At 61.2% G+C, this 228,674-nt stretch carries 218 protein-coding genes, 2 tRNA genes and 1 pseudogene; 89 read left to right on the top strand and 132 right to left on the bottom strand.

All coding sequences use genetic code 11. The features are described from left to right. The coding region (locus BLU76_RS13750) for an OprD family outer membrane porin (RefSeq protein ID WP_139211604.1) at nt 1-536 on the top strand (536 nt) is incomplete at its 5' end. A gap of 204 nt (nt 537-740) precedes the next feature. Here BLU76_RS13750 and pcaC read toward each other — a convergent pair. From pcaC to pcaR, 11 genes are all read right to left on the bottom strand, one after another. Next, nucleotides 741-1,133, bottom strand: a complete 393-nt coding sequence (gene pcaC, locus BLU76_RS13755) for a 4-carboxymuconolactone decarboxylase (RefSeq protein WP_014336968.1) — start codon at nt 1,131-1,133, stop codon at nt 741-743. A gap of 10 nt (nt 1,134-1,143) precedes the next feature. Then, entirely contained in the window at nt 1,144-1,944 is an 801-nt protein-coding gene (pcaD, locus tag BLU76_RS13760) for a 3-oxoadipate enol-lactonase (RefSeq protein ID WP_092144296.1), read from the bottom strand. A 12-nt stretch (nt 1,945-1,956) separates the two neighbouring features. Beyond that, complete coding sequence (locus BLU76_RS13765) at nt 1,957-3,321, bottom strand: 3-carboxy-cis,cis-muconate cycloisomerase (protein WP_092223111.1); 1,365 nt, start codon at nt 3,319-3,321, stop codon at nt 1,957-1,959. Between the two features lie 152 nt (nt 3,322-3,473). Further along, the gene (locus tag BLU76_RS13770) at nt 3,474-4,772 is read right to left on the bottom strand and encodes an MFS family transporter (RefSeq protein ID WP_063322593.1); all 1,299 of its coding nucleotides are present in this window, start codon (nt 4,770-4,772) and stop codon (nt 3,474-3,476) included. A 330-nt stretch (nt 4,773-5,102) separates the two neighbouring features. After that, on the bottom strand, nt 5,103-5,669 hold the full coding sequence (gene pcaG / locus BLU76_RS13775; RefSeq protein WP_092223113.1) for a protocatechuate 3,4-dioxygenase subunit alpha: 567 nt from the start codon (nt 5,667-5,669) through the stop codon (nt 5,103-5,105). Between the two features lies 1 nt (nt 5,670). Then, nucleotides 5,671-6,375 carry a protocatechuate 3,4-dioxygenase subunit beta gene (gene pcaH / locus BLU76_RS13780; protein WP_092223115.1) on the bottom strand — a complete coding sequence of 235 codons (705 nt, stop codon included), beginning with the start codon at nt 6,373-6,375 and terminating at the stop codon, nt 5,671-5,673. Between the two features lie 37 nt (nt 6,376-6,412). Beyond that, a complete protein-coding gene (gene pcaF / locus BLU76_RS13785) occupies nt 6,413-7,618 on the bottom strand; it encodes a 3-oxoadipyl-CoA thiolase (protein ID WP_170867303.1) in 1,206 nt (401 codons plus the stop codon). Next, nucleotides 7,615-8,394: a CoA-transferase subunit beta gene (locus BLU76_RS13790; RefSeq protein WP_092223119.1), complete on the bottom strand. Its 780-nt coding sequence runs from the start codon at nt 8,392-8,394 to the stop codon at nt 7,615-7,617. The genes pcaF and BLU76_RS13790 overlap by 4 nt, the downstream gene beginning before the upstream one ends. Beyond that, on the bottom strand, nt 8,391-9,251 hold the full coding sequence (locus tag BLU76_RS13795) for a CoA transferase subunit A (protein ID WP_003198638.1): 861 nt from the start codon (nt 9,249-9,251) through the stop codon (nt 8,391-8,393). The genes BLU76_RS13790 and BLU76_RS13795 overlap by 4 nt, the downstream gene beginning before the upstream one ends. Nucleotides 9,252-9,558: 307 nt before the next feature. Continuing rightward, complete coding sequence (locus tag BLU76_RS13800) at nt 9,559-10,905, bottom strand: 4-hydroxybenzoate transporter PcaK (protein WP_072342041.1); 1,347 nt, start codon at nt 10,903-10,905, stop codon at nt 9,559-9,561. A gap of 140 nt (nt 10,906-11,045) precedes the next feature. Continuing rightward, nucleotides 11,046-11,888 carry a pca regulon transcriptional regulator PcaR gene (gene pcaR / locus BLU76_RS13805; RefSeq protein WP_014336961.1) on the bottom strand — a complete coding sequence of 281 codons (843 nt, stop codon included), beginning with the start codon at nt 11,886-11,888 and terminating at the stop codon, nt 11,046-11,048. Between the two features lie 577 nt (nt 11,889-12,465). Here pcaR and BLU76_RS13810 point away from each other — a divergent pair. Together BLU76_RS13810 and BLU76_RS13815 are read left to right on the top strand one after the other, a co-directional pair. Beyond that, entirely contained in the window at nt 12,466-12,666 is a 201-nt protein-coding gene (locus BLU76_RS13810; protein ID WP_003198635.1) for a hypothetical protein, read from the top strand. A gap of 365 nt (nt 12,667-13,031) precedes the next feature. Continuing rightward, on the top strand, nt 13,032-14,507 hold the full coding sequence (locus tag BLU76_RS13815; protein ID WP_092223121.1) for an inorganic phosphate transporter: 1,476 nt from the start codon (nt 13,032-13,034) through the stop codon (nt 14,505-14,507). A 246-nt stretch (nt 14,508-14,753) separates the two neighbouring features. On the opposite strand, the gene ccoM is transcribed toward BLU76_RS13815, so the two are convergent. From ccoM to BLU76_RS13825, 3 genes are all read right to left on the bottom strand, one after another. Then, the gene (gene ccoM / locus BLU76_RS32075) at nt 14,754-14,870 is read right to left on the bottom strand and encodes a cytochrome c oxidase subunit CcoM (RefSeq protein WP_025212288.1); all 117 of its coding nucleotides are present in this window, start codon (nt 14,868-14,870) and stop codon (nt 14,754-14,756) included. A 144-nt stretch (nt 14,871-15,014) separates the two neighbouring features. After that, nucleotides 15,015-15,176: a hypothetical protein gene (locus BLU76_RS31510; protein WP_003198631.1), complete on the bottom strand. Its 162-nt coding sequence runs from the start codon at nt 15,174-15,176 to the stop codon at nt 15,015-15,017. Between the two features lie 94 nt (nt 15,177-15,270). Continuing rightward, nucleotides 15,271-15,612, bottom strand: coding sequence for an aspartate-semialdehyde dehydrogenase (locus BLU76_RS13825; RefSeq protein WP_092144282.1), 342 nt, complete (start codon nt 15,610-15,612; stop codon nt 15,271-15,273). Nucleotides 15,613-15,841: 229 nt separating this feature from the next. On the opposite strand from BLU76_RS13825, the gene rapA reads away from it, so the two are divergent. Continuing rightward, nucleotides 15,842-18,688, top strand: coding sequence for an RNA polymerase-associated protein RapA (gene rapA, locus BLU76_RS13830; RefSeq protein WP_072342053.1), 2,847 nt, complete (start codon nt 15,842-15,844; stop codon nt 18,686-18,688). Nucleotides 18,689-18,952: 264 nt separating this feature from the next. Here rapA and BLU76_RS13835 read toward each other — a convergent pair whose 3' ends face one another. From BLU76_RS13835 to BLU76_RS13850, 4 genes are all read right to left on the bottom strand, one after another. After that, nucleotides 18,953-19,795, bottom strand: coding sequence for a cache domain-containing protein (locus BLU76_RS13835; RefSeq protein ID WP_092223123.1), 843 nt, complete (start codon nt 19,793-19,795; stop codon nt 18,953-18,955). Nucleotides 19,796-20,031: 236 nt separating this feature from the next. Next, nucleotides 20,032-20,907 (bottom strand): ATPase, encoded by an 876-nt coding sequence (locus tag BLU76_RS13840; protein WP_072342058.1) that lies wholly within the window; start codon nt 20,905-20,907, stop codon nt 20,032-20,034. Nucleotides 20,908-21,045: 138 nt separating this feature from the next. Then, the gene (locus BLU76_RS13845; protein ID WP_063322604.1) at nt 21,046-22,038 is read right to left on the bottom strand and encodes an NAD-dependent epimerase/dehydratase family protein; all 993 of its coding nucleotides are present in this window, start codon (nt 22,036-22,038) and stop codon (nt 21,046-21,048) included. A gap of 85 nt (nt 22,039-22,123) precedes the next feature. Further along, nucleotides 22,124-23,023 carry a LysR family transcriptional regulator ArgP gene (locus tag BLU76_RS13850; RefSeq protein ID WP_072342064.1) on the bottom strand — a complete coding sequence of 300 codons (900 nt, stop codon included), beginning with the start codon at nt 23,021-23,023 and terminating at the stop codon, nt 22,124-22,126. A 97-nt stretch (nt 23,024-23,120) separates the two neighbouring features. Here BLU76_RS13850 and BLU76_RS13855 point away from each other — a divergent pair, with 97 nt between their 5' ends. The 4 genes from BLU76_RS13855 (at nt 23,121) to BLU76_RS13870 (ending at nt 28,382) form a co-directional block, all read left to right on the top strand. Beyond that, nucleotides 23,121-23,723: a LysE/ArgO family amino acid transporter gene (locus BLU76_RS13855; protein WP_063322606.1), complete on the top strand. Its 603-nt coding sequence runs from the start codon at nt 23,121-23,123 to the stop codon at nt 23,721-23,723. Between the two features lie 175 nt (nt 23,724-23,898). Then, entirely contained in the window at nt 23,899-24,495 is a 597-nt protein-coding gene (locus BLU76_RS13860) for a superoxide dismutase (protein WP_092223125.1), read from the top strand. A gap of 295 nt (nt 24,496-24,790) precedes the next feature. Then, nucleotides 24,791-26,842: a putative bifunctional diguanylate cyclase/phosphodiesterase gene (locus BLU76_RS13865; RefSeq protein WP_092144274.1), complete on the top strand. Its 2,052-nt coding sequence runs from the start codon at nt 24,791-24,793 to the stop codon at nt 26,840-26,842. A gap of 196 nt (nt 26,843-27,038) precedes the next feature. Continuing rightward, nucleotides 27,039-28,382 (top strand): imelysin family protein, encoded by a 1,344-nt coding sequence (locus BLU76_RS13870; RefSeq protein WP_063322609.1) that lies wholly within the window; start codon nt 27,039-27,041, stop codon nt 28,380-28,382. 235 nt (nt 28,383-28,617) lie between these two features. Here the strand turns inward: BLU76_RS13870 and BLU76_RS13875 are convergent, their stop codons facing one another. The 4 genes and pseudogenes from BLU76_RS13875 to BLU76_RS13890 form a co-directional block, all read right to left on the bottom strand. Continuing rightward, nucleotides 28,618-29,853, bottom strand: a complete 1,236-nt coding sequence (locus tag BLU76_RS13875) for an RNA polymerase sigma factor (RefSeq protein ID WP_092223127.1) — start codon at nt 29,851-29,853, stop codon at nt 28,618-28,620. Nucleotides 29,854-29,861: 8 nt separating this feature from the next. Further along, nucleotides 29,862-29,984, bottom strand: a pseudogene (locus BLU76_RS31880) (polyketide cyclase); the annotation flags it as partial. Nucleotides 29,985-30,011: 27 nt separating this feature from the next. Then, nucleotides 30,012-30,356 carry a YciI family protein gene (locus BLU76_RS13885; RefSeq protein ID WP_063322612.1) on the bottom strand — a complete coding sequence of 115 codons (345 nt, stop codon included), beginning with the start codon at nt 30,354-30,356 and terminating at the stop codon, nt 30,012-30,014. Nucleotides 30,357-30,423: 67 nt separating this feature from the next. Beyond that, a complete protein-coding gene (locus BLU76_RS13890) occupies nt 30,424-30,858 on the bottom strand; it encodes a YybH family protein (protein ID WP_072342082.1) in 435 nt (144 codons plus the stop codon). 140 nt (nt 30,859-30,998) lie between these two features. Here BLU76_RS13890 and BLU76_RS13895 point away from each other — a divergent pair, with 140 nt between their 5' ends. Then, complete coding sequence (locus BLU76_RS13895) at nt 30,999-31,484, top strand: GNAT family N-acetyltransferase (protein WP_092223131.1); 486 nt, start codon at nt 30,999-31,001, stop codon at nt 31,482-31,484. A 79-nt stretch (nt 31,485-31,563) separates the two neighbouring features. On the opposite strand, the gene BLU76_RS13900 is transcribed toward BLU76_RS13895, so the two are convergent. Together BLU76_RS13900 and BLU76_RS13905 are read right to left on the bottom strand one after the other, a co-directional pair. Further along, nucleotides 31,564-32,052, bottom strand: coding sequence for a GyrI-like domain-containing protein (locus BLU76_RS13900; protein ID WP_063322615.1), 489 nt, complete (start codon nt 32,050-32,052; stop codon nt 31,564-31,566). Between the two features lie 80 nt (nt 32,053-32,132). Further along, complete coding sequence (locus tag BLU76_RS13905) at nt 32,133-32,795, bottom strand: LysE family translocator (protein WP_092223133.1); 663 nt, start codon at nt 32,793-32,795, stop codon at nt 32,133-32,135. 208 nt (nt 32,796-33,003) lie between these two features. Between BLU76_RS13905 and alaC the strand changes: the two genes are divergently transcribed. Then, nucleotides 33,004-34,221, top strand: coding sequence for an alanine transaminase (gene alaC / locus BLU76_RS13910; protein WP_063322617.1), 1,218 nt, complete (start codon nt 33,004-33,006; stop codon nt 34,219-34,221). 156 nt (nt 34,222-34,377) lie between these two features. Here alaC and BLU76_RS13915 read toward each other — a convergent pair whose 3' ends face one another. Both BLU76_RS13915 and BLU76_RS13920 read right to left on the bottom strand, forming a co-directional pair. After that, entirely contained in the window at nt 34,378-35,730 is a 1,353-nt protein-coding gene (locus BLU76_RS13915; protein ID WP_092144266.1) for a GntP family permease, read from the bottom strand. Nucleotides 35,731-35,822: 92 nt separating this feature from the next. Then, nucleotides 35,823-36,356: a gluconokinase gene (locus BLU76_RS13920; RefSeq protein WP_072342091.1), complete on the bottom strand. Its 534-nt coding sequence runs from the start codon at nt 36,354-36,356 to the stop codon at nt 35,823-35,825. A 216-nt stretch (nt 36,357-36,572) separates the two neighbouring features. Between BLU76_RS13920 and BLU76_RS13925 the strand changes: the two genes are divergently transcribed. From BLU76_RS13925 to BLU76_RS13935, 3 genes are all read left to right on the top strand, one after another. After that, on the top strand, nt 36,573-37,604 hold the full coding sequence (locus tag BLU76_RS13925) for an HTH-type transcriptional regulator GntR (RefSeq protein WP_063322620.1): 1,032 nt from the start codon (nt 36,573-36,575) through the stop codon (nt 37,602-37,604). A gap of 159 nt (nt 37,605-37,763) precedes the next feature. After that, nucleotides 37,764-38,318 (top strand): hypothetical protein, encoded by a 555-nt coding sequence (locus tag BLU76_RS13930; RefSeq protein WP_092144264.1) that lies wholly within the window; start codon nt 37,764-37,766, stop codon nt 38,316-38,318. 291 nt (nt 38,319-38,609) lie between these two features. Next, a complete protein-coding gene (locus tag BLU76_RS13935; RefSeq protein ID WP_092144262.1) occupies nt 38,610-39,032 on the top strand; it encodes a GNAT family N-acetyltransferase in 423 nt (140 codons plus the stop codon). 113 nt (nt 39,033-39,145) lie between these two features. On the opposite strand, the gene def is transcribed toward BLU76_RS13935, so the two are convergent. Together def and BLU76_RS13945 are read right to left on the bottom strand one after the other, a co-directional pair. Next, entirely contained in the window at nt 39,146-39,685 is a 540-nt protein-coding gene (def, locus tag BLU76_RS13940) for a peptide deformylase (RefSeq protein WP_092223135.1), read from the bottom strand. Next, nucleotides 39,682-40,632: a YihY/virulence factor BrkB family protein gene (locus BLU76_RS13945; RefSeq protein ID WP_057448927.1), complete on the bottom strand. Its 951-nt coding sequence runs from the start codon at nt 40,630-40,632 to the stop codon at nt 39,682-39,684. The genes def and BLU76_RS13945 overlap by 4 nt, the downstream gene beginning before the upstream one ends. Before the next feature lie 247 nt (nt 40,633-40,879). Between BLU76_RS13945 and BLU76_RS13950 the strand changes: the two genes are divergently transcribed. Further along, nucleotides 40,880-41,257, top strand: coding sequence for a hypothetical protein (locus tag BLU76_RS13950; RefSeq protein ID WP_030139341.1), 378 nt, complete (start codon nt 40,880-40,882; stop codon nt 41,255-41,257). 206 nt (nt 41,258-41,463) lie between these two features. Here BLU76_RS13950 and fadD1 read toward each other — a convergent pair whose 3' ends face one another. Together fadD1 and fadD2 are read right to left on the bottom strand one after the other, a co-directional pair. After that, nucleotides 41,464-43,155, bottom strand: coding sequence for a long-chain-fatty-acid--CoA ligase FadD1 (gene fadD1, locus BLU76_RS13955; protein ID WP_092223137.1), 1,692 nt, complete (start codon nt 43,153-43,155; stop codon nt 41,464-41,466). 309 nt (nt 43,156-43,464) lie between these two features. Further along, the gene (gene fadD2, locus BLU76_RS13960) at nt 43,465-45,153 is read right to left on the bottom strand and encodes a long-chain-fatty-acid--CoA ligase FadD2 (protein ID WP_063322625.1); all 1,689 of its coding nucleotides are present in this window, start codon (nt 45,151-45,153) and stop codon (nt 43,465-43,467) included. Nucleotides 45,154-45,377: 224 nt separating this feature from the next. On the opposite strand from fadD2, the gene BLU76_RS13965 reads away from it, so the two are divergent. Then, entirely contained in the window at nt 45,378-46,322 is a 945-nt protein-coding gene (locus BLU76_RS13965; RefSeq protein WP_092144256.1) for an alpha/beta hydrolase, read from the top strand. A 44-nt stretch (nt 46,323-46,366) separates the two neighbouring features. Beyond that, nucleotides 46,367-46,837: a MaoC family dehydratase gene (locus BLU76_RS13970; RefSeq protein ID WP_014336929.1), complete on the top strand. Its 471-nt coding sequence runs from the start codon at nt 46,367-46,369 to the stop codon at nt 46,835-46,837. Nucleotides 46,838-46,997: 160 nt separating this feature from the next. Here BLU76_RS13970 and BLU76_RS13975 read toward each other — a convergent pair whose 3' ends face one another. The 4 genes from BLU76_RS13975 to BLU76_RS13990 all read right to left on the bottom strand — a co-directional run bounded on the left by BLU76_RS13975 (nt 46,998) and on the right by BLU76_RS13990 (nt 50,935). After that, entirely contained in the window at nt 46,998-47,861 is an 864-nt protein-coding gene (locus BLU76_RS13975; protein WP_092144254.1) for an efflux RND transporter periplasmic adaptor subunit, read from the bottom strand. Between the two features lie 9 nt (nt 47,862-47,870). Then, nucleotides 47,871-48,077: a DUF1656 domain-containing protein gene (locus BLU76_RS13980; RefSeq protein WP_003198565.1), complete on the bottom strand. Its 207-nt coding sequence runs from the start codon at nt 48,075-48,077 to the stop codon at nt 47,871-47,873. Then, nucleotides 48,064-50,064, bottom strand: coding sequence for an FUSC family protein (locus BLU76_RS13985; RefSeq protein ID WP_092144252.1), 2,001 nt, complete (start codon nt 50,062-50,064; stop codon nt 48,064-48,066). Before BLU76_RS13985 ends, BLU76_RS13980 begins: the two co-directional genes overlap by 14 nt. Before the next feature lie 406 nt (nt 50,065-50,470). Beyond that, nucleotides 50,471-50,935, bottom strand: a complete 465-nt coding sequence (locus BLU76_RS13990) for a PA2169 family four-helix-bundle protein (RefSeq protein ID WP_063322630.1) — start codon at nt 50,933-50,935, stop codon at nt 50,471-50,473. Nucleotides 50,936-51,141: 206 nt separating this feature from the next. On the opposite strand from BLU76_RS13990, the gene BLU76_RS13995 reads away from it, so the two are divergent. Together BLU76_RS13995 and BLU76_RS14000 are read left to right on the top strand one after the other, a co-directional pair. Then, nucleotides 51,142-51,378: a DUF3820 family protein gene (locus tag BLU76_RS13995; RefSeq protein WP_014336924.1), complete on the top strand. Its 237-nt coding sequence runs from the start codon at nt 51,142-51,144 to the stop codon at nt 51,376-51,378. Between the two features lie 18 nt (nt 51,379-51,396). Further along, nucleotides 51,397-52,584 carry an aminotransferase class V-fold PLP-dependent enzyme gene (locus tag BLU76_RS14000; RefSeq protein ID WP_092223139.1) on the top strand — a complete coding sequence of 396 codons (1,188 nt, stop codon included), beginning with the start codon at nt 51,397-51,399 and terminating at the stop codon, nt 52,582-52,584. Between the two features lie 250 nt (nt 52,585-52,834). On the opposite strand, the gene BLU76_RS14005 is transcribed toward BLU76_RS14000, so the two are convergent. From BLU76_RS14005 to zwf, 3 genes are read right to left on the bottom strand one after another with little or no spacing between them, the layout of a single operon-like run. After that, a complete protein-coding gene (locus tag BLU76_RS14005; RefSeq protein WP_013692437.1) occupies nt 52,835-53,500 on the bottom strand; it encodes a bifunctional 4-hydroxy-2-oxoglutarate aldolase/2-dehydro-3-deoxy-phosphogluconate aldolase in 666 nt (221 codons plus the stop codon). 17 nt (nt 53,501-53,517) lie between these two features. Beyond that, nucleotides 53,518-54,231, bottom strand: coding sequence for a 6-phosphogluconolactonase (gene pgl, locus BLU76_RS14010; RefSeq protein ID WP_092223142.1), 714 nt, complete (start codon nt 54,229-54,231; stop codon nt 53,518-53,520). Beyond that, nucleotides 54,218-55,687 (bottom strand): glucose-6-phosphate dehydrogenase, encoded by a 1,470-nt coding sequence (gene zwf / locus BLU76_RS14015; RefSeq protein ID WP_060738865.1) that lies wholly within the window; start codon nt 55,685-55,687, stop codon nt 54,218-54,220. Before zwf ends, pgl begins: the two co-directional genes overlap by 14 nt. Before the next feature lie 196 nt (nt 55,688-55,883). Between zwf and BLU76_RS14020 the strand changes: the two genes are divergently transcribed. Beyond that, entirely contained in the window at nt 55,884-56,744 is an 861-nt protein-coding gene (locus BLU76_RS14020) for a MurR/RpiR family transcriptional regulator (protein ID WP_170842276.1), read from the top strand. A gap of 58 nt (nt 56,745-56,802) precedes the next feature. Here the strand turns inward: BLU76_RS14020 and BLU76_RS14025 are convergent, their stop codons facing one another. From BLU76_RS14025 to edd, 11 genes are all read right to left on the bottom strand, one after another. Then, complete coding sequence (locus tag BLU76_RS14025; protein ID WP_092223144.1) at nt 56,803-57,657, bottom strand: D-hexose-6-phosphate mutarotase; 855 nt, start codon at nt 57,655-57,657, stop codon at nt 56,803-56,805. A gap of 278 nt (nt 57,658-57,935) precedes the next feature. Beyond that, nucleotides 57,936-59,282: a carbohydrate porin gene (locus tag BLU76_RS14030; RefSeq protein WP_092144244.1), complete on the bottom strand. Its 1,347-nt coding sequence runs from the start codon at nt 59,280-59,282 to the stop codon at nt 57,936-57,938. A 130-nt stretch (nt 59,283-59,412) separates the two neighbouring features. Beyond that, the gene (locus BLU76_RS14035; protein ID WP_072348860.1) at nt 59,413-60,573 is read right to left on the bottom strand and encodes an ABC transporter ATP-binding protein; all 1,161 of its coding nucleotides are present in this window, start codon (nt 60,571-60,573) and stop codon (nt 59,413-59,415) included. A gap of 2 nt (nt 60,574-60,575) precedes the next feature. After that, complete coding sequence (locus BLU76_RS14040) at nt 60,576-61,421, bottom strand: carbohydrate ABC transporter permease (protein ID WP_003198539.1); 846 nt, start codon at nt 61,419-61,421, stop codon at nt 60,576-60,578. Beyond that, a complete protein-coding gene (locus tag BLU76_RS14045; RefSeq protein ID WP_003198535.1) occupies nt 61,414-62,322 on the bottom strand; it encodes a carbohydrate ABC transporter permease in 909 nt (302 codons plus the stop codon). Before BLU76_RS14045 ends, BLU76_RS14040 begins: the two co-directional genes overlap by 8 nt. 228 nt (nt 62,323-62,550) lie before the next feature. Further along, a complete protein-coding gene (locus BLU76_RS14050) occupies nt 62,551-63,852 on the bottom strand; it encodes an ABC transporter substrate-binding protein (RefSeq protein ID WP_092223146.1) in 1,302 nt (433 codons plus the stop codon). A 116-nt stretch (nt 63,853-63,968) separates the two neighbouring features. Further along, nucleotides 63,969-65,228: a D-mannose isomerase gene (locus BLU76_RS14055; RefSeq protein WP_092223148.1), complete on the bottom strand. Its 1,260-nt coding sequence runs from the start codon at nt 65,226-65,228 to the stop codon at nt 63,969-63,971. A gap of 210 nt (nt 65,229-65,438) precedes the next feature. Then, nucleotides 65,439-66,908 (bottom strand): ATP-binding protein, encoded by a 1,470-nt coding sequence (locus BLU76_RS14060; RefSeq protein ID WP_092144238.1) that lies wholly within the window; start codon nt 66,906-66,908, stop codon nt 65,439-65,441. Beyond that, nucleotides 66,898-67,629, bottom strand: a complete 732-nt coding sequence (locus tag BLU76_RS14065) for a response regulator (protein ID WP_003184616.1) — start codon at nt 67,627-67,629, stop codon at nt 66,898-66,900. The genes BLU76_RS14060 and BLU76_RS14065 overlap by 11 nt, the downstream gene beginning before the upstream one ends. Before the next feature lie 184 nt (nt 67,630-67,813). After that, nucleotides 67,814-68,773: a glucokinase gene (locus tag BLU76_RS14070; RefSeq protein WP_092223150.1), complete on the bottom strand. Its 960-nt coding sequence runs from the start codon at nt 68,771-68,773 to the stop codon at nt 67,814-67,816. Next, nucleotides 68,770-70,596 carry a phosphogluconate dehydratase gene (edd, locus tag BLU76_RS14075; RefSeq protein ID WP_092223154.1) on the bottom strand — a complete coding sequence of 609 codons (1,827 nt, stop codon included), beginning with the start codon at nt 70,594-70,596 and terminating at the stop codon, nt 68,770-68,772. The genes BLU76_RS14070 and edd overlap by 4 nt, the downstream gene beginning before the upstream one ends. A 218-nt stretch (nt 70,597-70,814) precedes the next feature. Here edd and gap point away from each other — a divergent pair, with 218 nt between their 5' ends. The 7 genes from gap (at nt 70,815) to BLU76_RS14110 (ending at nt 79,029) form a co-directional block, all read left to right on the top strand. Beyond that, nucleotides 70,815-71,816, top strand: coding sequence for a type I glyceraldehyde-3-phosphate dehydrogenase (gene gap / locus BLU76_RS14080; protein WP_003184623.1), 1,002 nt, complete (start codon nt 70,815-70,817; stop codon nt 71,814-71,816). A 246-nt stretch (nt 71,817-72,062) separates the two neighbouring features. Beyond that, nucleotides 72,063-72,584 carry an RNA polymerase sigma factor gene (locus tag BLU76_RS14085; protein WP_092223156.1) on the top strand — a complete coding sequence of 174 codons (522 nt, stop codon included), beginning with the start codon at nt 72,063-72,065 and terminating at the stop codon, nt 72,582-72,584. Between the two features lie 99 nt (nt 72,585-72,683). After that, the gene (locus BLU76_RS14090; protein WP_092223158.1) at nt 72,684-73,646 is read left to right on the top strand and encodes a FecR family protein; all 963 of its coding nucleotides are present in this window, start codon (nt 72,684-72,686) and stop codon (nt 73,644-73,646) included. Nucleotides 73,647-73,765: 119 nt separating this feature from the next. Then, a complete protein-coding gene (locus tag BLU76_RS14095) occupies nt 73,766-76,360 on the top strand; it encodes a TonB-dependent receptor (protein WP_092223160.1) in 2,595 nt (864 codons plus the stop codon). 140 nt (nt 76,361-76,500) lie between these two features. Further along, nucleotides 76,501-77,091 carry a biliverdin-producing heme oxygenase gene (locus tag BLU76_RS14100; protein ID WP_092223162.1) on the top strand — a complete coding sequence of 197 codons (591 nt, stop codon included), beginning with the start codon at nt 76,501-76,503 and terminating at the stop codon, nt 77,089-77,091. Nucleotides 77,092-77,207: 116 nt separating this feature from the next. Beyond that, nucleotides 77,208-77,648: a YbaN family protein gene (locus BLU76_RS14105; protein ID WP_092144225.1), complete on the top strand. Its 441-nt coding sequence runs from the start codon at nt 77,208-77,210 to the stop codon at nt 77,646-77,648. Nucleotides 77,649-77,682: 34 nt separating this feature from the next. Beyond that, nucleotides 77,683-79,029 carry a CoA transferase gene (locus BLU76_RS14110; RefSeq protein WP_092223164.1) on the top strand — a complete coding sequence of 449 codons (1,347 nt, stop codon included), beginning with the start codon at nt 77,683-77,685 and terminating at the stop codon, nt 79,027-79,029. Nucleotides 79,030-79,218: 189 nt separating this feature from the next. Here the strand turns inward: BLU76_RS14110 and arcD (BLU76_RS14115) are convergent, their stop codons facing one another. Continuing rightward, nucleotides 79,219-80,646 carry an arginine-ornithine antiporter gene (arcD, locus tag BLU76_RS14115; RefSeq protein ID WP_092223166.1) on the bottom strand — a complete coding sequence of 476 codons (1,428 nt, stop codon included), beginning with the start codon at nt 80,644-80,646 and terminating at the stop codon, nt 79,219-79,221. Nucleotides 80,647-81,041: 395 nt separating this feature from the next. On the opposite strand from arcD (BLU76_RS14115), the gene arcD (BLU76_RS14120) reads away from it, so the two are divergent. The 6 genes from arcD (BLU76_RS14120) (at nt 81,042) to BLU76_RS31515 (ending at nt 86,805) form a co-directional block, all read left to right on the top strand. Beyond that, entirely contained in the window at nt 81,042-82,469 is a 1,428-nt protein-coding gene (gene arcD / locus BLU76_RS14120) for an arginine-ornithine antiporter (protein ID WP_092144219.1), read from the top strand. A 31-nt stretch (nt 82,470-82,500) separates the two neighbouring features. Then, nucleotides 82,501-83,757: an arginine deiminase gene (arcA, locus tag BLU76_RS14125; protein ID WP_092144217.1), complete on the top strand. Its 1,257-nt coding sequence runs from the start codon at nt 82,501-82,503 to the stop codon at nt 83,755-83,757. Nucleotides 83,758-83,828: 71 nt separating this feature from the next. Further along, nucleotides 83,829-84,839 carry an ornithine carbamoyltransferase gene (locus BLU76_RS14130; protein WP_014336901.1) on the top strand — a complete coding sequence of 337 codons (1,011 nt, stop codon included), beginning with the start codon at nt 83,829-83,831 and terminating at the stop codon, nt 84,837-84,839. 148 nt (nt 84,840-84,987) lie between these two features. Then, nucleotides 84,988-85,917 carry a carbamate kinase gene (gene arcC, locus BLU76_RS14135; RefSeq protein ID WP_063322652.1) on the top strand — a complete coding sequence of 310 codons (930 nt, stop codon included), beginning with the start codon at nt 84,988-84,990 and terminating at the stop codon, nt 85,915-85,917. 65 nt (nt 85,918-85,982) lie between these two features. Next, nucleotides 85,983-86,342, top strand: coding sequence for a DUF5064 family protein (locus tag BLU76_RS14140; protein WP_072349103.1), 360 nt, complete (start codon nt 85,983-85,985; stop codon nt 86,340-86,342). 286 nt (nt 86,343-86,628) lie between these two features. Further along, a complete protein-coding gene (locus tag BLU76_RS31515) occupies nt 86,629-86,805 on the top strand; it encodes a hypothetical protein (RefSeq protein WP_162843733.1) in 177 nt (58 codons plus the stop codon). A 7-nt stretch (nt 86,806-86,812) separates the two neighbouring features. Here the strand turns inward: BLU76_RS31515 and BLU76_RS14145 are convergent, their stop codons facing one another. Beyond that, nucleotides 86,813-87,706, bottom strand: a complete 894-nt coding sequence (locus BLU76_RS14145; protein WP_092223168.1) for a helix-turn-helix domain-containing protein — start codon at nt 87,704-87,706, stop codon at nt 86,813-86,815. A 175-nt stretch (nt 87,707-87,881) separates the two neighbouring features. Between BLU76_RS14145 and pobA the strand changes: the two genes are divergently transcribed. Then, nucleotides 87,882-89,072, top strand: coding sequence for a 4-hydroxybenzoate 3-monooxygenase (gene pobA / locus BLU76_RS14150; RefSeq protein ID WP_092223170.1), 1,191 nt, complete (start codon nt 87,882-87,884; stop codon nt 89,070-89,072). A gap of 51 nt (nt 89,073-89,123) precedes the next feature. Then, a complete protein-coding gene (locus tag BLU76_RS14155; protein ID WP_092223172.1) occupies nt 89,124-90,659 on the top strand; it encodes an MDR family MFS transporter in 1,536 nt (511 codons plus the stop codon). Between the two features lie 200 nt (nt 90,660-90,859). On the opposite strand, the gene BLU76_RS14160 is transcribed toward BLU76_RS14155, so the two are convergent. Continuing rightward, on the bottom strand, nt 90,860-92,209 hold the full coding sequence (locus BLU76_RS14160; RefSeq protein WP_092223175.1) for a spinster family MFS transporter: 1,350 nt from the start codon (nt 92,207-92,209) through the stop codon (nt 90,860-90,862). 352 nt (nt 92,210-92,561) lie between these two features. On the opposite strand from BLU76_RS14160, the gene BLU76_RS14165 reads away from it, so the two are divergent. Further along, a complete protein-coding gene (locus BLU76_RS14165) occupies nt 92,562-94,739 on the top strand; it encodes a hypothetical protein (RefSeq protein ID WP_092144205.1) in 2,178 nt (725 codons plus the stop codon). A 298-nt stretch (nt 94,740-95,037) separates the two neighbouring features. Here the strand turns inward: BLU76_RS14165 and BLU76_RS14170 are convergent, their stop codons facing one another. After that, nucleotides 95,038-95,343, bottom strand: coding sequence for a DUF2288 domain-containing protein (locus tag BLU76_RS14170; RefSeq protein ID WP_092223176.1), 306 nt, complete (start codon nt 95,341-95,343; stop codon nt 95,038-95,040). Next, a complete protein-coding gene (locus BLU76_RS31520) occupies nt 95,340-95,501 on the bottom strand; it encodes a hypothetical protein (RefSeq protein WP_158265818.1) in 162 nt (53 codons plus the stop codon). Before BLU76_RS31520 ends, BLU76_RS14170 begins: the two co-directional genes overlap by 4 nt. Nucleotides 95,502-95,682: 181 nt before the next feature. Between BLU76_RS31520 and BLU76_RS14175 the strand changes: the two genes are divergently transcribed. The 9 genes from BLU76_RS14175 (at nt 95,683) to BLU76_RS14215 (ending at nt 103,393) form a co-directional block, all read left to right on the top strand. After that, nucleotides 95,683-96,810: a branched-chain amino acid ABC transporter substrate-binding protein gene (locus BLU76_RS14175; protein ID WP_092223178.1), complete on the top strand. Its 1,128-nt coding sequence runs from the start codon at nt 95,683-95,685 to the stop codon at nt 96,808-96,810. 229 nt (nt 96,811-97,039) lie between these two features. Further along, a complete protein-coding gene (livH, locus tag BLU76_RS14180) occupies nt 97,040-97,963 on the top strand; it encodes a high-affinity branched-chain amino acid ABC transporter permease LivH (RefSeq protein WP_014336891.1) in 924 nt (307 codons plus the stop codon). Beyond that, nucleotides 97,960-99,216, top strand: a complete 1,257-nt coding sequence (locus BLU76_RS14185; protein ID WP_063322661.1) for a high-affinity branched-chain amino acid ABC transporter permease LivM — start codon at nt 97,960-97,962, stop codon at nt 99,214-99,216. The genes livH and BLU76_RS14185 overlap by 4 nt, the downstream gene beginning before the upstream one ends. Then, on the top strand, nt 99,213-99,980 hold the full coding sequence (gene livG / locus BLU76_RS14190; RefSeq protein ID WP_063322662.1) for a high-affinity branched-chain amino acid ABC transporter ATP-binding protein LivG: 768 nt from the start codon (nt 99,213-99,215) through the stop codon (nt 99,978-99,980). Before BLU76_RS14185 ends, livG begins: the two co-directional genes overlap by 4 nt. Further along, on the top strand, nt 99,981-100,682 hold the full coding sequence (locus BLU76_RS14195; RefSeq protein WP_063322663.1) for an ABC transporter ATP-binding protein: 702 nt from the start codon (nt 99,981-99,983) through the stop codon (nt 100,680-100,682). It abuts the gene before it with no gap. A gap of 277 nt (nt 100,683-100,959) precedes the next feature. Further along, complete coding sequence (locus tag BLU76_RS14200; RefSeq protein ID WP_063322664.1) at nt 100,960-101,265, top strand: BufA1 family periplasmic bufferin-type metallophore; 306 nt, start codon at nt 100,960-100,962, stop codon at nt 101,263-101,265. Nucleotides 101,266-101,292: 27 nt separating this feature from the next. Then, on the top strand, nt 101,293-102,162 hold the full coding sequence (locus BLU76_RS14205) for an MNIO family bufferin maturase (RefSeq protein ID WP_092144203.1): 870 nt from the start codon (nt 101,293-101,295) through the stop codon (nt 102,160-102,162). Next, complete coding sequence (locus BLU76_RS14210) at nt 102,159-102,917, top strand: HvfC/BufC N-terminal domain-containing protein (RefSeq protein ID WP_092223180.1); 759 nt, start codon at nt 102,159-102,161, stop codon at nt 102,915-102,917. The genes BLU76_RS14205 and BLU76_RS14210 overlap by 4 nt, the downstream gene beginning before the upstream one ends. Next, complete coding sequence (locus BLU76_RS14215) at nt 102,914-103,393, top strand: DoxX family protein (RefSeq protein ID WP_092223182.1); 480 nt, start codon at nt 102,914-102,916, stop codon at nt 103,391-103,393. The genes BLU76_RS14210 and BLU76_RS14215 overlap by 4 nt, the downstream gene beginning before the upstream one ends. Nucleotides 103,394-103,477: 84 nt before the next feature. On the opposite strand, the gene BLU76_RS14220 is transcribed toward BLU76_RS14215, so the two are convergent. Then, on the bottom strand, nt 103,478-104,392 hold the full coding sequence (locus BLU76_RS14220; RefSeq protein WP_063322668.1) for a LysR family transcriptional regulator: 915 nt from the start codon (nt 104,390-104,392) through the stop codon (nt 103,478-103,480). A 104-nt stretch (nt 104,393-104,496) separates the two neighbouring features. Between BLU76_RS14220 and BLU76_RS14225 the strand changes: the two genes are divergently transcribed. Beyond that, the gene (locus BLU76_RS14225; protein WP_092223184.1) at nt 104,497-105,096 is read left to right on the top strand and encodes a short chain dehydrogenase; all 600 of its coding nucleotides are present in this window, start codon (nt 104,497-104,499) and stop codon (nt 105,094-105,096) included. Between the two features lie 32 nt (nt 105,097-105,128). On the opposite strand, the gene BLU76_RS14230 is transcribed toward BLU76_RS14225, so the two are convergent. Then, on the bottom strand, nt 105,129-105,497 hold the full coding sequence (locus BLU76_RS14230) for a hypothetical protein (protein ID WP_092144195.1): 369 nt from the start codon (nt 105,495-105,497) through the stop codon (nt 105,129-105,131). 175 nt (nt 105,498-105,672) lie between these two features. On the opposite strand from BLU76_RS14230, the gene BLU76_RS14235 reads away from it, so the two are divergent. Both BLU76_RS14235 and BLU76_RS14240 read left to right on the top strand, forming a co-directional pair. After that, nucleotides 105,673-106,347: a COG3650 family protein gene (locus BLU76_RS14235; RefSeq protein WP_092144308.1), complete on the top strand. Its 675-nt coding sequence runs from the start codon at nt 105,673-105,675 to the stop codon at nt 106,345-106,347. Between the two features lie 244 nt (nt 106,348-106,591). Then, nucleotides 106,592-108,205, top strand: a complete 1,614-nt coding sequence (locus BLU76_RS14240; RefSeq protein ID WP_092223186.1) for an NAD(P)/FAD-dependent oxidoreductase — start codon at nt 106,592-106,594, stop codon at nt 108,203-108,205. A gap of 166 nt (nt 108,206-108,371) precedes the next feature. Here the strand turns inward: BLU76_RS14240 and BLU76_RS14245 are convergent, their stop codons facing one another. Continuing rightward, the gene (locus tag BLU76_RS14245) at nt 108,372-109,466 is read right to left on the bottom strand and encodes a PLP-dependent cysteine synthase family protein (RefSeq protein ID WP_092223188.1); all 1,095 of its coding nucleotides are present in this window, start codon (nt 109,464-109,466) and stop codon (nt 108,372-108,374) included. Between the two features lie 266 nt (nt 109,467-109,732). On the opposite strand from BLU76_RS14245, the gene nhaA reads away from it, so the two are divergent. Then, nucleotides 109,733-110,920, top strand: coding sequence for a Na+/H+ antiporter NhaA (nhaA, locus tag BLU76_RS14250; RefSeq protein WP_092223190.1), 1,188 nt, complete (start codon nt 109,733-109,735; stop codon nt 110,918-110,920). 218 nt (nt 110,921-111,138) lie between these two features. Further along, complete coding sequence (locus tag BLU76_RS31885; protein WP_256571968.1) at nt 111,139-111,264, top strand: hypothetical protein; 126 nt, start codon at nt 111,139-111,141, stop codon at nt 111,262-111,264. Between the two features lie 655 nt (nt 111,265-111,919). On the opposite strand, the gene BLU76_RS14255 is transcribed toward BLU76_RS31885, so the two are convergent. Continuing rightward, nucleotides 111,920-112,384 (bottom strand): outer membrane lipoprotein, encoded by a 465-nt coding sequence (locus tag BLU76_RS14255; RefSeq protein WP_047228399.1) that lies wholly within the window; start codon nt 112,382-112,384, stop codon nt 111,920-111,922. A gap of 170 nt (nt 112,385-112,554) precedes the next feature. Between BLU76_RS14255 and BLU76_RS14260 the strand changes: the two genes are divergently transcribed. Continuing rightward, on the top strand, nt 112,555-112,839 hold the full coding sequence (locus BLU76_RS14260) for a hypothetical protein (RefSeq protein ID WP_092144187.1): 285 nt from the start codon (nt 112,555-112,557) through the stop codon (nt 112,837-112,839). On the opposite strand, the gene pdxH is transcribed toward BLU76_RS14260, so the two are convergent. The 4 genes from pdxH to dinG all read right to left on the bottom strand — a co-directional run bounded on the left by pdxH (nt 112,787) and on the right by dinG (nt 118,249). Next, entirely contained in the window at nt 112,787-113,434 is a 648-nt protein-coding gene (gene pdxH, locus BLU76_RS14265; protein WP_072343206.1) for a pyridoxamine 5'-phosphate oxidase, read from the bottom strand. The genes BLU76_RS14260 and pdxH overlap by 53 nt on opposite strands. A 24-nt stretch (nt 113,435-113,458) precedes the next feature. Continuing rightward, complete coding sequence (locus BLU76_RS14270) at nt 113,459-114,571, bottom strand: OmpA family protein (RefSeq protein WP_092144185.1); 1,113 nt, start codon at nt 114,569-114,571, stop codon at nt 113,459-113,461. Between the two features lie 116 nt (nt 114,572-114,687). Beyond that, a complete protein-coding gene (locus BLU76_RS14275; RefSeq protein WP_072343212.1) occupies nt 114,688-115,833 on the bottom strand; it encodes a serine hydrolase domain-containing protein in 1,146 nt (381 codons plus the stop codon). Between the two features lie 271 nt (nt 115,834-116,104). After that, nucleotides 116,105-118,249 carry an ATP-dependent DNA helicase DinG gene (gene dinG / locus BLU76_RS14280; protein WP_063322679.1) on the bottom strand — a complete coding sequence of 715 codons (2,145 nt, stop codon included), beginning with the start codon at nt 118,247-118,249 and terminating at the stop codon, nt 116,105-116,107. Nucleotides 118,250-118,348: 99 nt separating this feature from the next. Here dinG and BLU76_RS14285 point away from each other — a divergent pair, with 99 nt between their 5' ends. Further along, on the top strand, nt 118,349-118,813 hold the full coding sequence (locus BLU76_RS14285; RefSeq protein ID WP_092223192.1) for a CopD family protein: 465 nt from the start codon (nt 118,349-118,351) through the stop codon (nt 118,811-118,813). 123 nt (nt 118,814-118,936) lie between these two features. Here BLU76_RS14285 and BLU76_RS14290 read toward each other — a convergent pair whose 3' ends face one another. The 4 genes from BLU76_RS14290 to BLU76_RS14305 form a co-directional block, all read right to left on the bottom strand. Then, complete coding sequence (locus BLU76_RS14290) at nt 118,937-119,695, bottom strand: collagen-like triple helix repeat-containing protein (RefSeq protein ID WP_092223194.1); 759 nt, start codon at nt 119,693-119,695, stop codon at nt 118,937-118,939. Next, nucleotides 119,688-119,960, bottom strand: a complete 273-nt coding sequence (locus BLU76_RS14295; RefSeq protein WP_063322681.1) for a DUF1145 domain-containing protein — start codon at nt 119,958-119,960, stop codon at nt 119,688-119,690. The genes BLU76_RS14290 and BLU76_RS14295 overlap by 8 nt, the downstream gene beginning before the upstream one ends. 138 nt (nt 119,961-120,098) lie before the next feature. Then, nucleotides 120,099-120,824, bottom strand: a complete 726-nt coding sequence (locus BLU76_RS14300; protein ID WP_092223196.1) for a PA1041 family peptidoglycan-binding anchor lipoprotein — start codon at nt 120,822-120,824, stop codon at nt 120,099-120,101. Between the two features lie 90 nt (nt 120,825-120,914). Then, nucleotides 120,915-121,610 carry a PA1041 family peptidoglycan-binding anchor lipoprotein gene (locus BLU76_RS14305; RefSeq protein WP_063322683.1) on the bottom strand — a complete coding sequence of 232 codons (696 nt, stop codon included), beginning with the start codon at nt 121,608-121,610 and terminating at the stop codon, nt 120,915-120,917. Between the two features lie 191 nt (nt 121,611-121,801). Between BLU76_RS14305 and BLU76_RS14310 the strand changes: the two genes are divergently transcribed. The 4 genes from BLU76_RS14310 to BLU76_RS14325 all read left to right on the top strand — a co-directional run bounded on the left by BLU76_RS14310 (nt 121,802) and on the right by BLU76_RS14325 (nt 123,555). Further along, nucleotides 121,802-122,299, top strand: coding sequence for a DUF6231 family protein (locus BLU76_RS14310; RefSeq protein WP_063322684.1), 498 nt, complete (start codon nt 121,802-121,804; stop codon nt 122,297-122,299). A 2-nt stretch (nt 122,300-122,301) separates the two neighbouring features. After that, nucleotides 122,302-122,790, top strand: coding sequence for a YchJ family protein (locus BLU76_RS14315; protein WP_092223364.1), 489 nt, complete (start codon nt 122,302-122,304; stop codon nt 122,788-122,790). A gap of 70 nt (nt 122,791-122,860) precedes the next feature. Next, complete coding sequence (locus BLU76_RS14320) at nt 122,861-123,346, top strand: LEA/WHy family protein (protein ID WP_063322685.1); 486 nt, start codon at nt 122,861-122,863, stop codon at nt 123,344-123,346. 5 nt (nt 123,347-123,351) lie between these two features. Continuing rightward, nucleotides 123,352-123,555 carry an SEC-C metal-binding domain-containing protein gene (locus BLU76_RS14325; protein ID WP_003198420.1) on the top strand — a complete coding sequence of 68 codons (204 nt, stop codon included), beginning with the start codon at nt 123,352-123,354 and terminating at the stop codon, nt 123,553-123,555. A gap of 287 nt (nt 123,556-123,842) precedes the next feature. Here the strand turns inward: BLU76_RS14325 and BLU76_RS14330 are convergent, their stop codons facing one another. Next, nucleotides 123,843-124,400 carry a cysteine hydrolase family protein gene (locus BLU76_RS14330; protein WP_063322686.1) on the bottom strand — a complete coding sequence of 186 codons (558 nt, stop codon included), beginning with the start codon at nt 124,398-124,400 and terminating at the stop codon, nt 123,843-123,845. 205 nt (nt 124,401-124,605) lie between these two features. Here BLU76_RS14330 and BLU76_RS14335 point away from each other — a divergent pair, with 205 nt between their 5' ends. From BLU76_RS14335 to pdeM, 10 genes are all read left to right on the top strand, one after another. After that, nucleotides 124,606-127,056, top strand: a complete 2,451-nt coding sequence (locus BLU76_RS14335) for a penicillin acylase family protein (protein WP_092223198.1) — start codon at nt 124,606-124,608, stop codon at nt 127,054-127,056. 239 nt (nt 127,057-127,295) lie between these two features. Continuing rightward, nucleotides 127,296-128,327: a ligase-associated DNA damage response exonuclease gene (locus BLU76_RS14340; protein ID WP_092223200.1), complete on the top strand. Its 1,032-nt coding sequence runs from the start codon at nt 127,296-127,298 to the stop codon at nt 128,325-128,327. Then, nucleotides 128,324-130,012: an ATP-dependent DNA ligase gene (locus BLU76_RS14345; protein ID WP_092144173.1), complete on the top strand. Its 1,689-nt coding sequence runs from the start codon at nt 128,324-128,326 to the stop codon at nt 130,010-130,012. The genes BLU76_RS14340 and BLU76_RS14345 overlap by 4 nt, the downstream gene beginning before the upstream one ends. 360 nt (nt 130,013-130,372) lie before the next feature. Next, nucleotides 130,373-131,155 carry a transporter substrate-binding domain-containing protein gene (locus BLU76_RS14355; RefSeq protein WP_092144170.1) on the top strand — a complete coding sequence of 261 codons (783 nt, stop codon included), beginning with the start codon at nt 130,373-130,375 and terminating at the stop codon, nt 131,153-131,155. 58 nt (nt 131,156-131,213) lie between these two features. Next, a complete protein-coding gene (locus tag BLU76_RS14360; RefSeq protein WP_063322690.1) occupies nt 131,214-131,942 on the top strand; it encodes an ABC transporter permease in 729 nt (242 codons plus the stop codon). Continuing rightward, complete coding sequence (locus BLU76_RS14365) at nt 131,939-132,649, top strand: ABC transporter permease (protein WP_092144168.1); 711 nt, start codon at nt 131,939-131,941, stop codon at nt 132,647-132,649. The genes BLU76_RS14360 and BLU76_RS14365 overlap by 4 nt, the downstream gene beginning before the upstream one ends. A gap of 27 nt (nt 132,650-132,676) precedes the next feature. Further along, complete coding sequence (locus BLU76_RS14370) at nt 132,677-133,795, top strand: succinylglutamate desuccinylase/aspartoacylase family protein (RefSeq protein WP_092223202.1); 1,119 nt, start codon at nt 132,677-132,679, stop codon at nt 133,793-133,795. Nucleotides 133,796-133,808: 13 nt separating this feature from the next. Then, nucleotides 133,809-134,573: an ABC transporter ATP-binding protein gene (locus tag BLU76_RS14375; RefSeq protein WP_053118987.1), complete on the top strand. Its 765-nt coding sequence runs from the start codon at nt 133,809-133,811 to the stop codon at nt 134,571-134,573. A 258-nt stretch (nt 134,574-134,831) separates the two neighbouring features. Further along, a complete protein-coding gene (locus BLU76_RS14380; RefSeq protein ID WP_092223204.1) occupies nt 134,832-137,318 on the top strand; it encodes a ligase-associated DNA damage response DEXH box helicase in 2,487 nt (828 codons plus the stop codon). Continuing rightward, nucleotides 137,318-137,974, top strand: a complete 657-nt coding sequence (gene pdeM, locus BLU76_RS14385; RefSeq protein WP_063322694.1) for a ligase-associated DNA damage response endonuclease PdeM — start codon at nt 137,318-137,320, stop codon at nt 137,972-137,974. The genes BLU76_RS14380 and pdeM overlap by 1 nt, the downstream gene beginning before the upstream one ends. Nucleotides 137,975-138,044: 70 nt before the next feature. On the opposite strand, the gene BLU76_RS14390 is transcribed toward pdeM, so the two are convergent. Beyond that, nucleotides 138,045-138,251 carry a hypothetical protein gene (locus BLU76_RS14390; protein WP_003184748.1) on the bottom strand — a complete coding sequence of 69 codons (207 nt, stop codon included), beginning with the start codon at nt 138,249-138,251 and terminating at the stop codon, nt 138,045-138,047. A 102-nt stretch (nt 138,252-138,353) separates the two neighbouring features. Beyond that, on the bottom strand, nt 138,354-138,920 hold the full coding sequence (gene dcd / locus BLU76_RS14395) for a dCTP deaminase (RefSeq protein ID WP_003184751.1): 567 nt from the start codon (nt 138,918-138,920) through the stop codon (nt 138,354-138,356). A gap of 354 nt (nt 138,921-139,274) precedes the next feature. On the opposite strand from dcd, the gene BLU76_RS14400 reads away from it, so the two are divergent. After that, nucleotides 139,275-139,484, top strand: coding sequence for a cold-shock protein (locus tag BLU76_RS14400; RefSeq protein WP_002554837.1), 210 nt, complete (start codon nt 139,275-139,277; stop codon nt 139,482-139,484). A gap of 130 nt (nt 139,485-139,614) precedes the next feature. Here BLU76_RS14400 and BLU76_RS14405 read toward each other — a convergent pair whose 3' ends face one another. After that, nucleotides 139,615-140,622: a DUF481 domain-containing protein gene (locus tag BLU76_RS14405; protein ID WP_092144162.1), complete on the bottom strand. Its 1,008-nt coding sequence runs from the start codon at nt 140,620-140,622 to the stop codon at nt 139,615-139,617. Nucleotides 140,623-140,779: 157 nt separating this feature from the next. Here BLU76_RS14405 and BLU76_RS14410 point away from each other — a divergent pair, with 157 nt between their 5' ends. The 4 genes from BLU76_RS14410 (at nt 140,780) to BLU76_RS14425 (ending at nt 145,553) form a co-directional block, all read left to right on the top strand. Next, nucleotides 140,780-141,133 (top strand): MGMT family protein, encoded by a 354-nt coding sequence (locus tag BLU76_RS14410; RefSeq protein ID WP_063322696.1) that lies wholly within the window; start codon nt 140,780-140,782, stop codon nt 141,131-141,133. A gap of 44 nt (nt 141,134-141,177) precedes the next feature. Next, on the top strand, nt 141,178-142,737 hold the full coding sequence (locus BLU76_RS14415; RefSeq protein ID WP_092144160.1) for an AmpG family muropeptide MFS transporter: 1,560 nt from the start codon (nt 141,178-141,180) through the stop codon (nt 142,735-142,737). Nucleotides 142,738-142,866: 129 nt separating this feature from the next. Continuing rightward, nucleotides 142,867-144,582, top strand: coding sequence for a proline--tRNA ligase (locus BLU76_RS14420; RefSeq protein ID WP_092223206.1), 1,716 nt, complete (start codon nt 142,867-142,869; stop codon nt 144,580-144,582). Between the two features lie 17 nt (nt 144,583-144,599). Beyond that, the gene (locus BLU76_RS14425; protein ID WP_092144156.1) at nt 144,600-145,553 is read left to right on the top strand and encodes a hypothetical protein; all 954 of its coding nucleotides are present in this window, start codon (nt 144,600-144,602) and stop codon (nt 145,551-145,553) included. 204 nt (nt 145,554-145,757) lie between these two features. Here the strand turns inward: BLU76_RS14425 and dinB are convergent, their stop codons facing one another. Further along, nucleotides 145,758-146,819 carry a DNA polymerase IV gene (dinB, locus tag BLU76_RS14430; RefSeq protein WP_063322700.1) on the bottom strand — a complete coding sequence of 354 codons (1,062 nt, stop codon included), beginning with the start codon at nt 146,817-146,819 and terminating at the stop codon, nt 145,758-145,760. A 285-nt stretch (nt 146,820-147,104) separates the two neighbouring features. On the opposite strand from dinB, the gene BLU76_RS14435 reads away from it, so the two are divergent. From BLU76_RS14435 to BLU76_RS14450, 4 genes are all read left to right on the top strand, one after another. After that, nucleotides 147,105-147,181 (top strand) — tRNA-Met (locus tag BLU76_RS14435). Nucleotides 147,182-147,400: 219 nt separating this feature from the next. Beyond that, a tRNA-Met gene (locus BLU76_RS14440) sits at nt 147,401-147,477 on the top strand. A 153-nt stretch (nt 147,478-147,630) separates the two neighbouring features. Then, on the top strand, nt 147,631-150,273 hold the full coding sequence (gene mprF / locus BLU76_RS14445; RefSeq protein ID WP_092223208.1) for a bifunctional lysylphosphatidylglycerol flippase/synthetase MprF: 2,643 nt from the start codon (nt 147,631-147,633) through the stop codon (nt 150,271-150,273). Beyond that, the gene (locus tag BLU76_RS14450; protein WP_092223210.1) at nt 150,273-151,562 is read left to right on the top strand and encodes a virulence factor family protein; all 1,290 of its coding nucleotides are present in this window, start codon (nt 150,273-150,275) and stop codon (nt 151,560-151,562) included. The genes mprF and BLU76_RS14450 overlap by 1 nt, the downstream gene beginning before the upstream one ends. A 360-nt stretch (nt 151,563-151,922) precedes the next feature. On the opposite strand, the gene BLU76_RS14455 is transcribed toward BLU76_RS14450, so the two are convergent. Continuing rightward, nucleotides 151,923-153,764 (bottom strand): potassium transporter Kup, encoded by a 1,842-nt coding sequence (locus tag BLU76_RS14455; RefSeq protein ID WP_371914901.1) that lies wholly within the window; start codon nt 153,762-153,764, stop codon nt 151,923-151,925. Between the two features lie 333 nt (nt 153,765-154,097). Here BLU76_RS14455 and rimO point away from each other — a divergent pair, with 333 nt between their 5' ends. The 5 genes from rimO (at nt 154,098) to tsaA (ending at nt 158,392) form a co-directional block, all read left to right on the top strand. Further along, complete coding sequence (rimO, locus tag BLU76_RS14460) at nt 154,098-155,438, top strand: 30S ribosomal protein S12 methylthiotransferase RimO (protein WP_003198379.1); 1,341 nt, start codon at nt 154,098-154,100, stop codon at nt 155,436-155,438. 263 nt (nt 155,439-155,701) lie between these two features. Beyond that, on the top strand, nt 155,702-156,175 hold the full coding sequence (locus tag BLU76_RS14470) for a GNAT family N-acetyltransferase (RefSeq protein ID WP_063322705.1): 474 nt from the start codon (nt 155,702-155,704) through the stop codon (nt 156,173-156,175). 83 nt (nt 156,176-156,258) lie between these two features. After that, complete coding sequence (locus BLU76_RS14475) at nt 156,259-156,969, top strand: rRNA pseudouridine synthase (RefSeq protein WP_063322706.1); 711 nt, start codon at nt 156,259-156,261, stop codon at nt 156,967-156,969. A 57-nt stretch (nt 156,970-157,026) separates the two neighbouring features. Next, nucleotides 157,027-157,488, top strand: a complete 462-nt coding sequence (locus tag BLU76_RS14480) for a YehS family protein (protein ID WP_092223214.1) — start codon at nt 157,027-157,029, stop codon at nt 157,486-157,488. 205 nt (nt 157,489-157,693) lie between these two features. Further along, nucleotides 157,694-158,392 (top strand): tRNA (N6-threonylcarbamoyladenosine(37)-N6)-methyltransferase TrmO, encoded by a 699-nt coding sequence (gene tsaA / locus BLU76_RS14485; protein ID WP_092144137.1) that lies wholly within the window; start codon nt 157,694-157,696, stop codon nt 158,390-158,392. A gap of 108 nt (nt 158,393-158,500) precedes the next feature. On the opposite strand, the gene fpr is transcribed toward tsaA, so the two are convergent. Next, nucleotides 158,501-159,280, bottom strand: a complete 780-nt coding sequence (gene fpr / locus BLU76_RS14490; RefSeq protein WP_003198368.1) for a ferredoxin-NADP reductase — start codon at nt 159,278-159,280, stop codon at nt 158,501-158,503. Between the two features lie 121 nt (nt 159,281-159,401). On the opposite strand from fpr, the gene BLU76_RS14495 reads away from it, so the two are divergent. Further along, the gene (locus BLU76_RS14495) at nt 159,402-160,328 is read left to right on the top strand and encodes a LysR family transcriptional regulator (protein WP_063322709.1); all 927 of its coding nucleotides are present in this window, start codon (nt 159,402-159,404) and stop codon (nt 160,326-160,328) included. 4 nt (nt 160,329-160,332) lie between these two features. On the opposite strand, the gene BLU76_RS14500 is transcribed toward BLU76_RS14495, so the two are convergent. The 3 genes from BLU76_RS14500 to BLU76_RS14510 form a co-directional block, all read right to left on the bottom strand. Next, a complete protein-coding gene (locus tag BLU76_RS14500; protein WP_063322710.1) occupies nt 160,333-160,695 on the bottom strand; it encodes a diacylglycerol kinase in 363 nt (120 codons plus the stop codon). A gap of 72 nt (nt 160,696-160,767) precedes the next feature. Continuing rightward, the gene (gene erdR / locus BLU76_RS14505) at nt 160,768-161,421 is read right to left on the bottom strand and encodes a response regulator transcription factor ErdR (protein ID WP_092223216.1); all 654 of its coding nucleotides are present in this window, start codon (nt 161,419-161,421) and stop codon (nt 160,768-160,770) included. Between the two features lie 212 nt (nt 161,422-161,633). After that, nucleotides 161,634-162,380, bottom strand: coding sequence for a tRNA-uridine aminocarboxypropyltransferase (locus tag BLU76_RS14510; protein WP_092144306.1), 747 nt, complete (start codon nt 162,378-162,380; stop codon nt 161,634-161,636). A 184-nt stretch (nt 162,381-162,564) separates the two neighbouring features. Here BLU76_RS14510 and BLU76_RS14515 point away from each other — a divergent pair, with 184 nt between their 5' ends. Further along, nucleotides 162,565-162,987, top strand: coding sequence for a quorum-sensing-regulated virulence factor family protein (locus tag BLU76_RS14515; protein ID WP_003198359.1), 423 nt, complete (start codon nt 162,565-162,567; stop codon nt 162,985-162,987). Here the strand turns inward: BLU76_RS14515 and BLU76_RS14520 are convergent, their stop codons facing one another. Further along, complete coding sequence (locus BLU76_RS14520) at nt 162,988-163,182, bottom strand: hypothetical protein (protein ID WP_063322711.1); 195 nt, start codon at nt 163,180-163,182, stop codon at nt 162,988-162,990. Between the two features lie 466 nt (nt 163,183-163,648). Between BLU76_RS14520 and BLU76_RS14525 the strand changes: the two genes are divergently transcribed. Beyond that, nucleotides 163,649-164,767: an LOG family protein gene (locus tag BLU76_RS14525; RefSeq protein ID WP_063322712.1), complete on the top strand. Its 1,119-nt coding sequence runs from the start codon at nt 163,649-163,651 to the stop codon at nt 164,765-164,767. Nucleotides 164,768-164,813: 46 nt separating this feature from the next. Here the strand turns inward: BLU76_RS14525 and recX are convergent, their stop codons facing one another. The 25 genes from recX to BLU76_RS14650 form a co-directional block, all read right to left on the bottom strand. Further along, nucleotides 164,814-165,281, bottom strand: a complete 468-nt coding sequence (recX, locus tag BLU76_RS14530) for a recombination regulator RecX (RefSeq protein ID WP_003198353.1) — start codon at nt 165,279-165,281, stop codon at nt 164,814-164,816. A gap of 8 nt (nt 165,282-165,289) precedes the next feature. Continuing rightward, nucleotides 165,290-166,342, bottom strand: a complete 1,053-nt coding sequence (gene recA / locus BLU76_RS14535; RefSeq protein WP_003198351.1) for a recombinase RecA — start codon at nt 166,340-166,342, stop codon at nt 165,290-165,292. Nucleotides 166,343-166,425: 83 nt separating this feature from the next. Beyond that, on the bottom strand, nt 166,426-166,926 hold the full coding sequence (locus tag BLU76_RS14540) for a CinA family protein (RefSeq protein WP_092144135.1): 501 nt from the start codon (nt 166,924-166,926) through the stop codon (nt 166,426-166,428). Between the two features lie 71 nt (nt 166,927-166,997). Beyond that, the gene (locus BLU76_RS14545) at nt 166,998-167,534 is read right to left on the bottom strand and encodes a lysis system i-spanin subunit Rz (protein WP_092144133.1); all 537 of its coding nucleotides are present in this window, start codon (nt 167,532-167,534) and stop codon (nt 166,998-167,000) included. After that, nucleotides 167,516-168,079 (bottom strand): glycoside hydrolase family 19 protein, encoded by a 564-nt coding sequence (locus BLU76_RS14550; protein ID WP_092223218.1) that lies wholly within the window; start codon nt 168,077-168,079, stop codon nt 167,516-167,518. The genes BLU76_RS14545 and BLU76_RS14550 overlap by 19 nt, the downstream gene beginning before the upstream one ends. A 149-nt stretch (nt 168,080-168,228) precedes the next feature. Then, nucleotides 168,229-169,245, bottom strand: a complete 1,017-nt coding sequence (locus tag BLU76_RS14555) for a contractile injection system protein, VgrG/Pvc8 family (protein ID WP_092223220.1) — start codon at nt 169,243-169,245, stop codon at nt 168,229-168,231. 9 nt (nt 169,246-169,254) lie between these two features. Beyond that, on the bottom strand, nt 169,255-169,467 hold the full coding sequence (locus BLU76_RS14560; RefSeq protein WP_063322730.1) for a tail protein X: 213 nt from the start codon (nt 169,465-169,467) through the stop codon (nt 169,255-169,257). Then, nucleotides 169,460-169,843 carry a phage tail protein gene (locus BLU76_RS14565; protein WP_038857206.1) on the bottom strand — a complete coding sequence of 128 codons (384 nt, stop codon included), beginning with the start codon at nt 169,841-169,843 and terminating at the stop codon, nt 169,460-169,462. Before BLU76_RS14565 ends, BLU76_RS14560 begins: the two co-directional genes overlap by 8 nt. Next, entirely contained in the window at nt 169,843-172,020 is a 2,178-nt protein-coding gene (locus tag BLU76_RS14570; protein WP_092223222.1) for a phage tail tape measure protein, read from the bottom strand. Before BLU76_RS14570 ends, BLU76_RS14565 begins: the two co-directional genes overlap by 1 nt. Before the next feature lie 128 nt (nt 172,021-172,148). Next, nucleotides 172,149-172,715 carry a phage tail assembly protein gene (locus BLU76_RS14575; protein ID WP_092223224.1) on the bottom strand — a complete coding sequence of 189 codons (567 nt, stop codon included), beginning with the start codon at nt 172,713-172,715 and terminating at the stop codon, nt 172,149-172,151. A gap of 184 nt (nt 172,716-172,899) precedes the next feature. Continuing rightward, entirely contained in the window at nt 172,900-173,406 is a 507-nt protein-coding gene (locus BLU76_RS14580) for a phage major tail tube protein (RefSeq protein WP_092223226.1), read from the bottom strand. After that, on the bottom strand, nt 173,406-174,572 hold the full coding sequence (locus tag BLU76_RS14585; protein WP_092223228.1) for a phage tail sheath protein: 1,167 nt from the start codon (nt 174,570-174,572) through the stop codon (nt 173,406-173,408). The genes BLU76_RS14580 and BLU76_RS14585 overlap by 1 nt, the downstream gene beginning before the upstream one ends. Nucleotides 174,573-174,574: 2 nt before the next feature. After that, nucleotides 174,575-174,784 (bottom strand): hypothetical protein, encoded by a 210-nt coding sequence (locus BLU76_RS14590; protein ID WP_092223230.1) that lies wholly within the window; start codon nt 174,782-174,784, stop codon nt 174,575-174,577. Nucleotides 174,785-174,883: 99 nt separating this feature from the next. Continuing rightward, entirely contained in the window at nt 174,884-175,285 is a 402-nt protein-coding gene (locus BLU76_RS14595; RefSeq protein ID WP_092223232.1) for a phage tail assembly chaperone, read from the bottom strand. Continuing rightward, nucleotides 175,279-177,783, bottom strand: coding sequence for a phage tail protein (locus BLU76_RS32080; protein ID WP_305882119.1), 2,505 nt, complete (start codon nt 177,781-177,783; stop codon nt 175,279-175,281). Before BLU76_RS32080 ends, BLU76_RS14595 begins: the two co-directional genes overlap by 7 nt. Then, the gene (locus BLU76_RS14605) at nt 177,784-178,419 is read right to left on the bottom strand and encodes a phage tail protein I (protein WP_092223234.1); all 636 of its coding nucleotides are present in this window, start codon (nt 178,417-178,419) and stop codon (nt 177,784-177,786) included. Next, nucleotides 178,416-179,411: a baseplate J/gp47 family protein gene (locus BLU76_RS14610; protein WP_092223236.1), complete on the bottom strand. Its 996-nt coding sequence runs from the start codon at nt 179,409-179,411 to the stop codon at nt 178,416-178,418. The genes BLU76_RS14605 and BLU76_RS14610 overlap by 4 nt, the downstream gene beginning before the upstream one ends. Beyond that, nucleotides 179,408-179,740: a hypothetical protein gene (locus BLU76_RS14615; RefSeq protein WP_063322739.1), complete on the bottom strand. Its 333-nt coding sequence runs from the start codon at nt 179,738-179,740 to the stop codon at nt 179,408-179,410. Before BLU76_RS14615 ends, BLU76_RS14610 begins: the two co-directional genes overlap by 4 nt. An 11-nt stretch (nt 179,741-179,751) precedes the next feature. Next, nucleotides 179,752-180,363: a phage baseplate assembly protein V gene (locus BLU76_RS14620; RefSeq protein WP_092144107.1), complete on the bottom strand. Its 612-nt coding sequence runs from the start codon at nt 180,361-180,363 to the stop codon at nt 179,752-179,754. A 3-nt stretch (nt 180,364-180,366) separates the two neighbouring features. Then, on the bottom strand, nt 180,367-180,879 hold the full coding sequence (locus tag BLU76_RS14625) for a hypothetical protein (RefSeq protein ID WP_092144105.1): 513 nt from the start codon (nt 180,877-180,879) through the stop codon (nt 180,367-180,369). Between the two features lie 36 nt (nt 180,880-180,915). Then, nucleotides 180,916-181,266, bottom strand: a complete 351-nt coding sequence (locus BLU76_RS14630) for a phage holin family protein (RefSeq protein WP_092144103.1) — start codon at nt 181,264-181,266, stop codon at nt 180,916-180,918. Nucleotides 181,267-181,397: 131 nt separating this feature from the next. Then, nucleotides 181,398-181,826: a hypothetical protein gene (locus tag BLU76_RS14635; RefSeq protein ID WP_092144101.1), complete on the bottom strand. Its 429-nt coding sequence runs from the start codon at nt 181,824-181,826 to the stop codon at nt 181,398-181,400. Between the two features lie 59 nt (nt 181,827-181,885). Next, nucleotides 181,886-182,467, bottom strand: coding sequence for a DUF642 domain-containing protein (locus BLU76_RS14640; RefSeq protein ID WP_092144098.1), 582 nt, complete (start codon nt 182,465-182,467; stop codon nt 181,886-181,888). Between the two features lie 4 nt (nt 182,468-182,471). Then, entirely contained in the window at nt 182,472-182,660 is a 189-nt protein-coding gene (locus tag BLU76_RS14645; RefSeq protein WP_092144095.1) for a Com family DNA-binding transcriptional regulator, read from the bottom strand. A 466-nt stretch (nt 182,661-183,126) separates the two neighbouring features. Continuing rightward, a complete protein-coding gene (locus BLU76_RS14650) occupies nt 183,127-183,861 on the bottom strand; it encodes a LexA family transcriptional regulator (RefSeq protein WP_092223366.1) in 735 nt (244 codons plus the stop codon). Between the two features lie 635 nt (nt 183,862-184,496). Here BLU76_RS14650 and BLU76_RS31525 point away from each other — a divergent pair. The 3 genes from BLU76_RS31525 (at nt 184,497) to fdxA (ending at nt 188,084) form a co-directional block, all read left to right on the top strand. Continuing rightward, nucleotides 184,497-184,664 carry a hypothetical protein gene (locus tag BLU76_RS31525; protein WP_170862083.1) on the top strand — a complete coding sequence of 56 codons (168 nt, stop codon included), beginning with the start codon at nt 184,497-184,499 and terminating at the stop codon, nt 184,662-184,664. A 386-nt stretch (nt 184,665-185,050) separates the two neighbouring features. Continuing rightward, entirely contained in the window at nt 185,051-187,618 is a 2,568-nt protein-coding gene (mutS, locus tag BLU76_RS14660; RefSeq protein ID WP_167331288.1) for a DNA mismatch repair protein MutS, read from the top strand. Between the two features lie 142 nt (nt 187,619-187,760). Then, nucleotides 187,761-188,084 carry a ferredoxin FdxA gene (gene fdxA, locus BLU76_RS14665; protein ID WP_092223237.1) on the top strand — a complete coding sequence of 108 codons (324 nt, stop codon included), beginning with the start codon at nt 187,761-187,763 and terminating at the stop codon, nt 188,082-188,084. Nucleotides 188,085-188,744: 660 nt separating this feature from the next. Here fdxA and rpoS read toward each other — a convergent pair. From rpoS to BLU76_RS14705, 8 genes are all read right to left on the bottom strand, one after another. Next, nucleotides 188,745-189,752 (bottom strand): RNA polymerase sigma factor RpoS, encoded by a 1,008-nt coding sequence (gene rpoS / locus BLU76_RS14670; protein WP_003198289.1) that lies wholly within the window; start codon nt 189,750-189,752, stop codon nt 188,745-188,747. A 106-nt stretch (nt 189,753-189,858) separates the two neighbouring features. After that, nucleotides 189,859-190,704 (bottom strand): peptidoglycan DD-metalloendopeptidase family protein, encoded by an 846-nt coding sequence (locus tag BLU76_RS14675; protein WP_092223239.1) that lies wholly within the window; start codon nt 190,702-190,704, stop codon nt 189,859-189,861. Between the two features lie 211 nt (nt 190,705-190,915). After that, a complete protein-coding gene (locus tag BLU76_RS14680; RefSeq protein WP_170862085.1) occupies nt 190,916-191,551 on the bottom strand; it encodes a protein-L-isoaspartate(D-aspartate) O-methyltransferase in 636 nt (211 codons plus the stop codon). 41 nt (nt 191,552-191,592) lie between these two features. Beyond that, on the bottom strand, nt 191,593-192,342 hold the full coding sequence (surE, locus tag BLU76_RS14685; protein WP_038856712.1) for a 5'/3'-nucleotidase SurE: 750 nt from the start codon (nt 192,340-192,342) through the stop codon (nt 191,593-191,595). Further along, nucleotides 192,330-193,388 (bottom strand): tRNA pseudouridine(13) synthase TruD, encoded by a 1,059-nt coding sequence (truD, locus tag BLU76_RS14690; RefSeq protein WP_092223241.1) that lies wholly within the window; start codon nt 193,386-193,388, stop codon nt 192,330-192,332. Before truD ends, surE begins: the two co-directional genes overlap by 13 nt. Next, nucleotides 193,385-193,858: a 2-C-methyl-D-erythritol 2,4-cyclodiphosphate synthase gene (ispF, locus tag BLU76_RS14695; protein WP_072343388.1), complete on the bottom strand. Its 474-nt coding sequence runs from the start codon at nt 193,856-193,858 to the stop codon at nt 193,385-193,387. The genes truD and ispF overlap by 4 nt, the downstream gene beginning before the upstream one ends. A 43-nt stretch (nt 193,859-193,901) precedes the next feature. Next, nucleotides 193,902-194,747 carry an S-formylglutathione hydrolase gene (fghA, locus tag BLU76_RS14700; protein ID WP_092144077.1) on the bottom strand — a complete coding sequence of 282 codons (846 nt, stop codon included), beginning with the start codon at nt 194,745-194,747 and terminating at the stop codon, nt 193,902-193,904. Nucleotides 194,748-194,755: 8 nt separating this feature from the next. Then, nucleotides 194,756-195,868 (bottom strand): S-(hydroxymethyl)glutathione dehydrogenase/class III alcohol dehydrogenase, encoded by a 1,113-nt coding sequence (locus BLU76_RS14705; protein ID WP_063322750.1) that lies wholly within the window; start codon nt 195,866-195,868, stop codon nt 194,756-194,758. A gap of 107 nt (nt 195,869-195,975) precedes the next feature. Between BLU76_RS14705 and BLU76_RS14710 the strand changes: the two genes are divergently transcribed. Continuing rightward, complete coding sequence (locus BLU76_RS14710; protein WP_072343395.1) at nt 195,976-196,872, top strand: LysR family transcriptional regulator; 897 nt, start codon at nt 195,976-195,978, stop codon at nt 196,870-196,872. 52 nt (nt 196,873-196,924) lie between these two features. On the opposite strand, the gene ispD is transcribed toward BLU76_RS14710, so the two are convergent. The 23 genes from ispD to rpsB form a co-directional block, all read right to left on the bottom strand. Continuing rightward, on the bottom strand, nt 196,925-197,632 hold the full coding sequence (gene ispD / locus BLU76_RS14715; protein WP_092223243.1) for a 2-C-methyl-D-erythritol 4-phosphate cytidylyltransferase: 708 nt from the start codon (nt 197,630-197,632) through the stop codon (nt 196,925-196,927). Continuing rightward, the gene (ftsB, locus tag BLU76_RS14720; protein ID WP_003184873.1) at nt 197,629-197,907 is read right to left on the bottom strand and encodes a cell division protein FtsB; all 279 of its coding nucleotides are present in this window, start codon (nt 197,905-197,907) and stop codon (nt 197,629-197,631) included. The genes ispD and ftsB overlap by 4 nt, the downstream gene beginning before the upstream one ends. A 171-nt stretch (nt 197,908-198,078) precedes the next feature. Beyond that, entirely contained in the window at nt 198,079-199,368 is a 1,290-nt protein-coding gene (gene eno / locus BLU76_RS14725) for a phosphopyruvate hydratase (protein WP_063322753.1), read from the bottom strand. Nucleotides 199,369-199,572: 204 nt separating this feature from the next. Continuing rightward, nucleotides 199,573-200,418 carry a 3-deoxy-8-phosphooctulonate synthase gene (gene kdsA, locus BLU76_RS14730; protein WP_063322754.1) on the bottom strand — a complete coding sequence of 282 codons (846 nt, stop codon included), beginning with the start codon at nt 200,416-200,418 and terminating at the stop codon, nt 199,573-199,575. Between the two features lie 4 nt (nt 200,419-200,422). After that, the gene (locus BLU76_RS14735; RefSeq protein ID WP_003198266.1) at nt 200,423-202,054 is read right to left on the bottom strand and encodes a CTP synthase; all 1,632 of its coding nucleotides are present in this window, start codon (nt 202,052-202,054) and stop codon (nt 200,423-200,425) included. A 274-nt stretch (nt 202,055-202,328) separates the two neighbouring features. Further along, nucleotides 202,329-203,654, bottom strand: coding sequence for a tRNA lysidine(34) synthetase TilS (gene tilS, locus BLU76_RS14740; protein WP_092223245.1), 1,326 nt, complete (start codon nt 203,652-203,654; stop codon nt 202,329-202,331). Nucleotides 203,655-203,786: 132 nt separating this feature from the next. Further along, the gene (locus BLU76_RS14745) at nt 203,787-204,734 is read right to left on the bottom strand and encodes an acetyl-CoA carboxylase carboxyltransferase subunit alpha (RefSeq protein WP_063322756.1); all 948 of its coding nucleotides are present in this window, start codon (nt 204,732-204,734) and stop codon (nt 203,787-203,789) included. A gap of 149 nt (nt 204,735-204,883) precedes the next feature. Continuing rightward, nucleotides 204,884-208,405: a DNA polymerase III subunit alpha gene (dnaE, locus tag BLU76_RS14750; protein ID WP_063322757.1), complete on the bottom strand. Its 3,522-nt coding sequence runs from the start codon at nt 208,403-208,405 to the stop codon at nt 204,884-204,886. 241 nt (nt 208,406-208,646) lie between these two features. Beyond that, nucleotides 208,647-209,306: a ribonuclease HII gene (rnhB, locus tag BLU76_RS14755; protein ID WP_092223246.1), complete on the bottom strand. Its 660-nt coding sequence runs from the start codon at nt 209,304-209,306 to the stop codon at nt 208,647-208,649. Further along, nucleotides 209,303-210,433: a lipid-A-disaccharide synthase gene (gene lpxB / locus BLU76_RS14760; protein ID WP_092223247.1), complete on the bottom strand. Its 1,131-nt coding sequence runs from the start codon at nt 210,431-210,433 to the stop codon at nt 209,303-209,305. The genes rnhB and lpxB overlap by 4 nt, the downstream gene beginning before the upstream one ends. A 2-nt stretch (nt 210,434-210,435) precedes the next feature. Beyond that, the gene (gene lpxA / locus BLU76_RS14765) at nt 210,436-211,212 is read right to left on the bottom strand and encodes an acyl-ACP--UDP-N-acetylglucosamine O-acyltransferase (protein ID WP_003198252.1); all 777 of its coding nucleotides are present in this window, start codon (nt 211,210-211,212) and stop codon (nt 210,436-210,438) included. Continuing rightward, the gene (gene fabZ, locus BLU76_RS14770) at nt 211,209-211,649 is read right to left on the bottom strand and encodes a 3-hydroxyacyl-ACP dehydratase FabZ (protein ID WP_003184897.1); all 441 of its coding nucleotides are present in this window, start codon (nt 211,647-211,649) and stop codon (nt 211,209-211,211) included. Before fabZ ends, lpxA begins: the two co-directional genes overlap by 4 nt. Before the next feature lie 105 nt (nt 211,650-211,754). Then, nucleotides 211,755-212,810 (bottom strand): UDP-3-O-(3-hydroxymyristoyl)glucosamine N-acyltransferase, encoded by a 1,056-nt coding sequence (lpxD, locus tag BLU76_RS14775; RefSeq protein WP_060738995.1) that lies wholly within the window; start codon nt 212,808-212,810, stop codon nt 211,755-211,757. 3 nt (nt 212,811-212,813) lie between these two features. Further along, a complete protein-coding gene (locus BLU76_RS14780) occupies nt 212,814-213,317 on the bottom strand; it encodes an OmpH/Skp family outer membrane protein (RefSeq protein WP_003184901.1) in 504 nt (167 codons plus the stop codon). Nucleotides 213,318-213,362: 45 nt separating this feature from the next. Next, nucleotides 213,363-215,750 (bottom strand): outer membrane protein assembly factor BamA, encoded by a 2,388-nt coding sequence (gene bamA / locus BLU76_RS14785; RefSeq protein ID WP_063322760.1) that lies wholly within the window; start codon nt 215,748-215,750, stop codon nt 213,363-213,365. 74 nt (nt 215,751-215,824) lie between these two features. Next, nucleotides 215,825-217,177 (bottom strand): RIP metalloprotease RseP, encoded by a 1,353-nt coding sequence (rseP, locus tag BLU76_RS14790; protein ID WP_092223251.1) that lies wholly within the window; start codon nt 217,175-217,177, stop codon nt 215,825-215,827. Between the two features lie 52 nt (nt 217,178-217,229). Beyond that, a complete protein-coding gene (gene ispC, locus BLU76_RS14795) occupies nt 217,230-218,420 on the bottom strand; it encodes a 1-deoxy-D-xylulose-5-phosphate reductoisomerase (protein WP_063322762.1) in 1,191 nt (396 codons plus the stop codon). Then, entirely contained in the window at nt 218,417-219,223 is an 807-nt protein-coding gene (locus tag BLU76_RS14800; RefSeq protein WP_063322763.1) for a phosphatidate cytidylyltransferase, read from the bottom strand. The genes ispC and BLU76_RS14800 overlap by 4 nt, the downstream gene beginning before the upstream one ends. Beyond that, nucleotides 219,223-219,978 carry a polyprenyl diphosphate synthase gene (gene uppS, locus BLU76_RS14805; protein WP_063322764.1) on the bottom strand — a complete coding sequence of 252 codons (756 nt, stop codon included), beginning with the start codon at nt 219,976-219,978 and terminating at the stop codon, nt 219,223-219,225. The genes BLU76_RS14800 and uppS overlap by 1 nt, the downstream gene beginning before the upstream one ends. A gap of 13 nt (nt 219,979-219,991) precedes the next feature. After that, nucleotides 219,992-220,549, bottom strand: coding sequence for a ribosome recycling factor (frr, locus tag BLU76_RS14810; RefSeq protein WP_063322765.1), 558 nt, complete (start codon nt 220,547-220,549; stop codon nt 219,992-219,994). After that, nucleotides 220,546-221,289, bottom strand: coding sequence for a UMP kinase (gene pyrH, locus BLU76_RS14815; protein ID WP_003198235.1), 744 nt, complete (start codon nt 221,287-221,289; stop codon nt 220,546-220,548). The genes frr and pyrH overlap by 4 nt, the downstream gene beginning before the upstream one ends. Nucleotides 221,290-221,502: 213 nt before the next feature. Further along, nucleotides 221,503-222,369: a translation elongation factor Ts gene (gene tsf, locus BLU76_RS14820; protein WP_092144062.1), complete on the bottom strand. Its 867-nt coding sequence runs from the start codon at nt 222,367-222,369 to the stop codon at nt 221,503-221,505. A 194-nt stretch (nt 222,370-222,563) separates the two neighbouring features. Further along, nucleotides 222,564-223,301: a 30S ribosomal protein S2 gene (gene rpsB / locus BLU76_RS14825; protein WP_003198231.1), complete on the bottom strand. Its 738-nt coding sequence runs from the start codon at nt 223,299-223,301 to the stop codon at nt 222,564-222,566. Nucleotides 223,302-223,748: 447 nt separating this feature from the next. On the opposite strand from rpsB, the gene map reads away from it, so the two are divergent. Genes map through dapC form a run of 3 tightly spaced genes read left to right on the top strand, consistent with a single transcriptional unit; the run spans nt 223,749 to nt 228,536 of the window. Next, a complete protein-coding gene (gene map, locus BLU76_RS14830) occupies nt 223,749-224,531 on the top strand; it encodes a type I methionyl aminopeptidase (protein ID WP_057448350.1) in 783 nt (260 codons plus the stop codon). A 42-nt stretch (nt 224,532-224,573) separates the two neighbouring features. Then, nucleotides 224,574-227,276, top strand: coding sequence for a [protein-PII] uridylyltransferase (locus tag BLU76_RS14835; protein ID WP_063322767.1), 2,703 nt, complete (start codon nt 224,574-224,576; stop codon nt 227,274-227,276). A 60-nt stretch (nt 227,277-227,336) separates the two neighbouring features. Beyond that, nucleotides 227,337-228,536: a succinyldiaminopimelate transaminase gene (gene dapC, locus BLU76_RS14840; RefSeq protein WP_063322768.1), complete on the top strand. Its 1,200-nt coding sequence runs from the start codon at nt 227,337-227,339 to the stop codon at nt 228,534-228,536. The last annotated feature ends 138 nt before the right edge of the window (nt 228,537-228,674 follow it).

A 228,674-nucleotide genomic window follows, 5' to 3' on the forward strand; every position in this document is an offset into this window, starting at 1 on the left:
ACAGCCAGCCCATCGGCGACTGGACCCTGGGCGCCAACCTCGGCTACTTCACCGGCAAGGAAAACGGCAGTGCCCTGGCCGGCGACCTGGACAACAAAACCGCGTTCGCCATGCTCTCGGCCAAGTACGGCGGCAACACCTTTTATGTCGGCCTGCAGAAAGTCGGCGGCGATGATGCCTGGATGCGCGTCAACGGCACCAGCGGCGGCACCCTGGCCAACGACAGCTACAACTCCAGCTACGACAACGCCAAGGAAAAATCCTGGCAACTGCGCCACGACTTCAACTTCGCCGCCGTTGGCGTGCCGGGCCTGACGTTGATGAACCGCTACATCAGCGGTGACAACGTGCACACCGCCACCGTTGACGACGGCAAGGAATGGGGTCGGGAAAGTGAGCTGGCCTACACCGTGCAGAGCGGCGCGTTGAAGAGTCTCAACGTGAAGTGGCGTAACTCGACGATACGCCGGGATTACAGTACCAATGAGTTCGATGAGAACCGGTTGATCATCAGTTATCCGCTCAGCCTGCTGTAAAAGCCAAACATGGGTGGAGGCTGTACCACCGTCATCGCGAGCAGGCTAGCTTCCACAGGGAATCGGTGCCGAGCACAAAATCAGCGCTCACTGAAGATCCAGTGTAGGAGCTTGCTCGCGATGGCGTCATCACATTCAACATCCCCCATCAATTGAACCACCGCTATCGCGAGCAAGCTGATCCCACAGGAATGAGGTAACCCCTTAAGCCCGCGATTCGACGCCCAGTTCGTCCCACACCGACTCGGCCAGATGGAACGTGGCGTTGGCCGCCGGGATGCCGCAGTAGATGGCGCTCTGCATGATCACTTCCTTGATCTCGCTGCGGCTCACGCCATTGTTGGCGGCGGCGCGCAGGTGCAGCTTGAGTTCTTCGTTGCGGTTCATACCGATCAGCATGGCGATGGTAATCAGGCTACGGGTATGGCGCGGCAGGCCCGGGCGAGTCCAGATGTCGCCCCAGGCGTGGCGGGTGATCATCTCCTGGAATTCGCTGTTGAACTCGGTCAGGGCATTGAGGCTGCGATCGACGTGGGCATCGCCCAGCACCGCGCGGCGTACTTGCATGCCTTCGTCGTAACGTTGTTTCTCGTCCACAAAAAACTCCTCAGGCACGGCCAGAATCAAGCAGGAAATCCAGCACCCGCGCGCTGAAGGCGGCGCCGGCCTGGACGTTGGACAGGTGCGCGGCGTAGAACTCGGCGTACTCCGCGCCACTGACCCGCTCCTGGATAAAGTGCCCACCCGACGGCGGTGTCACGGCATCTTCGGTGCCGGCGATCACCAGCAGCGGCACGCGAATCGACGACAACTGCTCGCGGAAATCGGCATCACGCACAGCCGCGCAGTTGGCCGCGTAGCCTTGGGGCGATGTGGCAGCGAGCATGTCGGTGATCTTCTTCACCTTCGCAGGATGAGCCTCGGAAAAATCCGCAGTAAACCAGCGGGCGATCGAAGCATCGCGCAACGCCACCATCGCATCCTTGCCGTCGCGCAGCACGGTTTCGATGCGCGGGTTCCACACCGACGGATCGCCGATCTTGGCCGCGGTGTTGCACACCACCAGTTTGTACAGGCGCTCGCCGGCGTTGATGCCCAGCCATTGGCCGATCAACCCGCCCATGGACAAGCCGCAGAAATGCACCTTGTCGAGGTTCAACTGATCAAGCATCGCCAGCACATCGCGACCCAGTTGTTCGATGCTGTACGGCCCTTCGGTGACCAGCGATTGACCATGGCCGCGCGTGTCGAAACGCAGCACGCGAAAGTGTTCGCTGAAGGCCGCGACCTGTTCGTCCCACATGTGCAGATCAGTGCCCAGGGAATTGGAGAGCACCAACACCGGGGCGTCTTGCGGCCCATCAAAACGATAGTTCAGATCGCCCTCGGCGAGTTTGACGAATCCCACAACAATCTCCTTTCAGGCGTTCAAGGCAAGGTGTTCGGCCACGGCCCGGGCGACCCAGGTCTGGGCTTGTCCGAGGTAGTGCGCCGGGTCGAGCAGATGATCAAGCTCGGTCGCGGATAGCTGCGCAGTGACCTGAGGTTCATCCCCCAGCACATCACGCAAATGCCGTTGTTCGGCCACGGCGCGCTTGCAGCATTGCTCCAGCAGATGGTGCGCCGCGTCGCGTCCCACACGCTGGGCCAGGACGATGCTCACCGCTTCGGCCAGCACCAGCCCCTGGGTCAGTTCCAGGTTGCGGGCCATGCGCGCCGCGTCCACTTCCAACCCTTCGGCCAGCAGCCGCGCCTGCTGCAAGGCACCGGACACCAGGCAGCAGATCTCCGGCAGGGTTTCCCATTCAGCGTGCCACAGGCCCAGGCTGCGCTCGTGTTCCTGGGGCATGGCGCTGAACAGCGTCGACAACAAGCCAGGCACTCGCGTCGCCGCGCCGATCAGCACTGCCGCGCCCACCGGGTTGCGCTTGTGCGGCATGGTGGACGAACCACCCTTGCCCGGCGCCGAGGGCTCGAACGCTTCGCCGGCCTCGGTCTGCATCAACAGGCTGATGTCGCGGCCCAGCTTGCCCAGGCTACCGGCGATCAGGCCCAGCACTGAACCGAATTCCACCAGGCGATCGCGCTGGGTGTGCCACGGCTGCTCGGGCAGGTTCAGTTGCAATTCGGCGGCTAAGGCTTCGGCGATGGGCAAAGCGTGTTCACCCAAGGCGGCGAGGGTTCCGGAGGCGCCGCCGAATTGGAGCACCAGCAAGCGCGGCTTGAGTTCTTTCAAACGTTGGCGACTGCGGGTGATCGCTCCCAGCCAACCAGCGATCTTCATGCCCAGGGTCACCGGCGTGGCGTGCTGCAGCCAGGTGCGTCCGGCCAGCGGCGTGGCGGCGTAGTGTTTGGCTTGTCGGGCCAGGGTGGCGGCCAACTGCGCCAGCTCGCCTTCGATCAGCCCCAAGGCCAGGCGCAGTTGCAGCACCAGCCCACTGTCCATCACGTCCTGGCTGGTGGCGCCCAGATGCACGTAGCGCTCGGCTTCGGCATCCTCGGCGGCGATGCGCTTGCCCAACGCCTTGACCAACGGGATTGCCGAATTGCCAGCGCTGGCGATCGCTTCGCTCAGTGCCGAAAAATCGTACAGCTGCGCACGACAAGCCTGCTCGATCGGCGCCACGGCACTTTGCGGAATCACCCCGACCCGCGCCTCGGCCCGGGCCAAGGCGGCTTCGACGTCCAGCATGGCCTGGACCCGACCCGCATCGCAGAACACCTCGCGCATGTCGCGGGCGGTGAAGTAGACATCGAATAGTTGATTGCCCGGTCGTTCGCTCATAAACAGTCCTTGGGAAGGTAGATGTCCCGTGGCGAGGGAGCTTGCTCCCGCTTGAGTGCGAAGCGCTCACAAGAGAGGGCTGCTACGCAGCCCAGCGGGAGCAAGCTCCCTCGCCACAATGACTCAAACAAGCCTCAAATGATCAGGTGGATTCAAAGGTCATGGTGCAAATACGCCGGCTGCTTGGGCAGGCGCAGGCTGAACAGGAACGCCACCACCATCATCACCGTGACATACCAATAAAAAGCGTTTTCCATGCCCTGGGCCTTCAGGCTCAGGGCAACGTACTCAGCCGATCCGCCAAAAATCGCATTGGCCACCGCGTACGCCAACCCTACCCCCAGCGCCCGCACTTCAGGTGGAAACATTTCCGCTTTCACCAGGCCGCTGATGGAGGTGTAGAAGCTGACGATCGCCAGCGCCAACGTGATCAGGACAAACGCCAGGAACGGGCTGCTGATGCTTTTCAGGGTCAGCAGGATCGGCACGGTGCACAACGCCCCCAGGCCACCGAACCAGAGCATGGAGTTACGCCGGCCGATCTTGTCCGCCAGCATGCCGAACAGCGGCTGCATGCACATGTACAGGAACAGCGCGCCGGTCATGATGTAGCTGGCGGTCTTGGCGTGCAGGCCGGCGGTGTTCACCAGGTATTTCTGCATGTAGGTGGTGAAGGTGTAGAAAATCAGCGAGCCGCCGGCGGTGTAGCCCAGCACGGTGATGAACGCGGCCTTGTGGTCGCGAAACAGCGCCATGATGCTGCCAGCGTCCTTGTTCTCGCGCATTTCCTTGCTACTGGTTTCCTTCAGGGAGCGCCGCAGGAACAGGGAAATCAATGCAGCCACGGCCCCCACCACAAATGGAATCCGCCAGCCATAGGCGCGCAGTTCGTCTTCGTTGAGAAACTGCTGCAGGATCACCACCAACGACACCGCCAGCAGTTGCCCGCCGATCAGCGTCACGTATTGGAACGAAGCAAAAAAACCGCGCTGCCCCTTGAGGGCGACTTCGCTCATATAGGTGGCGGTGGTGCCGTATTCGCCGCCCACTGACAGGCCTTGCAACAAGCGCGCGAACAACAGCAGCAGCGGCGCCCAGACGCCGATGTCCTTGTAGGTGGGCAGGCAGGCGATGAGCAATGAGCCGAAGCACATCATCAGCACCGAAATCATCATCGAATTCTTACGTCCGTGACGGTCCGCCACCCGGCCGAAAATCCAGCCGCCGATGGGCCGCATCAGGAACCCGGCGGCGAACACACCGGCCGTGTTGACCAGTTGCACCGTGGGGTTGTCGGACGGGAAGAACGCCGGGGCGAAATAAATTGCGCAGAACGCATAGACATAGAAGTCGAACCATTCGACCAGGTTGCCGGATGAAGCACCGACGATGGCGAAGATGCGCTTGCTGCGTTCTTCGCCGGTGTAGTGGCTGATGATTGGGGTGGCCATGGATTATTCACTCGTTGGGGACTGACGAAGTCTAGACACACTTAGTAACAGTCCCGTTCCACAAACAGACGTTGAAGCGATAGCACCTGTATTGACGCCATCGCGAGCAAGCTCGCCCTCACTGGGTTCATACCATTGCTGTGGCCCTATGGGTTCATACACTTCTGGGCTGGGTTCATATCCCCTGTGGCGAGGGAGCTTGCTCCCGCTGGCTTGCGCAGCAAGCCCAAAGCCGGCGACCCGGTGTATCAGGATGACCTCAGTGCCTGGTTTTGCGACTGCTTCGCAGCCGAGCGGGAGCAAGCTCCCTCGCCACGGGAAAATCATGAATCAGTAATCGAAGAACACCGTCTCGGCATCCGTGCCCTGAAGGATCACGTTCCACTGGTACACGCCCGACGCATCAGGCTTGGCCACGATTGTGCCGCGACGTTCTTCGGGCACGCAGGCCAGCAGCGGGTCGGTTTCGTTGGTCTGTTCGCCGTCGAAATAGATGCGCGTCAGCAAATGCTTGACCAACCCGCGCGCGAACACCAGCACCACCAGGTGCGGGGCCTGGGTCGTGCCACCCAATCCCGGCACAGTGCCCGGCTTGATGGTGGTGAAGCGAAAACGCCCTTCGGCGTCCACCGGCACCCGGCCGAAGCCTTCGAAATTCGGGTCCAGGGGTTTGTCCTGGTCGTCTTCCGGGTGGGCGTATTTGCCGGCGGCGTTGGCCTGCCAGACTTCCAGCATCGCGTCGTTGACGAACTGGCCGTTGCCGTCGACCACCTGCCCGGTGATCGCCACGCGTTGGCCGAGGGTTTCGGCGACGGTCAGGTCTTCGCGATTCAGCCAGGTCAGGCCGATGTGGTAGTACGGGCCAACGGTGTGGGATGTGGTGGCGGTGAGCGTCATCTTATTTCTCCATCGGCGTGGCATCGCGGCCGCGCAAGACGATGTCCCAGCGGTAACCGAGGGCGTAGTGAGGGACAGTTTTTTCCAGGTCGAAACGGGCGATCAGGCGTTCCTTGGCACTCGTGTCCGGCACGCAGTTGTAGATCGGGTCGTATTCCAGCAACGGATCGCCAGGAAAGTACATCTGCGTCACCAGGCGCGTCAGAATGCTCGGCCCGAACAGTGAGAAATGGATATGCGCCGGGCGCCAGGCGTTGTGGTGGTTGCCCCACGGATAGGCGCCGGGCTTGATGGTCTGGAACTGATACCAGCCATCGGCGTCGGTGACGGTGCGACCGGTGCCAGTGAAATTCGGGTCCAGGGGCGCGTCATGGTTGTCACGGTCGTGGTTGTAGCGACCGGCGGCGTTGGCCTGCCAGATCTCCACCAGGATGCCCGGCACCGGCTGGCCGTGCTCATCCAGCACGCGCCCGTGAATGATGATCCGCTCCCCCAGCGGCTCGCCGGAATGCTGGGCGGTCAGGTCGTGGTCCTTCTCTTGCACGCGGTCGGCACCGACAGTCGGGCCAGTAATTTCCGACAGCGAATGCGGCAGGAACACCAACGGCTTGGACGGCGAGCGCAGGTTGGTGGACTGGTACGGCGGGTGCAGATACTCCGGCTGGGTGCCCGCTTGGGGGCGACGATAACCAGGCTTGTCAGTCATGGAGCGTTCCTCGGTTTCTTATTAGTAGAACGACGCGTCAGACGCGTTCGATTGCCAGTGCCAGGCCTTGGCCGACGCCAACGCACATGGTCGCCAGGCCTTTCTTGCCGCCGGTCTTTTCCAGGTGGTGCAACGCCGTCAACACCAGACGCGCCCCGCTCATGCCCAGTGGATGGCCGAGGGCGATGGCACCGCCGTTCGGGTTGACCTGGGGCGCATCGTCCGCCAACCCCAACTCACGCAGCACGGCCAGGCCCTGGCTGGCAAAGGCTTCATTGAGTTCGATCACATCGAAATCGGCGACCGCCAGGCCCAGGCGCTCAGTGAGCTTGCGCACCGCCGGCACCGGACCGATGCCCATCACTCGGGGCGCCACGCCGGCACTGGCCATGCCCAACACTTTGCCGCGCGGCGTCAGGCCATGTTTCTTCACCGCTTCGGCCGACGCCAGGATCAGTGCCGCCGCGCCATCGTTGACACCCGAGGCGTTGCCGGCAGTGACGGTCTTGTCCGGGCCGTTGACCGGCTTGAGTTTGCCCAGGGTTTCCAAGGTGGTGTCGGCGCGAGGATGCTCGTCCTGCTCGACCACGGTTTCACCTTTCTTGTGGGCAATGCGCACCGCCACGATTTCTTCGGCGAAAAAACCTGCCGCCTGGGCCGCTGCCGTGCGCTGTTGGCTGCGCAAGGCGAAAGCGTCCTGGTCGGCGCGGGACACGGCGTAGTCATCAGCCACGTTATCAGCGGTCTGCGGCATCGCATCCACCCCGTACTGGGCCTTCATCAATGGGTTGATGAAACGCCAGCCGATGGTGGTGTCTTCCAGCTTCATGTTGCGGGAAAACGCCGCGTCGGCCTTGCCCATCACGAACGGCGCACGGGACATCGACTCCACCCCACCAGCGATGGCCAGTTCCATCTCACCGCTGGCGATGGCGCGGAACGCCGTGCCGATGGCATCCATGCCCGAGGCGCAAAGACGGTTGAGGGTTACACCGGGAATGCTGTCCGGCAGGCCCGCCAACAGCAGCGCCATGCGCGCCACGTTGCGGTTGTCTTCGCCGGCCTGGTTGGCGCAGCCGAGAAACACTTCGTCCACCGCGCTCCAGTCCACCGATGGGTTGCGCTCCATCAGCGCCTTGATCGGCACCGCCGCCAAGTCATCGGCACGCACGGCGGACAAACCGCCGCCAAACCGACCGATGGGGGTTCGAATCGCATCACAGATATAAACGTCGCGCATCAGGCTTCTCCCGGTGCCTGGCCATGGGCCGCCGCGGTGCGAGCTTCCAGATCGCGCAGTGCGCGCAGCTCTACCTCGGTCGGTTCGGCGGTGGTTTGCACCTGATCGGCGAAACGGATCGCCCATCCGGTGGCGGCAATGACTTGCTCGCGGGTCACGCCGGGGTGCAGCGCGGTGACCACGAACTCATGGGTGCCGGCTTCCGGTTCCATGATGCACAAGTCGGTGATAATCCCCACAGGACCGGCACCCGGCAGGCCCAGGCGCTTGCGCGAATCGCCGCCTTCACCGTGGCCGACCGAAGTGATGAAATCCAGCTTGTCGACAAACGAACGCGCCGACTGCTTGAGGATGATCAACACGCTCTTGGCCGAGCCGGCGATTTCCGGCGCGCCACCAGCACCCGGCAGGCGGACTTTTGGCTGATGGTAATCGCCCACCACCGTAGTGTTGATGTTGCCGAAACGGTCGACCTGGGCCGCCCCCAGGAAACCGACGTCGATACGCCCGCCCTGCAGCCAATAGCGAAAAATCTCACCGGTCGGCACGACGGTATCGGCGGTTTCCGCCAGCTCACCGTCGCCGATGGACAGCGGCAGTACGCTGGGTTTGGCACCGATCGGGCCGGATTCGTAGATCAGCACGACGTCCGGCGATGAGGTCAGCCGTGCCAGGTTGGCCGCTTTCGACGGCAGGCCGATGCCCACGAAGCATACGGCATTGTTCTTCAAGCGACGCGCCGCGGCGACGGTCATCATTTCGTGGGTGGAGTAAGTCATGGTTTCACCTGCGAAGCGGCTGCCAGTCTGGCCTGGAATTCACTGAAGTCTTTAGTGCCATGGATGTATTCGTTGATCCATGCGGTGAAGGTCTCACGGTCCCGGGCGATCGGATCCCACGCCTGGTAGAAACGGTTATCACGCTCGGTATAGCCGTGGGCGTAGGACGGATGAGCGCCACCCGGCACGAGGCACACGGCGCTCAATGCCCAGGTCGGCAGTACGCAAGCGTTCATCGGTGCATTCAGGTCGTCGACGATTTCTTCCACGGTGACGATGCAACGCTTGGCGGCCAAGGCGGCTTCTTTCTGCACACCGAGAATGCCCCACAGCAGCACGTTGCCCTTGCGGTCGGCTTTCTGGGCGTGGATCACCGTGATATCAGGGCGCACCGAAGGCACGGCGGCCAATACTTCACCGGTGAAGGGACAGGTTACGCTCTTGATCAGCGGGTTGACCTTCGGCAGGTCGGAGCCGGCGTAGGCCCGCAACACCGCGAATGGCAGGCCGGAGGCGCCGGCAACGTAGGCGTTGGCCAGGTCGGCGTGGCTGTGTTCCTCGATCTCCAGGGGGTGCGGCCATTGTTTCTCCACGGCATCGCGCAAGCGGTGCAACGACCCCACGCCAGGGTTGCCGCCCCAGGAGAAAATCAACTTGCGAGCACAACCGGCGCCGATCAACTGGTCATAGATCAGGTCAGGTGTCATGCGCACCAAGGTCAGATCTTTCTTTCCCTGACGAATGATTTCATGACCCGCCGCCGTAGGAATCAGGTGAGTGAAGCCTTCGAGCGCGACGGTATCGCCGTCGTTGACGAATTGCTTCACCGCGTCGTGCAGCGAAAGGATTTCAGCCATGGGGCAGGCTCCCGTTTTCCAGTAGACCGACATGAAGGAAAAGGCGCGAGGTTAAGCGCCGAAGTGACTGAAGATTAAGCCTGGGGGAAAAGCCAAACAATCCGATAATCGACTGAGTGTTCGTTTATCGAACGGATTGTTGTTTGGCTATCGATTTATCCACACAGCGAAAACGAGAACCGTGGCGAGGGCGCTTGCTCCCGCTGGGCCGGGCTGGCGCTCCAGTACGAAGCGGCCCTGTTTTTGGGGCTGCTACGCAGCCCAGCGGGAGCAAGCTCCCTCGCCACAGGGGTGTAGGTTCGGGGTTTCAGGTGGCATCCGCATGGCTGACCATGCCTTTGATCACCACCGCCGTGGTCGCCAGGGCCGCCGGGATCACCAGGGCGGTCAGGACCTGTTCGAAGTTCCAGCCCAGGCCCAACAGGGTCGCGCCCATCCAGGCGCCGAGAATCGCGCCGAAACGACCGATGCCCAGCATCCACGAGACACCGGTGGCCCTACCCTGGGTCGGGTAGAAACGCGCCGCCAGCGAAGGCATCGCCGATTGCGCGCCGTTGACACACATGCCCGCCACCAGCACCAGGGTGGCGAGCAAGGTAATGTTGCCCAGGCTCTGCCCTACCGCGTAGGCAAACACCCCCGCCATCAGGTAGAAAAGGCCGATGACCTTGTGCGGATTGAACCGGTCCATCGCCCACCCCACCCCGACAGCGCTCAACACGCCGCCGAATTGGAACAGCGCACCGATAAACGCTGCCTGCTCCATGCTCGCGCCGCTGTCGCGCATCAGGGTCGGCAGCCAACTGGTCAACAGGTAGACGATCACCAGGCCCATGAAATAGGTCAGCCACAGAAGCAAGGTGCCAGCGCTGTAGGTGCCGGAGAAAATCACCGCCAGCACATTGCGGGCTTTCACGGTTTTCTGTTCCGGCACACTGAAGCTCGCCGCTTGGGCCACCGTGTTCGGTTCGATCGGTGCCAGGGTCTTGCGCACCTTGTCGGTGCCGCGATTGCGCACCACCAGGTAACGCGCCGACTCCGGCAGCCAGAACAGCAACACCACTGCCAGGATCAACGGCAGGATCCCACCAATCAGCAGCAGGCTATGCCAACCGAACGCCGGTATCAGCTTGGCGGAGATGAACCCACCGCCGGCCATGCCCAGGTTGAAGCCACAGAACATGCTGGTCACCAACAGGGACTTCTTGCGCTCCGGGGTGTATTCCGACAGCAACGTGGTGGCGTTTGGCATCCCGGCGCCCAGTCCCAGGCCCGTCAGGAAACGCAGCACCAGCAATTGATCGACGTTGGTGCTGTAGGCCGAGGCCAGGCTGAACGCGCCGAACAGCAAAACCGCGCCCACCAGTACGACTTTTCGCCCGAAGCGGTCAGCCAGCGGCCCTGAACCCAGTGCGCCGAACACCATGCCGATCAGCGCGGCGCTCATCACCGGGCCAAGGCTGGCGCGATCGATGCCCCAATCCTGGGACAGTGCCGGGGCGATGAAGCCCATGGCCGCTGTATCAAGGCCGTCGAGGAAAACAATCAGGAAACAGAGAATCACCACCCGCCACTGGTAGCGCGAAATAGGTTGGGCATTGATAAAGGACTGCACATCGAGGCAGTTGCCTACGGAGGTCTGGGGCTGGTTCATTTTATTTTTATTCCACGTGATAAACGCAGGCGAACGATCAGGGACCGGCGAAACACGCCGGATGACGCTGCGCGACATTAATGAGGGCAGGCAAATACCGTCAATTCATCGCCGCCGACTCTGTGCGTTTATCGAACAGCTTAAGTGAACAGCTGCGCGCTCAAGTCGCGGCTGGCCCCCAGCAGGCCTGGCAGGAAGCGCTGTTCCAGCTCATTGCGGCTGACCCGCCCGGCATGGGTGCTGACGTTGAGCGCGGCCACTACTTGACCGGAAGCGTCGTACACCGGCACGGCAATCGAACGCAGGCCCTGTTCCAGCTCCTGGTCGACGATGCACCAGCCTTGCTGCCGCACCTGTTCCAGGCATTCAAGCAATGCCTCGGGGGTGTGCAAGGTGCGGCTGGTCTTGGCTTGCAGGTCGGCATGGTCCAGGTAGTCGCGCAGCGAAGCGTCATCCAGGGCCGCCAGGAGAATCCTGCCCATCGAAGTGCAATAGGCTGGAAGACGCCCGCCGACCGACAGATCGACCGAAATCAGGCGCTGGGTGGTGGCTGACCGGGCGATATAGAGGATATCGTCGCCTTCGAGCGTCGCCATGTTGCAGGCTTCGTGCAATTGCTCGCTCATGCGGTCCAGGTACGGCTGGGCAGAAACGGCCAGCGGCGTCGAGGACAGATAGGCGTGCCCCAGGGTCAGCACTTTGGGCAGCAGCGAATAGGTCCGTCCATCCGTGGTGGCGTAGCCCAGCTTGATCAAGGTATGCAGGCAACGTCTGACGGCGGCGCGAGGGATTTCCGTACGATGGCTGATCTGGGCAATGGTCAGGTGTCGCTTGCGCTCCTGGAAGGCCTGGACCACGGCCAACCCGCGGGCCAGGGACGTCATGAAATCGGGATCGCCGGTCAGGGCCTGGATCCGCTTGGCCGGCGAGGCGACGATCGGTGGCGCGACTGAAGTGAAAGCATTGCGCAATTGGTCGTTCATGTCTGGTCCTTCCCGGGGAATGACGGCTATTACAAGCGGCTGTCTGACGGACAGACAAGGGCCGGACCGCCAACAGTGTTCGATTATCGAACCAGCAACCGATAATCGCAATCCTGCCCGGTATCATGAGTTCGACAGCCGTCGAACGCCCGATAACAAGTTGAGCGAGAGTGACAAGCGATTTGACGTGAAGGCGCGGGCGATATTGAACTTGTCGCCTTGAACGGCATCAGGATATCGGCACTAGCAGACATCTTCTGAAACCTGATTGACACAAGTTTGCACATACAAACATCGATTCACACAACAACAGGCCCCTTTAAATATTTCCCGATAGTGTTATTCAGCTGGACCGCTATAATGCAACTCAGCGACGGTACGGCCAATCGACCGCTCCCGTACGCAGGCACCTTGGTAATACCCTGGCGCCCGAAGCACCTTTAGGTCGCTTCCCCTGTATTGGCAACAACACGAAGCCCTGATGCTACGTCAGCTGTCAGCTCTGGTGCCGTGGCCGTCTGCATGTCTACATGCAGTGCGTATCACCAGATTCAATTTCAATTAATTAGGTACAACTGTGACGAAAGACGAACTGCGCGCGGAACTTGAGCGCCAGGAACAACGTTACAAGGAAGTTTACGGCGGGGAAATCACCACCTACGCCGCACAACCTGAACCGGAACGCAAACCCTGGCGTAAGCGCGCCACCGTTCAGGACCAGGCCTTCACCCAGGAACTCCAGAAAATGGAAAAAGAACTCAAAGCCGAAGAGCAGTGACGCGCTGGGCATGATGTTCTTGTGAAGAGGTCTCCGGCCGCCATCCAGGCCGGAAACCGCAGTGCACGCCCGCCATGAGCGGGCCGCCATCCGCTCCCGCCCGACGGCCGGGAAGGCTCATGGCCGACCTTCTTTTCAGATATTTCATGCAACCGCTCGAAGTGCTCTACACGGGGCGGCGGTCAGGTTCCAGGACGCTTTGCGCCCCTGAATCAAAGGGTTACGCGCCCCACGGAAAACCTCGCGCCAGAGCCATTCCTACAAATTATTTCGTTGAAGAATGTTGCCGATGAGCAGGCAATGCATCGATTGCCATGGTTTTCTGGCATAATCGCGCCCCCTTATGACCGGGTCAGAAAACCTTCATGATCGATTTATTCAGCGGACTGGATGCTTGGGTGCTTGTGAGCCTCTTGCTCGCCCTGGCTTTTGTCCTCGCCTTCGAGTTCATCAACGGCTTTCATGACACCGCTAACGCGGTTGCCACTGTTATCTACACCAAAGCCATGCCGCCTCATCTGGCGGTGTTCTTTTCCGGTGTGTTCAATTTCCTCGGCGTGCTGCTGGGTGGTGTGGGGGTGGCGTACGCCATCGTTCACTTGCTGCCCGTAGAGCTGCTGATCAATGTGAACACCGGACACGGGCTCGCCATGGTGTTTTCGCTGCTCGCAGCGGCCATTACCTGGAACCTGGGCACCTGGTACTTCGGTATCCCGGCGTCCAGCTCCCACACGTTGATCGGCTCGATCCTCGGCGTGGGCCTGGCCAATGCGTTGATCAACGATATCCCGTTGGCCGATGGGGTGAACTGGCAGAAGGCGATCGATATCGGCGCCTCCCTGGTGTTCTCGCCCATGGCCGGCTTCCTGATCGCTGCCCTGGTGCTGATCGGCCTGAAATGGTGGCGTCCGCTGTCGAAGATGCACAAGACACCGGAACAGCGCCGCAAGATCGATGACAAGAAGCACCCGCCGTTCTGGAATCGCCTGGTACTGGTGATCTCGGCCATGGCCGTCAGTTTTGTCCATGGCTCCAACGATGGCCAGAAAGGCATCGGCCTGATCATGCTGGTGCTGATCGGTATCGTGCCTTCGCAGTTCGTGCTCGACCTGAGCAGCACCACGTATCAGATCGAGCGGACCCGCGACGCGACCCTGCACCTGAGCCAGTTCTACCAGCGCAACAGCGAATCCCTGGGTGAATACCTGGCGCTGGGCAAGAGCGTGGAAGGCGATCTGCCGGAAAAATTCCGTTGCAACCCGCAGCAGACCGAACCCACCATCGATGCCCTGCTCAACACCCTCAAGGGCGTGGCTGACTACCATTCGCTGCCGTCGGAAGGCCGTATCGAAGTGCGTCGCTACTTGCTCTGCCTGGACGACACGGCGAAGAAGGTTGGCAAACTGCCAGGCCTGGCAGCCCGTGAGAAAGACGACCTGAACAAACTGCGCAAGGACCTGACCGGCACCACCGAGTACGCCCCATTCTGGGTGATCCTGGCTGTCGCCCTGGCACTGGGCCTGGGCACCATGGTCGGCTGGAAGCGTGTGGTACTGACCATCGGCGAGAAGATCGGCAAGCAAGGCATGACCTATGCCCAGGGCATGTCGGCGCAGATCACCACCGCGTGCATGATCGGCGCGGCGAACATTTTCAGCCTGCCGGTTTCCACCACCCACGTACTGTCTTCGGGCGTGGCCGGTACCATGGTCGCGAACAAGAGCGGCCTGCAAGGTGGCACCGTGCGCAACATCCTGCTGGCCTGGGTGCTGACCCTGCCGGCAACGGTGGCGCTGTCGGCCGGGCTGTTCTGGTTGGCGTCCAAGGCCTTGGGCAGCTGATTCCCGCAGCCACAAAAAAGGTGCGATCCTGACAGGTCGCACCTTTTTTTATACCACCAGAACCATTGTGGGAGCGGGCTTGCTCGCGAAGGCGTCGTGTCAGTTACTCATACATTGACTGACACACCGCCTTCGCGAGCAAGCCCGCTCCCGCATTTTGATTTGTATATACCGGAAAATCGGTAAAAAAAAAGGGCGACCGAAGTCGCCCAAAATGCCTTGCGTGCTCGTTTTAGCCGGAAAGACCTACGGTTTTTTCCGCTTGTGTGCGTCTTTCCAGATGAATAATCCAAAGCCTGCAAAAAATACGAACATGAGGCCGACCGTCAACACACCGGCAAACACCACATTATCGAAAAACATGACTGGCCTCCTGGTCTTGCCCCTGTTGCGATGGGTTCAAGTTAACCAATCAGGCCTGGATGAAAATTGACCGGGGTCAATAACGCCCGCAACGGGGCGAAAAGGTGGGGAAATAACTGATCTGCATCAATGGATCGAGGGGGTTCAGCGCTTTTTCGGTTTGTTTTTCGACTTTTTCTTGGGCTTGCCCAACGGCATGGCCTGCTCGAAAGCCTGGCGGACTTCATTGAGGCGCTTTTCGTTGAGGTCGTGAACGCGCTTGGCGCGCTCGGCACTGAGGTCGATCAGCTTGTCGTCTTGGCTCATGGCGTGTGGGCATCATGCAGTGAATTGCGGATGCGCCCATGATGCGGGGTGTTGACGGCGTTGACCAGCCTGCGTACGTCGGCAAACGCCTGAATCAGATCTGGATATCGACCCACAAGCCCTGGCGCGACTCTTCGTCTATCAGCGGCACCACCGGCACGGTGTTGTCGGCGTTGAGTTCGGTACCCGGTACGGCCAGGTGTTCTTCAGGATCTTCATTGGCCTCGCGGTGGCGCTTGTCGCGCTCCTGCCGGCGACGCTGTTCCTCGCGCAACAGCAGCGCGGCCTCTTCCGGGTCGCGGCTCTGCAGGTCGATGGTGCTTTCGTTGGAGCTTTGCTGCACCGGGACCACGGGCGGTATGTCCGGTCGCTGGCGAACCGGATCCTGTTGAGCGGTGATAGGTACGGCGCTCAAAGGGAGCATGGGTGGCAACATAAAGGTCTCCTGTCTTCAGGTTGTCGGCTGGGAAAGTGGCAGCTTGAACCGCCGGTCTGAAACTTGTGACCCAGTTGGCATTGCAGCGATTCCCAGGGCCGAGCTTGTTTGATCGCTGGGCAAGCGTAAGTTCCGTGCCGTCGCTCACTAATCAACGTACGTAAATCCTTTGGTCTGAGGGATCCTTCCGTTAAGATAACCGGCTTTTTCAAGGCGGGAGTCAGGCAGCATGGCGCAGCAGTATCAACCGGGGCAACGCTGGATCAGTGACAGCGAAGCCGAGCTGGGTTTAGGCACCGTTCTGGCACAGGACGGCCGCTTGTTGACCGTGCTCTATCCGGCCACTGGCGACACTCGCCAGTACGCGCTACGGAACGCGCCGCTCACCCGGGTACGGTTTTCGCCGGGCGATGTGATCACTCACTTCGAAGGCTGGAAAATGACCGTGCGCGAAGTCGATGACATCGACGGGCTGCTGGTCTACCACGGCCTCAACGGACAGAACGAAGTCGTCACCCTGCCGGAAACCCAACTGTCGAACTTTATCCAGTTCCGCCTGGCGAGCGACCGTCTGTTCGCCGGCCAGATCGACCCATTGGCCTGGTTCTCCCTGCGCTACCACACCCTGGAACACACCAGCCGCCAGTTGCAGTCTTCGCTTTGGGGCCTGGGCGGCGTCCGTGCCCAGCCTATCGCCCACCAATTGCACATTGCCCGTGAAGTAGCCGACCGCATTGCGCCGCGGGTGTTGCTGGCGGACGAAGTGGGCCTGGGCAAGACCATCGAGGCCGGCCTGGTCATCCATCGTCAACTGCTGTCCGGCCGCGCCAACCGCGTCCTGATCCTGGTACCGGAAAACCTCCAGCACCAATGGCTGGTGGAAATGCGTCGACGTTTCAACCTGCAAGTCGCGCTGTTCGACGAAGAACGCTTCATCGAAAGCGATGCCAGCAACCCGTTCGAAGACACTCAACTGGCCCTGGTGGCGCTGGAGTGGCTGGTGGACGACGAGAAGGCCCAAGACGCGCTGTTCGCCGCCGGCTGGGACCTGATGGTGGTCGACGAGGCCCATCACCTGGTGTGGCACGAAGATCAGGTCAGCCCGCAGTACGCGCTGGTCGAACAACTCGCCGAGACGATCCCGGGCGTGCTGCTGCTGACCGCGACCCCGGAACAACTGGGCCAGGACAGCCACTTTGCTCGCCTGCGCCTGCTGGACCCGAATCGCTTCCACGACCTCAAGGCGTTCCGTGCCGAGAGCGAAAACTATCGCCCGGTGGCCGAAGCCGTGCAGGAGCTGCTGGACAAAGGCCGCCTCTCGCCCGAAGCCCACAAGACCATCCACGGCTTCCTGGGTAACGAAGGCGAAGCGTTGCTGACCGCCGTCAATGATGGCGATGTCGAAGCCAGTGCCCGCCTGGTGCGTGAACTGCTGGACCGCCACGGCACTGGCCGCGTGCTGTTTCGCAACACCCGCGCCGCCGTGCAGGGTTTCCCGGAGCGCAAGCTGCACGCCTATCCGCTGCCGTGCCCGGCCGAATACCTCGAATTGCCGCTGGGCGATCATCCCGAGCTGTACCCGGAAGTCAGCTTCCAAGCCCAGCCGGACGCCAGCGAAGAAGAACGCTGGTGGCGTTTCGACCCGCGGGTCGAGTGGCTGATCGACACCCTGAAGATGCTCAAGCGCACCAAAGTACTGGTGATCTGTGCCCACGCCGAAACCGCCATGGACCTGGAAGACGCCCTGCGCGTACGTTCCGGCATTCCGGCCACGGTGTTCCATGAAGGCATGAACATCCTGGAGCGCGACCGCGCGGCGGCCTATTTCGCCGACGAAGAGTTTGGTGCCCAGGTGCTGATCTGTTCGGAAATCGGCAGTGAGGGGCGCAACTTCCAGTTCGCCCATCACCTGGTGCTGTTCGATCTGCCAGCGCACCCGGACCTGCTCGAGCAACGTATCGGCCGTCTGGACCGGATCGGCCAGAAGCACACCATCGAGCTGCACGCGCCGTACCTGGAAACCAGCCCACAGGCGCGGCTGTTCCAGTGGTATCACGAAGCCCTGAATGCCTTCCTCAACACTTGCCCGACTGGCAACGCCTTGCAGCATCAGTTCGGCCCGCGCCTGCTGCCATTGCTGGAAGAAGCCGACGATGGCCAGTGGCAAGCACTGATCGACGAAGCCCGCACCGAACGCGAACGCCTGGAGGCCGAGCTGCACACCGGTCGAGACCGTTTGCTGGAGCTCAACTCCGGCGGCGCCGGTGAAGGCGATGCGCTGGTGGAAGCCATTCTCGAGCAGGACGACCAGTTCGCCCTGCCGATCTACATGGAAACCCTGTTCGACGCCTTTGGCATCGACAGTGAGGATCATTCGGAAAACGCGCTGATCCTCAAGCCAAGCGAAAAAATGCTCGACGCCAGCTTCCCGCTCGGCGACGACGAAGGCGTGACCATCACCTACGACCGCAACCAGGCGCTGTCGCGCGAAGACATGCAGTTCATCACCTGGGAGCACCCGATGGTGCAAGGCGGCATGGATCTGGTGCTGTCCGGTTCCATGGGCAACACCGCCGTGGCGCTGATCAAGAACAAGGCCCTCAAGCCCGGCACCGTGTTGCTGGAACTGCTCTACGTCAGTGAAGTAGTGGCCCCGCGTTCGCTGCAACTGGGCCGCTACCTGCCGCCGGCCGCCCTGCGCTGCCTGCTTGACGCCAACGGCAACGACCTGGCCGCCCGGGTTTCGTTCGAAACCTTGAACGACCAGCTCGAAAGCGTGCCACGTGCCAGCGCCAACAAATTCATCCAGGCCCAGCGCGACCAGCTCACGCCTCGGATCAATGCAGGCGAAGAAAAGATCGCCCCGCGTCACGCCGAACGCGTGGCCGAGGCCCAGCGTCGCCTGGCCGCCGATACCGACGAAGAACTGGCGCGCCTGACCGCCCTGCAAGCGGTCAACCCGACCGTGCGCGACAGCGAACTGGTAGCCCTGCGCCAACAGCGCGAGCAAGGGCTGGCGATGCTTGAGAAAGCGGCGTTGCGCCTGGAGGCGATTCGGGTGTTGGTGGCGGGCTGATTGCCACAGTAGTCCGAAAAAAGGCCCGCAGCGATGCGGGCCTTTTTGTGAGCAACCTGCCAAACACAGAAATGCCTGGCCAGGACATGGTCAACTGTGGCGAGGGGATTTATCCCCGCTGGGTTGCGCAGCAGCCCCAGAATCCATCATGCGCCGCGATTGTCAGTTGAAATGCAGAGGGTTGCTGCGCAACCCAACGGGGATAAATCCCCTCGCCACAATGCCCTGTCGGCTTCAGCTCCAGCCTTGGCCTTGGCCTTGGCATCAAGGACTGTAATACCCCACCGCCACCAGAAAATGCCCGACCTTCTTCAGGTACGCGTGCTTGTCCTCGACCTTGCCGGTCACCGGGTTCTTCCACCGATATTCATACTCCCCCACGTCCTGCTTGCCGATCATGGCCAGGATCGGCTCGCCCACCGGTTTGCCATCGGGGTCCTTGACCTTGGCGAAGTCGGTATTGATCAACCGCAGGTTGGTGCCGTGACCGACATAGCGCCGGGTATCGAGGTCGACGACAAAGACGTACAAGTCATCCTGCAGATAACCTCCCTTGAGGGAGTTAACCGCCGTCAGCGTGGCCTTCTCATTTTTCAACAGGTCGCTTGAAGCCTTGTCCAGCAGCGCCTTGGCCTGTTCGGCGGAAGCCCGGGGCAGGTAGTAGCCGACAGCCAGAATCCGTTCGCCGACACGCTGGAAATACACATGCTTGCGCTCGACCTTGCCGTCCGACCAGTTCTGCCAACGGTACTCGGCTTGCTGGATGCCACTGGCCTCGGGAGTCTTCAAGGCGTCCTTGAAGGCTTTGCGCAGGTCCGGGCCCAGCACTTCAGACACATCCCGCCCGATCAGCGCCGAGGAAGGCCCGCCGCTGGCGAGCATCACACCCTGGGTATCCACCACGAATACATAGCGATCCTTGTCGACGAATTCCCCCTGGCGACTGAAGGCGGCAAAGGCTTTGTCGCCGTTGTCGTGGTAGTAAGCCAAGGCCTTTTCCAGCAGCGAACGGGCCGCCTGGCCGTCATCCGGTGTCGCTGCATGAACCGGTGCCAGCCCCAGCACAAGCATTGCACCCAGCCAGGCCATCCTGTGAAAAAAACCCATATGCGCGCCCCTTGTTCTTGTTGGTGTTTCAAGAGCGTAGACGGCGTGGGGTGATGTTGGAGTATTCAGGGAATTGCTGGGGAGCCGGGGGCGTCAGCGGGTATGGTTACTGACAGAGGCGGTGCCATCGCGAGCAAGCTCGCTTGTACGCTGGACAGCGTTTCCTGTGAGAGCGAGCTTGCTCGCGATAGCGGCGGCACATTCACAATCGCTATCGCGAACAAACGCCCACAGGTTTATTGAGCCCCAGCGCGGAGTTGCTGCTGCAAGTTCTGGATCTGCGCTTGCAAGGTGTTGATGTTACGGGTGACCTGGCCACGGAAGGCGTCGAACTCGGCAGTGTTGCCACCCTTGTCCTGCTGGCTCTTGAGCACGATCATGTCCTGCTCCAGGCGATCGATGGCCGAGTTGGAGGTGGCTCTTTTCAGGGCGGTGATGTCGGCTCCGATGCTCTTGAGCTGAGCATCCAGGGCACCACCCTCGCCTTGGCTTTTCAGGGCGTTAACTTCAGCCACCAGCGTCTTGACCTGGGCTTGGAGTTCCTTGTTGGACGCTTGCAACTGGGCGTTGGTGTTCTGCTGTTCAGTGGCCTGGGCAATGAGCTGGGCCAGTTCCTTGTCCAAGTCGGCGGACGGACCGAAGGTAGCTTGCTGTTGCTTATACTGCTCCAACAGTTTGTTGTCGAATTGCTTGCCCTGATCCTGCAGCTTGCTTTCCAACTGCTTGATCTGCAGTTTCAAGGCCTCACTGTCGCTCATCACATTGGACTGGCCGGCGACGACCTTGCCGGAAAACTCCTGCAGTCGCCCCGCAGCATCTTCACTGATCCGCGCGAAGCTCTCCTGGGTGGCCACCAGTTGCTGCTCCATCAGGGAAATCTGCTGGAAGCTCCACCAGGCCAGGAAACCGAACGCACACAGCAGCGCGCCGACCAATGCCCACAGCGGCCCGGTGCTGGGCCCCTTGACCTTGGCCGCAGCAACGGGCGCCGGGCGTGCTTGCACATGAGGCTGGCGGTTGGGCAGGAAATCATCGTCATCGGGAATGTCGGCCCGCATCCGCAGGCTCGGTACATCATCGAAGTCGTCGTTGGCATCGTTACGCATGGGCATGGTTCAACCTTTGGGAAACCGGTGATGGCTTGATGCGGCGAGTATAACCCCCTCGCCCGCCGCACCGATTGACCCCGAACCTGGCAGTCGGTTCATGACGGGCCGATCAGCGGGTACTCGGGTGGGCTGTATGGCTAGTCATACAGGCTGCTGTACCTTCCACCAGGCACAAAACTCATCGAGGGCGGTCCACAGGCTGACCTGCGGATCATAATCGAGATAATGCCGGGCCCGGCTGATGTCCAGGGTGAAATTTTTGTTCATGACCTGCATGCCCAGGCGCGACAGCGTCGGTTCGGGGCGGCCCGGCCACAATTTGCAGAAACCTTCATTCAGGGCCGCGACACTATAAGCCAAGCCGTAGGAACGATAACGCCGGACCTGCGGGACTTCCATCTGGCGCATCACATAATTGACCACATCCCACAGTGGAACCGGTGCCCCATTGCTGATGTTATAGGCCTTGCCCAATGCTGAATCGGTAGCCAGCAGGCTGCTGAGCAGCGCTTCGTTGAGGTTTTGCACGCTGGTGAAATCCACTTTGTTCAGCCCGTTGCCGACAATCGCCAGGCGCCCCTTGCGCTGCATTTTCAACAGCCGCGGAAAAATGCTCATGTCACCGGCACCGGTCACGAAACGCGGGCGCAGGGCCAACACTTCGAGGCCGAACTCCTGGGCGCCGAAGACTTTCTGCTCGGCCAGGTACTTGGTGGCCGCGTAAGGGTGCTTGAAGCGCTTGGGCACCTGTTCTTCGGTCAACCCGAGGTGGTCACGACCGTCGAAGTAGATGGACGGCGAGGACAGATGAACCAGCCGGCGAACCTTTTGCTTGAGGCAGGCCTCGACGACATTTTCCGTGACCTGGACATTGCCCTGGTGGAAATCCTGGTAGCGGCCCCAAAGTCCCACGGAACCGGCGCAATGCACGACGGCTTCGACATCCAGGCACAAATCCCGGGCCAGCAGTGGGTCGCTCAGATCCCCTTGGACAAACTGTGCACCGCGACGCACCAGGTGTTCCACGCTCTCGGCCCGGCGACCATTGACCCGTACATCCAGGCCTTGCTCCAGGGCGAAACGCGCGAAGCGTCCGCCAATGAAGCCGCTCGCGCCGGTGACCAGAATTTTCATGAATGCTCCTAAGAAATGCGGTTACGAGCCTTGCGCTACAACCTGCAAATTTATCTGTGCGCCGCTTTTACCAGCAGCTTGACGTCTACTGCGCCTCCCAAGGCACCAGCCACTGCCGGGAGGAGCGGATCAACTGTTCGGTCAACAAGCCGAGCAACTGCCCGCCATTGCGCCAATGATGCCAGTACAGCGGCACATCGATCGGTTTATCTGCCAGCAATTCCACCAGCACGCCTCGCTCCAGCTGTTCGCGCACTTGCAGCTCCGGCACGAGCCCCCAGCCCAGCCCGACTTCAGCAAGACGGATAAAACCTTCGGACGAGGGGCACAGATGGTGCTCGAAACCGCCCTCCACGCCTACGGACGCGAGGTAGCGGTGCTGCAGGAAATCATCCGGGCCAAACACCAACGCCGGCGTACGGGCCAGTTGATCGGCCCGCACCCCGTCGGGGAAATGCCGGGCGATGAACGCTGGGCTGGCCAGCGCCCGGTAGCGCATCGCCCCCAGCAAAACACTGCGGGCGCCCGCCACCGGGCGTTCGCTGGCGCAGACACACGCCGCCACTTCACCGGCGCGCATGCGCTTGAGACCAACGGTCTGGTCCTCCACCACCAGGTCGAGCAACAGGTGCTGCTCGGCGCAGAAATCGCCCACGGCCGCCGCCCACCAGGTTGCCAGGCTGTCGGCGTTCAAGGCGATGCGCAAACGCTCCGGCAAACCCTCTTCATCCAGGGCCGGCACCAGGCTTTGCAGGTCGCGCTCAAGCAGACGCACCTGTTGCACGTGATTGAGCAGCCGTCGGCCGATCTCCGTGGGCGCTGGCGGCGTGGCACGTACCAACACGGGCTGGCCGACGCGTGCTTCCAACAGTTTGATTCGTTGGGAAATGGCCGATTGCGACAAACCCAACACTTGGGCCGCGCGCTCGAAACCGGCCTGCTCGACCACGGCAGCCAGGGCAGAAAGCAATTTGTAATCGAACATCAGTTTTCCTAATGAGCAATCAGCAGGATTGGTTTTTCTTATACAGCCCTTCCCCGGAGAATGGCCAGCATTGATACACAAACCGGGGATCAAACCTATGTGGCAAAGTTATATGAACGGCCTGCTGGTGGCCTTTGGGCTGATCATGGCCATCGGCGCCCAGAACGCATTTGTGCTGGCCCAGAGCCTGCGCCGCGAACATCATCTGCCCGTGGCGGCGCTGTGCGTCACGTTCGATGCGCTGCTGGTCGCCGCCGGGGTTTTCGGCTTGGCGACCTTGCTGGCCCAGAGTCCGTTGCTGCTGTCGATTGCCCGCTGGGGCGGTGCGGCGTTCCTGCTCTGGTACGCCAGCCTGGCCCTGCGCCGGGCCTGCTCGAAGCAAAGCCTGCGACAGGGGGAAAACCAGGCTGTACGCTCGCTGCGGGCGGTGCTGCTCAGCGCCCTGGCGGTGACGCTGCTCAACCCCCACGTCTACCTCGACACCGTGCTGCTGATCGGCTCCCTTGGTGCCCAGCAGAGCGTGCCTGGCGCCTATGTCGTGGGCGCGGCCAGTGCCTCGCTGCTGTGGTTCTTCACCCTGGCCTTCGGCGCTGCGTGGCTGGCACCCTGGCTGGCCCGTCCAAGCACCTGGCGGATCCTCGACCTGCTCGTGGCGGTGATGATGTTTACCGTGGCGGTGCAATTGATCGTCAACGGCTGATTATTCCAAACCGCTCTGGAACCTCTATTCCACACAGTTGTTGCGTGGTTATGCCGCACCCCCGGTGCTATGATCCGACTCCTGCGCCGCAAAGAGTACAAACTCCCCGGCGCTAGTCTGGCCGCCCGTGATCGGCCTTGCGCTCACCGCAACTGACCTGATTAGGAGAATCACCATGGCTTTCGAATTGCCGCCGCTGCCCTATCCACACGACGCACTGGCGCCACACATTTCCAAGGAAACTCTGGAATACCACCACGACAAGCACCACAACACCTATGTCGTGAACCTGAACAACCTGGTGCCTGGCACCGAGTTCGAAGGCAAGACCCTGGAAGAAATCGTCAAGACTTCCTCGGGCGGTATCTTCAACAACGCCGCTCAGGTCTGGAACCACACCTTCTACTGGAACTGCCTGGCACCGAACGCCGGCGGTCAACCAACCGGCGCGCTGGCTGAAGCCATCAACAAGGCCTTCGGTTCGTTCGACAAGTTCAAGGAAGAGTTCAGCAAAACCTCCATCGGCACCTTCGGTTCCGGCTGGGGCTGGCTGGTGAAAAAGGCCGACGGTACCCTGGCCCTGGCCAGCACCATTGGTGCCGGCAACCCGCTGACCAGCGGTGACACCCCGCTGCTGACCTGCGACGTGTGGGAACACGCTTACTACATCGACTACCGCAACCTTCGCCCGAAATACGTCGAAGCGTTCTGGAACCTGGTCAACTGGAAATTCGTCGCCGAGCAGTTCGAAGGCAAAGCCTTCACCGCCTAAGCGCCAATGCCAGACAAGAAAACCCGGCGTCGTGCCGGGTTTTTTTTGCCGGAAAAAAATGACCGCAGGCAAACTACCTCGCGTCTGGAACCCCAAGAAAAAATCCCTGGAGGCCTCAAGTTGCGGCCCCTTCCAACCGACACAATGGTCGTAGAGCAATCACTCTGGAAAAAACGTACACCGGTAAGGTTTCAAGCGAAAAACCTTGTGTTTGATTGTCCCTTTGACTGACATCACAGGATTGCCAATACTCATGGCAACTTGACGCTACCCGCACGGAACAAGGAACCACTCTTTGAAGCTGGAACTCAAGAACAGCTTGTCTGTGAAGTTGCTCCGGGTCGTGCTCCTCTCGGCATTGATCGTTGGCATGGTCTTGAGCTGCGCCCAGATCGTGTTCGATGCCTACAAAACCAACCAGGCCGTCGCCAGTGACGCCCAACGGATCCTCGACATGTTCCGCGATCCTTCGACCCAGGCCGTCTACAGCCTGGACCGGGAGATGGGCATGCAAGTGATCGAGGGCCTGTTCCAGGACGAAGCCGTACGCATGGCTTCCATCGGCCATCCACGCGAAACCATGCTCGCCGAAAAAACCCGGCCCTTGCAGCGCTCCGAAAGCCGCTGGCTGACCGACCTGATCCTGGGCAAGGAGCGCACCTTCACCACGCAACTGGTGGGACGCGGCCCCTATAGCGAATATTACGGCGACCTGAGCATTACCCTCGACACCGCCACCTACGGCGAGGGTTTCATCGTCAGCTCGGTGATCATCTTCATCTCCGGAATGCTGCGGGCCCTGGCCATGGGCCTGGTGCTGTACCTGGTCTATCACTGGCTGCTGACCAAACCGTTGTCGCGGATCATCGAGCACCTGACCGAGATCAACCCCGATCGCCCCAGCGCCCACAAGATCCCGCAGCTGCGCGGTCACGAGCAAAACGAACTGGGCCTGTGGATCAATACGGCCAACCAACTGCTCGAATCCATCGAGCGCAACACACACCTGCGTCACGAAGCGGAAAACAGCCTGCTGCGCATGGCCCAGTACGACTTTCTCACCGGTCTGCCCAACCGCCAGCAACTTCAACAGCAACTGGACAAGATCCTGGTGGACGCCGGACGCCTGCAACGCCGGGTGGCGGTGTTGTGTGTAGGGCTGGATGATTTCAAGGGCATCAACGAACAGTTCAGCTATCAGACCGGCGACCAGTTGCTGCTGGCCCTGGCCGATCGGCTGCGGGCCCACAGCGGGCGGCTCGGCGCACTGGCGCGGCTGGGGGGCGATCAGTTCGCGCTGGTCCAGGCCGACATCGAACAGCCTTACGAGGCGGCCGAACTGGCTCAAAGCATCCTCGACGACCTGGAAGCGCCGTTCGCCATCGACGATCAACAAATCCGCCTGCGGGCCACCATCGGCATCACCCTCTTCCCCGAAGACGGCGACAGCACCGAGAAACTGTTGCAGAAAGCCGAGCAGACCATGACCCTGGCCAAGAGCCGCTCGCGCAATCGCTACCAGTTCTACATCGCCAGCGTCGACAGCGAGATGCGCCGTCGTCGCGAACTGGAGAAAGACTTGCGCGAGGCCCTGGCCCGCGAGCAGTTCACCCTGGTGTACCAGCCGCAGATCAGTTACCGCGACCTGCGGGTGGTGGGCACCGAAGCCCTGATCCGCTGGCACCATCCCGAGCACGGCCTGGTGCCGCCGGATCTGTTCATTCCCCTGGCCGAGCAGAACGGCACCATTATCGCCATCGGTGAATGGGTGCTGGACCAGGCTTGCAGGCAATTGCGCGACTGGCACGACCAGGGCTTCGTCGACCTGCGCATGGCGGTCAACCTGTCGACGGTGCAACTGCACCACGCCGAACTGCCGCGGGTGGTGAACAATCTCCTGCAAATGTACCGGCTGCCGCCGCGCAGCCTGGAGCTGGAGGTTACCGAGACCGGCCTGATGGAAGACATCACCACCGCTGCCCAGCATTTGCTGAGCCTGCGCCGCTCCGGGGCGCTGATTGCCATCGATGACTTCGGGACCGGCTATTCGTCCCTGAGCTACCTCAAGAGCCTGCCGCTGGACAAGATCAAGATCGACAAGAGCTTCGTCCAGGACCTGCTCGACGACGAGGACGATGCAACCATCGTCCGGGCCATCATCCAGTTGGGCAAGAGCCTGGGGATGCAGGTCATTGCCGAAGGCGTCGAAACAGTCGAGCAGGAAGCCTACATCATCGCCGAGGGTTGCCACGAAGGTCAGGGGTATTACTACAGCAAACCGCTGCCGGCACGGGAATTGGGCCTTTACTTGAAGCAGGCCGAGCGCAGCAAGGCGTCCATCATCTGATTCCTGCCCCTGGGCGCCAAGCCTCGCTTTGCGAGGCAGTTCCTACAGACACTATCGAAGGCGGCAATCTTTCATCATTAAATAAGAAATATTTACACCTGCAACCCTTTACACATAATGCAAATCTTTCGCATTATGTCGCAGTTTTGCGCACCCTCGCGCCTGTCCCATCCATCATCGAAGCAGGATGTTTGCCATGATTCGTATGCCCCTGGCTACCGCCAGTCTGCTGGCTATCGCTATTTCCCTCGCCGGTTGCGGCGAAGGCAAAGACAAGGCCGCCGCCCCGCAAGCGCCAACGCCTGCCGCCAGCACCGCGGCACCGGTCGCCCCTGCTGCCGCCGGCAAAATCGACGAAGCGGCCGCCAAGGCCGTCGTCGCGCACTATGCCGACATCGTCTATGCCGTCTACAGCGATGCCGAATCCACTGCAAAAACCCTGCAAACCGCCGTCGACGCGTTCCTGGCCAAGCCGAACGCCGAGACCCTGAAGGCCGCCAAGGCTGCCTGGGTCGCCGCACGCGTGCCTTACCTGCAAAGTGAAGTGTTCCGCTTCGGCAACACCATCATCGACGACTGGGAAGGCCAAGTGAACGCCTGGCCCCTGGATGAAGGCCTGATCGACTACGTCGACAAATCCTACGAACACGCCTTGGGTAACCCGGGCGCCACCGCCAACATCATCGCCAATACCGAAGTCCAGGTTGGCGAAGACAAGGTCGACGTGAAGGACATCACCCCGGAAAAACTCGCCAGCCTCAACGAGCTGGGCGGTTCCGAGGCCAACGTCGCCACCGGCTACCACGCCATCGAATTCCTGCTGTGGGGCCAGGACCTCAACGGCACCGGCCCTGGTGCGGGCAACCGCCCGGCATCGGACTACCTGCAAGGTACTGGCGCCACCGGTGGTCACAACGACCGTCGTCGTGCCTACCTCAAGTCCGTGACCCAATTGCTGGTCAACGACCTCGAAGAGATGGTCGGCAACTGGAAGCCGAACGTGGCCGACAACTACCGCGCCACCCTGGAAGCCGAACCGGCCGAAAGCGGCCTGCGCAAGATGCTGTTCGGCATGGGCAGCCTGTCCTTGGGTGAACTGGCGGGCGAGCGCATGAAGGTGTCCCTGGAAGCCAACTCGCCAGAAGACGAGCAGGATTGCTTCAGCGACAACACCCACAACTCGCACTTCTACGATGCCAAGGGCGTGCGTAACGTGTACCTGGGCGAATACACCCGCGTCGACGGCACCAAGATGACCGGCGCGAGCCTGTCGTCCCTGGTCGCCAAGGCCGATCCAGCCGCGGATACGGCGCTCAAGGCCGACCTGGCCGACACCGAGGCCAAGATCCAGGTCATGGTCGATCACGCCAACAAGGGTGAGCACTACGACCAACTGATCGCCGCCGGCAACACCGCGGGCAACCAGATCGTGCGCGACGCCATCGCCGCACTGGTCAAGCAGACCGGTTCGATCGAACAGGCCGCGGGCAAACTGGGCATCAGCGACCTGAACCCGGACAACGCTGATCACGAGTTCTGATCAAGGTTGGCTGACAGAAAAAGCGACCTTCGGGTCGCTTTTTTTGTCTGATGCCCGTCACTCAGTAGAAATAAAGCCGAAGCTGTTCTTGTGGCGAGGGGATTTATCCCCGCTCGAGTGCGCAGCGCTCGCCGACAACTGGCAGCGTTGCACAGAGTTCTGGGATTGCTTCGCAATCCAACGGGGATAAATCCCCTCGCCACAGATTCGGTGCTTGCAGGTCCTTGGTGGCTCATCACTGCAACCCCGCAAGCCGCCCCTCGATAAACCGCCGTTCCGGCAATTGCTGCGTCAGTTCGAGCGCTCGGCGGTACGCCGCCCTCGCCTCGTCCAATCGTCCCAGTTGACGACAGAATTCCGCCTGCGCCGAATAGGCCAGGTGATAGTCGAGTAATTCCCCACGCTCCAGGATCGCCTCGACCAGGCGCAAGCCGACTTCCGGTCCGTCGCGCTTGGCCAGGGCAGCGGCGCGGTTGAGTTCGATCACCGGCGACGGCACGGCGCGCAGCAGCTCATCATAAAGCCCGACGATCTGCGGCCAGTCGGTCTGCTCTGCCGTCGGTGCTTCGGCATGCACCGCCGCAATCGCCGCCTGCAGGCAGTACGGCCCGAACCGCCGGGTCTTCAGCGCAGCCTCCACCAATGCACAGCCCTCGGCGATCAGCTCGGCATCCCACAAGGATCGTGCCTGTTCATCCAGCAGGATCAGTTCACCGGTCGATGACGTCCGTGCCGGGCGCCGGGATTCGTGCAGCAGCATCAATGCCAGCAACCCCATGACCTCCGCGTCGGGCAGCAACTCCATCAGCAGGCGCCCGAGGCGGATGGCTTCGCGCGTCAGGTCTTCGCGGGTCAGCTCGGCGCCCATCGAGGCCGAATAACCCTCGTTGAACACCAGGTAGATCACCCGCAGCACGCTGTCCAGCCGTTCCGGCAGTTCCGCGCGGGACGGCACTTGGTAGGGGATCCTGGCATCGCGGATTTTCGCCTTGGCCCGCACGATACGCTGGGCAATGGCCGCCGGGGCGGCGAGGAATGCCCGGGCGATTTGCTCGGTGGTCAGGTCGCAGACTTCCCGCAGCGTCAGGGGCACTTGGGCATCCGCCGCCAGGGCCGGGTGGCAACAGGTAAAAATCAGCCGCAGGCGATCATCTTCCACGTCTTCGTCACTCCACTGGCCCTGCTCCAGCTCTTCGAGCTGGGCGATCAACATCGGCCGGGACGCGGCGAAACGCGCGCGCCGGCGCAAACTGTCGATGGCCTTGAAACGCCCGGCAGACACCAGCCAGGCCCGCGGGTTGTCCGGCACCCCGTCGCGCTGCCAGCGCTCGACCGCAATGAAGAAGGCCTCGTGCAAGGCTTCTTCGGCGAGGTCGAAGTCCCCCAGCAGGCGAATCAACGTCGCCAGGATCCTCCGCGAGTCTTGCCGATAAACCTGCTCGACCCGCGCCTTGACCGCTTCGACCGGCATCAGTCGGGCATGCCTTGGGGGCCCCACCCTTGGATCACCAAGGCTGGCTCGCTCCGGGGACGGAAAATCTTCTGACGCGGGGCGTCGATCGTTCGGCTGATGAACGCGTGGGGGGCAGCTGCAAGGTTCATGAATGAAGTCCTGTTTGTATTTATTGTTCAGGGGTTCAGTTGGCGTACCGGTCGCACTTCGACGCAGCCGACCCGGGCCGCCGGGATATTGCCGGCGACCTGGATGGCTTCGTTGAGGTCCTTGGCATCGATCAGGTAGAAGCCGGCCAGTTGCTCCTTGGTTTCGGCGAACGGGCCGTCGATGATCGACAGCTTGCCGCCGCGCATGCGCACCGTGGTGGCTGTCTGCACCGACTCCAGGGCCTCGGCGGCCAGCATCCGCCCACTGCCCTGGATCGATTCGGCATAGGCCATGCACTCGGCGTCCTCCGGGCTGTCGGGCGAGTTGTGCAGCGTGTGTTCGTTGCTATACACCAGGCATAGGTACTTCATGGAAGGCTCCACGATCGGACTGATCAACTATGGACGGTAGAATGTGGCTCGGCAAAAAAACCGACGATCAGGGTTGTAGGTCGAACAACGTCGTACCGGCCATCGGGTCGAACGGCGCGGACCAATGTTCATGGACGATCCGCCATTGCCCGGCTACACGCCGGTAGCAGGCCGTCACACGCATCCAGCAGGCCTGTTCCTCGCCCTTGTCATTGGTGCCGCCACAATAGGCCAGCCAGTGGGCGAAGGCGATGTTCTCTGCCGGGGTAATCTTGACCTGATGGAAGTCGAACTTGTGCGGGCCGGGGCACATTTCCATGCAGGCTTGCCAATGGGCCCGGTAAGCGGTCTTGCCCTTGAATTGCAAGGCCTGGATGGCATCGAACGAGACGATGTCTTCGTCATAGAGTGCCATGACCTTTTCAACGTCCTTGGCCATGACCGCTTGGCGATAGGTGTCGATCAGGACCTGGATTTCGGTTTCAGTGGCTTGGGTATTCATGGTGATTCTCCGCAGTTTTTTGTTGAAGACACCCTTTGTCGTTTGGAGAAACAGGAAATCGACAACCCAACAAAAATGATTCGAAGAAAAAATTCGCTAGAATCCAGGTTCTATTCTGCAGGCAAACAACGGACGTTCTTGTGACCGCTCAGCTTGTACCCTACGAAGACCTGACCCCGCTGCAACGCGAACAGGTCGGTGCCATCGAAATCCACCCCGAACAGATCAAGTTCGCTGGCGATATCCACGGCGCCCTGCACACGCTGCTGTCCAAGCCAGGCCCCGGGGTCAAAGGGTTTGCGCTATTGGCTGAAGAGGTGCCAGTGGCCTTCCTGCTGCTCAAGCGCCCACCGGTACTGCCCGCCTGGGCCAATGAACACAGCGCCACCCTGCATGCCCTGCAAGTCGATCACCGGGCCCAGGGCAAAGGTTATGGCAAGGCCTGCCTACAGGCGCTACCCGCCGTGGCGCGAGCCGCCTGGCCGGAAATCCGCGGGCTGGAACTGTCGGTTGACGCCGATAACGACTCGGCCATCGGCCTGTATTCCCGGCTGGGCTGGGTCGATAGTGGCGAGGCCTACAAGGGCCGCATCGGTTACGAGCGGCGGATGGGGTTGGCGTTCTGATGGACCTTGCCCCATAGACACTCATGACCGTGAAGCACCTGCGCGGGTGCAGGCCAGCCTGTACTGAAGCTGGCGACGGTCAGCTTGGCTTGAGCGGGATCCAGATCTCCAGGGTGCCTTCGCCGGTCCTGGGGTTGAAATCCTCGCTGTAGCGCTCGAACTCCGGCAGCTCGGCCGCTGTATGACCGGAATGTGGCAGCCACTCGTTCCAGATGTATTGGAACGTGTCCGGTAGTTGTTTCAACGGCCCCTTGTGTTCGAAGACGGCGTAATACCCAGGCTGGATTTCGACCCAGCGGTATTGCTCCGGCAGATCGTCGAGCCGGCTGATTTCCACGCCAGCGATGTATTCGAACCCACCCTTCCCGTCCGGGTTGCAACACACGCCGTAGGTCACTTCATCTTGCTGCCCTGGCACCTTGCCGAGCCAGGGCAGGAACTTTTCCCAGAGCAAAGGGATGTCCTGGGCAGTGTCCTGGGTAAACCGAGCACCAAAGCCGGCGATAAGCTGAAAACGTCCCTGTTCAAAGCGTGGTTGGGCTGTGTAATCGCGTTTGTGCTTTTCCATGCGGCAACACTCCAGCAAAACGTGAAGTCGGGTTTGGCAGTATAGAAGCCAAACCGTGATTGCCAGGGCCGTTTCGCCTGTCAGATTCCAGGCAAGGCGTTGGCGACAGCTTTTCCTACAAACTCGTTGTAACCAGAAACGATCACGTACACCGCGAAATAGCAGAAGATCGCGGCGGATGCCCAATAGGAGTAACGCAGCAGTTTATCCCCCAACAATTTGCCACCCTGGGTTGCCGCCAGGCACAGGGCCGCGCACCACAACAATCCGGCGCAGAGAAAACCACTGAGGAACAGCGCCGAGCTGAACAAGGTGCCACCACCCGAACGCGCGATAAGTGTACCGCCCACCGCAGCGAACCAGAGGATGGCACTGGGCGACGACATGGCCAGGAAAATCCCGCGAAAGAACTCCTGGCGCGAGGAATTGCCCTGCACCTCCCCGGCCTCGGCGAGCACGGCGCTGTGATAGATCGCCGAATGGATCATCTTCGCCGCGAAATACAGCAACAGCACCGAGCCACCGAGCCACAGCACCCAACGCACCGCCTCGTATTGCAGCAACACTGTCATGCCCGCCAAGGCCAGGACGGCGTAGATCAGGTCGCCCACGCAGGTGCCCAGGCCCAAGGCGAAACCCTGGAAGTAACCGCGCTGCATCGCCAGGGTGATCATTGCGATATTGGCCACGCCTATGTCCAGGCACAGGGAGAGACTCAGCAGGAAACCGCTGGAAAATTCCATTATTCATTCCGTTCGATTGGGCTACAGCGAATTCAACAGCCCGCAGCCGGCGTTGATGGCTGCGTGGCAAGGCCGACAGTGTCGTCGAAAATAGTTGCGCGCGGCTACTGGACAATCCGACATCCGCCCGATTATCTTGCGCCGCAGGCCACCGCAGTGGCCAACGTCGCTCGGACGGTTCCGGGCGCTCACGTATCTCGAGGCAACAATGGCCGAACAAGGTTCGCCGCGCCGCTTTGCGCGCATCGATCGACTCCCCCCTTACGTATTCAATATCACTGCCGAGCTGAAGATGGCTGCGCGTCGGCGCGGCGAAGACATCATCGACTTGAGCATGGGTAACCCCGACGGCGCCACACCCCCGCACATCGTGGAAAAACTGGTCACCGTCGCCCAGCGGGAAGACACCCACGGCTATTCCACCTCCAAAGGCATCCCGCGCCTGCGCCGCGCCATTTCGCGCTGGTACAAGGATCGCTACGAGGTGGACATCGACCCGGAAACCGAAGCCATTGTCACCATCGGTTCCAAGGAAGGCCTGGCCCACCTGATGCTGGCCACCCTGGACCAGGGCGACACGGTGCTGGTGCCCAACCCCAGCTATCCGATCCACATCTACGGCGCGGTGATCGCCGGCGCCCAAGTCCGTTCGGTGCCGCTGGTGCCAGGGGTGGATTTCTTCGCTGAACTGGAGCGGGCCATCCGCGGCTCGATTCCCAAGCCGAAGATGATGATCCTCGGCTTCCCCTCCAACCCCACCGCCCAGTGCGTGGAGCTGGATTTCTTCGAACGGGTCATCGCTCTGGCCAAACAGTACGACGTCCTGGTGATCCACGACCTGGCCTACGCCGACATCGTCTACGACGGCTGGAAAGCCCCGTCGATCATGCAGGTGCCCGGCGCGAAAGACATCGCGGTGGAGTTCTTCACGCTGTCCAAGAGCTACAACATGGCTGGCTGGCGCATCGGTTTCATGGTGGGCAACCCGGAACTGGTCAACGCCCTGGCGCGGATCAAGAGCTACCACGACTACGGCACCTTCACGCCGCTGCAAGTGGCCGCCATCGCCGCCCTTGAAGGCGACCAGCAATGCGTGCGCGACATCGCCGAGCAGTACCGCCAGCGCCGCAACGTACTGGTCAAGGGGCTGCATGAGCTGGGCTGGATGGTGGAAAACCCCAAGGCGTCGATGTACGTCTGGGCCAAGATCCCCGAAGCCTATGCCCACCTGGGCTCACTGGAATTTGCCAAGAAGCTGTTGGCCGAAGCCAAGGTCTGCGTCTCGCCGGGGGTGGGGTTCGGGGAATATGGGGATGATCACGTGCGCTTCGCGCTGATCGAAAACCAGGACCGGATTCGCCAGGCGGTACGTGGGATCCGTGGGATGTTCAGGGCCGATGGCTTGGTTCACAAAACCAACGGCTGAGACAAGAACCCATTGTGGCGAGGGAGCTTGCTCCCGCTGGGCCGCGAAGCGGCCCCAATGCGGCGACCGCTGCATTCCAATGAATCGCGGTAGCCGTTGCGACTGCTTCGCAGTCGAGCGGGAGCAAGCTCCCTCGCCACATATGGTGTGTTGCGGTTAGACCACCAGCGACAGCAGCAGGATAAAGATCAATCCCACCACCGACAGGATGGTTTCCATCGCGGTCCAGGTCTTGAAGGTCTCGGCCACGGTCATGTTGAAGTACTGCTTGACCAGCCAGAAGCCCGCGTCGTTGACGTGGGACAGGATCAACGAACCGGCACCGGTCGCCAGCACCAGCAGCTCACGGTTCACACCCGGCATCATCCCCACCACCGGCACCACGATCCCGGCACCGGTAATGGTCGCCACTGTCGCCGAGCCTGTGGCAATGCGGATCACCGCAGCCACCAGCCACGCCAGCAGGATCGGCGAGATCTGCGCACTCACCGCCATGTGGCCGATCACGTCACCCACACCACTGGTCACCAGCATCTGCTTGAAGCCACCGCCCGCACCGATGATCAGGATAATCGCGGCGGTCGGCGCCAGGCTGGCGTCCAGCCATTTGAGCATCTGGCTGGAACCGATGCCCTGCTTGTAGCCGAAGGTGTACAGCGACAGCAGCAACGCCAGCAGCAACGCCGAGATCGGGTGGCCGATCATGTCCATCCAGGCGCGGAAGAGGTTGCCATCGGGCAGCGCCACGTCAGCGAAGGTCTTGAGCAGCATCAGGAATACCGGCGACAGCACGGTGATCAGGGTGATGCTGAAGCTTGGCAGTTCTGTGGAGTCCGTCTCGCGCGCCAGTTGGTCCACCAGTTCCTGATTCGGATGGCCGGGGATGTGCTTGGCAATGAACGTACCGAAAATCGGCCCGGCAATAATGGCCGTCGGCAGCGCTACGATCAGGCCATAGAGAATGGTCTTGCCAATGTCGGCGCCAAACACGCCAATCGCCAGCAGCGGCCCCGGGTGCGGCGGCACCAGGCCGTGGACGGCGGAAAGACCGGCCAGCAACGGGATACCGATCTTGATGATCGACACGCCGGTGCGACGTGCAACGATGAACACCAGCGGGATCAGCAGCACGAAGCCGATTTCGAAGAACAGCGGAATGCCCACCAGGAACGCGGCGAACATCATGGCCCACTGCACCTTGTCCTTGCCGAAGGCGCGGATCAGGGTCTGGGCGATCTGGTCGGCCCCGCCCGACTCGGCCATCATTTTGCCGAGCATCGTGCCCAGCGCCAGGATGATGCCGACAAAGCCCAGTACGCCACCGAAGCCGTCCTGGAACGCCTTGATGATGGTGCCGGTCGGCATGCCCGACGTCAGGCCGAGGAACGCGGCGGCGATGGTCAGTGCGATGAACGGGTGGAATTTGAACTTGGTGATGAGGATGATGAGTCCGATCACCGTGACCACTGCATCGAGCAGCAGGAACGTCTCGTGGGACATGCCAAACATGGGAGGTGTCTCCTGATTTGTTGTTGTTATTGAAGCAGTTATTGGTTAGCCGTCGGGGTAGCGCTATCTTTCTGACGCAAACTTTTTGAAACTCAGCCAGCAAGCTTCAAACCATGGTCCAACCACCAGACGTAAGCCTGATGCGCCAACTCTTCAACGCTGTGGCTGGACGCATCCAGAGCCAGGGTCAGGGGCTCGCCGACAGGGGATTGCAGGGTGGCAAACTGGCTGTCGATCAACGTCGACGGCATGAAATGGCCGGGACGATGGGAAACCCGGTCGGCGGCCACTTCAGGGGTCAATTCAAGGAACACGAAGCCAAGGCCTGGCAAGGCACTGCGCAGACGCTCGCGATAACTGTGCTTGAGGGCCGAGCAGGTCAGCACCGGGCGCTCGCCCTTGGCGTCGACACGGCGCAACTCATCACACAGGCTGTCGAGCCAGCCGGCACGGTCGTCGTCGTTCAAGGGAATACCGGCGCTCATCTTCTGGATGTTGGCCGCAGGATGGAAAGTGTCGCCTTCAATGGCAGTGGCGCCGCTCAACTCGCATAGCGCCTGGCTGACGCAAGTTTTGCCGCAACCGGCAACGCCCATGATGACCAGGGCGGTGATGGGATTATTCATGTAACACCTCAGCGCGCAGACAGCGCTACCTTTGCCAGTTATGACACCGCAGCAAAAGCAGAAGTTGCCGACGCCTTCTTGTCATTTTTGTGGTTGCAGCATGTTCGTTCACGACACCGGCACACGGGGGATCAGGCAAACCCCACTTACGCAATTGCAGCCGCGTCGAGACAGCGCTACCTTAGTGCCTTGATTTTTGTTTGGCAAGCCGCCCTGATGACCGCCCCTAAAAACGATAAGAATACTCGCACCACCGGTCGCCCTACGCTCAACGAAGTCGCACGCCTGGCCGGTGTCAGCCCCATCACCGCCTCCCGTGCCCTTCGCGGCGTCAGCACCGTAGCCGTCGATCTGGTGGAAAAAGTCCGCCAGGCCGCCTCGGAGCTCAACTACGTCGTCAACCCCGCCGCCCGCGCCCTGGCTTCGGCCCAGAGCCATTCGGTGGTGGTGCTGGTGCCGTCGTTGTCCAACCTGTTGTTCATCGACACCCTGGAAGCCATTCATCGGGTGCTGCGCCCCAAGGGTTTCGAAGTGGTGATCGGCAACTATCACTACTCCCGGGACGAAGAAGAAGACCTGCTGCGCAACTACATGGCCTATCAGCCGCGTGGTTTGCTGCTGACCGGTTTCGACCGCACCGAAAGCGCCCGACGCATGATCGAGGCCAGTAACATTCCCTGCGTGTACATGATGGAACTGGACCCCGGCGCGGGGCTCAACTGCGTCGGTTTTTCCCAGCTCAAGGCCGGCGAAACGGCGGCTGAGCACCTGATTTCCAAAGGCCGCAAGCGCCTGGCCTACATCGGCGCGCAACTGGATCAACGCACCCTGCTGCGTGGCGAAGGTTTTCGCCGCGCCCTGCAGAAAGCCGGCCGCTATGACCCGGACCTGGAACTGCTGACCCCGCGTCCGTCATCGGTAGGCCTGGGCGGCGAGCTGTTCCTGCAATTGCTGGCCAGTCATCCGGACGTTGACGCAATCTTCTTCGGCAACGACGACCTGGCCCACGGCGCCCTGCTCGAAGCATTGCGCTGCGGCATCAAGATTCCCGAGCAGGTGTCGATCCTCGGTTTCAACGACCTGCCTGCCTCGGCCCACATGGTGCCGCGCCTGAGCAGCATCAGCACCCCACGGGAAGCCATCGGCCGCCGCGCCGCCGAGCAAATGCTGACGCTGATGGCCGGCAACCGCATCGCGCAGCCGGTGGTGGACCTGGGTTTCGAACTCAAGGTTCGCGAAAGCACCTGAGGCGCCACGTTCAAGCGGTCGATCCATGCCGTCCGACGGCAAGGGTTGGCCGCCCCGCTCGTCGCGCGCTCGTCCACACCCCTTGGAATACGGACCTTGCGAGGGCGGCATGGGAATTGCTCCTGCCCATCGCTCAGCCATTACCCACAGGTGTTCATCATGTTGGTCAGTGCAAAACAGCAAGCGATGGTCTTACCGCTCAAACGCCCGGGCGAAGATCCCACCGCCGAAGCCGCCAGCGGCCTGCAAAGTGCCGCGTTGCAGGCCTTGCGCGATAACGTCCAGGTCCAGGCCAGCCAGGGCGCTGCCCAAGTCCAGGACTCCTTCACCAAACGAGCCACGCAACAGGTCAATGCGAGCACCGCCATCAGCGACAACGTCGACGAGGCATTCGCCAAGACCCGCGTGCAATTGCAGACTGTTGCTTCACCCGCATCCGAAGAAACCACGACGCTTGGAGGTTCTGCGACAGCAGAATTCAAGGACTACATGAGCAAGACGCCCGAAGAGCGCCTGCGCGACAGCATTCTCGAAGAGATGGGCATTACTGAGGAAGAGTTCGAGGCGATGCCGCCCGAGAAGCAGATGGCGGTCAGCCAGGAGATTGCCCAGCGCATGCAGGACAAGTCGGCGATGGCACAAGTGGAAAAGGCCCAGCAGAGCCGCACCGACGACAAAGCCTCGGCCACTGACATGTTTCTCGCCTCGCTTTGAGCCTCGGCACATGGCGGAGCGTTTGAGCTGGGGTTAGCGCCCCAGCTCAAACCTGAGGCCAACCGAGGCAGTGTCGGCTCAATGACCGAACAGGTTCACCTTCTTGGTTTTTTTGTCGGCGCGCTTTTCATCGGCAGTCTTCGCCGGTTTTTTCTTTGCCGCTTTTTTTGAATCCATGCCTTTGGCCATGATACGTACTCCACTCATACGGGATGTGAAGTCAGGTATACACCTATCGCCGCCCCTGCGTTCTTTTATAATCGCCCTCCCCTTATCGCCCACGACCCTGTCATGTCCGAAATCCATTACGCAGCGCTCGAAGAATCGCTTTGGCCGCTGATGAATAAGTTTTATCGCGCCCACCAATCCTCGATGAAAGCGGTGCGTGACGCGCAGCTTTGGGTGGCGCGGCGGGATGAGATCGTCGCCGCCCTGTGCCTGCGACCGGTGTCGGGCGGGCATTGGTTGACGGGGTTGTTCGTCGACCCGGCGTACCGCGTACAAGGGATCGCGGCACGGTTGATCGCTGAAGCGGTGAAAGACGTTGAAGGGCCGGTGTGGCTGTTCTGCCACCCGGATTTGCGCGGCTTTTATGAGCGGCGCGGGTTCAGCTTCGACCCTGAACTGCCCTATGCGATGGCTGAGCGCCTGAGCCGATATGCGCGTAGCAAGCCGATGATTGCGATGGGGTGGGAGCCTTCGCGCCCTTCCTGACATAGATCCAATGTGGGAGCGAGCTTGCTCGCGATAGCGTCAGGTCTGTTGCATCACAATGCCCACTGACACACTGCAATCGCGAGCAAGCTCCCACAGGGTTCGGTGGGGTATCAATCGTCGGCCGCGGGGTCCAGGTCCGGGAACATCACCTCGGTAAACCCGAACTTGCTGAAATCACTGATACGCGAGGGGTACAAGCGCCCGATCAGGTGATCGCATTCATGCTGCACCACCCGCGCATGAAAGCCCGACGCGTAACGCACGATCGGCTCGCCCTTGGGATCGAAGCCTTCGTAGCGGATGTCCCGGTAGCGCTCGACCGCCCCGCGCAGGCCCGGCACTGACAGGCAACCTTCGAACCCCTCTTCCATCTGCGGGCCCAGTGGGGTGATCAGCGGGTTGATCAGGATGGTCTGGGGCACCGCCTCGGCGTCGGGGTAACGCTCGCTGTGCTCGAAGCCGAAGATCACCAGTTGCAAGTCCACGCCGATCTGTGGCGCCGCCAGGCCGACGCCGCCGACGCTTTCCATGGTCTGGAACATGTCGTCGATCAGTTGCCACAATTCTGGGCTGTCGAACATTTCGGTGGGCACCGGCGGGGCGATGCGCAGCAGGCGTTCGTCGCCCATTTTCAGGATGTCACGGATCATGGTCGGGCTTCGTCAGGGTGGGGATGAGGGATGGAATGGTCGCGGCCCAGGCCCGACACATGCTGTTTTTCGTGCTCGCCGGCGCTCTTTTCCCCCGGGTTCTTGCCCTCGGTGGACATGTGCTCGATCACCGCATTCATCTCCGCACCGAGCAGCAGCACTGCCGAAGAAATATAGAAATACAGCAACAACACGATGATCGCACCGATGCTGCCATACATGGCGTTGTAGTTGGCAAAGGTCTTGACGTAAAACGCAAAGCCCAGGGAGGCAATGATCCATACCACCACTGCCAGCACCGACCCCGGCGTGATGAAGCGAAACTCCTGCTTGACGTCGGGCATCACGTAATAGATCAGCGCCACGGCCACCATCAGCAAGATCACGATCACCGGCCAGCGCACGATCGTCCAGAGCGTGACGATGAACTCCTCCAAGCCGACCTGGGCCGCAATCCAGCCCATTACCTGTGGCCCGAGCACCATCAACGCCGCAGCGGCCAGCAGCATGCCGGCGATACCGACGGTGTAGAAGATCGACAGCGGAAAACGCTTCCAGGCCGGGCGGCCCTCCACCACATCGTAGGCGGCGTTCATCGCGCTCATCATCAGTCGCACGCCTGCCGAGGCGGTCCACAACGCAATGACGATACCCACCGACAACAATCCACCCTTGGATTGCTGGAGCTGGTCGATCACCGGGTTGACCTGCTCCAGGGCCTGGGGTGGCAGCACCAGTTCCGATTGCAGGCGCAGCCAGGAGAAGAAGTCCGGCAGGTGCAGGAAGCCGATCAACGCGATCAAAAAGAGAATGAAAGGAAACAGCGAAAACAGCATCTGGTAGGCCAATGCCGAGGCGTAGGTCGACATCTCGTCGTCGAGAAACTCGGTCACGGTGCGCATCATCACACGATGCAAGGGTAAGCCTTTCAAGGCCGGGAACATCATGTGCGTCTCCTTTCGCCGCAAAAAAAGGGGGTCGCTTGGCGACTCAGGGGGCCGTTATCACAACAAAGTAGCCTGTTTGGCGACGTTGGATCAATTTCGTCTTTCATGCCCGACGCTGAATTGACCGGCGATTGCCAAGCCAAGTTTCATTGTTCCTACAGGCGGGGCTTTATGTTTGCCCGGCAACCACCGAGAATGCCCCACGTATTCAGGCTGCGGCCTGAAGCTCCAACCCCGTAGGAACGTTATGAAACTCGATAAAAAGCAGGCCATCGCCCGCAGAAACCAGGAACTGGGCGGCGCCGTACTGGGCGTCAACAACTGCCACTTCAGCGAATTGAACCGCAACCGCAACATCTTCTGGTTCGATATCCCGGTGGCGCGCCTGGCCATCGGTCAATACGAATGGATTCACCTGCTGCTGCACACGCCGGCCACCGATGAGCTGCTGCACCTGAAGGTGCCGACCGTGTTCCTGCGCGAGAAAATGGAAGGCTTGGAAGTGCGCAACCAGGGCAAGCGCAAGGCGGCCCTGAGCCTGGAGCTGAGCGCCGACAAGGATTCCTACCTGCAGGACATGCGGCCAGGTGGTACTAACCTGGATTTTGCGCAGTTCCGGTTGTAACCGGACCCGAGAAGCACCAGATCACCTGTGGCGAGGGAGCTTGCTCCCGCTGGGCTGCGCAGCGGCCCCCTTCGATCCAACTGACACTCCACAAGGGGCCGCTGCGCGTCCAGCGGGAGCAAGCTCCCTCGCCACAAAGGCGGTATCGCTTCAGGTCATCGCCCAACAAAAAGCCCCGCTTCTGCGGGGCTTTCGTCTACAAGCTTTTACTTTTTCAGCCCCAGTTTCCTGAGCTCTTCATCCCGCAACTCGCGCCGCAGGATCTTGCCCACGTTGGTGGTCGGCAAGGCATCACGGAACTCCACGGCCTTGGGCACCTTGTAGCCGGTGACGTTGGCACGCATGTGTTCCATCACCTGCTCCTTGGTCAACGTGACACCCGGTCGTGCGACGATGAAGATCTTGATCGCCTCGCCGGACTTCTCGTCCGGTATGCCGATGGCCGCGCACTGCAGCACGCCCGGCAGGGTTGCCAGCACGTCTTCCAGTTCGTTGGGGTACACGTTGAAACCGGAGATCAGGATCATGTCTTTCTTGCGATCGACGATACGCATGTAGCCGTCCGGCTGGATCACCGCGATGTCGCCGGTCTTGAGCCAGCCTTCGCTGTCGAGGATCTCGTCGGTGGCGTCCTGGCGCTGCCAGTAGCCCTTCATGACCTGCGGCCCTTTCACACACAGCTCACCGATTTCGCCCAACGGCTGTTCGACGCCCGCGTCATTGATCACCTTGCACAGCGTCGACGGCACCGGGATGCCGATGGTACCGATCTGGATGTTCTGGATCGGGTTGACGGTGGCCACCGGGCTGGTTTCGGTCATGCCATAACCTTCGCAGATCGGGCAGCCGGTCACCGCTTTCCAGCGCTCGGCAGCTGCCAGTTGCAGGGCCATGCCGCCAGACAGGGTGACTTTCAGGGCCGAGAAATCCAGCTTGCGAAAGGCTTCGTTGTTGCACAGGGCCACGAACAGCGTATTGAGGCCGACGAAACCGCTGAACTTCCACTTCGACAGCTCCTTGACCATCGCCGGCAGGTCACGCGGGTTGCTGATCAGGATGTTGTGATTGCCGATCAGCATCATCGCCATGCAATGAAAGGTGAAGGCATAGATGTGGTACAGCGGCAGCGGCGTGATCAGGATCTCGCAACCTTCATTGAGGTTGGAGCCCATCAGCGCCTTGCACTGCAACATGTTCGCCACCAGGTTGCGGTGGGTGAGCATCGCGCCCTTGGCCACGCCGGTGGTGCCACCGGTGTATTGCAGCACTGCTACATCGTCGCTGGTGGGGTTGGCTTCGCTCACGGGTTGGCCGTGGCCTTTGCTCAGCACGTCGTTGAACTTGACGGCCTTGGGTAAGTGATAGGCCGGGACCATCTTCTTGACGTACTTGATCACGCTGTTGATCAACAGGCGCTTGAGCGGCGGCAGCAGGTCGGCGACTTCGGTGACGATGACGTGCTTGACGCTCGTCTTGGGTACCACGGCCTCGGCCAGGTGCGCCATGTTCGCCAGGCACACCAGCGCCTTGGCCCCGGAGTCATTGAACTGGTGTTCCATTTCCCGCGCGGTGTACAGCGGGTTGGTGTTGACCACGATCAGCCCGGCGCGGATCGCACCAAACACGGCCACCGGGTACTGGAGAACGTTGGGCAACTGCACGGCGATTCGATCGCCGGGCTGTAAATCGGTATGCTGTTGCAGGTACGCGGCAAAGGCACCGGACAACTCGTAGAGTTCACCGTAGGTGATTGTCTTGCCGAGGTTGCTGAATGCCGGCTTGTTGGCAAAGCGTTGGCAGGACTGCTTCAACACCGCCTGAATATTCGGATACTCGTCTGGATTGATGTCGGCAGCAATCCCAGCTGGGTACTTATCCTTCCAAAAGTCTTCAATCATGGAAGCCCACTCCTCAGCAACGCGAATTCTCACCGCATTTGATGCGATTATTATTGGTGTGTGTTTATTGGTGAATCTGGCTTGAATCAAGGCCGAGAAGTCACAAAAGCGCGCCGAGAGTAGCAGCTTTGCCGGGGGCCGACTAGAGCCAAAAGCAGCCCCCACAGTCACAAACATGACTCATGAATTATTCATAGTCATTTTTAGAGTAAAAATTCCAAACACCATCTGAATCGCCCTGGATACCCAAAAAACTGTGGGAGCGAGCAAGCTCGCTCCCACAGGGGGTTCTACTGGACCTCTCTGGCCTCAGGCGATATCCCGCAGCTCCCGCCGCAGGATCTTGCCCACCGGGGTCATCGGCAATGAGTCCCGCAACACGATGTGCTTGGGTATCTTGTAGCCGGTGAAGTTCTCCTTGCAGTAGGCCTTGAGTTCTTCAAGGCTGACGCCGGTTTCGCGCGCCACCACGAACAGCTTCACCGCCTCCCCCGAGCGTTCGTCCGGCACGCCGATCACCGCACAGTTGGCCACCTTGGGATGGGCCATCACCACATCTTCGATCTCGTTGGGGTACACATTGAAGCCCGAGACAATGATCATGTCCTTCTTGCGGTCGACGATGCGCACGAAACCGTCCGGGTCGATCACCGCAATATCGCCGGACCTGAACCAGCCCTCGTGGTCCAGCACTTCGGCCGTGGCCTCAGGCTTGTTCCAGTAGCCTTTCATGATCTGCGGGCCCTTGATGCACAGCTCGCCGCGCTCGCCCAGGGGCTGCTCGACGCCATCGTCGTTGATCACTTTCATCAGCGTGCCCGGCACCGGCATCCCCACCGTGCCCAGCCGGGACTTGCCGCCGTAAGGATTGGCACTGGCCACCGGTGAGGTTTCGGTCAGGCCATAACCTTCGGTGATACCGCACCCGGTGATCTGCTCCCAACGCTCGGCGGTGGCCTTGATCAGCGCCGTGCCACCTGAGTTGGTGACCTTGAGGTTGGAAAAATCCAGGGTCTTGAAATCCGGATGGTCCATCAAGGCCACGAACAACGTGTTGAGCCCCAGCAGCAGCGAGAAACGCCAGTTCTTCAGTTCCTTGATGAAACCACCGATGTCCCGCGGATTGGTGATCAGCACGTTGTGGTTGCCGGTCACCATCATGCACATGCAGTTCGCCGTGAACGCATAGATATGGTAAAGCGGCAGCGGTGCGATCATGACCTCCTGGCCCTCGCGCAACAGCGGATGGCCGTCATCGCCGAGCTGCCCCAGGCAGGCCCGGGCCTGTTGCATGTTGGCCACCAGGTTGCCGTGGGTCAGCATCGCGCCCTTCGCCAACCCGGTGGTGCCGCCGGTGTATTGCAACACCGCAATATCGTCGAGGCTGACTTTCAGCGGCTTGATGCCCTGGCCGCGTCCCAGGCGCAAGGCGCTCTTGAAGGAAATGGCCTGGGGCAGCGAATAGGCCGGGACCATTTTCTTGACCTTGCTCACCATCGTGTTGACCAGCCAGCCCTTGGCGGTGGGCATCAGGTCGCCCATCTTCGCTTCGATCAGGTACTGCAGGTCCGTATCGGGCAACACCTCCTGGACTTTCTGCCCGAACATGTTCAGGTACACCAGCGCCCGGGCACCGGAGTCCTTGAACTGATGACGCATTTCCCGCGCGGTGTACAAAGGGTTGGTGTTGACCACGATCAGCCCGGCGCGCAAGGCACCGAACACGGCGATCGGGTATTGCAGGATGTTGGGCATCTGCACCGCGATTCGATCACCTGGCGCCAGGTCGGTATGGGCTTGCAGGTAGCCGGCGAAAGCCGCGCTGTAGCGCTCCAGCTCGGCATAGGTGAGGGTCACCCCCATGTTGCTGAACGCCGGACGGTCGGCAAATTTCTTGCAGGAACGTTCGAACACCTCGATCACCGACTTGTAGGCCCCAAGGTCAACATCCAGGGGCACCCCGGCCGGGCGTTTGTCATTCCAGAAATCAGGCTGCATTGTTTTTGTCCTCTTTACCTGAGCATGTCCGGGCCGCCTCTGTATCGCTTGCAGAGGCGGAGCTCCTGGGACACTAGCAGCTATGGCCAATCAGGCAAATATGGCAACCTGCGTCATAGATTGTGTGAATCTTCTTGCCATGGCATAGCCTGATCAGGCGAGACGCAGCGGATGCGCTATACAATGCAGCGACGCTGCGTCTGACTTTGTGCAAAGGAATCGCCATGATCCACCAAACGTTCTGGCTGACCGCGACCGACCACAGCCGCCTGTTCGTCAACCAGTGGCTGCCCGAAACCGCCCCTTTGGCGGTGATCATGCTGGCTCACGGCATGGCCGAACACAGCGGCCGCTACGCCCGCCTGGCCCAGGCACTGTGCGACGAAGGCTATGGTGTCTGCGCTGTGGACCTGCGCGGCCATGGCAAGAGCGGCGAGGAAGCGATTCTCGGCCATTTTGCCGACGAGGACGGCTGGACCAAGGTCGTGGGCGACCTGGCCAGCCTCAACCACCATATCGTCCAGCAATATCCCGATACCCCCATCCTGCTGCTGGGTCACAGCATGGGCAGCTACATCGCCCAGGGTTACCTATTGCATCACAGCGCCAGCCTGCACGGGGCGATTCTCAGCGGCTCGAACTTTCAGCCGGTGACGCTCTACCGCAGCGCTCGCCTGATCGCCCGCTTCGAACGCTGGCGCCAGGGTGCCACGGGGCGCAGCGCGTTGATCGAGTGGCTGTCGTTCGGCAGCTTCAACAAGAAATTCAAACCCACGCGCACCCCCTTCGACTGGCTCAGCCGCGACCCGGTCGAAGTCGACAAGTACGTCCACGACCCGCTGTGTGGCTTTCGCTGCACCAATCAACTGTGGGTCGACCTGCTCGGCGGGTTGCAGCAAATCAGCAAAGCGTCCAATCTCGCCCAGATCGATCCGGGCCTGCCCCTGCTGGTGATCGGTGGCGAATGTGATCCGGTGAGCGAAGGCAAGCGTCTGAAGGATCTGGCCGACGCCTTGCGTGACGCCGGCATCCGGCACCTGCAATTGACGATTTATCCGCAGGCCCGACACGAACTGTTCAATGAAACCAACCGCGATGAAGTGACCGCCGACGTGCTGGCCTGGATTGCCCAGGCCCTGAGCCACAAGCGGCCGCCACGCAGCGAGTAGGCTTGCAGCATTTATCCTTTACTCCTTCACAGGATTTGAAACAAATGACCCAGGTTACCAACACCCCTTACGAAGCCCTCGAAATCGGCCAGACCGCCAGCTACAGCAAGACTGTCGAAGAGCGTGACATCCAGCTGTTCGCCGCGATGTCGGGCGATCACAACCCGGTGCACCTGGACGCCGAGTTCGCCGCCGCGAGCATGTTCAAGGAGCGCATCGCCCATGGCATGTTCAGCGGTGCGCTGATCAGCGCGGCGGTAGCCTGCGAGTTGCCTGGGCCGGGCACGATCTATATCGGCCAGCAGATGAGCTTCCAGAAACCGGTGAAAATCGGCGACACCCTGACCGTGCGCCTGGAGATCCTGGAAAAACTGCCGAAATTCCGTGTGCGCATCGCCACACGTGTGTTCAACCAGCGCGACGAGCTGGTGGTGGACGGCGAGGCCGAAATCCTCGCACCGCGCAAGCAGCAGACCGTGACCTTGCCGACGTTGCCGGCGATCACCGTCGGTTGATTCAAACTCACTTGTGGCGAGGGAGCTTGCTCCCGCTCGGCGGCGAAGCCGTCGTAAAAAAAGCGACCGCGTTTGAGCAGTTCAAATGCGGTGGCTTTTTTGGGGGGCTTCGCCCCCAGCGGGAGCAAGCTCCCTCGCCACAGGGAACGCGGCGCGGCAATTACTGATGGTCTTCACGCACCTGCACGCTCGCCGTCATCCCGGCGCTCAGGTTCACACCCTCCGGCACCTTGTCCAACTTGATCCGCACCGGTATCCGCTGGGCCAGGCGCACCCAGTTGAAGGTCGGCTCAACCTCCGCCAGCAACTGCGCATCGGGATTGGTGTTGCGGTCGGTAATGCCACGGCTGATGCTTTCGACATGGCCCTCCAGCGCATGGCCGGCGCTCATCAGCCAGATCTTGACCGGATCGCCTACGCGGATCCTCGGCAGCTTGGTTTCTTCGAAATAGGCCTGCACATAGAACGTCGAGTCGTCGATCAGCGCCATCACCGGCTGCCCGGCATTCACGTAGTTGCCTTCGGCCAGGCGCAGGTTGGTGATGTGGCCGTTGCGTGGGGCCAGGACCTGGCTGCGCGCCAGGTTCAGTTCGGCGACCTTGGCCTCGGCCTGGGCTTCGCGCAGTTCGCCTCGGGCGATGCCGGCGTTGATCTGGGCGTTTTCCCGCAGCTCGGCGCTGATGGCCTGAGGCCCAAGGGCGGCGCGGCGGCTGGCTTCGTGCTCGCGCAAGCTCAGTTGCTGCTGACGCGTCTGCACCACCGCCCGAGCCTTCTCCAGGGCCGCCTCGAAACGCTCACGGTCGATATTCAGCAACACATCGCCGGCCTTGACCTGCTGGTTATCCACCGCCTTGAGCTCGCGCACCCAACCCGACACGTCGGGTGCAATCACCACTACGTCGGCGCGGATCCGCGCATCGCGGGTCCAGGGTGTGAGCATGTAGTACTGCCACAAGTGAAACCCGGCGAAGATCGCCACGGCCACCATGCACAGCGTGACGGCGACACGTACGGATGTACGCATGTTCAACTCCTATAGCGGCCCGAGGACCACGGTAATAACGGTCAGGACACAGACATACAGGGCGCAGTCGAACAAGGCTTCATGCCAGATCCAGCGCCCGGCCGGCACCAGGCTGAGCAACAGGCGCAACGCACCGGTCACCAGCAACGCCAGCACCACATAAATCAGGAACGGGCTAAGCAACACCCCGCCAATCGACCACTCACGCAAGCCCATGGCTGTGCTCCCGTCGTTCAGGTTCGTGCTGGTGGCACCAGGCGCGCCAGCTGTTTTGCAATTGCACCACCGCGCCCTGGGCCAGCTTCAATGCATCACCGGGCGGCTGGGTCGACAAGACTTTCAGGAACTCGGCGCTCGCTGGGGCCAGCGCATCGGCCTGGTCACCGGTCGGGCCGTGTTCGAGCACCTGTTCCAGCGCTTCGAAATAACGACGCTGAGCCCGGGTATCAGGCACTTGGGCGACGGCCAGGCTCAGGCGCAAATGCAACAGTTCATCGCCAATGTCCAGGCCAAGCAAACCATCATCCCAGCGGCTGCGCGCCTGCACCGGCAATTCAGGGTAATGCCGCGCCAGTTGCAGCAGCCGGTCGGCCATGCGCCCGCCGAACCAGCTCTCGGCGCCACGCAGGCTGCGATGGGTCAGGCGCACCAGATCGTGGAGGGTCGCGGCCAGCAGGCGGCGGCTGTGCCAGGCCGGGTTGCGCAAAATCAGCAGATTGAAGGCCAGTACCGCAGCGCCCACGCCAATCATCATGGCCTGGGCGTTGTTGAAGAACGCCGCGACGTCGTACTTCATGGCATTGAGCGGTGAGATCAACACCACGAAATGCAGGCAGAACGACGTCGCCGTGGCGAATATCTGCGGCTTGGCCATACCCAGCGCGCCGAAAAACAACGGCACGCCCATGGCCATGCAGAGCATCGCGAAACTGCTCCATTGCGGGAGCAGGAGCTCACCGATCACGAACGCCGTCGGCACGGCCAACAGAATGCCCCGTAGAAAACTCATGCCGATCTGCGCGCCGTTTTCGCGACTGGCAAACAGGCTGCACACCACGCACGTCAGCACCAACGCGCCCGAAGCGGCGGGCCAGGCTGTCGCCAGCCAGAAACAGGCCACCGCCAGGAACGCCAGCGCGCTGCGAGCACCAAAGACCATGGCCAGGGACAGATCACGATGAGGCGCCAGGGTTCGCGGTGGATCCGCCGCCTCCCGGCCCTCCTGCACCGCCGTCAGGGCTGCGCAGGCGGCCAGGGCGGTATCGAGCAACAAGGCGAACCGCGCCAGGCAGTAGCTTTGCGCCGAGCTGATCTGCGAATCGTGAGACGCATTCCATACCCGGGGGCGCAAGGCTTGCAGGGTCGCACTGTCGGCGTCGAGGGCCTGCTGTACCTCGTTCATCCATGGCTGGAGAGCCTCGGCCTCCTCGGGATCGAGCTGTTTCCACTGCCGCCGCACCGAGCGCGAAAGGCGCAGCAGCATCAGCAATTTCTGGCTCAAGCCGCTGATGGCCCGGGCTCGCTGTCGGCCACGGCTGCCTTCGAACCAGGCATGTTCGCGCTGGGCATCCACCGCGACGATCCTGCCCAGAATTTCCAGCAACCCTTTTCGCGCCTGGACATCACCAGCCAGGGTCGCACGGGCGGCCTGCATGCCGCTCTGCCAGGCAGCAAGGGCCTGACCGGCCAGTTGCCGCTCGACCCGCAACGGCCAGAGCAAGGCACTGGCCGCCGTGGCGCAGACAATGCCCAGGCTGATCTCGGTGCAACGCGCCACCGCCTGGTCGAACACACCCAGCGGATGGGAAATGGCCGGCAAGGCAATGATCGCCACCGTGTAACCGGCCAGCACGAACGAATACGACCAGGCGCTGCGCAGCAACGTCGAACAGGCTGTGCACAACCCCAGCCAGAGCGCCAAGGCCAGCAGGAACAACCAGGGCGCCTGGGCAAACAGGCCCATGAACACCACCGACATGACGGTGCCTACCAGCGTGCCGACCAATCGTGCCAACCCCTTCTGCACCACCATCCCGGACAGTGGCTGGGCGACGATGATCGCGGTCATCAGCGCCCATGACGGCTGCTCCAGCCCCCAGCGCAGCGCCAGCCACAACGCCAGCCCAGCGCCAAGCACCGTCTTGATAGCGAACTGCAAAGCGAGACGGTCGGGGGCAAACAAGGCCTGGAAGGTAATGGGCACGTAAGAGGCTCTTCTGGGGGACGCAATAACGATAGATGCAATATGGGGTGGTTGGCAGGCGCCAATTATTAGCTAGCTAACTATGCGAGTCCAGAGGTGATTTCTGGCGAATTCAACAACACACTCTTTCAGGCCAGATACTCAGTTGAAGGGAATCATTGCAGCATCGACAGGGCTGAAGAGAACGCTTTTGTGGCGAGGGGATTTATCCCCGCTGGGCTGCGCAGCAGCCCCTAAAACCGACACCTCGGTATATCAGGTGTATTGAGTGGGGCTGGTTTGGGGCTGCTTCGCAGCCCCAACGGGGATAAATCCCCTCGCCACAACGGTGTTCACTTTCGATCTGAATAGCCTCCCATGAAAAAACGCCAGGCAAGCTGGCGTTTTTTCAGGTCAGGACCCGTGTTTAGCTGGCGCGCGCCTGGTTACGCAGGGCCTTGACCTGATCATGGTTGCGTTGAACGCCATGGTACTGACGCTCGACCAGGTCACGAATACCGACCAGGTTGTGCTTGGTGATTTTTTCCAGCGCCTCTTTGTAAGCCTTGAGCGCATGGTCTTCGCCACGCTCGGCTTCGTTGAGCACGGCTTCTTCATCCTTGCCGGTGAACATGGATTTCACGTCGACCCAACGACGGTGCAGGTCACCGGCAACGCTGGTGGAGGTTTCCGGATCGCCGCCCAAGGAACGTACGGCCGCTTGCAGCTCGGCTGCCGCAGTCGCGCAATCGGCGGCACGCTTGACGAACAGATCCTTGAGTTCTGGATGCTTGATGTCTTCAGCGCAGGTCTTGAAGCCTTCCTGGCCATCTTTGCTGGTCTCGATCAGGTCGTTCAAGACGGAGATGGATTCTTTGTTGATGTCAGTCATTTTTCAGTTCCTTTGCTTGGTGAATAAAAAACCTGCAAGGGATGTTGCATCGGCCATGCCAGTCAAAGAATCTCGTTAATTTCCTTTAAAATCAGTCAGTTAACAAAAAACAAGAAAACTCTATCCGCGTTATTTGCATGATCTGTCATTTGGCCTGCATGCAGAATGCCTGTATTTTCGAGGCAGATTTGAATCAGACGATTGCCATGAACCCGGAAAAGCTCGAATTGCTCATCACGCGTCAAATGCCGTTCGGCAAATACAAGGGTCGAATCCTGGCTGACCTGCCCGGTCAATACCTGAACTGGTTCGCCCGCGAGGGTTTTCCTCACGGTGAACTGGGGGGTTTGCTGGCACTGATGCAGGAAATCGATCACAACGGGCTGTCGGACCTGCTCGATCCCTTGCGTGCCAAACACGGCAAACCCAAGCCTCGCCCCTGACCAGTTGAGCCCCCTGTCATGCCCGAAAACACACTACGCGCCCATGATGAAGCTTTCTGGCAGACGTTTGTCGGCCGCTACGACGTCGATCCCGCCGGGCCGCTCAACCTGGAAAACGGTTACTTCGGGCGTATGTCCCGCACCGTGGTGGAGGAGTACCAGCGCAACATCGAGTTCATCAACCGGGGCAACTCGGTGTACGTGCGCCAGCATTTCGACCGTGAACACGGCGAAGCCATTCGTCGACAGGTGGCCCGGCTGATCCACGCATCCCCCCAGAGCGTGGCATTGGCCGGTAGCGCGGTGGATGCCTTGCAGACGCTGATTCGCAACTACAACGGCCTCAAGCCAGGCGATCAAGTGCTGATCTGTGACCTGGAATATGCCTCGGTCAAGAGCGCAGTGCGCTGGCTGGCCCGCCAGCGTGGCGTGGAGGTAATCGAGATCGTCCACCAGCACCCTGCCAGTTTCGAAAGCCTGGTGGGCACTTATCGCGAAGCGTTCATTCGCTACCCTCGCATCAAGTTGATGGCGCTGACTTACGTCAACCATCTCACCGGACTGGTGATGCCGGTCCAGGCCATTGCCGAGAGTGCCCGCGAGTTCGCCGTCGATATCATCCTCGACGGTGCCCATGCCCTGGGCCAGATCGATTTCGACCTGAAGAAGCTCGGGATCGAATTCGCCGGTTTCAACCTGCAGAAGTGGATCGGCGGGCCCCTCTCCCAGGGGTTTCTGTACATCGCCCCGCAGCGCTTGGCCGACATCGACCCGGACATGGACGAAGGCAGCTACCCCGCCACCGACGTCCGCTCGCGCACGCCCCACAGCACACCCAACATCCCTGCCTTGCTCACCCTGCCGCTGGTCTTCGAAGAACACCAGGCCCTGGGTGGCGCTTCGGCCAAAGGCGCGCGCCTCTGTTATCTGCGTGACCTGTGGGTGAGCGCCGTGCGCGATGTGCCGGGCATCGAAGTCATGACTCCGGATGACCGGCGTCTCTATTGCGGGATCACCGCGATGCGCTTCACCGCCCAGGCCGATCAACGGGCGATGGCCGATCGATTGCTCAACGACCATGGGATCTTCACCGTGGTACGCAATACCAGCGTCGGACCGTGCATCCGCATTACCCCAGGATTGATGACCTTGGCGAGTGATATCGAGCGGTTGACCCAGGCACTGATCCATCTGAGCCGAACATAGTTGAGCTTTTGAGCTTTTGTGGCGAGGGAGCTTGCTCCCGCTGGGCTGCGCAGCAGCCCCCTCTCAAGCTCACTCAATCAACCTGATCCACTGCGTCGCCGGACTCCAGGGCCGCTGCGCACCCCAGCGGGAGCAAGCTCCCTCGCCACCGGAATTTTGTGCTGCCATAAAAACCCGGGCAAAAAAAAACGGCGCGCCGACCAAGCGCACCGTAAAACCGTAGAACACCCAACGAGGTTCGGTAAAACAATCAGTCCAGCAGTGCCAAGGCCTCGGCGGTGCATTCCTGAATGCGGGCCCAGTCGCCGTTCTTGATCCATTCAGGATCAAGCATCCAGCTTCCGCCCACGCACATCACGTTTTTCAACGCCATGTAGCTCTTGATGTTGGCCGGGCTCACGCCGCCGGTCGGGCAGAATTTCACTTCGCCAAACGGGCCACCCAAGGCCTTGATGGCCGCGACGCCGCCGCTGACTTCGGCCGGGAACAGTTTGAAGCGACGATAGCCCAGGCTGTAGCCTTCCATGATGCCCGAGGCGTTGCTGATGCCGGGCAGCAGCGGGATAGGGCTGTAGACGCTGGCCTCGAGCAGATCACGGGTGATGCCCGGAGTGACGATGAACTGCGAACCGGCGGCCTCGGCGGCGTCCAGCATGTGACGGTCAAGCACCGTGCCGGCACCGGTCACCAGTTCCGGACGCTGCTCACGCAGCACCTGGATGGCCTTGAGGCCGTATTGGGAACGCAGTGTCACTTCCAGCGCCGTCAGGCCACCGGCAGCCAGGGCATCGGCCAGTGGCAGGATGTCCTGTTCACGGGCGATGGTGATCACCGGCAGGATCCGCGCCTTGGCGCAGAGGCTGTCGATCAGGGCAACTTTGTCCGCCATGGAAACGGTCGGGGATGGGTTTGTCATAGCGGCTGATCCTTGGTTCATGGGCACCAGTAAATCTCTAACGTAGGTTGCAAGAACGCGCGGATCGGCATTTTGGCGACATCGTCACCTGCCACCGCAGCGTTCAAGGTGGTCAATTTCGACTGACCGGAAATCGACAACACTTTGTGTTGCGCCGAAGCCAGCAAGGCGCGGCTCATGGTCAAGCGCTGGTGCGGCACGGTCGGCGCCAGCATCGGCCAGCAGCGACGTGTGCCATTGGCATCCAGTGCCTGGGCCAGGTTCGGGCTGCCAGGGAACAGCGAGGCGGTGTGTCCGTCATCGCCCATGCCCAAGACCAGCACGTCGATGGGCGGCAGCTCGGCCAGCAAGCGATCCGCCTGTTCGGCAGCCGCTTCCAGGTTGCTGCTGGCGCTGTAGAGGCTCAGGAACTGGGCCTTGGCCGCCGCGCCTTGCAGCAGGTAACGCTTGAGCAGGCCGGCGTTGCTGTCGACGTGTTCAACCGGAACCCAGCGCTCATCGGCCAGGCTGACCACCACTTTGGACCAGTCCAGCGCCTGCTTGGCCAGGTGCTGGAAAAACGCCACCGGGCTGCGGCCACCGGAGACCACCAGGGTCGCCGCACCGCGTGCGTCGATTGCATTGCGCAATTGCTCGGCCACGTTCAGCGCCAGCCCTTCGGCCAGCACCACCGGGTTCTTGAACTCATGGGCGCTAACGCCCTGCGGCAGTTTCACTTCAGATATCGCCATACCATGACCTCCCATCCCGCGTGATCAGTGCAATGGAGCTCATCGGCCCCCAGGACCCAGCCGCATACGGCTTGGGCGCATCGCCGGATTTCTTCCATCCGGCGATCAACTGGTCACACCACGTCCACGCGGCTTCAATTTCATCTTTACGGACAAACAGGTTCTGATTGCCGTTCATGACTTCCAGCAACAACCGCTCGTAGGCATCGGGTATCCGCGCGCTGCGATAGGTATCGGAGAAGTTGAGTTGCAGCGGACCGCTGCGCAATTGCATGCCCTTGTCCAGGCCTTGCTCCTTGGTCATCACGCGCAAGGAAATCCCTTCGTCCGGTTGCAGGCGGATGATCAGCTTGTTGCTGATCTGCAAGCGCTGCTCGGGCGCGAAGATGTAGTGGGACGGTTCCTTGAAGTGAATGACGATCTGCGACAGCTTTTGCGGCATGCGCTTGCCGGTACGCAGGTAAAATGGCACCCCGGCCCAGCGCCAGTTGCGGATGTCGGCGCGCAGGGCGACGAACGTCTCGGTGTCGCTCTGGGTGTTGGAGTTGGGTTCTTCGAGGTAGCCAGGCACCGACTTGCCCTCGCTGTGGCCGGCGATGTACTGGCCGCGCACCACCTGGGTGGTCAGGCCTTCCGGGCTGATCGGCGCCAGTGCCTTGAGCACCTTGACCTTCTCGTCACGGATGCTGTCGGCAGACAAGTCGGCCGGTGGGTCCATGGCGATCAGGCACAGCAACTGCAACAGGTGGTTCTGGATCATGTCCCGCAGTTGGCCAGCCTTGTCGAAATAGCCCCAGCGGCCTTCGATACCGACCTTCTCGGCCACGGTGATTTCCACGTGGGAAATGTAATTCTGGTTCCACTGGGTTTCGAACAGGCTGTTGGCAAACCGCAGCGCGATCAGGTTCTGGACCGTCTCTTTGCCCAGGTAATGGTCGATGCGATAGGTACGGTTTTCCGGGAAGAACTGCGCCACGGCGTCGTTGACCTTGCGCGAAGACTCCAGGTCCGAGCCGATGGGCTTCTCCAGCACGACACGGGTGTTTTCGCTCAAGCCAACCTTCGCCAGGTTCTCGCAGATCGCCCCATACACCGCCGCTGGGGTGGCGAAATAGGCAATGACCTGTTGGGTCGAACCGGCTGCTTCGGCCAAGGCGACGTAATCGTCGGCCTTGAGGAAATCCACGTGCAGGTAGGTCAATCGTGCCAGGAAGCGCTCGAGTACGGCTTCGTCCAGGTCTTTTTCACCGACGTAGCGACGCAGTTCGGCGGCGATGAACGCCAGGTGCTGCTGCTCGCCGCCGGGTTCACGGGCCAGCGCAATGATTCGCGTGTCCTCGTGCAACAATTGGGCGCCATCGAGCTGATACAGGGCAGGAAAGAGCTTGCGCAAGGCCAGATCGCCCAACGCGCCGAACAAGGCAAAGGTGCACGGTTCAACCGTAATCGAAGGCATGATGTTTGTTCTTTTATCAAGTTAAACTACAAATACCTTTTTTCAAGGTATCACTCAAGGAAAAATGTAGTAATAACCACAACATTTTTCGAAAACACCGATTCCGAGTGGTGGTCCGTCGGAGCCATCAGTAGGATAGGCCACCGCAAAGGGTCGTATCAAAGACCCGTCTTCCTAGGAATCTTGTATGGACCGCGTGCGAAATTTACTGGAACAGATCCAGAGTCGCCTTGAAGACCTGAACAAGGCCGAACGCAAGGTGGCCGAGATCATCCTGCTCAACCCGCAGCAGGCGACCCGCTTCAGCATCGCCGCCCTCGCCCAGGCGGCCTCGGTCAGTGAACCGACCGTCAACCGTTTCTGCCGCTCGTTCGGCGTCAGCGGTTACCCGGAACTCAAGCTGCAACTGGCCCAAAGCCTGGCCAGTGGCGCTGCTTATGTGAGCCGTGCGGTGGAAGCCGACGACAACCCGGAAGCCTATACCCGGAAAATCTTTGGCAGTGCCATTGCCTCATTGGACAGCGCCTGCCAGGCCCTTGATCCCAATTTGATCAGTCGCGCCGTGGACCTGCTGATCCAGGCCCGGCAGATCCACTTCTTCGGTCTCGGCGCCTCCGCCCCGGTAGCGTTGGATGCCCAGCACAAGTTTTTCCGCTTCAACCTGGCAGTGACCGCGCACGCCGACGTACTGATGCAGCGCATGATCGCGTCCGTGGCCCATACAGGTGAACTGTTCGTGATCATTTCCTACACCGGTCGTACCCGTGAGCTGGTGGAAGTGGCGCGCATCGCCCGGGAAAACGGCGCGTCGGTGCTGGGCCTGACCGCCGAAGGCTCGCCACTGGCCAAGGCCAGCACCTTGAGCCTGAACATCCCCCTGCCCGAAGACACTGATATCTATATGCCGATGACCTCACGGATCATCCAGCTCACCGTACTGGACGTGCTCGCCACCGGCATGACCCTGCGTCGGGGCGTGGACTTCCAGCCGCATCTGCGCAAGATCAAGGAAAGTCTGAATGCCAGCCGGTATCCGGTGGGGGATGAGTTCAACTGAACCGATCCAGAAGCCTCGCTGCCTGATCGTTCCCACTCCGCGTGGGAACGATCCAGAGTTAAGCCCCCATCCGTGCCTGCAAACTCAGGTGCGCCCGCTCCCCCGGCGCCAGGCACAGGCTGTCGGTGCCGCCACTGGCCGCTTCGACGCAGACGAATTCACTGACCTCATCCCAACTCACCCCCAGCAACGGTCGCGCGCCGGGATGCCAGACCACGGTGTCGGCGCTGTCGCCGGTGTCGATGCGCAGTTCGCGCTGCCAGGCGTGGTCCTTGAGCTGCAATTCCCCCTCATGCTGGAACACCCGCTGGCAACCGCCCTCGACCCGCAACTCGCCTTCCTGCTGGCAAACCGCACGGTTCAACTGGTCGTAGCCCTGTGCGCCCTCCAGGCCAGACAGCGCTACCTCACCGACATCACCAATACGCCAATAGGCGTGCAAGGCCTGGCTCAACTGGCATGGCAGGCTGTCCTGGTGCTCGGTGCTCAAGCGCAGTTCCATCCTTTCACCCAGATCGGCATGCAGGTCCACCTGCCAGTCGCACAGTTGCAACTGCCAATGCAGGTGTACGCCCTCGTCATCACTGCGGCTGTCGAGCAGTTTCCAATCGATCAGCCGCGCCCAACCATGGGACGGCCAGGCATTTTCGCTGGGATGCCGACCATACCAAGGCCAGCACACCGGTACCCCGCCGCGTATCGCACCGACTTGCGGCCACTTGGCCGCGCACCACAACCAGGGCTTCTGGCCTTTGGGCTGAAAATGCAGCAACTGTGCGCCCTGGCGACTGAACACCGCCTGGCACAACGGGTGATCGATCACCAACACATCGCGCTGCCGATAGCGCTCCCACGCGAACACCGGGCGTTCGCGCAAGGATCTGAAAAAGCGTTGTAGCGGATGCTCATGCATGGGCCGCGGTCCTGGAGATCATTGAATACTCAACTATGTACGACACTATTTTGTGGCGAGGGAGCTTGCTCCCGCTCGACTGCGAAGCAGTCGTAAACGAGGCAAATGCGGTCTGGCTGACGCACCGCAGTGAATGGTTTTGGGGTCGCTTCGCAACCCAGCGGGAGCAAGCTCCCTCGCCACAGGCTTCGCACTGACCCTATGCTCCCCAAAAAAAAGCGGACAGCCATGGCCGTCCGCAAATATGCGCACATAGAGAGGAGCTTATCGCAACAGCGTTAGAACACCGACTGAATTTTCAGGCCGGCCACCAGCGCGTTGTCGACTTCATCCACACCGCCCGGGTGAGTGATGTATTGCAGGTTAGGACGCACAGTCAGCCAGTTGGTAACGTGGACACCGTAGTTGAGTTCGTAGTTGTACTCAGTGCTACGCAACGGTGCGAACAGCGGATCGTTGTAATCGGTGACACCATTGGCCGCGTTGGTCAGCTCGGCGTTTTTCTTCACGTCTTCGTTGACATGGATGCGGGAAAAACCGATGCCGATGTCATCTTTTGGACGCGCATCGAAGGGCCCCTTGTACACGAACATCAGCGACTGGTAGTTGTCGACGATGTTGGTGTCCTTATCGTGGAAGGTCGCGTTGGCGGCGATGTTCAGGCCGCGGGACGCGTCACCGTTGTGCGTGGTCAGTTGTTGCTGTGCCACGAACCAGTAGCCGTGCTTGCTATCGTGGCTGCGATAGGCGTTAAGGGTGGTCGCGGCATCGTCACCGTTGTCGTCTTCACGGACGTCATTGGCATCGGCCGTGCTCTTGTAGTAACCCACACGGTACTCACCCGGCAGGTTGTTGACCTTCGGCGACCAGACCAATTCGACCGGAATCACGGTGCCCTTGGTACCACTGCCGCTGAGTTTGAAGCCGTTGCCGTGTTCCAGTTGCGAGGGGTTCTGGTTGTATGCGCCGATCTGCGCATAGAACTCAGGCGTGAGGTTGTACTTCACGCGGATCGCGGCCTGGCTGACGGGCCAGTTGTACCAGATGCCGGTCGCCCAGTTACCCACTTGGGAACCGCAGAAGGCCAGGTTCTGGAATTCACAAGGGAAGGTGTTGAAGTCTTCGCCTTCGCCGAAGTAACCGGCCTTGACGTCCAGCTTGCCGTCGAGGAACTGGTGCTTGATCCACAACTGGGTCAGACGGACCATGTGGCCACGGCCGTAGACTTCCTGGGAAGAACTCAAGGTGCCGGCACGCGGGTCGCCGACACGGTCGTTGGAAATGTTTTCACCGTTACGGTTGGTGAGCTGGATCTTGGCCTGGGTGTTATCCCAACCCCACAGCTTTTCCAGGTCCAGCGCCACGCCCAGGCCAAACTGGTCGGAATAACGCGCGGTCTTGTCGTTGTTGTAGCCGCCATGCAGGTTGCCACCGACTTCACCGACGTAGTCGGCCTTGATGTCGATACCCTGCTCGATCAGCTCGGTACGCTTACCACCCCAGTCACCCGTCATCCACGGCGAATCGGCGCTGAAGGCGTCGGCAGCCTGTGCGCTACCGGCCAGCATCATCGCCGCAACGGCTGACAACTGGCAGATAAGCTGGGCGTTATTTTTCTTCTTCATCCCTACATCCTCGTCTTTATTGTTATTAACTGTTTTTATCTAACGCGGTTTACAACGATTGCGGCGGGTGGTCCCCCACTCACCGCATACTCCTTCTTTGTGGGAGCACGTTGACTCCCTCATTTGTTCTTCATCGGCCTTTGAACTGCGCCACGTTCGCCGACCGAGCATCGGCTTGCGGCTGGCCAGCCACGCCCAGGCGTTCACCGGACTGCGCGTCGAACAGCAGCACCTTCGACGGATCGAATTGCAGCGTCAGGGTTTCCCCCGGCTGCGGTGCCACGTCCGGCGCCAGGCGGCAGCAGACCTTGGTGTCGTTGAGATTGACGAACACCAGGGTGTCCGGCCCGGTGGGCTCGGTGACCTGGACTTCGGCGCGAATGGTCGGCAAACCGTTGGGCTCGCTGCCTGCCAGCATGATCTGCTCCGGACGCATGCCCAGGATCACTTCGCGGTCTTCCAGGCCGGCGTCCTGCATACCCATTGGCAACTCGCAACGGGCCTGGCCGCTGTCGAGCAGCGCCAGCAGGCGACCGTCCTTGCGTTGCAGGCGCAGCGGGATGAAGTTCATCGGTGGCGAACCGATGAAGCTCGCCACGAACAGGTTGGCCGGGTTGGTGTAGATGTCTTTCGGCGTACCGAACTGCTGGATGATCCCGTCCTTCATCACCGCCACTTTGTCGCCCAGGGTCATGGCTTCGATCTGGTCGTGGGTCACGTAGACCGTGGTGGTCTTCAGGCGCTGGTGCATCAGTTTCATTTCGGTGCGCATCTCGACCCGCAGCTTGGCGTCGAGGTTGGACAGTGGTTCGTCGAACAGGTAGATCTTCGGCCGCCGCGCCAGCGCCCGGCCCATGGCCACGCGCTGTTGCTGGCCGCCGGAAAGCTGGCCGGGCTTGCGATTGAGCAGGTGTTCGATCTGCAGCAGCTTGGCCACGCGGGTGACTTCTTCGTCGATGGCGGCCTGGTTCATCTTGCGGATTTTCAGGCCGAACTCGATGTTCTCGCGCACGCTCATGGTCGGGTACAGCGCGTAGGACTGGAACACCATGGCGATGTCGCGATCTTTCGGGCTCATGCCGCTGACATCCTGGTCGCCGATCATGATCGCGCCGCCAGTGATGGTCTCGAGGCCGGCGATGCAGTTCATCAGCGTCGACTTGCCACAGCCCGAAGGTCCGACCAGGATCAGGAACTCACCGTCCTTGATCGACAACTCGATGTTCTTCAGGGTGTCCGGCAGGCCGGCGCCATAAGTCTTGTTTACGTTGCGAAGTTCAAGCGTTGCCATGATTACCCCTTGACTGCGCCGGCCGTCAGGCCGCGCACGAAATACTTGCCTGCGACCACATAGACCAGCAGGGTCGGCAGCCCGGCGATCATCGCCGCCGCCATGTCCACGTTGTATTCCTTGGCCCCGGTACTGGTGTTGACCAAGTTGTTCAGCGCTACCGTGATGGGTTGCGAATCACCGCTGGAGAACACCACGCCGAACAGGAAGTCGTTCCAGATCTGCGTGAACTGCCAGATCAGGCAGACCATGATGATCGGGGTGGACATTGGCAGGATGATCCGCCGGAAAATGGTGAAGAACCCCGCACCGTCCAACCGCGCAGCCTTGACCAGCGCGTCGGGAATGCTGACGTAGTAGTTGCGGAAGAACAGCGTGGTGAATGCCAGGCCGTAGACCACGTGCACGAACACCAGGCCCGTGGTGGTGCTGGCCAGGCCCATCTTGCCGAGGGTGAACGAGGCCGGCAGCAGGACGGTCTGGAACGGCAGGAAGCACCCGAACAGCAACAGACCGAAGAACAACTGCGAACCGCGAAAACGCCACATCGACAACACGTAGCCGTTCAAGGCACCGATGGCGGTGGAGATCAGCACCGCCGGGACGGTGATCTTGATCGAGTTCCAGAAGTAGCCGTCCACCGTGGCCCAGGCCTTGACCCAGCCGATGCCGCTGACCACGGTCGGCCAGCTCAGCAGGTTGCCGGTGCTGATGTCTTCCGGCGTCTTGAAGCTGGTCAACAGCATGACCACCAACGGCACCAGGTAAAGCAATACGGCGAGGATCAGCACCGCGTAGATGGCGATGCGACTCAGGCTGATGGAAGGTTTGGCAGCGAGACTAGTCATGACGCTTGGTCCTCAGCTCGGAGTACAGGTAAGGCACGATGATTGCGAGGATCGCACCAAGCATCAGGATTGCACTGGCCGAGCCCATGCCCATCTGGCCGCGACTGAAGGTGAAGGAGTACATGAACATCGCTGGCAGGTCGGAGGAATAACCCGGGCCACCGGCCGTCATCGCGGCCACCAGGTCGAAGCTCTTGATCGCGATATGCGCCAGGATCATCACGGCACTGAAGAACACCGGGCGCAGGCTCGGTAGCACCACTTTCCAGTAGATGCGCGGCATGCTCGCGCCATCGATCTGCGCGGCACGGATGATCGATTGATCGACACCCCGCAGGCCGGCCAGGAACATCGCCATGATGAAGCCCGAGGCCTGCCACACCGCAGCGATCACCAGGCAGTACACCACGCGATCCGGGTCGATCAGCCAATCCAGGCGGAAGCCTTCCCAACCCCAGTCACGCAACAATTTGTCCAGGCCCATGCCCGGGTTGAGCAGCCATTTCCAGGCTGTACCGGTGACGATCATCGAGAGCGCCATCGGGTAAAGGTAAATCGTGCGGATAAAACCTTCGCGGCGAATGCGCTGGTCAAGGAACACCGCCAGCAACACGCCGATCACCAGGGTGATACCGATGAACAGGCCGCCGAACAATGCCAGGTTCTTGCTCGCCACCCACCAGCGATCGTTGTCCATCAGCCGGGCATATTGCGCCAGGCCTGCCCACTTGTAGTTCGGCAGGAACGTCGAAGTGGTGAACGACAGGACGAACGTCCACAAGATATAGCCATAGAAGCCCACCAGGACGATGAACATGCTCGGCGCCAGCACCAGTTTTGGTAGCCAGCGCTGCAATGCATCGAACGGCGAGGCCTTGCTGAACACAGCAACAGAACTCATGGGAAGATCCAAAACAAGGTTACAAGGGCATCCCTTTGTGGGAGCGAGCTCTGTGGCGAGGGGATTTATCCCCGATCGGCTGCGAAGCAGCCGCAAAGCCATTGCATGCGGTGTTTCTGACACTCCGCCATTGCGACTTTTCGGGGCCGCTGCGCGACCCATCGGGGCGGTGCGACGTTTCGCTAAATCCCCTCACCACAAAAGCTCCCACAAGGGAAGCGGCGCTAATTACTTCGCAGACTGAACCGCAGCGCCGAGTTTCTTGGCGGCATCGGCCGGGTCGGCTTTCGGGTCGTTGATGTAGTTGGTCACCACGTCAAAGAACGCACCCTGTACCGCCAACGTGGTCGCCATGTTGTGCGCCATGCTCGGTTGCAGGCCGCCAGACTTGGCGTCCGTCAGGAAGTCCTTGGCAGCGGTCTGGGCGCAGGAATCGAAACCGTACTTGGCCATGTCGGCCAGCATGTCGTTACGAACCGGGATCGAGCCTTTGTTGATGCTGAAGACTTTCTGGAAGTTCTCGCCCAATACGACCTTGGCGATATCCTGCTGACCGGCCGCAGTGCCTTTGTCTTTCTGCTTGAACACCGCCAGGGAGTCGATGTTGTAGGTGAAGGCCTTGTCGGTGCCCGGGAAGGCCACGCACTCGTAGTCCTTGCCGGCGACTTTCTTCGCCGCGGTCCACTCGCTCTTGGCCCAGTCACCCATGATCTGCATGCCGGCCTTGCCATTGATGACCTTGGCCGCTTCCAGGTTCCAGTCCTGGCCCTTGCCGTCGGCGTCCATGTAGGTCGCGACTTTCTTCAGCTCGGTCAGTGCCTTGATCATCTCCGGACCGGTCAGGGCCTTGTTGTCCAGGTCGACCAGGGCTTTCTTGTAGCCATCAGCGCCCATGACCGAGAGCACCACGGCTTCGAACACGGTGCTGTCCTGCCAAGGCTGGCCACCGTGGGCGAGCGGAATGAAGCCCGCGGCCTTGAGCTTGTCGCCGGCTGCATAGAATTCTTCGAGGGTGGTCGGGTTCTTGGTGATGCCGGCTTTCTTGAAGACCTCCGGGTTGATCCACAGCCAGTTGACGCGGTGGATGTTCACCGGCACGGCGACGTAGTCACCGTCGTACTTCACGGTATCGGAGACTTTCTTGTCGAGCAGGCTGTCCCACTTCTCGGCCTTGGCAACATCTTTCAGGATGTCGGTGTCGAGCAGCCCGGTGGACGCCCATTCCTGGATGTCCGGGCCCTTGATCTGGGCGACGCCAGGCGGGTTACCAGCCACGGCACGGCTCTTGAGCACGGTCATGGCAGTGGAACCGCCACCACCGGCGACAGCGCCGTCCTTCCAGGTAAAGCCGTCTTTTTCTACCTGGGCCTTGAGCACATCGACCGCGGCTTTTTCACCACCCGACGTCCACCAGTGGACGACTTCCACGGAACCTTTGGATTCGGCGGCAAGGGTGCTGACAGGGAATGCTGCGACGGGAAGCAGGGAAGCAAGAGAAATGACAGTAGCGAGGCGAGAAATCGCATTCATCTAGAATTACCTTTCTTGTTGTTATGCATGCAAGTCTGGTGCTTGCGCTGCATGGATTCTAATCAGAGGGAATCCCTTCGCAGGTAACGAAGGGACGTGCAAATGTCACGACATGGTTACACAGGCGAAGGACTGGATAACCGCGCCAGGGCTGACGCCATGCTCGGTGCCAAGGGCAGGCGCGGAATCAACACCGCCTGCCAGGCGTGATACAGGTCCGGCTTGCCTGGCCAGATGTCGGCGCTGGGGCGGTTTTGCGGATCGAGTTCGTGATGCCAGCTGCCGTTGCAGCGATCGATGAAATGTTTGTCACAGAACTCCCAGAAGCGCCGATACCAGGCTTCGTACTTCGCCTCGTCGGTGCGCTTGAGCAAGGCGCTGGCAGCGGCCGCCGCTTCGGCGTGGACCCAATGCAGTCGATGGCGAACCACCGCGCGGTTGTCCCAATCCAGGGTGTAGACAATGCCCGGCGCACCGTCGACGCCCCAACCGTGGCGGCAGTTCTGATCGAAGAGTTTTTGTGCGTCCTGGGCCAGCCAACCCGGGGTCAGCATGCCGATCTGGACGCGCGCCGCCTCAAGGTGCAGCAGCAGTCGCGCCCATTCGAAACCGTGGCCAGGGGTGGTGCCGTAGGGACGGAAACCATCGGCAGGATTGTCCTGGTTATATTCGCGCAGCGGCTGCCAGTGGCGATCGAAATGCTCCACCACCAGGTAGTCGTTGGCGGCGGCATGGCCGTGGATCACCCGTTCGACGATGTGCAGGGCGCGAGCCAGCCAGCGCGGGTCGTCGGTGGCATCGGCCAGGGCCAGGAACGCTTCGGTGGCGTGCATGTTGCTGTTGGCGCCGCGATAGGCCTCTTCCTCAGTCCAGTCGCGGTTGAAGGATTCGCGCAGTGCCCCCTCTTCTTCGCTCCAGAAATGCTCATCGATGATTCGCACCGCTTCGTCCAGCAACGCCGCAGCGCCGGGCCGCTGGGCCACCACCGCGGAACTGGCCGCCAGGGCAACGAATGCATGCAAGTAGGCCGCCTTGCCCGCGCCATCTTCATCAGGCCGTGTCGTGGCAAACCAGCCACCGTGCTCGGCGTCGCGCAAGGGGCCGCTCAACGCCTGGACACCGTGATCCACCAGCTCGGCAAACCCCGGCAGCCCCTGGATGTGGGCCATGGCAAAGCTGTGGGTCATGCGCGCGGTGTTCATGGTTTCGGCCCGTGCATTGGCCGGCAGGCGCCCCAGCTCGTCCAGGTTGCCAAAGCCGTCCGCCAGCTTCGATGCCTTGGCGAACGCCAGCAGCCGCAAGCCTTCGTCGGCAAGCCATTGCTGGTGGGCAGGGGCGTTCAGCCAACTGCTGAAGGCCGGTTGGAAGGTGTCCATTGGGTGGTACCTTTTTTGTTGTTTTGACGCAGGGAGTCTAAACAAGGGATGAGGAGTGGCAGGTAACGAAAGGCGCGAGTTATGTCACCGACTTGTGACATTGATGATCGTTCCCCCCGCGTGGGAATGCCGCCCGGGACGCTCTGCATCCCCTTTAAAGCCGAACGCAGAGCGTCCGTTGAGGCATCCCCACGCAGAGCGTGGGAACGATCAGTCAGTTGAACGAGGCAATTGCAGGGTCACCCGCAACCCCCCTTCACGCAGGTTCTGCAGGCTCACTTCGCCGCCATGGCTGTGGGCGATATTGCGGGCGATGCCCAGGCCCAGGCCATAGCCCTGCTGTTGCCCGGCCAGGCGAAAGTGCGGTTCGAAGACTTGCTCCAGGCGCTGTTCCGGCACGCCGGGGCCTTCATCGTCGACGTGCAGGATGAAGGCGGTTTCATCGTCATCGATGTGCAGGTGGGCGTTCTGTCCGTATTTCAAGGCATTGTCGATCAGGTTGCCGATGCAGCGCTTGAGCGCCAGTGGCTTGCCCGGATACGGCGCCAGGGCCCGGCCATCCTGGGTCACCCGACCGTTGCCGTTGGGCGCCAGGTAAGGTTCGACCAGGCAATCGAGCACATGATTGAGGTCCACCGGTTCGATGTTTTCGTGGATGTCGGTGTCCTTGACGCATTGCAGCGCGCCTTTGACCAACAACTCCAACTCATCCAGGTCACGACCAAACTTGGCCTGCAGGTTTTCGTCTTCCAGCAGCTCGACTCGCAAGCGCAAGCGGGTGATGGGCGTGCGCAAGTCATGGGAAATCGCGCTGAACAACTGGCTACGTTCGGTCAGGTAGCGGCTGATGCGTTCGCGCATGGCATTGAACGCCCGCCCCACTTCCACCACTTCGCTGCCGCCGCCCTCGGCCACCGGCTCCACTTCGGCACCCAGGGACATGTCCCGCGCGGCCCGGGCCAAACGCTTGAGCGGTCGGCTCTGCCAGTGCACCAGCAAGCCGATGAACAGCAATAACAAGCTGCTGGTAAGCACGATGAAACCCACCTGTTGCGTAGGCAGGTCCTGCTCTTCGAGGCTGGTGTAAGGTTCGGGCAGCAGCGAGGCGATGTACAACCACTCCCCCGGCGCCATCTGGATCTGCGTGACCAGCACCGGCGGGTTCACCGGTTCCAGGGTCAAGGCGTAGTGAGCCCACGAACGGGGCAGTTCATCGAGTTTGAGCCCAGCGTTGAAAATTCGCAGGTCGTCGGGGCTGACAAAATTCACCGATATGTCGGCGTTACTGCCCAACGACCGGCGCAACACATCGTCCACCGCCTTGAGCACCGCCAGTTTGCGCGGCGTGATCGGCAGCACGTCCATGCCCAGGGGCTTGTCGTTGAGCGTGACGACAAATCGCGTACCGCCCATGCTGCGCAACTGGTCCAGCACCAATGGCCGGTACGCCACCGGCAGCGAACGCAAATAACTGACGCTGGCGGTCATCGAATGGGCCAGGCTGCGGGCACTGGTGACCAGGCCTTCGAGCTGGGTGGCGCGCAACTGCGAGACCCAGATCAGGCTGGACAAGGTCTGGGCGAACAGCACCACCAGCAAGGTCAGCAGCAGCATCCGTCCCAGCAGCGAGCGCGGTACCGGCACCCGTCGGGCGACTTTTTTGATCCAGTCAATGACCATTGCTGGCAACCACACTGGCCGCCAGCTGATAACCGCTGCCACGCACCGTGCGAATCAGCCGCGGCGGCTTATCGGTGTCACGCAAGCGCTGACGCAGACGACTGACCGCCATGTCGACGATCCGGTCCAGGGGCATCAGCTCACGGCCACGGGTCGCATTGCCGATGGTGTCGCGGTCGAGGATTTCCTGGGGATGATCGAGAAACAGCTTGAGCAGGGCGAAGTCGGCGCCGGAGAGAATCACTTCTTCACCGTCGGTGTGGAACAGCCGATGGCTGACCATGTCCAGCCGCCATTCATCGAAGGCCAGCACTTCACCGCCGGAGCGTTCCTGGCCGAATTGCGCCCGGCGCAGCAGTGCCTTGATGCGCGCCTGCAATTCACGCGGGCTGAAAGGCTTGCCCAGGTAATCATCGGCGCCCAGCTCAAGGCCGATGACCCGGTCGGCTTCGTCGGAACTGGCGGTGAGCATGATGATGGGCACATGAGCCTGGCGTGGGTGTTGGCGAACCCAGCGGCATAGGCTGAAGCCGTCTTCATCGGGCAGCATCACATCAAGGATCACCAGGTCGCTCGGCGCATCGTTCAGCGCCTGGCGAAACCCGGCGCCGTCGGGCGTGGTCCGCACCTGGAACCCCGCACGGCTGAGGTAGGTGTCCAGCAGTTCGCGAATCTCCTGGTCGTCGTCGACCAACAAAATCGATTTGTTTACTGAACTCACGGGCCTCGTCCTTGTTGTTTGGATTGGGGCGATTATGCCTGATGGACAAGGCCTACAAATACACTGCAAAAACTCTGTGGGAGCGGGCTTGCTCGCGATAGCGGTGCAACAGCCAACCTCAATGGCGACTGACACTCCGTCATCGCGAGCAAGCTAGCTCCCACAGTACAGTACCTACCGAACCTTAAGCGGCGGCGGATTGCTCCAACGCCACACCCGCACCCATCAGGCCGGGGTACGGCGCGGTCACCAGCCAGACCGGAATGCCCTTGAAGTAATCGCTCATGCAGCCCTTGTCGGCGAAGCAACGGGCGAAACCGCTTTCGAGGAAGAAATCGGCAAACCGCGGGACCACGCCACCGACGATGTAGACACCGCCGCGCCCGCCCAACGTCAACACATTGTTGCCGGCCACGCGCCCCAGCCAGCGGCAGAACTGCTCGAGCACTTCCAGGGCAATGGGGTCGCCAGCCAGGCCGGCGGCGGTGATGGATTCGGGGGTGTCGAGCACCGGCACATGGCCGTCCACCGCGCAAATGGCCCGGTACACCCGAGGCAAACCGCTGCCGCTCAGGGCGGTTTCGGCGCTGACGTGGCCGATCTCGTTGTAGATGTGCTGCCACAGTTGGGTTTCCCGCGGGCTGCTCAGGGGCAGGTCGACATGGCCGCCCTCCCCCGGCAACGCGGCGAAACGGCCTTCGCCCAAGTCCAGCAACGTACCAACGCCCAGCCCGGTACCCGGGCCGATCACCACTGCCGGGCGCAACGGCTCCGGAGTGCCTTCGCATACGACCCGGTACTCATCGAGACGCAAGCAAGTCATGCCCAGGGCCATGGCCGAGAAATCGTTGACCAGCAACAGCTTCTCCACCTGCAAGGTCTGGCAGAACGCCAGGTTGCTCAGGCGCCAGTGATTGTTGGTAAAGCGAAACTCATCGCCGCTCACGGGACCGGCCACCGACAGGCACACCGAACCGATGGCGCCCGGTTTCAGGCCCAGGCCACTCAGGTACACCTGGATGGCATCTTCCGGGCAGGCATAATCCGCTGTTGCCAGCACCTGGATGTTTTCCAGGGCGTGGTTTTTCCACAGCGCAAAGCGTGCGTTGGTCCCACCGATGTCACCGACCAAAGCCAGTTTCAATTAAGCGTCTCCAGGGCAGAAGTGAAGGCGCTGGCGCCCTGCTCCGCCGAGCTGAAGGCCATGCGCATGAAACCGAACAGCTCGCGGCCGGTGCCGATGTTGTTGCCCAACAGGCCCTTGGCCGGCGTGCGCGCGGCGAATTCCTCGGCGTCCACCTTCAATTCCAAGGTGCCTTTGACGCCATCGACGCGGATGATATCGCCCTCCTGCACCCGGGCCAACGCACCACCGACATAAGCTTCGGGGCTGACATGAATGGCCGCCGGGATTTTCCCCGACGCACCGGACATGCGCCCGTCGGTCACCAGCGCCACTTTGAAGCCACGGTCCTGCAATACGCCGAGGAACGGCGTCATCTTGTGCAGCTCGGGCATGCCGTTGGAGCGCGGGCCCTGGAAGCGCATCACCGCGACGAAGTCTTTCTCCAGCAGGCCGGCCTTGAATGCATCAGCCAGGTCCTGCTGATCCTGGAAGACCATGGCCGGGGCTTCGACGACCTGGTTTTCCAGGGCCACAGCCGAGACCTTCATCACGCCACGGCCCAGGTTGCCTTCCATCACCCGCAGGCCGCCTTCAGACGAGAACGCGCGGGCCACCGGGCGCAGGATGTTTTCGTCGAGGCTTTCGATCGGGCCGTCGCGCCACACCAGCTCGCCGTCCTCGAGGAACGGCTCCTGGGTGTAACGGCTCAGGCCGTGACCGAGCACGGTGTTGACGTTTTCGTGGAGCAAACCGGCTTCCAGCAATTCACGGATCAGGAACGACATGCCGCCCGCCGCCTGGAAGTGGTTGATGTCGGCCTTGCCGTTCGGGTAGACATGACTCAGGGTCGGCACCACCTCGGAGAGGTCGGCCATGTCCTGCCAGGTCAGCTGGATACCCGCCGCCATGGCGATGGCCGGCATGTGCAGGGTGTGGTTGGTGGAGCCGCCGGTGGCGTGCAGCGCAACGATGGAGTTGACCAGCGAGCGTTCGTCGACGATCTCGCCGATGGGCATGAAGTTGCCGCTCTGCTTGGTCATGCGCGTGACCTGGAACGCCGCTTCACGGGTCAGGGCATCGCGCAGTGGAGTGTTCGGGTTGACGAACGAGGCGCCCGGCAAATGCAGGCCCATCACTTCCATCAGCAACTGGTTGGTATTGGCCGTGCCGTAGAAGGTGCAGGTGCCCGGGCTGTGGTAGGACTTCATCTCCGATTCCAGCAGCTCTTCGCGGGTGGCCTTGCCTTCGGCGTAGCGCTGGCGAACGTCGGCTTTTTCCTTGTTGGAGATGCCGGACACCATCGGTCCGCCGGGTACAAAGATCGTCGGCAAGTGACCGAAGCGCAGCGCGCCCATCATCAGGCCCGGGACGATCTTGTCGCAGATACCGAGCATCAGCGCGCCATCGAACATGTTGTGGGACAACGCCACCGCCGTGGACAGCGCGATCACTTCGCGACTCGGCAGGCTCAGTTCCATCCCCGCCTCGCCCTGGGTCACGCCGTCGCACATCGCTGGCGTGCCACCGGCGAACTGGCCGACCGAGCCGATCTCGCGCAGGGCTTTCTTGATCTGTTCCGGGAAGGTTTCGTAAGGCTGGTGGGCCGAGAGCATGTCGTTATAGGAAGACACGATGGCGATGTTGGCGGCGTTCATCATCCGCAGGTGATGTTTGTCTTCGGTGCCGCAACCGGCCACGCCGTGGGCGAAGTTGGCGCATTGCAGCTTGCCGCGCGTCGGCCCGTCGCTGGCTGCACCACGGATCAATGCAAGGTAAGCCTGACGCGTGGCGCGGCTGCGGGCGATAAGCCGTTCGGTGACCTCAAGGACGCGGGGATGCATGTGTAGAACTCCAGGCTAACGGGTGTGGCGACCTGATTGTCTATGCTGGTCAAAAGCCCCCTGGCGTTGGGCGACAGGCGGTTTATTGACCATTCGGACCAGTTGATTCAGGTCACTCGTTGTAGATAAAACAAAATATTGCCACTAAAAAGGCTTGTTTTCTATTTTTATGCGAATAATCTTGTAATTCCAACAACAAATCGATGGCGGCGCCGTTAATGACTCTTCGAATCGCAATCAATGGTTTTGGCCGCATCGGCCGCAACGTTCTTCGTGCACTGTATACCCAAGGCTATCGTCGCGACCTGCAGATCGTCGCCATCAATGACCTGGGCGACAGTGCGATCAACGCTCATCTGCTCAAGTTCGACACGGTCCACGGCACGTTCGATGCCGACGTGCAGCACGATCACGAAAGCCTGACGGTCAATGGCGACCGCATCTCGGTCAGCGCCATCCGCAACCCGGCCGAACTGCCTTGGGCCGCTGAAAAAATCGACGTCGTGTTCGAATGCACCGGCCTGTTCACCGACCGTGCCAAGGCAGCCGCGCATATCAGCGCCGGCGCCCGCAAGGTGATCATCTCGGCCCCGGCCAAGGGCGCCGACGCCACCGTGGTGTATGGCGTGAACCACGACATCCTGCGCCAGTCCCACCAGATCATCTCCAACGCTTCGTGCACCACCAACTGCCTGGCCCCGGTGGCCCAGGTGCTGCACCGCGAGCTGGGCATCGAAAGCGGCCTGATGACCACCATCCATGCCTACACCAACGACCAGAACCTGACCGACGTCTACCACAGCGATCCGTACCGCGCCCGCTCGGCCACCCAGAACATGATCCCGAGCAAGACCGGCGCCGCCGAAGCGGTGGGCCTGGTGCTGCCGGAACTGGCAGGCAAGCTGACCGGCATGGCGGTGCGCGTACCGGTGATCAACGTGTCCCTGGTGGACCTGACCGTGCAACTCAAGCGCGAAGCGTCGGCCGAAGAAGTCAACGAACTGCTGCGCCACGCCAGCCAGCATTCGAAGATCCTCGGCTACAACACCCTGCCGCTGGTCTCCAGCGATTTCAACCACAACCCGCTGTCGTCGATCTTCGACGCCAACCACACCAAGGCCAGCGGCAAGCTGCTCAAGGTGCTGGCCTGGTATGACAACGAATGGGGCTTCTCCAACCGTATGCTGGATAACTGCCTGGCGTTGTGTAACGCCGAGTAACTCATTGCTGGCCAATGTGGAGCGGGCCTGTAAGAGCAAACCTTGGGAGCAGGCCTGTGGGAGCAAAGCCTGCTCGCGATGACACCGTCGCATGCAGCACCTGTGCAGGCTTGAGAACGCTATCGCGAGCAAGCTTTGCTCCCACAGGTTGCGCTCCCCGCATGGCTTGGCGTGATGAAATGAAGGCTTGACCCGCAACGTAGATGATAAGCATTATCATCAACTCGAACCGGATCGGGCCCTACCGTGAGTCAATCGCGCTTTCATCACGTTTTCCTCGCCCAACGCACACCGCTGCTGCGCACTCTCGAGCGCATGGTCAGCAACCCCAGTACCGCCGAAGACCTGCTCCAGGAAACCTACCTGCGTGTCACCCGTGCATTGGCCGAACGCACGGTCGAGCACCTCGAACCCTTTGTTTTCCAGACCGCCCGCAACCTGGCGCTGGACCATCTGCGTGCCCGGCGCATCCAGTCGCGGACCTTGCTGGATGACGTACCGCCGGAAGTCGTCCACAACGTCGTCGCCCCCCAGAGCAGTGCCGAGGACGCCGCCCATGCCCAGCAACTGCTCGAGCGCCTGAACGTCAGCCTCCAGGCCCTGACTTCGCGACAACAGCAGATCTTCATTCTCAGCCGCCTGCATGGCCACAGTTACCAGCAGATCGCCGAACGCCTGGGCGTCTCCCTGAGCACCGTGCAAAAGGAACTGAAACTGATCATGGCGATCTGTGTGGGTGTGGCTGAACGTAGCCACGGCGAGCAGTGACCCGCCCCCACGCGTCAGGCCATAAGCTGCGTACACGCTTGCCACTTGCTGCGTACAGCTTGTAGCTTGAGCCCATGCCGCTAATACCGAGACCCCACTGTGACGGACAATCTCCGCTCTGCCGAGCCCACTGCGACGCCGGAAACCGCCCATGCCATGGAGCAGGCGCTGGACTGGCTGATCCTGCTGGACACCCCCAGCGAGGAACAGACGCGGCAGTTCCACGCCTGGCTGGCGGCCGATTCGCGCCACGGCGAGGCGTTCGCCCGAGCCCAGGCGATCTGGAACGGCCCGCAGGTGATGGAAAGTGCCCGCCAGCTTGAAGCCGCGCCCAAGGTTACCGCGCTGTCGCGCCTGCGCGCCCACTGGAAACCCCTGGCCACTGCCGCCGTGCTGTTTCTCGGTCTGTTCAACTTCAGCGACCTGCCCCTGCGCCTGCAGGCCGACCACCTGACCGTGGTCGGTGAGCGCCAGCGCCTGCAGTTGGAGGACGGCTCCAAGGTCTTGCTCAACACCGATTCGGCCTTCTCCAGCACGTTCAACGAGCAGCGACATGTGGCGCGCCTGTACAAGGGCGAGGCGTTTTTCGAAGTCCCGGGCAACCGTAACCTGCCGCTGGAAATCGATGCCGGCCCGGTCATGGCCAGCGTCAGCGACACCGCGTTCGCCGTGCGCTACCTCGACGGCGTGGCCCAGGTCCAGGTGCAGCGTGGCGACGTGGACCTGCGGGCCACCCGCAACGACACCCATGTGCGGCTGTCGGCTGGCGAAAGCATCCGCATCGGCCCCAACGGCTTCGACCGCCCGGCCCGGCTCGATGCCAACACCGACCTGGCCTGGGTCCAGGGTCGGCTGGTGTTCGAAAACCGGCCCCTGAGCCAGGTACTGGCCGAGCTGCGACGCTATTACCCCGGCTGGATCATCAACAGTAACGAACAATTGGCCAACGTGGCTGTGACCGGCAACTACCGCCTAGACCAGCCGCTGGACGTGGTCCGTTCGCTGGCCCATATCACCTCGGCGCGGCTTCAGGAGTTCCCGGCGCTGGTGATCCTGAACTAAATGAGAATTATTTTTACTCGATAGGCTCCGCTGATTCGTCTCGTTATAGCCAATGCAATTGATTCGCATCCAACGATGTGGATCTGCACCTATAACAGATGCGACACGGAGCGCTATCGATGTCCTCTCGCCTTACTTGCCGGTTTCTTGCCCCCTCTTGCACGCTGTCACTGCTCACCGCCGCCCTCCTGATGGCCGGCACAGCGCCGCTCGCCCTGGCCGCCACCGCCGTGCAACCCGCTGCACGCAACATGGGCGACTACACCTTTGCCATCGCCCGGCAGCCCCTGGTTTCGGCCCTGAATGCATTCACTGCGGTCACCGGCTGGCAAATCGGGATGCCCGCGGAACTGGCCGCAGGCGTCGCCTCGCCAGGGGTGAACGGCTCGCTGTCACCTGAAAAAGCCCTGGAGCGCCTGTTGGTGGGGACCCACCTGAGCTACCGCAAGCTGGGCGACAACAGCATCGTCCTGGAAAAAAGCAGTGCCGGCGGCGCGCTGGAGTTGCAACAAGTAACCATCAGCGCCACCCGCCAGGAACAGGACATCACCAGCGTACCGAGCACGGTCACGGTCCACGACCGCCAGGAACTGGATCGCAACAACGTCAATACCCTCAAGGATCTGGTGCGCTATGAACCAGGCGTATCGGTGGGCGGCGCGGGCCAGCGCGGCGATATCAGCGGCTACAACATCCGCGGCATCGACGGCAACCGGATCCTGACCCAGGTCGACGGCGTGGAAATTCCCGGCGGCTTCTTCAATGGCCCCTACGCCAAGACCCAGCGCAACTACGTCGACCCGGAAATCATCAAGCGCGCGGAAATCCTGCGCGGTCCGGCCTCGGTGTTGTACGGCAGCAATGCCATCGGCGGTGCCGTCAGCTACTTCACCCTGGATCCGGACGACATCATCAAGCCAGGCGAGGATGTTGGCGCCCGCCTGAAGACCGGCTACAGCTCCGCCGACGAGAGCTGGCTCAAGTCCGCCACCGTCGCTGGCCGTAGCGGGCAGTTCGACGGCCTGTTGCACTACAGCCAGCGCGACGGTCATGAAACCGAATCCTACGGCAACCACAACGGCACCGGCCTGGACCGCACCGCGGCCAACCCCCAAGACGTGCGCGCCAACAACGTGCTGGCCAAGCTCGGCTGGAACTACAGCGATGACGCACGCCTTGGCCTGGTCTACGAGAAGTACAAGGACGACCGCGACAGCGACCTGAAAAGCGCCTACGGCGGCCCCTACGCCAACGGCCAGCCGGCGATCCCCGACTTTGTACTGCCCGGCGGCATGTACCAGTGGCGCACCGGCAACGACACCATCAGCCGCGAGCGTTTCGGCCTGGAACACAGCTTCGCCCTCGACAGCCTGCTGGCCGATCACATGAAGTGGAGCCTGAATCACCAGGTCGCCAAGACCGACCAGAGCACCGCCGAATTCTACTTCCCCATCACCCGCCAGGTCCTGCGCACCCGGGAGACCCTCTATGAAGAGAAACAGTGGGTCTTCGACGCGCAACTGGAAAAGGCCTTCAGCGTCGCCGACACCGATCACGCGCTGACTTACGGCACCACCCTCAAGCAACAGAAAGTCACCGGCTCGCGCAGCGGCAATGGTGTGTGCCTGGCGGTTGGCGTCGGTTGCTCCGCGGTAGGCGCCATCAGCACCCGGGACGTGTTGGCAAAAGCCAGCGACTTCCCGGACCCGACCATCAACACCTACAGCCTGTTCGCCCAGGACCAGATCAGTTGGGACCGCTGGACCTTCATGCCAGGCCTGCGCTACGACTACACCCGGCTCAAGCCGCACCTGACCGAGGAATTCCTCAACACCGTGGACCCTACCGGCGGCGGTACAGTCAGCGGCAAGAACAAGACCTGGCATCGCGTCTCACCGAAGTTCGGCCTGACCTACGCCCTGAGCGATGAGTACACCTGGTACGGCCAGTACGCCGAAGGTTTCCGCACCCCGACCGCCAAGGCCCTGTACGGTCGTTTCGAGAACACCGACGCCGGCTATAGCGTAGAACCCAACCCCGATCTGGAACCGGAAAAAAGCAAGAGCTACGAGACCGGCCTGCGCGGCCGTTTCGATTCCGGCTCGTTCGACGTGGCGGTGTTCTACAACAAGTACCGCGACTTCATCAACGAAGACGCCATCACCCCTGGCGCCGATCAGTTGACCTTCCGGAGCAACAACATCAAGCACGCCACCATCAAGGGTGCCGAGGCCAGGGGACGCTTGGAGCTGGAGGTGTTTGGCGCACCGAAGGGCTTGTACACCCAAGGCTCGGTGGCCTACGCGTACGGTCGCAACAACGACACGGGCGAGCCGCTCAACAGCATCAACCCGCTGACCGGAGTGTTCGGCCTGGGCTACGACCAAGACCGCTACGGCACTTTGCTCAGTTGGACCTTGGTCAAGAAAAAGGACCGGGTCGACGACAGCAACTTCAACTCGCCTGATGGCGTGAGCAGCCAGTTCAAGACACCAGGCTTCGGCATCCTCGACCTGAGCGGTTTCTACAAGGTGACCGACGACGTCACCGTCAGTGGCGGCCTCTACAACCTCACCGACAAGAAGTACTGGCTGTGGGACGACGTGCGCGGCTACGACAGCGTCGGCGAAGCGGCGGTATTGAGCCCCGCCAACCTCGATCGTCTGACGGCGCCGGGGCGTAACTTCGCGGTGAACCTGATCTGGGATATCTGACCCAGGCCCAAGGATTTCCCCTGTGGCGAGGGAGCTTGCTCCCGCTGGGCTGCGCAGCAGGCCCATTTTTGTGAGTGCTTCGCACTCAAGCGGGAGCAAGCTCCCTCGCCACACAATGTGCTCACTCAAAGGACTTTTTCATGAATACCCTGCGCCCCACTTCACGCTCCCAACGCCTGAACCAGATCACCCACGAGCCTCACAGCAAGCTCGACGCCCTGGTCAAGGCCCACGCCCCGTTCGAAACCCCGGCCAGCTTCGCCCGTTTCGTCGTTGCCCAGTACCTGTTCCAGTCGGAACTGGTGGCGCTGTACAACGACGCCGAACTGTCCGCCCTGATTCCCGACCTCCCGGCCCGATGCAGGGCGGAAGCGGCCAAGGCGGATCTGGCAGACCTGGACACCGAAATCCCTGCGCCAGTGGCCGGTGCGGTGAAAAACCCGACCCGGGCCGAAGCCCTGGGCTGGCTGTTCGTCTCCGAAGGCTCCAAGCTCGGCGCCGCGTTCTTGATCAAGCGTGCCGTGGGCCTGGGGTTGAGCGAGACCTTCGGCGCCCGGCACCTGGCAGAACCTGCCGGTGGGCGCGCCGAAGGCTGGAAAACCTTCACCCGCACCCTCGACAGCCTGGCCTTTACCGAACAGCAGGAAGCCGAGGCGGACAAAGGTGCGCTGGATGCGTTCAACCGGTTTACGGTGTTGCTGGAACAAGCTTATGCAGCCGACCTGGCCTGACTCAAACCGCTCCCGCAGGAGATTTAGGGTGGATGCCTATCTTCAGTCCCCCAGAAACCAGTGTGGGAGCGAGCTTGCTCGCTCCCACAGAGATTGTGCATGACTGAAAAACGCTGATGAACCGCCCCTCGAAACTCACCCAACTGCTCTTCGCCCTGCTCGCCTACGCTAGCCTGGGCATTGGCCTGGTCGCCATCGTCGTGCCTGGCTTGCCGACGACCGAGTTCATCCTGCTGGCCGCCTGGGCCGCGACCCGCAGTTCGCCGCGCCTGAGCGCCTGGCTGGAGAACCATCGTCTGTTCGGGCCGATTCTGCACAACTGGCGCAACGGCAAGGTTATCCCGCGCCGGGCCAAGGTCGGTGCCACTACCAGCATGCTGCTCTGCGCAGGCTTGATGCTGGTGCTGCTCGACCACGCCTGGCCGCTTTACCTCGCGCTCGCCGGCATGGGCCTGGGCAATCTGTGGATCTGGTCGCGCCCGGAACAGGCACGGGGCTCTTGTGGCGAGGGAGCTTGCTCCCGCTGGGCCGCAAAGCGGCCCCCAACGGATTTTTGATCTATGATCGCCCTCTCGTACTGGAGGGCTTTCGATGTCAGATCTGCTCACGTCCATGCAAACCGCACTCGGCTTGCCCACGACCCCGATCACCTTCGCTGGCGATGGCGCGCTGCCCTCGGCCTTCGCCGCCACGGAGCTGGCCAGCGCCAGCATCGCCGTGGCCGGCCAGGCGACCGCCGAACTCATCCAGCAACAAACCACTCGCCTGCCACCTGTCGAGGTCGACCGACGCCTGGCGTCGTTCTGGTTCTCCACCTCCCTGCGCCCCATCGGCTGGAGCGTGCCGCCGATGTGGGACCCGGTGGCCGGCGACTACGCCAGCGCCGACGGCTGGATTCGCCTGCACACCAACGCACCGCATCATCGCCTTGCGGCGGAAAAAGTCCTCGGCACCTGCACCGACCGCGCCGACATGGCGGCCAGGGTGGCCCGATGGAACAAGGCCGAGCTGGAACAGGCCGTGGTCGACGCAGGCGGTTGTGCCGCCGAGATGCGTTCATGGCAAGCGTGGCAGGCCCATCCCCAAGGGCTGGCGGTGAACGCCGAGCCGCTGGTGCACCTGAGTGAAACGACTGGAGAGCGGCGCAAACCCTGGCTCGGCTCCGTGACCCAGCCACTGGCGGGCCTCAAGGTGCTGGATTTGACCCGCGTGCTGGCCGGCCCCGTCGCCAGCCGCTTCCTCGCCGGCCTGGGGGCCGACGTGCTGCGCATCGACCCGCCGACCTGGAACGAACCCGGCGTGGTGCCGGAAGTCACCCTGGGCAAACGCTGCGCCCGCCTCGACCTGCATCGGGCCGATGATCGCGCGGCATTCGAGGCACTGCTCAAGGACACCGACATCCTTTTGCACGGCTACCGTGCCGACGCCCTGGAACGCCTGGGCTACGGTGCCGAGCAGCGCCGGCAGATGGCCCCGGGCCTGATCGACGTCAGCCTCAATGCCTACGGCTGGAGCGGCCCGTGGCAGAACCGGCGCGGCTTCGACAGCCTGGTGCAAATGAGCAGCGGCATTGCCGAAGCCGGCATGGGCTGGAAACACACCGACAAACCGACACCGCTGCCGGTGCAGGCGCTGGATCATGGCACCGGCTATCTGCTGGCGGCCAGCGCCCTGGTGCTGTTGTCCCGGCGCCTGGCAAGCGGTCAGGGCGGCTCGGCACGCCTGTCACTGGCACGCACGGCGAAGCTGTTGATCGAACGTGGCGCAGGGGATTCGACCCTATTGCGAGCCGAGGCTGAGGATGATCAGGGCCTGGTGGTCGAACAGACGCCATGGGGACCGGCCCATCGCTTGCACGTGCCCTTGAAAATCACTGGGACGCCGCTGCAATGGACCTTGCCAGCGGCGGAACTGGGCGCGCATCGGGCACGGTGGTGACGCTCACTACCGGTTAAAAAATGCCCTTTGTGGCGAGGGAGCTTGCTCCCGCTGGGCTGCGCAGCAGCCCCCTCCAAAAGCCACTACAATCAGCTTGAAACACCGCGTCGTCGGGCCTCGGGGCCGCTGCGCGCCCCAGCGGGAGCAAGCTCCCTCGCCACAAGAGTCCGCCTCGACAACGTGGTAGCCTCACAACTCCAAAAACCCACTGTACAACCCATAAGCCGCGATGCCCGCCCCTGACATCACGCAAGCAAATATTCCCTTTTCCACATGGGTGAACAAGGGCTGCCCCTGCTCGCGCTTGGCCTGGGCAAACAGGATCACCCCGGGCGCATACAACAGCGCCGACAGCAGCAGGTATTTCACGCCTCCGGCATACAGCAGCCACACCGCGTAGCACAGCGCGACGCTACCGATGCACAGGTCTTTCATGCGCCGTGCCGAGCCCTGTTCGTAGGTTTCCCCCCGGGCGCAAAGCAGCACCGCATAAGCCGCCGACCACAGGTACGGCACCAGGATCATCGACGAGGCGAGGTAGATCAGGCTGGTGTAGGTGCCTGCGGAAAACAGAGTGATCAGCAAAAACAGCTGGATCATGCCATTGGTCAGCCACAGCGCGTTGACCGGCGCACGGTTGGCATTCTCCTTGGTCAGGAACGCCGGCATGGTCTTGTCCCGGGCGGTGGCGTAGAGGATTTCAGCGCACAACAGCGCCCAGGACAGCAGGGCTCCCAGCAGTGAAACCGCCAGCCCCAGGCTGATCAGCAACGCGCCCCAGGGCCCGACAATGTGCTCCAGCACACCGGCCAAGGATGGGTTCTGCAACTGTGCCAGTTCCCGCTGGCTCATGACCCCCAGGGACAACACATTCACCAGCACCAGCAGCGCCAATACCCCGAGAAACCCGATCACCGTCGCACGCCCTACGTCCGCACGTCTTTCTGCCCGTGCCGAATAGACGCTGGCGCCTTCGATGCCGATAAACACGAACACCGTCACCAGCATCATGTTGCGCACCTGGTCCATCACACTGCCCAGGTCCGGATTCATCGCGCCCCAGATATCGCGGGTGAAAACCTCGGCCTTGAAGGCCACGGCGGCCATGACGACGAACATCAACAGCGGCACGACCTTGGCCACGGTGGTCACTAGATTGATGAAGGCCGCCTCCTGGATCCCGCGCAGCACCAGGAAATGCACCGCCCACAGCAACAACGACGCACAGCCGATGGCCACCGGCGTATTGCCTTGGCCGAACACCGGGAAGAAGTAGCCCAAGGTACTGAACAGCAGCACGAAGTAACCGACATTGCCCAGCCAGGCACTGATCCAGTAGCCCCAGGCAGACGAGAAGCCCATATAGTCACCGAAGCCGGCCTTGGCATAGGCGTACACGCCCGAATTCAATTCCGGCTTGCGATTGGCCAGGGTCTGGAACACGAAGGCCAGGGTCAGCATGCCGATGGCGGTGATGGCCCAGCCGATCAGCACCGCTCCGACATCGGCCCGGGCCGCCATGTTTTGCGGCAGGGAAAAAATCCCGCCGCCGATCATTGACCCCACCACCAGTGCGATCAGTGCACCCAGTGGCAACTTTTCAATCGGCTGCGGCATCTTCTCTCACTATTAAATTAAGTAAATAAAGCGACATAACGTTTTTGAATAACGTCATCCACACAAAGTCCAAAGACTTATGACCCGGCCATTCTCCAAGCCCCTAATTAAAAAGACCATGACACCCCATCATTATTGTCACGAACGCAGCCTACAAAATAGTTGCGACTCAGTGGAAATCAACTAGCGTGAATAATCCTGCGGCAAGAAAACCTTCACAAAGCCTTTGCCAAAGGCCCTGAAACGGGCCTTTCGAGTAACTTCAAGACGCCAACGGACGGTGTTAACTCCTTCATTAACAATGGAATGTTGCCATGCACTGATCCAGATCAGCTATTCAACTTTCAAATCGACTTAGTCTGTTGGCTCTCTTCTCCTGCACTGGAGTCTCGCAAATGTCTGATACGCCCGGAAAACTTCGATTAGGTGCGTTGGTTGCACTGGTTGTCGGCTCCATGATCGGCGGCGGGATCTTTTCCCTGCCACAAAACATGGCCGCCAGCGCCGACGTCGGTGCGGTGCTGATCGGCTGGGCCATCACCGCCGTCGGCATGCTGACCCTGGCCTTCGTGTTCCAGACCCTGGCCAACCGCAAACCCGATCTGGACGGCGGGGTGTATGCCTACGCCAAGGCCGGCTTCGGCGACTACATGGGTTTCTCCTCTGCCTGGGGTTACTGGATCAGCGCCTGGCTGGGCAACGTCGGCTACTTCGTGCTGCTGTTCAGCACCCTGGGTTACTTCTTCCCAATCTTTGGTGAAGGCAACACCGTTGCGGCGGTAATCGGCGCCTCGGTGTTGTTGTGGGCAGTGCACTGGCTGGTGCTGCGCGGCATCAAGGAAGCCGCGTTCATCAACCTCGTCACCACCGTGGCCAAGGTCGTGCCGCTGGTGTTGTTCGTGCTGATCGCGGTGTTCGCCTTCAAGCTCGATATCTTCACCGCCGACATCTGGGGCTTGAAGAATCCGGACCTGGGCAGCGTGATGAACCAGGTGCGGCACATGATGCTGGTCACCGTGTGGGTGTTCATCGGCATCGAGGGCGCGAGTATTTTTTCCGCCCGCGCAGAGAAACGTACCGACGTGGGCAAGGCCACCGTCATCGGCTTCATCACCGTACTGCTGTTCCTGGTACTGGTGAACGTGCTGTCCCTGGGCATCATGACCCAGCCTGAACTGGCGAAGTTGCAGAACCCGTCCATGGCCGCCGTGCTGGAGCATGTCGTGGGGCACTGGGGCGCGGTGCTGATCAGCGTCGGCCTGATCATCTCGCTGCTCGGCGCCCTGCTGTCCTGGGTATTGCTGTGCGCCGAGATCATGTTCGCCGCTGCCAAAGATCACACCATGCCCGAGTTCCTGCGCCGGGAAAACGCCAACCACGTACCGGCCAACGCCCTGTGGCTGACCAACGCAATGGTCCAGCTGTTTTTGGTCATCACCCTGTTCTCGGCCAGCACCTACCTGTCACTGATCTACCTCGCCACTTCGATGATCCTGGTGCCGTACCTGTGGTCGGCGGCCTACGCCGTGCTGCTGGCGGTGCGCGGCGAGACCTACGAAGGCTTCGCGGCCGAGCGGCGCAAGGACCTGATCATCGGCGCTGTCGCCCTGATCTACGCCGTATGGCTGCTGTACGCCGGCGGGATCAAGTACCTGCTGCTCTCTGCCCTGCTCTATGCCCCCGGCGCGATCCTGTTCGCCAAGGCCAAGCGCGAGTTGGGCAAACCGATTTTCACCTCTGTCGAGAAGCTGATTTTCGCCGCAGTGATCGCAGGCGCCCTGGTGGCGGCCTACGGGCTCTACGACGGCTTCCTGACCTTGTAGTTGGCTGATTGTTCTAACTGGAGGATTTGTAATGACCACGGAAAAAGTGAAATACGGCGTGCATTCCGAAGCCGGCAAATTACGTAAAGTCATGGTGTGTTCCCCAGGCCTGGCCCACCAGCGGCTGACCCCGAACAACTGCGACGAGCTGCTGTTCGACGATGTGATCTGGGTCAACCAGGCCAAGCGCGATCATTTCGATTTCGTCACCAAGATGCGCGAGCGCGACATCGACGTGCTGGAAATGCACAACCTGCTGACCGACATCGTCGCCATCCCCGAAGCCCTGGACTGGATCCTGCAGCGCAAGATCACCGCCAACTCGGTGGGCCTGGGCCTGGTGAATGAAGTCGGTTCGTGGCTGCGCAGCCTGGAGCCACGCCATATCGCCGAATTCCTGATTGGCGGCGTCTCGGCCGATGACCTGCCGGACAGCTTCGGTGGCAAGACCATTCAGATGTTCCGCGACTTCCTCGGGCACTCCAGCTTCATCCTGCCGCCGTTGCCCAACACCCAGTTCACCCGCGACACCACCTGCTGGATCTACGGCGGCGTGACCCTGAACCCGATGTATTGGCCGGCGCGGCGCCAGGAAACCCTGCTGGCCAGCGCCATCTACAAATTCCATCCCGAGTTCACGAACGCCGACTTCCAGGTCTGGTACGGCGACCCGGACCAGGAGCACGGCAACGCCACCCTTGAAGGCGGCGACGTGATGCCCATCGGCAACGGCGTGGTGCTGATCGGCATGGGCGAACGTTCGTCCCGCCAGGCCATCGGCCAACTGGCGCTGAACCTGTTCAAGCACAAGGCCGTGGAACGGGTGATCGTCGCCGGCTTGCCGAAATCCCGCGCGGCCATGCACCTGGACACCGTGTTCAGCTTCTGCGACCGCGACCTGGTCACGATTTTCCCCGAAGTGGTGAGCCAGATCGTCGCCTTCTCCCTGCGCCCTGACGAGAGCAAGCCCGGCGGCATCGATGTGCGTCGCGAGGACGGCAGCTTCCTCGATACCGTGGCCGCGGCCCTCAAGCTGCCGGCGCTGCGGGTGGTGGAAACCGGCGGCAACAGCTTCGCCGCCGAACGCGAACAATGGGACGACGGTAACAACGTAGTGGCCGTGGAGCCGGGCGTAGTGATCGGCTACGACCGAAACACCTACACCAACACCCTGCTGCGCAAGGCCGGTGTGGAAGTCATCACCATCAGCGCCAGCGAACTGGGCCGGGGCCGTGGCGGTGGTCACTGCATGACCTGCCCGATCATCCGCGACCCGATCGATTACTGACCTTTGAGCCTGGGCCGGTATCGATCCGATACCCGCCCAGGGGATAACCTACACCTGAGGAGATCCACATCATGGCGTTCAACATGCGCAACCGCAGCCTGCTGAGCTTGATGCACCACACCAACCGCGAGCTGCACTTTCTGCTGGACCTGTCCCGCGACCTCAAGCGTGCCAAGTACACCGGCACCGAACAACCGCACCTCAAGGGCAAGAACATCGCGCTGATCTTCGAAAAGACCTCGACCCGCACCCGCTGCGCCTTTGAAGTGGCAGCCCATGACCAGGGCGCCCACGTCACCTACATCGACCCGGTGTCATCGCAGATCGGTCACAAGGAAAGCATGAAAGACACCGCCCGGGTCCTGGGGCGGATGTTCGACGCCATCGAGTACCGGGGCTTCGAACAGGAGATCGTCGAGGAACTGGCCAAGTTCGCCGGCGTGCCGGTGTTCAACGGCCTGACCGCCGAATTCCACCCCACCCAGATGATCGCCGACACCCTGACCATGCGCGAACACAGTGACAAGCCGCTGCATGACATCAGCTATGCCTACCTGGGCGATGCCCGTTACAACATGGGCAATTCGCTGCTGATGATCGGCGCCAAGCTGGGCATGGACGTGCGCATCGGCGCGCCGAAAGCCTTGTGGCCGCATCAGGACTTCATCGACCAGTGCCAGGCCTTTGCCGCCGAAAGTGGCGCGCGCCTCACCATCACCGAAGACCCGAAGGAAGCCGTCAAGGGCGTGGACTTCATCCACACCGACATCTGGGTGTCCATGGGCGAGCCGGTGGAAGCCTGGGATGAGCGCATCGAGCAATTGCTGCCCTACCAGGTCAATGCGCAAATGATGAAAGCCTCGGGCAACCCGCGGGTGAAATTCATGCACTGCCTGCCAGCGTTCCATAACAGCGAAACCAAGGTCGGCAAGGACATCGCCGCCCGTTACCCGAACCTGGCCAATGGCGTGGAAGTGACCGAGGAGGTCTTCGAATCGCCGGCCAACATCGCCTTCGAGCAAGCGGAAAACCGCATGCACACCATCAAGGCGATCCTGGTCTCGGCGTTGGCGGATATCTGAAACCAACGCAGTTCCCTTGTGGGAGCGAGCTTGCTCGCGATGGCGCAGGAACAGGCAACATTGATGTCGACTGACACACCGCTATCGCGAGCAAGCTCGCTCCCACAAGGGACCGCGTTGTTCGTCCATTTCTTAGAAGGACAACACCATGCGTATCGTCGTTGCCCTGGGCGGTAACGCCCTCCTGCGTCGGGGTGAACCCATGACCGCAGACAATCAACGCATCAACATCCGCACCGCGACCGAACAGATCGCGAAAATCCACCCCGGCAACCAACTGGTCATCGCCCACGGCAACGGCCCGCAGGTCGGCCTGCTGTCGTTGCAGGCAGCGGCCTACACCTCGGTGACGCCGTATCCGCTGGACGTGCTCGGCGCCGAAACCGAAGGCATGATCGGCTACATCATTGAACAGGAACTGGGCAATCTGCTGGACTTCGAAGTCCCCTTCGCCACGCTCCTGACCCAGGTTGAAGTGGACGGCAACGACCCGGCCTTCCAAAAACCCACCAAACCCATCGGCCCGGTCTACAGCCAGGAAGAGGCGCAGAAACTGGCCGCCGAAAAAGGCTGGGCCATCGCCCCGGACGGCGACAAGTTCCGTCGCGTGGTCGCAAGCCCCAGGCCCAAGCGCATCTTTGAAATCCGCCCGATCAAATGGCTGCTGGAAAAGGGCAGTATCGTGATCTGTGCCGGCGGTGGCGGCATCCCGACGATGTACGACGCCGACGGCAAGCTGCAAGGCGTGGAAGCGGTCATCGACAAGGACCTGTGCTCGGCGCTGCTGGCCGAACAGCTGGAAAGCGATCTGCTGGTGATCGCCACCGACGTCAACGCCGCGTTCATCGACTTCGGCAAGCCGACCCAGAAAGCCATCGCCCAGGCCCACCCCGACGAAATGGAAAAGCTCGGCTTCGCCGCCGGCTCCATGGGGCCGAAGGTGCAGGCCGCCTGCGAATTCGCGCGCAACACTGGCAAGGTCGCTGTGATCGGTTCACTCTCGGACATCGACGCGATCGTCCTGGGCAAGGCCGGCACCCGTATCAGCACGGCGACACCTGGCATCGCTTATCGATAACAGGAAACTTGCGGGGCGGATCCAGGGTCTGCCCTACTCCCCATGCCTTCAAAGGAGAGTTGCTTATGGCCATGTTCGAACCCGGACACCTGCACATGGAGCGCCATGCGCTGAACAAGGATGATTTCAGCTACAACCTGTGCATCGACTACAAGGTCGACCAGGACGGCAAGGAAGGCACGGGCATGTCGTTCCGGGTGCATGGCACCGTCGAAGACAAGTCACTGGACGAGACATTCTTCCTGGCCAAGGACCAGGCCTTCGACTTCGCCCGCCACGCCACGCGCATCGCCCAGAAGTATGGCTTGCCCAAGACCGCGAGCATCGGCTCGATGCACAAGTACTACGACGAAATGTTCGAAGACGTGCGCAAGCAACTGGACGTCAAGCCGGGCGACCCGATGAAGCCAGAGCACCTGGAATAACAGGCTCAGAACACTTCCATTGCTGAAGTGGACCTGTGGCGAGGGAGCTTGCTCCCGCTGGGCCCGCGCAGCGGCCCCAAAATATTGCGGTCGCTGCGCAACCGAGCGGGAGCAAGCTCCCTAGCCACAAAAAAGCACTGCATTGATCCCCAAGGAACTGGGTTCCCACCGGGTTATCAGTGCTCTGAATATCGGGTTAAACATACTCGCTGCCTGACTGGCAACTCGCCACAGCTGACCTATTCTGAAAGTAGTACCCCCGGGTATTCGTTCAGAGGTCACCGCCATGAACATTAAAACAAGAAGACGCCTCGCCATTTTTGTCACCTGCGCCGCCACGCTCGCGCTGTACGGCACTGCGGCCTATCGGGTCGAGCAGGCCAGGCAGCTGCCCCGTGAATACGCCAGTTGCAACTTCGAACGGTGCATCCCCCACAGCGCAACCCTGAACGCCCTGCGCTGAGGCGTGCTCAGTCGTCCTGTTGATCGGTCTTGAGCCGGTCCCGGAACGTCTTGGGCGAGATGCCGACGCGTCGGCGAAACAGCCGGGTGAAGTTGGTCGGATCGGAAAACCCGAGCATTTCGGAAATCTCGTAGATGGTCATGCCGGTGTAGGTCAGCAGGCGCTTGGCTTCCAGCAACTGGCGCTCATGCATGATCTGCAGCGCCGGTTGCCCCGCCAGTTCCCGGCAGGTGCCGTTGAGGTGCGACACGGAAATGCCCAAGCGGTGGGCCAGGTCTTCGACCTTGACGTGCTCGCGATAGGTTTCTTCCACCAACTGGATGAAGCCATTGAGGTATTCCCGGGCCCGTTGCGGGCGCTGGGCCTGGGTGTGTCGCTGCATCACCTGGCGGCTGACCCAGACCATGATCACGCTGACCAGCGCATGCATCAGCATTTCCCGCGCCGGTTGATGCCCCACGTACTCATTCTGCAAGGCGCTGAACAGGCTGTTGAGGTACTCGGCATTCTCGAAGGCGGGGTAGCTTTCGGCCTGGGCCAGGACGTTGACCGAATGCCCCAGTTGCGCTTGCAGGTGCGTGACCAGCGGCGCTGCCAGGGTCACCACGTAACCTTCCACATCCTCGGAAAAACGAAAGCCATGGACCGACAGCGGCGGCAGGATCTGCACGGCCGGCTCGGTGAGCAGCGTGCGCCGGCCCTCGATTTCCAGTTCCGCCTGGCCCTTGAAGACAAACAACAACTGGCACAGATCGGCATGGCGATGGGGCTTGATTTCCCATTGATGCTCGCGGCTGCGCTTGGAGATGGTCTCGCAGTGCAACAAGTCCGGCGTCGGCCATTCCTGGCTCTCGCCATAGAGCTTGAACACCGGGATCGAAGGCAGGTCAGGTTTTTTCATAACGTGGATCCGGGCCTGGGGTTGCGGGCGATAATCGCACCAATTGGCAAAAAGAACAGGTATCGGCTCAGTTTTCCCCTTCAACTGACAGGTCCGCAAGCGAAAAATGTAGGCACTCGATTTCTAATAATCAACACCGACCCTGGTCGCGTGCTTCGTGCGAGTCATAACAACAATGAAAACCCTCAAGACCCAAGTCGCTATTATCGGTGCCGGCCCCTCTGGCCTGCTACTCGGCCAGTTGCTGCACAACGCCGGGATCGACACTGTCATCCTCGAACGCCAGACCCCGGAATACGTACTGAGCCGCATCCGCGCCGGCGTGCTGGAGCAAGGCATGGTCGAACTGCTGCGCCAGGCCGGCGTTGGCCAGCGCATGGACGCCGAAGGCCTGCCCCATGATGGTTTTGAACTGGTGCTCAACGATCGACGGGTGCACATCGATCTCAAGGGCCTGACCGGTGGTAAAAACGTCATGGTCTACGGTCAGACCGAAGTGACCCGTGACTTGATGGCCGCCCGCGAAGCCGCCGGCGCCCGGACCCTGTACCTGGCCAGCAACGTCCAACCCCACGACATGCAAACCCAAACCCCTTTCGTGACCTTCGAGCATGAAGGAGAAACCTGGCGCCTGGACTGCGATTACATTGCCGGTTGCGACGGTTTCCACGGTGTAGCGCGACAGTCCATTCCTGCGGAAAAACTCAAGGTCTTCGAACGCGTCTACCCGTTTGGCTGGCTCGGCGTGCTGGCCGATACCCCGCCGGTCCACGAAGAACTGGTCTACGCTCGCCACGCGCGCGGTTTTGCCTTGTGCAGCATGCGCTCCAAGACCCGCACCCGTTATTACCTGCAAGTGCCGGCCGAGGAACAAGTGACCGACTGGCCGGACGAGCGTTTCTGGGGCGAACTGAAAAACCGCCTGCCCGCAGACCTGGCCGCAGCCCTGGTGACCGGCCCGTCCATCGAGAAAAGCATCGCCCCGCTGCGCAGCTTCGTGGTCGAGCCGATGCAGTATGGGCGGATGTTCCTGGTGGGCGATGCGGCCCACATCGTCCCGCCCACTGGCGCCAAAGGGCTGAACCTGGCGGCCAGCGATGTCAGCACGCTGTTCAACATCCTGCTCAAGGTCTATCGCGACGGCCGTGTGGATCTGCTGCAGAAGTATTCGGCCATCTGCCTGCGGCGCGTCTGGAAAGCCGAACGGTTCTCCTGGTGGATGACCTCGATGCTGCACCGCTTCGACGAGGATGCCTTCAACCAGCGTATCAGCGAAGCCGAGCTGGAATATTTCGTCGACTCCGAGGCCGGTCGCAAGACCATCGCGGAAAATTACGTCGGACTTCCTTACGAGGCTATCGAATAGTCGCCTATCGACTTAAACTGCGGGTTTCGTCCATTTTGCCTCTCCGGCGCGATGCCCGCAGGTTCTGCCTTGACTCGGTTCAATACGCTCCAAGCCCCAAAACCGGCCATCCGCAGCGTGCTGGTAGCCCTGATGCTGGCGATTTTCCTGGGGGCGCTGGACCAGACCATCGTCGCCGTCTCGATGCCGGCCATCTCCGCACAGTTTGCCGACGTCAGCCTGCTGGCCTGGGTGATTTCCGGCTACATGGTCGCCATGACCGTGGCGGTGCCGATCTACGGCAAGCTCGGTGACCTCTACGGTCGCCGGCCGCTGATGCTGTTCGGCATGGGCTTGTTCACCCTGGCCTCGCTGTTCTGCGGCCTGGCACAAGACATGGAGCAATTGGTGCTGGCGCGGATTTTCCAGGGCATCGGCGCCGGCGGGATGATTTCGGTGAGCCAGGCGATCATCGGCGACATCATCCCGCCCCGCGAACGCGGTCGCTACCAGGGTTATTTCAGCAGCATGTACGCGGTGGCCAGCGTGGCCGGGCCGGTGCTCGGCGGCTACATGACCGAGTACCTGTCGTGGCGCTGGGTGTTCTGGATCAACCTGCCGCTGGGCCTGGTGGCCTGGTGGGTCGCCCGACGCAGCCTGGTCGGGCTGCCAGCGCCGCAACGCACGCCGATCATTGATTACCTGGGCACCGTGTTGCTGATCATCGGCCTGACGGCGCTGCTGCTGGGGATTACCCAGGTCGGCCAGGGTCATGCCTGGCACAGCCGTGAAGTGTTGGGGTTGCTGGGTTGCGCAGGCGCAGCGCTGGGGGTGTTCGCCTGGCACGAGCGCCGGGCGCGGGAGCCGTTGTTGCCGATGCACCTGTTCGCCAACCGCGATGCGGTGCTGTGTTGGTGCACGGTGTTCTTCACCAGCTTCCAGGCGATTTCCCTGACGGTGCTGGTGCCGTTGCGCTTCCAGAGCGTGACCGGCGCCGGTGCCGACAGTGCGGCGTTGCACTTGTTGCCGCTGGCGATAGGGCTGCCGGTCGGCGCGTATTTCGCCGGACGCCGGACCTCGGTCACGGGGCGCTACAAGCCGATGATCCTGGGCGGCGCCCTGCTCTTCCCGTTCGCTATCCTCGGCATGGCCTTCACCCCGCCCGCCGCGCTCTGGCTGAGCAGCCTGTTCATGCTGCTCAGCGGCATCGCCTCCGGCATGCAGTTTCCCACGTCACTGGTGGGTGCGCAGAACGCCGTACACCAACAGGACATCGGCGTCGCCACCAGCACCACCAACCTGTTCCGCGCCCTTGGCGGCGCGGTGGGCGTGGCACTGATGTCAGCGTTGCTGCTGGCCTTGCTGCATAATTCCAGCTTCGCCCAGCTCGCCAGCTCGTCGTTGATCGGTGAAGGGCATTCCGGCAGCGTCTTGCTGGACGGCCTGAACGCCGCCCCGGGCGAGGCGCAGAACGCCTTGCGCCAGGAATTGCAGGCGACGTTCCGCCATTTGCTGGTGATCAGCGCGGCGGTGTCGTTGCTGGGGCTGGCGGCGGCGGTGGTGATGCCCAATCAACTGCTGCGTGGGCGAGAGGATAAGGTTCACTAGGCAGATAGAGCCGCAGCCCCACAGGCCTGTGATCGAACCAGCCCCGTGGTTCAACACAGAACCCTGTGGCGAGGGAGCTTGCTCCCGCTGGGCTGCGCAGCAGACCCAAAAATTCAGTGTCCGCCGGTACAGTAGAGGGCCGCTTCGCGCCCCAGCGGGAGCAAGCTCCCTCGCCACAGGGGAACGGTGTATGGCTTTAGTCAAACCGTCGCCGCCACACTTCCCGGCACCACCACCACACTCATCCCCTCCTTCATCCGCTTGGCATCGCGCACAAAACAACGTGACGCCAGGAACAGGAACACCATGGTCAGGAACAGCGCCACCGGGATCAGGTACATCGCGTCATGCAGGCCGATGGCCTTGAACGCTTCTGTCATCTGCTCGACTCCGGCTGCGGCCATGGCCGTGCGGGCGAAGTAGTCGGACAAGCCGCCCACCACCACCGGCCCCAGGCCGCCGCCAAGCAAATACAGCCCCGCAAAGTACAACGCCATCGCCGTGGCGCGCAGGCGCGGCTCCACCACGTCCTGGATCGCGGTGTAGACGCAGGTGTAGAAGTTATAGGCAAACAGCCAACCCACGCTGAACACCGCCACGAACACGCCGATTTCAATGCGCCCGGCATGCAGGGCCCATGCTGTGGTGACCGTCGAAATCGCCAGGCTGAACGCTGCAAACAGCAGGCGGCCGTTGGGCACGCGCTGGTGGATCTTGTCCGCGACCCAGCCGCCCAGGGTGAGCCCGAACAACCCCGTCACGCCCACCATGATCCCGGTGGCCACCGCCGCCTCGTGCAACGGCATCAGGAAATAGCGTTGCAGCATCGGCACCAGGAAGGAGTTGCAGGCATAGGTGGCGAAGTTGAAGCACAACCCAGCCAACACCAACCACAGGAACGTGGGAATCGCCAGCACCCGACGGATCGGCCGGTCGATCTTTTCCTGGGACACCTGCACGGTTTCCGCCGCGCCGCGCTTGGGTTCCTTGATGAAGAACATGAATAGCGCCAGCACCAAGCCTGGCACAGCCGCGATAAAGAACGGCGCGCGCCAACTGTCGAACGCCTTGACCATCGCCCCGATGGTGAAGAACGCCAGCAGCAAGCCAATCGGCAGGCCCAGCATGAAGATGCCCATGGCCCGCGCCCGGCGATGGGCCGGGAACAGATCGCCAATCAGTGAGTTGGCCGCTGGGGCATAACTCGCCTCGCCGATCCCGACGCCCATGCGCACCACCAGGAACGCCCAGAAACTGCCCACCAGGCCGTTGACCGCCGTCAGCGCGCTCCAGGTCGCCAGGCCCCAGCCCATCAACTTGCTGCGCGAACCGGTATCGGCCAAGCGTCCCAATGGCAACCCGGCAATGGCGTAGACGATGGTGAAAGCGGTGCCGATGATGCCGATCTGGAAGTCGCTGAGACTCCACTCCATGCGGATCGGCTCGATGATGATCGCCGGGATGGTGCGGTCGAAGAAGTTGAACAGGTTGGCCAAAAACAACAGGAACAGAATGCGCCAGGCATTCGCCGCTTGGGTCGAGTTCTGCATGGGTCCGTCTCTTTTATTGTTATGGAGCATTAGCGGAATCTGCAATCTAGACAGCGGCGCGCGGGCTGTCTCCAATCATTCGCAAGGCTGATACCCACCCATGGCAAGCGGCGCGTTTCTTGATAACGGTCAATTTCCTGTAACAATTGCCATCATTTCGCCCATTCTTGATTAAAGATCGTCTGCCGGTGGCCGATTCAACCTATCAGGAAAGAATCTCTCGAGCTGCCCCCCAGGCTATAGCCCTGGACGCTCGGGGCCGACCTTCGCGCCATCCAGGACGCGAGCTCCCATCCGCGATGGTTCGATGACAGCGCTCGTCGAGCCAACCAGTTCAGGCAAATGGCGCACAATGACTTCCAAAAAAACAGCCACTGCGGTATCCGATCTGACCCTGAGCCCAGCCGCCAATGGCCCTGAAGCCTCGAAACCATCGAGCAGCTCGCGTCCCCTGTCGACTCAGCAGTATCTGTATTTCACCGAAACCAACACCGACCGCATCCTCGACAACCTCGACGGCCTGCGCGACGCGGTGTTCCCACGACCGCCCCATCTGGTAGAGGACGAGAGCGACCGCACTCAGCAGGAGTTCCCCTCGGTCTGCCTGATCGGCCTGGGCCGCTGCGGCTCCAACATCGCCCTCGACGTGGCGGAGCTGGTGTACAACGCCCGCAAGTTCTACCTCAACGAATTCAATGCTGAAGACAAGGCCTACAGCGACAAGGGCTACAGCCCCGCGCAGTGGATCCGCAACAATCTGCGCCTGGGCACCAGCAAGGCCAGCAAACCGGTGTTCCTGGTGGAACCGCTGGTGATGCTCGGCGACCTGGACAAGGACATCGCCGGGCGCATCCGTTTCTCGCGCAAGGGTGAGAAAAGCGGCTTTTTGCGCGACTACAGCAAGATGAAAATCATGGACCTCTCGGAAGTCCACGCCGGTGGCGCCGGTAACGCGCCGATCCTGGGCCAATACCTGGCCAAGATCATCCTGAACAAGGACACCCAGCGCTTCTCCAGCCCCGACTGGAAAATGATCCACTCGTACCTGATCGACAGCTGCGGCATCAAGGCCAACCAGTCGCGCCTGTACTTCTCGATCTTCAGTGCCGGCGGCGGTACCGGCTCGGGCATGGCCTCGGAATTCGGCCTGGCCCAGCAGTACTCGTACATGAACAAGACGTTCGACACCAAGCCGATGGACGAACACGACAGCAAGAGCGGTCATTCCTTCGTCTTCGAGCCGATCTTCACCAGCGGCATCTGCGTGCTGCCGAACATCTCCGATCACCGTAGCGAAATGTCCGAGGCTTTGCACATCAACGCCGGGCGCCTGCTGTGCAAGTACCTGTCGGAAGAATGGGATTTCTCGTACAACTTCGCCAATGAAGACAGCAGCGAAGCCAGCGTGATGGGGCGTATCCGCCCCTGGAACGCGATGATGCTGATCTCCAACGACATCATGCGCTACGCCGAAGAAAGCGATGACGGCAACATCCAGAACATTGACGTCAATGCCATGGAGAAGCACGCCAACCAGTACATCTCCCAGCAGATCTTCAACATCCTGACGGCCCAGGCCGTGACCACCGACTACGACCAGAACTATTTCCGTCGTGCCGGCATCGACATCGGCGAAACCATTCGCCTGGACGCCAACGACCTGTTCATGAGCCTGGCCGGCCCGGTGGCGATTGCCTACGCCGAATCCGTCGTCCCGGAAACCCCGGCGCCCAGCGGCGACAAGTTCAAGGTGTTCGAGAAAGAACCGCCGCGCCTGAACATCGACGACCTGTTCTTCCGCTCCATCGACCTGCCGCACTTCAACAAAGTCACCCAGGCCATCGAAGGCATCAGCCTGCTGCCGATCGAATCCAAGCGCTACCGCGCCTCGCTGGAGCAGTACAAGAATTCCGGCTACGACGCCGCGGCCCTGCATGACCTGCACTTCTTCAAGAATTGCTCGTCGGTGGTGTCCATCGTCTCCCTGCCCAAGGACTACAAGCTGTCCTACATGGACCTGAACCGGCTCAAGACCCACCTCAACAGCCTGTTCCCCAACACCACCCTCAAGCGTTACGCGTTGGTGATCGGCGCGTCGGCCAACCTGTCGTTGACCACCCTGATCGCCAAGAGCCCGTGCCTGTCGGATGATTTCCTGACCCTGATCGTGGCCTTCATCAAACGTTGCTTCGCCCGCACGCCATACCGCTTCGACGACACCCTGGACAACTCGATCCTGGACTTCATCATCAATGAAGATTTCGACGAAGAACGGATCGACGACCTGCTCAACGAATTCGAAAACCCGGCGAAGATCCTCGACACCAACTGGTACGCGATCAAGCCGATGTACGAGAAGAAGTACCGCGAGCTGATCAGTGACAAGGACAAGTTCGTCTCGATCAACGATATCCGCCTGTCCCGCGACTGCGTGAAAAAGGCCATCAAGTACCTGCGCGAGATCTACCGTCACCGCATTGGCAAGACCAAGGTCATTTCCTTGAATAACCATACTGGCAGGACTTACTGAGGCCAGGCGCAGCACTGCGTCGCGCCTTTCGCGAGCAGGCTCGTTCCCACATGGAACCGCGTTTTTTCAGAAGGAATGCGGCCCACTGTGGGGGCGAGCCTGCTCGCGAAGGCGGCCTTGAACACACACTGGGACAACATCCAGAAACAATTGAGCAGCCCAAAGGCTGCTCTATGAACTGTTCCCGTTACGTATACGTCACCCTGCCATGTGGCGTTTCGCCACGGCAGGAAGCCATCACGCTACTCACCTACACACTTTATTGCTTACCCGAACACGAACCAACCTGGTGCATTGATCAGTTCGATGCCCTTTCCTGGATCATAATCCAGGGCGAAACCACCACCGCCCAAAGCTGCGGATCGCGTTCCAGAAAATCCAGCGCCCGCGTTTCAGACAGCTTGGCGAGCTGGTCGGCGGCCAGCCAGGCGGCGACTTTAGTACCTTCGTCCCGGGCGACGGCCTCGGCGGCGGCGATCAAATCCAGTGCCGGATCGACCCACAATAGGGCACCCTTGGCAAAGAACGGCTCCAGCTCTTTCCAGGTGATGGATGCGGTTTCACCAAGCAGCTTGGCATAGAGGGTGCTAGGTTCTTGATTCATGGGACCTGTCCGGAAAAGAAATCGGCGCGAATGATAACGTCGGTGGTCTGGCAGAAAAACCCGGTAGCAATTGCAGTACCGATTGAAAAGCGCAGGAAAGCCAAGGATTGCCGATATGACCGGACAAACCCCGCCGCCATTCTGTCTTTTTCTTTCAATTAAGCGACACCCTCAGGTTTTGCCCCCAAGCGCCAGCTTCCCTTGCCAACAATCGGCGCTCTACACTGTACCGGTACAGTTGCCGGGGGCATTTTCCGCGAGGGTATCCAAGATATCTGACCCGGTTCTGCTGCTACGGCGCCAGGACTATAAAAACTACAACAGCATGAGTGGAGCACTATGACTAAGGCTACTAAGCAGATTTCCAAACTGTTTGCCGCTATGGTTCTGGCCGGGGTTGCCAGCCATTCGTTCGCCGCCGACACCATCAAGATCGGCATCGCCGGCCCAAAAACCGGCCCTGTAGCCCAATACGGCGACATGCAATTCAGTGGCTCCAAAATGGCCATCGAGCAGATCAACGCCAAGGGTGGCGTCAACGGCAAGCAACTCGTCGCCGTTGAGTACGATGACGCCTGCGATCCAAAACAAGCGGTCGCGGTCGCGAACAAAGTCGTCAACGACGGCATCAAGTTCGTGGTCGGCCACCTGTGCTCCAGCTCCACCCAGCCGGCTTCGGACATCTATGAAGACGAAGGCGTGGTCATGATCACCCCGGCCGCTACCAGCCCGGACATCACCGCTCGCGGCTACAAGATGATCTTCCGCACCATCGGCCTGGACAGCGCCCAAGGCCCTGCGGCCGGCAACTACATCGCCGACCACGTCAAGCCGAAGATCGTTGCGGTCCTGCACGACAAGCAGCAGTACGGTGAAGGCATCGCCAGCGCCGTGAAGAAAACCCTCGAAGACAAAGGCGTGAAAGTGGCCGTCTTCGAAGGCGTGAACGCCGGCGACAAAGACTTCTCCTCGATGATCGCCAAGCTCAAGCAAGCCAACGTCGACTTCGTCTACTACGGCGGCTACCACCCGGAACTGGGCCTGATCCTGCGTCAATCCCAGGAAAAAGGCCTGAAAGCCAAGTTCATGGGTCCGGAAGGCGTGGGTAACGACTCCATCTCGCAGATCGCCAAGGAATCTTCCGAAGGCTTGCTGGTAACCCTGCCGAAATCTTTCGACCAGGACCCTGCCAACGTCGCCCTGGCTGACGCGTTCAAGGCCAAGAAAGAAGACCCAAGCGGTCCGTTCGTGTTCCCGTCCTACTCTGCAGTGACCGTGATCGCCGACGCCATCAAGGCCGCCAAGAGTGAAGACGCGGCCAAAGTGGCTGAAGCCATCCATGCCGGCACCTTCAAGACCCCAACCGGTGACCTGAGCTTCGACGCGAAGGGCGACCTGAAGGACTTCAAGTTCGTGGTCTACGAGTGGCATTTCGGCAAACCTAAAACCGAAGCTTCGCCTCAGTAAGGCCTGGCCTGACTGACTGCCAATAAAGCCCACGGCGTGCCGTGGGCTTTGTTTTAAATGTATTGGGCCGCGCTGGCGTGATCCGCCAGTCTCCCCACCTGAAAATCTCAAAACCGTCATCAGCGGTTCGCTGGCAAACCTCGTGCTCGAAGTGGATGCAGATCCACGGGGCCGGGCGGGAAAATGACTCCACCAGTGAAATGCGTATCAGGTTTTTAGGAGCGCTGTAATGCCTGACATCTATCACTTCTTCCAGCAGCTGGTTAACGGCCTGACCGTTGGCAGCACGTATGCCCTGATCGCCATCGGCTATACGATGGTCTACGGCATCATTGGAATGATCAACTTCGCCCACGGCGAGGTGTACATGATCGGCTCCTACGTGGCGTTCATCGCCATCGCCGGGCTGGCCATGATGGGACTCGACAGTGTCCCGCTGTTGATGACCGCGGCTTTCATCGCGAGCATCGTCGTCACCAGCTCCTATGGCTACAGCATCGAACGGATCGCCTACCGCCCCCTGCGCGGCAGCAACCGTCTGATCCCGTTGATTTCCGCCATCGGCATGTCGATCTTCCTGCAGAACACGGTACTGCTTTCGCAAGACTCCAAGGACAAATCCATACCCAACCTGATTCCCGGCAACTTTGCCATCGGGCCAGGTGGGGCACATGAAGTGCTGATTTCCTACATGCAAATCGTGGTGTTCGTGGTGACCCTGGTCGCCATGCTCGGCCTGACGCTGTTCATCTCCCGTTCCCGCCTGGGCCGCGCCTGTCGCGCCTGTGCCGAGGACATCAAGATGGCCAACCTGCTGGGCATCAACACCAACAACATCATCGCCCTGACCTTCGTCATCGGTGCGGCCCTGGCGGCCATCGCCGCGGTGCTGTTGAGCATGCAATACGGCGTGATCAACCCCAACGCCGGCTTCCTCGTCGGCCTGAAAGCCTTCACCGCCGCGGTACTGGGCGGCATCGGCAGCATTCCCGGCGCGATGCTCGGCGGGCTGGTACTGGGCGTGGCGGAAGCCTTTGGCGCCGACATCTTCGGCGACCAGTACAAGGACGTCGTGGCATTCGGCTTGTTGGTTCTGGTTCTGTTATTCCGGCCGACCGGCATCCTGGGCCGTCCGGAGGTTGAGAAAGTATGACTAGGCATCTCAAATCGGCGCTCTTCAGCGCCCTGCTGGTCTGGGCCGTGGCCTACCCGGTACTGGGTCTTAAACTGACCATCGTCGGTATCAACCTGGAAGTGCACGGCACCAGCCCGGCCATCCTGGCGACCATCGCCGTGTGTTCGCTGCTGATGTTCCTGCGGGTGCTGTTCAGCACACAGATCAGCGCCATGTGGAAGTCGTCGCCCGGCCTGCCGGTGATCCCGGCCAAGGCCAGCAACTTCCTGACCCTGCCGACCACCCAGCGCTGGATCGTCCTGGCCCTGATCGTTGGCGCACTGGTGTGGCCGTTCTTCGGCTCCCGTGGCGCGGTGGACATCGCCACGCTGATCCTGATCTACGTGATGCTCGGCCTTGGCCTGAACATCGTGGTAGGCCTGGCCGGCCTGCTGGACCTGGGTTATGTCGGCTTCTACGCCGTCGGTGCCTACAGCTATGCGCTGCTGTCCCACTACTTCGGCCTGAGCTTCTGGATCTGCCTGCCGATCGCCGGGATGATGGCCGCCACCTTCGGTTTCCTGCTGGGGTTCCCGGTCCTGCGCTTGCGCGGTGACTACCTGGCCATCGTGACCCTGGGTTTTGGCGAGATCATCCGTCTGTTCCTGCGCAACCTGACCGACATCACCGGTGGCCCGAACGGCATCAGCAACATCGAGAAACCGACGTTCTTCGGCCTGACCTTCGAACGTAAAGCCGCCGAAGGCCTGCAAACCTTCCACGAGTACTTCGGCCTGGAATACAACTCGATCAACAAGGTGATTTTCCTCTACCTGGTTGCCCTGTTGCTGGCCCTGGCCGCGCTGTTCGTCATCAACCGGCTGCTGCGCATGCCGATCGGTCGCGCCTGGGAGGCACTGCGTGAAGACGAAATCGCTTGCCGCGCCCTGGGTCTCAACCCAACCGTGATCAAACTGTCGGCGTTTACCCTCGGCGCTGCGTTCGCCGGTTTTGCCGGCAGTTTCTTCGCCGCCCGCCAGGGCCTGGTGACGCCGGAATCCTTCACCTTCATCGAGTCGGCGATCATCCTCGCCATCGTGGTGCTGGGTGGGATGGGCTCGCAGTTGGGCGTGATCCTGGCGGCCATCGTGATGATCCTGCTGCCTGAAATGATGCGTGAATTCAGCGAATACCGCATGTTGATGTTCGGTGCCCTGATGGTGCTGATGATGATCTGGCGTCCTCAAGGTCTGCTGCCTATGCAACGCCCCCACATGGAGCTGCGCAAATGAGCCGCGAGATCCTGAAAGTCGAAAACTTGAGCATGCGCTTCGGCGGTTTGCTGGCGGTCAACGGCGTGGCCCTGACCGTGAAAGAGAAGCAAGTGGTTGCCCTGATCGGGCCGAACGGCGCGGGCAAGACCACCGTGTTCAACTGCCTGACCGGCTTCTACCAGCCCACCGGCGGCACCATCCTGCTGGACGGCGAGCCGATCCAGGGCCTGCCCGGCCACCACATCGCCCGCAAGGGTGTGGTACGCACCTTCCAGAACGTGCGGCTGTTCAAGGACATGACGGCGGTCGAGAACCTGCTGATCGCCCAACATCGTCATTTGAACACCAACTTCTTTGCCGGCCTGTTCAAGACCCCGGCGTTCCGCAAAAGCGAACGCGAGGCCATGGAGTACGCCGAGTACTGGCTGGACAAGGTCAACCTCACCGAGTTTGCCAACCGTCCCGCCGGCACCCTGGCCTACGGTCAGCAACGGCGCCTGGAAATCGCCCGCTGCATGATGACCCGTCCGCGGATCCTCATGCTCGACGAGCCGGCCGCCGGCCTGAACCCCAAGGAAACCGAAGACCTGAAAGCCCTGATCGGCGTGCTGCGTGAAGAGCACAACGTCACCGTGCTGCTGATCGAGCACGACATGAAGCTGGTCATGAGCATTTCCGACCACATCGTCGTGATCAACCAGGGCACGCCCCTGGCCGACGGTACGCCGGAACAGATCCGCGACAATCCTGAAGTGATCAAAGCCTACCTGGGGGAAGCGTAAATGCTGCAATTCGAAAACGTTTCCACCTTCTACGGCAAGATCCAGGCCTTGCACAGCGTCAACGTCGAAGTCCGCCAGGGCGAAATCGTCACGCTGATCGGTGCCAACGGTGCCGGCAAATCCACCCTGCTGATGACGCTCTGCGGTTCGCCCCAGGCCCACAGCGGCAGCATCCGCTACATGGGTGAGGAACTGGTGGGCCAGGACTCGTCGCACATCATGCGCAAGAGCATCGCGGTGGTGCCGGAAGGTCGTCGGGTATTTGCCCGGCTGACGGTGGAAGAAAACCTCGCCATGGGCGGATTCTTCACCGACAAGGGCGACTATCAGGAACAGATGGACAAGGTCCTGCACCTTTTCCCACGCCTGAAAGAACGCTTCACCCAGCGCGGCGGCACCATGTCCGGCGGTGAACAGCAAATGCTCGCCATCGGTCGTGCGCTGATGAGCAAACCCAAGCTGCTGCTGCTCGACGAACCGTCCCTGGGTCTGGCACCGATCATCATCCAGCAGATCTTCGACATCATCGAACAACTGCGCAAGGACGGCGTAACGGTGTTCCTGGTGGAGCAGAACGCCAACCAGGCGCTGAAAATCGCCGACCGGGCGTACGTGCTGGAAAACGGTCGCGTGGTGATGCAAGGCACCGGTGAGGCCCTGCTGACCGACCCGAAAGTGCGTGAGGCGTACCTGGGCGGTTGAGTCTGTCGCAGTAAAAAAACGGCCTTCGGGCCGTTTTTTTTCGCCCGGGCCAGCCGCAATCCCCTGTGGCGAGGGAGCTTGCTCCCGCTGGGTCGCGCAGCGGCCCCAAGATTTTACGGTCGCTGCGCAACCGAGCGGGAGCAAGCTCCCTCGCCACAGTTTTGGGGACAACCGAAAAAAATTCTACAGCCGCTGTAACACTCCCCCACCTCCCTTCTCTAGTACAGCAGACCGGCGCTGACGCCGGTTCATTTCCCTGAATGACTGGAGAATCATCATGACTGCTTCGACCCGCACCCTGTCCGCCACCGCCCTGATCCTGGCCCTGGGTTCTGCCCTGAGCATGACAGCCGTCTCGACCGTCCACGCAGCCGACGACACCATGGAAAAATGCTTCGGCGTTGCCCTCAAAGGCAAGAACGACTGCGCCGCCGGCGCCGGCACCACCTGCGCCGGTACGGCAAAAATGGACTATCAGGGCAACGCCTGGAAATCGGTCCCCAAAGGCACTTGCACCACCACCAAAAGCGAAACCTCCCCGACTGGTTTCGGCCAGCTTGAAGCGTTCAAAGCCAAGTCCTGATCGCATCTGCCTGAGGCCTCTGCCACCATGTTGAATACCCCATCCCTCGCCACTGATAACCGGCTGCCGCCAAGGGCAGGGCTGGGGCTCAAGAGCGAGCATTTTCGCGAGATACTCCAGGCCCGACCGGACCTGGGCTTTTTCGAAGTGCACGCGGAAAACTACATGGTGGCCGGCGGGCCGCTTCATCACTTCCTGGGGCGGATACGCGAACAGTACCCGCTGTCGCTGCACGGTGTCGGCCTGTCGATCGGTGGGGAGGGGCCGCTGGATATCGCGCATTTGCAGCGCCTGGCTGCATTGATCGACCGCTATCAGCCCCAATCCTTTTCCGAACACCTGGCCTGGTCCAGCCACGGCCCGGTGTTCCTCAATGACCTGCTCCCCCTGGCCTACGACGAAGCGACCCTCGACCGCGTCTGCGAACACGTCGACCAGGTGCAATCCAGCCTCAAACGTACGCTGCTGCTGGAGAATCCGGCGACCTATCTGGCATTCGAAGCCTCGACACTCGACGAGCCGCACTTCATGAGCGAAGTCATTCGTCGCACCGGCTGCGGCCTGCTGCTGGATGTGAACAACGTCTACGTTTCGTGCGTCAACCACTGCCGCGATCCACTGGCCTACCTCGACGCCCTGCCCCTGCAAGCGACCGGCGAAATCCACCTGGCCGGTTTTGCCGAAGACACCGACAGCCTTGGCGAGCGCCTGTTGATAGACGACCACGGCGCGCCAATCGATAACGCAGTCTGGCAACTGTACCTCAAGGTTCTGGCGCAGACCGGGCCGGTAGCCACCTTGATCGAGCGCGACAACCACATCCCCCCATGGGAAGTGCTGCTGGCCGAAGCGCGCCAGGCCGATCAGCTTTTAAATGCCGTTGGAGCCCGATCATGAGCGACCAGTGCACATTCGCCGCCGCCCTGCTCGACCCGCGCAAGGCTTGCCCCTCCGGCCTGCTCAGCGCCAATGGCGCCGACCCGCAGAGTCGCTTCGCGGTGTACCGCAACAACGTGCTCAGCTCATTGATCAACGCCCTGGCCGACAATTACCCGGTGGTGGCGCAACTGGTGGGCGAGGAATTTTTCCGAGGCATGGCTGGGGTCTACGTCCAGTCGGCGCCACCGCGAAGCCCGGTGATGAACGACTACGGGGATGATTTCGCCGGCTTCATCGAACGCTTCGAACCCGCCGCCTGCGTACCGTACCTGGCGGATGTCGCCCGACTGGAGCGACTGCACGTGCAGGCCTGGCATGCCGCCGACGCCGAGCCCATGGCCGCAGAACGGATCGTCGAGGTGCTGTCATCCGCCACACAGACAAAGCACCTGAAGATCGGTCTGCACCCGTCACTGCGGCTGCTGCACTCGCCCTTCGCCGTGGTGACGATCTGGGCCGCCCATCAGCACGAGACACCCGTGCCGTTCGAGGCGTTTTCTGCGCAAAACGCCTTGGTGCTGCGCAACGGCCTCGAGGTGCAAGTGTTCGCGATCAATCACGCGGCCCACGGGTTCATCACCGCCCTGCAACAGGGGCTGTCCCTGGCCGCTGCCATTGAAGCCTCAATCGACCTCGACCTGGAACCGACCCTGGCGGGGCTCATTCGTCACAGCGCTATCACTCACCTCCTAGCTGAACAGGTATCCCCATGAACGCCCTGATTGCCGGTTTCATTCAATGGCTGGAGAAAATCCCCCACAGCCTGATCGCCTTCATCGCGCGATTCTCGATTGCCGCGGTGTTCTGGAAATCTGGCCAGACCAAAATCGAAGGATTGGCCATCGACCTGGTCGACGGCACCTTCCAGGTCGGTCTGCCGCGGCTGGCGGACTCGACCATTCCCCTGTTCAAAAGCGAATACGCCCTGCCGCTGCTGTCGCCGGAACTGGCTGCGCACTTGGCGGCCTCTGCCGAGCATGTATTTCCGGTGCTGATCCTGCTTGGCCTGGCGACGCGCTTTTCAGCGCTGGCCTTGCTGGGCATGACCTTGACCATCCAACTGTTCGTCTACCCGGACGCCTACCCGACCCATGGTACCTGGGCGGCGGTATTGCTCTACCTGATGGCCCGTGGGCCTGGGGTGTTGTCGATCGATCACTTGATAGCCAAGCGTTACACCCACGGCTGAACACAGATCCTCTTACAGATCCCACAGGGGATCTGGACAGGTCGAAACATCCAAGCCACCCACAGGGGTTGTCCAACGGATGGACTATCGCTGCAGCCGATCCAACGCCTCGCCACTGCGCTTGAACCAGTCGATCAAATAGTCGGCCAGCACCTGGGTGCGCTTGGGCAGGCCGCCCTGGTAGGGATGCACCAGGTACATTGGCATGCGCCGGGTCTGGTAATCGCGCAGCAGCCAATGCAGGCGTCCGTCAGCCAACTCTTCATGCAGCAGATACGACGGCAGACGGGCGATTCCGGCACCGGCCAGGGCGGCTTTTTTCAGCAGGCTGTAGTGATTACTGGCGAACGGCCCCGACACTCGGACCCGCAGCAGTTCGTGTTGCTGGTGATACAGCCATTCTTCCCGCCCGCTGTAATGGCTATTGAGCAGGCAACGGTGTTCGGCCAGGGCCTGGGGCGTCTCGGGTTCGCCATAGTGTTCGAGGTAGGCCGGGCTGGCGCAGGTCATTTCGTGCCACGCCAGCAGTGGCCGGGCCACCAATCGCTCATCGATGGCGGCGTCGGAACGGATCGCCAGGTCGAAGCCATCGCGGCTCAGGTCACGGTAACCGTTGTTGAGCTCCAGCTCGATCTGCACGTTGGGATACGTACGAGCGAACTCCATCAGCAAGCCTTCGAAGAACGTTTCGCCCAACGAAACCGGCACCGTCATACGCACCGGCCCGGAAATATCGTCCTTCAACCGAGCCAATGCCTGACGGGCCCTTTCCACCTGCACCAGCAACGCCTGAGCCTGGGGCAGCAACGCCGCCCCTGCCGCCGTCAGGCTCAAGCGCCGCGTGGTGCGTTGCAGCAACACCACCGAAAACCGCTTCTCCAGCAGGCTGATGCGCTTGGACAACTGGCCCTTGCTGCACCCCAACTGCTGGGCCGCCAGGGTGAAACTGCCGGCCTCCATCAATACGGCAAACGCCGCCAGGTCATCCATTTCGCTCATTGGATTGTTTCCAATTGAAAACCAAAGGTTGCCTATTAGCATGATTATCCATGGAAAGAACCCCTCTAGACTGAAAACTCATTCAACCCATTGAGGAACAGCTCATGAAAATCCTGTTGATCGGCGCCAACGGCACCATCGGCTCGGCCATCGATAACGAACTGTCGCCGCGCCACGAAATCATTCGGATCGGCCGCCACAGCGGTGAACTGCAGGTCGATATCAGCGACAGCACCTCGATTCGCGCCCTGTTCGAGAAGACTGGCCGTTTTGATGCCCTGGTCTGCGCCGCTGGCAACGTCACCTTTGCGCCCCTGGCTGACATGACCGAAGACAGTTTTGCCCTGGGCTTGAAAGACAAGCTGATGGGCCAGGTCAACCTGCTGCTGATCGGTCGTGAATTCGCCAACGACGGTGCCTCCTTCACTTTCACCACCGGCGTACTCAGCCACGACCCGATCAAGAGCGGTGCTTCGGCGGCCCTGGTCAACGGCGCCCTGGACAGTTTCGTGCGCGCCGCGGCCATCGAGTTGCCCCGGGGGCTGCGGGTCAATTCGGTCAGCCCGAACGTGCTGGTGGAGGCCATGGACAAGTACGCACCTTACTTCCGGGGCTACAAGCCGGTGCCGGCCGTCGATGTTGCATTGGCCTACGCCAAGAGCGTCGAAGGCCTGCAGACCGGCCAGACCTATCACGTGGGTTGAGAAACGGACGCCCGCAGGCGCGCCTGATTTCATCAGGGCGCCGACGGCTCGAGCAATGTGGGTATCAATGAAGAGGCGACCTCACGCGGCACGCCTATCACGACCTCGGGACTTTCAATCACCCCTTTGATTGTCGCGGTACTGACCAACACACCATTGATGTACAAGCGCAGGGGCTTGTTCATTTCCTCTCGAGTAACCCTTGCCATGCGGCGCTGGGCGTCGGGGGCAAGCGCCACCTTCAACGTCACGTTTCTCAGGTCGATGCCATCCGCACGCTTGAGATTCAAATCGATTTCCGTGAAATCCGAAGCGGACGAAAAATGGATATCAGCCGCCATGCATTGCAACGCCGCGGTCATCCCCAAGGTTATGAACATGAATCGCTGTGTCTTTTTCATATGCCACCCCTAGGCCAGGAACCCGCGAAGCCTACTGCATCCGCCCCCTGCCCAGGCCATCGGTATGATTCGCAATGTAACCGCGAAGACCTTGCTGGCCCGCCAGGTTTGCCTGATGGCTTGTGCTGTAGAATCAGTCTGAGTAACGTGGCGGCACTTGTCTGGAGACCCAATGATGCGTGCCGCCCGTTCCCTGTTGCTTGTCGCCCTCCTCTCCATCTTCACCGGCTGCCAATTGCTCGAAGCCCCACGGCAGAGCGCGTCCCATGCGGGCCAGACTCGCATGCAGGGTGAGCTCACCGCAGCTGATGGCAAACTGGTGTTCCAGCCATGCCAGGAACAGCGCCGCTACATCGTCAACGACAGCGGCGGCACCAGCGTGCTGCAGCAGGCCGCCAGCCTGGCCGATGACCAGGGCAAACTGTTTGCCGATGTGCGCGGTCGCATCGTCTCCAGCGCAGCGGCCGGCACCGACAGTCAGTTGGACGTTGAACAGCTGTATCGCCTGGAACGCTCGGGAACGGCTTGCGAAGACATTGACTTCAAACGAGTGATCCTGCGCGCCGCAGGACACAGCCCGGAATGGACCCTCAAGGCCAGTGGCAAGGGCCTGGTGCTGGACCGCGAAGGCCAGCCGCCGCTGGCGGTGCCTTACGTCGAGGAGCAATTGGGCGATGGCCGCTTCAACCTGGGCACCGAGGCCAACGGCCAGAAAGTCGAACTCTGGGTCACACCTGCGCGTTGTGTCGACAGTGTCAGCAACAGCGTGCAACACATGAGCGCCGAGTTGCGGGTCAACGGCCAGGTCCAACGCGGCTGCGCCTACTTCGGCGGCGCGCGCGACGACTGACTGCGTGGCGTCACCGCAGCTTCACGTCGTCCAGAAGCGGAACGCGGAGCGTCCCTGGCGACATTCCCATGCGGAGCGTGGGAATGATCGATCCGCGGCAGCATACCGTCCCCGCTCCCTCGCCACGAAAGCGTCACAGCCGCTTTAAGTGAACAGCGTTATAGGGGAACCGGCGATTGCGGCTTATAATCGCCCGCTTCAAACGCCTTGGCGCAGTTGTGCGCCCCGCGAACCGGACCCCGCCATGTTACGAATCACCGAACTCAAGCTGCCGATCGACCACCCCGAAGAAGACCTGCGTCCTGCCATCGTGCAGCGCCTGGGCATCGCCAGCGATGACCTGCTCGACTTCACCCTGTTCAAGCGCAGCTACGACGCACGTAAGAAATCTTCCGAACTGTGCTTCATCTACACCATCGACCTGACGGTGCGCGATGAAGCCAGCCTGCTGCGCAAGTTCGCCGATGACCGTAACGTCAACGAAGCGCCGGATATCAGTTACAAAGTGGTAGGCCAGGCACCGGCCGACCTGAGCGAGCGACCGATCGTGGTCGGCTTCGGCCCGTGCGGGATCTTCGCCGCCCTGTTGCTGGCGCAGATGGGCTTCAAACCGATCATCCTCGAACGCGGCCCGGAAGTGCGCCAGCGCACCAAGGACACCTGGGGCCTGTGGCGCAAAAGCGTGCTCAACCCCGAATCCAACGTGCAGTTCGGTGAAGGCGGCGCCGGGACGTTTTCCGACGGCAAGCTCTACAGTCAGATCAAGGACCCGAAATTCCTTGGCCGCAAGGTCCTGCACGAATTCGTCAAGGCCGGGGCTCCGGAAGAAATCCTCTATGTCAGCAAGCCGCACATCGGCACGTTCCGCCTGACAGGCGTGGTGGAAACCATGCGCGAGCAGATTCGTGCCCTGGGCGGCGAAGTACGTTTCCAGCAGCGGGTCACGGATGTGCTGATCGAGGACGGCCAACTGGTCGGCGTCGAACTGGCCAGCGGCGAACAGATTCATTCCAAACATGTGATCCTTGCCCTGGGCCACAGCGCCCGGGACACCTTCCGCATGCTCCACAGCCGCGGCGTGTACATGGAAGCCAAGCCGTTCTCGGTGGGTTTCCGTATCGAACACCCGCAGTCGCTGATCGACAGCGCGCGCCTGGGCAAGTACGCCGGTCACCCGAAACTTGGCGCCGCCGACTACAAACTTGTGCACCACGCCAAGAATGGTCGTTCGGTGTACAGTTTCTGCATGTGCCCGGGCGGCACCGTGGTAGCCGCGACGTCCGAGCCGAACCGCGTCGTGACCAACGGCATGAGCCAGTATTCGCGCAACGAGCGCAACGCCAACTCCGGTATCGTCGTCGGCATCACGCCGGAAGTCGATTATCCCGGTGGCCCGCTGGCCGGCATCGAGTTGCAGGAACGCCTGGAATCTCACGCCTTCGTCCTCGGCGGCAGTAACTATGAAGCCCCGGCGCAGTTGGTGGGCGACTTCATTGCCGGCAAACCGTCTACGGCACTGGGCAGCGTCGAACCTTCCTACAAACCAGGGGTATCCCTGGGCGACTTGGCCCTGGCCCTGCCGGACTTTGCCATCGAAGCCATCCGCGAGGCCCTGCCAGCGTTCGAGAAACAGATTCGCGGTTACTCGCTGCACGACGCCGTGCTGACCGGCATCGAAACCCGCACCTCGTCGCCACTGCGCATTACCCGCAACGAATCGCTGCAGAGCCTGAACGTCAAGGGCCTGTTCCCGGCCGGTGAAGGCGCCGGTTATGCCGGGGGGATCCTGTCGGCGGGGGTGGACGGGATCCGGATTGCCGAGGCCGTAGCGCGGGATATCCTCGGTCTCGAGGCCTGAGGGGACAATGCTGTTCACTCAAGAGCCACAGGCCCAAGTAAACAGCATTACCCGGTGGGAGCGAGCTTGCTCGCGATGGCGGACTGGCATTCAACACAGATGTTGACTGATCCACCGTTATCGCGAGCAAGCTCGCTCCCACAAGGGGTCTCAGGTTTTTCACGTTTCAGATATTCGCTCGCAACACGCTCTCCGGCAGCGCCACCCCTCGCTCCACACTCGCCGCCACGGCGTCTATCAGCCCACTCAACTCATAGCCTTGGGCCTTGAGCCACGCCGGATCGTAATAGGTCGTGGCATAGCGTTCGCCGCCGTCACACAGAATCGCCACGATCGACCCTGACTCCCCCGCCTCAACCATCTGCCTCGCGGCGATCAGCGCGCCGATCAGGTTGGTACCGCTGGATCCGCCGACCCGTCGCCCCAAGCGCTGGGCCAGGTAGTGCATGGCCGCCAGTGACAAGGCGTCCGGGACCTTGACCATTGCATCGATGACTTTGGGCAAAAACGACGCCTCGACCCGTGGCCGGCCAATGCCCTCGATGCGTGAGCCGCAATCCAGACGCAGGCTGGCATCGCCGCTGCAGTAATAATCGAAGAACACCGAACGCTCGGCGTCGGCACACAGCACGCGAGTGCCGTGCTGGCGATAACGGACGTAGCGCCCCAGGGTGGCGGTGGTGCCCCCGGTGCCGGGGCTTGAAATCAACCAGCTCGGCTCCGGGTGCCGCTCAAAGCGCATCTGCTGGAAGATCGACTCGGCAATGTTGTTATTGGCCCGCCAGTCCGTGGCGCGCTCGGCGTAGGTGAACTGGTCGATGAAGTGCCCATCATGCTCACGGGCCAGGCGCTCGGATTCGGCGTAGATCTGCGTAGGGTCGTCCACCAGATGGCTCTGGCCACCGTAGAAAGCGATCTGTGCGATTTTTTCCCGGGAAGTGGTCGCCGGCATCACCGCGATAAAGGGCAGGCCGAGCAGCCTTGCAAAGTACGCTTCCGAAATGGCTGTCGAGCCGCTGGAAGCCTCTATCACCGGCGCACCGGGCTTGAGCCAGCCGTTACACAACGCGTAAAGAAACAGCGAACGAGCCAGCCGATGCTTGAGACTGCCGGTGGGATGACTGGACTCATCCTTGAAATACAGCTCGATTCCCGGCAGGCCTGGCAGCGGCAGGGGAATCAGATGTGTATCGGCACTGCGCTGGAAGTCAGCCTCAATGATGCGAATCGCTTCGCGCGCCCACTGGCGGTGGTCGTTCATGGTGTCCTCTCACTGGCTCGGTTCGACGCGGGGAAACCTGGCGGTCATGCAGGCGCGACGTGGTCTCGGAAAAACCAGGCGCAAGCTTAGGAAAAAACCGACATCACGCACAGGTACAGCTAAGGTCCAATATGCGCCGCAACTGCCCGACTGTGCGGCGCACGCGTCGTAACGACATATAACAAAAAAGAATATAACTTTTGTTTTAACAACTAACAGTACGGGTTAGGGTGTGCCATCTTTTTGATTCGATAGGGAGAGCGATCATGCCTCTACGTAATTCCTTGACGCGTTTCTTCCAACTGGAAGCGGCCAGCGGCCTGCTGTTGATCGCCGCCGCCGTGTTGGCCCTGGCCATCAATAATTCGCCGCTCTCCTGGTTGTACAACGGCTTGCTGGACACGCCGGTAGTGGCCCAGGTCGGGGCGCTAAAGATCGCCAAACCGCTGTTGTTGTGGATCAACGACGGCCTGATGGCGATGTTCTTTCTGCTCATCGGCCTCGAAGTCAAACGTGAGGTACTCGATGGGCAACTGTCCAAACCCTCGCAAATCGTCCTGCCGGGTGCGGCGGCGATTGGCGGCATGGTCGTGCCGGCGCTGATCTACTGGTTCCTCAACCGCGACAACCCGGCCGCCCTCGCCGGCTGGGCGATTCCGACGGCCACCGACATCGCGTTCGCCCTCGGCGTGCTGGCCTTGCTGGGCAAGCGGGTGCCGGTGTCGCTCAAGCTGTTCCTGATGACCCTGGCGATCATCGACGACCTGGGCGCCATTATCATCATCGCGATCTTTTACTCCGGCGCCCTGTCCAGCCTGTCGCTCATACTGGCGGCAACCTGCATCGCCGCCCTGGTGGCGATGAACCGGATGGGCGTGGTCAAGCTCGGACCCTACATGGTTGTCGGCCTGATTCTGTGGGTCTGCGTGCTCAAGAGCGGTGTCCATGCCACCCTGGCCGGGGTGACCCTGGCGTTCTGCATCCCGCTGCGCACGAAAAACGCCGAGACTTCGCCGCTGCTAACCCTGGAACATGCCCTGCATCCCTGGGTGGCCTATGGCATCCTGCCGCTGTTCGCCTTCGCCAACGCCGGCTTGTCCCTGAGCGGCGTCACCGTCGAAAGCTTCACCCATCATGTGCCAATGGGTATCGCCATTGGCCTGTTGCTGGGCAAGACCGTCGGCGTCTTCGGCCTGACCTGGCTGGCGGTGAAAATCGGCATCGCCAGCCTGCCCCTTGGCGCTAACTGGGGCCAGGTATTGGGGGTGGCGATCCTGTGCGGTATCGGGTTCACCATGAGCCTGTTCGTTGGCTCCCTCGCGTTTGAGCCGGGTGTCAGCGACTATGCGGGCATGGACCGGATGGGGATTCTCACTGGTTCGATACTGGCGGCGTTGTTGGGTTATGCGGTGACGGCGGCGGCCAGTCGTAAGCGCGCTGCGTTGTCTTCCTGAAACGTTCCAACACGTCTTCAAGTCGTTTCGGGTCCTCAATATCCGGCCCTAACAGTAACAATTGATGGACAAGTAGAAGTATGGTTGGTGTGAATATCCGTTTCTGCGGTAACGGCTACTTAGGGTTCCGCCCTTACGGCGGGTCACTTTTGGAAGAGAGCGCCAAAAGTAACCAAAAACGCTTTGCCCCACCACTCGGTGCCTCGCCTAGGCTCGGCATGCCCGAACGCAGGCATTGCTCCGTGGGCCGCCGCGAAGGGCCATCCATGGCCCAGCGCGGCTACCTCGGCATCCATGCCGAGGTGCCCACTGCGCAATACCTGCGTTCGGCCAGCGTGGTTTAACGGGGCGCCCCAGATCAAAAGCCGAAGCGAGGCGGCCTTATAGCCGGCCTGGTTCTTGGTGGGACCGCGTTTCTTCTGTGGGAGCGGGCTTGCTCGCGAAGGCGGCATCACAGTCGATGATGATGTGGATGTACCGGCCTCTTTGCGACCAAGCTCGCCCCCACAGGAGGTCTGTGTTGAATATGAATTTTGTGTCCGCTGAAGATTGAATGTGGGAGCGAGCCTGCTCGCGATGGCGGTGGTTTAGTCACATGGATGCTGGCCTTGCTGGCCTCATCGCGAGCAAGCTCGCTCCCACAGGAGAAACACGTTCACCCAAAACCAGGTCGGCTACTAGGCCGCCTCGCGGTGGACGTTGATCTCAGCGCCCCATTAACCACGCTGGCCGAACGCAGGTATTGCGCAGTGGGCATCCCGGCATGGATGCCGGGATAGCCGCGCTGGGCCATGGATGGCCCTTCGCGGCGGCCCACGGAGCAATGCCGGAGAGAGGGCATGCCGAGCCTAGGCGAGGCACCGAGTGGTGGGGCAAGAGCGTTTTGGTTACTTTTGCGCTTTTCAAAAGTGACCCGCTGTAAGAGCGGAACCCTAAGTAGCCGTTACCCCAACAACGGATATACACACAACTCTGGAATCCCGCCCGTAAACCCGTAAATTAGTGCGATACGCGACTCGTACCATCCACAGTAGAAATACGAACCCGCTCACCCACACGGAACACCTCATTCTCCTGAACCTGCTGCACATAGGCACGCATGCTGCCATCGTCCTCACGAACAGTGATTTCCACGCCTTGGGTACGAGTCAGGCCTTCTTCAGTAGCGGAGCCAATCAGGCCACCGGCCACCGCGCCGATCACAGCGGCGACAATGCTGCCACGGCCACCACCGATGGCACTGCCGCCTACACCACCGACCACAGCACCGGCCGCACCGCCGATCGGGGTCTTGGTGCCTTCGATCTTGACCGGACGCAAGGCTTCGATCGTACCCATGCGAATCGTCTGCACGCGACGCGCTTCGTCACGGGAATAGGAGTCACCGGTCAGGCTCGACTGACAGCCAGTGAGCAACATCGCCATCGTGGAAAAGGAAGCAACCAGCAAAACAGACTTACGCATAGCATCAAACTCCAAAAGACAGGGATTCATTAAACTCCGCAGCTTGACGCCTGTCACGGCCTCGCCGGGATAAAATTGTTTTCATTCAGGTGGGATACAGGCGCACCCGAAAAATTCACCAAACAGTAGCGCCAATTTCCGAAACCTGCGTCATCAACCCGGGGATTTTCATGGATTATTTCATCATCGTCGCGGTCACCGTGGCCGGTTTGTACTTCCACTGGTGGCTGTACGTACGAATCAAACGCTGGATGGACCGCGACTTGGCGCTGTCCCTGGCGGGGCAGGATGAGCAGAAAAAGACCTACATGCTGCAACAATTGGCCCGCGCCCGGGAGCAAGGGGTCAAACGCCGGGACTTGCCGCAATGGCTTGAAACCGCTGCGGCATATTACCCCGACGCTAAGGCGCCAGACGCTCGCGCGTCCAGTTCGCCCCTTGCAGGCGATAGTTGAGGCGATCGTGCAGGCGGCTCGGACGCCCCTGCCAGAACTCGATGCGCTCGGGCAGCAAACGATAACCGCCCCAATGCTCCGGGCAATGCGGTTGGCTGTCGCTGAAACGTTGTTCGGTGGCCTTGAGCAGGTCGTCCAGCTCACCACGCCCTGCAATTACCCGGCTCTGGGGTGAAGCCCAGGCGCCGAGACGGCTGCCCAGCGGGCGAACCTGGTAATAGGCGTCCGACTCCTGCGCGGTGACCTTTACCACTTTGCCCTCGATGCGCACCTGGCGCTCCAGGGCCGGCCAGAAAAACGTCATGGCCGCAAATGGATTCGCGGCCAGTTGCTGCCCCTTGGCGCTGTCGTAGTTGGTGAAGAACGTGAACCCCAGGGCATCCAGGCCCTTGAGCAGCAGGATCCGGCAGTGCGGGCGCCCTTCTGCATCCACCGTCGCCAGGGTCATGGCGTTGGCCTCCACCGGCGCCTGCTCGGTTTTCACCGCGTCGGCGAACCATTGGTGGAACAGTGCAAACGGCTCGGCCGGGGCTTGTGCCTCGGTCAAGCCATCGCGGGTGTAGTCGCGGCGCATATCAGCCAGCGGTTGGGTCATGGCGCGTTCCTTGTGGTTAGCCCATCACTGCTTGGGGGTATCGGCAGCCGCGACTTTCTTGGTATCGGTGGCGGCTTTGGCCGGTTGGGTTTTCTTCGCCGGGGTAGTGGCCTTGGCAGGGGCTTTCTTCGCAGGCGCCTTGGCCACGGCTTTTTTGGCCGGTGCTTTTTTGCTGGTCGGGGTCACGGCTTTTTTCGCCGCAGGCGCTGGGGCCGGGGCCACGGGCTTCACGTCCTGGGCCGCCACCAGCGTCACGGGTGCGGGAGCCGGCATGTTGTATTTGCTCAGCAGCGCAACCATGGTGTTGGCCGGCGTGACCAGCAGTTCCACGCGACGGTTCAAGGCACGCCCTTCCACACTGTCGTTGGCCGCACGTGGCGCCACTGCGCCCATGCCGCGCAGCATCAGGCGATCACGTTGCAGGCCGCTGAGACGGAAAATCGCCGCAACGGACTGGGCACGCTCCTGGCTGAGCTTCAGGTTCGCAGGTGCGGCGCCCGAGGTATCGGCGTGGCCGAGGATCAGCACGGCGGTCTTGGGGTCGGCTTCAAGGATCTTCGCCACGCGGGTGAACGGCCCGAGGGTCACGGGCAGCAGCATGGCCGGACGGTCCGGGTTGAAGGAGCCGTCCACCGGCGCGGTGACCACCAGCACGTTGTCGCGGCGCTCGAGTTGGAGCTTGCTGTCCTGGATGGCTGTGCGCAGCTTCGGCTCGTAGTCGTCGAGCCAGGCCTGGGTGACTTTAGGATCGGGCATCGGCACCGCCTTGGCGGTCTCCTGATCCTTGCCGCCAAACGGCCACCACCACTTGCCGTTGCTTTCGGCTTCGGCCTTGGCAAGGGCCGGTGCCTTGGCTTCAGGTTTGTCCTGGGGTTTGACGTCATCTTTCTTCGCAACGTCGGCAGCATCATCGGAAGCGAACGGCCACCACCAGTGGGTGGCGCTCTCGGCCTTGGCTTGCGGTGCGACGGCAGCCGGTTTCAGAGGCGCCGCTGGCGCCGTGTCCTTGGCCGCCACCTTGTCGGAAGAGCCGAACGGCCACCAGCCGCTGCTGCCCTCGGCATCATTTTGTGGGGTTTGTGCGCAACCAGTGATAGCGAAGCACAGCGCCAGAGCGAGGGTTTTATTCGATGACATTGGATATCCACAAAATGATGTAAATGGAAAATAAAGGCCATGTTTTGGCCGCATAAACAGTCGCTTGGAATCTGAAAAGGCCACGAGGTTCCGGTGCCCGCCGCCTTCAATGGCGTTTATAGACAAGTGGCAAGGACCCTCGCAAGGTTCTGCGCGCGCGGGTCCATCAATACGTAAGGCCCGAGCGTGTTGGTCACGAAGCCAAAAGCCACATCATGCTCCGGGTCGGCGAACCCCATGGAGCCACCGGCCCCCGGATGACCGAACGCCCGTGGGCCAAGGCCATAGGTCGCATTCGGTACATCCGGCTGGTCGAGCATGCAACCCAGGCCGAAACGGGTCTGGGTCAACAAAGTCTTGTCCTCGCCGAAGCTGTGCTGGCGAGTCAGTTCGTCGAGCATTTCACCTTCCAGCAGGCTGCCATCCAGCAGCCCCCCATAGAACCCGGCCAGGCTGCGGGCGTTACCGTGGCCGTTGGCCGCCGGTTGCTGCATGCGCCGCCACTCCGGTTTGTTGGTACTGGTCATGATCGACGGCGGATTGGTGAAGGCCCGGGTGGTCATGGCCGTGGGCTCGCGCATCGTCACCTGCAGCAGGCGTTGGGCCGCGGCATCGCCGACGTTGCCTTTGCCACGGGCGATGTGGGCCACGCGATGAAACTCCTCGTCGGCCAGGCCAACGTGAAAATCCAGGCCCAACGGCTTGGCCACACGGGCCACGATGGACTCCCCCGGGCCACGCCCATCGGCCCTGCGCAACAGCTCGCCAACCAGCCAGCCGTAGGTGATCGCGGCATAACCATGACCCTCGCCCGGCGTCCACCAAGGTGTTTCGGCGGCCAGGGCATCGATCATGGCTTGCCAGTCATAAAGCGCTTCGGGCGGCAGCAATTCACGTAGCGCCGGCAACCCGGCCTGATGGCAGAGCAACTGGCGCAGGGTAATGGATTGCTTGCCGGCGGCGGCAAACTCGGGCCAATAGCGGGCGACCGGGGCATCCAGCTGCAACTTGCCTTCGGCCACCAGTTGCAGGGCGGTGACGGCGGTGAACGTTTTGGTGCAGGAAAACAGGTTGGCGATGGTGTCGCTGTGCCAGGTCTCATGGCCATCCTTGTCGGCGGTACCGGCCCACAGATCGATCACCGTGCGACCACCCACCTGAATGCACAACGCCGCGCCGCGCTCCTGGGGATTATCGAACAACGCCGCGAACGCTTCACGCACCGCCTCGAACTGAAGTTCATAATGGCCTTGAATCTGCACCCGCAACTCCTTTGAAACAAAGACTTTTTAGAGTGGCTGGTATTGTTTCAGCCATTGGGGGTTTTGGGAACCGCCATGGGACGGCTGGTTAACCTGAAACCGGCCCCTGTGGCGAGGGAGCTTGCTCCCGCTGGGTTGCGCAGCAACCCCAAAACCCGCCGTTGCGGTGTGCCAGATTGATCGCGACCAGCCTTCTTGGGGCTGCTACGCAGCCCAGCGGGAGCAAGCTCCCTCGCCACAACAGCGTCCATCACCAGAAGAACCCGCTTTGTCAGGAAATCTCCCGCCGAAACGGCGGCAGCGCGTTGAGGATCGCCTTGCCATAGCGCTGGGTGACCAGCCTGCGGTCGAGCAAGGTGATGGTGCCGCGGTCTTCTTCGGTGCGCAGCAACCGACCACACGCCTGGACCAGCTTCAGCGAAGCGTCCGGCACGGAGATTTCCATGAACGGGTTGCCGCCACGGGCTTCGATCCACTCGGCCAGTGCGGCTTCCACCGGGTCGTCGGGAACCGAGAACGGGATCTTGGCGATCACCACGTGCTCGCAATAGGCACCCGGCAAGTCCACGCCTTCGGCAAAACTCGCCAGGCCGAACAGCACGCTGGAATCCCCGCCATCGACCCGGGCCTTGTGCTTGTTCAGGGTTTCCTGCTTCGACAGGTTGCCCTGGATGAACACCTGTTTGCGCCAGTCACGGTCAAGGCCGTCGAACACGTCCTGCATCTGTTTGCGCGAGGAAAACAGCACCAGGGTGCCCCGTGAGCCTTCCACCAGTTCCGGCAGGTCGCGGATGATCGCCGCGGTGTGGGCGGCGGCATCCCGTGGGTCGGCCTTGAGGTCCGGCACCCGCAGCACGCCGGCATCGGCGTGGTGGAAGGGGCTCGGGACCACGGCGGTCACGGCTTTCTTCGGCAGGCCGGCGCGCATGCGGAAGCGGTCGAACGTGCCCAGGGCGGTCAGCGTGGCGGACGTCACCAGCGCGCCATAGGCCACGTTCCACAAGTTGCGCCGCAGCATTTCCGCCGCCAGGATCGGGCTGGCATTGACCTCGATGTCGAACAGCGAACCGCTTTCGGCCAGGGTCAGCCAGCGCGCCATTGGCGGGTTGTCTTCCGGGTCTTCAGCGGTGAAGGCCGTCCACAGTTCCCAGTTGCCTTGTGAGCGGGACAACAGGCTGCCAAACAGCGGGTACCACTCCTCGGCCTGGTTGCTGGCGATTCCGATGTTGACCTCGCCGTCCATGCCTTCCTTGAGCAGGTCGGTCAGGCGCGTGAACAGGTCGGTCAGGCGTGCGAAACCTTTCTTGAGCTCGATGCCCATTTCGCGCATGTGTTCAGGAATCACTCCGCCGACGAAGCGATGGCGTGGCCGCTCCCGGCCCTCGACGTCTTCGCCTGGCTTGAAATCGGCCACTTGCTCGCACGCGGTGAACATGAACTGCTGGTTCGTCTTGATTTCCCGCGCCAACTCCGGCACTTGCTCGATGAACTTGCCCAGGTCACCCGGCAACGGGTGCTGGGCCAGCAGCTTGGTGAGGTTCTTGGCGGTGGTTTCCAGCCAGTCGGCGGTGGAACGCAGCCGGGTGTAATGGGCGAAATGACCGATGGCCTTGTCCGGCAGGTGATGGCCTTCGTCGAACACGTAGATCGTGTCGCGCGGGTCCGGCAGCACCGCACCACCGCCCAGGGCCAGGTCGGCCAGCACCATGTCGTGGTTGGTGACGATGACATCGACCTTGCCCATACCTTCGCGGGCCTTGTAGAAAGCGCACTGGCCGAAGTTCGGGCAATGGCGGTTGGTGCACTGGCTATGGTCGGTCGTCAGGCGGGACCAGTCGGCGTCTTCCAGGGCGGTGGACCAACTGTCGCGGTCGCCGTCCCATTTATTGCCGGCCAGCTTCTCGATCATGCTGGTGAACAGCTTCTGGCTGGCCTCATCGACTTCGATCTTGAAGCCTTCTTCTTCGAACAACTGGGCCGTGGCGGTCTGCGCGTGGCCTTCCTGGAGCAACATGTCGAGCTTGGACAGGCACATGTAGCGCCCACGGCCCTTGGCCAGCGCGAACGTGAAGTTCAGCCCGCTGTTGCGCATCAGGTCGGGCAGGTCCTTGTAGACGATCTGCTCCTGCAGGGCGACGGTGGCCGTGGCGATCACCAGGCGTTTGCCGGCGGCCTTGGCAGTGGGAATCGCCGCTAGGCTGTAGGCCACGGTCTTGCCGGTACCGGTGCCGGCCTCCACCGCCACGACGGCGGGCTCGCCACTGCGCCGGCCTTCGTCGTCGGTGTCGATGTCACCCAGGACTTTTGCCACTTCGGCAATCATCAGGCGCTGGCCATATCGCGGCTTGAGGCTCTTGGCTTCGAGAAAACGCGAATAGGCGCCCTGGATCGTGGTTTTGAGTTCGGTGCTGATCATGAATGGTCGGGCGCAAAAAACGCTGGATAAATTTTCAGTGGTTCGGATCGGCGGCTATCATACCCCGCGAATGAATCCTGCGCAGAACGGAGTAACCCAATGACATCCTTTGCCCTCGTCTACACCCTGCATTTACTGGCGGCCCTGGTCTGGGTCGGCGGCATGTTTTTCGCCTGGATGATCCTGCGCCCGGCCGCAATGACGGCGCTTGAGGGCCCTGCCCGGCTCAAGTTGTGGGTAGAAGTGTTTCAGCGTTTTTTTGTCTGGGTCTGGGTGGCGGTGGTGCTTTTACCGATCAGCGGTGTAGGCCTGATCCATGTGCGCTTCGCCGGTTTCGAAACCGCGCCTCGGTATGTGCAGGTGATGATGGGATTGTATGTGGTGATGGCTGCGCTGTTCATCCGCATCCAGGGCCTGCAACTGCCGGCATTGCGTAGCGCCGTGACGGCGCAGGACTGGCCGGCCGGTGCGGCGGTGCTGGGGAAGATCCGGCGGTTGGTGGGGATCAATTTGTTGATCGGGTTGCTGGTGGTGGCGATTGGCGCGGCGCGGCCAATGTTCTGAACATCACATAAAACCCTGTGGGAGCGACCTTGCTCGCGATGACGGTGTATCAGCACTACTTCATCGACTGACACAACGCCATCGCGAGCAAGCTCGCTCCCACAGGTTCAGATCAGATTTTCTTCAGAACCGCTGCACCGTCACCGTCCCCGCCGCTCCGGCAGGCCCTGGCTGGCCATCGGCGCCAGGACGACCGCTTTTGCCGCCATCGGCGGTATAGACCAAGCACCCCTTGGCCTTGCCTCCCGCCCCGGGTTTGCCGCCGTGTCCCGCCGCGCCACCGGCCCCGCCGTCCACCGTCACCTTGATCTGCTCGGCAGGGTAGGCCAGGGGCAGCTCGAGGCGTACCTGCGCGCCAGCGGCTCCCGGCTGGCCATCGCTGCCATTGCTGCCGTCGGCCCCGCGACCGGCCGAACCCCAGGTGCAACCCGGCGCCTGGCCATTGGCACCGTCAAGACCGACGAAACCCGGCGCACCGGTTCCACCGCGGGCATCCACCGACAACAGCGGCGCATTCAAGGCATTGAAACGCAGGTTGAGATCGCGCCCCGACCGCGCGGCCTTGGTGTAGGTACCCGGTGCGCCGCGTGAAGTGATCTGGCTGCCCTCGGCCAGCTCAGCCCGGGCCACTTTCATTTCCAATGCCTGCTGCGCCGGCACGATGGCGATCCGTGCTTCACGCCCCAGGTGCAATTGGTCGATAGTCAGTTCAGTGACATTGGAAGGCACCAGCAGCGTGCCGTAGTCGGCCACGTCCAGTCGCTCGAGGACCAGAGTGCTGGTGGTGTTTGGCAGGCGCATCAACGAATGGCTTTCTACCTGGACCACCTGGGCCGAAGCCCACGGGCATACGAGTGCGGCGAGCAGACACAATTTACGCATGGGAAGCCTCTGGCGCGGTCGGGAGGGTTTGCAAATGGAAGATACCGAACAACAGCACTCTGAGGCGATCACGACCAGGCGCGGGGCGGCCACGGAAACTGGCCCGGAACAACAGCAGTTCCAGCAAATGGAGCACCAGTAAAAACGCGCCGGCGACATTGACCAGCAGATGCAGCGGATGGACGAACGGCACGACCAGATTGACCAGCACCACCAGCCAGAACAGCAGGGTCAGCAAGCGCCCCAGCCCCCAAAACACCTTCATACGCCCCCCTGATCGGGAATTATTCTTTGCGCGCACAGTAACGGCTTGCGCGCAGGATAAGCCAGAGGGCCAGGCAAATTTAATCTGACCCGAGCCCCGGATCGCCTTCCCGACGACCCGGCAGCCCTGGTCCGAGCTTCAACGCTGGATATGCAGCTCAACCCGACGGTTCTGTGCCCGCCCTTCGTCAGTCTCATTGTCAGCCACCGGCTCGCTTTCGCCCTTGCCTTCGCTGGTGAGTTTGTCGGGGGCCAGCCCCTGGGTCAGCAAATACTCCACGACGCTGCTGGCCCGACGTTCGGACAGCCCTTGGTTATAGGCATCAGTGCCGACACTGTCGGTGTGACCCACCACCCGGATGCTGGCGACATTGGCATGGCTGAGTTTGCCCATCAGCCCATCGAGTTGGTTTCGAGCGTCTGCCGTGAGGTCGGATTTGTCGAAATCGAACAGTACCTTGCCGGCGTCGTTGAGGGTGATGACCTCGCTCGCCGGCGCTTGCGGTTCGACCGGCGGGGCGCTGGCCGGGTATTGCGGCAGCGGGCAACCGTGATGCTCGACGGGGGTATTGGCCGGCGTATCGGGACAACGGTCGCGGCGGTCGAACACCCCGTCGTCGTCTTCATCGCCATCCTGGGCGTAGCAGATCAGACCACCGCCCAGCAATCCCAGTGCGGCGCCACCGGCGGCCCAGCCACTGCTTTCAATGGCCCCCAACCCGCCGCCAACCAAGCCGCCGATCAGGCTACAGATTGGCCAGGTGCGTTGATTGAGAGGTGCGCTGCCATCGCTGTGAGTGGCGCAACCGGACAACAGACTGCTCGCCAGCAGTACCGGTAAGGCGGCCCTGATTAGAACGTTCATGGTGAAGGCTCCTGTGTCACCGGCCCATACCGGTCACACAGGAGTAAAGACCCGCATCCGCAACTCTACAAGCCGCGATTCGCAAGGGTTTCAGCGGCTTATCTTGATTTCCGTGCGACGGTTCATCGCGCGGCCGTCGGCGGTCTTGTTATCGGCCACCGGCTGACTCTCACCGGCGCCGGACACCGAGACGAAACTGGCACGCGGTACGCCGTTTTCGACCAGGTATTGCACCACCGAGTTGGCCCGTTTCTCCGACAACCGTTGGTTATAGGCATCGCTGCCGACACTGTCCGTATGGCCGGTGACCCGCAGTTGCGCGGTGGACGTTTCCTGTTTCAGTCGGGTGGCGACCGTGCTCAGCACATCCTTGTCGGCTGGGGTCAGCGTGGCTTTGTTGAACTCAAAGTGCACGTCGCGGATCACGATGGTTTCTTCCTTGACCACTGGAGGCTCTTCAGCCATTGGCGGTGGTGCAGGTGGTGGGCAACCGTCGGCATCGACCTGCACACCCTTCGGTGTGCCCGGGCACTTGTCGCGGCTGTCCGGCACGCCATCGCCATCTTCGTCGCCGTCGCCGTGCACCCAGCAATAAGCTGCCGCCATGCCGCCAACGTACAGCGCGCCGCCGCCAGCCCAGGAAGTGCTTTCTATGGCGCCTAATCCCGCACCGATCGCACCGCCGACGGCCGCACAGGTCGGCCAGTCGGTTTTCTGCAAACCTGCGCAACCAGTCAACACACTGGTTAGCAGAACCAGGGGTAACGCTGTCCGAACTATGCTCATCGGGTTTCTCCTTGAGGGATCGGCTTGTCGCCGATTCAGGGGAGTAAAGACCCGTCTTCGAATCTGCGCCAGCCTGAGCAATCGCGGGTTTTCGCCCCGTGTTTACGAAGATTCCGCACGTTCAGGGACAAACCGCTCTAGGCCACGATGTCCGGGCAGGCTATCGTGATGGTTCTGACTGAGGAGCTTCGATGACTGTTGCCATTTCTGCGCGTACGCCCCAGCAAGCCCTGGCGGCCGTGCTTGACCGTTATGCCCCGCAAAAACTGCTGCTGATCGGTGCCAGCGGCTTTCCAGCGCTTGAAGCATTCCAGCAGGCCCATCCCGGCACCGAAGTGGTCCACGCCGGCCCCGGCGCGCTGCCGGCGGACGTGGCGGCGCGGCGTTTTGACCTGGCCCTGGCGCTCGATTGCCTGGAGCATTTGCCCAAGCGCGAAGGTCTGAACCTGTTGGGTGGCATCCGCAATCTCAATGCCAGTCGCATTGCCGTGCTGGCAGATCTCAACGCCTGCGGCTGGCAAGAGACGGACTTTTTTTCACTGGCCCTGCAAGCCAGCGAGCGATTCCAGCGCGAAGATCAGGTGCTGACCCTGTTTACCTACGATCTGCTTGAATACAAACAAGTCCCCGACTGGCTCAACTCGCGCTTTTGGGCCAACCCGGAAAATTTTGGAAAATATTGGTGGTAACCGTGAACACAAGCCCACACACGCCCATCTGCCCCTGCGGCAGTGGCAATCCACTGGACGCCTGCTGCGGCCATTACCACGACGGTCACCCGGCGCCCTGCGCCGAAGCCTTGATGCGCTCGCGCTATAGCGCCTATGTATTGGGCCTGGTGGATTATCTGGTCGCCACCACCCTGCCCGCCCAGCAGCCAGGCCTCGATCGCCAGTCGATCAGCGAGTGGAGCGCCAACAGCACCTGGTTGGGGCTGGAGGTGGAAAGCAGCGAAGTGCTAGGTGGTCAACCGGAACATGCCTTTGTCACGTTCACGACACGCTGGCACGACGGCCAGGGCGAGCATAGCCACCGTGAGCAATCCTCGTTCGTGCAGAACGACGGGCGCTGGTATTTCATCGATCCGACCGTGCCGGTCAAGACAGGACGCAACGACAGCTGTCCGTGTGGCAGCGGGCACAAATTCAAGAAGTGCTGCGCCGGCTACTTCAATCGCTGAATTTAGGAAACGTCCGACGCTCGTCCATCGGCCCATAGGGCTAGACTGGGGATAAACCAGAGGCACGGACATGACCCCTCCATCATTCTTGCTGCGCATCACCTGCCTGCTGCTGTTCGTTGGATTCGGCGGCTGTGCATCCTGGCGAGGTGAAGAAGCTCCGGAACCACAGGTACATCTGGTCAAAGTCGAGGTGGTGCGGGCCCGGCTGGTGGAACAGAGGTTCACGCTGCACTTTCGCGTCGACAACCCCGGCGACAGCGACCTCACCGTTCGCGGCCTGACCTACCGCATCCACCTGGGCGACCTGTTGCTGACCGAAGGCGAGCATGAGCACTGGTTCACCGTGCGTCCCAAGCACAGCGCCTACTTCAAGGTGCCGGTGCGCACCAACCTGTGGCCACAGGTGCGGGAAGTGGTGAAGCTGCTGGAGAAACCCCGGGAACAGATCCCCTATCGTCTGGAAGGTGAGCTGGAAACCGGATTATTCATCGCTCACTACGTGCACCTGGAACGTAATGGCGTGATAATCGCCGCCGATTTTATTGCGGAGTAACCCCGATGACCCAACAACCCCACGTCCATGGCCCTGATTGCAACCACGATCACGACCATCATCACGATCATGACCACGGCCATGTCCACGGTCCGAACTGCGGCCACGCCCACCAGGAACCGGTGCGCAACGCCCTGAAGGATGTCGGCCGCAACGACCCTTGCCCGTGCGGTAATGGCAAGAAATTCAAGAAGTGCCACGGGGCTTGAGGGTCCGGGCGAAAAGCTTTTTCGCCTGTTAGAGCGTCATCGCGAGCAAGCTCGCTCCCACAGAGTTTGCCATTAACCAATCCAGGGTGTGATGGCTTGGAAGCTTTTTGTGGCGAGGGAGCTTGCTCCCGCTTGAGTGCGAAGCGCTCATCGCTTTTTTGGGGCCGCTGCGCGCCCCAGCGGGAGCAAGCTCCCTCGCCACGGGACCGTGCCGCTTTCAACACCCTGTGGGAGCTTGCTCCGGGCGGCGATCCAACAATGAGGCCGGCACTGTCAACACCGATCTATCAGCCCGCCTGCAGAATCCGCTTCACACCGACCACCGTCGCATACTCACCATGCAAATTGCCCAAGGACATGGCATGCACCTCGGCAGCCGTACGGGCGTTGCCGAAGTAATCGCTCTTGTCGAAGGTAAAGCAGGCATCTTCGACCACCCACGTGTCGAATCCCAGGTTGCCGGCCGTACGCGCCGTGGACTCCACCGAGTTGTGCGTTGCCACCCCGACGATCACCAATTGCCTGATTCCGGCGTTGCGCAGGTCTTGTTCCAGGTGGGTGCCACTGAACGCATCCGGCACCTGCTTTTGCACCAACCGTTCCCCTGCCTGCGGCTCGAACCGTGGCTGGACTTCCACCCCCGACTGCCCCGGCCAGAACACCGAGTCCGGCGAGCGGGAGAGGTGGTGGACGTGAATCACCGGACGCGCCGTCCGTCGCCATAAAGCCAGTAGCTCCAGCATGCGCAGCTCTGCCTCGGGGTTGTTGCGAGGGCCGAGCCTGGGGTGAAGGATGCCTTTTTGTTGATCGATGAGAATCAGCGCCGCGTCGTTCTGTAGCTCCATGCCAGTTTCTCTTGCTTGGTCTTTGAATGTTCCACACTTGATCATCACCTTTTCCTATAGGCAAGCCTTCGAGCAAAGCGATGACCCGGCCCCGGAGTTTTATCGCCAAACCAACAAATAACCCTCGCCCCCGCTTGCGCGGCCCCCTCCTGCTCACTAACGTAGCGCCTTTATTGGTGCCACCCCCTCCCGCAGGAGCTTTGCCATGGCCTCGCCAGCCTCTATTTCCCTTATCCCCCGGCTCGGCGTTGCCGCCGCAATGGCCAGTGTGCTCGGTTTGAGCGGATGCCAGACCTGGAACGCCCAGGACACTGTCCCGCCGACTTCCGGTGTGCAACCGCTCAAGGGGCTGGCGCAGAACGTCTCGGTCCGGCGCAATGCCACCGGCATGCCGCTGATCGAAAGCAACAGCTTCCATGACGCCCTGTTCACCCTCGGCTACGTCCACGCCAGCGATCGCATCACCCAAATGGTCACCCTGCGCCTGCTGGCCCAAGGACGATTGGCAGAAATGTCCGGCGCCGAACGGCTGGACGTCGACCGCTACATGCGCGCCGTCAACCTGAAGAAAAACGCCGACGAGCTGTACAAGGCGTCTTCGCCAAGGCTCAAGCGTTTCTTCGAAGTCTATGCCCGCGGCGTCAACGCCTACCTGTTCCGCTACCGCGACAAGTTGCCGTCGGACCTGGCCGCCACTGGCTACAAACCCGAGTACTGGAAACCGGAAGACTCGGCGCTGATGTTCTGCCTGCTGAATTTCAGCCAGTCAGCCAACCTCCCGGAAGAAATCGCCAGCCTGGTGCTGGCCCAGACCGTCACCAACGACAAGCTCGCCTGGCTGAGCCCGTCCTATCCGGACGAGCAACTGCCCGTGGCCGAGGCCGACAAGCTCCAGGGCTTGCGACTCAATGGCCAGATCCCGGGCCTGAGCGAAATCAGCAAGGCCACCCAGCAATTGGCCGGGTTGAACCTGTTGGGTGCTGCGTCTTCAAGCAACTGGGCCATCGCGCCACAACGCAGCCGCAGCGGCAAGAGTCTGCTGGCCAGCGACAGCCACGGGCCGCTGGGCATGCCGGGGCTGTGGAGCCCGGTACAGATCCGTGCGCCCAAGTACCAGGCGGCCGGGGTTTCCGTGGCGGGCATCCCGATGATCCTGGCCGGGTTCAACGGCAAAGTGGCCTGGAGCATGACCAGCGTGCTGGGGGACAACCAGGACCTGTTCCTGGAAAAAATCCGCCGTCAGGGCAATGGCCTGTCCTACGAGGTCAACGGCAAATGGCAACCGGCGATCGTGCGCAACGAAACCTACTTCATCAAAGGCCAGCGGCCGATTCGTGAAGCGGTGTTCGAAACCCGCCACGGCCCGTTGCTCAACAGCGCCCAGGGCCCGGCCATGGCCAACGGCTTTGGCCTGGCCTTGCAGACGCCGAGCTTCAGCGACGACAAGACCCTGGATGCCTTCTTCGACCTGTCCCGGGCGCAGAACGTCGAGAAAGCCTCCGACGCCAGCCGGGAAATCCGCGCCATGGCGGTGAACCTGGTCTTTGCCGACGCCAGCCATGTCGGCTGGCAAGTCACCGGTCGCTACCCGAACCGCCGTGAAGGCGAGGGTCTGTTGCCGTCGCCGGGCTGGGACGGTCGCTACGATTGGGACGGTTACGCCGACCCGATGCTGCACCCCTACGATCAGGACCCGCCCCAGGGCTGGCTTGGCACGGCCAACCAACGGGTCATCCCCCATGGCTACGGCATGCAACTGTCCAACTCGTGGGCCGCACCGGAGCGTGGCGAACGCATGGCCGAACTGGCCGGCGCGGGCAAGCACGACACCCGCAGCCTGACCGCCATGCAATACGACCAGGGCACAACGTTCGCCGCCAAGCTCAAGCAAGTCTTCGAAGCACCGGGCATGACCCAGCCGCTCAAACAGGCGATCGAAGCCCTGCCGGTGGCTGACCGGGCCAAGGCCCGCGAGGCCTACACTCGCTTGATGGCATTCGATGGCCGGCTCAACCCGACCTCCGCCGACGCGGCGATCTATGAGCTGTTCCTGCAGGAAAGCATGAAGCAGATTTTCCTCGACGAACTGGGCCCGGACAGCAGCCCGGCGTGGAAGGCGCTGGTCGCCAACGGCCAATTGTCCTACTCGGCCCAGGCCGATCATCTGCTGGGACGTGAAGACAGCCCGTTCTGGGACGATGTACGCACCCCTCAGAAAGAAGACAAGGCCGTCATCCTCGCCCGCAGCCTGGTCGCCACCATCAACGCCGGTGACAGCCAGTTGGGCGGTGACCACAAGGCTTGGCAGTGGGGCCAGTTGCATCGCTACGCGTGGAAGAACAGCAACGGCCAGATCGTACGCGGCCCGCTACCGGCTGGTGGCGACGCCAGCACGCTCAACTCGGCGGCGTTCGCCTGGGGCCAGGATTTCACCACCACCCTGGCGCCGGCCATGCGCTTTATCGTTGACTTCGGCCAGCCTGAACCGTTGATGATCCAGGACGGCGCCGGCCAGTCTGGCAACCCGGTCAGCCCGAACTATGCCAATGGCATCGATCCGTGGATCAAGGGGCAGTACCAGAGCCTGCCGCTGCAGTCACAGAACTTCGATCGGGCGTATGGCAAGACGCGGTTGACCCTGGTGCCTGGCAAATAGACTGCCCTGTGGCGAGGGGATTTATCCCCGTTGGGCTGCGAAGCAGCCCTGAAACCAGGCAACTAGGTGTGTCAGGCAAATCGAGTTGGCTGCTTTGGGGCTGCTTCGCAGCCCAACGGGGATAAATCCCCTCGCCACATTTGTCCATTCAGCCACCTGATCCTGCGCCATCAAAACCCGATAGAACTTCCCCCCTCGCCTGCGCCTCTACCTGACAAGCCCATCGCTCCGGTGACCGCATGGATCTTGTCATTGCCCGCCCCGAAGGCTTGTACTGCCCGCCCGGGGATTTCTACATCGACCCGTGGCGGGCGGTGGAACGCTCGGTCATCACCCACGCCCACGGCGACCATGCCCGCAGTGGCAACCAACACTACCTGGCAGCGGCACCCGGCGAAGGCATCCTGCGATCACGCCTGGGCCAGGACATCAACCTGCAAACGCTGCCTTACGGCGAACGCCTGTCGCACCATGGCGTGACCTTGAGCTTTCACCCCGCCGGCCATGTGCTGGGCTCGGCCCAGGTGCGGCTGGAATATCAAGGCGAGGTCTGGGTGGCGTCGGGGGATTACAAAGTCGATCCTGACGGCACCTGCACCCCATTCGAGCCGGTGAAATGCCATACCTTCATCACGGAATCCACCTTCGGCCTGCCGATCTACCGCTGGCAGCCCCAGGCGCAGATTTTCGACGAGATCAACCAGTGGTGGCACGGGAACATCGCCGCCGGCCGGGCCAGCGTGTTGTTCTGCTATTCCTTCGGCAAGGCTCAGCGAATTCTCCACGGCATCGACGAAAGCCTCGGCCCGATCCTGGCCCATGGCGCGGTGGAACCGCTGAATCGGGTCTACCGCGAGGCCGGGGTCCATCTCCCGCCAACGATCTACGCCGGCGATGTCAAGAAGAACGACCCGATCATGGGCCAGGCGCTGGTCATCGCCCCGCCCTCTGCCGGAGGCAGCAGCTGGATGCGCCGCTTTGGCGACTACAGCGACGCCTTCGCCAGCGGCTGGATGCGCCTGCGCGGTACGCGTCGGCGGCGTGGCGTGGACCGGGGTTTTGTGCTGTCCGACCACGCCGACTGGCCCGGCCTGCTCTGGGCCATCGAACAGACCGGCGCCGAACGGGTGATGGTCACGCACGGTTCGGTAAGCGTGCTGGTGCGCCATCTCTGCGAGCAAGGCCTCGACGCCCAAGCGTTCAGCACCGAATACGGTGACGATGAAGAAGACCTCGCCATGGCCACCAACAGCGGGGAGGAGGCGCCATGAAAGCCTTCGCCGAGTTGTACGCCGAACTGGACGCCACCACCTCCAGCAATGCCAAGCTCGCCGCCATGCAGGACTATTTCAGCAAAGCCCCACCCCAGGACGCGGCGTGGGCCGTGTATTTCCTTTCCGGCGGGCGCCCACGGCAACTGGTGCCGGTAAAAATCCTGCGGGAGTTGGCGGTCCAGATATCCGGGTTGTCGCTCTGGCTGTTCGAAGAAAGTTATCAGGCCGTGGGCGACCTGGCCGAAACCATTTCGCTGGTATTACCCGAATCGCCCCACAGCTCCGACGAAGGCCTGGCGCTGTGGATCGAGGAGAAACTGCTGCCCTTGCGCGGTGAGTCGCCCGAGGTATTGGCGCAACGCTTACCGGCGTTGTGGGCGCAACTCGACCGGCCCAGCCTGATGCTCTGCATCAAGCTCATCACCGGCAGTTTCCGCGTCGGCGTATCCAAACTGCTGGTGACCCGGGCCCTGGCGGGCATGGCCGGGCTGGACAGCAAACGGGTGGCCCAGCGCCTGGTGGGCTACACCGACCTGTCCCATCGGCCGACGGCGGCCAGTTACCTCAAGCTGATCGCGGCCGAATCCGACGATGAACATGCCCAGCGCGGCGGCCAGCCTTATCCGTTTTTCCTGGCCCATGCGCTGTCTGCACCCGTGGAGCAATTCGACACGCTGCTGGGGCCCGCCAGCGACTGGCAGGTGGAATGGAAATGGGATGGGATCCGCGCCCAGGTGATCAAGCGCGACGGCCATTTGTGGGTCTGGTCGCGAGGCGAGGACTTGGTCACTGAGCGATTTCCGGAACTGCATTCACTGGCCCAGGCGCTGCCCGACGGCACGGTGATCGACGGTGAAATTGTGGTCTGGAAAGCCCCCCAGTCGGTTACCGAAGACGCCTTCGACCCGGACGCACCGTTGCAGCCTGCGGTGCAACCCTTCGCTCTGCTGCAACAGCGCATCGGTCGCAAGACCCTTGGCAAGAAAATCCTCGACGATGCCCCGGTGGTGGTGATGGCCTACGACCTGCTGGAATGGCAAGGCGAGGACTGGCGCAGCCGTCCCCAGGCCGAGCGCCGCGAACAGCTGGAGGCGCTGATCGCCCGTGTTCGCAGTCCGGTATTGTTGCCGTCGCCAACGGTCACCGGCCAAGACTGGTTCGACCTCGCCCGGCAACGCGAAGGCTCTCGCCGCCTCGGTGTCGAAGGCATGATGCTCAAGGCCCGCAACGCGCTGTACGGCGTCGGCCGTACCAAGGACATGGGCGTGTGGTGGAAATGGAAGATCGACCCTTTCAGCGTCGACGCGGTGCTGATCTATGCCCAGCGCGGCCATGGCCGGCGCGCCAGCCTGTACAGCGACTACACCTTCGCCGTATGGGATAACCCGCCGGACAGTCGCGAGCGCACACTGGTGCCATTTGCCAAGGCTTATTCAGGGCTGACCGATGCAGAAATGCGCCAGGTCGACAACATCGTGCGCAAGACCACCGTGGAAAAGTTCGGCCCGGTGAGCAGCGTCACGCCCACCCTGGTGTTCGAACTGGGTTTCGAAGGCATCGCCCTGTCCAATCGCCACAAGAGTGGGATCGCGGTGCGCTTTCCACGGATGTTGCGTTGGCGCCAGGACAAAACCGTCGAAGAGGCAGATACCTTGGCAACGCTTCAGGACCTGCTGAAATAGCCCCCTCTGCATGTCCGGGGTCGTCAAGTTTGCACAAACACATGTGGCGAGGGAGCTTGCTCCCGCTGGGCTGCGAAGCGGCCCCCTGGTTCTGACTGACACACCGCAGGGGGCCGCTTCGCGCCCCAGCGGGAGCAAGCTCCCTCGCCACCGAAGAGCGCTCCATCCCGGTGCACTTTTTGATGTACGCTCATCCCCGCGCACCATCGCATTCCGTCACCCGTCGCCGAAGCTTTTAAAACACTTGTTCGGCACTCTGGTTCGGAAATTGCTACCTTTATGCCGTCATACCGTTCTCGCCTTCACCGGTAACAATACTTACGCGCCACAAGCGCTCATATTGGTTTTAGGGATTGAATAATGAAAAAAGCACTGCTGACCCTTTCTGCACTGGCGTTGTGCATGGCTGCTGGCGTCGCCACGGCCAAGGAATACAAGGAACTGCGTTTTGGTGTCGACCCTTCCTACGCCCCGTTTGAGTCCAAAGCCGCCGACGGCAGCCTGGTCGGTTTCGACATCGATCTGGGCAACGCGATCTGCGCAGAGCTGAAGGTCAAATGCAAATGGGTCGAAAGTGATTTCGACGGCATGATCCCGGGCCTCAAGGCTAATAAATTCGACGGCGTGATCTCCTCCATGACCGTTACCCCGGCCCGCGAAAAAGCCATCGACTTTTCCAGCGAGCTGTTCTCCGGCCCAACGGCCTATGTCTTCAAGAAAGGCTCGGGCCTGAGCGAAGACGTTGCCTCGCTCAAAGGCAAGACCGTCGGCTACGAGCAAGGCACCATCCAGGAAGCCTACGCCAAGGCCGTGCTGGACAAGGCCGGCGTCAAGACCCAGGCCTACCAGAACCAGGACCAGGTCTACGCCGACCTGACCTCGGGTCGCCTCGACGCGGCGATCCAGGACATGCTCCAGGCCGAGCTGGGCTTCCTGAAGTCGCCAAAAGGCGAAGGTTATGAAGTCAGCAAGCCAGTGGACAGCGAATTGCTGCCCTCCAAGACCGCGATTGGTATCAAGAAAGGTAACAGTGAGCTGAAGGCACTTTTGGATAAAGGTATCAAAGCGTTACACGACGACGGCAAATACGCCGAGATCCAGAAAAAACACTTTGGCGATCTGAATCTGTACAGCGGCAAATAATGCGCTGCGCCCATCCGGTCTCGGATGGGCGCTTTTCTCCTGCCAAAGGCTTTCTTCCATGTTCGAACAACTCCTACAAAATCTGGGGCTCTCCGCCTTCAGCCTGCAGGGCTTTGGCCCGCTGCTGATGCAAGGCACCTGGATGACCATCAAGCTATCGGCCCTGTCTTTGTTGTTGAGCGTCTTGCTCGGCCTGCTGGGCGCCAGTGCCAAGCTGTCCAGCGTCAAACTGCTGCGAATCCCTGCCCAGCTCTACACCACGCTGATCCGCGGCGTGCCGGACCTGGTGCTGATGCTGCTGATCTTCTACAGCCTGCAAACCTGGCTGACCTCGCTTACCGACTTCATGGAATGGGAATACATCGAGATCGACCCATTCGGCGCCGGGGTGATCACCCTGGGCTTCATCTATGGCGCGTACTTCACCGAAACCTTTCGCGGTGCGATCCTCTCGGTCCCCCGAGGCCAGGTCGAAGCCGCCACTGCGTATGGCCTCAAGCGTGGCCAGCGCTTTCGCTTCGTGGTGTTTCCGCAAATGATGCGCTTTGCCCTGCCGGGTATCGGCAACAACTGGATGGTGATGCTCAAGGCTACCGCGCTGGTGTCGATCATCGGCCTGGCCGACCTGGTCAAGGCGGCCCAGGATGCGGGCAAGAGCACCTACCAGTTGTTCTACTTCCTGGTGCTGGCGGCGCTGATTTATCTGCTGATCACCAGCGCGTCCAATTTCATCCTGCGCTGGCTTGAACGCCGCTACGCCGCTGGAGCCCGGGAGGCGGTGCGATGATCGAACTTCTGCAAGAGTACTGGCGGCCATTCCTTTACAGCGATGGTGTCAACGTCACGGGCCTGGCCATGACCCTGTGGCTGCTCAGCGCCTCGCTGCTGATCGGTTTCCTGGTATCGATCCCGCTGTCCATCGCCCGGGTTTCACCCAAGTTCTACGTCCGCTGGCCGGTGCAGTTCTACACCTACCTGTTCCGTGGCACACCGCTCTATATCCAACTGCTGATCTGCTATACCGGCATCTACAGCATCGCGGCGGTGCGCGCCCAGCCGCTGCTCGACAGTTTCTTTCGCGATGCGATGAACTGCACGATCCTGGCCTTCGCCTTGAACACCTGCGCCTACACCACGGAAATTTTCGCCGGGGCGATTCGCAGCATGAACCATGGCGAAGTCGAGGCGGCCAAGGCCTACGGCCTGACCGGTTGGAAGCTGTACACCTACGTGATCATGCCGTCGGCGCTGCGGCGCTCGCTGCCGTATTACAGCAACGAAGTCATCTTGATGCTGCACTCGACGACCGTGGCGTTCACCGCTACCGTTCCAGACGTGCTGAAAGTGGCCCGGGACGCCAACTCGGCGACGTTCCTGACGTTCCAGTCGTTCGGGATCGCCGCGTTGATCTACCTGACCGTCACCTTTGCACTGGTGGGCCTCTTCCGCCTCGCCGAACGCCGCTGGTTGGCCTTTCTCGGGCCGACTCACTAGGGCTTCCGTTCCAGGACACACACGCAAATGCGCCACCAGATCCATGACCTGCTGGCCCCGGTACCGGGGACCGCACGCAAGATCCACAGCTTCCACTTCGGCCCGGAAAAAGCCGTCGGCAAAATCTATATCCAGTCGTCCCTGCACGCCGATGAACTGCCGGGCATGCTGGTCGCCTGGCACCTCAAGCAGCGCCTGGCCGAACTCGAAGCGTCGGGCCACCTGCGCCACGAGATCGTGCTGGTGCCCGTCGCCAACCCCATCGGCCTCGAACAAGTGCTGATGGACGTGCCCCTGGGCCGCTACGAAACCGAGAGCGGGCAGAACTTCAACCGCCGCTTCGTCGACCTGAGCGAAGAGATCGGCAACGAAATCCAGGACCTGCTCACCGACGATCCGCAGCACAACCTGATGCTGATCCGCACCCGCCTGCGCGACGCCCTCGCCCGGCAGTCCCCAGGCACGCAATTGCAATCCCTGCGCCTGACCCTGCAACGGCTGGCCTGCGACGCCGACATGGTGCTGGACCTGCATTGCGACTTCGAAGCCGTGGCCCACCTCTACACCACACCCGAAGCCTGGCCACAAGTCGAACCGCTGGCCCGCTACATCGGCGCCGAAGCCTGCCTGCTGGCGACCGATTCGGGCGGCCAGTCGTTCGATGAATGCTTCACCCTGCTCTGGTGGCAACTCAAGGAACGCTTCGGCGAACGCTTCGAGATTCCCCTGGGCAGTTTTTCGGTCACCGTGGAGTTGCGTGGCCAGGGTGACGTCAACCACGGGCTGGCGAGCCTGGACTGCCAGGCCTTGATCGAATACCTGATCCGTTTCGGCGCCATCGACGGCGAACCGATGCCCATGCCCGAGCTGCCCTACCCGGCCACGCCGCTGGCCGCTGTCGAGCCGGTGGCGACGCCCGTGGGTGGGTTGCTGGTCTACAGCGCCCTGCCCGGCGAATACCTGGAGGCGGGGCAGTTGATCGCGGAAGTCATCGATCCGGTCAACGACACCGTCACCCCCGTTCATTGCCGTAACGCCGGGCTGCTGTACGCCCGTTCGCTGCGCCGCATGGCCACGGCCGGCATGGTGATCGCCCATGTCGCCGGCACCGAAGCCTATCGCAGCGGCTACCTACTTTCGCCTTGAGGATGCATGCTCCATGTACAAACTGACCATCGAAGGCCTGCATAAAAGCTATGGCGAACATGAAGTGCTCAAGGGCGTTTCGCTCAAGGCCAAGACCGGCGACGTCATCAGCCTCATTGGCGCCAGCGGCTCAGGCAAAAGTACCTTTTTGCGCTGCATCAACTTCCTGGAACAACCCAACGACGGCGCCATGAGCCTGGACGGCCAGCCGATCCAGATGATCAAGGACCGCCACGGCATGCACGTGGCCGACGCCGACGAACTGCAACGTATCCGCACGCGCCTGGCCATGGTGTTCCAACACTTCAACCTGTGGAGCCACATGACCGTGCTGGAAAACATCACCATGGCGCCGCGCCGGGTGTTGGGCGTGAGCAAGCAGGAAGCCGACGACCGTGCGCGTCGTTATCTCGACAAGGTCGGCCTGCCGGCGCGGGTTGCCGAGCAGTACCCGGCTTTCCTCTCCGGCGGCCAGCAACAGCGCGTGGCCATTGCCCGTGCCCTGGCGATGGAACCGGAGGTGATGCTGTTCGACGAACCCACTTCGGCCTTGGACCCGGAGCTGGTGGGCGAAGTGCTGAAGGTGATCCAGGGCCTGGCCGAAGAGGGCCGGACCATGATCATGGTGACCCACGAAATGAGCTTCGCCCGCAAGGTCTCGAACCAGGTGCTGTTCCTGCACCAGGGCCTGGTGGAAGAAGAAGGCGCACCGGAAGACGTGCTGGGCAATCCCACCAGTGAACGGCTCAAGCAGTTCCTCAGTGGCAACCTGAAATAAAGCTCGGCACACCTGAATTGAGGGGCCAGGTACTGCTCTTGTGGCGAGGGGATTTATCTGTGGCGAGGGGATTTATCCCCGTTGGGCTGAAGCAGCCCCTCAGTTGATCGCCTCGGTGCGTCTGGCAAATTATTCTTGAGCTTTTTGGGGCTGCTTCGCAGCCCAGCGGGGATAAATCCCCTCGCCACAGGTTTTTTAAAACCTTTCACCTCCCACCGTGGTCACTGAAGAAGGACTTTCAGGGCGCACGCGGCAGGCATGGCGACATCCAATAATTTCGCGAAACAGTGGTTCGATGCCCGCGGCTGGAAGCCGTTCGTCTTTCAGAAGCAGGTCTGGGCCGCGGTCAAGCGGGGGGAGTCCGGGCTGCTGCATGCCAGTACCGGTGCCGGCAAAACCTATGCCGTGTGGTTAGCCGCCCTCAACCGTTTCGCTCGACCGGCACCGCCGCTGGATAAACCGCGCAAACGCAAACCGCCGGCCGAACCGCTGACCGTCCTGTGGATCACGCCGATGCGCGCATTGGCGGCCGACACCGGCAAAGCCCTCGAAGCGCCCCTGGCAGACCTGCAAGTGCCCTGGAGTGTCGGCCTGCGCACCGGCGATACCAGCGCCAACGAACGCGCCCGCCAGGGCCGGCGCCTGCCCACCGCGCTGATCACCACCCCCGAAAGCCTGACCCTGATCCTCGCCCGGGCCGATGCGCATACCGCCGTCTCGACCCTGCGCATGGTCGTGGTGGATGAATGGCACGAGTTGCTCGGCAACAAACGTGGCGTGCAATTGCAACTGGCCCTGGCGCGCTTGCGGCACTGGCATCCCGAACTCATCGTCTGGGGCGTGTCCGCGACCCTGGGCAACCAGGCCCACGCCGGACAGGTATTGATCCCGCAAGGCAACGGAATCAGCGTGCAGGGAGTCGATGGCAAGGCGCTGCGGGTCGACACACTGTTACCCCCGACCCTCGAACGTTTCCCCTGGGCCGGGCACATCGGCCTGAAAATGCTGCCCCGGGTCGTGGCCGAAATCGACGCCAGCAGCAGCTGCCTGGTCTTCACCAACACCCGGGCACAGTCGGAAATCTGGTATCAGGCGCTGCTTGAGACGCGGCCCGATTGGGCCGGGTTGATCGCCCTGCACCATAGCTCGCTGTCGCGTGACACCCGGGATTGGGTGGAACAGGCATTGAAGAACGGCCAGCTCAAAGCGGTGGTCTGCACGTCCAGCCTGGACCTGGGGGTGGACTTCCTGCCAGTGGAACGGGTGCTGCAGATTGGCTCGGCCAAGGGCGTAGCCCGGCTGATGCAACGGGCCGGGCGCTCCGGCCACGCACCGGGCCGGACCTCGCGGGTGACGCTGGTGCCGACCCACAGCCTGGAATTGATCGAGGCCGCCGCCGCGCAGGACGCCGTGGCCCAACGGCGCATCGAACCGCGCGAATCGCCCCGCAAGCCGCTGGATGTGCTGGTGCAGCACTTGGTGAGCATGGCCCTGGGTGGTGGCTTCGTTCCCGCCGAATTGTTCGAGGAAGTGCGAGGTGCCTGGGCCTACCGCGACCTCAACCCGGCCGAATGGGCCTGGGCCCTGGCGTTTGTGCGCCATGGCGGCCTGTCATTGACCGCCTACCCCGATTATCGACGCGTCGAACCGGACGAACACGGGATCTGGCGAGTGCCTGACGCACGCCTGGCCCGGCGTCACCGCATGAGCATCGGCACCATCGTCAGCGATGCCAGCCTGCAATTGAAGTTCTGGAGCAAAGGCGGGGGCGGCAAGACCCTGGGCAGCGTAGAGGAAGGCTTCATCGCCCGCCTGCGCCCCGGTGACGGTTTCCTGTTCGCCGGGCGTTTGCTGGAATTGGTCCGGGTCGAGGACATGACCGCCTACGTGCGACGCAGCCAGGCCAAGAAGGCCGCTGTGCCGCGCTGGAACGGCGGGCGCATGCCGCTCTCCAGCGAATTGGCCGCCGCCGTCGTGGCCCGTTTGAGCGAAGCCGCCTCGGGCCGCTTCGAGGGCCCAGAGATGCACGCCGTGCAGCCCCTGCTCTTGACTCAACAACGCTGGTCCGGTTTGCCCACGCAGAGCACATTGCTGGCCGAAGCTCTCAAGTCCCGGGAGGGCTGGCACCTGTTCCTCTACCCGTTTGCCGGTCGCCAGGTTCATCTGGGCCTGGCCAGCCTGCTGGCCTGGCGTGTCAGCCAGCAACAGCCACTGACGTTTTCCATTGCGGTCAACGATTACGGCCTGGAACTGCTCAGCGCCACGGCAGTGGATTGGTCGCAATACCTGACCCCCGGCCTGCTGAGCGTCGATCACCTGCTGACCGACGTACTTGCGAGCCTGAACGCCGGGGAATTGGCCCTGAGGCGTTTTCGCGAAATCGCCCGGATCGCCGGACTGGTCTTTGCCGGCTATCCCGGCGCACCGAAAAGCACCCGGCAAGTCCAGGCGTCCAGCGGATTGTTCTTCCAGGTGTTCAAGCAATACGACGCCGACAATCTCTTGCTGGCCCAGGCCGGGGAGGAAGTCTTGCGCGAAGAATTGGATATCCGTCGACTGGAGCAGACCTTGCAACGCCTCAATACCTTGAAGCTGGACCTGCACGTGATCAAGCGCCCCACCCCGCTCGGGTTTCCGCTGCTGGTGGAGCGATTCCGGGAAAGCATGAGTTCGGAAAAGCTCGCCGACCGCATCCGGCGGATGGTCAGCGAACTGGAAAAGACTGCCGATCGCGGTGACACCTGATGCCAGCGCCTTACCCCGTCAGCCTGGCCGGCGAAGAACTCTGGTTGCTCCCGGAAAAAGCCGTGTACTGGCCCGCCCAGGAAACCCTGATGGTGGCCGATGTTCATTTCGGCAAGGCCGCCGCCTATCGCAGCCTCGGGCAACCGGTGCCCCACGGCACCACCGCCAGCAACATCGCCGTGCTGGATGCGTTGCTGGCCAGCCTGCCATGCCGACAGTTGATTTTTCTCGGGGATTTTCTCCACGGTCCCGGCTCTCATGCGCCCGGCACCTTGAAGGCACTTTCCGATTGGCGTGTGCGACATCCGCACCTGGCCATGACGCTGATTCGTGGCAACCACGACAAACGCGCCGGTGACCCACCGCCAGCGCTGAACATTCGCGTCGTACCGGAGCCGTTGCTTCTGGGCCCTTTCGCCGTGCAACACGAGCCTGCCCCACATCCCAGCCGCCATGTGCTGGCCGGTCACGTGCACCCGGTCTACCACCTGAGCGGCAAGGGCCGGCAACGCCTTCGCCTGGCCTGCTTTCGGCTGGGCAGCGAGATCAGCCTGCTGCCGGCCTTCGGTGCGTTCACGGGCGGTTACCGGGTCGAGCAGGGCAGCGATTGCAGGATTTTTGTCATCGGCGATAACGAAATATGGCCTGTCAGTTGAAAGCTTCAAGCTTCAAGCCAAGGCTAGGTGTCTCAACTTGCAGCTTGCAGCTCGCAACTTGCAGCTGATGTCATGCCACAGGCGCAGGAGGCGGCTCATCCGGCAGCGTAGGCTCGCCGGGTTCGGTAGGTTGTTCGTTGGGGGTGTCGGGATCAGGCTGGCCAGGGATGCCGCCCGCCGCTTCGACAGGATGGGCCAGCAATGACCAGGCCATGACGCCGATCTGATTGGGCTCAAGCCTTGCCAGTTCGGCACTGATTCGCGGATCGATCTTCATAGAGCAACTCCTGAGCGAAGGCCCGCTGCGCTGACACACAAAAACGGGCAGTACACGCAATAGAGTGTCTGCCCGCCCAGGAATTCCAACAGCTCGTCAGATTCAGGTACGCGGCAGGGTCACACCGCGCTGGCCCTGGTATTTGCCGCCACGATCCTTGTAGGACACTTCGCACTCTTCATCGGATTCCAGGAACAGCATCTGCGCCACACCTTCGTTGGCGTAGATTTTCGCCGGCAAGGTCGTGGTGTTGGAGAACTCCAGGGTCACGTGACCTTCCCACTCGGGTTCCAGCGGCGTGACGTTGACGATGATGCCGCAACGGGCGTAGGTGCTCTTGCCCAGGCAGATGGTCAGCACGTTGCGCGGGATGCGGAAGTACTCGACGGTACGGGCCAGGGCGAAGGAGTTCGGCGGGATGATGCAAACGTCGCTTTTAACGTCGACGAAGCTCTTTTCGTCGAAGTTCTTCGGGTCGACGGTGGCCGAGTTGATATTGGTGAACACCTTGAATTCGTCGGCGCAGCGCACGTCGTAGCCGTAGCTGGAGACACCGAAGGAGATCAGCCGGTCGGCGCCTTCGCCACGCATCTGGCGTTCGACGAAGGGCTCGATCATGCCGTGCTCTTGCGCCATGCGGCGAATCCACTTGTCCGATTTGATGCTCATGGCGGTTTCCTGAAATAGCGAGGTGGAAAAAATACGTCCGGCATCTTACTGGGGCACGGGTCCGAGTTCAAAGCGCGGCACGCAAATCTCGCCGATCCGCCTTGATTTCCGGGTCCTGCCGGCCATCGCCCGCGCCGTCAGTCACCAAATAAGAGAAACCTTCGCAAAGACCATTGGCACATTCTGGAAAAAGGGTTAAGGTGGCGCCACTGTGCTGCTTGTGTCACTGAGAATCTCTACACGATATGTTGAATTTCGATCCAACCATCTACAAGAATTTTTCCTGCTCTTTGCACTCAGTCTCGGCCAGGGTTCTTCCTGAGTCGCAGTTATCTTTGTTCAAGGAGTTACACCATGTCTAATCGCCAAACCGGTACCGTTAAGTGGTTCAACGATGAAAAAGGCTTCGGCTTCATCACCCCACAATCCGGTGACGATCTGTTCGTTCACTTCAAAGCTATCCAATCCGACGGCTTCAAAAGCCTGAAAGAAGGCCAACAGGTTTCTTTCATCGCTACCCGCGGTCAGAAAGGCATGCAAGCTGAAGAAGTTCAAGTTATCTAACTTGTCCTTGCTTTAGTAAAAGGCCCCGCCCTCAAAAGCGGGGCTTTTTTGTGCCTGGGTGTTTTTCCCAGGGCACAAAAAAACTGTGGGAGCAAGCTCGCTCCCACAGGTGTGTGTGGGTGAGCCCGAATTACCAGGTCACGCCAAACCCTGCCGTGTACCGCGTCTTGCTCAAGTCACTGTCTTCAGTGCCCTCGATGACATCCTTCTCAGCCTTGAGGTTGAGCGACGCCCAATCGGTGACCTTGTAGCGCAGCCCCACCTCGGCGTCGTAGGCATAATCCGCCACGTCGGACAGCGGCTTGCCCACTTCGCCATTGGTGAAGAACTCGACGCGCTTGCCAATCAGGTAGCGGTTGTAGTCCCATTTCATGGCGACGGAATAGAAGTTGTCCTTACCGCCGTCGCGGTATTCATAGTCGGTGCGGTTCAACAGCGAACCCAGCGAGAACGCGCCCAGCTCGTCATCCCAGAACTGATAACCCGGACCGGTACCCACCACGCGCTGGCGCGCCAGGTCTTCGACTTTGTCACGCTTGTAGTTCAGGCGGCCTTGCCAGAACCATTTGTCCGTCAGGAACCGGTCGAGGGAATATTCCAGGCGCCAGTTATCGGCGGAAACCACATCGTCCTGGAACTCACGGTTGTATTCACCCTCGGCGGTGTGCCGCCATCTGCCGTGGCGAGCCGAGGTCTTGAAGTCGATGTCGTAATCGTCGGTATCGTTTTCCGCACGCTGGTAATCCAGCGCGGCATCGATGTTGCCTTTCCACACCAGGTCCTCGACCACCGGCTTGGGCTTGAGGATCTGCTGGATGCTGGCCAGATCAACGGTCTTGGGCGCATCACCGTTGGCCAAGGTGACCTTGCCATCCTCGGCGGCCTGCAGCGCCTTGGCTTTCTCGCCAGTGTAGGCATCCTGCTTGACCAGCAATTGCTGGTCGCTTTCGAGGGTTTTGACCTGTTTCCAGTCGATGGGAATCGCGCCAGCGTAATCAGTCTGGATCAGCAACTTGCCGCCATCGAAAACGGTGATTTTACCGGTCAGCTTGTCACCGTTCTTCAACCAGACGGTATCGGCAAGCAAGGGCATGGAGGCGCTGGTAACAGCTAGGCACAACAGGGTTCTAGACAACATAAGCGATAATGGGCTCAAGTTTTCAGTGAAAAGGCGGCATTATCCCCCAGGATGACACCTCAGCAAGGACTGACCCATGTAGGGCGGATGAGTTCATTTCTCAACCCGCCTCGTAGGAATTAATCTACAGACGGACACCTCATTCAGGAACCTTTACGTGACTGACACCCCAACGGACACCGAGAACGCCGCCCAGATCCGCCGCACGACCCTTTACCTGACCCTGGCACAAGTGCCGGCGGGCAAGGTCGTCACCTATGGCCAACTGGCTGAAATGGCCGGCCTGGGCCGCGCGGCGCGCTGGGTCGGGCGGACTCTCAGCCAGTTGCCGAACGACACGAAGCTGCCCTGGCATCGGGTATTGGGTGCCGGCGGTCGGATCAGCCTACCGGCGGGCAGCGCCTCAGGGGATGAACAGCGCGCACGCCTGCGCATGGAAGGCATCAGTGTCCTGAACAATCGTGTTGATATTCAGCGCCATGGCTGGCGCCCGGTAGAGCACAGCGGTTAGAGTGCGCGCTTTGTTTTCGCAATTTTTGAGGCAGACTCCAGCCCATGCCCCGTAAAACCTGGCGCGCCGCCCTCGCCGCCTATGCCAGTCCCTCGACGCTCGTGCTGTTGCTGCTTGGCTTCGCCGCCGGCTTGCCGTACATGCTAGTGTTTTCCACACTTTCGGTCTGGTTGCGCGAAGCCGGTGTGGCCCGCGAAACCATCGGCTACGCGAGCCTGATCGGCCTGGCGTATGCCTTTAAATGGGTCTGGTCGCCGCTGCTCGACCAATGGCGCCTGCCGTTGCTGGGTAAACTCGGGCGTCGGCGTTCATGGCTGGTGCTCTCCCAAGGCCTGGTAATCCTCGGCCTGATCGGCATGGGGTTCTGCGACCCACAGAAACACCTGTCATGGTTGATCGCCATCGCCGTCATCGTGGCCTTCGCCTCTGCAACGCAGGACATCGCCGTCGACGCCTATCGCCTGGAGATCGCCGACGACACCCGCCAGGCCGCCCTCGCCGCCAGCTACATGTCCGGCTACCGCATCGCGGCACTGCTGGCCACTGCTGGCGCGCTGTTTTTCGCCGAAGGGTTTGGCTCCACTGGCTTCAGCTACAAACACTCGGCCTGGGCCGGCACTTACCTGCTGTTCGGCGTATTGATGGTCCCGGCGTTGCTTACCTCGCTGTTCATGCGCGAACCGCCGGTGCCTCTGCGCACCCAACTGCAGGCCGGACGCTACTCGTTCGCCCATCAACTGGCGTCGGTGTTCGTACTGATCGTGCTGCTGGTGTCTGTCCCGGCGATGTTCACCCAGCTCTACAACACCGACTTCGCCAGCGTGCTGTTCGAGGGCGTCAGCCTGCTTGACCTGCTGCTCGAAGACCGCGCGTTCCTGCGGGCCATCCTCTATATCATCCTGACCGCCCTGTGCCTGTCGGCCGTGGGCCGCCGCGGATTAGCGCCGGTGCTGACGCCGGTAAACGATTTCATCCTGCGTTACCGCTGGCAGGCGCTGCTGCTGCTCGGACTGATCGCAACCTATCGCATGTCTGACACCGTCATGGGTGTCATGGCCAACGTGTTCTACATCGACCAAGGGTTCACCAAGGACCAGATCGCCAGCGTCAGCAAGATTTTCGGGCTGATCATGACCCTCGTCGGCGCCGGCATGGGCGGCCTGCTGATCGTACGTTTCGGCATCCTGCCCATCCTGTTCATCGGCGGTGTCGCCTCGGCGGGCACCAACATCCTCTTCCTGATGCTCACCGACATGGGCGCCAACCTGAAGATGCTGATTGTCACTATCTCCCTGGACAACTTCAGCTCCGGCCTGGCCACTTCGGCGTTCGTCGCCTACCTGTCGAGCCTGACCAACCTGAAATTCTCCGCCACCCAATACGCCCTGCTCAGCTCGATCATGCTGTTGCTGCCGCGCCTGATCGGTGGTTATTCAGGGGTGATGGTGGAGAAGTTCGGCTATCACAATTTCTTCCTGATCACCGCGTTGCTGGGCGTTCCGACCCTGCTGCTGATCGCCTTGCACTGGTTCCAGGAGAACCGTCGCCAGGGCTCGACGCCCACCGCCGAACCGACGCCCACCCGACCTGCGGAAGAGTCGTAGGAAACGTCAGAAAACGCCGGGGAAACCGGCGTTCGCATCGGGCGACCGGCCACGCGCCTGTACGCCAGGGCATCTCGCCCGTACAATGCCCCGTCACTTCTCGTCATCAGCAACCGACAACGGCCAACCATGCGCACCAGTCAATATTTGCTCGCCACACAGAAAGAAACGCCTTCCGACGCCGTCGTGATCAGCCATCAGTTGATGCTGCGTGCCGGCATGATCCGCAAACTCGCCTCGGGCCTGTACACCTGGCTGCCAATGGGCCTGCGGGTCATGCGCAAGGTTGAAGCCATCGTTCGCGAAGAGATGGACGCTGCCGGCTCCCTGGAAGTGTTGATGCCGGGCACCCAACCGGCCGAGCTGTGGCAGGAATCGGGGCGCTGGGAAGAATACGGCCCTGAGCTGCTGCGCATCAAAGACCGTCACGGTCGCGACTTCTGTGCAGGCCCGACTCACGAAGAAGTGATCACCGACCTGATGCGCAACGAGTTGAGCAGCTACAAGCAGCTGCCGATCAACCTGTATCAGATCCAGACCAAATTCCGTGACGAAATCCGTCCACGCTTCGGCCTGATGCGCGGTCGCGAATTCATCATGAAGGACGCCTACTCGTTCCACACCGACCTGGCCTCGCTGCAAGTCACCTACGACCGCATGCACCAGGCATATTGCAACGTATTCACCCGTCTGGGCCTGAAATTCCGTCCGGTTGAAGCCGACAACGGCTCCATCGGCGGTGCCGGCTCCCACGAGTTCCACGTACTGGCCGAGTCCGGCGAAGACGACATCGTCTTCAGCAATGGCTCCGACTACGCCGCCAACATCGAGAAAGCCGAAGCCGTGCCACGGGAAACCTCCCGCGCCGCGCCGACCGAAGAGCTGCGCCTGGTGGACACGCCGAACGCCAAGACCATTGCCCAACTGGTGGAAGGCTACGACCTGCCAATTGAACGCACCATCAAGACCCTGATCGTGCGGGCCGAAGAGGAAGGCAAGCTGATTGCCCTGATCGTCCGTGGCGACCACGAGCTGAACGAAATCAAGGCCGCCAACCAGCCAGGCGTCGCCAGCCCGCTGGTCATGGCTACCGAAGCCGAACTGCGCGACGCCATCGGCGCCGGTGCCGGTTCCCTCGGCCCGCTGAACCTGCCGCTGCCGATCATCATCGACCGTTCGGTGGCATTGATGAGCGACTTCGCCATCGGCGCCAACATCGACGACAAACACTACTTCGGCGTGAACTGGGAACGCGACCTGCCGGTTCCTACCATCGCGGACCTGCGCAACGTCGTGGCCGGCGACCCGAGCCCGGACGGCAAGGGCACCCTGGAAATCAAGCGCGGTATCGAAGTCGGGCACATCTTCCAGCTGGGCAACAAGTACAGCAAGGCGATGAAGTGCGAAGTACTGGGCGAGAACGGCAAGCCGGTCACCCTGGAAATGGGCTGCTACGGCATCGGTGTTTCTCGCGTGGTAGCTGCCGCCATCGAGCAGAACAACGACGAGAAAGGCATCATCTGGAGCGACACGCTGGCGCCTTTCCAGATTGCCCTGGTTCCGCTGCGCTATGAAACCGACCTGGTGCGCGAAGCCACCGACAAGCTCTACGCCGAACTGACGGCCGCCGGCTTCGAAGTGCTGCTGGACGACCGCGACAAGAAAACCAGCCCCGGCATCAAGTTCGCGGACATGGAACTGATCGGCATCCCGCATCGGATCGTCGTCAGTGACCGTGGCCTGGCCGAAGGCAACCTGGAATACAAGAGCCGCACCGAAGCCGAGCCGCAAGCGCTGCCGGTCGCCGACGTGCTGTCGTTCCTCCAGGCCCGTATCCGCCGCTGACACCAGATAGAGACGTCATGTTCAAGCGAAACACCTTAGGCCTCGGTGGCGCCGCCCTGTGCGGCGCCCTGCTGGTCAGCGGCTGTGCCAACCAAATGTCGCAACGCAGCGAGCACGAAGAGCGGATCGAGCGCAAATTGCTCGACCACAGCCTGCTAATCGACGTGGGCGAACCCAAGGTGCTCGACCTGCCGCAGCGTCGGGTGCGCATCAATGAGCAGAAGACCTTCGAAGTCACCGAGTTCGAGGTCACTCGTCATTACGATCGCTACACGCCGTACCAACCCTGGCGGGAGATCTACGAGATTCCCCTGGGCGCGGTGGCCGTGGTGGCCGGCGTCGGTGCGAACGTGGTCAATGTGTTCGCCCTTGGCAACCTGCCGGACTCGGCGACCCGTGACTGGATCAGCTATGGCTTCGCCGGGCTCAACCCGTTCATGAACGTCCCCTCCCATGGCCGCGCCCAGCAGAACCTGGCGGGCATCGACGAAGTCCAGCGCGACAAGCGTACGGAACACTCGAGCCTGCCTTGGAGCGAACGCCCGGTGGAGGTCAAGGCCGCCCGGCAAACCTTCGAGCTGAGCACCGACCGTAACGGCGTGCTGCGCCTGAACCTGCTGGAAAGCCCGTTCGCCGAGCAGGACCTGAGCCAATTCGGCAAATTGCAGATCAGCGTGACGGATGCCCAGGACGAAGTGCACACCGATTCATCCCTGAGCATCAGCAGCACCCTGCGCAGCAAGCTGCTGGAAGCCCACGCGTTGATCTACGACGACCTGGAAGATGACGAGGTGAGCCAATGGGTGCATCGAGTCAAGCGCCTGTCGGAGCTGGGGCTTGAAGAAGAGGCCAGCGAACTGGAACAGAGCCTGATCGAACTGACCCGCAATGATCCGGAGTTGCAGACCGAGTTTTTGAAAGCACTGACCAAGGATGGTGGACGGTTGGTGGCGGATCCTGGCGCCAACTGAGTCCAGCTTGGATTGGTCAACCTCTCTTGTGGCGAGGGAGCTTGCTCCCGCTGGGCTGCGCAGCAGACCCAATAGCGGTTGACTCAATGAACCTGACACACCGAGGCGGCAGATTCAAGGGCCGCTTCGCAGCCCAGCGGGAGCAAGCTCCCTCGCCACAAGAGCAAGGCAAGGCAAGGCAAGGAATTCAGCCAACCGACAGCCTCACCGCTCAAACAACTCCAACTGCTCAAACCCACCGCGCAAATCCTCCAGCCGCACCCCGATCCCCAATAACCGCACCGGCTTGCCGCCCCGGTTGAACGCCTGGGTCAACAGCAACTGGTAGCTGCCCAGGTCCCGCCCTGCCCCGGCCTGTTCCAGTGTGGTCTGGGTGAAGTCGTGGAATTTCACTTTGACGAACGGCTTGCCCGGTCGATAACTGCTGTCGATCCGCGCCATGCGTCCGCTGAGGGTTTCCATCAGTTCCGGCAGCTTGTCGAGGCAACTCACCAGGTCAGGCAGGTCGACATCGTAAGTGTTTTCCACACTGATGGACTGCCGTCGGCTGTCGTTGTGCACCAGCCGCTCATCGATCCCACGAGCCAGGCTCCAGAGCCGCTCACCGAAACTGCCGAATTCGCGCACCAGCGCCAACTTGTCCCATTGGCGCAACTGCAGGCAATCGACGATGCCAAGCCGGTTCAGCTTATCGGCGGTGACCTTTCCAACACCGTGAAGCTTGCTGACCGGCAGGGCCGAGACAAAATCCTCGACTTGGTCGGGGGTGATGACGAACAACCCGTTGGGCTTCTTCCAGTCGCTGGCGATCTTGGCCAGGAACTTGTTCGGCGCGACGCCTGCCGACACCGTGATGTGCAACTGGTTGGAAACCCGCCGGCGAATGTCCTGGGCGATGCGCGTGGCGCTGCCACCGAAATGGGCGCTGGCGGAGACGTCCAGGTAGGCCTCGTCCAGCGACAGCGGCTCGATCAGGTCAGTGTAATCGCTGAAAATCGTATGAATTTCCTTCGACGCTTCCCGATAGGCATCCATTCGTGGCTTGACGATGGTGAGGTCCGGGCAAAGCTTCAAGGCGTGGCCGGAGGACATGGCCGAGCGCACCCCATAGGCCCGCGCTTCGTAGTTACAGGTGGCAATCACGCCCCGCCGATCCGCCGAGCCTCCCACCGCCAAGGGCTTGCCGGCCAGCCGCGGGTCATCGCGCATTTCGATAGCGGCATAGAAACAGTCACAGTCGACATGAATGATCTTACGTTGCGTCATAAATAAAGAAGCAGAGTATGCGACGAATCGGGCCACCAGTATCGCACCGACACCTGTATATAGCACCAGTAGTTTGAAAGATCCTTCGTTGGGAGCCGAAAGTGCCTACACAAATTTACTTCTTCAATCGCAACGAAGCCGCCAATAGAGCTCAGGCCTTGCCGGGCCTGCGTCACAGCGCTGTCACAATGCCTTTCTCCAAGGCTAACCGCTTGAAGCGGAACAGTTTTTTGTGAGGCCAGGGTTGACAGCAGCGCGATCCTCTGTAGAATGCCGCCACACAGACGCGGGATGGAGCAGTCTGGTAGCTCGTCGGGCTCATAACCCGAAGGTCGTCGGTTCAAATCCGGCTCCCGCAACCAAACATCAAGAAAGGCTACTCGAAAGAGTGGCCTTTTTTGTGCGTGTCCATTTTTGACTGCCTGATCAGAGAGTCGCCGCCTGCATGCAACAGTTGTAGGACAATTTCCTTTAAATTCCGAGTATTTAGGAAGACAAGGGCGGATCGAGCGTTTATTTGAGCCCATTACCTTTTAACGGTTGACACTCGGGCGTTCGCCTGTAGAATGCCGCCACACAGACGCGGGATGGAGCAGTCTGGTAGCTCGTCGGGCTCATAACCCGAAGGTCGTCGGTTCAAATCCGGCTCCCGCAACCAAACATCAAGAAAGGCTGCTCGAAAGAGTGGCCTTTTTTGTGCCTGGCAGAAAAAGCTCTACATTACAAATATTTTGTAATTATTTTCCTTCGCGGGGATTGGTAACTTGGCTGGATACCCCCATCCTGTCGCGCATAGCTCAAGAGGTGATTGATGCGCGCCCACTCGTCTGACCCGCAAGACCCTGTTACTGCAACACAACCGATCAAAGCCGAACGATTGCGCTGGCTGGATCGGATCAGTCAATACCGTCAGCCTATTGGTCTCGCGGTCACGTTGCTACTGTTTGCGATTGCCTTGATTGCCTGTCGCCACTTGCTGAGCGAGCTCGATCTTTACGCCCTGCACGATTCAATTCTGGAAGTGCCACGACCGGCCCTGCTGGGCGCGATCGCCGCCACGGTAGCCGGCTTCATCATTCTTTTGGGCTACGAATGGTCCGCCAGCCGTTATGCCGGGGTGACACTGCCGCCACAAACCATGGTCCTGGGTGGGTTCACCGCGTTCGCCATCGGCAATGCCATTGGCCTGTCACTGCTGTCGGGCGGCTCTGTTCGCTACCGTCTGTACGCGCGTCATGGCCTGGGGGCCTCGGATGTCGCCCACATGACGCTGTTCGCCAGCCTGTCCCTGGGCTGCGCGTTGCCGCCGTTGGCGGCCCTGGCGACGCTCAGCAACCTGCCCGCCGCGTCCGCCGCGCTGCACCTGCCTGCGACTTTGCTGGGGGCCATTTCCGTGGCGGTGCTGCTGCTCACCAGCGTGTTGGCCATCGGCATTTACCGCAGACGCCTGCCGGAACAGCCTCATCGTGACAGCCTGCTGGTAAAAGCCGGGCGCCGCACACTGCGCCTGCCGGGCCGACGCCTGACCTTCCTGCAACTGGTGATCACCGCGCTGGATGTCGCCGCCGCCGCCACCGTGTTGTATCTGTTGCTGCCCGAAGCGCCGCCGTTTGGCGCCTTCCTGCTGGTGTACCTGCTGGCGTTGGCTGCCGGGGTGCTCAGCCATGTACCGGGCGGTGTCGGCGTGTTCGAAGCGATCCTGCTGGCCGCGTTCGCCGACAAACTCGGGGCCGCGCCACTGGCCGCCGCGCTGTTGCTGTATCGCTTGATCTATGTGCTGTTGCCGATGCTGGTGGCCTGCGTACTGTTGCTGATCAACGAAGCGCAACGGCTGTTCCAGACGCGCCAGAGCCTGCGGGCGGCATCGGGTTTCGCTGCGCCGATCCTGGCGGTGCTGGTGTTTCTTTCGGGCGTGGTGCTGCTGTTTTCCGGGGTGACACCGGAAATCGACACCCGCCTGGAGCACATCGGCTTCCTGATCCCTCATCGACTGGTCGACGCTTCGCACTTCGGCGCCAGCCTGGTGGGCGTGTTGTGCCTGTTGCTCGCCCAAGGCTTGCGCCGTCGCCTGTCAGCCGCCTGGATGCTGACCACGGTCTTGCTCCTGGTGGGCGCCCTGCTCTCGCTGCTCAAGGGCTTCGACTGGGAAGAAGCCACGTTACTGACCCTGACGGCCGCCCTGCTGGCGGTGTTCCGGCGTTCCTTTTATCGTCCCAGCCGCCTGACTGAACTGCCCTTTTCCCCACTGTTCCTGATCGCCAGTATCTGCGTGCTGGGCGCGTCGATCTGGCTGCTGCTGTTTGCTTACCAGGATGTGCCCTACAGCCATCAACTCTGGTGGCAGTTCACGCTTGATGCCGACGCCCCTCGCGGCCTGCGCTCCCTGCTGGGGGCCGCGGTGTTGCTGGTGGTGGTGTCCCTGACCTGGTTGCTGCGCACCGCACGACCGGTGATCCATTTGCCGACGACAGAAGAACTGGAGCGGGCCAAGACGATTCTCATGACGTCTTCGCAACCCGACGGTGGACTGGCCCTGACCGGCGACAAGGCGTTGCTGTTTCACCCCAACGACGAAGCGTTCCTGATGTATGCCCGCCGTGGTCGCAGCCTGGTGGCGTTGTACGATCCGATCGGTCCTACCCAGCAACGGGCTGAAATGATCTGGCAGTTCCGCGACCTGTGTGACATCCACCACGCCCGCCCCGTGTTCTATCAGGTACGTGCCGAGAACCTGCCGTACTACATGGACATCGGCCTGACAGCCATCAAGCTGGGCGAGGAAGCACGGGTCGACCTCAAGCGTTTCGATCTCGAAGCCAAGGGCAAAGAGATGAAGGATTTGCGCTACACCTGGAACCGCGGCACCCGTGACGGCCTGTCGCTGGAGATCCACGAACCGGGCCTGGCGCCGATGGATGAGCTCAAGGTCATTTCCGATGCCTGGCTGACCGGCAAGAACGTGCGTGAGAAAGGTTTCTCCCTGGGCCGTTTCAGTGATGACTACCTCAAGCATTTCCGCATCGCCGTGATTCGTTTCGAGGGCCGGCCGGTGGCGTTCGCCAACCTGCTGGAAACCCACAGCCACGAACTGGCCAGCCTCGACCTGATGCGCGCCCACCCCGAGGCCCCGAAACTGACCATGGAGTTCATGATGGTCGGTCTCATCCAGCATTATAAAAATCATGACTACGCCCGCTTCAGCCTCGGCATGGTCCCGCTGTCAGGCCTGCAACCGCGTCGCGGCGCACCATTGACCCAACGCCTGGGTTCGATGGTGTTCCGCCGTGGCGAGCAGCTCTATAACTTCCAGGGGCTGCGCCGCTTCAAAGACAAATTCCAGCCTGACTGGGAACCTCGCTACATGGCCGTGCCCGCCGGACTCGATCCGCTGGTGGCGCTGGCTGATACCGCCGCCCTGATTGCAGGCGGCCTGACTGGATTGGTGAAACGCTGATGATGCAACGCTCCTGGCGATACGTAGTGGCCGCCCTGCTGGTGCTGGCGGTGATTCTCGGTGGTGGTTACTGGTACTGGAACCGCCCGGCCCCGCAACCGACCCTGGAACAACTGGCGCCCACCGATGGCGTCGCGATGACTCGGGTCATCCCCGGCACCAAGCCGCGCGCCCAGGTGCTGGTGGCGGTCAATGAAGACCAGAAGCTCAGCGACACGCAGTTGACGACCCTCAGCCGCAGCGGCTCGGCGCAGATCGTTCAGGTGATCCTGCCCAAGGACTGCATGTTGCAAGGTCGCGCCCTGCAGACGGGTCTGCGGCAGCTCCAAGGGCCAGCCACGCTGGTCAGCGGCATCGGCCCTGGCGCTGTGCTGGCCTGGCGCTGGCTGGCCGAGCAGAAGGATGACAAGGCCAAGGCCGTGTCGGTGGACCTGGCCCTGGAAAAACCCGGCTGCACACACTTGCTGCCCAAAAGCGCAGCCCACGGCCACTGGCTGGTGGCCTGGAACGATAACCCCGACGACACCAGCGCCGGCTTCGTACGCGATCAGTCGAATGCCGAGACCAGCATCAGCGACTACGACATCAATCTGCCACAAGTCCTGAACAACGAGCTGCGCAAGATCCTGGTCGGCACTGACAAGGCCAAGGGCGGCCTGAGCATCCCGGTGGTGGAAGTCCCTGCCAGCCAGACGCGGGATACCGTGACCCTGTTTCTCTCCGGAGACGGCGGCTGGCGTGACCTGGACCGCGACGTGGCCGATGAAATGGCCAAGATTGGCTACCCAGTGGTCGGCATCGACACCCTGCGCTACTACTGGCAGCACAAGAGCCCGGAACAAAGCGCGGCGGATCTGACCGAACTGATGCAGCACTACCGTCAGGTCTGGGGTACCAAGCGCTTCATCCTGACCGGCTACTCCTTCGGTGCCGACGTGTTGCCAGCCATCTACAATCGCCTGCCAGCCACCGAACAACAGCGGGTCGATGCGATCATCCTGCTGGCTTTCGCCCGCACCGGCAGCTTCGAGATCGAAGTCGAAGGCTGGCTCGGCAACGCCGGCACCGAAGCCGCCACCGGCCCGGAAATGGCCAAGCTGCCAGCCGAGAAAGTGGTGTGCATCTACGGCGGTGAAGAAGCCGACGAAAGCGGCTGCACCGACAAGACTGCCGTGGGTGAAGCCATCAAGCTGCCCGGCGGCCATCACTTCGACGAAAACTACCCGGCCCTGGCCAAGCGCTTGATCGATGAGATCAACGAGCGGCAGAACAAGGTCGCCGAACAGTAAGTCGACACACGCCTGACAAAAAGCCCCGGCAGCCTCAAGGTTGCCGGGGCTTTTTTGTGCTCGACTGCCCCATCTCTATGGGAGCTATTACCGTTCATTCAAGAAAAATGATGGACCCGTGGCGAGGGAGCTTGCTCCCGCTCGACTGCGAAGCAGTCGCAAACCGGCGGGTGCGGTGTGCCTGACTCCCCGCATTTGGCAGGTTTTGGCGCCGCTTCGCGGCCCAGCGGGAGCAAGCTTCCTCGCCACGGGCTTGTCGATTGCCTTAAGTGGACAGCATTACCTTGGCATCAGCTTTTGTGTCGCCTACAAAAAAGCCCCCGCCGCCGCAAGGCAACGAGGGCTTTTGTTTTCCTGATGCTACATCTCCACCTGCGTCCCCAGTTCAATCACCCGGTTCAACGGCAGATTGAAGAAGCGCAGATTGCCGTTGGCGTTCTTCAACATGAAGGCGAACAACGCCTCGCGCCAGCGGGCCATGCCTTCGAGTTTCGACGCGATGACCGTTTCGCGGCTGAGGAAGTAAGTGGTACGCATCGGGCTGAAGTCCAGGTCATCCAGATGGCAGAGCTTGAGCGCCAGCGGGACGTCCGGCTCGTCGGTAAAACCAAAGTGCAGGATCACCCGGAAGAACCCTTCGCCATAGGCATCGACCTCGAAACGCCGCTGCGGCGGCACCCGGGGAATGTCTTCGTACACCACTGTCAGCAGCACCACCTGCTCATGCAGCACCTGGTTGTGCAATAGATTGTGCAATAGGGCGTGAGGCACAGCGTCCGAACGCGCGGTCAGGAATACCGCGGTGCCCTGGACGCGATGAGGGGGTTGTACGCGGATGCTGCTGATGAAGATCGGCAGAGGCAGCGCCCCTTCATCCAGGCGCTCCACCAGCAATTGTTTGCCGCGCTTCCACGTGGTCATCAGCACGAACAAGGCAATACCGGCGATGACCGGGAACGCACCGCCCTGGATGATTTTCGGCACGTTGGCGGCGAAGTACAGGCCGTCCACCAAAAGGAAACCGAGGAGCAACGGAACAGCCAGCAGCGGCGGCCACTTCCACAACAGCAGTATCACGGCGGACACCAGGATCGTGGTCATCAGCATGGTACCGGTCACCGCCACGCCATAGGCCGAAGCCAACGCGCCGGAAGATTCGAACCCCAGCACCAGCAGTACCACGCCGACCATCAGCGACCAGTTCACCGCACCGATATAGATCTGGCCCTGCTCGGCGCTGGAGGTGTGCTGGATGTACATGCGCGGGATGTAACCGAGCTGGATCGCCTGGCGCGTCAGGGAGAACGCCCCGGAAATCACCGCTTGCGAAGCGATCACCGTGGCCAGGGTCGACAGGCCCACCAGCGGGATCAGCGCCCAGCTCGGTGCCAGCAGATAGAACGGGTTGCGCGCCGCCTCCGGGTCGCCCAGCAACAACGCACCCTGACCGAAATAGTTGAGCACCAGCGCCGGCAACACCAGGATGAACCAGGCGCGAGCGATCGGCTTGCGGCCAAAGTGGCCCATGTCGGCGTACAACGCTTCGGCACCGGTCAGCGCCAGCACCACGGCGCCGAGGATCGCCACGCCCATGCCCGAATGGACGACGAAGAAACGCACGGCCCAGACAGGGTTCAACGCCTGCAACACTTCCGGGTGTTGGCTGATGCCGTAGACACCGAGGGCGCCGAGCACCAGGAACCAGGTGACCATGATCGGGCCGAACAGGATGCCGATCCGTGCAGTACCGTGGCGCTGGATGATAAAGAGCCCTACCAGCACGACCAAGGACAGTGGCACGACCCAATGATCGATGCCCTCGAACGCCAGGCCAACACCTTCGATCGCCGAAAGCACGGAAATCGCTGGCGTGATCATGCTGTCGCCGTAGAACAACGCCGCCCCGATCAAGCCGCAGACCACCAGCAATTTGCGCAACCTCGCCCGTCCCGCCGCTGCCCGCCGCGCCAGGGCGGTAAGCGCCATGATCCCGCCCTCGCCCTGGTTGTCGGCGCGCAGCACGAACATCATGTACTTGATCGACACGACCCAGATCAGCGACCAGAAAATCAGCGAGAGAATCCCCAGTACACCATCATGATTGACAGGTACGCCGTAGGCACCGGAAAACACTTCCTTGAGGGTGTACAACGGGCTCGTGCCGATGTCGCCATAAACCACTCCGACCGCCGCGACCAGCATGCTCAGCGGTTTCGCTGCCGAATGCTCGGCACTTGCCGCCTGACTACTTGCATGACCCATCCAACACTCCTGATTCCAGACCTGGCTTCTTGAACGAAGCACTATGCTTTGTTGAGGCAGCATGCGTTGTTTTACGTATTGTTACAGACGTTTTGTTGACTGTAGCAATCGTCAGAACGCAAAGGCGCGAAGCATAGCGCAGCACTCGTCGCATTTCCCGGTATAAAGCTGGTCAAGCAGCCCGGCCACAGATAGAATTGCGCACTTTTTGATCAGAGGCGCGCCAGGCGCCCTGTCTCGGCAAGAGACGATCCCCCTACACCGAGGTTAGACATGTCCACCACTACCGCGCCTGCCAATCCGAAGGTTGGCTTCGTATCCCTGGGTTGCCCTAAGGCTCTGGTCGACTCCGAGCGCATCCTGACCCAGTTGCGCATGGAAGGCTATGACGTTGTGTCCACCTATCAGGACGCCGACGTGGTGGTGGTCAACACCTGCGGCTTCATCGACTCGGCCAAGGCCGAGTCCCTGGAAGTGATCGGCGAAGCCATCAAGGAAAACGGCAAGGTTATCGTCACCGGCTGCATGGGCGTGGAAGAAGGCAACATCCGCAACGTGCACCCGAGCGTGTTGTCCGTGACCGGTCCGCAGCAGTACGAGCAGGTGGTCAACGCCGTGCACGACGTCGTGCCGCCACGCCAGGACCATAACCCGCTGATCGACCTGGTGCCGCCGCAAGGCATCAAGCTGACCCCGCGCCACTACGCCTACCTGAAGATTTCCGAAGGCTGCAACCACAGCTGCAGCTTCTGCATCATCCCGTCGATGCGCGGCAAGCTGGTGAGCCGCCCGGTGGGCGATGTGCTTGACGAGGCCCAGCGCCTGGTCAAGGCCGGCGTCAAGGAACTGCTGGTGATCTCCCAGGACACCAGTGCCTACGGCGTCGACGTGAAATACCGCACCGGCTTCTGGAACGGCGCGCCGGTAAAAACCCGCATGACCGAACTGTGCGAAGCCCTCAGCACCCTCGGCGTCTGGGTTCGCCTGCATTACGTCTATCCATACCCGCACGTCGACGAACTGATCCCGCTGATGGCCGCCGGCAAGATCCTGCCGTACCTGGACATCCCGTTCCAGCACGCCAGCCCGAAAGTCCTCAAGGCCATGAAGCGCCCGGCGTTCGAAGACAAGACCCTGGCCCGCATCAAGAACTGGCGCGAAATCTGCCCGGACCTGATCATCCGCTCGACCTTCATCGTCGGCTTCCCCGGTGAAACCGAAGAAGACTTCCAGTACCTGCTGGATTGGCTGACCGAAGCCCAGCTCGACCGCGTCGGCTGCTTCCAGTATTCCCCTGTCGAAGGCGCACCGGCCAACGACCTGGACCTGGACGTGGTGCCGGACGACGTCAAGCAGGACCGTTGGGAACGCTTCATGGCGCACCAACAGGCCATCAGCTCGGCGCGCCTGCAAATGCGCATCGGCCGTGAAATCGAAGTGCTGGTAGATGAAGTGGACGAACAAGGCGCCGTGGGCCGCTGCTTCTTCGACGCCCCGGAAATCGACGGCAACGTCTTCATCGACAATGGCAGCAACCTCAAGCCGGGCGACAAAGTCTGGTGCAAGGTGACTGATGCCGACGAGTACGATTTGTGGGCTGAGCAGATCGGTTGATCCAGGCTTCTTGGGCTCAAGCCGAGCCGGCTTTTGTGGCGAGGGAGCTTGCTCCCGCTCGATTGCGCAGCAATCGCAAAAAACCGGGGGCCGCTGCGCTGCCCAGCGGGAGCAAGCTCCCTCGCCACAGGTTCTGTGCCTCCAGCCATTGCTCGGCCACCTCGAAAAAACTGAAAAGCCCTGCCCTTGCGACAAGATGCGGGGCTTTTTTACGGCTATCGTATGGAGAAACACCGAACATCCAGCACAAGGAACAGGCGGGCATGCGTCAGCATTCGGTCATCCACACACCGAAACCGAGCGACTACCAGGAACTGACCCAGGTGTGGGAGGCATCGGTACGAGCCACCCACGACTTCCTGCCGGACAGCTACATCGAGCTGCTGAAAAACCTGGTGCTCACCCGTTACCTGGATGCGGTGATGCTCATTTGCACCCGGGACTCGCGCCAGCGGATCACCGGTTTCGCCGGCGTCGCGGCCGGCAAGATCGAGATGCTCTTCATCGACCCGCAACACCGTGGCCAGGGCCTGGGCAAGCAACTGCTGCACTACGCCATGGAACAGCTGAACGCCGATCAACTGGACGTCAACGAGCAGAACCCGCAAGCCCTGGGCTTTTACCTCAAGCAAGGCTTCGAAGTGGTCGGGCGCTCGGCGAAAGATGGCATGAACCAACCCTACCCGCTGTTGCACATGCGCTACAAGCAGCCCGACCTGAAGGCTGGACGCGGCTAAAAACGGCATGAGGCAAATGGACCCGCGATTAACCGGCGCCAGGCAGGTACAATGCCCCCCCTCTTTTTGTTACGGCCCCCGTCATGACTGACCCGATTCGTCTCTCCAAACGCCTCATCGAACTCGTCGGCTGTTCCCGTCGGGAGGCTGAGTTGTTCATCGAGGGCGGCTGGGTCACCGTGGATGGCGAAGTGATCGATGAACCGCAGTTCAAGGTCACCACCCAGAAGGTCGAACTCGACCCCGAGGCCAAGGCCACCGCGCCGGAGCCGGTGACGCTCCTGCTGAACGTCCCGGCGGGCATGGATGTAGACACCGCGATGGCCTCCCTTGGACCGCAGACCCTGAGCGAAGAACATCGCTTCGGCAAACGCCCACTCAAGGGCCATTTCCTGCGCCTGAGCGCCAGCGCCGACCTGCAAGCCAACGCCAGCGGGCTGCTGGTGTTCACCCAGGATTGGAAGATCTTGCGCAAGCTCACCGCCGACGCCGCCAAGATCGAGCAGGAATACGTGGTGGAAGTCGAAGGCGAGATGGTCGCCCATGGCCTCAATCGCCTGAACCATGGCTTGACCTACAAGGGCAAGGAGCTGCCGGCGGTCAAGGCCAGTTGGCAGAACGAGAACCGCCTGCGCTTTGCCATGAAAAACCCGCAGCCCGGCGTGATCGCCCTGTTTTGCCAGGCGGTCGGGCTCAAGGTCGTCGCCATTCGCCGCATTCGCATCGGCGGCGTGTCCATCGGCAAGGTGCCGCTGGGCCAGTGGCGCTACCTGTCTGCCAAAGAGAAATTCTAATTTTCCGGCGCCGCACCGAACCGGGGCGCCCACTGCCGATCGATCAGGACTGCACACATGATTCACAACGACGTACTGCGCAGCGTGCGCTACATGCTCGACATCAGCGACAAGAAAGTCATCGAGATCATCAAGCTGGGCGGCCTGGAAGTCTCCCTGGCCGACCTGGCGGGCTACCTCAAGAAAGACGAGGAAGAAGGCTTCGTGTTCTGCCCTGACGAGGTCATGGCGCATTTTCTCGATGGCCTGGTGATCTTCAAGCGTGGCAAGGACGATAGCCGCCCGCCGCAGCCGATCGAAGTGCCGGTGACCAACAACATCATTCTCAAGAAACTGCGAGTGGCGTTCGAGCTGAAGGAGGACGACATGCACGCCATCCTCAAGGCCGCCGAGTTCCCGGTGTCCAAGCCGGAACTGAGCGCGCTGTTCCGCAAGTTCGGCCACACCAACTATCGCCCGTGTGGCGACCAGTTGCTGCGCAATTTCCTCAAGGGCCTGACGCTGCGCGTGCGCGGCTGACGTTGAAGGACAGCTGAATCCTGGGGGCTTTTGTGGCGAGGGAGCTTGCTCCCGCTGGACGCGCAGCGGCCCCTCGCGGTGCGTCAGACAGCACCAGGGGGCCGCTTCGCAGCCCAGCGGGAGCAAGCTCCCTCGCCACAGAGGACCGTGTCGATTTCAGCTCTCGCGTTATCATGCCCTCTCCATCTCGCCTCGATTTCAACCCATGACCTACAGCGTCTCCCCCATCGGCTTCGTCCGCTCCTGTTTCAAGGAGAAGTTCGCCATTCCCCGCCAACCGCAACTGGCCCCCGCCGCGCGCGGAGTGCTGGAGCTGGTGGCGCCGTTCGATCAGGGCGAGGCGGTGCAGGGGTTGGAGCAGGTCAGCCATGTCTGGCTGTTGTTCCTGTTCCACCAGGCCCTGGAAGACAAGCCGCGGTTGAAAGTAAGGCCGCCGCGCCTGGGTGGTAACAAGTCCATGGGCGTGTTCGCCACCCGCGCCACCCACCGTCCCAATGGCATCGGCCAATCGGTGGTGAAGCTGGAGCGGGTCGAAGCCGGGCGCCTGTGGATCTCGGGCATCGACTTGCTGGACGGCACGCCGGTGCTGGACATCAAGCCCTACGTGCCTTACGCCGATATCATAGGCGCGGCGTCCAACAACATCGCCAGTGCAGCACCTGAGCTCATCCCCGTGCAATGGGCGGACACAGCCCTGCTACAAGCCCAGGATCACGCCACGCGCCTGGCAGAGCCCTTGGTGGCGCTGATCGAACAATGTCTGGCCCAAGACCCACGCCCGGCATACCAGGTTCCTACAGCGGAACGGGAATATGGTGCGCAGTTCTGGGATGTGGACGTTCGCTGGCATTACCCGCAGCCAGGGTTGATCCGGGTGTTGGAAGTGATTCCAGCTAAGCAGTGATCGCCAGGAACGAAAAAGCCCGCGCGGCCTTATTCAGGCGGCGCGGGCTTTTTTTGTGGACAACTGTTGGACCGGGTCGCGGTCATCAGCCACTCCACAGACTGCAGCTTACTTCTCTACAAACGCCCGCTCGATCAGGTAATCACCCGGCTCGCGCATACGCGGCGAAACGGTCAGGCCGAAGCTGTTGAGCACTTCGCTGGTCTCGTCGAGCATGCTCGGGCTGCCGCACAACATGGCGCGGTCGTCCTGCGGGTTGATCGGTGGCAGGCCGATGTCGCGGAACAGCTTGCCGCTGCGCATCAGGTCGGTCAGGCGGCCTTCGTTCTCGAACGGCTCGCGCGTCACGGTCGGGTAGTAGATCAGCTTTTCACGCAGCGCTTCGCCGAAGAACTCGTTCTGCGGCAAGTGTTCGGTGATGAACTCGCGGTAAGCGACTTCATTGACGTAACGCACGCCGTGGCACAGGATCACTTTTTCGAAACGCTCATAGGTTTCCGGATCCTGGATGACGCTCATGAACGGCGCCAGCCCAGTACCGGTGCTGAGCAGGTACAAATGCTTGCCAGGCTTGAGATCGTCCAGCACGAGGGTGCCGGTGGGTTTCTTGCTGATGATGATCTCGTCGCCTTCCTTCAGGTGCTGCAACTGGGAGGTCAGCGGACCATCAGGCACCTTGATGCTGAAGAATTCGAGATGCTCTTCCCAGTTCGGGCTGGCAATCGAGTAAGCGCGCATAAGCGGGCGGCCATTGGGCTGTTGCAGGCCGATCATCACGAACTGACCGTTCTCGAAGCGCAGGCCCGGATCGCGGGTGCACTTGAAGCTGAACAGAGTGTCGTTCCAGTGATGAACACTGAGGACACGCTCGTGGTTCATGTTGCTCATGTACGGGGACTCCTGGGAATAATGCCTGCGCCGATAATCTGCGCAATTGCATCGCATTCTAATGGCGGCGACAATATCTGTTAAATGGATTATTAAGATAAGGGTTATCGGTTATATCGATATGCGATTTACTCTCCGTCAACTTCAAGTCTTCGTCGCCGTGGCCCAGCAGGAAAGCGTGTCTCGCGCTGCGGGCCAACTCAATCTGTCGCAGTCGGCGGCCAGCACCTCCATCACCGAACTGGAGCGGCAATCGAGCTGCCAATTGTTCGACCGTGCCGGCAAGCGCCTGAGCCTCAATGCCCTGGGCAAACAACTGCTGCCCCAGGCAGTGGCGCTGCTGGACCAGGCCAAGGAAATCGAAGACCTGCTCAACGGCAAGTCCGGTTTCGGCTCACTGGCGGTCGGCGCAACGCTGACCATCGGCAATTACCTGGCGACCTTGTTGATCGGCGGTTTCATGCAGCGCCATCCAGAAAGCCAGGTGAAGCTGCACGTGCAGAACACTGCCAATATCGTGCACCAGGTTGCTCACTATGAAATTGATCTGGGTCTAATCGAAGGTGACTGCAGCCATCCGGACATTGAGGTGCAGAGCTGGGTCGAGGACGAACTGGTGGTGTTCTGCGCCCCTCAACACCCGCTGGCCAAGCGCGGCCAGGCGACGATGGAGGAACTGACCCATGAGGCGTGGATTCTACGGGAACAGGGTTCCGGCACACGCCTGACCTTCGACCAGGCCATGCGTCATCACCGTAGCGCGCTGAATATCCGCCTGGAGCTGGAACACACCGAAGCCATCAAGCGCGCCGTGGAATCCGGCCTGGGCATTGGCTGCATCTCACGCCTGGCCCTGCGCGACGCCTTCCGCCGGGGCAGCCTTGTCGCAGTGGAAACCCCGGACATGGACCTGGCGCGGCAGTTTTATTTCATCTGGCATAAACAGAAGTACCAGACCTCGGCCATGCGCGAATTCCTCGAGCTGTGCCGGGCCTTCACCGCCGGGGCCCAGCGCAGCGACGAAATCGTGCTGCCGACCATTGCCTGAACCGTTACAACAGCACCACGCCCCACACCAACGCGATCATCGTCAGGGCGACTAACTGGGCCGCGCTGCCCATGTCCTTGGCATTTTTTGACAATGGGTGCAGTTCCAGGGAGATGCGGTCGATGGCCGCCTCCACCGCCGAGTTGAGCAATTCCACGATCAATGCCAACAGGCACACGGCAATCAGCAGCGCCTGCTCGACACGACTGACGTTCAGGAAGAATGACAACGGAATCAACACGACATTGAGCAACACCAACTGGCGGAAAGCCGCTTCGCCGACAAAAGCTGCACGCAGCCCGTCCAAGGAATAGCCGGAGGCGTTGAGGATGCGTTTCAGGCCGGTCTGGCCTTTAAAAGGTGACATAGAGTGGGCAACTGATCGAAAAGGAGTGGAGAAGCTAATTCAAACCCGGTCAAAAAAGCGTGAACCGGAACACTAGGCCGGCGGTGAAATTGACTCAAGTTGTTGCAGCAGCAAGGCCGCCTGGGTCCGGGTGCGCACGTTCAGTTTACGAAAGATCGCCGTGACGTGAGCCTTGATGGTGGCCTCCGAAACGTTCAGTTCGTAGGCAATCTGTTTGTTCAGTAAGCCTTCGCAGACCATGGTCAACACCCGGAACTGCTGCGGCGTGAGACTGGCCAGCCCCTCGCTGGCGGCCTTGGCTTCCTCGGACACGCTCACCGCCTCGAACGCCTGGGGCGGCCAACAGACATCGCCGTCCAGGACCGCCTTCACGGCCTTCTGAATCATCTCAAGGGAACTGGACTTGGGTATGAATCCGCTGGCGCCGAACTCCCGGGCCTTGACCATCACCGAGGCTTCTTCCTGGGCCGAGACCATGACCACGGGGATCTGCGGGTATTGGCCCCGCAACAGCACCAGCCCTGAAAAACCATAGGCACCGGGCATGTTCAGGTCTAGCAGCACCAGGTCCCAATCGGCCTTCGCCGTCAACTGGACCTCCAGTTCCGCGATACTGGCCACCTCCGTCAACCGGACAGCCGGGCCGAGGCCCAGGGTCACAGCCTGATGCAACGCGCTGCGAAAGAGCGGATGGTCATCGGCAATCAGGATTTCGTATGTGGCCATTTTTCAAATGATCCTGTTTTAATGGCAGGCCCGATGCATTCGCGCCTCGCCAAGACAACTCAAGACACCGCCATGCAGCGGCATCCACAGGGGCACATTCAACGCCAAACACGGCGTTTCAAACATTGGCGGCGCCCCGGTCGGCGCCAAGCATGCCCAGCGAAGCCGGGGTGGTCAAGCAGCACAGCCATCACAGTGTCGAGTATGCGCCACTATTGGTCCAATACTGCTTGCGGCGTACGGATAAAGGGTTGCAACTCGGCGTGGGCCGGGGTCGAGACGTTCACCTCCTGCTGGCCCTTGGCGCCCAGGTAATGCTGGCTGAACACATCGAAATAGGCGTCCAGGGCCGAAGCAGCATCGCTGTCCCCCGCCAGTTCCAGACACAATGCCGCCACTTCGGCGGTGCACAGGTGCTCGCTGCGGGTCGAACGGCGCAGGCGGTAACGCGACAGTCTGTCAGGCAGCAGGCTCAGGATCGGCAGTCGGTCGAAATACGGGCTTTTACGAAAAATCTTCCGCGCCTCGGTCCAGGTCGCATCCAGCAGAATGAACAGCGGGCGCTTGGAATGATCAAGATCAACCGCATGGGTCACCCGTGATGGCTCGACGTATTCGCCCGGAAACACCAGGTACGGTTGCCATTGCGGATCGTTCAGCAGCGCCAGCAGTTGCTCGTCGACGTCGGTGCGCGACCAGATGAACGCGTGATTGTCGCGCACGACGTCGGCAATCAGCCAACCAGTGTTGCTCGGTTTGAACACTTCCTTGTTGGTCATGATCAGGCAGACCCCGGAGCGGGTCTCGACACTCGGACGCCAAGCGCACAGGCAATGGCTCTCGATCACTCGGCAGGCGCTGCAACGGGGCGCGCGCCAGCCACGGGCCTGGATCGGCCTGATCCCTTCATCGATGCGTTGGTCGCGCAGGCGGGCTACGGCGTTAGGGGCGTGATTCATCATGGGCAACGCCGGCAGAAAGGAGAACTCGACACGAACAACACTCGGCAGGGCAATAAAGGCCGGCAGTCTACCAGAGCGCACGAGCCTGTACCGTCCACCCTGGCTCCCCTATAATTCCCGGCCACTGAACGCACAGTCATGTGATCGGTCGAACCACCAGTCACTGAACCAGGAGAGTTTCATGCTGCGCCTTATCGTCCCTACCGTTGCCGTTCTGCTGGCGACGTCCTTCAGCGCTCAGGCTGCTTCGCTGAAAGAACTCGAACTGAACAAGATGCTGCAGAACGTCGCCAAGGAAAGTAGCGTCGGTACGCCGCGGGCGATCAACGAAGACATTCTCGACCAGGGTTATACCGTCGAAGGCACCGAGCTGATCAACCATCTCAGTGTGCAAAGCAGCCACGCCCAGAAAATGCGCGCAGACCCCAAGGCTGTGTATTTCCAGTTGGGCTCTACGGTGTGCACCAATCCAGGTTTCCGCAAGTTGATGGCCAAGGGCGCAACCATGCGCTACGAGTTCACCGAGGTTAAGACCAACCGCCCGGTCGCGACCGAGCGCTTCCAGGAATCGGATTGCCCGAAACCGGCCAAGACGAAGAAGTAGTCAACCTGAACTTGCGCGCCGCTGCTCATCGTCGGCGCGCAACTCCGCCACCAGCGCCTGCAAGTAACGCGAGCGCCATGCTCGCCCTCCCAGCCGACGACAGCATTCGTCCTCAAGACTCACCCGATTGGCCTGTGCCGACTCCAACAACATCAAGTACAACTGCCTGTCGAGCTCCAGAGTGACCCTGGTCATTTCTCCCGCCTCCCTGCCCCGATTCGCTTCAATCCATCACGTGGCACCCAACCCTGGGCGTCAAATTGCATTGGCACGCTTGTTATCAGTAAATCAGAGCGACACGCACCCGGCCGGCGATCTGACGAGCGGTGCAATCGTTCACGGCATGTATCAGCGGTTGCCAACGGTCACTTTTGCGCGCCATGATCAGGGCAGCAAAGATCGGCATGACGGTCTAGATTCAAAGTATCCATAGTATTTTCATCGGGCAGAAAGAGGCTGCCTGGCCAACACCTTGGTGTGTGATTGTTTTTTATCAAAGGGAAAAGCAGAACCCGCTGGATGGCTTGGTCGCCTTGCTGCAGACCGCGTCAAGCCAGGTCACCCTCCAGGCCGATGCTTGGGCTGACAACGACACATGGAGTGTCGTGGCCTCGATGAATCTCTCGTCCGGGCCGGGGTCCTGTTAAGAAGGAGAAGCTGAATGCCTTACAAACCGAATGACCTGCTCAGTCGTCATTTTGAGAACCATGGCCACGACCTCACCCGCAAGGTCGAAGAGCAACTCAACCTGGTCTCCCCCAACAGCCCCAACCTCCCCATTTACCGAGACATGATCCTGACCGTGCTGCGCATGGCCCAGGAAGATCACAACCGCTGGAATGCCAAGATCACACTACAAGCCCTGAGGGAACTGGAACACGCCTTCCGTACCCTCGAGCAGTTCAAGGGCCGACGCAAGGTCACGGTCTTCGGCTCGGCCCGAACACCCATCGAACATCCGCTGTATGGCCTGGCCCGAGAGCTGGGGGCGGCGCTGGCCCGCTCGGACATGATGGTCATCACCGGCGCCGGCGGTGGCATCATGGCCGCCGCCCATGAAGGCGCAGGGCGCGACCACAGCCTGGGATTCAACATCACCCTGCCTTTCGAGCAACACGCAAACCCGACCGTCGAGGGCACGCCGAACCTGCTGCCGTTCCACTTCTTCTTCACCCGTAAACTGTTTTTCGTCAAAGAGGCCGACGCACTGGTGCTCTGCCCCGGCGGTTTCGGCACGCTTGATGAAGCGCTGGAAGTCCTGACGCTGGTACAGACAGGCAAGAGCCCTTTGGTACCGGTGGTCCTGCTGGATGTGCCAGGGGGCAAGTTCTGGCAAGGAGCCCTGAACTTTATCCGCGAGCAATTGGAGGAAAACCGCTACATCCTGCCCACCGACATGAAGCTGATGCGCCTGGTGTACAACGCCGAAGAGGCCGTGGAAGAAATCAACCAGTTCTACCGCAACTTTCACTCCAGTCGCTGGCTCAAGCATCAGTTCGTGATCCGCATGAATCACAAGCTAAACGAACAGGCGTTGCAGCAGATGCAGGGAGAATTCGCCGATTTGTGCCTAAACGACTGTTTTCATCAACATGACTACAGCGGTGAAGAGCACGACGAAGCCCAGTTCAGTCATCTGACCCGACTGGCGTTTGCCTTCAACGCCCGGGATCACGGTCGCTTGAGGGAACTGGTGGATTACATCAACCTGCCGCAAAACTGGGCCCAGCCCGCCTCAAAACCCCACCCCCTCACATGGGAGCCGATCAAGGTAACCTGAGCCCATAAAAAAACGGCCTGCTATCGAAATAGCAGGCCGTTTTTGTTTAGTCATCCATACCGCGACCGCTGAACAAGCGGTTGATCATTTCCATGGAGTAACCTCGATACGCCAGGAAACGCCCTTGTTTGGCTCGTTCCCGCGCATCGATGGGTAAATGTCCTGAGAACTTGCGGCGCCAGGTGTCCGTCAGTTGCTCCTGCCAATCGATACCGCTTTCGCGCAAGGCAAGTTCGATATCCGGGCGTTGCAAACCACGCTGGCCCAGTTCCTCACGAATTCGCAAAGGACCATAACCGGAGCGAGCGCGATAAGAGACAAAGCTTTCCAGGTAACGGGACTCCGACAGCAAGCCCTCTTCGGTCAAACGGTCGAGGGCTGTGTCGATCAACTCATCGGGAGCGCCGCGCTGACGCAGCTTACGCGTCAGCTCGACTCGACCATGCTCGCGCCTGGCGAGCAGGTCCATCGCGGTTCGTCGCACCGCGACGAGGGTATCGAGGACGACGGTCATCGATTCGATCAGATGTCAGCGTCAGCCAGGTCGTCAGCGGTCTCGCGATTAGCCACGGACTTGACGTCTGCCACCGGGCTCAACAGCTTGTCACGCAATTGCTTCTCGAGAGCAGCGGCGACTTCCGGGTTATCCGCCAGGAACTTGGCCGAGTTGGCCTTGCCCTGACCGATCTTGGTGCCGTTGTAGGCATACCAGGCGCCCGACTTCTCGACGAAACCGTGCAGCACACCCAGGTCGATCATCTCGCCATTGAGGTAGATGCCCTTGCCGTAAAGAATCTGGAACTCGGCCTGACGGAACGGCGAAGCCACCTTGTTCTTCACGACCTTGACGCGGGTTTCGCTGCCGACCACCTCGTCACCTTCCTTCACCGCGCCAGTACGGCGGATATCGAGGCGAACCGAGGCGTAGAACTTCAGCGCGTTACCACCGGTGGTGGTTTCCGGACTGCCGAACATCACGCCGATCTTCATACGGATCTGGTTGATGAAGATCACCAGGCAGTTGGCGTTCTTGATGTTACCGGTGATCTTGCGCAGGGCCTGGGACATCAGGCGAGCCTGGAGGCCCACGTGCATGTCGCCCATTTCACCTTCGATTTCAGCTTTGGGTACCAGTGCCGCCACGGAGTCGACGATGATCACGTCAACCGCGTTGGAACGTACCAGCATGTCGGTGATTTCCAGGGCCTGTTCGCCGGTATCCGGCTGGGAAACCAGCAGGTCGTCGACGTTGACACCCAGTTTGCCGGCGTATTCCGGGTCCAGGGCGTGTTCGGCGTCGACGAAGGCGCAGGTTGCACCGGCTTTTTGGGCCTGGGCGATCACCGACAGCGTCAGGGTGGTTTTACCGGACGACTCAGGACCGTAGATTTCAACGATTCGGCCTTTTGGCAGGCCGCCGATGCCAAGCGCGATGTCCAGGCCCAGGGAGCCGGTGGAGATGGAAGGAATAGCCTGACGGTCCTGATCGCCCATACGCATTACGGCACCCTTGCCGAATTGACGTTCGATCTGACCCAAGGCCGCAGCCAAGGCTTTCTTCTTGTTGTCGTCCATTAAAGTCCTCACGTAATCAATAAGGCCTGACGGCCAACACCTGTATAAGTAGCCAGTATTATTCCACAGCGATTGAGGATCGCCTACCCCTGATTTGAGATTTCTACAGCGGCATGTTGCAGCAGCCCCTCTAGCGCGGCCTTCACCGTTTGTCGGCGGACCTCGTCGCGGTTGCCCGGAAAGAATCGCTGCTCGCTGATCACCGCTTCGCCAACGCCCCAGGCCAGCCACACCGTGCCCACCGGCTTGTTCGGCGAACCACCATCCGGCCCTGCTACACCGCTGACCGCCACGGCAAAACGCGCCAGGCTTTTATGCTGGGCGCCTCGCACCATGGCCTCGACCACCTCGCGGCTGACCGCCCCTACCGTGCCGAACAACTCGGCCGGTACGTCCAACTGCTGGGTCTTCTGGCGATTGGAATAGGTGACGTAACCCGCCTCGAACCAGGCCGAACTCCCGGGAATCCGGGTAATCGCCTCGGCAATCCCGCCGCCCGTGCAGGACTCAGCCGTGGTGACGTGGGCATTGAGCAACTGCAGGCGCCTGCCCAGCTCAGCGGCCAGTTCGGTGATGTCGTCCATGGTGCTCTCCTGATTCCACACAATTGAGGCCTACCGTACACGAGCAATGGAAGCTTGCAAGGCTTGGCGGATTACCGATCCAGCGCTCTGATATAGGCCTGACAGGCCTGCAAGGCAATCAATCCGCGATCACCGGCGTCGGTGATGGCGATAATTCGTTGAGCATGCGCCGGGTCAAGTCGGGCGCGTGGGGCGCCATGATCCAGGCCGCCGGCGCCGGTGGCGGCAGGCACTGCACAACCGGCGGCAACATCGTTGGCGTCGAGGAGGACTGACAGCCGGACATCGGCAGTAGCAAGGCGATCGCGCAGGCGATCCTGGTCACGTTGGGCATCGCTCAAGGCTCGGTAATGGGTTTGTTCGCTGGCGGACAGCTGCTGCTCAAGGGCCAGACGTTTGTCTTGCTCGGTCTTTTGCTGCGTCGCGGCCGCTTGGGTTATCTGATTCAACGTCTCGCTCTGGGCTTGGGCCAACTGCGCCAACTGCTGGCCATAACGCCAATCCTGGATTCGCCACGCCAGCATCGCCGGGCCACCCGCCAACAATGCCAGTAAAACGATGATACCCAGGGTACGAGTAGAGAAAGGCATCAGGCCAAAGGCTGGCATAACACCGCCCTCGCCCGCGCCCAGAGTTGCAGGCGATCCTCCAAGCCGTTCAAACCGCCATTGATGCGTCGGGTGATGCTGTTGAACTGATCACGATCGGCCAGCTCGTTCAAGCCGCTCTGCTCCCAGAACCAAGCGGAGGATTCGGATGCCCATTGCGGCTGCTCAAGAAGCTCAGGCAGCGCCAGCAGCCGTTCATCACCGAACAAGCCAAGACTACAGCGACGATAATTGTCATGGCCGGTAATCTGGATCAGTCCTCGGCCGCGATACTTCTGGCCGTCGCCGTCAGCCTGGGGCGAGTTGCCCAGGCGAACGGCCAACGCGCCGGTGTCGTATTTGCTTAGATAGGCTTCGCTGCCCAGCTCGCGCACATACCGTAGCTGCCCCGACTCGTGGCCGATTTGCGCCAGGAACGCAGCGATGCGTTTAGGCGTGACGATACGGTGGCGGGACATGGCGATGTTAAGGGCTGAAACAAAAACGCCCGCTTGGGAGCGGGCGTTGGGCATGATGCTGATAAGTTGTGCTTGGGTGACGTCCATAGACCGTCCCTCGAAAAAACATTACTGAAGTTGCGTTGCCAGCCAGGGCGGCGCGACGATGCCCGGCCGCGGGGAACCACTCATCCTACGGCCACGCTCCCAGGGCTTGTCGAGAGAAAAGTGCAGTCACCAGCCCCACAGGAATGGCGTCAGGCCTTGGCATCCAGGCAAGTCGCATTGATCAAGCAGCGATAGCTTTTTTCCCGGTCGCCACTGGCGGTGACCTTGTCGATCGACCAGCGACCGCGCATGAAATCCGGCCAGGTGGCGTCCAGCAGTACGATGCCCTCGGCGGACAGCCCCGGGTTGCCAGGGCACTCGATCGCCACCTTGAGGGCTTCGCGCATCATCCTGCGCACCTCGCCTTCACCGGCAGCGCGGGCGTCATCTGCGCTCTGGAAGCGCTGGCGCAGGGTCTTGAACGGCGCGAGGCCGCTCTCCTCGACCTGCAACTTGCCGGCCGTCGCGTCCCACCAACGGGTCTTGCAGCCTTGGTATTTCGCCCGGGCGGTTTCATCCAGCTTGGCGGAAATAAAAGCCTGGTCGCCAGGACGATTGTTGGTCGTCACCGACAGTATTATCTCGGGCAGGACCTTGCCCGACAGCGACTTCGCCTGGCCGCGCCGAGCCAGCACATACAGCTCGTTGATCGGCTTGGCGACGGCGTCATAACGATGGGCCAGGCGCGTCAGGAACCCCATGTCGGTTTCGTTGGACTGGTCGATGTGCTCGATCTTGATCAGCGCCAGGTCTGGCGCCACCCGGGGAGAAAAACCGTGCCTGGACGTCAGTTGACGAAACAGCGCCCCCAGGGTCGTCGGTCCATGGCTGACGGATCGGCGCTGCTTGAACCCGGTCTGGTCCGCCGCACTGAACGGCGCGGCCATGGCCACCAAGGTCAGGCGCAACGGGAACAGCGTCGGCGTGCGCCGGGTAATGACGAACTCGCCCTTGTCCACCAGCCCCGACTCCAGGTAGCCGACCCGCAAACCGATTTTCCCGCCCAGGCTGGGCAACCCTTCCAGCCCGTCCAGGCTGATGGTGAGGGTCAATTGATCCGACTCGATTCCTGCCGCGTCGACGTGTGTCCAACTGAGCAATCGTGCGTTGAGCAGCGCGGCGTTCGCGCCGTACACTTCCACCGCAGGCGTGAAACCCAATGACATGTAGCCTCCTTAATCCCAGGCCGAAACCGGTGGGGTTGCCACGGGCTTGAGGTCCACTTCCGGCAAGACCACCCATACGCCCGCCGGCAATACAGGCCCCCATTCAGCCAACCCCGGATTGAGCCGCCAGAGCGCCTCTTCGACGATGTCGTCACAGCGCTCCAGCTCGCGGTACAACAACAGATTCACCGAATCACCGGCGATACTTCGAACCCTACGCATTGGCGAACTCCGTCAATTCAACCACCCAGCCGACCACCATCGCCGTGCCGTCATCAATGATCTCGGTCTGGGTTTCCGTCACCTTGTTGATCTGCCACAGGCCCCAATTGCGACCGATGCCATCGACCAACGGCACGGGGACTCGCTGCGCCTGCAAGGCGCGCAACTCATCGAGGCGATCCATGGCGGTGGCGTACATCGACTTGCCGGTGATCGTCAGCCCTTGCAGGCCTTGGCCGACCTGGCTGGACTTGGGTTTGCTGGTGAGGATGTCGATGCTCTTCCAGCCACCGTCCGAGGTGCGTACCAGGCTGTGGTACGCAAAGTTTCTCGACAAACCGAAAATGAAACTGCCGAGTGCCATTTGCTGACGCATCACGTACCTCCGTCGGTCAGGGCCGCGTCACTGCGCATGGCGAGTGAGTTGGGCATGGTCGTCAAGCCGAATTGGCCCGAGAGCTGCTGCACGACCAGGTTGGCCAACTGACTCGCGCTGGCCTGGTCCTGGCCGTTGATGTAGATGTTTGCGGTCATGGTGTTTTGTTGCGTGGTTGTCTGGGTGCTAGCCAGGTCTTTGCTGACCTGGTCTGGAGCGGCGAGTCTGTCGGCGGGGGCGACGAGCTTCTCCCCCAAGGACGCGCCCGCATCGCTCCCCAACCAACCGCCCAGCAGTCCGCCAACCAGACCACCAATGGCAGTGCCAATCACCGGAACGACGCTCCCCAAAGCGGCACCGACCGCAGACCCCGCAGCAGCGCCTGCCCAGCCGCCACCTGCAGCTCCCAGGCCTGCACTCATCATTCGTTTGTCGCCGGTCAGTACACCCTCGGCCACATCAGCGACGGCACCGACTACTTTTAATGGGCCGGGCGCCCTGCGGGTCATCGAGCGTAATGAGGCCGTTGGCCCGGGTGAAAAACGCCCTGCGCCTCCCAGTGAGCCTCGTGTACTGACGCGTATTTTCGTCCTGCTCGTGGATTCGGGACGCTGGTTGGCATTGCGTGTATCCAGCTTGTCCCCACGAGGATTTCTGAAATCTTCAGAGATCACTTCCCCCAATCGGCCGGGAAGGTGCGGAGCGACCTTGCCCAACACCCGCTTGGCCACCTGATTGGACATCTCATCCCCTACAGCCTTGAGCAGCGCGCCCACCAGCGGTTTGATCGCCGCGCCAATCAACACAATGGCCGCAGCGGCTTTAGGTGAGGACTCCGCCAACTCACTCATGCCATCGGCCAGCGACCCCAACCACTGGAACGAGGTATCCGCCGAGGGCATCAGGGCATTGCCCGTGGCCAGCGACAAACGCTCGCTGCGGGCGTTGAGGACGTTCAGTTGGCCCTGCCGGGTGTTCGACAGCGCCAACGCGTCCTGCCGCACCGAACCGTTGTTGTCCAATTGTGAAGTGGCATATTGGCCTGGGTCTTTGACCTGCCAGAACGCGGCGTTCACATCGTCGAGTTTCTGCGACATGCGCAACACCGCGGCATCCCCAGAGCCTAACAACGAAGAGGCCAGGGACGAGCGTTTTTCGGTCGGCTGCGCGTTCAAGGCCGCCAGCACCGACATCACTGTCCCCGGCGCGGCGTCCTTGTCACGCAAGCCGCTCGCCACCTCTTTGGGATCAAGCCCCAGTTGCTTCCAAGCCGCTTGCTCGGTCGCGGAGGCCTGATCGCCCTTGCCTAGAGCAGTCGTGAAGTGATCGAGCGCCACACCCGCTTCAGCTTGTTGCGCGCCGGTATTGAGAAGTGCCGCCGTCAGCGCCGCAGCTTGGGCAGGCTGCAGGCCCGCCGAGGTCGCGGCCGCACCGTCACGCTGCAACACTGTGCCGATCTCACTCGCTTTCGCACCACCGGGAATCTTGCTCAGGTGGTTGGTTGCATCCGCCAGATCAAACGCTTTCTCTGCGCTGAGCGTCATGGAAGTGCGCCAGCCGAGCAGCATCTCGGCGGCTTCCATGGCTGGCATTTTGAACGTCGATGCTGTGACACCCGCATCACTGGCGAAACGCAACAGCGCCAATTGCCGGTCCGAGGCATTGGGCAGATCGCTGCCGACTCCTGCCCTGGCCGCCAGGCTTTGCATCCTCACCACCTCAACCGCCGTGGTCCCGCCGGCCGCCACCAACGGCGCACTGGCGATACGCTGGGTTGGCTCCGCCATTTCTGCAATCTGGCGAGGCGTGAAGTGGCCGGCCTGCTTCAGATCGGCCATGGCCGAATCCATCGCTATCGCCGGTTTGAGCAGCGCCGGTGGTTCGATACCGCCACCCGACTTACCCTTTGGCTCATTGGCCGACTCACCCTTGGCGCCAGCGCCCATCGTTTGGGAAAACAATCGTTGCGCCGATAGCTTCACGGTCAGCGACTCGATCGCCGTGGTCAGCAACCCGAGCTTGAGCCCGAGTGTTTCCAGCGCCAGGTCGAGGCCCGACAGCTGATCCCTGGCGAACGTGCCTTGTGCTGACACACCGTTCGTAGGGCTGGTATTACCGAACGCCAACCCACTCTCATTGAAGGCTGCGTATTTGAGCGAATATCTATCGTCCGCCATCCCGCTCTACTCCTGTTTCACGCCAAGGCGAGTGATCGCAATGTCGTAGCGGCGCAAGGCCTTGCCGGCGTCCCACTCCAGGATTTCCGCCTCACTTACCGAGTAAATGAGCGGCACCACATCGAGGATCACTTCGATGTCGCGCTCCGAAAGAAGTCCGCCGGTTTGTTTAAAAAATCGTCGATGCGCACCTGCAGTTGCGTCCAGTCGGGCACGGTCAGCCGGTCCAGGTCGGGAATCATCAGGCCGGTGCAGTGGGCGGTGATGAACTCGGCGCGCTCCTTGGCCGTCTTCAGTTTTTTCATCGCCTTGGTCGCACGCAGCACCGGCATTTCCAGGGTCAGCGACGTCAGGCTGCGACCCGCGACGTCGAGCGGTTGCAGCAGTTGCACCTGGTCGGGATCGCCCTGTGGCTCATCCAGAAAGTGCGACGCCGGGCGCGTCGACATGTCGTGCACGTACTGGGCAATGCTCACGTAGTCCGGGCGCTTGAGCTGGTCGAGTTCCTTGACCGACAGCCCGGTGGCCAGTTTGGCCAGTTCGAAGAACTGATCGTCTTCATCATCGCCGGCGCGGGCCAGGGCGTCTTTTTGCGCGGCGTAGTACAGCGGTTTGAGGGGGAGCTGCTCGATCTGCGCATCGTCGTCACCGATGATCGGCGACAGCAAGACGTGAACGGGAGGTGTCCAGGGCATGAAGTGAATTCCTTGGTGGATACTGGAAAGTGCTGCGCTTTGCCGGTCAATCACGATGTGCCCCCTGTGGGAGCGAGCTTGCTCGCGATGGCGTCGGATCAGTCAGCATCGATGTTGGCTGACACACCGCTATCGCGAGCAAGCACGCTCCCACAGGGGCTGCATCTAGCCGACTGGCAAAGGTTTAAGGCAACAACACCGCACGGCGAGCATCGCCGAGGATGTCGACGCCGTTGAGCACGAACTTCTGGGTGCGCACGTCAATGTCGATCACCGGGACGCCGTTTTCCAGGCGGTTGTAGGTGCGGCAGGACAGCTCCAGGTTGGTCTTGGGTTTCTCGCCCATTTTCAGCAGGGTTTCCTCGAGGGACTTCAACTTGCCACCCACCGTGTGGTAGGTAAACCAGGTGTTGCCGTCCTGATCCTGGCCGGCTTCACGCACGTTCAGCAGAATGTCGTCGCCCACGCTCACGCCCAGCGCCAGCATGACTTCCGGACCAAGGCCTTGCAGCGTCAGCTTGGCTGTCAGCACTTTGCCGCTCTTGGCCATTTCCTCGCCAATGAAACGGCCGCCACGCATCTCTTCCATATCGAATTCGATCTTCGGCGGGGTGAACTCTTCCACGGTCGCCGACAACGGCAAGCCTTGCAGGGTGGCCGCGATGGCCTGTCTTACGCGGTTGGTAAACATTAGAGAACGTCCTCCAGGAACTGCTCGATGATTTCATCGCGGGCATTGAGTTGATAAATCATGTGTTCGTTCGGCGCGTAGCGGCCGTAGTCGATGACCACGTACCAAGTGCCGTTCTTGTACTTCTCGACGCTGTTCAATTCAGGGTGCAGGTACACGCTGCCGCCGGGAATGGTTTCGTCGGCAACCAGGGTTTGCAGCCAGTCGTTGATGCGCTTCACTTCCTGGTCCATGAACGACTTGGTCAGATTCTTCGCCATGGCCTTCTGCCCGGCCTTGACCAGCTTGCGGCTGATGGCGTCTTCCAGGCCGACGTAGCTGATGAACTTGCCGGTGATGGAGCGGTTGCCCAGCAAGGAGAAGCCGCCAAGGATGGTCCGGGCGTAGTAACTGACGCCGTAGCGGTTGAGCAGATCGCCTTCGGTGGAGGTGTCGAGGATGTTGTATTCCACGGTGCGGGAAACGTCTTCGGCGTAGGTGACCTGGTTGCCCGGGCTCTCCCATTGCTTGACCTTGGCGAGGGCGGCGATGGCCAGGCTCGACGGGGCGAGGAAGACGTTTTTCTTCGCGGCCTTGGAGTACACCGCCGGCATGTTGTGCACCACCAGGCAACGGTCGAAACCGAGGTCCGCGCCGCCCAACTCCTGACTGTAAGTCACCTGGTCGGCGACCGAGGCATCCTTGCCATCGAGCACCACACGGGCCTTGATACGCTTGCCGAACGAGGCGAACTCACTGGCGACGGCCTTGGTGCCGGTAAAGCCTGGCGCGCCGATGATGGTCAGGTCTTCAGCGACCCCACTCAACGCGGTCAAGCCCAACTTGCGTCCGGTCTGCACTTCGATGCCGCCGATCACATTGTTCTGCGTGTCGGCCAGCGTGGCGCCCTCTTCGACGATCACCACGTACACCGGCACCTTGACCACCTTGAGGATCTGGTAGACGGCGTGGAACAACGTCCCCGCTTCGGCACCGGTCGGGTCCAGCTGGGCCTGGGTGGTGAAGCTGTTGATGCGGAACGGGGTGTTTTTCGGAATCAGCGGGTTGGCATTCGGCGCGGTGCCGACCAGCCCGATGACGTTGTCACCCAGGCCACCCATGGCCTCGGGAGATTCAGTGGCATTGACGGTAATGCCGTTGTGCTCGAAGTTCAAAACCTCAGCCATGGTTATTCAGCCTTTTTGGTGGCGGCCTTTTTGGCCGGGGTGGATACAGAGGCCGATTCGCCGGCCTCGGTTTTTTTCAGCTCCAGGCGACCGGCGCTGCGCAAGGCATTGGCCTCGACGTCGAGCAGGTCGAGTTCCTGGCCGATGGTCGACCAGTGACCACCGCCGGTGGGGAATGGGAGGAGCACGGTGTAGGTTTGGCGTGGTGCCATTTTTGGTTCTCCAGATACGGAAAAGCCCCTTGGGAAGGGGGTGTTGTTGAATTTTGACGGTCAAAAAAATGCCCCGTGGTGCGGGGCGTTTTACTGGGTTTAGCTGGCGAACCAGGGCAGTACGACGGGGCGGTATTGGCTGTCGGGGAAACTTGATGACTGCGGCCAATCCCGGAGGGCCTGCCGGTAGATAAGCAATTCGGAAAACTGAGCGTCCGTCAGGGTAGTCTCCTGTTTCAAGTCCTGTTCATCTCGATGACGTGTCACGAGCCACTCGCTGGCGTGCATCTCCGCGTCGCGCCAGGCTCGCTCGCTGGCGGCTAGAGAATCGCCCTCCCTCACCGGCACGACAAATGCCTCCCCGTCGTACCGCCATCCGTGTCTGACTTCTTCTCCGCATGGTTTCCACATCAAATCCGGGTGGAAACGTCCTGTGGGATCGACCTCCGTCACCTCATGCACAACGCTGTCTTGTATCAATGCCCACATGTTGATCACCATCTGATAACTACTTGGCCAGGCGACCCATTGCCGCCGTTGCCGTTTTCATTGCCGCCGCCCCCGCCACCGCCGACAAGCGTACTGGACGTACCGGCCTGGCCAATCGAACCCGCCCCAGCGCCGTAACCCCGGCCGCCGGCGCCATGCCCGCCGCCGTATATGGAAGTCGAAGGAGCCACACCATTATCGTGGCGAGTGGCGTGTCCACCCGAACCCAGGGTGGTATTGATATCTCCACCTGATCCAATGCCTGCTAGGCCGCCATACCACTTCGACGCACCGGCGCCGCCCGTGGCGCTCATAAAACTGCCGAAAGACGATGCACTGCCAGGCGCTCCGTCGCCATCACTTCCAGCCCAGCCAGCCCCACCAGCGCCGACAGTAACCGTGACAGAGGAAACGCCGGTCAGGTCTACCAATCCTTCAGCAATCCCGCCGCCGCCTCCACCGCCGCCTCCATGGGAGAAGCGTCCGCCACCGCCACCGCCGCCAAATACGGTGACCCAGACCTTCTTGACGCCAGCTGGCACCGCCCAGGTAAACACCCCGGCGGCCTTGTAAGTCTGAGTCGCCTTGAATGGGCCGTGTCGACTGGTTGTGACTTCTTCCCAATCGGTCCAGGCTCCATTCTCTTGGCAGACGCGGATCGCCATTCCCACCGCATCGCCCGACATCCCTGAAATCAAGGTTTGGGTCAACCGACTGCCCACACCGGCAAGCCCCACCGTCAAGTTGTACCTGCGAGTAGTGGACCAACCGGATGGGATGTTGACCAAGCCAGACTCAGGGACCAAATAAATACCCGATACGGTGTAGTTATTCAGATTGGTTTCGGTGCTAACAACAGCCTTACCAATACCGAATGAGCCGGGGACGAGCATTGCGCCTGCAGTCAGATCGAGCGGATTAGCCTGTTTTGGCGTGTTGTTGCTACTCCATATCTGCGCCCAAGGAGTCCAGACTCCATTAGCAGTGCGCGTACGTATGCAGGTGATCGGCAGAATGGAATTCACCAAAGAATCCCAAACTTGCGTAGCCATATTGCTACTGCCCCGCTCCATGTGAAACACGGTGCCCTGCGGAATCTGCCCCGTACCTTGCTGTGGAGGATATTCCGGCTTCGTTCCTGTGGTCGAAGCGCTAACCAGAAATACGCCATTTTCTACGAGGCTATCGATATTTCCGGTGTAGTTGTAGGCAGCAGCCCCCAGACCATAACGAGCCATGATGGCTCGAACCCCTCCATTGAATGCAGTAGACAGCGCATCCGAGACCGATCCGTTCTCCGCATACCAAGTGATGCCCGCGCCAGTGGACAACGTGATGCTGTCCATTGTCTTGAGCACCAACTGATTAGCAGCAATACCCGCCACATAATCCGTACCTTGCAGGATGACGGTTACAGTACCGGTCGACACGTTCAACAGATTGATAGTGCCGCCATTGAACCCCGTGCTTGCCTTCGGCAACGTGATATTCACTGGGTTGGCCGAGTTGATGATGAACGACCTACCGAACGCATCCGCAGTCAGAACGGTACTTGCGTCCAGCCCACCAACGCTTGAATGGTTACCGAGTGCGCGTTGCACAAACGCAGTCGTCGCGAGTTGCTGATTGTTGGTGCTGACCGGTGCAGTCGGAGCCGTCGGGACGCCCAGCAACGCGGGCGAATTGAGCGGCGCAAACCCTTGAGTGATGTTCTGAAACACCAACCCTGTAGTGCCCAACACAATCGCCCCATCGGTAACCAACTGCCAGATCGTGTTGGCAAGCGTCGCGCCCTCCTCCACCGAGACAATCAACCCCGAAGTCACTTCGGCGCTCGCATCGGCATCCTTTGCCCGAATCCAAGCGCCGTTCGCAACCACGTAGATACCGTTGTCTTTTGCCAAGGTCTGGGACTTGACCAGGACCCGATTCCCGGCGACCACCGCAACACCATCGATCGCCTGCGCGCCACTCAAGACAATATTGGCCGTCGTCGCTACCCGCACCGACTGTTTCCGGTCGAGCTTGGCAAGTTCATCAGCGACATAACTCGCCACCCAAGCCCGCGTCGCCTTGACCACCGTATCGTCGATCAGCAACGTCACCAACTCAGCATTGCTGGTCTCGAAAATCGACCGAATGTAGAACTCTTTGCCCGAGCCGGACGTCGCCAACACCGGTTTAAACGACTCCGGATATTTGACAATCGCATACAGGATCCCGGTATCGGTCCAGATCCCGGCCTCTCGCACATACCAGCCGCCCACTTCCGGCGGGATGGTCACTTCGGCCAGCAACCAACTCGGGTTTTTCTCATCCTGGAACAGCGCATTGAGCGGCCCGCGCCACACTTCGCGTTTGAGCGCCGTGGCGGTGGCGGCCGGGTTGTAAACCTCGCCGCCGCCATCACCGACGGAAATCTGCGACAGCTTGATGGGTGTGCCCGCCGCCTTGCAGGCGGTTTCGTAGGCGATCCCCGCATCGGTGAGCAGGGTGTAGTAGTCGGCCATTTAGGACCCCTGTGGATAAATAGTGGAGGTTTCGACGGTGTAGAGTCCGGCGGCCATGAAGGCCTGGCCCGAGGCTTCCAGTCCTTCGATGACGATCGGATAAACCGTGGTCAGTTCGCCGCACAGCGTGGCGGCGCCGATGACGTGACGACCGAATGCACTCAAGCCGACAGACACCTTCAAGGTGTCGCGTTCGCTTTTGGCATCCGCCAGGCGACGGTCGAGACGGGCGTCGATTTCTTCGCTGTAGGGCTGCTCGGTAAATGCCCTGACGGAAAAACTGTAGGGCGGGCCAGGGGGTGTTTGCTCATACCAGGCGCGCACTTCAGGCATCAGTTGCAAACCCTTGGCAGCATTTTCCAGCGCCTTTCGCGTCCCGGCCTGCCGGGCGGTTGGCCAGGCGAGTTCAACGGTCAGGCGCTTTTCAGCTTCGGGCGCCGTGGAGCTCCACTCGTTGACCCCGCGATCCGCCGCGAGATACGGCAGGAACGCCAAGGGCGTGGTGGCCGGGTTCATCAACTCGGGAAACGGCGGATCGATGCGTTCAAGCAAGCGGGCGAAACCGAGGTCAAGGGCCCTTTCCAGTGGCGAACTGTTGGCCGGCAGCAGACTCGGGCGAGGTGTGTCGTCACTCATAACGTGTCCACCTCAACCTCGACGCCCGTGCAGTACGGGGCTTGGAAAGCCGTGGTCACAATCGGCGCCAGCGGTTCGAGAATCTGCAACTGAACCGCGCCAGCGCTGTGCAGCGTGTAGTCGATCCAGCTCGGGTCCACCCGCCCTTCCAAGCGATGACAGGCCTGGGCATACGCCTGCAACTGCTGCTCGGCGGCAACCTGGGTCAAGCCTGAATCCGGGCCGGCATTGATCCTCGCCACGACACGGATTTTGTAGGGTTTGACTTGTGCGGCCTGCACGATGACCAGGTCGGTTTCCGGTCGCACATCAGGCCGGGCGAAGTGCTGGCGAACACCGTTGAGCAGCGCTTCGGACGGTGTGCCGTCGCCCTCGCGGGAAAGCACCGTGACCGTGACCTCCCCCGGCGCCGTCCGGCGTCCGTTGCCGTCCTTGACCTGCGCGGCGAGACCGTCCGGATCGAATGTGTAGGTCACGTTCACGACACCGCCAGCGGCACTGTCCACCTTCACCACAGGCCTTTCGCCCAAGGTGAAGATCTCTCGCCGGTACTGCATGCGCGAGCCCGCCGCCGGAGCATGGGGCGCCAGGTAGTAGCGCAAGCGGGCATCATCGTCACTCTCGTAGACCGGAGCGATGGGCGGGAAAGCCGCCGGGTCGCCCGGGTCGAGCAACTGACGCTCAAGGCCCATGTCCGCGAGACGAGCGTCGAGGTTGGTGCCCGTGGCCCACCACGCCAACATCTGCTTGATGCGGGCGTTGTATTTGCGTTCGTGGGTTTGCAGCCGCACGCAGAAGGCTTCAAGCGCCAGGGTCAGCAGTTCACTTTCGTTTTCAAGACTGTCCACCAGCTTCGCCGCACTTGCTGGCGAGCGCGCGCCGACGTACTCGACCACGAAGGTCTTGAACTCTGCGAGCAAGTCCTCGAACGCTTCGACAGTGACGATGGCCGGTTCGGCCAGTTGGTTCTGGCCGGGTATCAGCATGCTCATGTCACCACCTCGAACGTCTGTTTGCGGTTTTTCCAGGTGCCGGCGAAACGCAACAGCAAGCCGGCGCCGTGTCGACTGGCGACAATGACCTGCGGCTCGAAATCACCGATGCCGTTTTGTGGGTTGTAGAACGCTTGGGCCGCGTGGCTCTGGGCGAGGATCAGCAAGTCGTCACCAAGGTTCTGCCCCAGCAACTGCGTGAGTGCGCAGCCATACAACGGGCGCTTCTGGCGAGTGCCCAACGGCGTCGTCAACGCCCGGGTGGCGCGCTGTACGAACTGCAGCCAGTCGTCGACCGTGGCGCCGGTATTTCGATCGATTCCAATCATGAGGAAATCTCTTATGCGGTACTGATGACGCGTCCCTGGTGATCCACCACCGGGCCGCTCAGGTGCACGCCGGAGGCGTCGAGCCGAATGCCGACGGCGCCCAGCTGCCATTCGATGGCGTCGGCGGTCATCGCCAACCGCGACGGGCCGATGCTCAGTTGGAGCGCTTCACGGGAACCGCTGAACGTCGCCGGGCCGTTCTGCCAGTGCAGGACATGGCTGGCATGGTCGTAGCCGTTTTCCGTACCGTCCTGATAGAGGCGCCGCGTCAGCGAGGCCCGGGTCGAGACGGGCGGAAACTGACCGCCGTTGAGGCCGAACAACGCCACTGCCTGCCCGCCGCTCTCGCCGCCGCCATGGTTGAGCAACAGGCACTGCTCGCCCACGGACGGAATCCGCGACTCGCTCTGGGCGCCGGCGCTCGGGTTGAAAAAGCGGATCGCCGGGGTCAGCAGGCCACCATGGCTGACCTTGCAGGTGTTGCTGGCCGCATCGACTTCCTGGCAAACGCCAATGCGGCAGAAACTCTCCGCACGCCGATGCAAATCTTCCAGCTCGGTTTCCATCTGAGCCAGACGCTCGACGATCGGCCCCAGGTGCATCCGTAACAGCCCATCGAACATGGCTCAGCCCTCGAGTGCGGTGTATTGATCCGGGTCGTCGATGTTCGACACTTCCCAGGTACGGGCAAATTTCGGGATGCCCAACGGGTCCTCCAGCAGCGTCGGGCCGAGGTACAGGGTTTGGTTGAAGGAAAGAGTCCAGGCGCTGTACGCCCGTGCTTCGTGGATGAACGTGGATGCGATGCCATCGATTTCCGTGGGCAGGTCGCATTGATCACCCGACAGGCCCCAGCGGTTATCCATGACCAGGTGTTTCAATTCACCGGCCAGATCACAGGCCTCCCATCCTGGAACGGCCATGACCACTTGCAAGGACACCGTCAGGACATGGGCGATACGCCCGTCATTGGCGCGGTTACCGGGCGCATCGCGCTCAAGCGCAATCAGCACCCAGGGTTGGTCGTCGGCGCCATCGAACGCCTGGGGGCTGCCGACTTTCAAGGCGGGATAAATGGCGCGCAGCGTCTGGGCAATGGCCGAGAACAACTGCGACGGTTTTTCGATAAGGGCAGGCATTGATCGCCTCCTTGTGTATGGATCAGCGCTGTCGATTCACTGCTGGTCGGGCGGTAGGTCCCGCGGAGGGACTTCGCAAACGCCGAGCCGCTTGGCGACCCAGCGCTCGTAAAGACCGATCGCCACATCGGCACCGGCCATGGCGGTCAGGCAACCCAGTGCGCAAGCACTCCAGATCGACATGCCCAGGGCATACAACAGCATGGTTGCCGACACGCCGCAGACCACGCAGGCACCGGAGCGCAGCACCACGCGGCGCAGCAACGGCCAACCACGGGCGCCCTCCTTGTCAGCGCGCCACATCTCGCCGGACACCCCGCCCACCAGGGCGAGCACGATGACCAGCCAGATCGGCATGTCCAGCAACGCTTGTTGCTCGTTTGTCATGTCTCGTTTCCTGGGGGTGATTAAGATTGGGCGGGGAAGTTGTTTGAAGTTGAAAGAGATGTGGGTCGATGAAACCCATTAAGTCGCTAGAAACGGCGTTCAAACGTTTGTCAGGCAATTGGGGGCTGACATCACTTTGGCGCAGCGCAGGTCGCGCCTTTGTAAGTCATGGTGTAGGTGTAGTGCCTGTCCCAAGACAGCGGTAGCGCACTGGGTGCGGCCCATTCCGCGTAGTTACCCGACATCGAACCAGCGACAGCTAACTTACCCATGGCAATGGTCGCGAGATTGTTGGCACTCCCTGCACCCGGCATGGGCACACTCCCGTTCCATTGGAGATCGTCCCCGTTCTGGAACCATGCGCCCTTCCAGCCGGCCTGGGAACTCGAGTACCAGGTGTTGTCTTCTTTGAAACAGATAGTTTGGTTGGCATAAAAACCGCCGCCCGGAACGTGGTAATAAGCGAATTGCCAGGAACCGACAGGTGAGGTTTCGGCAAACGCGTGGAGGGCCTGGGTCGCCAGGACGGCTGCGATCAATACGCTGAGCAATTTTTTCATTAATTGATTTCCTTTGGATAAATTAAGCTTGACGGGATCGTGCGTAAGGCCGGCGACGTTTACAGTCGCTCGACAATGACGTTGTCAATAAAGGCGAAGTGAGCATTCGGATCCTGCTCATTCCAGAAGCTCAACGTAGTTTGATCGCTCACGGCGGTGAAATCGTAGGTTCTGGTTTCCCATACGGTCGCATCACTAGTGGCGACAGGGGTGTCGAAACGGGTGGTCTGGCCTGCCACCTTGACGTTGATGATGCCGGTCCCCGTGCGGTTCACGTACCTGGAACTGCCGGCACTGAACGTCAGGCGATAACGTGCGCCTACTACCGTGTTGATGTTCTGCTGGATGCCACCACCGTTTTGATAGGTGTAGTTGGCGAGGTCGACGCTCATTACACCTTCGGCGGCGACCGAACTGCCAATGGCAGCTCTGACATTGATGTACTCCACGCCTGACAGAAACGTGGTCCAACCGGTCACGAAGTCGGCTTGGGCCGGGGTATTCAGTACGCAGTCATTGCCACAACCGGGGGTTTCAAAGCTGCCGTTCACAACCAGGTTGGCTGCGAAGGCAGCACCGCTGGCCGCCAACAGCGCCATGGACAGAACGAACGAGCCGATAAGACGTTTGATTTTTTTCATGCGTTCACCTTAAGAGTCGATGTTTTTGCGCGGAGCATTCCGCATCCATGTCGCTCAAAGGCGATAACTCGAGGCTCAGGGCCTTCACATGATTCAACGCCCCACACCGGGAACATTTGATCTGGAGTTCGATGTTCTCGCCCACGCGGGCCAGAAGTCGTTTGCAGTGACCGCATCTGAAATCCTTCAGCATCGGAAGCCCTCCATTGGCGGCGGTGATGTGGTTGAACGCACCTCACGGTGCAGGCATTCCAAAAAGCCCGGTTGCCCAGGCTTTTCAGTAATGCGCTTGATCTTTCGGCGCGACTGGCGCGGTACGGATCCATTCAAATTGTTCCTCCGGCCGCGGTCCCTGCCCGCCGGATAACTGCTTCTGGTGCTTTACGCTGCACACCCGGGTCAGTTGCCAACCCTCTGAACCGTTAAGGCCGGTTCATCGCTGCCTGTTGGTGGAACTAAAGAGCTTTGTTGCCAGCCGCTTTGTCGAGCGGCTTGGACACAGAATATGCATGGATGCATATACAGTCAATGCGTAAATGCATTTATTTATGCAGATCGAATGCGCAAATGCATGGAGCCCTTGCAAATACGGGGTTGCGGGTTTTCGAGAGGCGAAAAAAAACCCGCACGGCGGCGGGTTTTATCTGACAGCGGAGGGGTTAACGGGCGTACATGCCCCACCAGAAGACGTGACCGAGGATGACGATTTGCTCGTCCTGCATTTCCTGGAAGGTGTAGTCCTCGTCCGGATGCTCATCGCGGTTGAAGCTGCGCAGGCGGATGCCGGTGGGCAGGCGATAAAGCTGCTTCACCCGCAGTTGGCCGTTGTGATTGATGGCGTAGAGGTCACCGTCGACGATGTCGCCAATCCCGCATTTGCCTGCGTTCACCCCGACCGTGGCACCGTCGCGCAGCACCGGCAACATACTATTGCCGCGCACCGTCACGCACTTGGCCTGGTCGAACTGCACGCCGTTATGGCGCAGGCTGCGCTTGCCAAAGCGCAGGCTGGAGCGCTCGCTTTCCTCGATGACGAATCTTCCTGATCCAGCAGCCAATTCAACCTCGCGCAGAAAAGGGACCGACACTTCGTCTTCTTCGACGGGTGTTTCGTCGTCCCACAGGCTTATGTCCTTGAGTTCGGAATGCGGCTCATCGCGGCGGCTATTGCCAGCGGGCGCAACATCCGCGCGCCCGCGCAACTGGTCGGTGCTCACGGCGAAGTACTCGGCGATCTTCGAGATGTGTTTATCCGAAGGATCGACAATCTTGCCGCTGAGGATCCGCGAGAGGGTGGACTGAGGCACGCCGGTACGCCGGTGAAGCTCCGTGGGGGAGATCCCGTGCTGATCAAGCAATGCTCTTAATACGGTAGAAACGTTGCGTTTTTGCATAACGCGCATAGTGCTTGTTCTTTTCGCAGAAGACAAATGCTGTTTTGCATAAACATGCATATCGATGAAGAAACCATTCACGGCCCGATCCACCGTGGCGAGGGAGCTTGCTCCCGCTGGGCTGCGCAGCAGCCCCAAAAAACCTCCAATCACTGAGCATTCGGCGAATTGAGCTCAGTCCTTTTGGGCGCGCTACGCACGCCAGCGGGAGCAAGCTCCCTCGCCACGGGTTCAGTCCAATCCTTATATTGGGGAATTTCCCCTACAACTTCTTGGGAAATCCCTCAATCCGCGTCCTTCAAATATGCGACACCAGGCTACATCGCCTTGCGCCTCTGCCTACCACTGCGCCAGAATCCGCCGGCTTGTCCACCTTGGATCCCATCGGTACTTTGGTTCTCGTCACTGCCCATCAGTGATCGGGTTTAGTCGCTCGGTATTCCAAGGTGTTCATTGCTCCATTCAGTCAGGTATTCCTTATTCCTGCACTTGATGGTAGCTGTGCGCAGGCGCCCTCGGGCGCGCCGGTTCCTTGGATCCCCGGTCGACTAACCTGCGTACAGCCGCCGCCCTCGTTTAGTCGCGAGTGAGCGCTTCGCGCTGGAGCGCCAATGAACCGCCATCGGGAGCGCACTATGATTTCGATCAAGCAAGGCTTGTCCAAAGGAGCCAAACGCCCCTTTGCTGATTTCATTCGTAACGCAAAATCGAAGGAAAAGAAGCGTGTTTACCGCAAGGTATTGGCCGAGGCTACCAAGCAGCAGAATCTGGTGATGATGCAAGCCGAGGTAAAACGAGCCTGATCTCCAGATTCAAGAGAGCTCGATCAAGTGTCGTAATGCCGTCCAACATTTTCATCGACTGTGGTGCCGCCTTCACGAGTTCAAGCCCGCTCCCACAGGGGGAAACGCGGTCCCGCCAAGAATCAGGTCGGCTAACAGGCCGCCTCGCGGTGGACGTTGATCTCCGCGCCCCATTAACCACGCTGGATTTTCGAAAGTGAGCCCGCCGTCGGGGCGGAACCCTAAGCAGCCGTTACCGCAGCAACGGATATGCACACAATCCCAAACGCTGGGTAGCACCAGACCGCCCATGTTAACCTTGCGCCCATCGCGGAAAAGCCGGGCCAATGCCCCTCCTTTTGCCCCACACCTTTCAACGAGCTTGCCTGACACCCATGAATACCGCCGTGAACGACCTCTCCAGCCACACGCCGATGATGCAACAATACTGGCGCCTGAAGAACCAGCACCCCGATCAGCTGATGTTCTACCGCATGGGCGACTTCTACGAGATCTTCTACGAGGATGCGAAGAAAGCCGCCAAGTTGCTAGACATCACCCTGACGGCACGTGGGCAATCGGCAGGCATGGCGATTCCGATGTGTGGGATTCCTTACCACGCGGCGGAAGGTTACCTGGCGAAGCTGGTCAAGCTCGGCGAATCCGTGGTGATTTGCGAGCAAGTCGGCGACCCGGCCACCAGCAAGGGCCCCGTGGAACGCCAAGTCGTGCGGATCATCACCCCGGGTACAGTCAGTGACGAGGCCTTGCTGGACGAACGCCGGGACAACCTGATCGCCGCAGTGCTTGGGGATGAACGCCTGTTCGGCCTGGCGGTGCTGGACATCACCAGTGGCAATTTCTCGGTACTGGAAATCAAGGGCTGGGAAAACCTGCTGGCCGAACTGGAGCGGGTCAACCCGGTGGAACTGCTGATCCCGGACGACTGGCCCAAAGATCTGCCGGCGGAAAAACGCCGTGGCGTACGGCGTCGGGCGCCGTGGGATTTCGAGCGTGATTCGGCGCTGAAAAGTCTCTGCCAGCAATTCTCCACCCAGGACCTCAAGGGCTTCGGCTGTGAAAACCTGACCCTGGCCATCGGCGCCGCCGGTTGCCTGCTGGCCTACGCCAAGGAAACCCAGCGCACCGCCCTGCCCCATTTGCGCAGCCTGCGTCATGAGCGCCTGGATGACACGGTGGTGCTGGACGGTGCGAGCCGGCGCAACCTGGAACTGGACACCAACCTGGCCGGCGGGCGCGACAACACCCTGCAATCGGTGGTCGACCGCTGCCAGACCGCCATGGGCAGCCGCCTGCTCACCCGCTGGCTGAATCGTCCGCTACGGGACCTGACCGTGCTGCTGGCGCGCCAGTCCTCCATTACCTGCCTGCTGGATCGCTATCGCTTCGAGCAGTTGCAACCGCAACTCAAGGAAATCGGTGACATCGAGCGAATCCTCGCCCGAATCGGCCTGCGCAACGCCCGTCCCCGTGACCTGGCGCGCTTGCGCGATGCCCTCGGTGCGTTGCCTGAACTACAGGTGGCGATGACCGACCTCGAAGCGCCGCACCTGCAACAACTGGCACGCACCACCAGCACCTACCCGGAACTGGCCGCGCTGCTGGAAAAAGCCATCATCGATAACCCACCGGCGGTGATCCGTGACGGTGGTGTGTTGAAAACCGGCTACGACGCCGAACTCGACGAGCTGCAAGCGCTGAGCGAGAACGCCGGCCAGTTCCTGATCGACCTCGAGGCCCGGGAAAAAGCCCGCACCGGCCTGGCCAACCTCAAGGTCGGCTACAACCGCATCCACGGTTATTTCATCGAGTTGCCGAGCAAGCAGGCCGAACAGGCCCCGGCCGATTATGTTCGCCGCCAGACCCTCAAGGGCGCCGAGCGGTTCATTACCCCGGAACTCAAGGCGTTCGAAGACAAGGCGCTGTCCGCCAAGAGCCGCGCCCTGGCCCGGGAAAAGATGCTCTATGAAGCATTGCTCGAGGACCTGATCAGCCAACTGCCGCCGTTGCAGGACACCGCCGGCGCCTTGGCGGAACTGGACGTGCTGAGCAACCTGGCCGAGCGCGCGCTGAACCTGGACCTCAACTGCCCACGCTTCGTCAGCGAGCCGTGCATGCGCATCAGCCAAGGTCGCCACCCAGTGGTCGAGCAAGTACTGACCACGCCGTTCGTGGCCAACGACCTGAGCCTGGACGACAACACCCGCATGCTGGTGATCACCGGTCCGAACATGGGTGGTAAATCCACCTACATGCGCCAAACCGCGTTGATCGTGCTGCTGGCCCACATCGGCAGTTTCGTCCCGGCGGCCAGTTGCGAATTATCCCTGGTGGACCGGATCTTCACCCGGATCGGTTCCAGTGACGATCTGGCCGGTGGACGCTCGACGTTCATGGTGGAAATGAGCGAAACCGCAAACATCCTGCACAACGCCACCGAACGCAGCCTGGTGCTGATGGACGAAGTCGGACGCGGCACCAGCACCTTCGACGGCTTGTCCCTGGCCTGGGCCGCGGCCGAGCGCCTCGCGCACCTGCGGGCCTACACGCTGTTCGCCACCCATTACTTCGAACTCACCGTGTTGCCGGAAAGCCAGCCGCTGGTGGCCAACGTTCACCTCAATGCCACCGAGCACAACGAGCGTATCGTCTTCCTGCACCACGTGCTGCCCGGCCCGGCCAGCCAGAGCTACGGCTTGGCGGTGGCGCAACTGGCCGGCGTGCCAAGTGAAGTCATTACCCGTGCCCGCGAGCATCTGAGCCGCCTGGAAACCACCAGCCTGCCCCACGAAGCGCCGCGCCCGACCAAAGGCAAACCGGCCGCACCGCAGCAAAGCGACCTGTTCGCCAGCCTGCCGCATCCGGTACTCGATGAACTGGCCAAGCTCGACCTGGACGACCTGACACCTCGTCGGGCACTGGATTTACTCTATACATTGAAGACACGGATCTAACATACAGGCTTTCAAGCTGTTAGAATCGCGCGCGGTTTGGGATGCTGCGGGCTATTAGCCTGGTTCGCAGACTATCGCTCCCAAACCTGGCGACCCTACCGTGAAGGGGCTTCGCTGCCGCCGCCTGAGGAGAGAATTAGAAATGACCTTCGTCGTCACCGACAACTGCATCAAGTGCAAGTACACCGATTGTGTAGAAGTCTGTCCGGTGGACTGCTTCTACGAAGGCCCGAACTTCCTGGTCATTCACCCGGATGAGTGCATCGACTGCGCCCTGTGTGAGCCGGAATGCCCTGCCGTGGCCATCTTCTCCGAAGATGAAGTGCCCGCTGGCATGGAGAATTTCATCGAGCTGAACGCCGAACTGGCGGAAATCTGGCCGAACATCACCGAGAAGAAAGATCCTCTGCCGGACGCCGCTGAGTGGGATGGCAAGGACGATAAGCTCAAGGAGCTCGAACGCTGATCATCCCTGCGTTCGTCGAAAAGGCCCCTTGCGGGCCTTTTTGCTTTTCCGGATTCAAGAAATCGCAGGCAAAAAAAGGGGCGGTTTGACCCGCCCACATTTTTTCCCTAATCCCTTTAATCCTTTTCATCATCCTGATGAATCGCGTCCTGCGATGTCCTTCCTTCCCATCATCCTTGACGGGTGTGTCTGTCCGTCGACACAGGACTGATATTAGTATTTTCCCAGGCGAGTGCAACGCGGCTGATACAGGTGGCTTGCTTTGTAACGTTTCGTTCACCAACAACTTTTCCTTATAAATCATATAAATAAGAAAATATCACGGCGTTTATAGCGGTCTGTCCCGCCAATGAGAAACCGATCACTTACGCAACACTAGGCAAAGGCTTACACGCTGAATCTATAAATAGAGAAGGCGTAGAAACGCACTCTGGTGGCGAGGGGATTTAGCGAAACGTCGCACCGCCCCGTGGGACTGCGTAGAGTCTCAAATTATTGAATTGAACGCCGCGGTTTCTGTTTCAGGGCCGCTTCGCGCCCCAACGGGGATAAATCCCCTCGCCACAAGAGTGCATCGCATAGCGTAGTGCTCAATACATCTGCCCAAACACGGAAAAGCCCCGAACCAGTCGGGGCTTTTCTTGCTGCGCTGCACTCGGGTTATTGGAACAGCGACTCACTCGACAGGCCATTCTTCTCCAGGATCTCCCGGAGGCGCTTGAGGCCCTCCACCTGGATCTGCCTGACCCGCTCACGGGTCAAACCAATCTCCAGGCCTACATCTTCAAGCGTGCTGCTTTCGTGACCGCGCAAGCCGAAGCGGCGAATCACCACTTCCCGTTGCTTGTCCGTAAGTTCCGAAAGCCACTGGTCAATGCTCTGGGACAAGTCATCGTCCTGGAGCAACTCGCACGGATCGGTCGGACGATCGTCGGTCAGGGTATCCAGCAGGGTCTTATCCGAGTCCGGCCCCAGCGAGACATCTACCGAAGAGACACGCTCGTTGAGCCCAAGCATGCGCTTGACCTCACCTACCGGTTTTTCCAGCAGGTTGGCGATTTCTTCGGGTGAAGGCTCATGGTCGAGTTTCTGGGTCAACTCGCGGGCGGCCCGCAGATAGACGTTCAGTTCCTTGACCACATGAATCGGCAACCGGATCGTCCGGGTCTGGTTCATGATCGCCCGTTCGATGGTCTGGCGGATCCACCAGGTGGCGTAGGTCGAGAAGCGGAAGCCGCGCTCGGGGTCGAATTTCTCGACGGCGCGAATCAGGCCCAGGTTGCCCTCTTCGATCAGGTCCAGCAGCGAAAGCCCACGATTGACGTAGCGTCGGGCGATTTTCACCACCAGGCGCAGGTTGCTTTCAATCATGCGTTTTCGACCGGCCGGGTCGCCACTTTGCGACAGCCGCGCAAAATGAACTTCTTCCTCGGGGGAGAGCAGTGGCGAAAAACCGATTTCGTTGAGGTACAGCTGAGTGGCGTCCAGCGCCCGGGTGTAATCGATGTACTTATGTTGTTTAAGCGAAGCGGAGTGTTTGGATTTGGCACGAACGGAAGGTGGAGTCGCCCCTTCATCATTCGACATCGAATCCATAGCGATGCCGGTCTCCATAAGGAGAACCTCATCGTCGATGTCAAACTCCGGCACTTCTTTACTGAGAGCCATTGTTATAGTCCTTTGGTGAGTTCGACCTCAAGCCCAAGCGACGCCTTTATCCTTGGCAACGCTGGAGCCTGTTCCCTCTACGTGACGGAACAGGCTGACAATCAAATCAACGCCGAGGCAGGAATTGCAGCGGATCGACTGGTTTACCTTGCCGGCGAATCTCAAAATGCAGTTTCACCCGGTCTGTTCCCGTTGATCCCATTTCGGCAATTGTCTGTCCGACTTTGACCTGCTGCCCCTCCCGAACCAACAGCCTGCGGTTGTGACCGTAGGCACTGACGTAGGTATCGCTGTGTTTGATGATCACGAGTTCGCCGTAGCCCCTTAAACCACTCCCGGCGTACACAACCGTGCCATCAGACGCGGCTAAAACAGGCTGTCCCAAATCCCCGGCGATATCAATTCCTTTATTCAAACTACCGTTTGAAGAGAATTTTCCAATGAGAACGCCATTAGAAGGCCATCCCCAGCCGGTCGGGGCGGGGCCTGCGGGAGGCATCGGAGCAGGGGCTGGTTTGCTCGCGACGGACGGTACTGCCGGCGTCCCAGCCCCCGTCGGCCGGCGAATGACCGTGGTCTTACTCGACGAAGAAGGCGTCGAACCCGACTGCGTAACCACCGCGGTAGGCGTTGAACCGCTACGGCCATCGAAGCGAATCGTCTGACCGGGGTGAATCGTATAAGGCGCAGGAATGTTGTTGCGCGCCGCGAGGGCTTTGTAGTCCCAGCCGTAGCGGAAAGCGATGGAAAACAGCGTATCGCCGCGACGGACTACATACTGACCGGTCGTTACTGTAGGACGTTGCGGTGTTGCACTGTTGCGATCGACAACCCGGACATTGCTCGACGGCGTACTGGAACATCCGACCAGCAAAGTGCTCAAGACGAGGCCAGTCACCAGGCGCTGAAAGCTCGTGATACCCATACGCTGCGCAATGACTGTGAGACTCACCCGCCGCTCCCTTTGTGGTGGCAGAAAAATTGGAAACTGCCTGTCCAGGCAGAACTCATACAAATATAGCTGGCAACGACTACGCCTCTATTAATGAAGCGCAACGTGTGGCCGCACACGTTTGCTCGACGCCGTTGGACTCTGTTCAGCAAATCGGTGCCGCTGTAAGACACAGGCCAGGCCACGGAATTCAGCGTGTGTTTATAAATGCTCAGGCCAACGGCCCATTGAGTAACGGCACGAACCGCACCGCCCCCAGGACGTGCCGTGAAAAACCATGTTCTTCACGCACGATCAGCATCAGTTGCTGGACTTCACCGGCGCCCACCGGAATGACCAGTCGCCCGCCGGGAGCAAGCTGATCCAGCAGGGCCTGGGGTACATCGGTGGCCACCGCGGTCACGATGATGCCGTTGTACGGCGCCAGGGCCGGCCACCCCTCCCAGCCATCTCCCCAGCGAAACACCACGTTGCGCAGGTTCAACTCCACCAGGCGTTCCTTGGCGCGATCCTGCAGTACCTTGATCCGCTCTACGGAAAACACCCGCTCGACCAGTTGCGACAACACCGCCGTCTGGTAACCCGAGCCGGTACCGATCTCCATCACCTTGTCCAGCGGCCCGGCCTCGAGCAGCAACTCGCTCATGCGGGCCACCATGTATGGCTGGGAAATGGTCTGGTTATGGCCGATCGGCAACGCCGTGTCTTCATAGGCGCGATGGGCCAGGGCTTCATCGACGAATAGATGGCGCGGCGTACGGCGAATCACCTCCAACACCTGGGCGTTGGAGAGACCTTCTTCGTAGAGACGCTGGATCAGTCGTTCACGGGTGCGCTGGGAGGTCATGCCGATTCCGCGGCGCAGCATATCGTCTTGCTCACGAGCCATCAGCGCAGCCCCTCCAGCCAGCCGTCGAGATTTCGAAAGGCGTCGTTGAAGGTACGGTCCAACTGCAACGGCGTGATCGAGACATAACCTTGCATCACCGCATGGAAATCAGTGCCCGGCCCGCCGTCTTCGGCATCACCGGCGGCGGCGATCCAGTAACCGGCCTTGCCGCGCGGGTCGACGACATGCATAGGTTTGGCGGCCCGGGCACGGTGGCCCAGGCGAGTGAGCTGGATGCCACGGATATGATCGAGCGGCAGGTTGGGGATATTCACGTTCAGCACCGTGCGTGGCGGCAGCTCCAACTCGCCGTGGGCTTCGACCAGTTTACGAGCGAAATAGGCAGCGGTCGGCAAGTTATCGACCTGCCGCGAAACAAACGAAAAGGCAAACGATGGCTTGTCCAGGAAACGACCTTCCAGGGCGGCGGCAACCGTGCCGGAATAAAGCACGTCGTCCCCCAGGTTGGCGCCCAGGTTGATACCTGACACCACCATGTCCGGCTCACGCTCCAGCAAGCCGTTGAGGCCCAGGTGCACGCAATCGGTCGGAGTACCGTTGAGGCTGATGAAACCGTTATCCAGATAGCAGGGGTGCAACGGACGGTCGAGCGTCAGCGAGCTGCTGGCGCCGCTTTTGTCCTGGTCCGGGGCGATGACCACGCACTCGGCAAAATCCGCCAGCGCAGCATAAAGCGCGGCAAGACCGGGTGCTGTCACCCCGTCGTCGTTAGAAATCAGAATACGCATGGGCTGTCCGTCTGCCCCACCGGCACCAAATCGACGAGTTCGCGCACCAAGACAGTGGCGAAACATCCGGCCGGCAGGACGAATTCCAGTTGCAGAATGTCAGGCTGGGGATAATGCCACGACAGGCCGCCAATGGGCAGTCGCAGGATGCGACGTTCGTGACTCATTCCCGCGTTTATCAACCAGTCCCGCAGGTCGGCTTCGCCCGCGGCGATGGCTTGTTCCAACTCGAACGTCGCGCCAGCGGCAGGCGAAGGTCCCTCGCCCCACTGCGGCCCGGTCGGGTGCAAGTCGAGAATGGCCAGGCGCGGGTCGCTGCACTCAGCCTCGCCGGCGGGGAAAAAACTGCGGCTGTCGGTGAAGGCGAGCAAATCGCCCACCTGCGCTTGCTGCCAGGTACCGTCGGCGACCCGCGCCGCCAACACCCGGTTGAACAGAAAGCTGCGGGCGGTGGACAACAACCGCGAGCGTACATTGCGCTGTTCCGGCAACGCCTTGCGCGCCGCCCAGGCCCGGGCATCGACGACATTGCCGCCGTCATGGCCGAAGCGCTGGGCGCCAAAATAGTTGGGGATGCCCTGGCGGACGATCTGTTGCAGCCGCGTATCGATCGCCGTCGTGTCGCCGTTGAATTGAGTCAGCCGCAAGGTAAAGCCATTGGCCGAGTGCGCGCCGCGTTGCAGCTTGCGCCTGTGGCGTGCGGTCTTGAGGATTTTCAGCGTGTCGTTCTCTGCCGCCGACAGGTCCGGATCGGCCTTGCCCGGCAATTGGATGCTGAACCACTGGCGGGTCAGGGCCTGGCGGTCCTTGAGCCCGGCGTAGCTGACAGTGCGCAACGGCACGCCGGCAGCCTTGGCGATTCGCCGGGCGGCTTCTTCGGTGTTCAAACCACGTTTTTCAACCCAGATCCACAAGTGCTCGCCATCACCGGTCAACGGGATGTCGAGCACTTCATCGACCTGGAAATCTTCAGCGGTGGCCTTGAGTACCGCACTGCCCAGCGGTTCGCCGTAGGCACGCGGGCCCAACAGTTCCAGTTCAGTCATGGGCGCAGCAACAAGGCGACGGAGTGGACGGCAATGCCTTCTTCGCGACCGACGAAACCAAGCTTCTCGGTGGTGGTGGCTTTCACGTTCACTTGGTCCAACTCAACTTGAAGATCCTCGGCAATCAGCTGGCGCATCGCTTCGATGTGCGGCGCCATCTTGGGGGCCTGGGCAACGATGGTGTTATCGACATTGCCGACTTTCCAGCCCTTGGCGTGGATCAGCGAAACCACATGACGCAGCAGCACGCGGCTGTCGGCGCCCTTGAATTGCGGGTCGGTGTCGGGGAAGTGCTGGCCGATGTCACCCAGGGCCGCGGCGCCGAGCAGTGCATCGCTCAAGGCATGCAGCAGGACATCACCGTCAGAATGCGCGAGCAGCCCGAAGCCGTGTGCGATCCGCACGCCGCCCAGAGTAATGAAGTCGCCTTCAGCGAAACGGTGAACATCGTAGCCGTGGCCAATACGCATAAAAAAACGCCCCGATTTTTGTCAGGGCGTGATTCTACCTGCATTAGAGGTTTAGAGCGCGCGCATGATGCTGCAAGTGGTCGTCGATGAAGCTGGCGATGAAGAAGTAGCTGTGGTCGTAGCCCGGTTGCAGGCGCAATTCCAACGGATGATCGGCCGCCTTGGCCGCCTGTTGCAGGGCTTCGGGCTTGAGCTGGTTGGCCAGGAAATCATCACGATCACCCTGGTCCACCAGCAATGGCAGCTTCTCCTGCGCCTCGGCAATCAACGCACAGGCATCCCATTCACGCCATTTCGAGCGGTCTTCCCCCAGGTAACGAGAGAAAGCCTTCTGGCCCCATGGACAATCCATCGGATTGTTGATCGGCGAAAAGGCCGACACCGAACGGTAACGCCCCGGGTTGCGCAAGGCGCAGACCAGCGCACCGTGGCCGCCCATGGAGTGGCCACTGATGCCACGTTTGTCAGAAGCCGGGAAATGCGCTTCGACCAGCGCCGGCAATTCCTGCACCACGTAGTCATGCATCCGATAGTGCCGCGCCCACGGATCCTGCGTGGCGTTCAGATAAAAACCCGCCCCCAGGCCGAAGTCCCAGGCGCCGTCCGGATCGCCCGGCACGTCGGCGCCACGGGGACTGGTGTCCGGCGCAACGATGATCAGGCCCAACTCGGCGGCCATGCGCTGGGCACCGGCCTTTTGCATGAAGTTCTCGTCGGTGCAGGTCAACCCGGACAACCAGTACAGAACAGGCAACTTGCCGCCCTGCTCCGCTTGCGGCGGCAGGTACACGGCAAACACCATGTCACAACCGAGCACGTCGGAACGGTGCCGGTAACGTTTGTGCCAGCCGCCGAAGCTTTTCTGGCAAGAAATGTTTTCCAGGCTCATGACCGACCTCAGAAATGAATAACGGTGCGGATGCTCTTGCCTTCATGCATCAGGTCGAATGCCTTGTTGATATCTTCCAGGCCCATGGTGTGGGTAATGAAAGTATCCAGCGGGATTTCGCCCTTCTCGGCCATGTCCACGTAGCTTGGCAATTCGCTGCGACCGCGCACGCCACCAAAGGCCGAACCGCGCCAGACGCGCCCGGTCACCAACTGGAAGGGACGGGTGGCGATTTCCTGGCCGGCGCCGGCCACGCCGATGATCACCGACTCGCCCCACCCTTTGTGGCAGCACTCCAGCGCGGCACGCATCAACTGGACATTGCCGATGCACTCGAAGGAAAAGTCCACGCCGCCGTCGGTCATATCCACGATGACCTCCTGGATCGGACGATCGAAGTCTTTCGGGTTGACGCAATCGGTAGCGCCCAGTTGCTTGGCGATTTCGAACTTGGCCGGGTTGATGTCAATGGCAATGATGCGCGAGGCCTTGGCCTTCACGGCACCAATCACGGCCGAAAGGCCGATGCCGCCCAGGCCGAAGATCGCCACGGTATCACCTGGCTTGACCTTGGCAGTGTTGAGGACCGCGCCGATGCCAGTGGTGACACCACAACCCAGCAGGCAGACTTTTTCCAGCGGCGCTTCTTTTGGAATCTTCGCGACGGAGATTTCCGGCAGCACGGTGTACTCGGAGAACGTCGAGGTGCCCATGTAGTGGAAAATCGTCTCGCCCTTGTAGGAAAAGCGCGAAGTGCCGTCCGGCATCAGGCCTTTGCCCTGGGTGGCGCGAATCGCTTGGCAGAGGTTGGTCTTGCCCGACTTACAGAATTTGCACTGGCCGCACTCCGGGGTGTACAGCGGGATCACATGGTCCCCCACCGCGACCGAGGTCACGCCTTCGCCGACGGCTTCGACAATAGCGCCGCCTTCGTGGCCGAGGATCGACGGGAAGATCCCTTCCGGGTCGGCGCCCGACAAGGTATAGGCGTCGGTGTGGCAAACACCGGAAGCCACCACGCGCAACAGCACTTCGCCCGCCTTGGGCATGGCGACGTCGACTTCAACGATTTCCAGGGGTTTCTTGGCCTCGAAGGCAACGGCAGCGCGCGACTTGATCATCCGGTCTCTCCAGCAAATAAAAACAAGACCGGGAGTGTAATCCTCCGCCGGACGATGAATAATCCAACCAAAAGCAAAACATTATTGCCGTACAGGGATAATCCTTCATGTCCGAAAACCGCTGGGAGGGGATCGACGAGTTCGTCGCCGTGGCCGAATGCAGTCAATTCACCGCCGCCGCCGAACGCCTCGGGGTGTCGTCTTCCCATATCAGTCGACAAATCGTACGGCTCGAAGAACGTCTACAAACACGTTTGCTGTACCGCAGTACCCGCCGGGTGACACTGACCGAAGCCGGGCAAACCTTTTTGCAGCATTGCCAGCGCCTGCAGGACGGACGCGAAGAAGCACTGCGGGCCGTCGGCGACCTGGCCAGCGAACCCAAGGGCATGCTGCGCATGACCTGCGCCGTGGCCTACGGCGAGCGATTTATCGTGCCGCTGGTGACGCGCTTCATGGGGCTCTACCCGCAGTTGCGGGTCGACATCGAGCTGAGCAATCGCCCATTGGACCTGGTACATGAGAGCCTGGACCTGGCGATTCGCCTGGGTCGCTTGCAGGACTCCCGCCTGGTCGCTACGCGCCTGGCACCGCGACGCATGTACCTGTGCGCTTCCCCCTCATACCTGGAACGCTACGGGCGACCCCACAGTCTGTCGGAACTGAGCCGCCACAACTGCCTGATCGGCAGCTCCGACATCTGGCAGTTGGAGCAGAATGGGCGGGAATTTTCCCAGCGGGTACAGGGAAACTGGCGCTGCAACAGCGGGCAAGCGGTGCTCGATGCGGCGTTGCAAGGTGTGGGGTTGTGCCAACTGCCGGATTATTACGTGCTGGAGCATTTGCACAGCGGTGCATTGATCTCGCTGTTGGAAGCCCATCAGCCGCCGAATACGGCAGTGTGGGCGTTGTATCCACAGCAGCGGCATCTGTCGCCGAAGGTGCGCAAGTTGGTGGAATATTTGAAGGAAGGGTTGGCTGGGCGGCCGGAGTATCGGGGGTGACCGGGGGTCTTTGTTGCCTGGGCTGACGATCTAACGAGGGAACAGATCCCGTTTAATGCCGATTCGCCCAGCGCTGGCGCAACCACTCCAAATCTTCCGGCCGGGTGACCTTGATATTATCGGCCCGCCCTTCGATCAGCCGTGGCGCCTGCCCCGCCCACTCCATGGCGGACGCTTCATCGGTAATCACCGCATCCGCCACCAGGCTGTCAGCCAGGGCCCGATGCAAGGCGCCGAGGCGGAACATCTGTGGCGTGTAGGCTTGCCAGATCACGCTGCGATCAACGGTCTCCAGCACGCGGCCGTGTTTGTCGACGCGCTTGAGGGTGTCGCGCGCCGGAACGGCCAGCAGGCCGCCGACCAGGTCGTTCGCCAACTCGCTGAGCAGTGTGTCCAGGTCGGCCCGGGCCAGGTTGGGCCGGGCAGCGTCGTGCACCAGCACCCAGTCGTGATCGTCGGCGCCCTGCTCGTGCAGGTGCAGCAAGGCATTGAGCACTGAATCCGAACGTTGCTCGCCACCGTCGACACGCTGGATGCGTGTGTCGTTGGCACAGGCCAGGGTCGGCCAGTAGGGATCATCGTGTGCAAGGCTGACCACCACGCCCTTGACGGTGGGATGGTCGAGGAAACAGCCGAGGCTGTGTTCAAGAATTGTGCGTCCGCCCAATTGCAGGTATTGCTTGGGACGGTCCGCAGCCATACGAGCGCCAACGCCCGCGGCAGGAATTACGGCCCAGAAGGCCGGCAAACGAATACTCATTGGGCCAACTGGTAGAGGGTTTCGCCCTCCTTGACCATGCCCAGTTCATGTCGAGCCCGCTCTTCAACGGTCTCCATGCCTTTTTTCAGCTCTGTCACTTCGGCGTCCATCACCCGATTACGCTCCAGCAGCGCCTCGTTTTCGGCGTGTTGGTCGGCAATTTGCTGAGTCAGGTCGGCCACTTGCGCCAAGCTGCCATTGCCCACCCACAGGCGGTACTGCAGGCCGGCCAGCAACAGGAGCAAGACAAGAAACAACCAATTGGGACTGCGCATCGAATATCAGGTATCCAGTGAAAAAAGACCGCCATGCCAAACTTTGAAGCGTCTGATAGCACGAAGCCTGGAAGAACCAGGCTTGTGCTTGATAAGGCATCAGATTAGAGACAAAACCGCCGCCATGGCGACTTTTGCGACCTAAACCGCTGTCTTTTTACCATTTACCGCTTAACCGCGAAACTCGGCGCGACCGTTGTACTTGGCCTTGCCATTCAATTGCTCTTCGATACGCAGCAGTTGGTTGTACTTGGAAACGCGGTCGGAACGGCACAGCGAACCGGTCTTGATCTGGCCTGCCGCAGTGCCCACGGCCAGGTCGGCAATGGTCGAGTCTTCGGTTTCACCGGAACGGTGGGAGATCACGGCGGTGTAGCCGGCAGCCTTGGCCATCTGGATGGCTTCCAGGGTTTCGGTCAGGGTGCCGATCTGGTTGAACTTGATCAGGATCGAGTTGGCGATCTTCTTGTCGATGCCTTCTTTCAGGATCTTGGTGTTGGTCACGAACAGGTCGTCACCCACCAGCTGGGTTTTCTCGCCGATCTTGTCGGTGAGGATTTTCCAGCCAGCCCAGTCGGACTCGTCCAGGCCGTCCTCGATGGAGATGATCGGATAACGTTCGGTCAGGCCCTTGAGGTAGTCGGCGAAACCTTCGGCAGTGAACACCTGGCCTTCGCCGGACAGGTTGTACTTGCCGTCTTCGAAGAACTCGCTGGCGGCGCAGTCCAGGGCCAGGGTCACGTCGGTGCCCAGCTTGTAGCCAGCGTTGGCCACGGCTTCGGAGATCACTTTCAGCGCGTCTTCGTTGGACGCCAGGTTCGGTGCGAAACCGCCTTCGTCGCCAACCGCGGTGCTCAGGCCACGGGCTTTGAGCACAGCCTTGAGGTGATGGAAAATCTCGGTGCCCATGCGCAGGCCTTCGGAGAAGGTCTTGGCGCCAACCGGCTGCACCATGAATTCCTGGATGTCGACGTTGTTATCGGCGTGCTCGCCGCCGTTGATGATGTTCATCATCGGCACCGGCATCGAGTAGACACCCGGGGTACCGTTGAGATTGGCGATGTGTGCGTACAGCGGCAGGTCCTGGTCCTGGGCAGCGGCCTTGGCGGCGGCCAGGGACACGGCAAGGATCGCGTTGGCGCCCAGGGAGGCTTTGTTCTCGGTACCGTCGAGCTTGATCATCGCGTGATCGAGGGCTTTCTGGTCGGCAGGGTCCTTGCCCAGCAACAGGTCGCGGATCGGACCGTTGATGTTGGCGACGGCTTTGAGCACGCCCTTGCCCAGGTAACGGCTCTTGTCGCCATCACGCAGCTCCAGCGCTTCGCGCGAGCCAGTGGAAGCACCGGACGGCGCGCAGGCGCTGCCGATGATACCGTTGTCGAGAAGCACGTCCGCTTCAACAGTGGGGTTGCCACGGGAGTCGAGAACTTCACGACCTTTGATGTCGACGATTTTTGCCATTGTTGTAAACACTCCAAAGTTGACTAGAACGTTGCAGGAAGCTTGCTCCCACTCGGCTGCGACACGACTTGAACTCAACGGGAGCGCTTCGCACTCCAGCGGGAGCAAGCTCCCTCGCCACAGGGTACAAGGCGTGCCCTCAAGAACGGTGCGGCCCGCAGGCCAGAGCGATTATCGGGCGGTACTTTACCGGAGAAAACCGCGTTACGCGGTTTCTATCGTCGGAAAACTCTTGACCAGCTCGTCCAACGCCTTGAGCTGAGACAGGAAGGGTTCCAGCTTGTTCAAACGCAAGGCACAAGGACCATCGCACTTGGCGTTGTCTGGATCGGGGTGGGCTTCGAGGAACAGACCGGCCAGGGACTGGCTCATGCCCGCCTTGGCCAGATCAGTGACCTGGGCGCGCCGACCGCCAGCGGAGTCGGAACGACCGCCAGGCATCTGCAAGGCATGCGTCACGTCGAAGAGCACCGGGTACTCAAACTGCTTCATGATGCCGAAGCCGAGCATGTCCACCACCAGGTTGTTGTAGCCGAAGCTCGAACCACGCTCGCAGAGGATCAACTGGTCATTGCCGGCCTCTTCGCACTTGCTCAGGATGTGTTTCATTTCCTGGGGCGCGAGGAACTGGGCTTTCTTGATATTGATCACCGCGCCGGTCTTGGCCATCGCGACCACCAGGTCGGTCTGGCGCGACAGGAAGGCCGGCAACTGGATGACGTCGCAGACCTCGGCGGCGACGGCGGCCTGGACCGGCTCGTGGACGTCGGTGATGATCGGCACGCCAAAGGCTTGCTTGATGTCCTGGAAGATCCGCATGCCTTCTTCCAGGCCTGGGCCACGGTATGACGTCACGGACGAACGGTTGGCCTTGTCGAAACTGGCCTTGAAGACATAAGGAATCCCCAGTTTCTGGGTGACCTTCACGTACTCTTCGCAGACCTGCATCGCCATGTCGCGGCTTTCCAGCACGTTCATGCCGCCAAACAGCACCATGGGCTTGTCGTTGGCAACCTCAATGTCGCCGACGCGGATTATCTTCTGAGCCATCGTCTTATGCCTTTTTCTGGTGTTGAGCCAAAGCGGCTTTCACGAAACCGCTGAACAACGGATGACCGTCCCGTGGTGTCGAGGTGAACTCGGGGTGGAACTGGCAGGCGACGAACCATGGGTGATCCGGAGCCTCGACCACTTCGACCAGCGCGCCGTCACCGGAACGACCGGAGATCTTCAGGCCGGCTTCGATCAACTGTGGCAACAGGTTGTTGTTCACTTCGTAGCGATGACGGTGACGCTCGACGATCACATCCTTGGCGTAGCAATCGTGCACCTTGGAGCCGGCTTCCAGCAGGCATTCCTGGGCACCGAGACGCATGGTGCCGCCCAGGTCCGAACTTTCGGTACGCACTTCCACGGCACCGGTAGCATCTTCCCACTCGGTGATCAGGCCCACGACCGGATGGCCGCTGGCACGATCGAACTCGGTGGAGTTGGCATCTTTCCAGCCCAACACGTTACGGGCGAACTCGATGACCGCCACTTGCATGCCCAGGCAGATACCCAGGTAGGGCACCTTGTTTTCGCGAGCGTATTGCACGGCAGTGATCTTGCCTTCCACGCCCCGCAGGCCGAAGCCGCCCGGCACGAGGATCGCATCGGCGCCTTCGAGCAGGCCGGTGCCCTGGTTCTCGATGTCTTCGGAATCGATGTAGCGCAGGTTGACCTTGGTACGGTTGCTGATGCCGGCGTGACTCATCGCCTCGATCAGCGACTTGTAGGCGTCCAGCAGTTCCATGTACTTGCCGACCATGGCGATGGTGACTTCGTGCTCCGGGTTGAGCTTGGCATCGACCACGGCTTCCCACTCGGACAGATCGGCACTGGCGCATTGCAGGCCGAAGCGCTCGACGACGAAGTCGTCCAGGCCCTGGGAGTGCAGGATGCCCGGAATCTTGTAGATGGTGTCGGCGTCTTCCAGACCGATGACCGCACGCTCTTCAACGTTGGTGAACTGGGCGATCTTGCGACGCGAAGAGATGTCGATCGGGTGATCGGAGCGGCAGATCAGCACGTCCGGCTGCAGGCCGATGGAACGCAGTTCCTTGACCGAGTGCTGGGTCGGCTTGGTCTTGGTTTCGCCAGCGGTGGCGATGTACGGGACCAGGGTCAGGTGCATCAGCATCGCGCGCTTGGCGCCGATTTCAAAACGCAACTGGCGGATGGCTTCGAGGAACGGCTGGGACTCGATGTCGCCCACGGTACCACCGATCTCGACCATCGCCACGTCGGCATCGCCGGCACCCTTGATGATGCGGCGCTTGATTTCGTCGGTGATGTGCGGGATGACCTGGATGGTCGCGCCCAGGTAGTCACCACGACGCTCCTTGCGCAGCACGTGCTCGTAGACACGGCCGGTGGTGAAGTTGTTGTTCTGGGTCATGGTGGTGCGGATGAACCGCTCGTAGTGGCCCAGGTCCAGGTCGGTCTCGGCGCCGTCGTGGGTGACGAACACTTCACCGTGCTGGAACGGGCTCATGGTGCCCGGGTCGACGTTGATGTACGGGTCCAGCTTGAGCATGGTGACCTTAAGTCCCCGCGCCTCCAGGATGGCCGCCAATGAAGCCGAGGCAATGCCTTTCCCCAATGAAGAAACAACACCGCCCGTGACGAATATGTAGCGCGTCATGAAAAACCCTAGAAGTCTGCGTTAAAGCGGTCCGAGCCGCCGGGGAAAGCGAAGGAAGGCCGAAGCCCCCGATCACCTGCATTAATCACAGTGCACCTTTCAAAAAAACCGCCGCGTTGGGACAGACCGGAAGTGAAATCACCGGTACGTTGCTCGCTACACATTTTTTGGAATCGCCCAGCAAAGACTGCTTGGTAATCGGCAACTCCTGCAATTCAGGCGAATCCACAGAAGTTGTATCAAGAAGGGAGCGTAGTCTACCGGAAAGCCCCTTTCAGCTCAAACCCAGATCTTGGCTTCCTGGCGTCCAGATCAATTGCCAACTGCCATCAGCCTGTGCATCGAGCCCGGTCAGGTTGGCCACCGCCAGCAATTGCTCGCCCTGATAGAGCAGCGGCAATCGGCCGCGAACGAACACCGGCACGGCCTTTTCATTGAGCAAACGCTTGAGGTCACGATGACCACGACCCGCTAACACCATCACCTCGCCGCCTTGACGATAGCGCACGCTAAGCGGTCCCGCAGGCGGCGTGCCGTCGAGCACTACCCGACCATTGCCCGGCAAGCGCAGCGCAACCGCCGGATCGGCCCAGTCGACGGTGCCTGGCAGCGAACATAGCCAGTGGTCGGATAACCACCAGACCCGCCCGGCGGCGCGATGCAGCTCGCCACCGGCCAGGCGCCAGATCGGCCGGGCATCGTCGGCAGCATCGCGCAACGAGTCCCAGCCCGACCAGTGATCGGTGTCGGGCAGCAGGGTCATCGGTGCCAGCCAGTGGCTCAAGGCGTTGCGCTGACGGGCCGGCGACAACGCCCGCAAAGGCGCCAGCGCCAGGGATTGCAGCCCGAGCCAGTCGAACGCGCCCGGGGTCGCGGCCTGGGCCAGGTCGATTTGCGCCAGATCGTCCAGCAACCCCTGGGCTTCGCCCATGTGCGCAGCGCTACGAGCCAGGGTCGTCGAAGCTTGGGGCCATTGCTTGGCCAACACTGGAAAAACTCGCTGGCGCAGGTAATTGCGCGCGTACCGATGGTCGTCGTTGGATGGGTCTTCGATCCAGCTCAAGCCACGCTGCCTCGCATAGGCTTCCAGCTCCACCCGGGGCACATCGAGCAAGGGCCGCAGCAAATGCCCTTGACCCAAAGGACGCTGCGCCGGCATCGCCGCCAGGCCCTTCACCCCCGCTCCCCTTAGCAGGCGAAACAGCAGGGTTTCGGCCTGGTCATCGCGATGCTGGGCGGTAAGCAGCACTTCATTGCTGTGGATCGCCGCGACAAAGGCCGCGTAACGCGCTTCCCGCGCGGCGCGCTCGACACTGGGGCCTGGACGCACTTGCACAGCCACCACGTCCAGCGGCACGCCCAGGGCCGCACAGACCGAACGGCAATGGTCCGGCCACGCCTCGGCCACCGCCTGGAGGCCGTGATGCACATGGATAGCGCTCAGCGGGGGCAAGGGTTGGCGTTGAGAAAGGGTTACGAGCAGGTGCAGCAGGACGGTGGAGTCGAGGCCGCCGGAGAAGGCGATGCGCCAGGTGGCGGCGTTGCGCCAGGAGGATAGCTGTGTGAGGAGCCGGGTTGGCAGGTCCGTGCTGTGGTTCATAAGGGTTTGCCTTGGCACAAACAAATGTGGGAGCGGGCTTGCTCGCGAAAGCGGTGTACCAGTCAACGCATCTGTTGAATGTTAAACCGCTTTCGCGAGCAAGCCCGCTCCCACATGGGTGTTGCAGTCAGATCAGAGGCCGTAGCTCATCAACCGCTCGTAGCGACGAGCCAGCAGCGCTTCGTTGTCGAACTTCTTGAGCATCGACAGTTGCGAGCTCAGCTCGGCGCGGATCAGTGCCGCCGCTGCAGCCGGATCGCGGTGAGCGCCGCCGACTGGCTCGCTGATCACTTTATCGACGATACCCAGGCCTTTGAGACGCTCGGCGGTAATGCCCATGGCCTCGGCGGCATCCGGCGCCTTCTCGGCGGTTTTCCACAGGATCGAGGCGCAACCTTCCGGCGAGATCACCGCATAAGTGGAATATTGCAGCATGTTCAACTGGTCGCAGACGCCGATGGCCAACGCACCGCCGGAACCGCCTTCGCCAATCACAGTGGCGATGATCGGGGTTTTCAGGCGCGCCATGACGCGCAGGTTCCAGGCAATTGCTTCGCTCTGGTTGCGCTCTTCGGCGTCGATGCCCGGGTAGGCACCCGGCGTGTCGATGAAGGTCAGGATCGGCATCTTGAAGCGCTCGGCCATTTCCATCAGGCGGCAAGCCTTGCGGTAGCCTTCCGGACGCGGCATGCCGAAGTTGCGACGTACTTTCTCGCGCACTTCGCGGCCTTTCTGATGGCCGATCACCATCACTGGCTGGTCTTCCAGACGGGCGACACCGCCGACGATCGCGGCGTCGTCGGAGAAGTGACGGTCGCCATGCAGCTCATCGAACTCGGTGAAGATATGCTCGATGTAGTCCAGGGTATAGGGACGACGCGGGTGACGCGCCAGGCGGGCGATCTGCCAGCTGGTCAGCTTGCCGAAGATGTCTTCGGTCAGCGTGCGGCTTTTGTCCTGCAGACGAGAGATTTCATCGCCGATATTCAGCGAATTGTCATTACCGACCAAGCGCAACTCTTCGATCTTGGCTTGCAGGTCGGCGATCGGCTGTTCGAAATCTAGAAAATTCGGGTTCATAGGCGTCCGTCTTGGGTCGACGTCCAAGAGAGCTTGGGCCGGCCGGTTGTCTATTCGCGCCTACCTTAAGGGAGAGGCGCGTTCAGGTCGAGATTAAAAATTCGGGTCGAGATCAGGGGTATTCCGGTTTCAAGAATGGCCCCTGGCCGTCAACGGTATTGGAGGAAGACGTTGTCTTTGCCGAACTGGTCACGCAAGGCTTGAATCAACGCATCCGCCGGATCGATCCGCCAGCCTTCGCCGAACTGCAACACAGCCTTGGCATCGGGGCGTACGTACTCCATGGTGATCGGACAAGCACCGCGATGGCGCTTGAACAATTCGCCCAACCAGCGTAGCTGATCGCCCTTGAGATCCTGGGTCTGCAACTTCAGGCGCAGGCTTTCAGCCAGGTTGGTACGGGCATCTTCCATGCTCATCACCCGCTTGACCCGCAGCCGCAGGCCACCGGAAAAGTCATCGTTGCTGACCTCGCCTTCCACCACCACCATCGCGTCGGTCTGCAACAGCGACTGCGCCGAATGGAACGCATCGGCGAAAAGTGACGCCTCGATGCGCCCGGAGCGGTCGTCGAGGGTGATGAAACCCATCTTGTCGCCCTTTTTGTTCTTCATCACCCGCAGGGCGATGATCATGCCGGCGACGGTTTGCGTATCGCGCGCCGGCTTGAGGTCGATGATGCGCTGACGGGCGAAGCGGCGGATCTCGCCTTCGTATTCGTCGATCGGGTGCCCGGTGAGGTACAGGCCCAGGGTGTCTTTCTCACCCTTGAGGCGTTCCTTGAGGGTCAGCTCCTTGGCCTTGCGATGATTGCCGTAGACATCGGCGTCTTCTTCGACGAACAGCCCGCCAAACAGGTCGGCATGGCCGCTGTCATGGGTGCGGGCAGTCTGTTCGGCGGCCTTGATCGCCTCCTCCATTGCCGCCAGCAACACCGCGCGGTTGCGGTCGATGTTGGCCTGGTAGGCCTTGGGCTCATCCTGGAAATAAGGCCCCAGGCGGTCCAGGGCGCCACTGCGGATCAAGCCGTCGAGGGTGCGCTTGTTGATGCGCTTGAGGTCAACCCGGGCGCAGAAATCGAACAGATCCTTGAACGGCCCGTCCTGGCGCGCTTCGGTGATGGCTTCCACCGGCCCCTCGCCCACGCCCTTGATCGCGCCCAGGCCGTAAATGATGCGGCCTTCGTCGTTCACCGTGAACTTGAACTCCGAAGCGTTCACGTCCGGTGCGTCGAGGCGCAGTTTCATGGTCCGCACTTCTTCGATCAAGGTCACGACCTTGTCGGTGTTGTGCATATCCGCCGACAGCACCGCGGCCATGAATGGCGCCGGGTAGTGCGCCTTCAGCCACGCGGTCTGGTACGACACCAGGCCATAGGCGGCGGAGTGGGATTTGTTGAAGCCGTAGCCGGCGAACTTTTCCACCAGGTCGAAAATGTTACCGGCCAGGTCAGGGTCGATGCCGTTGGTGGCGCACCCCTCAATGAAACCGCCGCGTTGCTTGGCCATTTCCTCGGGCTTTTTCTTACCCATCGCCCGACGCAGCATGTCCGCGCCGCCAAGGGTATAACCGGCCATGACCTGGGCAATCTGCATCACCTGTTCCTGGTACAGGATGATGCCGTAGGTCGGTGCCAGCACCGGTTTCAAGCCTTCGTACTGATAGTCCGAGTGTGGGTACGCCAGCTCGGCGCGACCGTGCTTACGGTTGATGAAGTCATCCACCATGCCCGATTGCAGCGGGCCCGGACGGAACAGGGCCACCAGTGCGATCAGGTCTTCCAGGCAGTCGGGCTTGAGCTTTTTGATCAGCTCTTTCATGCCCCGGGATTCAAGCTGGAACACCGCTGTGGTTTCGGCTTTTTGCAGCAGGTTGTAGGTCGGCTTGTCATCGAGCGGGATGAAGGCAATGTCCAGCGGTTCTTCGCCGACCTTGGCCCGGTCACGGTTGATGGTTTTCAGCGCCCAGTCGATGATGGTCAGGGTGCGCAGGCCGAGGAAGTCGAACTTCACCAGGCCAGCCGCCTCGACGTCGTCCTTGTCGAACTGGGTCACCAGGCCGTCGCCTTCTTCATCGCAATAGATCGGCGAGAAGTCGGTCAGTTTGGTCGGCGCGATGACCACGCCACCGGCGTGCTTGCCAACGTTACGCACCACGCCTTCGAGCTTGCGGGCCATCTCCCAGATTTCCGCGGCTTCTTCATCGACCTTGATGAAGTCCCGCAGGATTTCTTCCTGCTCGTAGGCTTTTTCCAGCGTCATGCCGACTTCGAACGGAATCATCTTCGACAGACGATCCGCCAGGCCGTAGGACTTGCCCTGTACCCGCGCCACATCGCGCACCACGGCCTTGGCGGCCATGGAACCGAAGGTGATGATCTGGCTCACGGCGTTGCGACCGTACTTCTCGGCCACGTAGTCGATCACCCGGTCACGACCGTCCATGCAGAAGTCGACGTCGAAGTCGGGCATGGAGACCCGTTCCGGGTTGAGGAAACGTTCGAACAGCAGGTCATATTCCAGCGGATCGAGGTCGGTGATCTTCTGCACATAGGCCACCAGCGACCCGGCACCCGATCCACGGCCAGGACCCACCGGCACGCCGTTGTTCTTGGCCCACTGGATAAAGTCCATCACGATCAGGAAGTAACCGGGAAAGCCCATCTGGATGATGATATCCAGCTCGAAATTCAACCGATCGACATAGACCTGGCGCTTGGCTTCGTAATCTTCGGTGGTGTCCTTGGGCAGCAGGACGCTGAGGCGCTCCTCAAGACCATCGAAGGACACCTTGCGGAAATACTCGTCGATGGTCATGCCATCGGGGATCGGGAAGTTGGGCAGGAAGTGCTTGCCCAGCTTCACTTCGATGTTGCAGCGCTTGGCGATCTCGACGGTGTTTTCCAGCGCCTCCGGCAGATCGCTGAACAACTCGGCCATTTCCTCGGCGCTTTTGAGGTATTGCTGGTCGCTGTAGTTCTTTGGACGGCGCGGATCATCAAGGGCGCGGCCCTCACCGATGCAGACACGGGTTTCGTGGGCCTCGAAATCCTCCTGCTTGATGAAGCGCACGTCGTTGGTCGCCACCAGTGGCGCGCCTATCTTGTCGGCCAGGGCCACGGCGGCGTGCAGGTGTTCTTCGTCGTTGGGGCGATTGGTGCGCTGCACTTCGATGTAGAAGCGATCGGGAAACACCGCCATCCAGTCGCGCGCCAGGACTTCAGCCTCTTCGGCGTTGCCACTGAGCAGGGCCAGGCCGATTTCACCCTCCTTGGCCGCCGACAGCATGATCAGCCCTTCGCTGGCTTCAGCCACCCACTCGCGCTCGATGATGATCGAGCCATTGCGCTGGCCGTCGATAAAGCCGCGAGAAATCAGTTCGGTCAGGTTGCGGTAACCCACGGCATTCATCACCAGCAGGCTGATGCGACTCAACGGCGCGTCCGGGTCCTTGTTCGACAGCCACAGGTCGGCACCGCAGATCGGCTTGATCCCAGCGCCCATGGCGGCCTTGTAGAACTTGACCAGCGAACACATGTTGTTCTGGTCGGTGACCGCTACGGCAGGCATGTTCATGCCCACCAGGGTCTTGACCAATGGCTTGATCCGCACCAGGCCGTCGACCAGGGAGTATTCAGTGTGCAGGCGTAGATGAACGAATGAAGCCGGCATAGTGATCCTGCGTTAAGTCATGAAAACAACAAGGCCTGGATTGTACCGGGCCTTGGGTAAAACATCAGCCATGAGTGTCCGGTCTTGAAAATGCGAACACGGCTTTTGTGGCGAGGGGATTTATCCCCGCTGGGGCGCGAAGCGGCCCTTAAACCTGACAACCCGGTCCATCTGATGGACTTTGGGACTGCTTCGCAGTCCAGCGGGGATAAATCCCCTCGCCACAAAAGCAGCGTTCGCCTTAAGAAACAGGGCACTGACTGTTTATGATCAACCCTTCACGAGCCTCATAGGCCAACCGCACCGGAGCGAACGAACGCCGATGAATGGGCGTTGGCCCAAGGCGCGCCAGGGCTTCGAGATGCACGGGGGTCGGGTAGCCCTTGTGTCCACCGATGCCATAGCCCGGGTAGATCAATTCGAAAGCAGCCATTTCCCGGTCACGGCTGACCTTGGCCAGGATCGAGGCCGCCGCGATGGCGGGCACCTTGCCGTCGCCCTGGATGACCGCTTCGGCGCGCATCGGCAGTTTCGGGCAACGATTGCCGTCGATCATCGCCAGCTTCGGCGTGATGTGCAGGCCTTCCACGGCACGCTGCATGGCGAGCATGGTCGCGTGCAGGATATTCAGTTCGTCGATTTCTTCGACTTCGGCCCGGGCAATGCACCAGCTCAGGGCTTTCTCGCAGATTTCGTCGTAGAGTTTTTCGCGACGGGCCTCGGTGAGCTTCTTGGAGTCGTTGAGCCCCAGGATCGGCCGGTTCGGATCAAGAATCACCGCCGCTGTCACCACCGCGCCGCACAACGGGCCGCGCCCCACCTCATCGACACCGGCCACCAGTTCTTCCACTTCGGCGACCAGGTTGAAGTCCAGGCCCATCTGTAGCTTTACATTACTCATTGTTTTGCGCCGATCAGGGTCAGCACTGCGTCCGCCGCCTGGTTGGAGGCATCGCGGCGCAAAGTGCGGTGGATTTCGTCAAAGCCCCGGGTCTGTTCCTGGCCGCCGTCGATCAAAGGCGCAAGCGTATTGGCCAATGCATCGGCGGTCGCCTCGTCCTGCAACAACTCGGGCACCAGCAAGCGCTGGGCCAGCAAGTTCGGCAGGGAGACGTAAGGGCTCTTGACCATACGCTTGAGGATCCAGAATGTCAGCGGCGCCAGGCGATAAGCGACCACCATCGGGCGCTTGTACAACAACGCCTCAAGGGTAGCAGTGCCGGACGCAATCAACACGGCATCACACGCCGCCAGCGCCTCATGGGAGCGACCGTCGAGCAGTGTAATCGGCAAGTCGCGACCGACCAGAAGCGCTTCCAGCTGGGCCCGGCGCTCTGGACTGGCACAAGGCAGGACAAAACCCACACCGGGGCGCAACGTCCGAAGGCGCTCAGCGGCATCGAAAAACAAACCACCCAAGCGGCTCACTTCGCCGCCCCGGCTGCCAGGCATCAAGGCCACCAGCGGTCCTTCCGCCAGGCCCAACGCCTGGCGAGCGGCTACGCGGTCGGCCTCCAGGGGGATCGTATCGGCCAGGGTATGACCGACAAACCGCACCGGTACGCCCTTCTCTTCGTAGAATTTGGCTTCGAATGGCAGCAGCGTCAGCATCAGGTCGCAACCTTCGCGAATCTTCAGCACCCGCTTCTGCCGCCAAGCCCAGACCGATGGACTGACGTAATGCACGGTCTTGATACCGGCCTGACGTAGCTTGAGTTCGATATTGAGGGTGAAATCCGGCGCATCGATGCCGATGAACACATCCGGTTTTTCATCGATCAGGGTCTGGATCAGCTTCTTGCGCCGGGCCAGCAGCTCACGCAGGCGACCGAGTACTTCCACCAGGCCCATCACCGACAGGCGTTCCATCGGGAAATAGGACGTCAGCCCCTCGGCCTCCATCAACGGCCCACCAACACCAATGAATTCGACAGCGGGGTGCTGCGTCTTGAGCGCGCGCATCAGACCGGCGCCCAGAATGTCACCGGAAGCCTCTCCCGCCACCAGTGCAATACGCAAATTAGCCATGGTCAGCGAGTGATGCCGCGGGTCGAAGACTGTATGGAATCGCGGAAGATCGCCACTTCCGGGTGTTGCGCTGAAGCCTCGGCCAGTTCGGCGAGTGCCTGTTCGACCGTCAGGCCCTGGCGATACACGACCTTGTAGGCGCGACGCAGTGCCGTGATCGCCTCTTCGCTGAAACCACGCCGACGCATGCCTTCGAAGTTCATGCTGCGGGCTTCGGCCGGGTTGCCGAACACCGTGACATAGGCCGGGACGTCCTTGCCGATGGCAGTGCCCATGCCAGAGAAACTGTGGGCGCCGATATGGCAATACTGGTGCACCAGGGTGAACCCGGACAGGATCGCCCAATCGTCCACGTGCACATGGCCGGCCAGGGCGGTGTTGTTGACCAGGATGCAATGGTTGCCAATCACGCTGTCATGGCCGATGTGCGCATAGGCCATGATCAGGTTATGGTCGCCCAGGGTCGTTTCGGAACGATCCTGAACGGTGCCACGGTGAATCGTCACACCTTCGCGGATCACGTTGTGATCGCCGATGACCAGACGGGTTTCTTCACCTTTGTACTTGAGATCGGGCGTGTCCTCGCCTACCGAAGAAAACTGGTAGATGCGATTGTGCCGACCGATCCGGGTCGGTCCCTTGAGAATTACGTGGGGACCGATCACCGTACCCTCGCCAATTTCCACACCTGCGCCGACAATCGACCACGGGCCGACCTCGACATCGGCGGCCAAAACGGCCGTCGGATCGATGATTGCGCGAGGGTCAATCAAACTCATAGTTTGCGTTCCGCACAGATGATTTCAGCGGAGCAGACTGGCTTGCCGTCGACCGAAGCCTGGCATTCGAATTTCCAGATCTGGCGCTTGCAACTGATGAACTTGGCTTCGAGGATCAACTGATCGCCCGGGGTGACCGGCTGGCGGAAGCGCAGCTTGTCGGAGCCGACGAAGTAATAGAGCGTGCCGTCGGCAGGCTTTACGTCGAGCATTTTGAAACCAAGGATCCCGGCAGCCTGGGCCATCGCCTCGATGATCAATACGCCCGGCATGATTGGATGCGCGGGGAAGTGACCATTGAAGAACGGCTCGTTGATGCTGACATTCTTATAGGCGCGAATGCGCTTGCCTTCAACGTCCAGGTCCACCACCCGATCCACCAGCAGGAACGGGTAACGGTGAGGCAGGTATTCGCGAATCTCGTTGATGTCCATCATTTCGGGGGGAAGCCTATGTAAAGATTGGGAGCGCACGAGTGACGCGCACTCCGCTAGCAAATCAAGATGCCCTAACGGCTGTGCACACTTGATATGGAAATGGTATCAGCCATCTGATGAAGCATTACCGCCAGGGGTCACGTCCCCTACACGCTTTTCCACCTGCTTGAGGCGCCGCGCGATGTCGTCGAGCTGACGGATACGCGCCGCGCTCTTGCGCCATTCGGCTGCCGGCTGCATGGCCGTACCGGAAGAATAGGCACCCGGCTCGGTAATCGAGTGGGTCACCATGGTCATCCCGGTCAGGAACACGTTGTCACAGATATCGATATGGCCCACCAGCCCCACGCCACCGGCGAGCATGCAATGCTTGCCGATCTTGGTGCTGCCGGAGATGCCCACGCAGGCGGCCATGGCGGTGTGATCACCGACCTGGACGTTGTGGGCGATCTGGATCTGGTTGTCGAGCTTGACGCCATTGCCGATGACCGTATCGGCCAGGGCGCCGCGGTCGATCGCGGTATTGACGCCGATCTCCACGTCATCGCCAATGGTGACGCCACCGATCTGGGCGATCTTCTGCCAGATGCCTTTCTCGTTGGCGAAACCGAAGCCTTCGCCGCCCAACACCGCGCCGGATTGAATCACCACGCGCTTGCCGATGCGGACATCGTGGTACAGGGTGACCCGTGGGGCCAGCCAGCCACCTTCACCGATCTCGCTGCGTGCGCCAATGACACAATGGGCACCCAGCGTGACACCCGCACCAATGCGGGCCGCGCTTTCGATGACCACGAACGGACCGACGCTGGCCGTGGGATCGACCACGGCATCCGCCGCGATCACCGCGCTGGGATGAATACCAGCAGCCGACTTGGGCTTGGGATCGAACAGATGGGAAATTCGCGCATACGCCAGGTACGGATCGGGCACGATCAGGGCATCGCCGGCAAACCCTTCGGCATCAGCGGCCTTGAGCAACAGCGCGGCGGCCCGGCTATCGGCCAGATACTTGCGATACTGAGGATTTGCCAGAAAGCTCAACTGAGCTGGGCCAGCCTCTTGCAAAGTGGCTAGCCCAGTAATTGCCTTCTCCGGGTCGCCACGCAGGGTGGCGCCGAGGAACTCGGCCAACTGGCCGAGCTTGATAGTCGCTGTCATGGATTACTTCAGCTGATTCATGCGCTCGATTACCTGGCGCGTGATGTCGTATTGAGGCTTGACATCGATCACTGCGCCACGCTCGAACACCAGGTCAAAACCACCTTTCTTGATGACTTCTTCCACGGCGCTGTCGAGTTTCGGCTTGAGTTGCTTGAGCATTTCGCGGTCGGCAACAGCTTTCGCTTCGTTCAGCTCCTTGGACTGGAACTGGAAGTCACGGGCCTTTTGCTTGAATTCAAGCTCCAGACGCTCACGCTCGCCCTGGGCCATCTTGTCGCCACCGGCTACCAGACGATCCTGAATGCCCTTGGCGCTGCTTTCCAGGCCCTTGAGCTTGGTCAGTTGCGGACCGAATTTCTTCTCCGCATCCACGGCGTATTTCTTCGCTGCGTCGGATTCCAGCAGGGCCATCTGATAATTCAGCACGGCAATCTTCATGTCGGCAAAAGCCGGACCGGCGACCAGCACGGTGGCCAGGAGAACCAATTGAGTCAACTTACGCACGATGTACTCCTACAAAATCCATTGTCGTTATCTTGGGTCAGGCGCTTAGAACGTCTGGCCGAGGGAGAATTGGAACACTTGGGTTTCAGCGTCATCCGGTTTCTTGATCGGCATCGCCAATGCGAAGCTCAAGGGGCCCAGCGCGGTGACCCAGGTCACGCCCACGCCGACGGAACTGGCCAGGTTGCTCAGGCTGATGTCGTTGCACTCCGTATTGGAGTTGCCCCCGTTAGAAGTAGTGGTGTCTTCGCATGTGGAGTCGAATACGTTACCGACGTCCCAGAATACCGAAGTGCGCAACGAGCGCTGATCCTTGACGAACGGCATTGGGAAAAGCAACTCCACGCCACCCTGGAGGAGGACGTTACCGCCGAATGGCAGCGGATCCTGGTCCGGATCACGGATTGTACCAGTGTTACCCGTGACACTCGCTCCCCGGCTCGGCGTACTGCGCGGCCCGAGCGTACTGTCCTTGAAGCCACGCACCGAGTTGAAACCACCGGCGTAGTAGTTCTCGTAGAACGGCAGGCCATCGGTCGAACCGTAGCCGTCGCCATAACCCAGTTCGGTGTGCAGGCGCATGGTGTAGTTGTCGGTCAACGGCTGGAACAGTTGGCCACGATAGTCGAGCTTGAAGAACGACAGGTCACTACCCGGCACAGTCGTTTCCAGGACCAGGCTCTGGGAATGACCACGGGTCGCCAGCACGCCCTTGTTCAGGGTCGACTCGGACCAACCGGCAGACGCCTTGAAGTTCAGGTACTTGTCGCCTTCTTTCTCGACGAAATCGAAGATCTCGTCAACGGTATAGCGGCCAGTGCTGATCTCGTCCTGCTGGGCGGTGAGACCGAATGTAAGCCGCGAAGTCTCGCTGATTGGATAACCCACGTTGACGCCGGCACCCAAGCTGTCTACTGCATAGCTGGAGACATCGGAATCGAGCTCGTCATAGTCGGTGGTACGGTAGAAGGCGTTATAGCCCAGGCTCACGCCGTCAGCGGTCCAGTAGGGGTCCACGTAACCGAAGTTGTAGCGGGTCTGGTACTCACTGCGAGTCAAACCGATGCTGACCTTGTTACCGGTACCCAGGAAGTTGTTCTGGGTGATCGAGCCACCGAGGATCAGACCGGCACTCTGGGCAAAACCGACGCTGGCAGTGATCGAGCCGGAAGCCTGCTCTTCGACGCTGTAGTTCACATCCACCTGGTCATCGACACCGGGCACTGCCGGGGTCTCGACGTTGACTTCCTTGAAGAAACCCAGGCGCTCCAGGCGGGTCTTGGACTGGTCGATCAGGTAGGTCGAGGCCCAACCGCCTTCCATCTGACGCATTTCACGGCGCAGCACTTCGTCCTCGGACTTGGTGTTGCCACGGAAGTTGATACGGTTGACGTAGGCACGCTTGCCCGGGTCCACGGCGAAGGTGATGTCGACGGTGTGGTCTTCATCATGCGGCTGTGGCACGCCGTTGACGTTGGCGAAGGTGTAACCCTCGTTACCCAGGCGGCGGGTGATCAGCTCGGAGGTGGTGGTCATCAGCTTGCGCGAGAACACCTGGCCCTTCTGCACCAGCAGCAGCGACTTGACCTGGTCTTCAGGCACTTTCAGGTCGCCGCTGAGCTTGACGTCACGAACGGTGTATTTCTCGCCTTCGTTGACGTTGACTGTGATGTAGACGTGCTTCTTGTCCGGGGTGATGGACACCTGGGTCGAGGCGATGTCCATGTTGATGTAGCCGCGGTCCAGGTAGTAGGAACGCAGGCGCTCCAGGTCACCGGAGAGTTTTTCACGGGCGTACTTGTCGTCGTTCTTGAAGAACGACAGCCAGTTGGTGGTCTTGAGTTCGAACAGGTCGATCAGGTCTTCGTCAGGGAAAACCGTGTTGCCCACCACGTTGATGTGCTGGATGGCTGCCACGGTGCCTTCGTTGATATTGACCTTCAGGCCGACGCGGTTGCGCGGTTGCGGCACCACTTCGGTGTCGACGGTGGCCGAGTAGCGACCCTGGGCAACGTACTGGCGTTGCAGTTCGTTGCGTACACCTTCGAGGGTGGCACGCTGGAAGATCTCGCCTTCGGCCAGGCCGGATTGCTTGAGGCCTTTCATCAGGTCTTCAGTGGAGATCGCCTTGTTGCCTTCGATCTCGATACTGGCGACCGACGGGCGCTCGACAACGGTGATGACCAGGACATTGCCGTCACGGCCCAGTTGGATATCTTGAAAGAAGCCGGTCTTGAACAGCGCACGCGTGGATTCCACCAGGCGCCGATCATCCGCCTGCTCGCCGACGTTCAACGGCAAGGCACCAAAGACGCTACCCGCGGAGACCCGCTGGAGGCCATTGACGCGAATATCAGAGATAGTGAAGGACTCGGCGTGAACTTCGGCGATCATCAATACGGTGAGAACCGCAGTTAGCAGCAGACGTTTCATGAAGTCCTTTCTTATTCCAACTGGCAATAAACAAACTGCCGCAAAATGCGGCAGATTCGCAATTCAGCGAAGCGTTACAGACGACCCAGATCGTTGACGAGGGCAAGCAACATGACCCCGACCACCAAGCTGATACCGATCTGTATCCCCCAACCTTGCACCCGATCCGACAAGGGACGACCACGCGCCCACTCGATCAGATAAAACAGCAGATGCCCCCCATCCAGTACCGGGATGGGCAGCAAATTCAGAACCCCCAGGCTAATGCTCAGATAAGCAAGGAAATTCAGGAAATCAGCGACGCCCGACTGGGCAGAAGCGCCCGCCACTTTAGCAATGGTTATCGGTCCACTCAAGTTTTTTACCGAGAGCTCGCCGAACAACATTTTCTTGAGCGAGTCCAGCGTCAGGACGCTCATGGTCCAGGTACGACGCGCACCCTCGCCAATCGCCGCCACCGGGCCGAAACTGACCTCGCGAATCATTTCCGGTGGCCAGTCGACCGCCTTGACGCCCGCCCCCAGGTAACCGCTCGGTGCCTTGCTCTCGCCACGGGCGGCCAGGGTCACCGGGACATCGATTGGAGCACCGTCGCGCTCGATGCGCAGCACAATTTTGGTATCAGGACGTACACGAACCGAATCGACCACCTGCTGCCAATCGCTGACCGGCTGGCCGTCGAGGGCCAGCAACCGATCGCCGGTCTTCAGGCCTGCAGCCTGGGCCGGGCCTTTCGGATCGAGTTCGGCGAGTATCGGTGGCATCGCCGGACGCCATGGCCGGATCCCCAGGGACCGGATCGGATCGGGCTCGTCGGCGCCCTTGAGCCAGTTGTCCAAGGTCAGTTCGCGAGGCGAATCCACCGTGGAGCCCGGCTCACGCACCATCAATTGCAACGAACCGCTCTCACCCAGGCGACGCACCAGTTGCAGATTGACCGCCGCCCAGCCCGAGGTCGGCTCGCCGTCGATAGCGACGATTTCCTGCCCGACGCCCAACCCGGCACGGGCGGCAACGCTACCCGACTCCACCGCACCGATGACCGGACGCACCTGCTCGCTGCCCAGCATGGCCAGGCCCCAGAAAAACACCATGGCCAGCAGGAAGTTGGCGATCGGCCCCGCGGCGACGATGGCAATACGCTGACGGACGGTCTTGCGATTGAAGGATTGATCGAGCTGGTCTGCCGGGACTTCACCTTCTCGCTCATCGAGCATCTTGACGTAGCCGCCCAGCGGGATGGCCGCCACGACGAACTCGGTGCCTTTCTTGTCGTGCCAGCGCAGCAAGGGCATGCCAAAGCCCACGGAAAAACGCAGGACCTTGACGCCACAGCGCCGCGCGACCCAGAAATGACCGAATTCGTGAAATGTGACCAACACCCCCAAGGCAACCAGGGTGCCGACAATCATATAGAGCGCGCTCATCTGTTTTCTCCGCAATCCTGTCCAGGGCAACCCTGGCTAACATATCGCAGCTTCAACGCCCGTGGCGCTGCAGCCATTGGCCCGCCAATTCACGAGCCCTGGCATCCGCCGTAAATACCGTGTCGAGGTCATCGACCGAAACCACGGCCTCGAGATTCAAGACTTCCTCGATGATACTCGCGATCTCGAGGTAACGGACACGTCCATCGAGAAACGCTGCAACCGCCACTTCATTGGCGGCATTAAGCATGGCCGGCGCACTGTCGCCCGCCTCGGCCGCCTGGCGCGCCAGGCGCAGGCAGGGGAAACGCTGCTCATCGGGCGCCTGGAAATCCAGGCGGGCGATGGCGAACAGGTCCAGCGGCGCAACACCCGAATCGATACGCTCCGGCCAGGCCAGGGCATTGGCGATCGGGGTGCGCATGTCCGGATTGCCCAACTGGGCCAGCACCGAACCATCGACATAGTCCACCAGGGAATGAATCACGCTCTGGGGATGAATCACCACCTCGACCTGGGACGGCTTGGCATCGAACAGCCAGCAGGCCTCGATCAGCTCCAACCCCTTGTTCATCATGCTGGCCGAATCCACGGAAATCTTGCGCCCCATGGACCAGTTCGGGTGGGCACAGGCCTGCTCGGGTGAAACATGCACCAATTCTTCCAGCGGCGTCTGCCGGAACGGACCACCGGAGGCTGTCAGCAAAATCCGCCGGACACCCACCGCGCCGAGGCCACGGGAAAAATCCTGCGGCATGCATTGAAAAATCGCATTGTGCTCGCTGTCGATAGGCAGCAACACCGAACCGCTTTTGCGCACAGCCTGCATGAACAGCGCGCCGGACATCACCAGCGCTTCTTTATTGGCCAGCAGGATCTTCTTGCCTGCTTCCACCGCCGCCAGCGTCGGACGCAAGCCCGCCGCACCGACGATTGCCGCCATCACGGCGTCGACTTCCGGGTCGGAAGCCACTTGGCAGAGGCCTTCCTCCCCCACCAGCACGCGAGTTTGCAGGCCGGCTGCGCGCAGATCGTCCTGCAGCGCCCGCGCCACAGCGGCCTCAGGCACCACGGCAAACCGCGGCGTGTGGCGTATGCACAAGGCCAGCAATTCACTCATGCGCGTGAAACCACTGAGGGCGAACACCTGGTAACGCTGCGGGTGCCGGCCGATGACGTCAAGCGTACTCAGGCCGATCGAACCGGTCGCACCGAGGACAGTGATCTGCTGGGGGCGACTCACGACGCCGCCATCCACAACAGCACGGCAAAGATCGGAATCGCGGCGGTAAGACTGTCGATGCGATCCAGCACGCCACCGTGACCGGGCAGCAGGTTACTGCTGTCCTTGATTCCCGACTGACGCTTGAACATGCTTTCGGTCAGGTCGCCGACCACAGACACAAATACGATCAAGGCGGCCCCCATAAGGCCCATCAGCAGCTGCGCGACCGTCCAGTCCCGCACGAAGCCGACCACAGTGGTGATCACCAGGCTCAAGGCCAGGCCACCATAGACCCCTTCCCAGCTCTTGCCAGGGCTGACCTTCGGCGCCAGCTTGCGCTTGCCGAAGGCCTTGCCGGAAAAATAGGCGCCGACGTCGGCACCCCAGACCAACACCATCACGGCCATGATCTGCCAGTTGCCCAGCGGGTCTTGCTTGATCCAGATCAGCCCTTGCCAGGCCGGCAGCAGGATCAACAGGCCGATCACCAGCTTGGTCGCCGCATTGGCCCAATGATGGGTAGTCTGCGGGTAGGTCAGGACCAGGAAGGTCGCTGTCGCCCACCACAGCACCGCGGCACCCAACACCCAAGGCGCGAGCCCGGGCATCACGTACATGATGAACAGCATGGCCGCCACGGCCGCTGCGTAGGCCACGCGCGCCGACTGCGCAGGAAAACCCGCCAGCCGCGCCCATTCCCACGCCCCCAGGGTCACGACCAGTCCGATGAACAGCGCAAAACTGGCGCCTTCGAGCAGGAAGAAACCGCCCAGGGCGATGGGCAACAGGATCAAGGCAGTGATGATTCGTTGTTTGAGCATTAAACCCGGGCTCCAGCTTCGATCTGCTCGCTCGTTTTACCGAAGCGACGCTGACGGGAAGCGAAATCGGCCAGTGCGGTGCGCATGGCATCGTGTTTGAAGTCCGGCCAGAACAGGTCGGAGAAGTACAACTCGGCATACGCCAACTGCCAGAGCAGGAAGTTGCTGATGCGATGCTCGCCACCGGTACGGATGCACAGGTCCGGCAACGGCAGGTCGCCGGTCGCCAGGCAGGTCTGCAGCAGTTCCGGCGTGATGTCTTCCGGGCGCAGGTGCCCGGCCTGGACTTCCCGCGCCAGCCGCTGGGCAGCCTGGGCAATGTCCCACTGTCCACCATAGTTGGCGGCGATCTGCAGGACAAACCGATCGGCGCCCGCAGTCGCTGCCTCGGCTTCGCGCATCGCAGCCTGCAATTCAGGATGGAAGCGCGAGCGATCACCGATGATCCGCAGGCTGATCTTGTTATCGTTGAGGCGCTTGGCCTCACGACGCAGGGCCTTGAGGAACAGGTCCATCAAGGCACTGACTTCATCGGCCGGACGCTGCCAGTTCTCACTGGAGAAGGCGAACAGGGTCAGCACCTCGACCCCTGCCTCGGCGCACACCTCGATGACCGCACGCACCGCATCGACACCCGCCTTGTGCCCGGCGACGCCAGGCATAAAGCGTTTCTTGGCCCAGCGGTTATTGCCGTCCATGATGATCGCCACGTGGCGCGGCACCGCGAACGGCACGGCCTGCTTGGTCTTTTCCATGAAAACGAGACCCTTATACGGCCATCAGGTCTTTTTCTTTCTGCGCCAAATCCGCGTCGATCTTAGCCACGTACTTCTTGGTCAGGTCGTCGATCTCGCCAGTGGCACGACGCTCTTCGTCTTCGCTGATTTCCTTTTCCTTGACCAGGTCCTTGAGCTGGCTGTTGGCATCACGACGGATGTTGCGTACGGCAACACGGGCGTCTTCAGCCACGTCACGAGCCTGTTTGGTGAAGCCCTTGCGGGTCTCTTCGGTCAGGGCCGGCATGGAGATCAGCAGCAGCTCACCCAGGTTGGTCGGGTTCAGGTTCAGACCGGCACTGCCGATGGCCTTGTCGACCGCGGCCAGCATATTGCGCTCAAAGGCCACGACCTGCAGGGTACGCGCGTCCTTGACGGTGATGTTGGCCACTTGCTTGATCGGGGTATCGGAGCCGTAGTACGGCACCATCACGCCCTCAAGGATGCTCGGGTGCGCCTGGCCGGTGCGGATGCGACCGAAGTTGTGCGCCAGGGACTCCAGGGATTTCTGCATGCGCTGTTCAGCGTCTTTCTTGATTTCGTTGATCATTGTTGAACTTCCTCGATCAGTGTTCCTTCGGCGCCGCCATGGACGATATTCAGCAGGGCACCGGGCTTGTTCATGTTAAAGACACGCAGCGGCATCTTGTGGTCGCGGCAGAGACAGATAGCCGTCAGATCCATTACCCCCAGCTTGCGATCCAGCACTTCATCGTAGGTCAGATGATCGAACTTCTCGGCATGCGGGTCCTTGAACGGGTCAGCGGTATAGACGCCATCGACCTTGGTTGCCTTGAGCACGACATCGGCATCGATCTCGATCGCTCGCAGGCAGGCGGCCGAATCCGTGGTGAAGAACGGATTACCGGTACCGGCGGCAAAAATCACCACTTCCTTGGAGTTGAGGTGGCGCATGGCTTTGCGGCGGTCGTAGTGATCGGTTACGCCAACCATGGAAATGGCCGACATCACGATGGCCGAGATATTGGCACGCTCCAGCGCGTCACGCATAGCCAGGGCGTTCATCACAGTAGCCAGCATGCCCATGTGGTCGCCCGTGACCCGGTCCATGCCGGCCGCGCTCAGCGCCGCGCCGCGAAACAGGTTGCCGCCGCCGATGACCAGACCGACCTGAACGCCGATCCCGACCAGTTGGCCGACTTCCAGGGCCATGCGATCCAGCACTTTCGGATCGATCCCGAACTCTTCCGAGCCCATCAGGGCCTCGCCGCTAAGCTTGAGTAGAATGCGTTTATAGCGAGCCTGATAACCACTGCCCTGCTGAGCCATTGCGAATCTCTCCTGCGGCGTATTTTCGAAAATTCTTTGCAGGCTGTTTGCAGCCTGCGTCTACTCTAGTCTGACGCTGACACAGCGCCATCGGAACACGGCTTTGTAAGCCAGTTCCGACAGGAAACCAATAAAAATCGGCATCCCCATCCAAAAAGAGGCTGCGCGCGTTAAGCGGGCAGCCTCTTCAGGGCGACAGTTGTAAAAACCGTCTTATTGCTTGCTGGCAGCAGCTACCTGGGCAGCAACTTCTTCAGCGAAGTTGTCGACCGGCTTCTCGATGCCGTCGCCCACTTTGAAGTAGGTGAACGAAACGATTTCAGCACCGGCTTTCTTCGCCAGGTCGCCGACCTTGACTTCCGGGTTCTTGACGAAAGCCTGCTCAACCAGACTGGCTTCGGCCAGGAACTTGGAGATACGGCCGCTGACCATTTTTTCTGCGATTTCAGCAGGCTTGCCTTTCAGCTTTTCTTCGTTCAGCTGCAGGAAAACGCCCTTCTCGCGCTCGATCGCTTCAGCCGAAACGTCCGAAGGCAGCAGGAACTCAGGGTTGGTTGCAGCAACGTGCATGGCGATGTCTTTCGCCAGCTCGGTATCGCCGCCCTTCAGGACAACCGCAACACCGATCTTGTTGCCGTGCAGGTAGGTACCGACCACGTCACCTTCAACACGAACCAGACGGCGGATGTTGACGTTTTCGCCGGTCTTGCCAACCAGGACCAGGCGCGCTTCTTCCTGAGCTTCGATCAACGGAGCTGCGTCGGTCAGTTTGTCAGCGAAGGCTTTTTCGACGCTGGCAGCGACGAATGCCTTGAAGTCATCCTGCAGGGCCAGGAAGTCGGTCTGGGAGTTAACTTCCAGCAGAACGGCAGCCTTGCCGTCGTCCTTGATGGCGATGGCGCCTTCAGCGGCAACGTTGCCCGCTTTCTTGGCAGCCTTGATGGCGCCCGAAGCACGCATGTCATCAATGGCTTTTTCGATGTCGCCGCCAGCCTTGGTCAAGGCTTTCTTGCAGTCCATCATGCCTTCGCCGGTACGCTCGCGCAGTTCTTTGACCAACGCTGCAGTAATCTCTGCCATTTCAAAATCCTCTTGGATAGGTTTTCAACCATTCCACCCGATCGAACGGGCGATCAATTCTTCCTGGAAAACCACTGCTTATAGGCCACGGCAGGTTACAAACAGATCACTGCGCTGGCGGCAAATGGTTTTCGAGGTGGCAAAAAGGGGGCCAAGCCCCCTTTTTGCTTACTGAGTCAACGCCAGGGCGTCAATTACTCAGCGGCTGCTGCCGGAGCTTCTTCAGCGAAGACTTCGGTGCCGCCATTCACGTTGTTGCGACCACGGATAACAGCGTCAGCCATCGAACCCATGTACAGCTGGATGGCGCGGATGGCGTCATCGTTGCCTGGGATGATGTAGTCAACGCCTTCCGGGCTGCTGTTGGTATCGACAACGCCGATGACCGGGATACCCAGCTTGTTGGCTTCGGTGATCGCGATGCGCTCGTGGTCAACGTCGATCACGAACAGCGCGTCAGGCAGACCGCCCATGTCCTTGATACCGCCCAGGGAGCGGTCCAGCTTCTCAAGATCGCGAGTGCGCATCAGCGCTTCTTTCTTGGTCAGCTTGGCGAAAGTACCGTCTTCGGACTGGACTTCAAGGTCACGCAGACGCTTGATGGAAGCGCGAATGGTCTTGAAGTTGGTCAGCATGCCGCCCAACCAGCGGTGATCGACGTACGGCGAACCACAACGTGCTGCTTCTTCAGCAACGATCTTGCCAGCGGAACGCTTGGTGCCGACGAACAGAATCTTGTTTTTGCCCTGGGCCAGGCGCTCTACGAAGGTCAGTGCTTCGTTGAACATCGGCAGGGTTTTTTCAAGGTTGATGATGTGGATCTTGTTACGCGCGCCGAAAATGTACTTGCCCATTTTCGGGTTCCAGTAACGGGTCTGGTGACCGAAGTGCACACCGGCCTTCAGCATATCGCGCATGTTGACTTGGGACATGATAGTTCCTTGATAAGTCGGGTTTGGCCTCCACGTATCCCAATGACCAACCAGCGGCTATATAAGCCAAAGGCACCCAGGTCATCGTGTCGACACGTGTGTGGATTTAAGCTTACGGGGTCATCCCCGGAAAGCGGCGCATTTTATACCACAGCAAGGGCGAAAACGGAACATGGAATCTGAAAACCTCTTGTGGCGAGGGGATTTATCTCCGCTGGGATGCGTAGCGGCCCCATACCAGGCGATTCAATCGACTTGATACACCATGCTGCCTGATTTGGGGCTGCTGCGCAGCCCAACGGGGATAAATCCCCTCACCACAGAGTTCCAGCCTGGAGAGCTCATTGTACTGATCGTCTGTTAGAATCGCGTTTTCAGGGCCGCCCGGATCCCCATCCGCCGCCCATTTCGTTTTGAACAGCGCCGTCGGGCGCAGAGAGAGCCTGTATGACCGTTACCCTCAAGACTCCCGAGGACATCGCCAAAATGCGTGTCGCCGGCAAACTCGCCGCCGATGTGCTGGAGATGATCGCCGACTACGTCAAGCCTGGCGTGACCACCGAAGAGCTGGACCGCATCTGCCATGACTACATCGTCAACGAGCAGAAAGCCATCCCGGCCCCGCTCAACTACAAAGGCTTCCCGAAGTCGATCTGCACCTCGATCAACCACGTGGTCTGCCACGGCATCCCCAACGAAAAACCGTTGAAGGATGGCGACACCCTGAACATCGACGTCACCGTCATCAAGGACGGCTTTCACGGCGACACCAGCCGCATGTTCCATGTCGGCAACGTGCCGGAGTGGGCCGAGCGCCTGTCCAAGGTCACCCAGGAATGCATGTACATGGCCATCGAACTGGTGAAGCCGGGCTGCCGCCTGGGGGACATCGGCGAAGTGATCCAGAAGCACGCGCAGAAAAACGGCTTCTCGGTGGTACGCGAATTCTGCGGCCATGGCATCGGCAAGGTGTTCCACGAAGAACCGCAGATCCTGCACTACGGCCGTGCCGGCACCGGCATGGAACTGCAGGCGGGCATGACCTTCACCATCGAGCCGATGATCAACCAGGGACGCGCCGATACCAAGGTGCTGGGCGACGGCTGGACTGCCATCACCAAGGATCGCAAGCTGTCGGCCCAGTGGGAACACACCTTGCTGGTCACCGAGACCGGATACGAGATCTTTACCCTGCGCAGCGATGACACCATCCCTCGCGTTTCCGCCTGATCCGAACCCAGCCTATAGATAGATAGAAAGGAAAGTCATTCAATGCCGCAGGTGGATCCCGAACTCTTCGACCGCGGCCAGTTCCAGGCTGAACTGGCCCTGAAGGCAAGCCCCATCGCGGCGTTCAAGAAGGCGATCCGCCAGGCCCACGAAGTGCTCGACCAGCGCTTTCGCAACGGCCGGGACATTCGGCGGCTGATCGAGGACCGTGCCTGGTTCGTCGATAACATCCTGCAAAAAGCCTGGGAACAGTTCAACTGGAGCGAGGATGCCGACATCGCCCTGGTGGCGGTCGGCGGCTACGGGCGCGGCGAACTGCACCCCTACTCCGACATCGATCTGCTGATCCTGCTCGACAGCGCCGATCATGAAGTTTTCCGTGACTCCATCGAGCGGTTCCTGACGCTGCTGTGGGACATCGGCCTGGAAGTCGGCCAGAGCGTGCGCTCGGTGCAGGAATGCGCCGACGAGGCCCGCGCCGACCTGACGGTGATCACCAACCTGATGGAAAGTCGCACCATCGCCGGCCCCGAGCACCTGCGCCAGCGCATGCTCGATGTCACCAGCACGGCGCACATGTGGCCCAGCAAGGACTTTTTCCTGGCCAAGCGCGCCGAGCAGAAGGCCCGCCACCACAAGTACAACGACACCGAATACAACCTGGAGCCCAACGTCAAGGGCTCGCCCGGCGGGCTGCGGGACATCCAGACGATCCTATGGGTCGCCCGGCGCCAGTACGGCACGCTGAACCTGCGCGCCCTGGCCGGTGAAGGTTTCCTGGTGGAAAGCGAAAACGCCTTGCTGGCCTCGTCCCAGGAATTCCTGTGGAAGGTCCGCTACGCCCTGCACATGCTGGCCGGGCGCGCCGAAGATCGCCTGCTGTTCGACCATCAGCGCTCCATCGCCAGCCTGTTGGGTTTCGAAGGGCAGGATGCCAAGCAATCCATCGAAAACTTCATGCAGCAGTACTACCGCGTGGTGATGAGCATCGCCCAACTCAGCGAACTGATCATCCAGCACTTCGAGGAAGTCATCCTCGCCCCCGAAGACGAAGAACCGCCGCAGCCGATCAATTCACGTTTCCAACTGCACGACGGCTACATCGAGGCGCGCAACGCCAATGTATTCCGTCGCACGCCGTTCGCCATGCTGGAAATCTTCGTGCTCATGGCCCAGCAACCGGAAATCAAGGGTGTACGCGCCGACACCATTCGCTTGCTGCGGGAAAACCGTCACCTGATCGATGAAGATTTCCGTCACGACATCCGCAACACCAGCCTGTTCATCGAGTTGTTCAAGTGCAAGATCGGCGTGCATCGCAACCTGCGGCGCATGAACCGCTACGGGATTCTCGGGCGTTATCTGCCGGAGTTCGGTTTCATCGTTGGGCAAATGCAGCACGACCTGTTCCACATCTATACGGTCGATGCCCACACCCTGAACCTGATCAAGCACCTGCGTAAGCTCCAGTACACCCAGGTGTCGGAGAAATTCCCGCTGGCCAGCAAGCTCATGGCCAAGTTGCCCAAGCCCGAACTGATCTACATGGCAGGGCTGTATCACGACATCGGCAAGGGTCGTCAAGGCGATCACTCCGAGATTGGCGCGGTGGATGCCGAGGCTTTCTGCCAGCGCCATCAACTGCCGCTGTGGGACAGCCGACTGATCGTCTGGCTGGTGCAGAACCACCTGATGATGTCCACCACCGCCCAGCGCAAGGATTTGTCCGACCCGCAGGTGATCCACGACTTCGCCCAGATCGTCGGCGATGAAACGCGCCTGGACTATCTCTACGTGCTGACTGTGGCCGACATCAACGCCACCAACCCAAGCCTGTGGAACTCCTGGCGCGCCAGCCTGTTGCGCCAGCTCTACACCGAGACCAAGCGCGCCTTGCGCCGCGGCCTGGAAAACCCCGTGGATCGCGAAGAGCAGATCCGTCGCACCCAAAGCGCAGCCCTGGACATCCTGGTGCGCGGTGGCACCGACCCGGACGACGTCGAGCAGCTCTGGTCGCAATTGGGCGATGACTACTTCCTGCGCCATACCGCCGGCGACGTGGCCTGGCACAGCGATGCGATCCTGCAGCAACCGGCCGATGGCGGGCCGCTGGTGCTGATCAAGGAAACCACCCAGCGCGAGTTCGAGGGCGGCACGCAGATCTTCATCTACGCCCCGGACCAGCACGACTTCTTCGCCGTGACCGTGGCAGCGATGGACCAGCTCAACCTCAACATCCATGACGCCCGGGTCATTACCTCGAGCAGCCAGTTCACCCTCGACACCTACATCGTGCTCGACACCGACGGCGACTCGATTGGCGACAACCCGGCGCGGGTCAAGCAGATTCGCGACGGCCTGACCGAAGCCCTGCGCAACCCGGCGGACTATCCGACCATCATCCAGCGCCGGGTGCCGCGCCAGCTCAAGCATTTTGCGTTTGCCCCACAGGTGACGATCCACAACGACGCCCAGCGCCAGGTCACCGTCCTGGAACTCAGCGCCCCGGACCGCCCGGGCCTGCTGGCGCGAATCGGCCATATTTTCCTGGAGTTCGACCTGTCGCTGCAAAACGCCAAGATCGCCACCCTCGGCGAACGAGTGGAAGACGTCTTCTTCATCACCGACGCACATAACCAGCCGCTGTCCGATCCGCAGCTGTGCAGCCGCTTGCAGGAAGCGATCGTGCAGCATTTGAGCGTCAACCAGGAACCCGATGCTCACATGACACGTATCAGCATCTGAACGAACAAATTCCCCCTGTGGGAGCGGGCTTGCTCGCTCCCACATTGAACGAGGCCCTTGATGAACAACGCTTTGAACCAGTTGCAGCCCTACCCGTTCGAAAAGCTCCGCGCCTTGCTTGGCAGCGTCACGCCCAACCCGGACAAGCGCCCGATCGCCCTGTCCATCGGCGAACCCAAGCATCGCTCGCCCAGCTTCGTGGCTGAAGCCCTGGCCAGCAATCTGGAAAAAATGGCCGTGTACCCGACCACCCTCGGCATCCCGGAATTGCGTGAGGCCATCACTGGTTGGTGCGAGCGTCGCTTCAACGTGCCGAACGGCTGGCTGGACCCGGCGCGCCACGTGCTGCCGGTCAATGGCACCCGTGAAGCCTTGTTCGCCTTCACCCAGACCGTGGTCAACCGTGGCGACGATGCCCTGGTGGTCAGCCCGAACCCGTTCTACCAGATCTACGAAGGCGCGGCGTTCCTGGCCGGGGCCAAGCCGCACTACCTGCCGTGCCTGGACGAAAACGGCTTCAATCCGGATTTCGATGCCGTCTCACCCGACATCTGGAAGCGCTGCCAGATCCTGTTCCTGTGCTCCCCTGGCAACCCGACCGGCGCGCTGATCCCGGTGGACGTGCTGAAAAAACTCATCGCCCTGGCTGACGAACATGACTTTGTCATCGCGGCGGACGAGTGCTACAGCGAACTGTACTTCGACGAACAGACCCCGCCGCCGGGGCTGCTCAGCGCCTGCGTCGAACTCGGTCGCAAGGATTTCAAGCGCTGCGTGGTGTTCCACAGCCTGTCCAAACGCTCCAACCTGCCAGGCTTGCGCTCCGGTTTCGTCGCTGGCGACGCGGACATCCTCAAGGGTTTCCTGCTGTACCGCACCTACCACGGCTGCGCCATGCCGGTTCAGACCCAACTGGCGAGCATCGCGGCGTGGAACGACGAAGTCCATGTACGGGCCAACCGTGCGCTGTACCGGGAAAAATTCGACGCAGTGCTGGAAATCCTCAGCCCGGTGCTGGACGTGCAGCGTCCCGATGGCAGTTTCTACCTGTGGCCAAACGTGGCCGGCGATGATGCAGCGTTCTGCCGCGACCTGTTCGAGCAGGAACACGTGACCGTGGTGCCAGGCTCCTACCTGTCCCGTGAAGTGGATGGCGTCAACCCAGGCGCCGGGCGCGTGCGCATGGCCCTGGTCGCGCCGCTGGCTGAATGCGTGGAAGCGGCGGAGCGGATTCGCGCGTTTATCCAGCGTCGGGGTTGATGGCTGTCTCGGACTGAAGCGGACCGCTGTTGTGGCGAGGGAGCTTGCTCCCGCTGGGCTGCGCAGCGGCCCCAACAGCAACATCCGTACCGACCACCACCTCCCCCTGTACAAATCCTCAGTGATGCCTGGGTTGCG

Origin of the sequence: Pseudomonas sp. NFACC08-1, assembly GCF_900106735.1 — a bacterium.
In the GTDB taxonomy this organism is placed as follows: domain Bacteria; phylum Pseudomonadota; class Gammaproteobacteria; order Pseudomonadales; family Pseudomonadaceae; genus Aquipseudomonas; species Aquipseudomonas fluorescens_Q.

Bases quoted from the DNA above. Each gene is read 5' to 3' on its own strand.
- BLU76_RS13765 (WP_092223111.1), bottom strand. From the start codon at position 3,321: ATGAGCGAACGACCGGGCAATCAACTATTCGATGTCTACTTCACCGCC.
- BLU76_RS13770 (WP_063322593.1), bottom strand. From the start codon at position 4,772: ATGGCCACCCCAATCATCAGCCACTACACCGGCGAAGAACGCAGCAAG.
- pcaG (WP_092223113.1), bottom strand. From the start codon at position 5,669: ATGACGCTCACCGCCACCACATCCCACACCGTTGGCCCGTACTACCAC.
- pcaH (WP_092223115.1), bottom strand. From the start codon at position 6,375: ATGACTGACAAGCCTGGTTATCGTCGCCCCCAAGCGGGCACCCAGCCG.
- BLU76_RS13790 (WP_092223119.1), bottom strand. From the start codon at position 8,394: ATGACTTACTCCACCCACGAAATGATGACCGTCGCCGCGGCGCGTCGC.
- BLU76_RS13795 (WP_003198638.1), bottom strand. From the start codon at position 9,251: ATGGCTGAAATCCTTTCGCTGCACGACGCGGTGAAGCAATTCGTCAAC.
- BLU76_RS13800 (WP_072342041.1), bottom strand. From the start codon at position 10,905: ATGAACCAGCCCCAGACCTCCGTAGGCAACTGCCTCGATGTGCAGTCC.
- pcaR (WP_014336961.1), bottom strand. From the start codon at position 11,888: ATGAACGACCAATTGCGCAATGCTTTCACTTCAGTCGCGCCACCGATC.
- BLU76_RS13815 (WP_092223121.1), top strand. From the start codon at position 13,032: ATGATCGATTTATTCAGCGGACTGGATGCTTGGGTGCTTGTGAGCCTC.
- ccoM (WP_025212288.1), bottom strand. From the start codon at position 14,870: ATGTTTTTCGATAATGTGGTGTTTGCCGGTGTGTTGACGGTCGGCCTC.
- BLU76_RS31510 (WP_003198631.1), bottom strand. From the start codon at position 15,176: ATGAGCCAAGACGACAAGCTGATCGACCTCAGTGCCGAGCGCGCCAAG.
- BLU76_RS13825 (WP_092144282.1), bottom strand. From the start codon at position 15,612: ATGTTGCCACCCATGCTCCCTTTGAGCGCCGTACCTATCACCGCTCAA.
- rapA (WP_072342053.1), top strand. From the start codon at position 15,842: ATGGCGCAGCAGTATCAACCGGGGCAACGCTGGATCAGTGACAGCGAA.
- BLU76_RS13835 (WP_092223123.1), bottom strand. From the start codon at position 19,795: ATGGGTTTTTTTCACAGGATGGCCTGGCTGGGTGCAATGCTTGTGCTG.
- BLU76_RS13840 (WP_072342058.1), bottom strand. From the start codon at position 20,907: ATGCCCATGCGTAACGATGCCAACGACGACTTCGATGATGTACCGAGC.
- BLU76_RS13845 (WP_063322604.1), bottom strand. From the start codon at position 22,038: ATGAAAATTCTGGTCACCGGCGCGAGCGGCTTCATTGGCGGACGCTTC.
- BLU76_RS13850 (WP_072342064.1), bottom strand. From the start codon at position 23,023: ATGTTCGATTACAAATTGCTTTCTGCCCTGGCTGCCGTGGTCGAGCAG.
- BLU76_RS13855 (WP_063322606.1), top strand. From the start codon at position 23,121: ATGTGGCAAAGTTATATGAACGGCCTGCTGGTGGCCTTTGGGCTGATC.
- BLU76_RS13860 (WP_092223125.1), top strand. From the start codon at position 23,899: ATGGCTTTCGAATTGCCGCCGCTGCCCTATCCACACGACGCACTGGCG.
- BLU76_RS13870 (WP_063322609.1), top strand. From the start codon at position 27,039: ATGATTCGTATGCCCCTGGCTACCGCCAGTCTGCTGGCTATCGCTATT.
- BLU76_RS13875 (WP_092223127.1), bottom strand. From the start codon at position 29,853: ATGCCGGTCGAAGCGGTCAAGGCGCGGGTCGAGCAGGTTTATCGGCAA.
- BLU76_RS13885 (WP_063322612.1), bottom strand. From the start codon at position 30,356: ATGAAGTACCTATGCCTGGTGTATAGCAACGAACACACGCTGCACAAC.
- BLU76_RS13890 (WP_072342082.1), bottom strand. From the start codon at position 30,858: ATGAATACCCAAGCCACTGAAACCGAAATCCAGGTCCTGATCGACACC.
- BLU76_RS13900 (WP_063322615.1), bottom strand. From the start codon at position 32,052: ATGGAAAAGCACAAACGCGATTACACAGCCCAACCACGCTTTGAACAG.
- BLU76_RS13905 (WP_092223133.1), bottom strand. From the start codon at position 32,795: ATGGAATTTTCCAGCGGTTTCCTGCTGAGTCTCTCCCTGTGCCTGGAC.
- alaC (WP_063322617.1), top strand. From the start codon at position 33,004: ATGGCCGAACAAGGTTCGCCGCGCCGCTTTGCGCGCATCGATCGACTC.
- BLU76_RS13915 (WP_092144266.1), bottom strand. From the start codon at position 35,730: ATGTTTGGCATGTCCCACGAGACGTTCCTGCTGCTCGATGCAGTGGTC.
- BLU76_RS13920 (WP_072342091.1), bottom strand. From the start codon at position 36,356: ATGAATAATCCCATCACCGCCCTGGTCATCATGGGCGTTGCCGGTTGC.
- BLU76_RS13925 (WP_063322620.1), top strand. From the start codon at position 36,573: ATGACCGCCCCTAAAAACGATAAGAATACTCGCACCACCGGTCGCCCT.
- BLU76_RS13930 (WP_092144264.1), top strand. From the start codon at position 37,764: ATGTTGGTCAGTGCAAAACAGCAAGCGATGGTCTTACCGCTCAAACGC.
- BLU76_RS13935 (WP_092144262.1), top strand. From the start codon at position 38,610: ATGTCCGAAATCCATTACGCAGCGCTCGAAGAATCGCTTTGGCCGCTG.
- def (WP_092223135.1), bottom strand. From the start codon at position 39,685: ATGATCCGTGACATCCTGAAAATGGGCGACGAACGCCTGCTGCGCATC.
- BLU76_RS13945 (WP_057448927.1), bottom strand. From the start codon at position 40,632: ATGATGTTCCCGGCCTTGAAAGGCTTACCCTTGCATCGTGTGATGATG.
- BLU76_RS13950 (WP_030139341.1), top strand. From the start codon at position 40,880: ATGAAACTCGATAAAAAGCAGGCCATCGCCCGCAGAAACCAGGAACTG.
- fadD1 (WP_092223137.1), bottom strand. From the start codon at position 43,155: ATGATTGAAGACTTTTGGAAGGATAAGTACCCAGCTGGGATTGCTGCC.
- fadD2 (WP_063322625.1), bottom strand. From the start codon at position 45,153: ATGCAGCCTGATTTCTGGAATGACAAACGCCCGGCCGGGGTGCCCCTG.
- BLU76_RS13965 (WP_092144256.1), top strand. From the start codon at position 45,378: ATGATCCACCAAACGTTCTGGCTGACCGCGACCGACCACAGCCGCCTG.
- BLU76_RS13970 (WP_014336929.1), top strand. From the start codon at position 46,367: ATGACCCAGGTTACCAACACCCCTTACGAAGCCCTCGAAATCGGCCAG.
- BLU76_RS13975 (WP_092144254.1), bottom strand. From the start codon at position 47,861: ATGCGTACATCCGTACGTGTCGCCGTCACGCTGTGCATGGTGGCCGTG.
- BLU76_RS13980 (WP_003198565.1), bottom strand. From the start codon at position 48,077: ATGGGCTTGCGTGAGTGGTCGATTGGCGGGGTGTTGCTTAGCCCGTTC.
- BLU76_RS13990 (WP_063322630.1), bottom strand. From the start codon at position 50,935: ATGACTGACATCAACAAAGAATCCATCTCCGTCTTGAACGACCTGATC.
- BLU76_RS13995 (WP_014336924.1), top strand. From the start codon at position 51,142: ATGAACCCGGAAAAGCTCGAATTGCTCATCACGCGTCAAATGCCGTTC.
- BLU76_RS14000 (WP_092223139.1), top strand. From the start codon at position 51,397: ATGCCCGAAAACACACTACGCGCCCATGATGAAGCTTTCTGGCAGACG.
- BLU76_RS14005 (WP_013692437.1), bottom strand. From the start codon at position 53,500: ATGACAAACCCATCCCCGACCGTTTCCATGGCGGACAAAGTTGCCCTG.
- pgl (WP_092223142.1), bottom strand. From the start codon at position 54,231: ATGGCGATATCTGAAGTGAAACTGCCGCAGGGCGTTAGCGCCCATGAG.
- zwf (WP_060738865.1), bottom strand. From the start codon at position 55,687: ATGCCTTCGATTACGGTTGAACCGTGCACCTTTGCCTTGTTCGGCGCG.
- BLU76_RS14025 (WP_092223144.1), bottom strand. From the start codon at position 57,657: ATGCATGAGCATCCGCTACAACGCTTTTTCAGATCCTTGCGCGAACGC.
- BLU76_RS14030 (WP_092144244.1), bottom strand. From the start codon at position 59,282: ATGAAGAAGAAAAATAACGCCCAGCTTATCTGCCAGTTGTCAGCCGTT.
- BLU76_RS14035 (WP_072348860.1), bottom strand. From the start codon at position 60,573: ATGGCAACGCTTGAACTTCGCAACGTAAACAAGACTTATGGCGCCGGC.
- BLU76_RS14040 (WP_003198539.1), bottom strand. From the start codon at position 61,421: ATGACTAGTCTCGCTGCCAAACCTTCCATCAGCCTGAGTCGCATCGCC.
- BLU76_RS14045 (WP_003198535.1), bottom strand. From the start codon at position 62,322: ATGAGTTCTGTTGCTGTGTTCAGCAAGGCCTCGCCGTTCGATGCATTG.
- BLU76_RS14050 (WP_092223146.1), bottom strand. From the start codon at position 63,852: ATGAATGCGATTTCTCGCCTCGCTACTGTCATTTCTCTTGCTTCCCTG.
- BLU76_RS14055 (WP_092223148.1), bottom strand. From the start codon at position 65,228: ATGGACACCTTCCAACCGGCCTTCAGCAGTTGGCTGAACGCCCCTGCC.
- BLU76_RS14060 (WP_092144238.1), bottom strand. From the start codon at position 66,908: ATGGTCATTGACTGGATCAAAAAAGTCGCCCGACGGGTGCCGGTACCG.
- edd (WP_092223154.1), bottom strand. From the start codon at position 70,596: ATGCATCCCCGCGTCCTTGAGGTCACCGAACGGCTTATCGCCCGCAGC.
- gap (WP_003184623.1), top strand. From the start codon at position 70,815: ATGACTCTTCGAATCGCAATCAATGGTTTTGGCCGCATCGGCCGCAAC.
- BLU76_RS14095 (WP_092223160.1), top strand. From the start codon at position 73,766: ATGTCCTCTCGCCTTACTTGCCGGTTTCTTGCCCCCTCTTGCACGCTG.
- BLU76_RS14100 (WP_092223162.1), top strand. From the start codon at position 76,501: ATGAATACCCTGCGCCCCACTTCACGCTCCCAACGCCTGAACCAGATC.
- BLU76_RS14105 (WP_092144225.1), top strand. From the start codon at position 77,208: ATGAACCGCCCCTCGAAACTCACCCAACTGCTCTTCGCCCTGCTCGCC.
- BLU76_RS14110 (WP_092223164.1), top strand. From the start codon at position 77,683: ATGTCAGATCTGCTCACGTCCATGCAAACCGCACTCGGCTTGCCCACG.
- arcD (WP_092223166.1), bottom strand. From the start codon at position 80,646: ATGCCGCAGCCGATTGAAAAGTTGCCACTGGGTGCACTGATCGCACTG.
- arcD (WP_092144219.1), top strand. From the start codon at position 81,042: ATGTCTGATACGCCCGGAAAACTTCGATTAGGTGCGTTGGTTGCACTG.
- arcA (WP_092144217.1), top strand. From the start codon at position 82,501: ATGACCACGGAAAAAGTGAAATACGGCGTGCATTCCGAAGCCGGCAAA.
- BLU76_RS14130 (WP_014336901.1), top strand. From the start codon at position 83,829: ATGGCGTTCAACATGCGCAACCGCAGCCTGCTGAGCTTGATGCACCAC.
- arcC (WP_063322652.1), top strand. From the start codon at position 84,988: ATGCGTATCGTCGTTGCCCTGGGCGGTAACGCCCTCCTGCGTCGGGGT.
- BLU76_RS14140 (WP_072349103.1), top strand. From the start codon at position 85,983: ATGGCCATGTTCGAACCCGGACACCTGCACATGGAGCGCCATGCGCTG.
- BLU76_RS31515 (WP_162843733.1), top strand. From the start codon at position 86,629: ATGAACATTAAAACAAGAAGACGCCTCGCCATTTTTGTCACCTGCGCC.
- BLU76_RS14145 (WP_092223168.1), bottom strand. From the start codon at position 87,706: ATGAAAAAACCTGACCTGCCTTCGATCCCGGTGTTCAAGCTCTATGGC.
- pobA (WP_092223170.1), top strand. From the start codon at position 87,882: ATGAAAACCCTCAAGACCCAAGTCGCTATTATCGGTGCCGGCCCCTCT.
- BLU76_RS14155 (WP_092223172.1), top strand. From the start codon at position 89,124: ATGCCCGCAGGTTCTGCCTTGACTCGGTTCAATACGCTCCAAGCCCCA.
- BLU76_RS14160 (WP_092223175.1), bottom strand. From the start codon at position 92,209: ATGCAGAACTCGACCCAAGCGGCGAATGCCTGGCGCATTCTGTTCCTG.
- BLU76_RS14165 (WP_092144205.1), top strand. From the start codon at position 92,562: ATGACTTCCAAAAAAACAGCCACTGCGGTATCCGATCTGACCCTGAGC.
- BLU76_RS14170 (WP_092223176.1), bottom strand. From the start codon at position 95,343: ATGAATCAAGAACCTAGCACCCTCTATGCCAAGCTGCTTGGTGAAACC.
- BLU76_RS14175 (WP_092223178.1), top strand. From the start codon at position 95,683: ATGACTAAGGCTACTAAGCAGATTTCCAAACTGTTTGCCGCTATGGTT.
- livH (WP_014336891.1), top strand. From the start codon at position 97,040: ATGCCTGACATCTATCACTTCTTCCAGCAGCTGGTTAACGGCCTGACC.
- BLU76_RS14185 (WP_063322661.1), top strand. From the start codon at position 97,960: ATGACTAGGCATCTCAAATCGGCGCTCTTCAGCGCCCTGCTGGTCTGG.
- livG (WP_063322662.1), top strand. From the start codon at position 99,213: ATGAGCCGCGAGATCCTGAAAGTCGAAAACTTGAGCATGCGCTTCGGC.
- BLU76_RS14195 (WP_063322663.1), top strand. From the start codon at position 99,981: ATGCTGCAATTCGAAAACGTTTCCACCTTCTACGGCAAGATCCAGGCC.
- BLU76_RS14200 (WP_063322664.1), top strand. From the start codon at position 100,960: ATGACTGCTTCGACCCGCACCCTGTCCGCCACCGCCCTGATCCTGGCC.
- BLU76_RS14205 (WP_092144203.1), top strand. From the start codon at position 101,293: ATGTTGAATACCCCATCCCTCGCCACTGATAACCGGCTGCCGCCAAGG.
- BLU76_RS14210 (WP_092223180.1), top strand. From the start codon at position 102,159: ATGAGCGACCAGTGCACATTCGCCGCCGCCCTGCTCGACCCGCGCAAG.
- BLU76_RS14215 (WP_092223182.1), top strand. From the start codon at position 102,914: ATGAACGCCCTGATTGCCGGTTTCATTCAATGGCTGGAGAAAATCCCC.
- BLU76_RS14220 (WP_063322668.1), bottom strand. From the start codon at position 104,392: ATGAGCGAAATGGATGACCTGGCGGCGTTTGCCGTATTGATGGAGGCC.
- BLU76_RS14225 (WP_092223184.1), top strand. From the start codon at position 104,497: ATGAAAATCCTGTTGATCGGCGCCAACGGCACCATCGGCTCGGCCATC.
- BLU76_RS14230 (WP_092144195.1), bottom strand. From the start codon at position 105,497: ATGAAAAAGACACAGCGATTCATGTTCATAACCTTGGGGATGACCGCG.
- BLU76_RS14235 (WP_092144308.1), top strand. From the start codon at position 105,673: ATGCGTGCCGCCCGTTCCCTGTTGCTTGTCGCCCTCCTCTCCATCTTC.
- BLU76_RS14240 (WP_092223186.1), top strand. From the start codon at position 106,592: ATGTTACGAATCACCGAACTCAAGCTGCCGATCGACCACCCCGAAGAA.
- BLU76_RS14245 (WP_092223188.1), bottom strand. From the start codon at position 109,466: ATGAACGACCACCGCCAGTGGGCGCGCGAAGCGATTCGCATCATTGAG.
- nhaA (WP_092223190.1), top strand. From the start codon at position 109,733: ATGCCTCTACGTAATTCCTTGACGCGTTTCTTCCAACTGGAAGCGGCC.
- BLU76_RS31885 (WP_256571968.1), top strand. From the start codon at position 111,139: ATGCCCGAACGCAGGCATTGCTCCGTGGGCCGCCGCGAAGGGCCATCC.
- BLU76_RS14255 (WP_047228399.1), bottom strand. From the start codon at position 112,384: ATGCGTAAGTCTGTTTTGCTGGTTGCTTCCTTTTCCACGATGGCGATG.
- BLU76_RS14260 (WP_092144187.1), top strand. From the start codon at position 112,555: ATGGATTATTTCATCATCGTCGCGGTCACCGTGGCCGGTTTGTACTTC.
- pdxH (WP_072343206.1), bottom strand. From the start codon at position 113,434: ATGACCCAACCGCTGGCTGATATGCGCCGCGACTACACCCGCGATGGC.
- BLU76_RS14270 (WP_092144185.1), bottom strand. From the start codon at position 114,571: ATGTCATCGAATAAAACCCTCGCTCTGGCGCTGTGCTTCGCTATCACT.
- dinG (WP_063322679.1), bottom strand. From the start codon at position 118,249: ATGATCAGCACCGAACTCAAAACCACGATCCAGGGCGCCTATTCGCGT.
- BLU76_RS14285 (WP_092223192.1), top strand. From the start codon at position 118,349: ATGACATCCTTTGCCCTCGTCTACACCCTGCATTTACTGGCGGCCCTG.
- BLU76_RS14290 (WP_092223194.1), bottom strand. From the start codon at position 119,695: ATGCGTAAATTGTGTCTGCTCGCCGCACTCGTATGCCCGTGGGCTTCG.
- BLU76_RS14295 (WP_063322681.1), bottom strand. From the start codon at position 119,960: ATGAAGGTGTTTTGGGGGCTGGGGCGCTTGCTGACCCTGCTGTTCTGG.
- BLU76_RS14300 (WP_092223196.1), bottom strand. From the start codon at position 120,824: ATGAACGTTCTAATCAGGGCCGCCTTACCGGTACTGCTGGCGAGCAGT.
- BLU76_RS14305 (WP_063322683.1), bottom strand. From the start codon at position 121,610: ATGAGCATAGTTCGGACAGCGTTACCCCTGGTTCTGCTAACCAGTGTG.
- BLU76_RS14310 (WP_063322684.1), top strand. From the start codon at position 121,802: ATGACTGTTGCCATTTCTGCGCGTACGCCCCAGCAAGCCCTGGCGGCC.
- BLU76_RS14320 (WP_063322685.1), top strand. From the start codon at position 122,861: ATGACCCCTCCATCATTCTTGCTGCGCATCACCTGCCTGCTGCTGTTC.
- BLU76_RS14325 (WP_003198420.1), top strand. From the start codon at position 123,352: ATGACCCAACAACCCCACGTCCATGGCCCTGATTGCAACCACGATCAC.
- BLU76_RS14330 (WP_063322686.1), bottom strand. From the start codon at position 124,400: ATGGAGCTACAGAACGACGCGGCGCTGATTCTCATCGATCAACAAAAA.
- BLU76_RS14335 (WP_092223198.1), top strand. From the start codon at position 124,606: ATGGCCTCGCCAGCCTCTATTTCCCTTATCCCCCGGCTCGGCGTTGCC.
- BLU76_RS14340 (WP_092223200.1), top strand. From the start codon at position 127,296: ATGGATCTTGTCATTGCCCGCCCCGAAGGCTTGTACTGCCCGCCCGGG.
- BLU76_RS14345 (WP_092144173.1), top strand. From the start codon at position 128,324: ATGAAAGCCTTCGCCGAGTTGTACGCCGAACTGGACGCCACCACCTCC.
- BLU76_RS14355 (WP_092144170.1), top strand. From the start codon at position 130,373: ATGAAAAAAGCACTGCTGACCCTTTCTGCACTGGCGTTGTGCATGGCT.
- BLU76_RS14360 (WP_063322690.1), top strand. From the start codon at position 131,214: ATGTTCGAACAACTCCTACAAAATCTGGGGCTCTCCGCCTTCAGCCTG.
- BLU76_RS14365 (WP_092144168.1), top strand. From the start codon at position 131,939: ATGATCGAACTTCTGCAAGAGTACTGGCGGCCATTCCTTTACAGCGAT.
- BLU76_RS14370 (WP_092223202.1), top strand. From the start codon at position 132,677: ATGCGCCACCAGATCCATGACCTGCTGGCCCCGGTACCGGGGACCGCA.
- BLU76_RS14375 (WP_053118987.1), top strand. From the start codon at position 133,809: ATGTACAAACTGACCATCGAAGGCCTGCATAAAAGCTATGGCGAACAT.
- BLU76_RS14380 (WP_092223204.1), top strand. From the start codon at position 134,832: ATGGCGACATCCAATAATTTCGCGAAACAGTGGTTCGATGCCCGCGGC.
- pdeM (WP_063322694.1), top strand. From the start codon at position 137,318: ATGCCAGCGCCTTACCCCGTCAGCCTGGCCGGCGAAGAACTCTGGTTG.
- BLU76_RS14390 (WP_003184748.1), bottom strand. From the start codon at position 138,251: ATGAAGATCGATCCGCGAATCAGTGCCGAACTGGCAAGGCTTGAGCCC.
- dcd (WP_003184751.1), bottom strand. From the start codon at position 138,920: ATGAGCATCAAATCGGACAAGTGGATTCGCCGCATGGCGCAAGAGCAC.
- BLU76_RS14400 (WP_002554837.1), top strand. From the start codon at position 139,275: ATGTCTAATCGCCAAACCGGTACCGTTAAGTGGTTCAACGATGAAAAA.
- BLU76_RS14405 (WP_092144162.1), bottom strand. From the start codon at position 140,622: ATGTTGTCTAGAACCCTGTTGTGCCTAGCTGTTACCAGCGCCTCCATG.
- BLU76_RS14415 (WP_092144160.1), top strand. From the start codon at position 141,178: ATGCCCCGTAAAACCTGGCGCGCCGCCCTCGCCGCCTATGCCAGTCCC.
- BLU76_RS14420 (WP_092223206.1), top strand. From the start codon at position 142,867: ATGCGCACCAGTCAATATTTGCTCGCCACACAGAAAGAAACGCCTTCC.
- BLU76_RS14425 (WP_092144156.1), top strand. From the start codon at position 144,600: ATGTTCAAGCGAAACACCTTAGGCCTCGGTGGCGCCGCCCTGTGCGGC.
- dinB (WP_063322700.1), bottom strand. From the start codon at position 146,819: ATGACGCAACGTAAGATCATTCATGTCGACTGTGACTGTTTCTATGCC.
- mprF (WP_092223208.1), top strand. From the start codon at position 147,631: ATGCGCGCCCACTCGTCTGACCCGCAAGACCCTGTTACTGCAACACAA.
- BLU76_RS14450 (WP_092223210.1), top strand. From the start codon at position 150,273: ATGATGCAACGCTCCTGGCGATACGTAGTGGCCGCCCTGCTGGTGCTG.
- BLU76_RS14455 (WP_371914901.1), bottom strand. From the start codon at position 153,764: ATGCTGGTCGCGGCGGTCGGAGTGGTTTATGGCGACATCGGCACGAGC.
- rimO (WP_003198379.1), top strand. From the start codon at position 154,098: ATGTCCACCACTACCGCGCCTGCCAATCCGAAGGTTGGCTTCGTATCC.
- BLU76_RS14470 (WP_063322705.1), top strand. From the start codon at position 155,702: ATGCGTCAGCATTCGGTCATCCACACACCGAAACCGAGCGACTACCAG.
- BLU76_RS14475 (WP_063322706.1), top strand. From the start codon at position 156,259: ATGACTGACCCGATTCGTCTCTCCAAACGCCTCATCGAACTCGTCGGC.
- BLU76_RS14480 (WP_092223214.1), top strand. From the start codon at position 157,027: ATGATTCACAACGACGTACTGCGCAGCGTGCGCTACATGCTCGACATC.
- tsaA (WP_092144137.1), top strand. From the start codon at position 157,694: ATGACCTACAGCGTCTCCCCCATCGGCTTCGTCCGCTCCTGTTTCAAG.
- fpr (WP_003198368.1), bottom strand. From the start codon at position 159,280: ATGAGCAACATGAACCACGAGCGTGTCCTCAGTGTTCATCACTGGAAC.
- BLU76_RS14495 (WP_063322709.1), top strand. From the start codon at position 159,402: ATGCGATTTACTCTCCGTCAACTTCAAGTCTTCGTCGCCGTGGCCCAG.
- BLU76_RS14500 (WP_063322710.1), bottom strand. From the start codon at position 160,695: ATGTCACCTTTTAAAGGCCAGACCGGCCTGAAACGCATCCTCAACGCC.
- erdR (WP_092223216.1), bottom strand. From the start codon at position 161,421: ATGGCCACATACGAAATCCTGATTGCCGATGACCATCCGCTCTTTCGC.
- BLU76_RS14510 (WP_092144306.1), bottom strand. From the start codon at position 162,380: ATGAATCACGCCCCTAACGCCGTAGCCCGCCTGCGCGACCAACGCATC.
- BLU76_RS14515 (WP_003198359.1), top strand. From the start codon at position 162,565: ATGCTGCGCCTTATCGTCCCTACCGTTGCCGTTCTGCTGGCGACGTCC.
- BLU76_RS14520 (WP_063322711.1), bottom strand. From the start codon at position 163,182: ATGACCAGGGTCACTCTGGAGCTCGACAGGCAGTTGTACTTGATGTTG.
- BLU76_RS14525 (WP_063322712.1), top strand. From the start codon at position 163,649: ATGCCTTACAAACCGAATGACCTGCTCAGTCGTCATTTTGAGAACCAT.
- recX (WP_003198353.1), bottom strand. From the start codon at position 165,281: ATGACCGTCGTCCTCGATACCCTCGTCGCGGTGCGACGAACCGCGATG.
- recA (WP_003198351.1), bottom strand. From the start codon at position 166,342: ATGGACGACAACAAGAAGAAAGCCTTGGCTGCGGCCTTGGGTCAGATC.
- BLU76_RS14540 (WP_092144135.1), bottom strand. From the start codon at position 166,926: ATGGACGACATCACCGAACTGGCCGCTGAGCTGGGCAGGCGCCTGCAG.
- BLU76_RS14545 (WP_092144133.1), bottom strand. From the start codon at position 167,534: ATGCCAGCCTTTGGCCTGATGCCTTTCTCTACTCGTACCCTGGGTATC.
- BLU76_RS14550 (WP_092223218.1), bottom strand. From the start codon at position 168,079: ATGGACGTCACCCAAGCACAACTTATCAGCATCATGCCCAACGCCCGC.
- BLU76_RS14555 (WP_092223220.1), bottom strand. From the start codon at position 169,245: ATGTCATTGGGTTTCACGCCTGCGGTGGAAGTGTACGGCGCGAACGCC.
- BLU76_RS14560 (WP_063322730.1), bottom strand. From the start codon at position 169,467: ATGCGTAGGGTTCGAAGTATCGCCGGTGATTCGGTGAATCTGTTGTTG.
- BLU76_RS14565 (WP_038857206.1), bottom strand. From the start codon at position 169,843: ATGCGTCAGCAAATGGCACTCGGCAGTTTCATTTTCGGTTTGTCGAGA.
- BLU76_RS14570 (WP_092223222.1), bottom strand. From the start codon at position 172,020: ATGGCGGACGATAGATATTCGCTCAAATACGCAGCCTTCAATGAGAGT.
- BLU76_RS14575 (WP_092223224.1), bottom strand. From the start codon at position 172,715: ATGCCCTGGACACCTCCCGTTCACGTCTTGCTGTCGCCGATCATCGGT.
- BLU76_RS14580 (WP_092223226.1), bottom strand. From the start codon at position 173,406: ATGTTTACCAACCGCGTAAGACAGGCCATCGCGGCCACCCTGCAAGGC.
- BLU76_RS14585 (WP_092223228.1), bottom strand. From the start codon at position 174,572: ATGGCTGAGGTTTTGAACTTCGAGCACAACGGCATTACCGTCAATGCC.
- BLU76_RS14590 (WP_092223230.1), bottom strand. From the start codon at position 174,784: ATGGCACCACGCCAAACCTACACCGTGCTCCTCCCATTCCCCACCGGC.
- BLU76_RS14595 (WP_092223232.1), bottom strand. From the start codon at position 175,285: ATGGTGATCAACATGTGGGCATTGATACAAGACAGCGTTGTGCATGAG.
- BLU76_RS32080 (WP_305882119.1), bottom strand. From the start codon at position 177,783: ATGGCCGACTACTACACCCTGCTCACCGATGCGGGGATCGCCTACGAA.
- BLU76_RS14605 (WP_092223234.1), bottom strand. From the start codon at position 178,419: ATGAGTGACGACACACCTCGCCCGAGTCTGCTGCCGGCCAACAGTTCG.
- BLU76_RS14610 (WP_092223236.1), bottom strand. From the start codon at position 179,411: ATGAGCATGCTGATACCCGGCCAGAACCAACTGGCCGAACCGGCCATC.
- BLU76_RS14615 (WP_063322739.1), bottom strand. From the start codon at position 179,740: ATGATTGGAATCGATCGAAATACCGGCGCCACGGTCGACGACTGGCTG.
- BLU76_RS14620 (WP_092144107.1), bottom strand. From the start codon at position 180,363: ATGTTCGATGGGCTGTTACGGATGCACCTGGGGCCGATCGTCGAGCGT.
- BLU76_RS14625 (WP_092144105.1), bottom strand. From the start codon at position 180,879: ATGCCTGCCCTTATCGAAAAACCGTCGCAGTTGTTCTCGGCCATTGCC.
- BLU76_RS14630 (WP_092144103.1), bottom strand. From the start codon at position 181,266: ATGACAAACGAGCAACAAGCGTTGCTGGACATGCCGATCTGGCTGGTC.
- BLU76_RS14635 (WP_092144101.1), bottom strand. From the start codon at position 181,826: ATGAAAAAATTGCTCAGCGTATTGATCGCAGCCGTCCTGGCGACCCAG.
- BLU76_RS14640 (WP_092144098.1), bottom strand. From the start codon at position 182,467: ATGAAAAAAATCAAACGTCTTATCGGCTCGTTCGTTCTGTCCATGGCG.
- BLU76_RS14645 (WP_092144095.1), bottom strand. From the start codon at position 182,660: ATGCTGAAGGATTTCAGATGCGGTCACTGCAAACGACTTCTGGCCCGC.
- BLU76_RS14650 (WP_092223366.1), bottom strand. From the start codon at position 183,861: ATGCAAAAACGCAACGTTTCTACCGTATTAAGAGCATTGCTTGATCAG.
- BLU76_RS31525 (WP_170862083.1), top strand. From the start codon at position 184,497: ATGATTTCGATCAAGCAAGGCTTGTCCAAAGGAGCCAAACGCCCCTTT.
- fdxA (WP_092223237.1), top strand. From the start codon at position 187,761: ATGACCTTCGTCGTCACCGACAACTGCATCAAGTGCAAGTACACCGAT.
- rpoS (WP_003198289.1), bottom strand. From the start codon at position 189,752: ATGGCTCTCAGTAAAGAAGTGCCGGAGTTTGACATCGACGATGAGGTT.
- BLU76_RS14680 (WP_170862085.1), bottom strand. From the start codon at position 191,551: ATGACCTCCCAGCGCACCCGTGAACGACTGATCCAGCGTCTCTACGAA.
- surE (WP_038856712.1), bottom strand. From the start codon at position 192,342: ATGCGTATTCTGATTTCTAACGACGACGGGGTGACAGCACCCGGTCTT.
- truD (WP_092223241.1), bottom strand. From the start codon at position 193,388: ATGACTGAACTGGAACTGTTGGGCCCGCGTGCCTACGGCGAACCGCTG.
- ispF (WP_072343388.1), bottom strand. From the start codon at position 193,858: ATGCGTATTGGCCACGGCTACGATGTTCACCGTTTCGCTGAAGGCGAC.
- fghA (WP_092144077.1), bottom strand. From the start codon at position 194,747: ATGAGCCTGGAAAACATTTCTTGCCAGAAAAGCTTCGGCGGCTGGCAC.
- BLU76_RS14705 (WP_063322750.1), bottom strand. From the start codon at position 195,868: ATGATCAAGTCGCGCGCTGCCGTTGCCTTCGAGGCCAAGAAACCCCTG.
- BLU76_RS14710 (WP_072343395.1), top strand. From the start codon at position 195,976: ATGTCCGAAAACCGCTGGGAGGGGATCGACGAGTTCGTCGCCGTGGCC.
- ispD (WP_092223243.1), bottom strand. From the start codon at position 197,632: ATGAGTATTCGTTTGCCGGCCTTCTGGGCCGTAATTCCTGCCGCGGGC.
- ftsB (WP_003184873.1), bottom strand. From the start codon at position 197,907: ATGCGCAGTCCCAATTGGTTGTTTCTTGTCTTGCTCCTGTTGCTGGCC.
- eno (WP_063322753.1), bottom strand. From the start codon at position 199,368: ATGGCAAAAATCGTCGACATCAAAGGTCGTGAAGTTCTCGACTCCCGT.
- kdsA (WP_063322754.1), bottom strand. From the start codon at position 200,418: ATGGCTCAGAAGATAATCCGCGTCGGCGACATTGAGGTTGCCAACGAC.
- BLU76_RS14735 (WP_003198266.1), bottom strand. From the start codon at position 202,054: ATGACGCGCTACATATTCGTCACGGGCGGTGTTGTTTCTTCATTGGGG.
- tilS (WP_092223245.1), bottom strand. From the start codon at position 203,654: ATGAACCACAGCACGGACCTGCCAACCCGGCTCCTCACACAGCTATCC.
- BLU76_RS14745 (WP_063322756.1), bottom strand. From the start codon at position 204,734: ATGAACCCGAATTTTCTAGATTTCGAACAGCCGATCGCCGACCTGCAA.
- dnaE (WP_063322757.1), bottom strand. From the start codon at position 208,405: ATGCCGGCTTCATTCGTTCATCTACGCCTGCACACTGAATACTCCCTG.
- rnhB (WP_092223246.1), bottom strand. From the start codon at position 209,306: ATGAGTAATGTAAAGCTACAGATGGGCCTGGACTTCAACCTGGTCGCC.
- lpxB (WP_092223247.1), bottom strand. From the start codon at position 210,433: ATGGCTAATTTGCGTATTGCACTGGTGGCGGGAGAGGCTTCCGGTGAC.
- lpxA (WP_003198252.1), bottom strand. From the start codon at position 211,212: ATGAGTTTGATTGACCCTCGCGCAATCATCGATCCGACGGCCGTTTTG.
- fabZ (WP_003184897.1), bottom strand. From the start codon at position 211,649: ATGATGGACATCAACGAGATTCGCGAATACCTGCCTCACCGTTACCCG.
- lpxD (WP_060738995.1), bottom strand. From the start codon at position 212,810: ATGACAGCGACTATCAAGCTCGGCCAGTTGGCCGAGTTCCTCGGCGCC.
- bamA (WP_063322760.1), bottom strand. From the start codon at position 215,750: ATGAAACGTCTGCTGCTAACTGCGGTTCTCACCGTATTGATGATCGCC.
- rseP (WP_092223251.1), bottom strand. From the start codon at position 217,177: ATGAGCGCGCTCTATATGATTGTCGGCACCCTGGTTGCCTTGGGGGTG.
- BLU76_RS14800 (WP_063322763.1), bottom strand. From the start codon at position 219,223: ATGCTCAAACAACGAATCATCACTGCCTTGATCCTGTTGCCCATCGCC.
- uppS (WP_063322764.1), bottom strand. From the start codon at position 219,978: ATGGAAAAGACCAAGCAGGCCGTGCCGTTCGCGGTGCCGCGCCACGTG.
- frr (WP_063322765.1), bottom strand. From the start codon at position 220,549: ATGATCAACGAAATCAAGAAAGACGCTGAACAGCGCATGCAGAAATCC.
- pyrH (WP_003198235.1), bottom strand. From the start codon at position 221,289: ATGGCTCAGCAGGGCAGTGGTTATCAGGCTCGCTATAAACGCATTCTA.
- tsf (WP_092144062.1), bottom strand. From the start codon at position 222,369: ATGGCAGAGATTACTGCAGCGTTGGTCAAAGAACTGCGCGAGCGTACC.
- rpsB (WP_003198231.1), bottom strand. From the start codon at position 223,301: ATGTCCCAAGTCAACATGCGCGATATGCTGAAGGCCGGTGTGCACTTC.
- map (WP_057448350.1), top strand. From the start codon at position 223,749: ATGACCGTTACCCTCAAGACTCCCGAGGACATCGCCAAAATGCGTGTC.
- BLU76_RS14835 (WP_063322767.1), top strand. From the start codon at position 224,574: ATGCCGCAGGTGGATCCCGAACTCTTCGACCGCGGCCAGTTCCAGGCT.
- dapC (WP_063322768.1), top strand. From the start codon at position 227,337: ATGAACAACGCTTTGAACCAGTTGCAGCCCTACCCGTTCGAAAAGCTC.